Origin of the sequence: Acinetobacter legionensis (assembly GCF_048551735.1) — a bacterium.
Lineage (GTDB): Bacteria > Pseudomonadota > Gammaproteobacteria > Pseudomonadales > Moraxellaceae > Acinetobacter.
The window spans coordinates 1-218,333 of sequence record NZ_JBIMBV010000005.1 but is presented as its reverse complement, the minus strand read 5'-3'; the positions used below and the strand labels follow the sequence as shown (position 1 = coordinate 218,333).

Below are 218,333 nucleotides of genomic sequence, written 5' to 3'. Positions count from 1 at the left end.
AGCGTTAGATTGGCTTACACCATTAGAGAAATTTGCTCAGCTTGTTGATTATCATAAGACTTTTCAAACTGTCGCACCTCATGTTTGAATTCGCCCTTTTAACTTTTGCAATATTTGAAGCTGAACTGCTTTTACAAGGTAAACCTGTTAAATTAAAAAATCGCACACTGTCGATATGGAAAAAAACCAAAGATAGTGTTGTTCTTTTTGCTTATCAACCGACGCCTATAAAATAAATCAAAGGGGGAAAAATCCCCTCTTGATTCTAAAATCTTTAAAAATTCATCGTATAAGTGGTAAAGAATCTATTCTCAATGTAATCACCTTTAAGATCATTTTTATAATTTAAGTTTAGCCACTGAAAACCAAGTCCTTTAAATCGTCCTTCATTCATACGATAATTCATAATGATATCAAATTCACTTTCATCAAATCCTTTTTGACCATTGATCATATAGTTTTGGCCTTCTACATAACGGAGTAAAAGATTTAAACCTGGTAATGCCCAACTTGCATCATGATTAAAGGTAACATGATATGAAAGTTCATTTGCCTTATTGAATGTACCTTGTGTCCAGTTAATATAACTGAGGACAGGAACGGCACCATCTAACATTGGAAAATTACTATCTCCTTCAATTTTTTGGATGCCCAAACCAATAGTATTTGGCCCGTAACTAATCTCGTGAAGTAGCCCAATATATTGGTTATCAATATCACCAAGAAGTTCAACACCTGTTTCTTCTGTATAATAATATCTAAATTTAGTATTGAATCTAAATTGTTCAATACTATTTTTATAGTTCAGTCCTATAGAGTATTGATTATATAAATCTTCTAATTCACTCACAAAAATCTGAGTCTGTAATTTATTATCGAAAGCTTTGTGCTTTAAATCAATATAAGCCAATCCATCAGATTCTTTTTTGTTGACAGAAATTTTTCTAAAATCTTCTTCATTTCGTGGTGAATATTTATCTAAATAGCCAATATCCACATTTAACTGTTCATTCAATTGACCAGAATATAATAGACCTTGATAAATAGTGATCAGTTGCCGACTATAATCTGTAGTCGCCAGTGGCGTATCTACCCATTGTTCTCCCCAAGTGACTTTGTGATTTTTATGCTGTACACCCATTGACCCAGCTACTTTATTATAGCTTGAAGCCTGTTTTTGTGTATTTACATCAAAAGGTAAAATCATGTCATTTAAATGCTTATCATCACTTAAACGTTTCGCATATTGTACCGATCCAGTAAAAAGCAACTTTGTGTCATCTGATAATGCATATTGAGTATTACCACGTGCAATAACACTTTGACTCCAGCTTCCTACTGAGGGTTTGGCTGAGTCATCAAAATTCCGATCGGCATATAGGTTTTTTAGTGTTACATCAACGTTGATCTCTTTTGCATAGGTGCAGTTCACCACTGCCACCATTGCTGTAAACAATGGCACTGCAATTATATTTTTATTCATATCTAATCCATTAAATTATTTAATATTTTTAATCGTCCTAAAACCGACATGGCTGATAGCCAAGTCAATTTCTTGCGGGTGCCGGGCAGAAGCTCGATAGCGCTGACAATAATTCGCTGCACAAAGAAATGATCCTCCTTTGATCGTGTAACGATTAAATGTTTGAGCTTGATCTGTATTGAGCTGTTGCATGCCCATGTGATCATCATGTGTGCCTTTGAATGGACTATTTGTGTATTCCCATACATTTCCAATCATGTCGAATAAACCAAATCCATTGGCCTTGAAGCACCCTACTGGGGCAACGTCAGTGAATCCATCTTTATTTTCATTTTGATATGGAAACTCTCCTTGCCAAACATTTGCATCAACATGTTCGCTATCGGCATGAGTATCATGTACTTTACTAAAACCTTTAGCTGCATATTCCCATTGCTCTTCAGTTGGTAAATCTCGACCTAACCAGTTTGCATAAGCTAACGCATCTTTCAGTGTAATCATTCGGACAGGTTCATTTGCCTGAGTTTTCCGTTCGACATTTTCTCCCCAAGGCTGCTTCCAGTTTGCTCCTTTGACTAAACTCCACCATGCCAATTCTGATACTGGCTGTGTCGGTTGATAAAATACAGCTGCTTCACCCTGCTTTTCCGCTTCAGTCACATAACCTGTTTCGTTTACAAAACTTTGAAACTGTGCATTAGTAACTTCTGTCGCATCGATCCAGAAGTCACTGACTGTACGCTCACTTTTATAAAGTGCTTGCTCTTCTGGGTAGCTTTTATTGTTCCCAATATTGAACGTTCCACCATGAATTTTGACCATACCTGCCTGAGGGTCTTTTCGCCAATCATGAGGAAGTCCCAAATTTTGTTTACATTGAGCTAAACTTCATAACTTCGGTGAAGTTTTTACGTGTTCCTGCTTTGGAGGAGCACCACAGGCTGCTAGAAAAATACACCCCAACAGCACTACACTATGAAAACTCTTCATGCCAACATCTCTTAGACAACCAGCAAAATGATATTTTCTAGTGAATACAAGATGAGCCCATCACCAGTAGAAGATCAATCAACATTGATAAGCTCGTACCTTGATTCAATAAAAAACTACTTTTGGTTTCTATATGGGTTATTGCTTAGATAATTTTTTTAAGAACTCAGGTTGAATACACTTATCGTAGAAGCAGTTCATTTGACCATATTTATAACGAACAGGAGCCTCCACCACACCAACACGCTGTGCGTAATCCGCCCAATCTTTTGCTAACTCTTGCAATTTTGTTGGATTTTGAGATGACAAATTCTTCAAGAATGATGGATCAATTTTTCGATTATAAAGTTCCCATTCACCAGTGCCATAAGGTGGTGCTTGATATTGAACAGCCCAATCGCCCTTATACAAAGCTCTGCGTGTATTAAATTCCCACCCTAATGCACGTTCTGGTAATGCTCTTCCCTTAAATGCAGATAAGAATGAACGACCTTCCATTTTTAATAATGGGTTACCTTTATAACTTTCAGGTCTTTGAGCACCTGTCAGCTCAAGTATTGTTGGGACAAAGTCGATCACATGAATCGTTTCAGGTTGAATCTGTCCAGATTTAATTTCGCTTGGATAGCGAATAATGGCTGGAACATGAATTCCACCATTTGACAAAATACTTTTGAAATAAGGCAGTGGCGTTGATGCAACCTGCGCCCATTGAGGCCCAAGTGTTACATAAGAACCTTTTTTACCCATATTTTCTGGGCTGTTATCAAATGTGGTATCTACCCATTCACGAATACCATTTTTGTCTTCAGTGGTGCCTAATGATTCTGGTGTGGCAGACTCTGCACCATTATCAGACATAAATAAAATCAAAGTATTATCAAGTTCACCACTACGTTTGAGATAATCAATCACACGACCAATATTGTGATCCATGTTATCAATCATCGCTGCATAAATTTGCATGGTCTTCACTTGATCTTTTTTCTGTACCTCGGTTAACTTATCCCAAGCTGGGAATGCATCTGCCAACGGGTTATTAACCTTGGTTCCTTTTGGCATAATGCCTAATTTGATCATACGCTCTAAGCGTGTTTGACGAATTTTTTCATAGCCATCTTTGTAGTATCCATCATATTTCTTTAAATATTGATCTGGTGCTTGTAAAGGCCAGTGTGGTGCAGTAAAAGCCAAATATCCAAAGAATGGTTGACCTTTTTTACGGTCATTTTCCATATAGGAAATCATTTTACTGGTAAAGAAGTCACTTGAATAAAATTCTTTTGGTAAAGTTGCCTCCTGACCATCTTCAAAATATCGTGCTTTATAATTTCCAGGGAACATTTGGCTAGCATCCATATGTGCAGCACCTCCTGGCATGAGTGTAAATGAGCGATCGAAGCCACGCGCTTTTGCATGGCTATCTTCCGTTGCACCCAAATGCCATTTACCTGTAACGAATGATACATATCCCTGCGTTTTTAAAATTTCAGCTAGGGTAATAACACGATTATTCAAACGACCTTCATAACCTGATTTACCTTTCTGTTCTGGTTGTAAATATTCTGCCATCGTACCAAAGCCAGCTTGGTGACTATCGTTACCTGTCAACAACATTGAACGTGTCACTGAGCAAGTAGGACCCGTATGAAAATTAGTTAAAATAGCACCTTCTTTAGCCAATTTTTTAATATTCGGGGTAGAAATCTCACCACCAAAAGGTTCTGTATCAGAAAACCCAAGATCGTCAGCCACAATCACCAAAACATTGGGCTTTTTAATGTCAGCTGCAAACGCCAAAGACGAAACAAGTATTGTCGGTATAAATAATGCGAGTATAAGTTTCTTCATAACCATCGAATTTTCCTTAATTTAGTTAAAATAAATGTCATCCTAAACATGTCTAAATTAATCTAGTTCCATCGCTTAAAAAATCATCTTTGATCAACTTCAGTGTTCACGAATTCAGAACAATTATTTAAAATAGAGATCTTGATTAATTTGTTCATTTTCAACTTTAATTAAACTTTGACCTTTGCATGGTCCATCGATACATAAACCTGTTTCTATATCAAAAAGTGCTGAATGGTGTGCGCACATAATCACTTGATTTTGGTAAATTGAAAATTTCCCTGAACGGTAATCAAGCTGTACTAAAAAATGAGGGCAAACATTTTCATAGCTGTAAAACTTCCCATCTTTGCGAATAATCACAATGCTTTTGTCTATTTTTAACGGATGATTGACTTTTAAGACCTGTTGGTCTGAAAAATCACCGACCTCACAAAGCTTGATTCGTATCGACATCATCATTCCCCTTGACTGAGAACAAAGTCATATTCGATTAAGTTATAGTTTTGATTGAAGGTAAATTGAGTCTGATCTCCCACGCTGGAACACTGTTGCTGAAAACCAACAATTAACCGATCTTTGACGCCAAATACGGCATCAGTATTCAAATATTCATCATCCTGAATAAATAAGTGAGTGACTAAAGGTTGATACCCTTCAGCTGTGATCATGAAATGAATATGTGCAGGCCGCCAAAAATGACGTTTGGAATAATTTAAAAGTTCACCTACTGTTCCATCAGAAGGAATCTGATAACTGACTGGTAAAATAGATTTAAATGCATATTCACCCTGCATCTGACTGATAAATGCACCACGTAAGTTGGAGATTGTTTGCAGAGGATCTTGCCCCGAATACATGCCATTTTCTGCTGTTTGCCATACTTCTATTTTGGCACCCACGATTACTTCACCCTGCTGATTTAAAATTTTCCCTTTAACTAACAGGGGAATTTCATCACCAATATTTTCCTCAATAATACTTTCTGCATAGTTGCGGATCGGCATATTGGCAATAAAAAATGGGCCAAAAACAGTACTCGGTGTTTGTGCTAGATTTTTGCTATGGTTAATTTCATCCACCAACATAGATACGCCAAGTACATCTGAAAGTAAAATATATTCTTGACGCTGGTCATGACAAAGTTGCCCTGTTCGCGTCAAGAAATCTATTGCCACTTCCCACTCTGATTGGGTTAATTCCACCTCATTGATATATTGATGAATCGCTTTAACTAATTTTTGGATTAACATTTTAGAACGTGGATTTTGAATCTGTTCAAAACTATTTATTGCACTCATCGTGACGTCATGCATATCAAAACTCCCTTTTTGATCAAGCAAATTATCTCGGCTCTAAACCGAGATAAGCCCTTTGGAGAAGTGTTTCCAATTCATCTCTTTCATAACTTCTCGGATTGTAATATGGGCTTTCACAGGTAATGCGAGCCACTTCGCTTGGACCGTCTTCTGGCAACCCAATATCTTTCAAAGCCAATGGAATACCCAGTTGTTGATTAAGTTTATAAATCAGTTGTCCAACTTGCTCATGACTTTGCCCACCGAGTGCCTGAGCAAGTTGATCCATGGCTTGGATATCTGCATTGCGGTTATAATGTGCTGAATATGCCAAAGTAATAGCATGTGCCTGTGCATGGGGTAGACTATAAGTTCCACCCAAGGTATGACAAAGTTTGTGATGAATTGCCATGCCAACTGAACCTAAACACATCCCTGCAAGCCAAGCACCATAAGTAGCTTGCTTACGCGCTTCGATATCTTGAGAGTTTTTCACAATTTTTGGCAAAGCCTGACTAAGTGACTTAATCGACTCAATTGCCATCATGCTAATAATCGGATTTTTATCCTGTGCATACAGTGCTTCAACCGCATGTGCCATTGCATTCATTCCTGAACTTGCGGAAATACCAGCAGGTAAAGTCAGGCTTAATTCAGGGTCATAAATCACGACTTTAGGAAGTACTTTGATATCTTTACCTGTTTTTTTGAGATTATTTTCAGTCAAACCATAGACTGTGGTCATCTCACTACCTGCATAAGTCGTTGGAATAGCGACAATTGGAATTCCAGTTTTTAATGCAATCGCCTTAGCAAGTCCAATCGTCGAACCACCGCCTAAAGCTAAACAACAGTCAATATTGTGTTTAGTTGCAAACTGAATCGCTTCATCAGCAACACCGGTCGGAACATGCATCACTGCATGTGGGTAAACACCCACAGCCAATTCACCCAACTGCTTTGCCATCATTGAGCCTGTTTCTTCTTGTTCTGGTGTTGTAATCACCAGAACTGAAGAAAAGCCATTATCCACTAAAATACTTTTGGTCTTTTGCGATTCTGCATTGCCAAAATAAACATTGATTGGGAGTGCTTTATAATGAAAATTTTGCATTTCATTCCCCTCGTTGAAAGTGCGGCGGTATTATGGCATCAACATTGACCCATACTGATTTAACTTCGGTATAGTCATGGATCGCCTCAAAGCCCATTTCACGCCCATAACCTGACTTGCCTACACCACCAAATGGGCTACCTGGATTGACACGTTTATAGCTATTGATCCAGCACATGCCAGCTTTGATTTTCTTAGCAAATAAATGTGCACGTTGTAGATTATTTGTCCATAAACCACTTCCCAAGCCGTATTCAGTCCCATTGGCGATTTGCAATGCTTCGGCATCATCCTTAAAACGAATAACAGTAACAAAAGGACCGAAAACTTCTTCTTGCGCAACACGATCATCTACTTTTGCTTCAACGATAGTCGGCATGACGAAATATCCATTTTTCAAACGAGCATCTTGCGGCGCAGTACCACCGAGCAAAATTTTCCCACCTTGCTCCACTGCAATTTTGGCGTATGCCAAAACTTTGTCACGATGTAATTCTGATGTTAAAGGCCCCATTTCTGTATTCGGATCTAAAGGATCACCTAAACGAATAGATTGTGCTAAAGCAACGAACTTCTCTAAAAATTGATCTGCAATTTCTTCATGTAATACCAAACGCGAACCCGCAATACATGCTTGTCCCTGATTATGGAAAATTGCCCAAGCCGCACCATTTACAGCGGCATCAAGATTGGCATCTTCAAAAACAATATTTGCCCCTTTACCACCCAGTTCAAGCTGTACACGTTTCAAGTTGCCTGAAGAGGCATTGACAATACCGCGCCCTGTTTGTGTTGATCCTGTAAAAGAGATTTTTCCAATATCAGGATGATCAGCTAAGCGTTGACCTGCGGTATGGCCATAACCTGGAACAATATTCACCACTCCATCAGGAAAGCCAGCTTTTTTAATCAATTCAGCGATTTTGAGGGTGGATAATGGTGTAACTTCTGAAGGCTTCATCACCACAACATTACCTGCTGCAAGTGCTGGACCAAGTTTCCAACTGGTAAACATCAGTGGGAAGTTCCATGGCACAATTTGACCAACCACGCCAATCGGCTCACGTGTGGTATAGTTTAAAAAACCTTGTTCAACGGGAATCACATTGCCTTCAATCTTGTCGGCAATACCACCAAAATAACGGAAACATGCTGCTGTACGCGGTACATCTAAACGGCGTGAATCCTTGATTGGATGCCCAGTATCCAAAGATTCAAGCTGAGCCAATTCTTCTGAATTTTCTTCAATCAAATCAGCCAATCTCAATAATAAACGACCGCGTTCTGCTGCTGGTGTTTCCGCCCATGCAGGAAAAGCTTTTTGTGCGGCTTGCACTGCAACATCCACATCTTCTGCTTCTGCTGCAGCAATTTTGGTAATTACTTCACCTGTTGCTGGATTGAGTACATCAATCGTTCCACCATTTTTGGCAGGAACAAATTCACCATTGATAAAAAGTTGTGTATTTACTTTCATCAGATCCAATACCTTTTGTTCAGGTACAACTGTCCCATCAACACGTAATTGCGTATTCATATTTAAAAACCTTTTGAATAGGGCTAAATCTACTTCACTGTTCAACTTAGCCCGAGAACATGTGCTTAGAATGACACTGGATAAGGTGGTAACTCACCAGATGCATATTTTTCTGGTAAATCAGGTGTTGCATTTTCCCAAACTAAAAGCATCGAACGTTTTGTTGAATAGCCTTGATGACGAATATTGGCAGGCATTGCACAGATATCACCTGCTTTCATGAGAATACGTGCAAAAGGTTTTCCATCATTTTTATCAGCAATATCCCATGTAATTTCATCAGAAATTTGCATAAACCATTCCACACGGTCATTGCCATGGAAAATCGGTAAAATATATTCTTCTGTGGTTGGACAGAATAAGCTCGCCTTACAAACTGAAGTCACTGACGGATTCCACGTCACATCTGAACGAGACATATATTTAAACAAATTAAATGCGCTGAGTTCACCTTCAAATCCAGGCTCACAATGCACTAAAGGCTCGTCTTGATCTACATCTGCAAACTGGCGATTGACTGGTAAATCATCACGTAATGGCGAATCTCCTGTCATACCTGGCATGCGCTTGGTTGCAATACGATAACGATCAATCGCTTCAATATTTTCACCATTTTTTCGACCGAACGCGCTACCAGTTTCTTCCGGTGCTGCAAATGGATCAAAGCCTGCATTTACCCAATCATGTAAAATGGCTTTAAATGTTGCCATGATTTTTGGTGTTTCAAAATTTTCAACGTAGTCCACACCAGCAGCATTGAGTACACCATTAAATGTACCAGCATACATATCCACACTACCGTAGTGATTTTGAGTTCCAATCACATGATCGAAGTTAACCCAACCGTAGAAGAACCCCCACGCAACATCACGCATAACTGCTCTTAAAAATGCATCGACAGACATTAAGTGTGAGTGCTCACTCCCTTTTGCAGTCCATGTAATCTTGGCAAAATACTCATCACGGCTAAGCAGGAAATTGCCAAGTTTAAATGTGATATACCCTGTAGTTTCATTTTTCCCAATGATTTCAACTTGCTCACTTGCAAATGTATTTTGTGCAGAGTTCATCCCTAATCTCCTATTACTTCAAACAAATTTCTGACCATTTCTCGACAGAAAGTGGTCCTTTAATTGTGTGTAAAATCAGTGTTGCTGGCTTTTGACTATTAAAACGATAGGCTGTGCCGACAGGCAGAATGGCTTGATGGCCTTTTTTTAGCACCACATAACCCATGGGTTTACCTTTCGGTTGCTCACCTGCAGCCTGAGTCCCTTCGATTGAAGTATCTATTGCTTGTTCCAGTTTTAAAAATTCAACACGAACCTCACAATCCATTGAAATGACAAATTCATCATGTGCGCAACAGAACCACTCTGAAGTACCTTCTGCACGAATTGATTCGATCACATATTTTTGATTAATCCCTACAACCGTTTTTTCATAAGGCTCCGCTAGACTCGCAACTTCAAACACATTAGAAAATACATAATGTGATGGTTTGCCTTGAATCATTTCAATTGAACCTTTTTCGAAACTATCTATACTTCCGAATTTTGTTGTATATGTATTCATCCTATTTCCTCAATCGTCCTCATGACACAATTAAAAATTAAGTCATACCACAGTCGATAACAATGGACGTTTTATCGACAAGACTGTTCGGTCTAATCGAACAAAAAAGTCCAAAAAAGCAAATTATACTTTTTGTCAACTCGCAGGAATCGCGAGTTAAACACTTCGCGAATGACAAGGAATACAAAATGCAAAAACAATGGGACACGTCTTACGAATGGAAGATCGTACTTTTACTTACACTCGGATTTGGTTTAGTCGGATTAGATCGCTGGATCATTGCTCCTCTTCTTCCGTCCATCATGAAAGATCTTTCTTTAAACTATCAAGATGTCGGTTTAATTTTTGGTGCTCTAGGTGTTACTTGGGGTGTTTTCGCAATCTTTGCTGGTCGGCTTTCAGATAAAATTGGTCATCGTAAAATCCTCATTCTTTCTTTGGTTGTTTTCTCACTCGCATCTGGCTTTTCTGGTGCTGCCATGGGGCTAACTAGTTTGATTCTTATACGTGCGCTCATGGGTGTTTCAGAGGGTGCCTTTTGTCCGACCAGTTTTGCAGCAACTGCTGTAGCAGCAAAACCATCACGTAGAGGAATGTTACAAGGACTACAACAGAGTGGATTTGCTTTATTTGGTTTAGGATTAGGACCCATTATTGCGACGCAATTAATGCTTGTTCTTCCTTCATGGCGTGAAGTTTTTTGGGTCGTGGCTATTCCTGGTTTTATTCTTGCAGTATTTCTCTTTTTTGTTTTACGTGAACCTGAACAAACGCGAGGTGGACAATTACTTATTTTAGAGAAACAAACTCAGAATCAAGAAAAAGTGAATTGGATTGCTGTATTAAAAAACCGTAATATTTTACTCAGTATGATTGGATTATTTTGCACAATGTCTTGTGTATTTGTCATCAGTGCAATGTTACCACTTTACCTAGAGAATCACCTTAAATTGAATGTACAGGACATGGGAATCATTGTATCTGCAATTGGTTTTGGTGGCTTTTTAGGACAATTCTTGATCCCATCATTCTCTGACTGGATTGGCCGTCGTGCAGCATCAATCTTAAGTTTCATTGGCTCAACCATCTTTATTCTTTTATTCTCAAATGCAGCACCTTCGTTACTTGGTCTATTCAGTTTATTATTTATCTTGTCTTTTTTCAGTTTAGGATTGATTGCACTTCTTTCTGGACCGATTGCGGCAGAATCTGCGCCCGCGGGTTTAGTTGCATCTTCAATCGGCTTAGTCGTCGGTGCTGGAGAAATATTTGGTGGAGGTATTGCGCCAGTCCTATCGGGAATAGTCGCAGAACGTTATGGTATTCAAAATATTTTTTATTTGAGCTTAGTCGGTACAAGTATTGGTGTAGTCATCAGTTTCTTTATTAAAGAAACAGCTCCTCGTAAAATACAGCGTATTGAATGATTTGAAATTAAACGCCCTATAGTAGTGAACTTGAACTGATAAGAAAGCATCTACTAGTGAGTATTGCCAATTAATTAAGCTAAATTATTGGATAAAAATTCATAAAACACCCTCCTTTGAAAAAGGAGGGCTGATAATGCTTCAAAATTCTTTACTAAGCCACCTTGATTCATAGTGGGTGATTTTAGGTTCCTATCATATTAATGGAATCGAAATTTTTTGGAATCAAACGAAAAAGATACAGTGAAAATATAATAGTATTCCGAAAGAATCATTTCCCTTGTTTTTGAAAAAATGCTAGTTTTTAGAATAAAGAATTTATTTAAAATAATTCATAGCTTTCCTTATTATTAAGCCATGATTTTAAAGGAGTTTATAGAATGATATTGACAAATAATCAGATTCTTAATTTATCCATTTTCTTTATTTTTATCATTTATTTAACTATTGAGAATGCACATGCTGAAGGGAATTGTCCTTCAGGCTATTATCCAATAGGTGGGCAAGGTGCTCAAGGTTGCGCACCTATTCCAGGTGGAGGAAGTGGTGGATATACGAATCAAAATCCAACTTTGTATCCTATGATTGAAACATTATGGGGTGCAATTGCAGAAGATAAAAGTAAAGGCTTAAAAGGGCGTCCAATTGGTTTTACAAGAAATTTTAAATCTAAAGATGAGGCACAAGCAAAAGCATTAAAAGCGTGTCAACAGGATGGCGGACAAAAATGTGAAGTATCTAAAACCTATTCTAATCGCTGTGTTGCTATAGCTGATCCAATTAATGATGGTCAAAAATCAAAAATTTTACTTGATTTTTCAGAGGATGGGGCTAAAAAAGGTGCATTAGTGTTTTGTTTAAGTGAAAATTTACAGCCTTGTCGTATTGTATATTCTGGCTGTAGTCTCGGATACTAGCACTAACAAAAACATAATTTACTTGTTCATACCCCAAATGACGATTTTGCCTATATTAATCTACATAAAGGTAAAACAATCGTATGCCAGAAACACTACTTGGACTTTAAACCAGCACAATTTTTGTTGCAGAATCTTTTTTCAGTAATTTGGCTTATTAACTCGAATTATGGGTATTGCACTCTATATGTAATTAAAAAATAAATGATAATTGATCTATTCCATTTCTTGATTTCAACGTATTCGTCATGTTTTTCCAATGTATCATTAAAATGGTTAAAAATATGAGCGATACCCAATTTCCATAAAGGAAATCAATAAATTATACATTTTGGAATACAAGTTCCAAAAAGGAACTTTACTATGTATTATAAACTTTGAAAAATATTGGATAACCAAAATGAAAAAAATTGCTCACCAAATTCTACGAAAGCCTTTTTTTGGAAGATTCGAAGTACCATGGATTTGGCCTCAAGCTATTTCTAAAGAAGACTGGGAGGCTGTCACTATTCCCTTAACTGACTGACCAGCAAACACTAGCTGGTTATTGGAAAAGTGCACCAGCGGCAAAAGCAACTTTAGTACTTGCTCATCCAATGGGAAAAGCGGCTAAAGCATTTTGGCTTCGTTACGGACATGCAGATCTATTTTTAAAAAATGGCTATAACGTACTTATTTATGATGCTAATGGTTTTGGAGAAAGTGAAGGATTCTCATTTGACTATCCCAATGATGTATATCATGCAGGGATATATGCTCAAAAGCGGACACCCCAATTAAATGTAGGTTTAATTGGTGCGTCATTTGGTGCGGCTTGGGGACTATGCTCATTAGCAAAAGATGGACACCCATATAAAATTGCAGTATTTGAAGGCGCATTTCCGACCTTACCAGAATTCTGGAAACATTATCCAGTCGCTCATGCAATGCTCAAGGTATCAAATACAGTGCTACCAAAACTTAATCAGGAACTCAATCCGTTAGCAAAATCTACACAGGTAAAATATCAACCACCCATCTTATTAATATATGGAGAAAAAGATATCTATACCCCACCCGAGTTTGGCCACCGGCTTAAAGTAGGGCTCGACCATGTAACACAAGTAGAAATTAAAATCTTCGCGGATGCAGAACATACTTATATTTATCGAGATTTCCCTGAACAATATTCAGAATGCGTAATACCCTTTTTAAAGCAGCATTTTGCTTAGAAACGGTTTTATTACAAACCTATCTCTAAAGGCTTATTCAGCACGATGATTCTTATATGAATAAGCCTACAGCTCAAATCTATGGAAAAATATTTTGTCCATTTGGGAATGGCTCTGGATGTCGCTATTCGCTGAGATTGCGATCAATACAATAGCAGCCAAATGTTGCATAGCGCCATCAATAGACTTGAGTAGTCATCAGCTAAAATTTTGAATAGTTCCAAAATTGTGCCAAATAAAAAGGGAATCAAACTATTCGTTTGATTCCCTTTAAGATATTTGGCGGAAGCGGTGAGATTCGAACTCACGGAGGACTCACACCCTCGTCGGTTTTCAAGACCGGTGCATTAAACCGCTCTGCCACGCTTCCATGTGCGCAAGAATACTAAGCTTTTCCAATTCTGACAAGAAAAAAATAGACTTAAACCATTCAAATGCATATTGTTTCATCAAAATAGATGATTTTGATTAAAGTTTAGCTGCTATTTCAGCACCTTCACGAATCGCACGCTTGGCATCAAGCTCACCAGCCAATTTTGCACCACCGATAATATGGTAATTTGCTAAAGTTGACTCCCCCTCTAGAGGCATTAAATCCTTAACGGATTCCTGACCTGCACACACCACAATCGTATCGACTCGTAACAATTGATCATGACCATTGCTTTCAATCCATAATCCTTCATTGGTTACAGACTTATATTGCACACCACGCATCATTCTTACCGCATGTTTTTTCAATTGTGCACGGTGTACCCAACCAGAGGTTTTACCTAAACCAATACCAAGAGGTGTGGTTTTACGTTGCATCAAATATATTTGACGAACCGGTTGCTCTACTTCAGCAGGAACAAAGCCACCTTCAGTCATATAGTTCGGATTTGGGTCTACGCCCCACTCACGTTGCCAATCTGCCAAAGGTTGTGGTTGCGGCTGATGCTCAGGTTTTAACAAATATTCAGATACATCAAATCCAATACCACCTGCACCGACAACAGCAACTCTATTGCCGACAGGTGCGCCACGTAATACTTGAGCATAAGACAACACTTGCGGTGCGTTACTGCCCTCAATATTTAAACCACGTGGAATCACACCTGTTGCGATCACCACATCGTCAAAACCTTCACGCTCTAATTGCTCACGATTCACTTTGGTATTTAAACGTAAATCTACACCAGTTTTTTCGATCTGAACTTTAAAATAACGTATGGTTTCATGGAACTCTTCTTTACCGGGCACAACTTTAGCGAGGTTAAACTGTCCACCGACCTCAGTAGAGGCTTCAAACAAAGTTACTTGATGTCCACGACTTGCAGCTATAGTGGCTGCAGACATTCCTGCAACACCACCACCTACAACTGCAATTTTCTTCGGCTTTTTTGTTTTGAGATAAACCAGTTCAGTTTCATGTGCTGCTCGTGGGTTCACCAAGCAACTTGCACGCTTATTTTGAAAACTATGATCTAAACAGGCTTGATTACACGCAATACAAGTATTGATTTCATCAACACGATTGGTTGCGGTTTTACTTACCCAAAAAGCATCTGCCAATAATGGACGCGCCATTTGCACCATATCAGCTTTACCGGTTGCCAAAATTTCTTCAGCAGTATCAGGCATATTAATTCGATTAGAAGCAATGACAGGTACAGCCACATGCTTTTTCACTTCTGCTGTGTAATCTACAAATGCAGCGCGTGGAACAGAGGTGACAATGGTGGGTACACGTGCCTCATGCCAACCAATCCCTGTATTGAGCAAAGTAATACCTGCTTTTTCCAATGCCTGTGCCACAGTGATCACCTCATCCATGGTATTACCATCATGAACTAAATCGAGCATAGACAAACGGAAACAAATAATAAACTTTTCACCAACTTTAGCACGAATCGCTTTTACAATTTCTACCGCTAAGCGCATACGATTTTCAATTGGCCCACCCCAACGGTCTTCACGTTGGTTAACATGACGACTTAAAAATTGATTCAGCAAATAGCCTTCTGAACCCATAATCTCTACGCCATCATAACCGGCCTTTTTTGCCAGACTAGCTGTTTCAGCATAATCTTGAATGGTTTCAAGTATCAGTTTGTCACTCATCTGACGTGGTTTAAACATCGAAATCGGCGATTTAATTGGGCTTGAAGACACAACAAATGGCTGATAACCATAACGCCCTGCATGCAGAATTTGCATCAGAATTTTTGCACCATGCTTATGTACCGCATGTGTGACTAAACGATGTGGTGCAATATCACCTAAAGTATTCATCGTACCACCAGCGGGGAGTAACCAACCTTGGCGGTTTGGGGAAATCCCCCCTGTAATAATTAGCCCAACACCACCTTTGGCACGTTCTCCAAAATATGCAGCAAGTTTTGGATAGTTATAAAAACGATCTTCTAAACCCGTATGCATTGAGCCCATCACGACACGATTTTTAATGGTCGTAAATCCCAGATGGAGTGGTTTTAAGATATTTGCATAGCTATTTGACATGATGAATCCTTTAAGTTTGGCTTTGCAACTTGTTGCATACTACTTTATCGAGTTTTAATTTTTTTTTGATGGCAATTTTTGATATTTTCATCGTATATAGTGTCAATTCTAACTGTCTTACGCATAGCGAGAAGTAACACATCTTGATATGATTCATAAAAGAAAAGTGTTATACAGTTTTATAACAATCTTCTGTGTCAATTTTCGTTATTTTGCAATATAACTGCTGAATAAAAGTTAATAAGAAAAGGCATCAACGTTATGAGCCACCCAGTATTTTTAACCAGTTCTACCTTTAGCCGTATGCCAAGAGGTAGTCAAAATCAATGGGCTGAGTTTTTTCAAAGCGCATCTTTTGAACTTGAAGCAAATGCATTTATTCCAATTTTATGGTTTATGCTGTTTAAGCAAGAGAATATTTTCTGGACTAGATATATAGATGATCTTGATATCAACGATGATCGCAATCAAGTTGATCTTGAAGAACGCCAAGAAGATTTTGGGGAGAGTCAGTATGCTTATTTAGTCATTGACCAACAACAAGCACTTCTCAATTTAGCAGCTCGAAAACCCTTATTTATAGAAATTTTTGGTACAGAAAATATCTACCATTTTGATGATTTTAAATCTTTAATCGAACAACATTATCCTGAGTACATTTTATTGCGGACCAGTGGTTTACCTTTGGATTTAAATGATGCTTATTTCTTAACCCAATTGCTACAACACATCGAAAACAAAGCACAAGATGATTCACAGCAGCACTCTTTTATCGAAATGCAACGTATTGAACTTGCGCGTTTTGATGATCATCCTTATTTCTTTTATGGTGTCAATCTGCATCCCCCTATTCTCAATTTAACCACCACAGAAAACCAATCGACAGTTGAACAAAGCAACCATGCTCAATCTCAACAACACTCTTTAGAAGCTTCTGGTTTGGCGATTTGGATTTGCACAGCTATCGTTGCAATCTTAACCATTGCAGTATGGTTTACGACACAATCCGCACTCTATGCTGGTATTACCTTCTTGATTAGTGCTTTTGTTCTTGGGTTTATTTCTTCCAAATTTGGCGAACCGAAATAAAAAATAGCCATGTTTTTTAGCATGGCTATGTTAATCAAATAAATCAGTTCTTCATTTATTACTTTTTTTAAAGACTGCTGATTTGATCAATCAGCATGAGCAAGTTAAATTAAAACGGCTCAACATCATCATTTCCAGTACTTTAATTTACTGGTCTGCCCAATCCCAACATTAAAACTATTGGTTGGATCAAGTTTTTGATAATGATTTTTTAAAGTAGGCTTTGCAATATATAAATGCCCGACATTGTGCTCCGCTGGATATTCTGCACCACGACTATCTAGCAAATGCCACATTTGATGTTCCATCGCCAAAGGATCGACACCTTTTTTGACAATATAATCTTGATGAAACACATGACAGAGGAAATGCCCGTAATACAATTTATGGGTAATCAAATCATCCATCTCTTTAGGTAAAGTTTCGACCCATTCACGATCGTTACGACGTAAAGCAATATCCAGCGCAACAATGTCCTCAACTTCCGAACGATGTGTATCACGATAACGAATGGCAGCACCTGCCACTGCGAAACGGTGTAAAAATGCCTTTCGGCCTTCTTCATCTGTACAACGGAAAAAATGGCCTGATGTTTTATGTTGGAAATACTCATTTAAAAAGAGTTCAACTTGTTGAACATCCTGATTTTCGATACGAATCATCAAATGATGTTCATATAAATCACGAAATGTATTCATTCGTTTTGGCAAATGATTTGGCAACAACTTCGTCACCATCTGCAAAACTTTATCAGACAAACTGCGAAGACCAATTTTTTCAAGATATCCGTCTACCTTATCTTTTAACGCAAATGCAGCAGGTACTTTTGCCGTACCAAATTTTTCGATAAACATAAAGGTATCTTTGCCAAATTCAGCACCAATATCATAGGCAACACGATGAATATATTCACCAGCAATCGGCAATCTCGGCAAATCTTTCAATAAGAAACGGCGGATTTCAGTCAAATCGGCATGTGAGTTGGTTCCCACATAAAATACCTGACTTGGAATTTTTTCAAAGGTGTCTAAACGCACTGCAAAGACACAGACTTTACCCGCAGAACCTGAAGCTTCAAATAAACGTGATGGATCAGCATTAAAGCGTGCAGGCGTATTTTCATCGACCTGTTTAACATCATGCGCATAACGATGGTCAGAAGCACAACAACTAGAATTATTAATAATATCATTGAGTTGATATTTTTTATTTTCAAGTTTTGTCAAAATTTCTTCAGGTGTTTCACCCAGATTCACACCCAAATGATTGACCAATACTAATTCACCAGACTCATTTATCCGTGCATAAAGCGCTAACTCCGTATAAGCAGGCCCTCGACGAACCAATGCCCCACCAGAGTTATTACATATTCCACCTAAAACCGATGCACCAATACAAGATGAACCAATTACTGAATGCGGCTCACGATTATAGTGTGCCAACTCTTTTTCAAGACGATCTAAGGTTGCACCAGGTAGGCAAATCACTTGCTGACCTTGATTAATCACTTGAATACCAGTCAAACGACGTGTACTCATTAAAATAACTGGTCGGTCGTAATCATCACCAAAAGGTGTTGAACCACCCGTGAGGCCAGTATTTGCAGCTTGCATAATCACAATACAGTCCGCATTTACAGCAGCTTGTAACACTTGCCATTGTTCAAACAAAGTTCCAGGAACCACAACAGCCAAGACTTGCCCTGAGCCATAACGACGAACCTGACGATAAAGGCGGGTATCATTATCATGAGTTAAAACGTGTTGCTGACCGACGATGTTGATTAATTGCTGAATGGTTTGTTGTGAATCAATATTAGATTGCATTTTCCCTATCCTATTGATGAACCCTTATTTAATCTCAGTCAATAAGGCATTCATTCCGACAGCATTTTTTTCAATATTATTTGTATTGAGGGATTAATGATCAGTTCAAGCTACTGTTTTGATGAAAAGTAGCTTAAACCTCGCTTATCCACAAAACTTGTTAAATCACATCTTTTCATTTGATGCTTTGCAAAAACAACATGTTATAAGGTCGTTCTACCTGAAAGCTTTTCAGATGACATTTGCACCTATCAAATTTAAAAATGTCATTTATCTTGATGAATTATCAAAAATACATCATTCATCCAATCCTTTATCTAACTTCACTAAACAATCGGCGCTTATGTCTGCAATTGTTTTGGCGCCCGTCAAAGTCATTGCGACACGCATTTCTTTATCAATTAACTCAAGCAGATTTGAAACGCCTGCACCACCCGCTGCCCCTAATGCATAAACAAAGGCACGTCCCAGCATGCAGGTATCTGCACCCAATGCGAGCATACGTACAACGTCCAAACCATTACGAATACCAGAGTCAGCAAGGATTTTAATATCGCCTTTGACGGCATCTGCAATTGGCGGAAGTGCGCGCGCAGATGACAAGACGCCATCTAACTGACGACCACCATGATTTGATACAACAATACCATCGGCACCGAAACGAACTGCATCTTTGGCATCTTCAGGGTCAAGAATTCCTTTAATTACCATTGGGCCATCCCAAAATTCACGAATCCACTCAAGGTCTTTCCATGAAATAGACGGGTCAAAGTTATTGCCCAACCAACCAATATAATCTTCAAGTCCAGTCGGCTTTCCTAAGTATTTTGAAATATTTCCTAAATCATGTGGACGACCCAGTAAACCGACATTCCAAGCCCAATGTGGATGAAAACATGACTGCATATAACGACGCATCGCTGCATTGGAACCACTCATGCCAGAATGTGCATCACGGTAACGCGCCCCTGGTACAGGCATATCAACAGTAAACACCAAGGTTGAGCAACCTGCAGCTTTGGCTCGCTCTAAAGCATTTTTCATAAAGCCACGATCACGCAGCACATATAACTGAAACCACATTGGGCGGTTAATTGCTGGTGCAACTTCTTCAATCGGACAAACTGACACTGTAGATAATGTAAAAGGAATGCCCTTTTTATCTGCCGCTATAGCAGCTTGAACCTCACCACGACGTGCATACATACCTGTTAATCCAACAGGAGATAATGCAACAGGCATTGATAAAGTTTCATCAAACAATTTTGTTTCTAGACTTAGCTGAGACATGTCATTTAAAACACGTTGCCTTAACGCAATTTTTGATAAATCTTCTACATTTCGTTTCAGTGTATATTCCGCATATGCACCACCATCAATGTAATGAAAAAGAAATGGTGGTAAACGACGTCGCGCGGCTTCACGATAGTCATTTGCAGAAGAAATAATCATGCTCATATCCTGTTTAATCGACTCGCACGCTGACGACGGGCTTCTTCCTCATCAATCATACGTACTTGCTGTACTACAAATTCTATATGTCCACATACTGCATCTCTTGCTGCATCTGGATCATGACGTTCAATTGCATCCATCACTTTAAAATGTTGATCATGCAATTGATCAAAACGATGTGTTTCTGAATACACTTTACGTCTACCCAGTAGCACGTTAAATTGCAACAGATCAAAAACGCCCCGCATCATCTGAATCAATACTAAATTGTGTGATGCTTCAGCAATCGCTAAATGGAATTTAGCATCTGCTAGAGAAGCCTGCTCATCATCGCCAATCGACTGAAAATATGAAATCTGATCATAATATTCGCGAATCTGAGCTAGATCTTTAGGCGTTGCACGTTGCGCAGCATACCAAGCTGAACCACCCTCAAGTATTGTTCGAGCCTCTTGCACATCAAAACGATATGCAGGGTCTTCATCAATCAAATTACTTAAAGGTTCAACAATCTGAAATTTTGACCAGTTCACAGGGAATTGTTGTAAATACGTCCCTGCTCCAACTTTACTGACCAGCATACCCGTACTGGTCAGTTGTGAAATCGCTTCTCTTAAAGAGGAACGGGATACACCGAGTTGTTCACACAACTTTCGTTCAGCAGGTAGACGTTCTCCGACTTGCATGTTTTTTTCTTCAATTAACATACGAAGGCTTTGTACCACTTTGTCAGAGACTTTCATCTGCTTTCCTCAGTTTTGTGTTGGTTCAACGATGCTTCATTCTCATGGAATCATCCAAGGGAACACATAAGCTTGTAGTGTAACGATAATACCGATCATTACAGTAAACGTTATACTGTGTTTAACCGTAAAACGGAACAAATCAGATTCTTTACCTACAAGCCCCACTGCCGCACATGCTATTGCAATCGATTGAGGCGAAATCATTTTTCCTGTCACACCACCACTGGTATTTGCAGCCACCAATAATACTTCTGGAACTCCAATTTGCTGTGCAGTCGTGGCTTGTAATGCGCCAAATAAAGCATTTGCAGAGGTATCAGAACCTGTGAGGAATACTCCCAACCATCCTAAGAATGGAGAGAAGAATGTAAATGCCTGACCCGTATGTGCAAGTGCCAAAGCAAGCGTGGCAGACATACCTGAATAATTTGCGATAAAGGCGAAAGCCAAGACCATACCAATTGAATAAATTGGAATTTTTAACTCATTAATCGTTTCACCAAAAGTTACAACAGCTTCTTTTGGCTTCATTTTTAAGAAAATAATGGTAATGATCGCTGCAATAAAAATTGCGGTACCTGTGGCTGAGAACCAATCAAACTTATAAATTGCATCATAATCTTTCATTTCAGAAACAACAGGTGGCATCTTTTGAATCATTTGATGCAAATAAGGCACTTGGATTGAAATCACTAAATCATGTAGCGCACCATCTTTGGTAAATAAATCCTTAAACGGTTTTACACTCCATATCGTGACCATCACAGTTAAAATTGCAAATGGAGACCACGCTTTAGCTATTTGAGCAAGGCTATATTTCTGTTGTTTTTGTGCAGCAAGATTCTCATCCATGCTGGTATCTTCATTTGCAAAACGGAAAATATGCTTTGGCTGCCAATATTTCAATAAAATTGTTAATGAAACCAAAGAAGCAATTGATGCAGTAATATCTGGTAATTCTGGCCCCACAAAGTTTGAAGTCAAATATTGTGCAAGTGCGAAGGAGCCACCACCAACAATGACAGCAGGCCAAGTTTCTTTCACACCACGCCAACCGTCCATAATCGCCATGATCCAGAACAGCACAATTGGCACCATAAATGGTAATTGACGACCAACCATCTGACTGATTTCCATCGTTTCCACACCAGAAACCTGACCAGCAACAATAATTGGAATACCCATTGCGCCAAATGCCACAGGTGCTGTATTTACAATTAAACATAGACCTGCTGCGTAAAGTGGTTTAAAACCAAGTCCCACCAACAATGCAGCGGTAATTGCGACAGGTGCACCAAAACCAGCGGCACCTTCCAAGAACGTACCAAAAGCAAATCCCACAAACAGCATTTGCAAACGTTGATCTTCAGTAATCGACAAGATCGAAGAACGAATAATATCAAATTGCCCTGTTTTTACTGAAATTTTATATAGAAATACTGCTCCGATAATGATCCATGCAATTGGCCATAAACCATAAAGGAAACCATAGACCAGTGATGCCAATGCCATCATCGTTGGCATTTGATAAGCAAATAATGAAACCAGTAAAGCCAATACAACCGTAATTGTCCCCGCAACACTTCCTTTCATGCGGAATACAGCAAGGGCTAAAAAGAAAAATATAATTGGTATAAGCGCAATAGCACTAGATACCCAGATATTGCCCATCGGATCATAAATCTGTTGCCAATGTTGAAGCATTGTCATCTCCTTGAAATGCTTGCTAGAACGTGGAATGTCATTGAATCATCCATTTATTTCTCAATAATTGGTATGACCAATTTAGTTTTAAATTAAAAAATTTTGCACTGACTGCCACTTAATATTAATTTTTGCTGATTTAAAGATCAATAGTTGACACTCAATTAATTATATTGGTATGACCAATATTGCAAGTATTTCAGTCGATTCACAAATCAATCCTTCAGATTTCAGGGTTTCAAATCAAATAACTCATTTGTTTTATATTATATTTTTTTAAATTAAACTAATTTTCTACAACTTTAGTCGCATGCTATTTTTAATGCACTTTTTAGTAACACTGATTTAAGTTTATTATCGGGTTTGGAAATACCTCAAAACCAAAATCAGTCAGACCAATTTAACAATCAGTTAAAATAAGCGTTAAGGCATCGCCTTAAACAAACAAATATCAAGTAAAAATAGAAAGAAAAAGCAGAAAGAAAAAAAGCAAAACCAATAAATTTTCACTGATTTTGCTTTTCACTTTAATTAAAAAATTATATCAATTTAATCAACTATAAATTAATTCACCAATACCCATTTATTGATTTAACGATGCTCACAACTCAATAAGGTTTCAGGTTTTTTCTTGATTTTAAGGTTTAAAGAACTTGAAATAATTCCTGAACAGATCAATGCCGCGCCGATAATAATGTTGATTGTAATCGGCTCATGCCAAAGCACATAACCAAAAAATAAACTTAGAATAGGAATACACATGATTGAAATAGACGCAACAAAGGTATCTACCTGACTCACAATCCAATTCCACAAGGCAAAGGCAAAACCAGTTCCAATTACAGCAATATAGAACAGGATTGAATCATTCAGTGGATTCATCCAAACTTTAACATCTACAGGTTCAAAAATTAAAGCACCGATCAAAATCACCATCCCACCCATCAACAACTGCCAAAAGGTCAATTTGATTTTGTCATAAGTTGCAAAATTCTGTTTGATATACACTGTGGTTAAAGCCCAAAAGAAGCCAGACAAGATTAAGAAAGCTTGACCAATTAAAGATAAATTCAAATGAATATGATTTAATTGTGGCCAAAGAATCGCAACCAAGCCCAATGTGCCAAGAACCAACCCAATCATTTTTTGGCTATTTAAACGCTCATTTAAAATATAATGCGCCAATACACCAATAAAAATAGGCATAGTAAACACTAAAACCGCAGACAATCCTGAATCAACAAATTGCATGGCAAAGGTTTGTGTTGCATAAAAACCAATACAAATCATCAAACTTGAGATCATCAGTTTTTGCCATTCACCTTTTGCGGGTAAAACAGATTTTCTTAACAGTACTTGAACCAACATAAGGGTAAGCGCAGCTAAGATTAAACGCGTAGAAATAAATAAGAATGGCGGAAATATTTGCAAACTATGTTTGACCAATCCCCACAAAGATCCCCAGACGAGACACAATAATACAATTGCACCAATCACTCGAAGATTCATTTGCTGTACTCAACAGATGGAAAGTGCTTAGAGTATAGAAAATAAATGACATCATGAATAATGCTGTGTTTTAATGTACACATCATTTTTTTTGATGCCAAAGTAGATACTTTAGTGTCAGCACTTATTCAATGTATTTTTTAGGGATTGAAATGAATATCGATATGGGTGATATCAAATCATTTGTGACTGTTGCTGAACTAAAAAGCATTACAGCAGCAGCAAATAAACTCAATTATTTACAATCAAATATGACTGCAAAAATAAAAAAGATTGAAAATCACTATAAACGTCAACTATTCATCCGAAAACCTAAAGGTGTTGAGCTCACTGAATCTGGCATGAATTTATACCAGCAATATAAAAAAATGATTTTCACATGGGAGGAAACTGAAAATAAAATCTATCAGCAGGAAAAAAATTTACGCTTTGGTACCAACACCAGTTTAGGCGGAATGCGTTTCTACCCTTCTTTTAGCCAGCTATATGAAACTTACCCTGAACTTTCGATCACCATGAAAACAGGTGCGACAGGTTATATTGAAGATGAAATATTACTTGGAAATCTAGATATCGCCTATGTTTTAGGTCATCCCAAGCAGAAAAATATTCAGTATATTCAAAAAGCAGATGACCAGCTTGTGATTATTGGGAAAAATGTCATCAACCATGACAACCTTGAAGATTGTCTCAATCATCAAAATATTTTACTTGCTTCTGAAGAATGCTGTTACGCAACCACTTTAGATCACATTTACACAGACTATAATTTAACCAAAGGCGAGTTAACCCATATTTATGATCATGAGGCCTTAGTCAATTTCACTCAATTGGGTATGGGAATATCAATGATTGCAAAATCACTGATTAAAAAATTTAATATTCAATATTATCGAGAAACACCTGAACAATATCGAGATATTGGATTCTATCTGATTGCACGAAGTGAGCATGTATTTACGCCGATTGAAAAGCAGTTTATCGGATTGAATGATCAGCTTTAACCACACCAATATTTTGCTTTTAAACATTAGCTTTCATAATTTATATTGGGTTATTTTATTTGGTGCGCGTTTTCCGATTTAAACACAGAGAAAAACAGCATAACCGTGGCAACAAAGTACCAACAGGAAATATTTTGAGCATAAAAAGAGGGAAGAAAATTGAGCCTAAACGATTGCACAAGCTTCCAGATTTCACTCCATTTGCGCATGAGAAGTGAATAAGAATTAACACTAATTTCTCTAATATAGCACCAACAAAATAGCTGCCTTGATTTGTAAACACATAATACAGCATGTTTATTAAATGAAAAATCAAGGCAAATGCTACAATTTTATGCAATGTTGATGAAGTTTGATTTTTCTGTATTCGTCACACTTTTTTATCTTTGTTATTTGATTCCATTTCAGTTTTTTACTCAATGTAAAACCATCGTTTTTGCTATATTAATCTATTTTTCAAATTAAAAAAAAATGATTTCCACTGACAACAGCCCAAAATTTGTATTGAAGGGTGTTATAATACTGCGTTTATAAAATTCTCTTTGGCCACCCATATATGTGGTGCCTCTTTCGAAATAGTTAGGACGAGCAATGACTGATAATGCAACGATCTTGCAGAATGTACCAGTAGGCAAAAAAGTGGGTATCGCCTTTTCTGGTGGTCTAGATACTTCAGCAGCTTTATTGTGGATGAAACAAAAAGGCGCAGAACCTTATGCTTATACAGCAAACTTAGGTCAACCTGATGAAGATGACTACGATGCAATTCCGCGTAAAGCTGAAAACTATGGTGCTGTAAAAGCCCGATTGGTTGACTGCCGCTTACAACTTGCATTGGAAGGTATTGCTGCAATTCAATGTGGTGCATTCCATATCAGCACTGGGGGTGTTCCTTATTTCAACACAACACCATTAGGTCGTGCAGTAACAGGTACAATGCTTGTTACAGCTATGAAAGAAGATGATGTTAATATTTGGGGCGATGGTTCAACTTATAAAGGGAACGATATTGAACGTTTCTATCGTTATGGTTTATTAACCAACCCAGCACTTAAAATTTACAAACCTTGGTTAGATCAGCAATTTATTGATGAATTAGGCGGTCGCGCTGAAATGTCACAATTCTTGATCGACAATGGTTTTGATTACAAAATGTCGAAAGAGAAAGCTTATTCAACAGATTCAAATATGTTGGGTGCAACTCACGAAGCAAAAGATCTTGAATATCTCAATGCAGGCATCAAAATCGTTGAACCAATCATGGGCGTTGCATTCTGGAAAGAAGATGTAAAAGTTGAAGCTGAAGAAGTTTCTGTAACGTTTGAAGAAGGTTTCCCAGTTGCATTAAATGGCAAGCGTATTGAAGACCCTGTTGAATTCATTCTTGAAGCCAACCGTATTGGTGGTCGTCATGGTCTTGGGATGTCTGACCAAATCGAAAACCGTATTATTGAAGCAAAATCTCGCGGTATCTATGAAGCTCCGGGAATGGCGCTTCTTCATATTGCTTATGAACGTCTTGTAACCGGTATTCATAATGAAGACACTATTGAACAATATCGCATCAATGGTTTACGTCTAGGTCGTTTATTGTACCAAGGGCGTTGGTTCGATTCACAAGCATTGATGCTACGTGAAACAGCACAACGCTGGGTTGCTAAAGCAATCTCAGGCACCGTGACTTTAGAACTTCGTCGTGGTAATGACTACACGATTATGAACACTGAATCAGTGAACCTCACTTATGAAGCTGAGCGTTTAACCATGGAAAAAGGTGATTCAATGTTTAGTCCTGCTGACCGTATCGGCCAATTGACTATGCGTAATCTTGATATCACTGATACCCGTGCAAAACTTGGTATTTATACCAATACTGGTTTATTGGCTGTTGGTACAGGATCTGCGATCCCTCAATTGAAAGACAAAAATAAATAATTTTTGATGAAAAAAAACCGCCAAATCAGGCGGTTTTTTTAGCTTTAGTCTTTGTGATTTTTCATTAAAGATCGCTTATCAAGACACTGCATTCTTAGTTTCAAGCTGCGATAAGTTTTGTTGCCCTAATTTTTGCTGTTGTTTTTCCAACTCAATCTTTTCAGCATGTTCTTGGCGAATTTGATCATATTGTCGTTTGGTTTCAGCATCACTTTTAGCCGCAAGAAAAGCCATTCCCACTAAAAATACTGGAAATAACAACGCTAATGTCGCAAAGATATAAAATTTTTTCGAACTTGTCTGTGACATAAATTCAAGGCTTTCAATAAATTTAATTAGGCTAATTAATATAACAGAATAATCCCATCCAATACATTACTCACCTACAGCCATAGGACGACAATCTCCTATATATTTAAAGCGAAAAACTTAAGTAAAAATCACACCACCCTGTGACCTAGAAGCTTTATAAATCACTTTCAGCAATACTCTTCATCAATCAAACTATTGTTATATGGAGCTTATCCCGCAAACTTCTTTAATAAATGTAACTTTAATAAAAACCAGATGCCCATAAAACAAAACGGTCTAAGCCAATTTAAAAAATAATTAACGATTCTTTGTTTGTTTATAAGCTTCTTGCGCTATAGCCAAACTTTTCTTTTTACCTTCAACTGTATCTGAAATCTCATTAGAAGTTCCATTTCCTGAATGACGTTGCAGATGTTGCTGTTGAGAATACTGATGCATTTCAGACTGAGTTTTTTGTTGCTGTATCGAAGTTTGGTTTGCAGTTCGTTGGGTTAATTTTTGTTGAAGTTGTTGCTGTGGATTTACAGTAGCAGTTCCTGCACAAGGTCTAGATTGGTAAGTTACCGAACCTTTTACCACACATTTGTGTACGTCTTTAGCAAATACATGATGCGAAATCCCTAAAGCTAAGATAACCAACAATACTTTTTTCACAACCAACACTCCATTTAAGTTTCAACAAAATATCAATAATTGATTTAAATTGCTATTTACACAGGAGTTTTCTTATTCACAGGATTTTTCATTTACAATTAAGGTATAAATATGACTTTTTTTGCCAAGTTTTACAGCATTTTGTCATAGTTCAAATCCTTCAGTTTCAAGATTTAATTTGAAGGTTTTTAAGTGATTGCTGAACAATAAAACCATGAACTAAAGACACAGGCAGCATATAAATTTTCCCGAAAAGATTATAGGTGACTACACTGGTACACACCTTCAGTTCATTTCTAAGTTCATCATATTCCTCGATTTGTAAAACCAGCAATACACTCAAATGTTTATCGGTTGACTGTAAAAAAAGCTCACGATCGGAGACTTTAATCACATCAAAAAAATCTGCTTTCCTACCTACTTGAAGTGGTTTAGTTGATTCACCAAAGCCTTGAATAGGTTGCACACCACCTAAACGCTGGCTTAAAAAATCCCTCAGCTTAAACGCAGCCTTCAACCAAACTGGTGGCTTGCTAGTCATTAGATAATAGGCTTGAGTACTGGTGAGATTTTTATCAATATATTGCTTGGCTTCGTGTAAAAAATTTAATTGATCAAGTGGAGCAACTAAAGTTTGTGGATCTCTTTCTATATTCAATTAACCACCCCTATAAATATAATTAATATTTTTTCAAACAACCGCTAAAAACAGTCTACAGTAATCAGTTATTGGTGCAATTACTCGCAGCCTAAAGTTTAAGAAATATATAATCGACCTGTCAAAAAAGCTTAGACACAAGAACATAATTCCCCTTAATCAATATTTTCAATTAAATCAATCGTATGGACAAACAAATTATTTAATTATAAAAAGCTTGTACTGCCACACCTTACATTCAAAGTTTAAATACCTTTGCGTAGGCGATGCCAAACCTTGCGCTGCAAACAAAGCAGTGCTTTGTTTTTGCTCATGGGCGAGGGGTACGACCTGTACCCCCTCCCAACGGCGACATCCATGTAGCCACACAGTAGGATCACCATCTAGGATTCAAAAATCTAAAAAATGAATTGATAACTAAAATTTTATAAAAATTATTAAAAAACATAAGCTTAATTTATACTCAATGACTTAATAAAAGTCACTGGTATGAATAATTAAGTAGTTTGAATACAACAAAAAGGTCTGCACTTGACAGACCTTTGATTATACTGACTTTAGTGCGTTTATCTTTTAATTAACTATCCATATTTTCAATAATCGCTTGACCGAATTCAGAACAGCGAAGCAAAGTTGCACCTGGCATCAATCGCTCAAAGTCATAGGTGACAGTTTTCGCAGCAATCGCTCCCGATACGCCCTGAATAATCAAATCAGCAGCTTCAATCCACCCCATATCACGAAGCATCATTTCCGCAGAAAGAATAATAGAGCCTGGATTGACTTTATCTTGGCCTGCATATTTTGGTGCTGTACCGTGAGTTGCTTCATATACAGAAATTGCGCCACCAATATTTGCACCCGGTGCAATACCAATACCACCTACTTCAGCTGCCAATGCATCAGAAATATAGTCACCATTTAAATTAAGTGTCGCAATCACAGAGTATTCAGAAGGACGCATTAATATTTGCTGTAGGAATGCATCTGCAATCACATCTTTAATAATGATCTCTTTACCCGTTCTTGGATTTTTAATTTTTACCCACGGGCCACCATCAATCAGCTCTCCACCGAAACGATCAATTGCCAGTTCATAACCCCATTCTTTGAACGCACCTTCGGTATATTTCATAATGTTGCCTTTATGCACTAAAGTTACACTTGGCTTATCATTATCAATCGCAAACTGAATCGCCTTACGCACCAAACGCTGAGTACCTTCTTTTGATACCGGTTTAATACCAATCCCACAATTATCTTCAAAACGAATCTTAGTTACACCCATTTCTTCTTTTAAAAATTTAATGACTTTTTTCGCTTCAGGAGAATCTGCTTTCCATTCGATACCCGCATAAATATCTTCGGAATTTTCCCGAAAAATCACCATATCGGTCAGTTCAGGGTGTTGAACAGGTGACGGCACTCCTTCAAACCAACGTACAGGGCGTACACAAACATAGAGGTCGAGCTCTTGGCGTAAAGCCACATTCAATGAACGAATACCGCCACCCACAGGTGTGGTTAATGGCCCCTTAATCGAAACAACAAATTCCCGCAGCGCCTCAAAAGTTTCTTCAGGCATATATGTTCCGTAGATTTTATCTGCCTTTTCACCACAGTAAACTTCCATCCATTCGATCGAACGTTTGCCACCATATGCTTTTTGAATTGCTGCATCCACAACAGCTTTCATGGCTGGTGTAATATCAACACCAATACCATCCCCTTCTATAAAAGGAATGATTGGATGATTTGGAACATTCAGTGACAAGTCCGCATTTACAGTAATTTTGCTACCATCAGCAGGCACTACGATCTTCTGATAACCCATTGTTGAGGTTCTCCCTTTTATTATAGTTGGCAAATCCAAAATAATTGCCAAATCGACAATATTTCTAACCATTCTTAACGCATATCAGTCTAGTCTAATTTGTACATTTTTTGAGATTTATACGAGGAATAACAACATTTCTCTACTGAATAAAGCACATTGTTCCATTATTTAATGTCATTTAATTCATCATTTTTTATATAAATCAATATTCTCAATCACCTCGAATATTGAAAAATAAAAGTATTAGCTATGTTTTTCCACACAAAGAAATTTTCCAAGAGTCGGATCTTCTCCATGTTTCACACTGTAAACACAAGTAGTTAATTCTTATTTTTTAAATGATAGCCACTCTATCCAACATATCAGCAGCCAAAATAACTACAAAACCCCCCAATCGGATCTTTAAAAGTGAGAGCTAATATACCTTTTCACTATAAGCTTTATTTTCAATTTTTTGATTTGATATTCGTTATTTAATTTAAAAATTTATAACATTTTGACAATAGATTAATGACCAAACTGGCCACCTTAAAACCACAATATATTCATATATTTCATTGTATTAAAATACGCACCACAATAGAACACAAACAAAAATCTGTAAATTTATTTTGATTACTGGTATTTTTTGCCATTGCTTTTAATTTAAAAATAAAATTATTAAAAACAACATCATCAACTTAAGATTAATTACAAAAATATTTCACTTTTACTATATGTTTTCACATGAATTTTAATGAAAGAATAAATCGAAATTCATTTTTTGATTCCTTCTGTCTATCCTATAGCCTCCAATCAAATTAACCATCTTTGCAATTATTATTTAGTCTTAAAATCTTTAACATTATTCCTGTTTTTTTAAATCGCAATGAATTTTGAATTAATTACGATTCAACCTAACTCATGGATGTAAATAATGGATCAAACTTACAGTAAAGAAGAGAAACGAGGCCGTATACGCGGTATCGTCGGCGCAGCTTCAGGAAACTTAGTAGAATGGTTTGATTTTTATATTTATGCTGTATTTGCGGCATATTTCACTAAAGCATTAACTGCACCAGATATGGACTCCGGTACTCAAGCCATTTATGTATGGGGTGTCTTTGCAGCCAGCTTCTTTATGCGACCAATTGGTAGCTGGGTTTTCGGACGAATTGCTGATAAACATGGCCGCAAAAAATCAATGGTCATTTCAATCTGTCTTATGGCAGTAAGCTCTTTCTTATTTGCCGCACTCCCAACCTATGAACAAGTTGGGATGGCAGCACCTTTCCTACTTTTACTTGTTCGCCTGCTGCAGGGTTTATCTGTAGGTGGTGAATATGGTGCTGTCGCAACCTATATGAGTGAACTTGGCTTAAAGGGTCAACGAGGCTTTTTTGCTTCTTTCCAATATGTCACCTTGTCAGGTGGTCAGTTATTAGCAAGTTTGCTCGGTGTTATTATGCTGGCATTCCTATCAGAGCAGCAATTGCTTGATGGCGGCTGGCGTATTCCTTTTGTCATTGGTGGTATTGCTGCAATTATCTCCCTACTTGCACGTAGTCGTTTGGAAGAAACATTATCTAGCGAAGACAGTGATAAAGAAGAATCAGGAAGCTTAAGTGAACTGTTTAAAAATCACTGGAAAACCTTCTTATTGGTCGTAGGTTATACCTCTGCGGGTTCCCTCACCTTCTATGTGATTACAGTATATTCAAAGACCTACCTCACCAATATGGGTGTGGATAGTAAGACTGTCGGATTCATTATGACAGCTTCACTATTTATCTTTATGCTTGCACAACCTGTGTTTGGTGCTATTTCTGACCGCATTGGTCGTCGTGCTGCAATGCTTGCGTTCAGTGGAACTATGGCAATTTTCATCTATCCAGTTATGGTGATCTGGATGCCACATTTCAGTTACTCACCATTGATGGTTGCACTGCTACTTATTTTCCTGATGATGTTACTCAGCTTCTATACCTCTATCAGTGGATTGGTTAAGGCAGAAATGTTCCCGCCACATGTTCGTGCATTGGGTGTTGGTTTCTCTTATGCTGTGGGGAATGCAATCTTTGGCGGTTCTGCACCATCTGTAGCACTACAGTTCAAAGCAGCCGGTATTGAAAGCACCTTCTTCTTCTATGTGATTTTCATGTTAGTGATCTGTTTCTTGTGTAGTTTTAAATTACCGAAAGAGCCAGAATATCTAAAACATGACCACTAAATAACATGGTTAAGTCATAAATAGCTTGTGATCACTGATTAAAATTTGAGATCTACACTATTCAAATAAGCTGTACTATCCAAAGGTGGTACAGCTTTTTTATTATATGGTTTCGCTTCAATAGACGCTGTTTTTTCCAGTTGTTTAGCTTAATTTTATGCAATGGTAAATTGCAAAAAGATAAAACCTCCCCCATCTACTCTAAAAACCTCGTACCTTAAGATCGCCCATCTAAGAAAAATGTATTTACAACTCAAGCTTGGTAAATAAATAAAGTTGAAGAATACAAAGCGTAATCTGATATAGTAGCGCACATATCGTAGTCTTTATCTTTACCCAACTCTCTTCAAACGGGTAACTTTATCAAACTCAAAAATTTTATTGATATTTATTAGTGGTCTAAAGTGAAAATTGTCATTCTTAATAAACCTTATGACGTCCTCTCCCAGTTTCGTAAAGACGAAGCACATATGACGATGTCAGACTTCGTAGATGACTCGACTTTGCGTTTGGCGGGTCGTCTCGATATGGACTCTGAAGGTTTAGTTTTTTTAACTGATCATGGTGGTTTAAATCAGTACATTACCAATCCTGCCAATAAGAAATTTAAAACTTATGTGGTGCAAGTTGATGGTGATGTGACTGAAGAAGCCCTTGAACAGTTGCGCAAAGGTGTTGAGCTAAAAGATGGTATGACTTTACCTGCTCAAGCGAATAAAATAGAACAGCCTGGATGGTTGTGGGATCGTGATCCACCTGTACGCTTTCGTGCGAACATTCCAACATCTTGGATTGAAATTTCGATTTGCGAAGGCCGTAACCGCCAAGTACGTCGTATGACTTCAGCTGTCGGTTTCCCTACTTTACGTTTAATTCGTACCAAAATTGGTGCAATTGACTTGGTACAAATGGGTTTACAGCCTGGTGAAACCAAAGAAATTGAACCATTGCTTTATCCTGACTTCCAAAATATTCCTGCGGACGAACCTTATCGTTCACGATCTTATGTGAAGAAACCTGGTGGTACAGGTGGAAAACCAATTGTTCGCAAGAATAAAGATGGTTCAACAAAAAAGTCAGGCACTAAACGTATCTGGCAAATGGAAGATGGTGAAAAACCACGTCGTAAGACCAATGGTACCACTCGTCCAAATACCAAAACCCCACGTGGTCGTGGACGTAATGGTCGATAGGATTTAGTTATTCGAAGCCATTAATCGATTGTCGCATATTATAAAAATGCCTAATGAAATTCATTGGGCATTTTTATTTTTATAATTTAAAAAAACTCAAGACCAATTAAAACCAATCTCCCCCTCATCATTTAAATTGATTCATACAAAACTTGCAAATAAATTACTTAAACAAAGATTTATTCCCTCAATAAAAAAGCCGATGCTTATGCATCGGCTTTTCTCACCAACAAGATCGTTGGTTTATAGCATTTAAAACTTAAACATTAGCAAGTGTAGCGTTAAGCGTAGCACTTGGACGCATTACAGCTTCAACTTTAGCCGTATCAACTGCATAGTACCCACCGATATCCGCTGGCTTACCTTGAACAGCAGCAAGTTCAGCAAGAATTTTGTCTTCGTTCTCAGCTAATGCTTTTGCAAGTGGTTCAAACTTGGCTTTTAATTCAGCATCGTCATTTTGAGCAGCAAGTGCTTCAGCCCAGAATTTCGCAAGGTAGAAATGGCTACCACGGTTGTCTAGCTCACCCGTACGGCGAGATGGAGACTTATCATTATCTAACAATTGACCTGTTGCTTGATCCAATGTCTTCGCCAACAACTTAGCACGCGCATTGTCTTCTTTAATACCTAACTCTTCTAAAGAAACTGCTAATGCCAAGAATTCACCAAGAGAATCCCAACGCAAGTGGTTTTCTTCTACAAGCTGTTGTACGTGTTTAGGCGCTGAACCACCCGCACCTGTTTCGTACATCCCACCGCCCGCCATTAACGGAACGATAGATAACATTTTCGCAGAAGTACCCAGTTCCATGATTGGGAACAAGTCAGTTAAGTAATCACGTAAAATGTTACCTGTCACTGAAATTGTATCCAAACCACGAGCAACACGTTCAAGCGTATAACGCATTGCACGTACTTGTGACATGATTTGGATATCAAGACCCGCTGTATCATGATCTTTCAAGTATTTTTGTACTTTCTTGATCAATTCATTTTCATGCGGGCGGTATGGGTCAAGCCAGAAGATTGCAGGCATACCTGAGTTACGCGCACGCGTTACTGCAAGTTTTACCCAGTCACGAATCGGTGCGTCTTTCACCTGACACATACGCCAGATATCGCCTTCCTCAACGTTTTGTGACATCAACACTTCACCAGTCTCAAGATCTGTGATGTTTGCAACACCTGCTTCAGTGATCTCAAAAGTTTTGTCATGTGAGCCGTATTCTTCAGCTTTTTGCGCCATCAAACCAACGTTTGGCACAGTACCCATAGTACGTGGGTCAAAATTGCCATTCCACTTACAGAAATTGATCATTTCTTGGTAAATACGTGCGAATGTTGACTCTGGCATAACAGCTTTACAATCATACTGCTTACCATCAGCTCCCCACATCTTACCACCGCCACGAATCATCGCTGGCATAGATGCATCTACAATCACATCATTTGGTGAATGGAAGTTGGTAATACCTTTCGCTGAATCGACCATTGCAAGTGCAGGACGGTGTTCTTGACAAGCATGAAGATCTTCGATGATCTCTTCACGCAATGATGTTGGTAAAGTTGCAATCTTCTCATAAAGACCAGCCATACCGTTATTGACGTTAATACCTAACTCGTCAAATAACTTGGCATGCTTTTCAAATGCTTCTTTATAGTAAATTTTTACACAGTGACCGAATACAATCGGGTGTGAAACTTTCATCATCGTTGCTTTTACATGCAACGAAAATAAAATGCCCGCTTCACGGCAATCATCAAGTTCTTTTTCATAGAAATCGCAAAGCGCTTTTTTGCTCATAAACATTGAGTCGATGATTTCGCCATCAAGTAATGCAACTTTTGGCTTCAGCACAATGCTCTCACCATTTTTGGTGATAAGTTCCATTTTGACGTTACGCGCACGGTCAAGGGTCATTGACTTTTCACCGTGGTAGAAATCACCCTCATCCATATGAGAAACATGTGTTTGAGACCACTGTTTCCATTCGTTCATTGAATGTGGATGTTTCTTGGCATAGTTTTTCACTGCAGCAGGTGCGCGACGGTCAGAGTTACCTTCACGTAACACTGGATTCACCGCTGAACCAAGGCATTTGCTATAACGTACCTTAATTGCTTTTTCTTCTTCAGTTGTTGGATTTTCAGGATAGTCAGGGATTGCATAACCCTTTGACTGAAGTTCCTTAATACATGCGCTCAACTGAGCAACAGATGCACTGATATTTGGGAGTTTGATAATGTTAGTGTCTGGATCTTGAGTAAGACGCCCTAGCTGTGCAAGGTTGTCAGATACTTTCTGTTCATCGCTTAAGTATTCCGCGAATTCTGCAAGAACACGAGCAGCTACAGAAATATCAGTTTTGACAATCTCTACGCCAGCTGGCTTAGTAAAGGTCTCAATGATCGGCAGTAGCGAATAAGTCGCCAACAATGGCGCCTCGTCAGTCAGTGTGTAAATGATTGTTGACTTTCCACCAGCCATATATAGCCCCTTGCTTTAGATTGTGTTTTGAGAACCGAGCTTGTGACCCAGCTCTTACGAACCGACTTGCTTAAATTTAACCCCAAGAGTATCAGCCTTCCTGCTATTTCAGTCAACGTAAGATCTGTGATAACGACATTTCGTAAAAAAATGGTACATCACAAATATTGCATTAATAGCAATATTTGCACAAAAATTAATCACTTTCTTGTAAAAATAGCCATTCCGACCAAGAGCAACAACAATCCATACCATCTTCTTCTTTATTGTTTTAAACATTAAAAATTTTATCTTGCTGATTCTTACAAACAGAGCAACCAATTAAAAACCATTGAAAACACATCGACGCGCTTCAGCGACATAAAACAAGCCGAACAGCACAAAAAAAATCAGCTAGATACTGTTTAAATTTTAAATCATTCAAGTCTGTCTAAAAAGTGAATGAGCAAATGAATGGAAAATTTATTTATTCCCCAATACTCTGGTCACGATATGACAATAAATATGCTTTGGTTAACTTATACTCACAAAACAACAATACTTTTACCTTGAATAGTAAGTCAAAAAATCGTTATTAATAAATTACATGTTTAATTTTTCATCACATCATTAATGAAAAAATAAGCTTCAATGATGTATTTCCTATCCCCAAATTAATATTAAAACTGTAGAGGTAATATGTTAATGCTATTACTCATCGCAATACTTATTCAAATCATCTCACTCTGGGCCGTTTTCTTTTTTGCACTTGATCGGACAATCGGTAGTATCACCACGATTGTCATTGCGATTCTGAGTGCAGTGATCAGCCCATGGTCTCTCATCCTTGGTCTCCCGCTTATTCTTATCAGTTTAGTTTTACTGATTGAGCCACTGCGAATGCAAGTTTTGACTAAACCAGCTTATAAAACATTAGCCAATGCAATGCCAAGCATGAGTAGCACTGAACGTGAAGCATTGGATGCGGGTACCAGTTGGTGGGAAAAAGAATTATTTATGGGGGCGCCAGATTGGGAAAAATTTAACAATTACCCCTACCCGACGCTTAGTAATGAAGAGCAATCTTTTTTAGATCATGAGGTTGAACAACTCTGTCAGTTGCTAGATGAATGGGAAATTCATCAAAATAAAGACCTGAACGCAGAGACATGGCAATTTATTAAAGACAATGGCTTTTTTGGACTTATCATCCCTAAAACTTATGGTGGTCGTGAATTTAGCTCTTTTGCACAAAGTCGCATTATGAGCAAAATCGCTTCACGCTCATTAACCACTGCCGTAACCTGTATGGTGCCTAACTCATTAGGGCCGGGTGAGCTTTTACTGAATTATGGTACAGATGAACAAAAAAATCGTTATTTGCCCGGCTTAGCCAAGGGTGAAGAAATTCCTTGTTTTGGACTAACCAGTCCTGAAGCGGGTTCTGATGCTGGAGCGATTCCTGACACTGGGGTAGTTTGTTATGGGGAGTTCGAAGGTCAACAAGTGCTTGGCTTAATTATGAATTTCTCAAAACGCTGGATTACCTTAGCACCCGTTGCAACCGTAGTCGGTCTGGCCTTCAAACTGTATGACCCAGATGGCTTATTGGGAGATAAAACTAAAACTGAGTATGGTATTACATGTGCACTTATACCCGCCTCTCATGCAGGCGTAGAAGTTGGACCTAGGCACCATCCGGGTGGTTCTCCATTTATGAATGGCACAGTTGAAGGTAAGGACGTCTTTATTCCGATTGACTGGATTATTGGGGGCGCAAAAAATGCTGGGAATGGCTGGCGTATGCTGATGGAATGTCTGGCTGTTGGACGCGGTATTTCCCTTCCTGCATTGTCTACAGCCGCAGGTGAAATGACGTATTTATCTGTAGGTGCATTCGCTAAAATTCGTCAACAATTTAAATTATCAGTCGGTAAATTTGAAGGGGTCCAAGAAGTTAGCAGTGACATCGTCAGCCATACCTATATGCTTGAAGCTTTCCGCTATTTAGTCACTTGCGGTTTAAATCAAGGTGGCAAACCCGCTGTTATGACCGCAATGGCAAAATACTACGCCACTGAAACGATGCGAAAAATCGTCAATCATGGTATGGACATCACAGGTGGTCGTGGTATTCAACAAGGTCCGCGTAACTTTCTTGCCAATATGTATCAAGCTATTCCGATCTCGATAACGGTTGAAGGAGCAAATATCTTAAGCCGTTCGTTGATGATCTTTGGTCAAGGTTCAATGCGTTGCCATCCTTATTTATTTGAGGAATTACAATTGTTACAGGCCGCAGATAAAGCTTCTGCCTTAAACACATTTAACACCATGTTATATCAACATTTAGGCTACACTTTAAACCGTGGAGCTCGTGCATTCACTTATGGATGGTTTGGGGCAAGTAATCAACGACCTGACTCATCAGATGCTTTTACTCAACCTTATTATAAAATCATCAATCGCTTCAGTACTGATTTTGCCCTAACCGCAGATATGTGTCTTGGACTATTAGCTGGTGATATTAAACGTAAAGAAATGCTCTCAGGGCGATTAGCTGACATTCACTCCAAAATGTTTATTGCGACAGCCATACTCAAATTTTATGAAAATGGTCAAAGATCCACGCAAGAACAGGTACATGCCAAACTTGCATTAGATGAAACGCTTTATGATGCCCAAGAAGCATTTTATGGCTTATTTGATAATTTTCCGATTCAAATTGCATCAAGTCTGGTTAAATTTGTTTGTTTCCCATTTGGTCGACCGATCAAGAAACCGAGTGATCGTCAAAAGAGTGAAGCAGCAGAACTGCTCATGCAAGATAACCCATTCCGAGATTATTTAAAAACGCAGGTTTATTATACTGTTGATCCGAATGATGCTTTTGGCCGAATGGAAGCCACCTTCAATCTACTCTCAACCGTTGAAGACGATTGGAACAACTTTAAAAAAGCGGAATCTAAAGGTGAATATCAGGGGCTAACATTTGAAGAGCGCATACAGGATGCAGTCACTCGTGGCTTAATCAGCGATGATTTAGCCACAAAATTAACCCAATATAATGCCCTGCGTTATGACAGTATGCTCACAGATATTTTTGATGAAAAATTAGAGCAGGTATTGGTATTAGAAAATCCTCATCTTCACTCAACTTAAATCTATTTGGCAAATGCCATTTAAGAGATAAGGGGATATAAAACGTTGACCATAAACAGCGATTCACCATCGCTGTTTTTTAACATAGACATATTGCCAATGGGTTATTTTGTTATTTCGGTATAGTGTTAAAAATATAACAGCTGAGGAAAAAAGCAATGTCTCAACAAGATTATGAAAATGGCTTAAAAGTCCGTACAGAAGTGATGGGAGAAAGTTTTGTAAAACGCGCTCAAGATAACACTGTTCCTTTTACAAGACCTTTGCAAGACTGGATCAATGAGCATGCATGGGGTTCAACTTGGCAACGTGAGGGTGTTTTACCACGTAAATACCGCTCTTTGATTACCATTGCATTTTTGGTTGCGCAGAAAAGCCCAACCGAACTTAAAGGTCATATTCGTGGCGCATTAAATAATGGCGCGACAGTTGAAGAAATTCAGGAAGTATTATTACACAGCCTACCTTACTGTGGCGCCCCAGCGACACAAGAAGCATTTCGTGCTGCACTCGAAGTCATCAATGAATACCAAAAGGTAGATTCATAAACAATTAATGCGATCAAATTCTTCAATATAGGCCATGCTCCAACATGTTGCCTGTATTGCTGAGTTAATTCCAAAACACATTAAAACTATAAAAAAACTCATCTACTTCAAAGCGAACATGGTATCCCAACTGAGTTAACTCAGAAGAAAGCCCCCGAATATCCTCTAAAGCTAGATGTTTAGGTAAAACTGTAAAAACAGCAGTATTGCCCTGCTTGGCATTTTCTTCAATCATTTGAGCTAAACGAAATTTATATAGCTCTATATTTAAGTTAGAATTGGCTGCCAATTGTTTTGCGTCTTCAGCATGAATAAACATGATTAAATTTCCATATTATTGTTTTCCACGATATCACTACAAGATATAAATAAATATCGGAATACGCTGTATGCTTTATGTTCGAAAGCACATGCACAAAAATATACTCACGAAAAAATTTTTATAGCCATAAAAAGCTTATAAAATTCTCACACATATCTTCAGAATTAACTTGTATAAAAGTTTGAACATAAAAATTAAATTAAATCCAGTGCTTTATTTTGGTGGAATTTAATTTTTTGTATTTAAAAAGTAAATGATAATTGTTATTATTTACTTAATTTTTAACCTTTCTTATTTGATTGCCTATGAATAGCCAGACTGAACTCGATGTCCTAAACGCATCTGTTTCAACTCCGACTGTATCAACACGAGCTAAATCCGCACACTCTCTCATACAATATCGCGTCATGATTGCCTACCGTTTTGCTCTGGCAATTCTTGGTGGTTACCTGCTTGCATCCATGTCCGCTATAGTGATTGCAAAAACATTTGCCGATTATCGTGCTGCCGCTGCAATGAGCGCCACACTTCTTGCTTTCTGTATTCACTGTGCCGCATTCATTTGGGTTTTTATGGTCAATAAGACATTAAAAGCCAGCTTAGGCATACTTGTTCCAAGTATCATTTTATTTGTCATTTATAAAATGATGGGGAATTAAGATGCGCGTAGATGCAAAAGTTGAAGGTCCACGCCAATCCATGTCATGGTTACATACATGGGCAAGCTTAATTCTTGGTTGGTTACTTTATGCAATTTTTTTGACAGGAACATTGAGTTTCTTTCAGTCTGAAATAACTGCTTGGATGAAACCTGAAATTCATCAATCTGTTCCAAGTGATTCTCAAGTACAGCAAACGCAGGTTGCTTTAAATTATTTACAAAAAAATTATCCTGATGCAGGTAGTTGGTCAATTCAATTACCCAACTCCAGACAAACCACAACTGAGTTAAATATCCGCAAAAAAGGTGAAGATCTACAAGCACGTCGTGGTGGAGAAAGAATCACCCTAGACAGTGCAACTGGACAAGTCATTGAGGCTCGAGATACGCGCGGTGGTGGATTTCTCTATCGCTTTCACTTTGAATTGTATGGATTTGATCGTATTTGGGCCCGTTGGATCGTCGGTTTGGCTACTATGCTGATGTTTGTGGCAATTATTAGTGGCATTATCACCCATAAAAAAATTTTTAAAGACTTCTTTACTTTCCGTTCCGGTAAAGGGCAACGATCTTGGTTAGATGCACACAATGCCACAGCTGTTTTTGCCCTACCCTTTCACATTATGATTACATTCAGTGGTTTGTTATTGCTGATGTTTATGTTTATGCCTTGGGGAATCAACCAAGTTTATAAAGATCGACAAGAGTTTTTTCAAGAAATGCGCGGAGGCGCAGTTCAGCAAAATAATTCTCGCAATAGAAATGTTGAAAATCGCTCAGTATCTGCAAATACATCCCAAGCTCGAGGCATCACTGAACAACGCTCACGAGGAGAAAGAGGCAAACAACATGAACAAGAAGCAGGATATCCTGCACCACTTACGAGCTTAACACCACTTATTATAGCAGCTCAGGCACAATGGAAAGAAAATCCAATTGCCTCTATTCAAATCCTTGCGCCAAATACATCCAATGCCACCATTGAACTTCGTGCTTTATATGCAAAAAGTGTGGTAGAACGTGGTGTTTACCCAATTTTGAAATTCGATGGTGTAACTGGTAAAGACATCAATGAAACTGTTCAAACAAAGAATGCATCTATCCCGATGGGAATTTACAATGTTGTGACTGTATTGCATGAAGCTCGAGGTCTTGATTTAACCTTCCGCTGGTTATTGTTCTTCTCTGGCGTAATAGGTACCTTAATGATTGCAACTGGACTTATTTTATGGTGTGTCAAACGTGCACCTCAACAACAAAAGCAAGGCTATAAATCATTTGGTTATCGTTTTGTTGAAGTGATGAATATTGCTGCTGTGATTGGACTACCTATCGCATGTGCAAGTTATTTCTATGCCAATCGTTTCATCCCATTTGAGATAGAAACACGTTTAAATTGGGAAATTCGTGCTTTCTTTATCGCATGGTTAGCTACGTTAATTTATGCAGCGATTCGTCCACACCGTCAGGCTTGGCTTGAGCTTCTAGCTTTTGCTAGTGTTGCTTTTGCACTACTGCCTATTGTCAACTTTACCACGGGTGGTCAAGCATTTTGGAACAGCATTGCCAATGACCAATGGATGATTGCCTCTTTTGATTTAATGACATGGGTACTCGCCATTTTATTTTTCTTGTCATTTTATAAAGTTAAAAAGCACAAAGGACTTCCTGTCAAAAAATCTAGAAATGCACCATCAAATAAGGAGATTTCAGCGTGATTTTCTTCTTACTGGTTTGGTCTTTGTCTAGCTTGGCTTTTATTGCACTTGCCAGTGCAATGTCAAAGCATCAAAAACAGATGTATGGACAGGAGTTAACAGCTCAACAAACACGACTCGCTTCTATTTTAGGTTGGACTTTACTGCTTATTTCACTGATCATTTGCGTAATATCAGGGCCGCTTAGTAGTATGCTCAGTTTTTGGATTGGCATTCTGACATTTTCAGCATTATTTGTGGGTGCCTTATTAACCTATTACAGTTTAAAAGTGAAATTTGTTGCCTGCTTTTGTGCGGGAATGAGCTTTGTCACCAGCGTGATCCTACTCATTTAAACTGTTTCAAAAAATCAGTTATACTCATAAGCCAATCTCTAGATTGGCTTTTTTTATCAAATTTATTGCTTAGTGTTGGTATTTTTATGTCTAAACCACTTTCAATCCCTTCAGAACTACTCAATCGTGCTGCAATGGGTAATCCAGCAGCACAATTTGAACTTGCTGAAATATATATGCAAAGTGAAGATGAAGATAACAATCAACTTGCAGAAGAATGGGCTCTTAAAGCAGCACAATTAGGCCATGTTGAAGCCATGTATTGGTTAGGTGAAGGCTATGCTTATTATGCAAAAGATATCCTTGAAGAAGATCCTAAAGAAGCCAAGGCTTATTTTGAACATGCCCACCGCTGGTTAGAGCAAGCGGTCAAACATCAACATCCTGCTGCGATTTTAGAGTTATCCAATTTCTATCGCCGTGGGGATGTGGTTGAAAAGGATCTGGTGAAATCAGTCGAATTGGTTGAGCAAGCAGCAAAACTGGGTGAAGTTCAAGCCATGCGTGATCTTGTTTGTATTTACGAACACGGGATGGGGGTTGATGTTGATGAAGAAAAAGCTGATTTTTGGGCTGAAAAAGCCAAGTCAGCTGAAGACACTTCGGTATAATTGATAAATTTCAGCCCACATTAGTCAAACCACCTAATTATTCATACAAATGATTGCTATCAAGTCATTGATCATAAATAAAGCTTATATTTTTGTATGAACTTTTAGAACAGTTGGTTATCAATTCATTTTTACTTTTGAATCCTAGATGGTGATCCTACCGTGGGGCGACATGGATGTCGCCGTTGGGCGGGGGTATATGAGCAAAAATAAAGCACTGCTTTGTTTGCAGCGCAAGAGCCCTGTTAAACAAAAGATTTTTGTCATCTTTTGATCTCTGAAAAGTGAGGCATCGCCTACGCAAAGCTATTTAAACTTTGAATGTAAGGTGTGGCATTGCAAACTTTTTTATAATCAAATAATTTATTTTTCCATGCAATTGATTTAATTAAAAATATTTATTAGAAGAAACTATATTCTTGTGTCTAAGTTTTTTGACATGTTGACTATAGAATGAGCTTAAATTTGATTCACTCATTTAATTACCTAAATGCACAAAAATTACATCTAAATCTTGTTTAGGTACAAAGTTTTTCTCAACCATTTGGAACTGTGTCGGACTAATTTTATTGACTTTACCTTTCCAGCAAAACGATACCAACTCTCCCGGATCACGTTCAATGATCAATTTAAAATTTTCGATCGGTTTTGCCCAATTTGCCCCAGTAGTCAAAATATAACTCAGTGCATTAAAAGGCGAATGTTCCGACTGTGCTTTTTTCAAGCCTTTCTTAAAATTACTGTCCATACAAAATTGTTGATTATATTCATCTGGATATAGTGCAACCGAACCACCCACTAAAGGTTTATATTGATGTTTGACCTGTGTAATTGAATTGGCTTTAAAAGTTTGCTTCCAGCTATAAACCACTTGTGAAGACCAGTTGATGACTTCGTCTGGATTTTTAGGCAAAATACTTTTTACTTTAGGGTTTGAACAGCCTTTTAGTTTCTTTTCAAATATCCCATATTCATCAGTTTTGCGATTCCAAGGATTTAACATTTCAGTTTGTGAAAAGCCACATTGCTTAAATAACTCAGTGACATCAATTGCTTTAGACTTTTCATCTCTTTGTATAAATGTCTGCACATGCATTGTCGGTTGAACCGCTTTTCCATTAACCTGAATTTTAAAACTTTTTAATAATTCCTCAGTATGGGCAAAATCGGATTCAAAAGTATTATCAACGCGTGGTAAAGGGAATAAAACAGTTTCAGTAATATCTTGATTACTGAGGTTTTTAAATTGATAATCAACCTTAATTAATTTTTTACTAATGAATAAGTCTTCACGTTGCATTGCAATATTTTTATTTTTAAGGTACTCAATTCCCCCTGTTCCCACATAGCCCGTAGAGTCATTAGCAAAAGCAGATGTCGCTGTCAGAATCGATGTGATCAATACGATTTTTTTCATTCTATTTCATCCAAATCAGTTAATCTAAATCAGGAAATTCTATTGTTTGATAATGCACACAATAAATGGATTCATCAAAAATAATATTTGTAGCAATCTGTTTGATAATTTGTTCTTGCAAAAGAATTTCTTTTTCTAAAACTTCATTCCAATAGATTGAGTTTTCTGAAAAATTCTCATAATAATCCAGTACTTCAATCATAGCATTAAACAAAGCCACTAAATACTGGCTTTTGTTTTGATTTGATACCATCAAGAAAAACGCATCCAAAGAAATCACTTCAATGGCCTCTAATTCCTCATAATCATCGGCATATTCATCTACAGAATCATTTGATTGTCGAATTCTCTTTTGATAATCAATTAAATTTTCTTGATCAATATCATGAAACAATTGTTTTTTATCAATTTTTATTTGATAATTTTGTTCAATAGAAGATTGAAAGTTTGGTAATTTTTCATAAAAAGCAAAAATAGCTTTCACTAAACTTTTCCGCTGTTCAAGAGAAGCCTGCTCAATGGCTTGCCTCAATGCAAAACTATGCTGATCAATTACTTTTAAAATATCCATAAACTCACTGTCTCAATATTTACTTTTCAAAACCGAAACCACCTCACAGAAAAAGCAAAGTACTTTTGATCGTTAAAAATACTGCAATCCCAGATACATGCCTCAGTGACTTAGCAACCATTAAAAAGCATCATCTTGGTTTATTTTTGTTTATAGATCAATAAATACGGATCTTATTTTTGCATAGATTCTCTATTTAAAAACAATTCTATCTTTTAGTTGAATATTAACCAACTACATTTGAACTCTATTAAAATCTAGGTACAATAGTCGCCAGTCGAGGGATGCTGCGACTTTTTCACAGGCACATAAATGTGAAATCGCTAGGCTCGACGATTCGGTCAGACTTTCGTGCTGGTCAACAACGGCATCCGCGAACTGAATGATCAATATTTTTTTAATATAAAGGAGATCGTGATGAACGCGGTTAATGCTTCATTTACAGATTATAAAGTTGCAGATATTTCCCTAGCTGACTACGGTCGTAAAGAAATCAAACTAGCTGAAGCAGAAATGCCAGCATTGATGGGCTTACGTAAACGCTATTCAGCAGCAAAACCACTTGCTGGTGCAAAAATTCTTGGTTGTATTCATATGACCATTCAAACTGCTGTTTTAATTGAAACACTGGTTGAATTAGGCGCCGAAGTACGTTGGACTTCATGTAACATCTTCTCAACTCAAGACCATGCAGCAGCAGCAATTGCAGCATCTGGTGTTCCAGTATTCGCCTGGAAAGGTGAAACTGAAGAAGAATACATGTGGTGTCTTGAACAACAAATCAATGTTAATGGCACGCCTTGGGATGCCAACATGATTCTTGATGATGGTGGTGATTTAACTGCTGTTGTTCATGAAAAATACCCTGAACTTATTGCTAAAATCCACGGTATTACAGAAGAAACCACAACAGGTGTTCAACGCTTAAACGAAATGTTTCGTGATGGTACTTTAAAAGTTCCTGCAATTAACGTAAATGATTCGATCACGAAATCTAAAAATGACAATAAATATGGTTGCCGTCATTCATTAAATGACGCAATCAAACGTGGTACAGATATGTTGTTATCTGGTCGCCGTGCGCTTGTGATTGGTTATGGTGATGTCGGTAAAGGTTCTGCTCAATCACTTCGCCAAGAAGGTATGATTGTCCGTGTAACTGAAATTGATCCAATCTGTGCAATGCAAGCATGTATGGACGGTTATGAAGTTGTTTCTCCATATAAAAATGGTGTACAAACAGGTAAAAAAGAAGATATTAATCTAGACCTTCTTCAAAATACTGACTTGATCGTGACGACTACGGGTAACTTTCACGTATGTGATTCTGCAATGTTAGATACATTAAAAGCTGGTTCAGTTGTATGTAATATCGGACACTTTGATACTGAAATCGATACAAACTATTTACGTGGTTATAAGTGGGTTGAAGTTAAGCCTCAAGTACACCAAGTGTATCGTACAGAAAATGAAAATGATTATCTGATTCTTCTTTCAGAAGGTCGTTTAGTTAACCTTGGTAATGCAACTGGTCACCCTTCGCGAGTGATGGATGGTTCTTTTGCAAACCAAGTATTAGGTCAAATGCACTTATTCGCAGAAAAATTTGCTGATCTCCCAGAAGATCAAAAAGCAGCACAGATCCGTGTTGAACTGATTCCTAAGAAGTTAGATGAAGAAGTTGCTGCAGCAATGGTTGCTGGTTTTGGTGGTGTATTGACGCAATTGACTCAAGTTCAAGCAGATTACTTGGGCGTTGCAGTTGAAGGTCCATTTAAATCTGAGGCTTATAAGTACTAAGTTTTAATCCCCTCTCCCTAGCTTTCTTCCTAAGGGAGAAGCAATATTCATTTACTGATTAATGAATTAAAAGCTAAGTCCTCTCTTTTTAAGAAAGGACTTAGGAGAGGCTAAAACAAATTAAAAAAGTATGAATAAAAAAGGATTTAACCATGACCAAACGTGTTCCAATTTCGTTTGAGTTTTTCCCGACCAAAACTGATGCAGGGGCGGAAAAACTTAAGCTTGTTCATCAAGAATTACAGCTTTTAAATCCAGAGTTTTTCTCGATTACTTATGGGGCTGGTGGTTCTACTCGTGAGCGTACACTAGCCGCAATTGCTGACTTTAATGGTAAAGGCACACCTGTTGCCCCTCACCTTTCATGTATTGGTGATGATAAAGTACGTATTGCTGAATTACTCGATATCTATAAGGCTCAAGGAATTGATCGTATTGTTGCGCTTCGAGGTGACTTACCTTCTGGTCAAGTCGGCCTAGGTGAGCTTCCTTATGCGACTGATTTGGTCCGTTTTATTCGTGAATACTCAGGTGATCATTTTAAAATTGAAGTTGCAGCATATCCTGAAATGCACCCACAAGCTGACAACTTTGATGCAGACATCAAGCACTTTGCTGAAAAAGTCAAAGCAGGTGCAAATGCAGCCATCACTCAATTTTTCTTTAATCCAGATGCCTATTTCTATTTTGTAGAGCGTATCCAAAAGCAAGGAATCGATATTCCTGTTGCGCCTGGCATTATGCCAATTACCAATGCAAACAATTTAATCCGCTTTGCAGATGGTACAGGTGCAGAAATTCCACGCTGGATTCGTAAGCAACTGGCGACCTATGGTGATGATTCTGAAAGTATCAAAGCCTTTGGCCATGAAGTTGTAATCAAACTGTGTGAACGCCTTATTGCCGGAGGTGCACCAAGTTTGCATTTCTATAGCATGAATCATACTGAGCCAAACCGCCAATTGGTACTTGATCTCGGTTTAGCTTAAATCAAAATTGCATCATCCACTTGTGAGTAAAACTGCATGCCCCGCTTTTATATTGAAACTGATTTAGCTGTCGAAACTACGGTTGAACTCACTGAAACAGTATTTCATCATTGGGTCAAAGTATTGCGTGCACAAGTCGGTGAAATAGCCACCTTGTTCAATGGACAAGGTGGCGAATATGAAGTGACTTTAACAGAGGTCGCCAAAAAATCGGCCGCTGTTAAAGTCATTTCGTTTAATCCAAACAATCGTACCCCTGCTTTTACAGCGCTTCTCGGACAAGTAATGAGTAAGGGAGATCGTATGGATTATGCGATTCAAAAAGCTGTTGAATTGGGTGTATTTCAAATTCAATTACTGACGTCAGAACGCTGTGAAATGCGCTTAAAATATGATCGAGATCAAAAGAAGTTAGATCATTGGCAAGGTATAGCGATTGCAGCTTGTGAACAGTGTGGTATGAATATTGTTCCAGAGATTTTAGCGCCTATCAGCCTAAATGAGTGGATAAAAACTGAATTGCCCGAGACTAGATTTGTCCTTGCACCTGAAAAAGAGCAGACTGATGTACTCAAAGGAATTAGTCCAAATATTGCCCTTTTGATCGGCCCTGAAGGCGGTTTAAATGAAGCTGAAATTGATCAGGCAAACCAATCTGGATTTAAAAATTGGTGCATTGGTGAACGTATTTTAAGAACTGAAACTGCCCCTGTCGTTGCTTTGTCAATTTTGAATTATCAAAGATTTAAAAAGTGATGTATGTCATGTAAAATAATTGCAAATTGGATGATTTCACAGTATTTTAATCCCAAAGAAACTATTAATTAGCAAATTTTAAATAGTTGCTCCGTTAAACCTACACATTCTAAAAATAGCAGAGGTGCAAGCGCTAATGAATGATGTTCAGGAAGAGCTTCTTTCATATGATGTGAATTCTTCGAACATCAGAAAGATAACCAAAGATATCCGGATATTTTTTATTTGGGTATTTTTTACGTGCATCTGTGACGCTTTACTTTATATTTACTTATTTGATACGTCTTCAGAGCTATTAAGCAGTTGGTTTATTGTCACTGTCTTATTTGTATTATCAGCATGTTTTTTCTCCACCTATCTCTTACAGCAAAATAAAATTCAAAAATTTAAAAATATTGATCTTTTTTTTCAGTTTTCGTGTTTAATTTTAGGAAGTTTATTTGGGATTGGCGTTTATATCATCAATTTAGAATTTATGATGATGCCAAATCGGGTTGACCCATTTTTTTCATTTCTTTTATCCAGTTTTTTATTAAGTTTTTCATATGTTTTGGCAATGAATTTTCTAAACCAAAAATTTAGTTATTTTATTGCCTTATTTGTTCCCTCTGTAATCCCAATACTGACAATCCCCCTGCTTTTCCCTCAAAATACCAACGAAATCTATAGTACCATTTTCATTATTTGGTTTTCTTTACTATTCTTTAGTACTTATGCCTCACATAAAATTTATATTAATGCAGAAATATTAGAACTCAAAAATAAGTTTTTATTTAAGCAATCGCAAGAACAGCTTGGAAAATATACAGACCTTGAAATACAACTTAAAAATGAAATCTTAAAAACACAGGTCATGAAAAGTGAATTGCAACTACATAATCATTTATTAGAACAAAAAGTTAAAGAACGGACTTTTGATTTTAAACAGATGAACGACCGTTTAGAGAATCATCAGGCCAATTTAGCTTTTGCACATGAAACTGCCGGTATTCACTCTTGGGTCTGGAATATTGAAAAACGAACTTTTGAGATCTCTGACTCAAAAAGCGGTGCCGAATTTAAACAACTCAATCTAAAACACAATAGTGTAGATGAATATGTTCATCCTGATGATATTGCTAATTATAAAACAACTCTCAAGCACCATCTCAAAGGTAAAACTGAGCGTTTTGAAGCAATCTACCGAGTTAAACGAGATAATCACTGGTGTTGGATTCAAGACATTGGCAAAGTGGTTTCTAAGAATATCAATAACAAACCGCTCAGAATGGTGGGTATCCAACGTGACATTCAAAAAGAAAAGACTGACCAAGAAAAGTTAAAACTCGCAGCAAATGTTTTAGCCCAAGTGGCTGAAGGTGTTTTCATTTTAGATAATAATTTATGCTACTTAGAAGTAAACCCTTATTTTGAAAAACTCTTAGATTACAAACAACACAATATCGTTGGAAATCATCTATTTGATATTACGATCAATAATAACCCACGTACTCAGCAAATGTATAATGTGATTACCCAAAGTTTAATTCAAAAGGGAGAATTTGAATCTGAATTGCAAATTGATTTTACCTCTGGGAAAAAACTCGCACTTTGGGTACATATCAACGCAATTTATGATGAAAAAAATAAATTTTCCAATTATGTGGGCATTATTACTGACTTAACTGATCGAAAAAAACAAGAACAACGACTCTCGTATTTAGAACATTATGACATTCTCACCGATTTGCCAAATCGCTTTTATTTTAAACAACAACTGCATAATTATTTAATTCACTATTCTGATTCATTTAAAAACTTTGCGGTTTTACGCATCAACATCGACCGTTTTAAATTATTTAATGAATTTATGAGTCATAAAGAAGGTGATGAGTTATTAAAACAAGTCGCTCACAGGTTAAGATTATGTTGCCCAAATGCCTCTCTCATTGCCTATTTAAATAATGATGATTTTGCTGTGATCTATAATTTAAGTAGTAATAACATTAATATTCATCAACATACCCAACATATTTTAGATGCATTTAAACAACCTTTTGATGTTAAAGAACAAGAACAAACCATTACGATCTCAATTGGCGTTGCATTATATCCAGAGCATGGTTTACAACTCGATAGTCTCATTGGCCACGCAGAATCAGCATTACATGAAGCAAAGCGTTTAGGTGGAAATACTGTATATTTTTATTCTAATAAAAAAACACCTCTACTCAACCAAGGTATTAATTTAGAAAATGAGTTGAGAAAAGCGATTAAACACAAAGAACTAACCGTACATTATCAACCTAAAATTTGTGTTAAAACCCACCGTATTTATGGTTTCGAAGCATTAGTGCGCTGGCAACATCCAAGTTTGGGTTATATCTTGCCAGATATTTTCATTCCACTTGCTGAAGAAACTAGCCTCATTTCAGATATTGGCTTAATTGTATTACATGAAACTTGTCAACAAATACAGCAATGGCAATCGCTCGGTTTTGATCATTTTAGAGTATCGATTAATATTGTTGCTCAACAAATCTACCGTGGTCAGTTGGTTAAAGATATTGATTACGCCCTCAAAAAATATAACATTTCGGGGGATATGCTTGAATTGGAACTCACTGAATCATCTCTATTTGATAAATCTGAAGAAGTCAATTTTCTCTTACAACAATTAAAAGATCGCCATATTTCTATTTCTTTGGATGATTTTGGGACTGGTTATTCATCTTTAGCATATCTAACCAGTTACCCTTTTGATATTTTAAAAATAGATCGAGCTTTTATTTCAAAAATCGGACAAGAAAAAGATGAAGCCATCGTCAATGCGATTATTGCAATGGGCAATGCAATTGGTATTACCTTGGTGGCTGAAGGTGTTGAAACAAAAGAACAAGCGTTATTTTTAGAAAAACATGGTTGTTACATTTTACAAGGCTTTTATTTTTCTAAAGCATTGTCATCGGCAGACAGCACAAAATATTTGGAACAGCATAAACTTATAAAGATTTGTTAATTTTTTTAGACTTTATATCTATTACTTTGTTTGAAATAACTATTTTTTGACTGTCGGTATCGCTCAACAAATGTTATATTCGATTAAATTAAGTCAAACCACCAGCCTCGCTGGAACATGTAATAATCGAGATTCAGATGGATGATCAATCTTTAAAACAGCAAGCCCTTTACTATCACGAATTTCCAACACCAGGAAAAATTAGCGTTACACCAAGTAAGCAACTCGTCAATCAACATGACCTTGCGCTTGCTTACTCGCCAGGTGTAGCAGCGCCTTGTTTAGAAATTGAAAAAGACCCTTCAAAAGCAGCCCTTTATACTGCTCGTGGTAACTTGGTTGCAGTGGTCAGTAATGGTACAGCCGTTTTAGGTCTAGGTAATATTGGTCCATTAGCATCTAAGCCTGTAATGGAAGGTAAAGGCGTATTATTTAAAAAGTTTGCTGGTGTAGACGTTTTTGATATTGAAATTGCTGAAAATGATCCAGATAAAATTGTTGATATCGTTGCAGCTTTAGAACCTACTTTTGGTGGTATTAACCTCGAAGATATTAAAGCACCAGAATGTTTTTATATTGAGCAAAAACTTCGTGAACGCATGAAGATCCCTGTGTTTCATGATGACCAACACGGTACCTCAATTATTGTAGGCTCAGCTCTTCTCAATGCTTTACAATTAAATGGCAAAAAAATTGATGAAATCAAGATTGTTGCTTCGGGTGCAGGTGCTGCAGCGCTTTCTTGTTTAGACTTGCTGTGTGCAATTGGCGCTAAAAAAGAAAATATCGTGGTTGCTGACTCACGTGGTTTATTGACCACTAAACGTGAAGGCTTGGATGAGTCTAAAAAACGTTATGTACAAGATATTGAAGGAACTCAACTTGCAGATGTCATTGCGGGTGCAGATATGTTCCTTGGTCTTTCTGCGGCAGGTATTTTAACCAAAGAAATGGTTAAAGTGATGGCAGTTGATCCAATCATCTTTGCGCTGGCAAACCCAGATCCAGAGATTTTACCTGAACATGCACATGAAGTACGCCCAGACGTGATTATGGCAACTGGTCGTTCAGATTATCCGAACCAAGTAAACAATGCACTTTGCTTCCCTTATATCTTCCGTGGCGCCTTAGATGTTGGTGCTACGACGATTAATGAAGAAATGAAAATTGCCTGTGTACATGCGATTGCTCGTATGGCACATGTTGAAGCTGATGCTGCATCATATGGGGAAAAATCTGCATCATTTGGTCGTGATTACTTAATTCCGCGTCCTCTTGATCAACGCTTAATTCTTGAAATTGCCCCTGCTGTTGCACAAGCTGCAATGGATTCAGGTGTTGCAAGTCGCCCAATTGCGGATTTCTCTGCTTATCGTCAACGTCTATCTGAATTTGTTTATAATTCAGCATTGATGATGAAACCAATTTTTGCACAAGCGAAAACAGCGCCTAAACGTATTGCATATGCTGAAGGTGAAGATCTTCGTGTATTACGTGCGATCCAAATCGCAGTAGATGAAGGTTTAGCACAACCTATTTTGGTCGGTCGTACTGCAGTCATTGAAGCAAATATCAAAAAATTAGGTTTGCGTCTTGAGCACGGCGTAAATATTACCATCGTGGATCAAGAAAAGAATCCTGATTACGATAAGTTTGCAGATGACTATTACAACTTGATGCAACGTAAAGGTGTAACGCCTGAGTATGCACAACGTGAAACACGTCGTCGTTCTACCCTGATCGCAGCTATGTTGGTTCGTCACGGTCTTGCCGATGGTATGCTATGTGGTACTTATGCAAGTTATGATATTCATTTAGACTTTGTTAGAAATGTGATTGGTTTAAAAGAAGGTCGTAACAACTTCTTTACGCTTAATGCATTAATGCTTGAAGATCGTAATATCTTTATGGCAGACACTTATGTAAATACCAATCCTACTGCTGAACAGCTTGCTGAAATGACTATTTTAGCTGCTGAAGAAGTTCGTCGTTTCGGGATGACGCCAAAAGTTGCATTACTTTCGCACTCTAGCTTTGGTTCAGATCAAAATGATCCAAGTGCACAAAAAATGCGTAAAGTATTTGAAATCTTGACTGAAATCGCACCTGAATTAGAAGTAGATGGCGAAATGCACGCAGATGCTGCACTTGATGAAAATATTCGTCATTTTGCATTTCCAAATTCACGCTTCAAAGGTTCAGCGAATTTGTTGATTATGCCAAATCTTGATGCGGCAAATATTTCATTCAACTTATTAAAATCAACTTCAGGCAACAATGTGACCATTGGTCCTATCTTGCTTGGTGCTGCTAAACCTGTTCATATTTTAACACCTACGGCGACAACACGTCGTTTGGTTAATATGACAGCTTTAACCGTTGCTGAGATTCAACAAGCTGAAGGCTAAGCCTTATTGTCAATTTAACATCAATAGCTCAGAACTTTAGTCAATCACTCAAGTTCTGTACTTGAGAAAACCTCTATTCTGTTGCATGATGGCAGTAAGAATAGAGGTTTTTTCATGCAAGTTTATTTAGTAGGCGGTGCCGTTAGAGATCATTTACTCGGTCACCCCTATCACGAAAAGGATTATGTTGTTGTTGGCGCTACGCCAGAACAACTTCTTGCCCAAGGTTATCAACCCGTTGGGAAAGATTTCCCTGTGTTTTTACATCCTAAAACAAAAGAAGAATACGCCCTCGCCCGTACTGAACGTAAATCGGGACATGGTTATCATGGATTTGAGTTTTATACCGATCCAGATGTCACATTGGAAGAGGATTTAATTCGTCGTGACTTAACCATAAATGCTATGGCGATGGATGAGGCAGGTCAAGTGTATGATCCTTATCATGGTCAAGATGATTTAGCACATAAAATCTTACGCCACGTTTCAGACGCTTTTGCAGAAGATCCTTTACGTGTACTACGTGTGGCTCGTTTTGCTGCTCGTTATGCACAATATGGTTTTCGTATTGCCGATGAAACCCTTACATTGATGCGCAAACTGGTTGAATCTGGCGAATTAGAAGCACTGACACCTGAACGCGTATGGAAAGAAACCTCTCGTGCTTTAATGGAACAGCATGCAGATGTTTACTTTGAAGTCTTACGTGAATGTGGTGCATTAAAAGTGCTCTTTCCTGAAATAGACGCCCTGTTTGGCGTTCCACAACGACCTGAATATCATCCTGAGATTGATTGTGGTATTCATACACTGATGTCTTTACAGCAAGCATGTAAAGCCAATTACTCTTTAGATGTGCGTTTTGCTGTACTAGTACATGATTTAGGTAAAGCTTTAACCCCAAAAGATGAATTACCTCGTCATATCATGCATGAAGAACGCGGGATTCAGCCTGTCACAGATGTATGTGATCGTTTACGAGTGCCTACTCAAACGAAACAGCTTGCTCTAGCAGTATGTAAAGAACACTTAAAATGCCATCAGGCTTTTAGCTTAAAAGCAGGCACTTTATGGCGTTTGTTACAGCGTTTAGATGTGTTGCGTCGCCCTGAACGCGTTGAAGCTTTTGCACAAGCTTGTGAATGTGATGCTAAAGGCCGTTTAGGCTTAGAAAATCGCGAATACCCCCAAGCACATTACCTATTAGATGCAATGAAAACCGTACGGACGATTAAAGCATCGGATTTGCCCTCGGATATTCAAGGTCCTGATATTGGTGAAATGTTAATTCAAAAACGTATTGAAGCGATTGCTCATTTAAAGCATGAGTTAGGTCATCATCATCATACGGTTTAAAAAAATGCCTCTCAGTAATGAGAGGCGTTTTATACATAGTTTTTTCTATTAAATAATATCCAAGCATTCGTTAACCATAGCATTCATAAATACCAGCAGCCTATAGTCCAAAACAACTTTATATCAAGACACATCCGCAGGAAATGTAATCACCCTTTCCAACTTCATTTGGTTCATCACCACCATTAACAAACGATCAACTCCCAAAGCAATACCCGCACATTCCGACATATTCGGTAAAGCAGCGAGCAAATACTCATCGATTGGCATCACATATAAGCCCAGCTTTTCACGCTCTGCATTATCTGCTTGAAAACGACTACGCAAAACCTCAGCATCAATTAACTCATCATAGGCATTGGCAAGTTCTAACCCTTCAATATAGAGCTCAAAACGTGCAGCAACTAACTCACCGTCCTCATCCAGTTTGGTCTTTGCCAACGAGGCCAATTCTGGTGGGAAATCAGTTAAAAATACCGGCGTATCAAAACCTAAACTTGGCTCAACCATATGAGAAAATAACAAATCAATATAGGCTAAACGATCATCACCCAAATCAAGATTGAGCCCCACACGCTGTGCTGCATCTTTTAATTGTTGCAATGTTGCTTGCAGTGGATTCAAGTCCAAACGATCGATAAATGCATGTTTATAACTGAGTACGGTTGGTCGAACTTCACCAAAACGTTCAGCCAAAACCACATTTAATAAATCAGTGACTTCTAGCATCAAATCTTTCAAGCTGAATTGCGGACGATACCATTCCAACATGGTAAATTCACTATTGTGCTTACGCCCATGTTCATCATCTCGAAAAACTTTACAAATTTGATAAATCGCACCACTGCCACTCGCCAATAAACGCTTCATGGCAAACTCTGGTGAAGTTTGTAAATAATGCGTTTGTTTTTTGCCATGTACATGACGCTGAGCCTGTACAGAAGCCAGATGGACATCAGTTACACCCGCTTGAGACAAGATCGGAGTTTCAACCTCTAAAACATCACGCTCAATAAAAAATTGGCGAATTTGTCTATAGAGTTTTGCTCGTGCTTTAAGCGCCTGAATATCACATGTTGGTTTAAAATCTATGCTCATGCTTTTGGCCCTCCATGAGCAGCCCATTCACGGCGCAAAGGATAAGTTTTACGAAGGTAATCAAAGGCTTTTTGATCCACCTTGCCGTCCTTTAAGCAATCTCTTAAATTTTCATCATCTCGCTGAATATTGTAAATTTCAGCTAAGTATTTTTTTAACGTTTGTTTAATGTTATTGCCATAAAAATATTGTTCGCATGCTGGTAATTGTGATTCAAATTTCTTATGTGCGGTATAGGCAAATGTTTTACAAAATGCGTCATAAATCATCTGAGTACCACGTGCTTTACCTTCCAGACTGTAACCCGCAATATGTGGCGTCACGATTGTAATTAAATCCAGTAGACGTTGTGAAATCTCAGGCTCATGTTCAAAAACATCCAACACCACTTTACGACGTGTTTTTAAGATATCTGCCATTAATGCTGCTTCTTCAACAACAGCACCACGCGCTGAATTAATTAAAATGGTTTCTGGCTGCATTAGCGCCAATGCATTAGCATTGATTAAATGATGTGTTGCAAACGGCCCTGTTTGGGTTAAAGGCACATGTATGCTGATCGCATCGGCTTTCTTTAATAAAGCGTCAAATTCAACTTGCTGAACATTTTCTCGTTGTACCAAGGGATCATAGCCAATTACATTCCAGCCCAACAACTGAGCCATATATGCTAATCGTGTTCCCACATTGCCTAGACCAATAATGCCTAAAGTAAACTTTTTCCCTAAATCTAGAAAATCCTGATTGAGATGCAATAAAGCTGTAATCACATATTCTGCAACGGCTTGTGCATTGCAACCTGCTGCATTTGACCATGCAATTTGATGCTTTTCTAATGCTGGAATATCTAGATGATCTGTACCTATGGTTGCACTACCGACAAATTTTAGTGCTGTATCTTGGACCAACTGTTCATTGACTTTTGTTATAGAGCGTACCAATAACGCATCTGCATCATTCACATCATGATGAGTCAAATTGCGTCCTGCTGCTTGATGAATGGTTCCGAATTCTGAAAAGAAATATTCAGTAAATGCTAGATTTTCATCTGCAACAATTTTCATAGCGTCATCCACAAGTTTAACTGCCGCTATGATAAACCTTTGAACCATTTAAGACTATGCAGTTCACACATCAAATCTTTTAAATATGGCATAAAAAAACCCGCAAGATGACTTACGGGTTTTTAATTCTGAATATTTGTTTAGAACAAACGATTCATACCATTCAATGTTGCAACACGATAGGCTTCTGCCATTGTTGGATAGTTAAATGTCGTTTCAACAAAATACTTAATGGTATTGTTTCCACTTTGCATCACCGCTTGTCCAATATGGATAATTTCGGCCGCATTATTGCCGAAACAATGCACACCTAATAATTCTAAGGTGTCACGATGGAATAACAGTTTAAGCTCGCCGACTGTATCCCCGGTAATTTGCGCACGTGCCAAATGACGGAATGATGCTTGTCCAACCTCATATGGAATTTTTTCAGCAGTTAACTGGCTTTCAGTTTTACCAAAGAATGAAATTTCAGGAATAGTGTAAATCCCCGTTGGAATATCTTTCACTGGTTTAACATTTTCTTCGCCACTCATATTTGAACCAGCGCAACGACCTTGGTCATATGCTGCAGAAGCAAGTGATGGCCAGCCTACAACATCGCCTGCCGCATAGATATTTTCAACTTCGGTTTGATATTGGTCATTTACCGCAAGTTGACCACGGCTATTTGGTGTAATACCTACATTTTCAAGACCTAAACCATCTGTATTTCCTGAGCGACCATTACACCAAAGAATGGCATCAGCTTTAATTTTTTTACCGCTTTGCAAATACAATACCACATGATCATCAAATGTTTCTAAATGATCAATTTGCTCATTGTGACGCATCAACACGCCTTGTTCACGTAAGTGATAAGACAATGCATCAGCAATTTCATCATCAAGATAACTGAGCAACTGATGCTGTGTATTGATCAAGTCAACTTTATGGTCTAAACCAATAAAGATAGATGCATATTCACAACCAATTACACCCGCACCATAAATAATAATTTTATGAATTGGATAATCTAAATCTAAAATTTTATCTGAATCAAATACACGCGGATGATTAAAGTCTAAACCTTGTGGGTGATAAGGACGGCTACCTGTGGCAACCACAAGCTGTTTGAAAACTAAAGTTTCTTTAACACCATCTTCGCTAAAAATAATCACCGTGTTTTTATCTTGGATATATGCGCGACCGTGAAATACATCGATGTGGTTACGGTCATAAAAACGTGAATGTGTATCAACTTGCTGTTGAATCACTTTATGCGCATTACGTAAAACTTGCTTCATAGTGAATTGTTTCCAATCCCCTACTTTTTTAAACATTGGATCACGTTGGTAACGGATAATACTTGAAACTGTCTGACGTAAAGCCTTACTTGGGATGGTGCCGACATGGGTACAGTTCCCACCAAGCTGCTCACGAATATCTACAATTGCAACACGCTTACCCGATTTAGCAAGCTTCATTGCCGCGCCTTCACCAGCAGGACCAGAGCCAAGTACGACCGCATCGTATTTCACAAATTTCCCACTAACGACTTCTTTCTTACGTGGCATTCAAAGCTCCTTATAGTAAATTCAGTCTATATCTTGTCTTATGCGATATTATGACCTAAACCAAAACAATTTTCTGTATTTCGCATGCATATATTCTGTGATAACGACATTTAGTATATGAATAGTGTTTTTGCCCTATCTTTTTGCATTTCCGCTATAATGAGCATAATCTCCCCCGTAGAAAACAGTGGAAAAGTTGAATATGTCAGAGAACCGTAAACCAGAACAGGGTGTCAAATTACGTGGCGCGGAAAAAGTTGCTCGTATACCTGTAAAAGTTATTCCGACGGTTGAAGCACCACGAAAGCCGGATTGGATTCGTGTCAAAATGGCTGCGCCTGATGAAGTTCAACGAATCAAAACCACTTTACGTGCACAAAAACTACATACTGTGTGTGAAGAGGCGGCTTGTCCTAACCTTCCAGAATGTTTTGGTGGTGGTACTGCAACTTTTATGATCATGGGTGATATTTGTACCCGTCGCTGCCCGTTCTGCGATGTTGCACATGGTCGTCCAAATGCACTTGATCCAGATGAACCTCGTCATATGGCAGAAACCATCGCCAATCTCGGTTTAAAGTATGCAGTGATTACCTCTGTAGACCGTGATGATCTTTTAGATGGTGGTGCGCAACATTTCGTTGATTGTATTCAAGAAGCACGTCAACTCAGTCCAAAAACACTATTAGAAATATTGGTTCCAGATTTCCGTGGTCGTATGGATATTGCACTGCGTATCATGACTGAATGTCCACCAGATGTATTTAACCATAACATTGAAACAGTACCTCGTCTCTACAAAGCGATGCGTCCAGGCTCAGACTATCAACATTCTTTAAACTTGTTAAAAATGTTTAAAGAGTACTGCCCTGACGTGCCAACAAAATGTGGTTTGATGGTAGGTATTGGTGAAACCGAAGAAGAAGTGATTGCCCTGTTAGATGATCTACATGCACACGGTGTTGATTATGTGACAATCGGTCAATACTTGCAGCCTTCTAAAGAACATGCACCAATCGACCGTTTTGTCACACCAGAAGAATTTGAACGTTATACTGCACATGGTCACAAGCTTGGTTTCAGAAATATCTGGGCTGCACCAATGGTTCGTTCTAGCTATTTTGCAGATCGTCAATATTATGGTGAACCTGTTCCAGTGGTACGCCGTAAAGTTGATCCAGCGAAAAAAATTGCGGTACAAGCCATCGAAGCTTAAGTCATTGTTCAAAAAATTTAAGCGTCCAAAAAGCACTCTATATTGAGTGCTTTTTTACAGATATTTTTGATTTTTAACGACACTTCCCTGTAGTTTTACCTTCAACACTACTCATACTGCTTTGTAGTTTCGTCAGTGTGGAACATTGTAAATTTCCTGTAATCATTGATTTATTTAAGCTCAATGTTGATGAAACCTGACCTGCAAGCACATCCCCCTCAACAGAAGAATTAACCAACTTTAATACTTTGGCTGTATTGGCTTGCACATTTCCACTCACTGAAGAGTTGTTTAAAATCAAACTTCCACCATTGAGTACATTCACGTTCCCTTCAACGGATGTACTATTTAACGTACATGTTGCACCTGCTGGAACAGTTAAGTTTGCCACAGCATTATTGCTGATTGTACTTGAACAATTTGCAGCAAATCCAAGTGGAGCTACGCCTAAACCACATGCGATTGTGATGAGCCTTAAGAAACGCTTTTTCATTGACATTATCCTTTTGTATTATGAATTTAGAATAAACTTATTGTTGGATGATTTTAAAATATACAGTCAGAAAGTTTAATGACAAATATGTTGATTTCTTTTAACTGGGAATCATAAATATAAAAATGGATGATACTTTAGCTTATTTGCCTCATTTTACTGTTATTGCAGATTTCGGTCGCCAAAACCGAACCCTACACAAAATATATTTGGGATATTGATGATTAATATAATTTTACATTTTTTTAACGGCACTGCTTCAACTTGACCTTAACATAGAGATTTTAGTCTTAGTAAAAAACATGATGAAAAAATTAATTTTAGCTGTTTCGGCAACCCTATTTTCTGGGATTTGTTTTGCCCAAAACCCATTAAGCGTACATGTATTAAATCTTGAAAATGGCTTACCTTCAAGCAATGTTAAAGTCATTCTTGAAGCGCAACAAAAAGATAAATGGGTAAAAATTAATGAAGGAAGCACAGACAGTAATGGGCGAATTTTATCATTGTACCCTGAAAATAAAGCATTAGATAAGGGTGTATATAAGGTTACTTTTCAAACAGGCGAGTGGTTTAAACAGAACAACCAACGTGCTTTTTTTCCAGAAGTTCCTGTGGTATTTGTGATTGATGGAAGCCTTGAACATTATCATATTCCACTGCTGATTAGCCCCTATGGATATTCAACATATCGTGGTAATTGATTGATCATATCAAGTTAAATTTTAGGCGTAAAAAAACCGATGTTTTTTTAACATCGGTTTTTCTTGGTACACAACTTAATTAAGCCTTTAACCATTTATCAGCCTTAGCTTGATCTAATACAGTCAACTCAACCGTAGTCAAAGCAACTTCACCACCTTGCAACTCAAATTGTAAAAACTCATCACGGCGGAATGCATAAAGTGTAAATTGACCTTGATGTTTTGCATATTGGCTTAAAAGTTTTTCAGACGCTTTTAAACCATCAATCGCAATGATCACATCATTGGCAGATAAACCCGCTTTTGCGCCAACACCATCACGACGCGCTTGCTGAATGATGACACCCTCAGCTTTTTCAGCAACTTTCAAACCAAATGGAAGTGCTTTTTCATTTTGCAAGCCATAGCTCAAACCAAATTCAGGGAACAATTGATCCAGTGGTAATTCATCTGTGGTATTAATCAAATGATTAATCTGTTCGATCCAATTATCACCCGTCAGTTCATTACACAATTCAACAATCGTACGCTCATTGACTTGCATACCCTTTTGGGTATTTTCATACAAACGGCGCATTAATGCATCCAGACTAGAACCACGTAAACGTAGACCTAAATCTAAACTGAGTGCCACCAAACACCCCTTATTGTAATAACTGGTTCCAGCATTATTTGAGTTTTCATCCTGACGATAAAATTTAATCCAAGCATCAAAACTAGACTCTGAAACAGATTGAATAAAACGTCCTGGATTCTGTAGATAACGATCAATTTGCCCTTTTAGCAACTTTAAATAAGATGCTTGAGAAATCACACCACTGCGATACAGAATCAAATCATCATAATAAGAGGTGAAGCCTTCAAAAATCCATAGCAGTGAGGTATAGCCTTCCTGATCCAAGTCATAATTTACAAAATTTTCAGGACGGATAAATTTAACCAACCACGAGTGAAAATATTCATGGCTACACAACCCAAGGAAGCGTTGATAATCCGCTGAGGGCTCTACAGGTTCATTTGCTTTAGGAAGATCATCACGTGGCGAAATCAGACTGGTACTATTCGGATGCTCTAAACCACCATAACTATTGCCGGTTGCCATGGTCATAAAGGTATAGTTTTCAAAAGGTGCTGAACCAAACATTGAAATTTCTGTACTACAGATTTTTTCAAGATCTTGCTTCATACGCTCTGCATTGATTGTATGCTGACCAGAAATCACAAATTCATGTGGAATCCCACTCGCTTCAAAACTAAAACGAGTTTGTTCTGCCAATTCAAATGGTGCATCAATCAATTGTGCATAATTGTTGGCTTTTAAGGTGTAGCGCCCTTTCACCAAACTTCTTGACTCTAAACCTGTGGCAATTTGAAAATGCTTTAATTCTTCAGGTAAAAATACTTCAACTTCGATTGCTGACTCTTCTTGGTCTTGTAACCCTAGACAGACACAAGCAGGATTGACATATAAACGGGTTTGATCGACATACGCGCCACGTACCGAAAGATCATAGGCGTAAACATCATATTCAACAGTAATCAGTTCATGGTCTGTGTTATATAAACGCCATTTATTTTTTTCAAACTTATTAATTTGCAGCTGACGACCCGCTTCATCATAGGCTTTCACAGATTCGATATGTTTAGAAAATTCACGGATCAAATAGCTACCAGGAATCCATGTAGGAAGTGACAAAACTTGGGTAGGGTTCGCCAGAAAGCGCAATGTGACATGGATGAGGTGCTGACGGTAATCGTCAAATTCAATCTGATAATGCAACATAAATATATATTCGAAAATAGACAGTGAGAAATTACCAATTAGATTAGCATTTTTTTACAAAGTCAGGCGATTTTAGTCGCAATTGTCTACGATTCTGACTAGCGAAGAGTGCAAAAAAGGCATAGCATTCGCAAAGTTTATGCACTCTCGCCATAGGATTGGCTTAAAGGTAAATCTGTTGAAAATTCTTGCTTCTTTTATCGCAATAACGGGCTTGGTTTGCTCCACGTTTGTTAACGCCACTTTACTTAATATTAATCCGCAATCTGTTGAAGCTGAAGCTTGGACAATATTAGATACGCAATCAGGTCAAACCATTGCTGAATATAATAGTCATATACAGCGTGCGCCAGCATCCATGACCAAAATGATGGTCGCTTATATTGCGTTGAAAGAACTCAAAGCGGGTCATATCAAAAAAGAAGAGATTATTACTGCAACCCCTGTGGTTCAGATCGTGCAATGGGATGAATCCCAAATGTACCTAAAGCAAGGTGAGCAAATCTCAATCGACCAACTTCTTGCTGGATTGATTGTGATGTCTGCCAATGATGCAGCAGTAACACTGGCAGAACGTATCTCAGGTAGCGTACCTGCATTTGTTGCTCGTATGAATCAAGAAGCACAAGCATTGGGAATGAAGGATACTCATTTTGCCAACCCTCCCGGTATTACCATGCCTGATCATTTTTCGTCAGCTCATGATATGGCGATCTTAGGTCAAGCAGTGACATCACAAACCCCTGAATATATGCATTATTCAGTGATGCCAAGTTTTAGTTATAACCAACATTTTCATCATGCTACCAACCTTGTTTTAAAGTCTGATCCAAGTGTAGATGGTTTAAAAACAGGTTTTACCAAAGCAGCCGGCTATAACTTAGCACTGACAGCGCATCGTCCTTCTGCCATTACAGAGTCTCCTGATCGTCGTTTAATTGTGGTGGTGATGGGTGCAAAAAGTGCAATTAAACGCGCGGAAATTGCACATAAACTGTTAAACTTGGGCTATGCCTATACCCGTGATGAAGTCGCAATTAAAGACAAACAGCTGATTGCTGAGCTTCCTGTAGTTAAATCCACCTTGAAAATGTTTAAGGTTGAAGCAAAAAAACCTCAACTTATAACCACATCGTTATATAACGATGCGACACCAATTGATTTAGCGACTTTTGATGTTGTAAATAGCCGTATTATGAAAACTGAAGCAAATGGTCTATTGGCAACAGTTGAACCGCTTACAACAACTCAAACCCATTTGAATGTTGAACTCAATGAGACATCACTTACCGCACCTTTAGAAAAGATCATGCATTTGGCAAAAGTGAATGTTTATCAAAACAATCAACTGATTCAAAGTTTTGATATTGAAGATGAAGTGCATATCGAACAAGCCTCTTGGTTTGAACGCTTAATGGAATGGATCAAGTCAATTTTTGGAATTTAATTAAAACCAACCAATTTACTTAGATTTATTATATTTATGTAACCTGTAATACAAAAAAAACCTAAACAATTAAATAGAATGGCATATTTATGCCATTCTATTTTCATAACAACAATTTAGGTTTTCTATGTCAAATCTACATCATATCGTGATTGTTGGTGGTGGCGCTGGTGGTTTAGAACTGGTGACTCAACTCGGTGATACGCTTGGAAAGAGTAAAAAAGCCAAAATCACCCTTGTTGACCAAAAACTCACCCATATCTGGAAACCATTGCTGCATGAAATTGCGGCTGGCACCATGAACCCAAGTGATGAAGAAACCAATTATTATGCGCATGCAGCCAAACATCACTATGAATTTGTCTTGGGGCGTTTTGAACATTTAGATCGTGATAACAAAACCATCGAGCTCAGCAAAACCCAAACCAGTAAATATGAATCCAATCAAGAGAAAATCACACTGCATTATGATACCTTAATTCTGGCCGTCGGCTCAGTCTCCAATGACTTTAATACGCCCGGGGTTAAAGAATTTTGCCATTATCTCGACAGTCGCCAACAAGCGGAAGTCTTCCAGCAGGACTTACTGCACTTGTATTTAGATGCTCAAAATAAAAATATTGATCGTGAATTACACATTGCCGTGATTGGTGCAGGCGCAACAGGTGTTGAACTTTCAGCTGAGTTGGTTCAAGCCAAACAGAACTTTTATAAATATGGTTTAAATAAAATTAACCCAAACAATGTCAAAATTACTTTGGTTGAAGGCGCTGATCGTATTTTACCTGCACTTTCTGAAAAAATGGCAGAGCATGCCACACAGCAATTACAACGAATGAAAATAGATGTATTAACGGGCAAACGTGTTGAAAAAGTAGATGCTGAAAAAGTCTATTTTAGTGATGGCACATCTGTAGAAGCACAATTAAAAGTTTGGGCAGCAGGGATAAAAACCCCTAAAGTAATTGCCAATTTAGCAGGCTTTGAAAAAGATCGTATGGGGCGTTTAAACGTATACGCAACCTTACAGACTCAGGCTGATCCAAACATTTTTGCCTTTGGTGATTGCGCCCACTGTATCTTAGATGCAAGAGAAGCACCACTTGGTCCACGTGCACAAGTCGCAAGTCAACAAGCTTCGTTTCTTGTAGATGCAATGAATGCACGTATCAAAGGGCGACCACAGCCAATGTTCCAATTCGCAGACAAAGGCTCACTGGTATCACTTAGTGAAAATAAAGCGGTCGGTGAGCTACTTGGTCAGGTCAATGTTCAGGGCTTCGTGGCAAAATCGATGTATGTGTCTTTATATCGTATTCATCAAGCGACGATATATGGCTATGCTCATGCAGGCTTGTTAACGGCTAAAGATTTTGTTACACGAAAAATCGCGCCAAAAATAAAATTGCATTGAAATTTAAATTTTTGCCCATATTTATGAAAAAATGGTCAAAATACAGATGAAAATGCAATTTTTTAGTAATTTTAGTCTACAAAAATTGCTTTTCACTTTATGATGTAGCCTTAAAATTATCGATTACCCAATGGATCAATAACATGACTGCTATTGCAAATAACAACGTGGTTTCTTTCCACTATACGCTGACTAACGCTGAGGGTGAAACTCTCGATAAATCACAAGGTGAACCACTTGCATATTTACATGGCGCAGGTAACATCATTCCGGGTTTAGAAAAAGCTTTAGAAGGTAAAACTGTAGGTGACAAATTTACAGTCACTATTCCAGCTGCTGAAGGTTATGGCGAATACAACCCTGACCTCGTTCAAGAAGTTCCTGCTCAAATGTTCCAAGGTGTTGAGAACATTGAAGCTGGTATGCAGTTCCAAGCTCAAACTGATGATGGTGTTCAAATCGTTACTGTTAAAGCAATCGAAGGCGACAACATCATCGTTGATGCTAACTTCCCATTAGCTGGCCAAGATCTTACTTTTGAAGTTGAAATTGCAGAAGTTCGTGATGCATCTCCAGAAGAATTAGAGCACGGTCATGTACACGGTGCAGGTGGTCATCACCACTAAGATCTGATTGATCTGATCGAAAAGGCAAAGTTTTTACTTTGCCTTTTTTATATGTATCCGTTTAAATTGATTAAAATCTAGTGCAATTGAGTCTATTCTGATAAATCCTATGCAAAAACAACTTCTTTGGTTCCGTCAAGACTTGCGTATACAAGATCATACTGCCCTATGGCATGCGGCACAAAGTGGCCCTGTGATTGCACTTGTGATTCTTTCACCTGAACAATGGCAGATGCATGACGATGCACCAATTAAGCTTGATTTCTATTTACGTCAAATTAAAGCCATCCAGCAAGAACTTGCTTCCATTCAAATTCCGCTAATTATTTGCAACATCCCCTTATGGGAAAACATTCCAACCGAGATCAATCAACTGTGCCAAAAACTGGAAATTGAAAATGTACATGCCAATATCGAGTGCGGTGTCAATGAGTTAAATCGAGATTTTCAAGTTCAAACACAACTGAATCAAAGTAAGCGTGATTTGATTTTATATCATGATCGCACGCTGTTCCCTGTGGGTTCAATTCGAAATAAATCCAATCAACCCTATCAAGTTTTTGGCCCATTTAAAAAATATTGCTATGAACAACTGAGTATTTCAATCCCGCAATGCTTCCCTATTCCTGAGACTCAAGCCTTAAATGATGCAATAGACGTAGGCAAGTTGAATAACAATAGCCTGCCAACTTTGGCCGAGCTTGGTTTTAAATTCGATCCGAATCAGATCAACAAGCAGTGGCAAATTGGCGAACAATATGCTTTGAATGTCTTGGATGAATTTATTGAAAACAAAGTCCGTCATTATCAACTCGAGCGTGATTTCCCCCAAATTGAAGCTACCAGCCAGCTTTCAGCCTATTTAAATATAGGCATCCTTTCAATTCGACAGTGTTTCAATGCCCTCTTTCGAGCACAATTTGGACATTTTTCTATTGATCATATTGGTCAACAAACATGGCTCGATGAGCTGCTTTGGCGTGAGTTTTATCAGCATATCCTGTTTGATTTCCCTCGTGTGTCAAAGCACTTGCCCTTTAAAATGCCAACACAGCAGCTACAATGGCGCAATGCTCCAAATGATTTAAGCGCTTGGCAAACTGGTCAGACAGGGATTCCTATCGTCGATGCAGGTATGCGCCAGTTACTTTACACAGGCTGGATGCATAATCGGATCCGCATGGTTGTCGCCATGTTTCTCACCAAGAACCTATTGATTGATTGGCGTTTAGGTGAGCAATGGTTTATGCAACACCTTATTGATGGGGATTTGGCTGCCAATAACGGAGGATGGCAATGGTGTGCATCCACAGGAACAGATTCCGTACCTTATTTCCGTATTTTTAACCCTATCAGCCAATCGCAGAAATTTGACGCACAAGGTGATTACATTCGAAAATGGGTTCCAGAACTTGCACATTTAGACGCAAAAACCATTCATGAACCTTATGCAAAAAATCCAAATATAGAGCTCAACTATCCAAAGCCAATTGTGGATTTAAAGCAAAGTCGTATTCGAGCAATTGAAGCTTTTAAGCAGATTTAAAGTCACACTTAAAAGCGTTCTCAATGGTTTGATTAAATCGCTTGCTGATACAATTTAAACGGGTTTTGAGGATGGTTTTTTGGGCGTTCAATCGATTCAAAATAGCAGTAATATTTAAAGATGCGATCCAAAGAAACATAAAGCACTTTTTGTTCTGAAACTGACCAAATTTGTGCGTGATTAGAACCTGATAAGGTACTTCCACTCAATTGGAACAGATAAAAATCTTGTGTACGTTGAACTGATTTTTGAGTAGCTTGCGTGTCTGAACTTGATGAAACCTGACTGGATGAATTTAATAATCGACATGGTGTATTAATCAGCCATTTTTCACTAAACCATAGTTGCAACAGATCACCCAAATACAGTTTTTTTTCAGTAAATGGCCAAACATCTAAATAGGCTTGTTCAACTTGGATAAAATATTGTTCAGAATCTTGCAAGATTGAAAGGTAGTTTTCTTGATGAAATGAGAAGTTTTCAAAAATTTGAGAAATAGTAAGCGTATTCATTCGCTGTCTCCTATTTAGCCATTTAGTGCTGGCAAGTTGGTTTTAAATCCACACTGTTTAAGTCAAACTTAAACACTCTTTATGGTTTTAATCTAACAAGACCGTTTCACTATTGCAACTGTAAGAATCAATTTTTTTAATTTATCGATAGATTGCTCAAATAAAAACCATACAGTGTACAAATGAAGAAAAGATGACAGGAAAGGCTTGACCCATAAAGATATATCCTTATAATCGCATTCAGATTCTCCAATAGCTCAGTCGGTAGAGCGACGGACTGTTAATCCGCAGGTCCCTGGTTCGAGCCCAGGTTGGAGAGCCAAATTCTAAAAGCCCACTTTCATAAGTGGGCTTTTTTTATTTCAGAACTCGACACCGGGTGTAACAAATAGACAAGTTTTATGTGCTACTTTCATTTCTAAAAACGACATATAGCCAACCTGTCAAAAAACCCATGCACAAGAATATAAGTTCTCTCAATTCGTATTTTCATTTAAATTATTTACAGAACAACCTTAAAGCCAATCAGCTTAGCCTCACGAATGAACAAATTCTACAACTTGATCAACTTTTTGCACCTGATCAGATACAGGATGAACGTTATCCAAATACAGGCTGGACAGGTATCGAAACTGCCTAAAGCAACAATTTCATCTGATTTTATTAAAGAGTACAACGAAATAGACCAAAGCAATGCTTTGGTCTATTTTTTAATTCAGCTTTTAATCAGATGATAGTTAAGCTGGCACACCACTATGAAAACGGAAGGTCTTATCAGGCGTTAAAATCAAATCCTTCTCTACTTCACGAATCAATTCGATACGTTGCTCAATATCCTCTTCTGGATCTTTTAATTTGGCAGTTTTAGCAACATCTAAAGCCAAAGCTAAATAGTCCTCATAGTGACGAGATTCAGATTTCAACAAGTAACGGTAATATCGACCCAGCTCGTCATCCACCAATGGTGCTAAAGCATAAAATCGTTCACAAGAACGTGCTTCAACAAACGCCCCAATCACCAAAATATCAATCAGAGCTTCTGGTTCATAAGTACGAATTTCCTTACGCAAACCACCTGCGTAGCGACCTGCACTCAGACCTTTCCATTCTTGACCACGCTTGCTCATAAACTCTAACACTTGTTCATAATGCAACATTTCTTCACGAACAAGTTGTGCTAATTTGATCTGCAAATCGGTAAAAAAACTGTAACGGAACATCAAGTTCATTGCTGTTCCCGCCGCTTTCTTTTCACAATTCGCATGATCTTGCATGAGCAATGGGAGATTGTTCAATGCCTCATCCAACCATGCCTTTGGCGTTTCACAGCCTAAAAAAGCAATCACAGGTTGCATGAGTTCATCATAATTCATATTCGACATGATCAATATTCAACAACGTAAATCAAAAATTAAATTAACCAGCTGCATGAAGTGCGGCCTTCATGTCCTTCACTGCTTGTTCCAAACCGACGAAAACACTTTCGGCGATAATCGAATGTCCAATATTGAGTTCATGAATCTGTGGAATTGCAGCAATTGCAGCCACATTGTCCAAATTCAAACCATGACCAGCATTGACGACCAAACCTTTAGATGCTGCGTACTTTGTACCTTTAATAATTCTTTCTAGTTCAATCTGTTGAGCTTCAGCATTTTTAGCGTCTGCATAAGCACCTGTATGCAATTCGATGGTTGGTGCACCACAAGCAATAGCAGCATCAATTTGCGCAAGATCAGCATCAATAAACAAAGATACATCACAACCAATCGCAGTTAATGCCTGAGTCGCGGCTTTCACATCTTCAAAATGTCCAAGCACATCTAAACCACCTTCTGTCGTGATTTCTTGACGTTTCTCTGGCACAAAACAAACATGATGTGGTTGAATCTCTTTTGCAAATGCAACCATTTCATCTGTTACAGCGATTTCCAAGTTCATTCTTGTGGTCAATACAGGTCGCATACGGCGCACATCATCATCTTGAATATGACGACGATCTTCACGTAAGTGTAAAGTGATCCCTTCCGCCCCTGCTTGTTCACAAATTAATGCAGCTTTCACAGGATCAGGATAAGTTGTTCCACGTGCTTGTCTGAGTGTCGCAACATGGTCAATGTTTACACCTAGCAATGCAGCCATAACATTCTCCTAATTCACCAATAAAATAAAATTAACGGCTCAAGGTTTTAGATTGAGCGTTTTGAACCCAAAGCTGACGACTTTTTAATGGTCGATCACCTAAAAGTGAAGTAATCATTTGTCGATAGAGTTTAGCCAATAATTGTAACTGTTCTGGGCTAAAATCCCTACCCTTTTCATAATTTGCCATACTTAGAATTTGTTGCCCCAGCAACGTCCCAGACGAAGTATATGACACTGGTGTAAAGCCTTCCGCCAATTGAAATTGATAACGTTGGGTCAGCATAATCTCTTGTTGATTTGAATCATGCTCATAATCCAGTGGATAACCCAATTCTTCTAACAGTGCATGTTCAAACTGGCGTAAAATTTGTCGGAGAAATAAATCTGCTTGTGGATGTTCAGCCAATTTTTGTAAATGCTGTAAGGTTAAATGGTATTGCTGAAATGTTTCAGACATCATTTCTTCAAGCGGACATAAACGAAGTAGCAGTTCATTTAAATAAAAGCCTGAAAAGAAAGCATCCCCATAAAAGAAAATCGGTTGATTGAGTATTTCGAGTTTTGAAAAGTTTTTAAGCTCGGATTTTCCCGACGCTTGTAAAGTAATCGGTTGATATTGGGGTGGTGGGGTTTGTCTAAGAATACCATCGACACGGCCATGCTCTTGTGTAAATAAGTGCACAATATGACTACGTTCTCTGTATTTTCGATGATGGATTAAATAACCATGCAAGATTTCATTACGCATCTAGCTTGAACTTAATCATCCTTTTCTTTTTTCTTATCATCGTCATCATCCCCGTCAGGGATAACAGCGCCTACAACCGCAGCTGTACCTTTAACCACGCCTTTTGTGGTTTTATACGCAACTTTGACGGGAACTGTCACAATTTTAGTGATACAGCCTTGTAACATGACTATGCAAGCAAGAATTGCTATAACTCGAATCATTTCAGTTCCCAAAAAGTCAATTAAATATCGCTGTAGCCTAAACTTTTTAAAGCACGTTCGTCATCAGACCAACCGCCTTTAACTTTCACCCAAAGTGTTAGCATGATTTTTTGCTCAAACATTTTTTCCATGTCAACACGAGCATCCATACCAATTTTCTTCAGCTTAGCACCTTTTTCACCGATCACGATGGCTTTTTGGCCAGGGCGATCAACAAAAATTGTGGCATCAATATAAGTACATGCTGCTTTAGGACGACCAGTTTTTTCATTCACTGTTGCTTCTTCTGTTTTAAATGATTCAATTTGAACCGTTAAATCATACGGAAGTTCTTCGCCCAACTGACGCATAATTTTCTCACGAATGATTTCACTGGCAAGAAAACGTTCTGAACGGTCAGTTAACTGTTCTAAAGAATACAATGGTGGCTGAAATGGCAGATACTTTTCAATCGCTTCACGCAAATGATCTAAGTTTGCACCACGTAAGGCAGAAACAGGAACAATTTCAGCAAAATTCATCAACTTCGCACGTTCTTGAATCAACGGTAAAATCATACGCTTATTTTCTAAAGTATCGATTTTGTTGATAATCAAAACGACTGGCATTTCTGCATTTTGTAGTTTCTCTAAAACTAAGTCATCATTTGGCGTCCATTTCTGGGCATCTAAAACAAATAGAACCAAATTGACATCGCGTAAGGCAGAATGTGCAGCTTTGTTCATCATTTTATTAATCGCACGCACTTCTTTCTTGTGCATCCCTGGTGTATCAACAAATACAGCCTGAGACTTTTCACGACTATCAATACCAATGATTTTATGGCGTGTCGTTTGTGGCTTACGTGAAGTAATTGACAACTTTTGACCCAATAAATGGTTCATCAATGTCGATTTACCCACATTTGGACGTCCTACAATTGCAACAAATCCACTTCGATAATCCGAAGGGATTTCTGTACCTTGCGAGCTAAAAAATTGATTAATTAACTCATTACCGTTTTCAGACGGCTCGTGATCAGCATCATTGTGATCGGAATGTGTACTCATGCAGTTTACTGCTCCAATATCTTTAAAAAATCCGCCGCGACTGCTTGTTCTGCAAAACGGCGACTTGATCCCTCACCCATCATTTTAGGCAAGCCATCTACTGTACATTCTACTTTAAAATGCTGGTTAGGTGCATCACCCTGAATATCTACGACCTCATAAACTGGGAGATGCTTTTTACGAGCTTGTAGATATTCTTGTAAACGTGATTTTGGATCTTTGAGTTGATCTGTCGGTTCGATATGGTCTAAATAGGGTTCATACCATTTTAAAACAATCGATTCCAATAAAGGCAAATCTCGTGTTTCGGTATAAATCGCGCCAATAATTGCTTCAACAGTATCCGCTAATATTGACTCACGATGATGACCGCCTGATTTCAATTCACCTGTACTTAAAATTAAACTTTGACTTAACTTTAAATCATTTGCAATTTTACCCAGTGCTTCTTGGCGTACCAAAGTTGCACGCATACGCGTCAAACGTCCTTCATTTTCATGAGGATATGCATGATATAAGTAATTTGCGATGATCATACCCAACAATGCATCACCTAAAAACTCTAGGCGCTCATAGTTATATTTATGACTCACCGAGCGATGAGTCAGTGCGAGTTGTAATAACTCGTATTGTTTAAACTGGTAACCGATTCTACTCTGTAAGCGAGGATCACTTACTTTCAACTGACCTTTGATCAAAACTCTTCTCGAAAGTGAGGACTAAATCTATATTCAGCATGAAATTTTTCCGTACTTCATATTTTTTAGTCACTTGTAAACCATCTTTAGTTGATACAGTCGCAATATCCTCAAATTTAGTATCTCGGATATTGTTCATTTCTAACCGTTTATCAACTTCTGTTGCAAATTTCATTGGCGTGATATCAGTAGAGCTTTTATTTATTTGCTCTACAATTTGATTGTTAATCACACGATCATCCCAGTATAAGGGCCATACAGCAACTATGATTTTCAACATAAAAGCTAAGGCAATTATCCCCAATAAAATTCCAATATATGAAGCGCCTTGTTGATTTTTACGCATTTTTTTATCCAACAGGTAAGAATGAATAATCTTTAATCGCAATTGAAAATAATCATATAATTGAGTCAAATACTGTGATGCAATTCAACTAATCATTTTCAATTGTTATAAATTTTTTATCCACTGCAACCCCTGGTGTGATAAAAAACTTTTCCGCGCTATTATCCTTGAAACTGCATCAAGTTGCTAGTTTAAATCATTTGTTCTATTTCATTTTTCTTATAAATCAAGGTAACTTGATAGCTTTAACAGATAAAAATAAAGGTCAACATAAATTGACCTTTATTTGATTTTGTAAATTGTAGTCGATTAGTTAATAGCACCATTGCGACTAAATGAAGGAATTTTAAAACCAGGTTCCTTATGCATCCATACATATATTGCATGACCCGTTAAATTTTCTTCAGGTACAAAGCCCCAAAAACGGCTGTCTGCACTTTGGTCACGGTTATCACCCATGGCAAAATATTGACCTTTTGGAACAGTGACTTCCCAGCTTTGACCATTGGATTTTACAAAGCGATCATTTGCTGTTGCTACATATGGTAGGTCTTGTTTCTTCTGTGCATAATTAAATGCTGAAACCAACGTGTTTTGGCCTTCCAACAGACGGACTAAATGCTTATGTGTACCCATCGTTTCATAATAGTAGATTGACTTAGGCGTATCTAAAATATCTTTTTCACGACTAAACTCAGTAGGTACTTGCTCAACATTTTTGCCATTGATTGTGAGTTGACCATTATTGAATTCAAGATGGTCACCTGGTAAACCAATAATACGCTTGATGTAGCTAATTTTAGGGTTTTCTGGATAACGGAAAACAGCAACATCACCACGTTGTGGCTCACCAATATCAATAATCTTCGTATTGGTAATCGGTAAACGTACCCCATACTGGAATTTGTTCACCAAAATATAATCACCCGTCTCTAAAGTGGGTACCATAGAATCAGAAGGAATATTAAACGGTTCAAATAAGAATGAACGCAATACCAAAACCACTGCTAGAACAGGCCAGAAATCATATGCCCATGAAATAATGACATTTTCATTCCCCTTACCTTTGGTTGCACGTTGTTTCAGTACAAACTTATCCAGTAACCATAGCCCAAAAAATATAAGCGTTGCAGGAACGAGAATTAAATTAAAATCAAAATCCATGAGCAATAAGACCTCTAGTTTTTATCTTTCTACTTTTAACACAGCAAGGAACGCTTCTTGTGGGATTTCAACACTACCCACTTGCTTCATGCGTTTCTTACCTTCTTTTTGTTTCGATAACAGTTTCTTCTTACGAGAAACGTCACCACCATAACATTTAGCCAATACGTTTTTACGCATCGCTTTAACTGTTGAACGTGCAATGATTTGTGCACCAATTGCAGCTTGAATCGCTACATCAAACATTTGACGCGGAATCAAATCTTTCATTTTTTCAACTAAAGCAATACCACGGTGACGCGCATCATTACGATGACAAATCATTGCCAAAGCATCAACCTTATCACCATTAATTAACACATCAACCTTAACTAGAGATGAACTCTCAAAACGCACGAAATTGTAATCCAGTGAAGCAAAACCACGTGAGCAAGATTTCAATTTATCAAAGAAATCCATAACCACTTCTGCCATTGGAATTTCAAAGGTAATAGATACTTGATTACCCAAGAATTTCATATCTTTTTGCACACCACGGCGCTCGATACATAAAGTCATGACATTACCCAAGTATTCTTGAGGCACTAAGATATGACATTCAGCAATCGGCTCGCGTAAATCTTCAACCGTTGAACCATCAGGCATTTTAGATGGGCTATCGATATAAATCGTTTCGCCATTTTTCATCAATGCTTCATAAATTACGGTTGGCGCAGAGCTAATTAAGTCTAAATCATACTCACGCTCTAGACGTTCTTGTACAATTTCCATGTGTAGCATTCCCAAGAAGCCACAACGGAAGCCAAAACCTAAAGCATCGGAGCTTTCGGGTTCAAAGAACAACGCAGAATCGTTAATCTGTAACTTATGTAGTGCTTCACGGAATGGTTCAAAATCACTAGCATCAATTGGGAATAAACCCGCATAAACCTGTGGTTTTACCTTTTTGAAACCCGGTAAAGTCGCAACATCAGGAGTCGTTGCCAAAGTAATCGTATCACCAACAGGCGCACCAAAAATATCTTTGATCCCAGCGATGATGAAGCCAACTTCACCCGCTTCTAAAATACCGGTATCAGTATGTTTTGGATTAAAAATACCAACTGAAGTGATAATGTGCGATTGACCTGTTGATTTCATCAACATTTTATCACCTTTACGCACACGACCTTGTTTGATACGAACAAGTGATACAACACCCAAATAGTTATCAAACCAAGAGTCAATAATTAAGGCTTGTAAAGGTGCATCACGGTCACCTTGCGGTGCGGGAATAATGTCAACCAATGTCTCTAAAACAGACTCTACACCTAGACCTGTTTTTGCTGAACATGTTGGTGCATGTGTTGCTTCAATACCGATAATTTCTTCGATTTCATGAATAACACGTTCAGGTTCTGCTTGTGGTAAATCGATTTTATTCAGGACGGGTAATACTTCTAGACCCTGCTCAATTGCGGTATAGCAGTTTGCAACAGATTGCGCCTCAACCCCTTGTGCAGCATCGACAACCAACAACGCACCTTCACAAGCCGCAAGTGAGCGCGATACTTCATAAGAGAAATCCACATGCCCAGGTGTATCAATAAAGTTTAATTGATACTCTTGCCCATTTGGATGGGTATAATACAAGGTTACAGAAGCCGCTTTAATGGTAATCCCACGTTCACGCTCAAGCTCCATAGAGTCAAGGACTTGAGCCTGCATTTCACGGTCTTGCAATCCACCACACATTTGAATGAAACGGTCTGCAAGTGTCGATTTACCGTGGTCGATATGAGCGATAATGGAAAAATTACGTATATTGTTGATATTAACGGATTTCTTAGCTACTGCCATACACTACTCTAAAAATATGTACACGATCATGTACTCAATATCAAAAGTACTTATGACGTGCAAAAAATGAAATATCTTAATTGCTGCACAGTATAAGCAGAACAGGGTCAAAAATATAGTGAGGCTTTGATAAATTCAGATACTATTAATTAAATAGTAAAAACCGTCATTACAAAACAACTAAAATTATTTTCCCCATTTAGATTCATCCCAAAGCCACCAATAAGATGACGCGTTGCAGATGAAGATAATACCTCCTAATTAAGATAGTTCGCGAAGTAGTTGCTCCAAATCATGTTCGCCAGTTTTTGTTTGAGCACCTCCCTGCAAACCGCCACGTATTCGTTTTTCAGCAGCAGGAAGCGCAAATAGACCTGCCCATTCCTGATGCTCTCGCAACAAACCCTCTCTCAAATCCGCTGGTTTAACGACTTTCTTTGCAGCGGAAATAACACCTTCTGGCAAAGCAGCAATATTGTTGGCTAGACGGCGAACAAATGCACCCAACTCGTTTGCAGGAAGTGCACGGTTCACCCACCCATATTTTTCTGCCAGCAGCGCATCAATGAGATCCGCACCAAGTATTACTTCTAACGCACGTCCCCGCGTCATTCGCTGTGAAAGATATTGAGTGGCACCGCCACCGGGAATAATACCCATCAATGCCTCACATTGAGCGAGTCCTGCACGACCAATGGCGGCGAATGTCATATCCACTGCCGCCACGAATTCAGCACCACCACCCCGCGCCAGACCTTCGAGTTTGACAATTGTCACTTGCGGTTGTGCCCGAATCATCTCTCCCAAAGCCTGAAATGGGTTCAAGCCATCAGGAGCATTCTTGGCTATCTCATCGAAAGCATGCGGCTCATCAATCAGTGTCATGTCTACATGAGCTATAAAAAACTCTGGATCAGCACTTTGGAAAACGATTACGCGAGTTTGTGGATCATCACGCACCTGAGTGAGAAAACTTTGGATATCGCTCATCACAGCAACATCCAACACATTGACTGGCGGATTATTGATTGTAACAGTAGCCACACCACCATCATGCTCAATGTGAAGTGTAGAATAAGTGGAAATATTCATAATGTACCCTGATTTAGCTGTATATAATCATGGTATCTTATGTATACTAGGTGTCAATTACGCACCTTAAGCATCCTAAGTATGTTGGAGCATACCAATGAACCTTGACCTAGATCCAGTCTACCGTGCCGACTGTCCTAGCCGCGCTATTCTCGATCAAATCGCAGACAAATGGTCAATGCTGGTCTTGATTGTCTTACATGAACCACGTCGCTTCAACGCCATTAAGCGTCGCCTCGAAGGTATTACCCAGCGCGTATTGACACAGACACTTCGTAAGTTAGAGCGCAATGGTATGGTGACACGCACTGTCATAGACGGTAAAACCCTAGGTGTAGAATATGCTTTGACACCACTAGGTAAGTCACTCAAACTACCTTTTAACGCGCTCTACGACTGGACTGTAGAGAATATGGAAAGCAGTCAGGCTTGCCAATCTCGCTATGATGAGTGTGATGATGTAATTGGCTCGAATTTCACGAAGGAGTCACCCGTTACTCCAAAATAAAATACGGGGGAGATGGCTACAAACAGTGTCTGAGCTTGGCTTACTTAATTTATCCCGCTTTCCTTTAGACATTAAAAAACCACTCAAATTAAACTATTGATTATTATATATTATCCTGAGATATGCATATAAAAACCTACATATCTATAGACGTTTTTAGAATTATTGATTTGATAAACAATAATACTCAATACTTTTTACATCAGATTCAATCAACAATCCCTTGCTAATCAGCATAATTCTAGAAACGATTGTGACATTATTTGGTTGATTAGGATTGATTTTCTTAAAATTATTATTAAATACTTTAACGAACCTAATTATACAAATTGAGATCAACTATTTTAAATTGACTATTGACTGCACCGAGTTGTAAAAATGGTTAATCTAATTCGCTTTAAGTTTTTAATTCAGAACAAAGTAAGAAATTTAATATTAAAAGTAAATAGATATTTACTCTGTAGTATGGCTATTTAATATTTCTACCAACAGTTTAGAACGCAATTAATACAAGAACGCAAATATCGAAGCAGATTTATGCATGCCGATTTATTTAAGTTTTATAATTCTACTTCGATATATAATAGCAACTGATTAACTCTAAACTTTAAATTTTTTATTGTGTTTAAACTATCGAGCTTAAATCAAAAGGATCTACTTCAGGATCAACTGGTTGATAGGCTTGAATAAAAGTTGGAGACATCCGTTTTGGACGCCCTGAAGCGATTTCTATACATGCCCATTTGGTATTACCAGTAAAGAGTAAGCTAAGATCTTTAGCATTAAAAAAAGCGTATTGACGAAAAGAATAAAGTGCATTGATCTCATATAGCCAAGTTCTCAGAATAATATCATCATTCAACATCGCTGCTTTGCGATACTGAACATGATGTTCTACTGCAACCATTGCATGTTTCATTTCTAAGTATTGATCTAAGCCAACACCTAATGTTTCGATATGTGCAGAGGCAACATCCTGCATCCATTGTACATACACCACATTATTTACATGACCTAAGAGATCTATATGCTCTGGTTTTACTTTGATTTTTAAATCAAATACTGAACTCATCTCATCATTCCTTTTGCACTTTTAAATCATCTGCATAAGTTTGACATAAAAAAGCCACTCTTTGAGTGGCTGATTCTGATCAGTTGTATTTATTGAATACGTAATCCAATCATAGCATGTTGTCCTTCACGAACAATCGCTACACGTGCTACCGTATTTTTCTGTAGCTCAGACACTGCATCAACAAAATCATTTGGTGTATTTACTTTCTTGTTATTTACTTGTGTGATTACATCACCAGGTAAAATCCGTGACTGTGCAGCTAAGCCGCCTCTGGTCACATCTTGAATAAACACGCCACCTTTAACATTTAAACGATTCTTTTCTTGTTCAGTTAACGCACGAATCGCAACACCGATGATAGGTCCTTTATTTGGCTTAGCTGAAGTGTTAGTGTTATCAACTTTTGCAGGTGTATCATCAGGTGCAACGGTTAAAGTTGCTGTAATCACTCTCGGTTTATCATCGCGTAAAATTTCGAGCTTAACAGATTGATTTGGCTGAGTACGATTCAAATAGTTCAATAATTCTGAAGTACGTGAAATTGGTGATCCATTATATTTTAGGATCACATCGCCTGATTTAAAGCCCGCTTTTTCTGCAGGTGAATTTGGCGCAACTTGCGTAATCAGTGAACCTTCTGGTTTATCTAATTTATAGGCTTCAGCTAAGTTTCGATCGATATCTTGTAACATTACACCAAGATAAGAACGGGTAACCTTACCATTCTTTTTCAACTGATCAACAACATCCATTGCAACATCAATTGGAATAGAAAATGACAAGCCCATATAACCGCCAGTACCACTAAAGATACGTGAGTTTACACCGACAACCTGACCTTGTTGGTTAAATAATGGACCACCTGAGTTTCCTGGATTTAACGCGACATCAGTTTGGATAAATGGTACCGATGTTTCACCCATCATATTGCGTGACTTAGCACTGACTATCCCTGCTGATGCTGAATAATCAAAACCAAATGGTGATCCAATTGCAAGAACAGGTTGCCCTACTTTAAGTTGATCTACATTACCCACAGATAATGATGGGAAATTATTTCCTTCAACTTTAAGCAAAGCGACATCAGTACGTTCGTCACTACCCACCACTTTTGCATCAATTTCACGGCGATCGTTCAGCATAATTGTTACTTTAGATGCATCTTCAACCACATGGTGATTTGTCAGTAAATAACCATCTTTACTAATAAAGAATGCACTACCATACGCGGTCTTTTCTTGTGGCGCACGTTGTTGTGGAATAATGATTTGATTACCAAAGAAACGCTTTAAAATTTCAGGGACTTGCTGTTGTAACAACTCTTCCTGAGATAATTTTTTAACAACATTAACACTAACAACAGCTGGACTGACTTGTTCAACCAAGTTAGAAAAATCCACAGGCGTTGAAGCTTGAACTTGTGATGTTGCCGCAGCGACAGTAAATACTGCTGCATACATTCCTTTTTGCATTAGACCATTACTCATTTCTCACGAACCTGTATCTGATGATGATTGCTTAAAAATATTTGTAACATATTATTTAATATAAATACGTAAAAATATGTTTACATTTTTTTATAAAACAAGACTTTACTTAATTTTATCTTAAAAGCCTTAGAATATCTTATTTATACTAAAATCTGACACATGTGACTATTGTAATTTGTTAAAAAAAAGAGTGTTATTAGCAAACATTTTTCAAATTAGCTGATGGACATGTCTAATTTAAGCACAACTCATCAATTTGACGTGGTTATTGTAGGGAGCGGCGGTGCTGGCTTAAGTTTAGCCTTATCTTTGCCTGAAAACTTTAATATTGCTGTTTTAGCGAAATCGACCTTAACCGATGCAAGCACGTATTTTGCACAAGGTGGTGTTGCTGCTGTACTTGATGAAACAGATTCCATTCAACAGCATATTGATGACACTATGATTGCTGGCGCGCAGTTATGTGAGCTTGAAGCAGTTAAACATACGGTAGAGGGGGGGCGACCTTCTGTCGATTTCTTACTCCACCATGGTGTGCAGTTTACATTAGATCAGGATGAACAATTACATCTGACCCGTGAAGGTGGACATTCGCAACGTCGTATTATTCATTCAGCAGATGCAACAGGTAAGGCCATTTCGACAACACTGGTTCAAAGGGCTCAAGAAAAGAAAAATATTCATATTTTTGAAAATTATATTGCGATTGATTTAATCACCACACATAAATTAGGACATAAACAACAACCTAATCGTTCGGTTGGTCTGTATGCACTTGATGAAAGCAATGAAAAAGTTCATACCTTTTTAGCGCCCTTTACTGCCCTTGCTTGTGGTGGTGCAATGAAAGCTTATTTATACACATCAAATCCTGATATTGCCACAGGCGATGGTATAGCCATGGCATATCGTGCAGGTTGCCGTGTGGCAAATATGGAGTTTAATCAGTTCCATCCCACTTGTTTATATCATCCTCAAGCACGCTCATTTCTGATCACGGAAGCAATGCGTGGTGAAGGTGCATATTTACGTTTACCCGATGGTGAACGCTTCATGTTGCGCTTTGATGAACGTGCAGAGCTTGCTCCAAGAGATATTGTTGCACGCGCCATTGATTATGAAATCAAACGCTTAGGTATCCGTCATGTATGGTTAGATATCAGTCATAAACCTGCTGAATTTGTCAAAGAGCACTTTCCTACTTTATATGCACGCTTATTGGAACTTGGTATTGATATCACCAAGGATATGATCCCTGTTGTCCCAGCAGCGCACTATACTTGTGGTGGTGTGGTTGTCGATGAAAATAGCCAAACTGATTTAGCTGGTTTATATGCGATTGGTGAAACATCCTATACGGGTCTACATGGAGCTAACCGTATGGCGAGCAATTCACTACTTGAATGCTTTGTGTATGGTATGAGTGCTGCTAAAGACATTGAAGCAAAATTTAATCATCACTTTGACATACCCACTGTACCTGAATGGGATGCTTCACTATCGACCAATCCTGATGAAGATGTTGTCATTCTGCAAAACTGGGATGAACTGCGTCAAACCATGTGGAATTATGTCGGGATTGTAAGAACAACAAAACGTTTACAACGTGCATTGCATCGTATTGAAATGCTGAAGAAAGAAATTACAGAATATTATCAGGACTATCATGTCAGTAAGAACTTGATTGAGCTGCGTAATTTAGTCATGGTGTCAGAAATGATTGTTCGTTGTGCCATGCAACGTAAGGAATCACGAGGCCTGCATTATACGCTTGATTATCCAGAGCTTTCCCCTGAATTAAGAAAAACGGTATTAACACCGCCAAACTTTACTGTCGAAACACCCCTGGTAAATGAAGAAGTTTAAAACTCCTTGAAATCTTGAAAAATAGCCAGATGATTCTGGCTATTTTTATATGAGGATATTAGAGTTTATTACCCTTCCATACATGGTCTACATTCTGAATTAAAATTGAGCATGAAAGGTATACATCATAAAGCATGCACGTGAAGCGCGAGACTAGTTCAAAATTCATAAGGGATAGTGTATCTATTGCTAAAGAAATTATTTTTAATTTTTATCTCTGAAAAGTGAGGCATCATCTACATCTACGCAAATCAATTTAAAGTTTTCAATCTAACATGAGACATGTGCAAAATCTTTAATGCTATTAGGTCTTCTATTTGAGAATAAAAAAGTTATGTTTGCTGCATATAATTTCGAGGTGAAAGATGCATTATTTTCTTAAACATCATAATAAATGAGCTATCACTATCATAGCCTAATTTCATCGCAACCTGATGAACCGAATTCCCTTCAGTTAACCACTGTAATGCCAATACAACATGTAACTTTCTTCGCCATTGATTAATACTCATCCCTGTTGTTTGATGAAAAGTGCGTGTAAGGCTGCGTTCACTCATACAGCATAACTTTGCCCATTTAGCTAGGCTTTGATTTTGCTCAGGGTTCCTCAATAAGTTGTCAGTCATTTTCACTAAACGTAGATCTTGCGGGATCGGTAAAAAAAATGTTGGCTTTACAACCGATTGAATTTCGTCTAACAAACATTGATGTAAACGTAAGCCTTTTTCTGAAAGTACCTTCTCAGACAAGCTTTCAACTCTTTCCAATAGCGCATTAAGTAAATTTGTCACCTGTAACATAGTGCAAGTGAGTTCTGAGAAATGATCAAGTTGGGGATCAATAAATGCAACATAACCAGAGGAGATACCATAACTACTGACTTTATGTGACACATTTGATGGAATCCATAAAGCATGTTGCGCTGGAACAACCCAAATTCCAGATGGTGTTTCCACAGTAATTAAGCCATTGATGGTCATCATTAATTGGCTTTTTATATGCTGATGTGACGCAAGTTCCCAATCAGGAACTTGCTGATGTATTTTTAATACAATAATTGCTTGGTCTATTTGATCTACAAAAAAAGCATCCACATTATCAAGCATGGTTTACCTATACATTTATCACTTTAAAACTGCGTTGATAACTTTCTGTGCTTGTTGTTGATTGTCTACAATAAACATCGGGTAACCTGTAAACTTAATAAAGTTATTGGCAAATTTTTGCGCCTCTAGTCGAATATTTTCATCAGGTTCAATATGAATCAATGCTTTCACATATTGGGTTAAACTTTCACGTTTTGCTTTTACCCATGCTGCAACTTGCTTGCGTTCTTCATGATCATTTTTTTGTTCAGGAAAAGCGCCTTCACTGATAAAAACAAAAGTTTCTTTGCGACTCAATAATGATTCATAAATTGCAATTGTTTCATCAACTGAAACTGCATCTTCAGCTTGATAACTAATATGAACGATTGGAAAGTTTTCTAAATTTTGAATAAACATGATAATTTCCTTAAATGAGAACAATTATCATTGTATAAATTTATACAGATTGCACATTACTAAATTCAGCCAATAAATACGGTATTCCAGCCAATTTTAAAAGAGTCTAATCTTTATTTTTTCCATAATAAATACGATGTGCTATATGAAAAGTTTCAGCATGTAATTTTGCTAAATCGTCTAAATTCTGATAGCCCCCTGCAAGTACAAACATGATCGGAATATTTTCACGTTTGGCTAGGTTAAACACCATTTCGTCTCTTTTTTGAATTAACTCTGTCGTAAACCATGCTGAACCATAAGGATCTGCTTGATGACAATCCATCCCCGCTTGATAAATAATAATATCTGCTTTCCACTCATTCGCTCGCTGAAATGCTTCATGCAATGCCATGGTATATTGAGCAAAACTTCCATGCTTGGTATGAATGTGACGACTTTCCGCTCGCTCATACGTGGGGTAGCCAAAAGCCAAACCGTAAATACTAAAATTATATAAATTATCCAATCTACGAGTAAAGTCAGCCGTTCCATCACCACCATGCTGATCGCAATCCAAAATAAAAATTCGCTTATTTGCATAATGTTGTGCAATTAGTGCCAAACCATTAAAAGTACAATATGAGCCACCATATTCATAATTTGCATGATGAAACCCTTGCGCAATATTGGCAGCAATTCCATGTTGGAGTGCCAGTTCAGTTGCCAACAATTGCCCAGCATTGATGGAGAGTACCGCATCTCTTAATTGTTCATTCCAAGGCTTAAAACCAGCAAAAGTTGCAAGTTTTGCGGGTTGCCCAGTTAAAAAAGCCTCGACATATTTAGGAGAATGTAAAGCTTTTAAAATCTCTGGTTCAATTTGTTGTGGTTCATGAAATTTATAATGATTAAATTGCTGTAGTTGCTCTGCGACTGCAACAAGTTTTTCCATGCTATTGGTATGTGTTTGAGCAAAATAGCGTGGAGAGAAACAAACATTTAACATAAAACTATCCGAGAATGAGTGCTCTCAATTGTGATTTTGCAACATCATTGAGTTGTTTTATAAGTGTTGTGTCCGGACTAAACAGTCCATTATTCACTTGTTGTTCAAAATGTGTCGTAAATGCCCTTTGTCGATTCTCAGGTGAAATGGCTAAAGTGGTTAATCGCAAGAACCAAAAACCTTGAATCTCTTTATAAGGAATAATATAACCTTTAAACTCTTGATTGGGGACTTTGTTTGCAATTTGTTCGATATCATAATCGACAGAAAATAAGGAACCAATCGGAATACGAATCCCATTCATCAATAAAGGTTGTAAATTTATACACGAATGATTATCTCCCATATTCATTTTTTCAATCAATAACGGACGATTTTGATCATCTACAAAAATATTAATTGAGCCTTGTCTTAACATGGAGCGATGGGCAATCTTTAAGAAAAATGCTTCTGCCATGGGACATGAGCCCACTTTAGGCTTGCCCTCTAGCGTCGGAATTTCAACATAACCTGTTTCATCTGCTGTTTTTGGTAAAATCACATCCTCCAACATAGCGCAAATAACATTACTTTCTTCTAATTGTGCTTGTTGCGATAAGCGTCTCAAGTTTGCTTGAATTGCAACTTCTTGTTCAACTAAGACTTTAAACTCATCATCTTTGGCTTCAGTAAGAAAATTTTGAATCGATTTATTTTGATCTAAGTTATGCCAATCATCGATCTCTAAACCATAAGCATTTTTTTGCTCAATGATTTTTTTTAACTTCTTAAAATCATAATCTTTAAATATTTTTAAATCAGTTGCTTCAACTTGATCACGCGGAAAATTAATGTACTCAGCCAATACTCGTGTAGCCTGCGTATAACCGCAACCACGGCGCTCAGTTTGATGTGAATAGTGTTCATTTAACATCTCCGTCAATTTATCTGATAAAGGAAAAACCCGTTCCTTAAACAAATCTACGACTTCATGACCTGATGACATATTCTTTATTCCATTCAATCTATATTAATATTTTTAAATCAACTATTTATTATGAATAAATTAGCATTATCCCTTGCAGAACTCAATATATCACTCAAGTTGTAATTACATCTATATCAATCAATACAATTGATTATTTATTATTCTTTTTGATACTCATGCTCACATTCATGATTTAAGTATCCATCAACGATCTTTCATCAATTAAAAATGGCCATATTGAGTGAATTAGACTTTTTATCGAAAGCCCCTTCTCCCTTTGGGAGAAGGCTAGAATAAGGGGATTGTATGATGATCTATGCTTTAAAAAAGAACGAACGTAAAAGTCTATTGTTAATGATGCTTGAACCAAAAATATAGATTGATGATCAAAACAAGCTAACCATCAGTAAAAATAGTGATCATTAAAAACCATCAGAAAACTGCTAGGGATTATAAAAAATCACCCAACAGGTATTTTAAAACCCCTAAATGATTTTTTTTTGTGGTGGAACAGAATAAGTTCCTGTCACATGAGCAACAGGATCATCCGAATCCAAAGAATAAATCCAGACCTCCCCCACAATTAAAGCTTTACCCACTTTCATCAATTTACACACGCCGCGAATATCAACACCACCTGTTGGTTTGCGTAAAAAATTAATATTCATATTGGTTGTGACCGTCAAACCCACTAAACCGATTTCACCCATAATCGCAACATACAGTGCAAAATCTGCTAGGGCCATCATGGTAGGACCTGAAACAGTTCCACCTGGTCGTATATCTTGATCACTGACATGCCAAACCAATGAAGCTCCTTTTTCGGTTACTTCTTCAATTTCACAACGTTGTAAGCTAGGTGAAAAAAATTGCTGTAAGAATTCTACGATTTCAGCTTTCGAGCTTTTCATAATTAAAGTCTTTATATCCATGACCTAAAACAATATAAAGACTTTTTCGGTTCAAAACACTAGGGGCCGTTGACAATTCGTCTATGTTTACGACTATAAGTATTTTTTAGGCAATACTAGGCACGAAATACGAAATTTAGTCATTCTAAATGATGAGAAACATCGTTTCGCAAGGTAACGAAGTAGTGACAAAAAACACTTAAGTCCCCCACTGCGCCTTGCGCTGCAAACAAAGCAGTGCTTTGTTCTTGCTCAGGGTTGTGACTAAAATTATCTCAGTCTGCGTTATGAAACTCGAAAATAGTCTCGCTATTTTCTTCATGCTTTACGACGTATACGTCTCATACTCAATTTTAGCCTCCAACGCAAGCCATTTATGAAATGCCAACAGCCCCTTTATCGTTCAAATCAATAGAATAAATTGCTCAACTGAACTTATTTAGAGGATTGATTGGCACTTATTTTAAATAACTCAACGCCTCGGCAAATACTTGTGCTGGTGCTTGAGTTGCATCTAAACGTTTCATTCGCTGAGAATCGCGAAGATGTATTTCAGAAAAACCACTACGTACCGATTCAAAAAACACCACTTTTTCTTGTTCAAAGCGGTCTAAGGCACCGCGTGCACGTGCACGGTTCATTCCCAATTCAATTGGTGCATCCAACCAAAAAGTAATATCTGGCATTTTAGAAACAAAATTTTCATTGAGCAGTTGTAACTTATCTCGGCTTAACCCGCGACCAGCACATTGATAAGCAAAGCTTGAATCGACAAACCGGTCACACAGTACAATTTTACCCTCTGCCAATGCAGGTAAAATCACAGTTGCCAAATGTTGTGCTCGTGCTGCATACATCAGCAATAACTCAGTGTCATTACTCATCTGTTCTTCATGATTGACAGACAGCAACAATGAACGAATTTGTTCAGCTAAGGGCGTACCACCAGGCTCACGTGTTAAAACAACCTGTTGATCTTGTTGTTGAAAGTAATCAAATAACTTTTGAATGAGCGTGGTTTTTCCTACACCTTCAGTACCTTCAAAACTTATAAACATGCTCATTCCTTAATTCTTAGACCGCATAACTTGAATATATTCTTGCACTGCGCGATTATGATCATTCAGATTGGCTGTAAATTTGTGCCCACCATTACCTGTGGCAACAAAGTAAATGTTTTCAGAGTGATCTGGATGCATCGTCGCTTCAATGGCTTTTTTACTAGGTAAGGCAATCGGTGTAGGCGGTAAACCATTGATCGTATATGTATTATAAGCAGTCGGTGTACGTAAATCCTGCTTAGAAATTTTACCCGTATATTTATCACCCATCCCATAAATCACGGTAGGATCGGTTTGTAAACGCATGCCCAGTTTTAAACGACGATAGAACACACCTGAAACCTGAGGTAACTCGCTGTCTACACTAGTTTCTTTTTCAATAATCGATGCCATGATTAAGGCTTCATATTTATTTTTATAAGGTAAGTCTGGCGCGCGTTTTTCCCAAGCTTCATCTAAAATTTTCATTTGACGTTGGTAAAGATCAGTCAAGATTTGCTTATCCGTTGCACCTTTATCAAAGAAATAAGTATCAGGTGCAAATAAACCTTCTGGGTGATCATAAGGAATATCTAAAGCTTTCAGCATTTCACTACGGGGAAGTTGGATCACTGATTTTTCAACCAATGGATCTTTTTGCAATGACTGAATTAATTGCTTGGATGTTGTTCCCTCAATCACTAAAAGTCGGCTCATCTGAGCATTTTCAATATTAGAAACCATTTCTAATACTTGACGTACATTCATCCCTTTGGTCACTTCATACACACCAGCTTTCATGGTGTCATGGATGAAAATCTTACGATAGAGCTTAAGAATAATCGGAAAACTGACCTTATCCTCTTTGGCCAATTGATCAATAAAACCGGTATAGGTTTCACCATTTGAAATAGACAGCTTTTGTTTTTGACCTGTCACTGGATATTCTTTAAAAATACTCATTTTTAAAATAATTGCAGTTATGAGAAAAAAAATAACCAGAACGATTGCAATGCCTTTATAAATGTTATTGCTCACTTGGGCTTGAGTTTTCTTTTTAGACTTTGGCTTAGGTTTGGTTTTAGACATGAGAATTAAACTGACTTAAATTTAAAGTATTAAATAACTCAACACAGGATTGAGTGTCTAGATGTTGATGATTCAACATTTCGACTGCTTTCATTGGACTGAGTGCATTGCAAAAGAATAGGCTTTGAAAATGTTGAATTTCATCCATATCGATAAAACGCTGTTCACAAGTGACGCCATAATGTTGCATCCGTGACAAAATTTCGGCTCGCATCACACCATGTACACCATTATAACGAAGTTCAGGCGTAATCCATCTATTGTTTATTCGAATAAAACAATTACTGCTCACACCTTCAACAACTGAACCTTGTACATCTGTAACTAATGCTTCTAACCAGCCTTTTGCTTGAGCTTCTTTTTTGAGTAGTACCTGTTCTAAACGATTTAAGGTTTTTAGTCCCACCAAATTTGGCATCAATAAGCCAATCGCCTGATCTAATACACCACTTTGAATTAATTCAGGCTGAAAGCACGCAGTTGTTTTTGGATAATAGACCACATAAAGGTCTGCTTCATGCTCGGGCATTGCATAACCACGGTCACCATCTCCCCGACTAATAATCACTTTCAATGTTCCATTCAATATTCCATTTTTTTGTCTTAAACCTTGTAGGGTCTGATCCAACAATTCGAAATTCACATCTAAAAACAAACGTTCAGCCGCTAGCTTCAATCGAGCACGATGTAAAAGTTCCAACTCCATAACATCTTGATGTAATCGGACTGTAGTAAAACAACCATCTCCATAATGAAATGCTCGGTCTAAAAGTGAAATAGAATCAACAAATTGAGCATTTTTAAAACAGATCATTAAGCAGTTTCCTATGACTTTGCACGAATACTATAAGCAATATAAGTATTTTCTTTTTCTTTTTTATTCATATAAAATTCGTTTTTTATTATTTTTTATGGATAAAGACTAGCGTTATGCTCACTCCATCTTACCGAACTTCAGAATTAAATGGGGCAAAAAAATGCAGTTCTCTAAACTTAAATTCGCTGTAGCAGCAGCACTAATTTCAACCACATCTTTCAGCGTTGCTGCAAAAGATTTTTTAAATGTCTCTTATGATCCTACACGAGAATTGTACGATAATTTTAACAAGCAATTTGCAACATTTTGGAAATCTAAAACGGGCCAAGACATCCAATTTAAACAATCACATGGTGGTTCTGGTAAACAAGCCCGTGCTGTAATTGATGGTTTGCAAGCAGATGTTGTGACTTTAGCATTGGCCGCAGATATTGATGCAATTGCGCAAAATACAAATTTATTGCCAAAAGACTGGCAAAAGAAATTCCCACAAAACTCTACACCTTACACATCAACAATCGTTTTCCTCGTCCGTAAAGGTAACCCGAAAGGCATCAAAGACTGGGGTGATTTGGTAAAACCAGGTGTAGAAATTGTAACACCAAACCCTAAAACTTCAGGTGGTGCACGCTGGAACTATTTGGCAGCATGGGCTTGGGCAAAACATAAATATGGTTCAGACGCGAAAGCACAAGAGTTTGTACGTCAAATTTATAAACAAACTAAAGTACTTGATTCTGGTGCACGTGGTTCTACTACAACATTTGCAGAACGCGGTATTGGCGATGTGTTATTAGCTTGGGAAAATGAAGCGTATTTATCTACACGTGAACAACCGGGTAAATTTGAAATCATTACCCCATCACTATCGATCTTAGCAGAACCCCCTGTCGCGATTGTTGAAAAGAATGCTGAAAAAGACGGTAACTTAAACTTAGCGAAAGCATATTTAAACTATCTGTATTCACCTGCTGGTCAAGACATTGCAGCGAAAAACTTCTATCGTCCGCGTAATGCAGCAATTTTGCAAAAGTATGCGACAACCTTCAAACCGTTAAAATTGGTCACAATTGACAAAGAGTTTGGCGGTTGGACTAAAGTTCAAAAGCAACATTTTGAAAATAATGGTGTTTTTGATCAAATCGTAAAAGCCAATGCAAGCAGCAAATAACTGTTTAAAATAAACTTAAACGAAAGGAAATAGGAGCATAGACATGATTCATACAATTATTGTTCCAGGCGTTGGTGGTAGTGATTACGATCACTGGCAATCTAAATTACAACGTGAACTCATGTCTTGCTCGCGCGTACAACAACAAGATTGGAACTTACCTATTCTGAAGGACTGGATTGCCCAATTTGTTGCGACTGTCGTCAATTCTGAACAGCCTGTTCAAATTGTTGCACATAGTTTCGGATGTTTAACCACGGTTGCTGCTTTGGCTCAACATCCTGAAATTGTAGCTAAAGTAAGAAAAATTATTTTAGTTGCACCAGCTAATCCAGCACGTTTTGGTGAGGCTGGTTTTGCTCGAAACAGTATGGGTGACTATGAAGCTTATTTTCATGAATTGAAAATAACTGTCCCTGCTGAAATGATTATTTCTGAAAATGATCCTTGGTTGAATTTTGAGGATGCACAAAAGCTGGCAAAAGCGTGGAAAATTAGACCTCGAAATTTAGGTCAAGTTGGGCATATCAATGTTGCATCAGGCTTTGGGCACTTTCCTGAAATTTATGATCATTTAATTTTTAATCAGCAAAACTTCTTTATCAGTAATACTGATGACAACAAGTTGTTATTTAAATTTGCAATTTAATCATTGCCTTTTAAGCTTGCAAAATCGTTTTAAATTTGCTTATTGATTTCAATAAGCTTTCTCTCTTTTGAGGAGTCATCATGTCGCAGCGATCCCGAGTGCTGCCAGGTTTTGGTCTTTCACTAGGCTTCACCCTAGCGTATCTATCATTAATCGTACTGATACCACTGTCTGCTGTATTCATAAAATCATTAGGCGTAGGTTGGGATGGTTTGTGGGAAATCTTGAGCTCTGAACGTATTTTAAAATCATTACAGCTCAGTTTTACCACCGCCCTCATTGCAGCCTTAATCAATGTCATTTTCGGATTTTTATTGGCTTGGTGCTTAGTCCGTTATTCATTTCCTGGTAAACGTATAGTCGATGCATTGGTGGACTTACCCTTTGCATTACCTACAGCGGTCGCAGGTATTGCGTTAACCTCTTTATATGCATCAACAGGTTGGATTGGTCATTTGCTTGAGCCTTTAGGGATTAAAATTGCCTATACCTCACTGGGTATTACGCTTGCTTTAATTTTTATTGGTATTCCTTTTGTGGTTCGTACAGTCCAGCCTGTTTTAAGTGATCTTGAAACTGAGCTAGAAGAAGCCGCTTCGGCATTGGGTGCAAACCGTTTTCAGATCGTAACAAGAATTATTTTACCGATTTTGTTTCCTGCATTACTGACTGGCTTTGCATTGGCATTTGCTCGTGGTGTGGGTGAATATGGTTCGGTAATCTTTATTGCGGGAAATATTCCTTACGAAACTGAAATTGCTCCGTTAATGATCATTACGCGCCTTGAAGAATATGATTATGCAGGTGCAACGACAATTGCAGTTGTGATGCTGGTGATTTCTTTCTTTATCTTGTTCCTGATTAACTTGATACAGGCTTGGGCTAGTCGCCGTACAGGGAGAACAGCACGATGAGCTTAAATACCAATAGCAATGCTTTGGCAGAAAAATTGCAATCTCGTGATGCGACACGTGAACCGGCATGGGTACGTAATACCTTACTGATTATTGGTCTGATTTTCTTTTTAGGCTGCTTAATTCTACCGTTGGTGCTTATTTTTGTTGAAGCATTTAAACAAGGGGTTCAAGTCTACTTTGCCTCACTAGTTGACCCTTATACCTTGTCTGCAGTCAAACTCACATTATTGACTGCAGCCATTGCAGTACCTTTGAATGTGATTTTTGGCGTTACAGCAGCATGGTGTGTCGCCAAGTTTAATTTCCGTGGAAAATCATTCTTAACCACCATTATTGATACACCTTTTTCAGTCTCACCCGTCATTGCTGGTTTAATGTTGGTTTTAATCTTTGGTTCACAAGGTTGGATTGGATCATGGTTAATTGAAAATGATATTAAAATCCTCTATGCAACACCGGCCATTATCCTTGCCACAGTATTTATTACTGTTCCTTTTGTGGCACGTGAATTGATTCCATTGATGGAAGCACAAGGTACGGAAGAAGAAGAAGCTGCGATTGTACTCGGAGCTTCTGGTTGGCAAACCTTTTGGAAAATCACCATTCCAAATATCAAATGGGGCCTTATTTATGGCGTGATTTTGTGTAATGCACGTGCCATGGGTGAATTCGGTGCAGTATCTGTGGTTTCAGGACATATTCGTGGCGAAACCAATACCTTACCGTTGCATATTGAAATTTTATATAACGAACCAAATTCGATTAGTGCTGCTTTTGCGGTCTCAACACTGTTAGCATTCTTAGCCATTTTTACCCTGATTTTAAAAACATGGGTTGAATATCGCCAAGAAAAACAAGATCGAGAAAGTAAAGAATCAACTGTTTCTTAAGGAATTGCACATGAGTATTCAAGTTAAAAATATTGAAAAAAACTTCGGTGCATTCCATGCACTTAAAAACATCTCTTTAGATTTTCCAGAAGGTCAGCTGGTTGCGCTACTTGGCCCTTCTGGCTGTGGTAAAACGACACTACTGCGTATCATTGCTGGTTTAGAATCTACCGATAAAGGGCAAGTCATTCTTGAAGGTACAGATGCGACTAATATTCACGTACGCGAACGACAAGTAGGTTTTGTTTTTCAGCATTACGCATTGTTCCGTCATATGACCGTCTATGACAATGTTGCATTTGGTTTACGTGTTCGTCCAAAAGCAACTCGACCAAATGAAACTGAAATAAAAAAGCGCGTTACCCGTTTACTAGATTTGGTACAGCTCGGTTTCTTAGCAGATCGTTATCCAGCGCAATTGTCTGGCGGTCAACGTCAACGTATTGCATTGGCACGCGCATTGGCTGTTGAACCTCGGGTATTACTCTTAGATGAACCATTTGGTGCACTGGATGCCAAAGTACGTAAAGAATTACGCCGTTGGTTACGTACTTTACATGATGAATTACATATCACTTCAATCTTTGTTACCCATGATCAAGAAGAAGCCTTAGAAGTTGCTGATCAAATCGTGGTAATGAACAAAGGTGATATTGAACAAATTGGTTCACCGCGTGAAGTTTATGAAAAGCCTGCAACACCTTTTGTATTTGACTTTTTAGGTCAAGCAAACCGTTTTGAAGGTGAAAACCATCAAGGCATCATTCAAATTGGTGAAGATCGCATCCATCTGCCTTCGGCTACACAAACCGCCAATGGTAAAGTGATTGCCTTTGCCCGACCAAATGAATTGAAAATTCATACGCAACCGACTGAAAATACAATTCAAGCAATTTTCTTACGTGAGTTGTGGATTGCGGGTAAAGTTATGGCAGAGTTACAAGATCGTCAAGGACAACTGATTGAAATTGCTTTAAATCCTGATGAAGCAAAATTACATCAATATCGACCAAATCAAACAGTTTGGGTAAGTGCATCTACACTTCACCTATTTGAAAATCAAGTCGCATAATCGACGACAGGATGAATATTACTCCTATTCATCCACATTTGAGGTATCGAACATCATGAACTTTCAACAATTACGAATTATTCGAGAAACAGTTCGTCAAAATTACAATTTAACTGAAGCATCTGCTGCACTTTATACCTCGCAATCAGGTGTAAGTAAGCATATTAAAGATTTAGAAGATGAATTGGGTGTACAACTTTTTGTTCGTAAAGGTAAACGGTTATTAGGTTTAACTGAACCTGGTCAAGCCCTACTGAGTATTGTTGAACGCATGCTCATTGATGCTGACAATATTAAACGTCTTGCAGACGATTTTAATAAAGTTGATGAAGGTACACTCACCATCGCAACAACACATACACAAGCACGTTATGTGTTACCACCGATCGTGAATTTATTTAAAAAAGCATTTCCAAAAGTTCATTTGATTTTGCAACAAGCCAGTCCTGTGGAAATATCTGAAATGTTATTGCTTGGTTTGGCTGATATCGGTATTGCAACTGAATCACTGACCACTGAAGATAATTTGGGCAGTGTATCTTTCTATAACTGGAAACACAGCATCATTACGCCACAAGATCACCCATTGACTAAGCTTAATCCCAAAGAGATTACCTTAGAAAAATTGGCTGAATTTCCAATTATTACTTATCACGGGGGTTTTACTGGACGTTCTAAAATTGATAAAGCCTTTGAAGATGCCAATTTAGATGTAGACATTGTGATGTCAGCACTGGATGCCGATGTGATCAAAACCTATGTTGAACTGGGAATGGGTGTCGGTATCGTCAATGATGTCGCTTATGACACAGAACGAGATAAGCGTCTAAAACAAATCGATACTGATATTTTTGGTTTAAATACGACATGGATTGCAGTTCGTAAAGGGCATCTACTTCGTGGCTATGGCTATGAGTTTATTTCGCTCTGCTCTCCAGAAGCTGATATCAAAGCATTGAAAAAAATTGCGTATCCTGATGATTAAACTTTGAAATCAATCATCAAGAAAGAAACCATCAAAGAGTCATGATGATTAATGATAGAGAGCTACGGCTCTCTTTTTTATCATTTAAAAATAAAACACAAACTCTTAAGAATAATTAATCTATTTGATTTTATTTAATATTTTATTATGAGCATGCTTTTTTAGTATAAAATTTAGTCTTATCTTAATCACTGATCAATTTATTTTTGGGGGAATGAATGAATTCGATTGCTTGGGGCTTAACCCTTGGAAGTTTTGTTCCTCTTTTTAGCCATGCAGCAGGTATGGAGAAATCTGACCAGTCTATCCTTGCTTTTTTAGAACCACGTCATTATGTAGAGTTGTCTTATGCAGAGCTCTATGCAGATGTTTCAGGACAACTACCCCAACATGAGCAATTCAAACAACTCGGCATTCAAGATTTTTCAACAGGCAACCTTGTTAACAATTACCACTTTGTCAAAGCTGCCGCAAAACTACAAATTGCCTCGCAACTTTCATTTGGACTGATTTATGATCAGCCTTATGGTGTTGATCTCAGTTATGAATATCGCCCACAGAGCTTTGCTGGAAAGCAACTTTTAGAGTCGGGTCAATTTAAGTTTAAAAGCCAAAACCTTTCAATGTTATTGGGTTATCAACCTAGTGCGAATTGGAATATATATACTGGTGGCATTTATCAACAGTTTGAGGGTGAACTCAAAGTCTTTGGAGCAAACTATTCAGCGATGAGTGGTTATCATGCAGAGCTAAAACAAAGTTCAGGTCATGGTTGGCTTGCAGGTCTAAGCTACCAAATTCCAGAGTATGCAGTAAAAACTGCGATTACCTATCGTTCCAAAATCAATCATCAATCGGCAATCAATGAGGATGTTGCAGAGCAAGCTTTAAGTATTCTTCCCTTCGCGAAAACGCAAATCACCACACCTCAATCCATCAATTTGGATCTTCAGACTGGTTTAACACCATCGAATATTCTTTATGGTAATTTGAGGTGGGTCAATTGGAAAGATTTTGAAATTCAACCTAGACAATTTGGTGCAGTGGTTAATATTGCTGCAGAACAATATCCCGAGCTAATCAAACCTTTTAATTTGATTGATTACAACAAAAATCAATGGTCTGCAAAGCTTGGGCTTGCACATATATTTTCACAACAATGGATTGCCACTACGGATATTTCATGGGATTCAGGCACTGCGAATCCCGCTGGAACCTTAAATCCTTCTGATGGCTTTTATGCTTTAGGTTTGGGTGCTTTATATAACATCAATCCGCAGAGCTTTATTTCTTATGGTGTTAAATATTTTAAATTCAATAAAGCAAAAGTTAGCGACTTAGATGCCAATACTTCGATTATTCAAAACTCAACTTTATCTGAAGTGGCTCATAATGATGCTTTTGCCCATGGAATTCGACTTGGCTATCGCTTTTGATTCATCTGAAAATCCAGTTATAAAAAATACCCAGTTCAAAATAAAAAAACGAGCCGAAGCTCGTTTTTTATTACATGATCAACAATCAATTACCAATGGTAGCTTACGCCCACTTTACCAACTGGTAACCATTTATATTTGTCATCATTACGGATTTTATCCGCTTCTGCTCTAGTTGCTTGACCTAGAGTACGACCATCATCACCAATTAATCCTGGGTTACTAGAAACCAGTTCCACTGTTGGATTACCTGTGTAGTAAGCACCTACTTCACCAAATACACCGAAATTCTTATTAATTTTCGGAGCAATACCGAAGCCTACATATGGGGCAATATCATTATCGTATTTCTGGTTACCTTTAATTGATACATTATCATTTAAACCAGCATTAAAGCGTGACCCATCAACTTTAAATGATGCATTACGACCAATATTACGATTTACATCATAATCATTGTCAATATAAGCTACACCAGCAGCGACATATAGACCTTGTGCCCAAGTATTTTGGCTTGCACCCCAAGGACGAATCTCAGCGTTTAAATACGCTAATTTGTTGTCCATGTCTAAGTCATATTTAGATCCATTGATTTTTAAATCATCAGACCAAGAAATATCACCACCGTTATAACCCAGTGCTAAACCAACATAAGGGTTAGCAGTCCAAAGTAAAGCACCACCGTAACCAGTTGTACCGACTTCAAGACGAGCACCTGTAGGAATTAATTGGTTTGCTTCAAATGCATAACCTTGGTCAACAACAGAGCCATCTGCCATTGCTAGACCAGAAGCAGATAACGCAGCTGTAACAGCCAATAATTTTAACACTTTCATTTATGTCTCCTCAAAAAATAGAGTTTGTTCTTTAATCATTAATGTGTTGGACTCAGGACGATCATATGTGATTCTCTGCTCACAATTAATAGATAAATTGATTGCTTTTTGTTATTTTTTGATACAAATAGATATTAATTGTTGTTTTTAAAGAGAATAAGTTAAATAAAAACTTAACAATTCGCTCTTTTGGTTATTTTATTTTAAATTATAAGATTAGTTTTTTCGATTGAAACTAGATTTTATATCTAAACTGAGTCCAATTTGGTGTAGAATCTTTTAAAATTTTTTGGGAAGGAAGATCATGTCTCAGCTTTCAACGATCATCGAACAAGCGTTTGAAAACCGTGCTAACTTTACAGCAGTAGATTGCCCTGCTGAAGTACGTCAAGCTGTTGAAGAAGCCATTGCTGGCTTAGATAACGGTACACTTCGTGTAGCTGAAAAAATTGACGGTGAATGGATTGTTCACCAATGGTTGAAAAAAGCTGTGTTATTGTCTTTTAAGTTAAATGATAACAAGCCAATCGAATCATGTGATCTTCGTTTCTATGACAAAGTAGAGACTAAATTTACAGGTTGGACTGAAGAACAATTTAAAGCTGCTGGTGTACGTGTAGTACCGCCTGCTGTTGCGCGTAAAGGTTCTTTCCAAGCGAAAAATGTAGTATTGATGCCTTCGTATGTAAACATTGGTGCTTATGTAGATGAAGGCACAATGGTCGATACATGGGCAACTGTAGGTTCGTGTGCCCAAATTGGTAAAAATGTTCATCTTTCAGGTGGTGTAGGCATTGGTGGTGTTCTTGAACCACTTCAAGCAAACCCAACAATCATTGAAGATAACTGCTTTATTGGTGCACGTTCTGAAATCGTTGAAGGTGTGATTGTTGAAGAAGGCTCAGTTATTTCAATGGGCGTATTCATTGGTCAATCGACTAAGATTTTTGACCGTGAAACAGGTGAAATCCATTATAGTCGTGTACCTGCTGGATCAGTTGTTGTTTCAGGCAGCCTACCATCTAAATGTGGTACGTATAGCTTATATGCTGCAATTATTGTCAAGAAAGTTGATGCTAAAACACGCGCTAAAACAAGCCTGAACGAATTGCTTCGCGAAGACTAATTTATATCCCCTCGTGGAATTTTAGTCATCTAGCATGGCAATCGCTTCTCATCTCTACGGTCAATCGTGATCGTAGAGATTTTTCATTTTGTAATCTGTGGTAAATTTCATGAATTCTCTTCGTTCTTCAACTATTCCTGTTTCTGATCCGTCTGCGGGGCTACGTATCACGGAGATTTTTTATTCATTGCAAGGTGAAGCCAACACTGCGGGTTTACCTACTGTTTTTATTCGTTTAACGGGTTGCCCATTACGCTGTACCTATTGCGATACCACCTATTCTTTTGAAGGTGGCGAGCGCCAATCGCTTGACCAAATAATTCAAACAACATTAGATTATAAAACTCCTTACATCTGTGTCACAGGTGGCGAACCCCTCGCTCAACCCAATGCCTTACCCCTAATGCAACGTTTGGCAGATTTAGGTTGTGAAGTTTCTTTAGAAACCAGCGGCGCTTTAGATGTCTCTAAAGTCGACTCACGCGTTTCAAAAGTTTTAGATTTAAAAACCCCAACTTCGGGTGAGGTTGCACGAAATTTACTGAGCAATCTTGATCATTTAACCCAACATGATCAAATCAAATTTGTGATTTGTAATCGTGAAGATTATGAATGGTCTAAACAGCAAGTTGAACAATACGCTTTAGAGCAAAAAGTCAGTACAGTTTGGTTTTCTCCTGCTTTTGCAGTGCAAAAAGGTGCGGCACGTTTGCCTCAGCTTGCTCGTGATTTAGCACAATGGATTTTAGAAGACCATCTCCCTGTTCGCTTCCAGTTGCAATTACATAAATTGCTTTGGAACGATGAAACTGGTCGTTAAATTTATCGTCAATTATTAATATTTGGAGAGTTGGATATGCGCCCTCGTGCCGTAGTCTTATTATCTGGTGGCTTAGACTCAACGACGTGTTTGGCTTGGGCTCAAGCAAACTATGACTGTATCGCCCTAAGTTTTATGTATGGTCAACGCTCTACCACTGAACTCGATGCAGCCCGTGCTTTAACGCAACGCGTAGGTGTAGAACATCGTGTGATTAATATCGATTTAGGTAATTTAGGCGGTTCAGCGCTTACAGACCTTAACATTGATGTACCTGATCATGAAACAGATGGTATTCCTGTAACTTATGTTCCAGCACGTAACACCATTTTCTTGTCTTATGCACTTGCTGCTGCTGAAGTTTTTGATGCTCAAGCAATTGTAATTGGCATCAATGCTGTTGATTATTCAGGATATCCTGACTGCCGACCAGAGTTTATCGAGGCTTTTGCCAATATGGCTCGTCTTGCAACGAAAGTGGGTGTGGAAGGAAAGCCTCTTAAATTTGAAACACCTCTGTTACATTTATCCAAAGCGAATATAATACGCTTAGGTATCGAACATGGCGTAGACTATAGTCAAACGGTTTCATGCTATCAAGCAGATGACCAAGGACGTGCTTGTGGCAAGTGTGATAGCTGCCGACTTCGTAAAGAAGGTTTTAAGGATGCAGGTATTGCAGACCCAACACGTTATATACCGCAATAACAAGGTACTGTTTATGAAAAATTTAAAATCAAGTCTTATTCTTTCTGCTTTATTTTCAGCCTCGGCTTTAATGGGATCTACGGCTTTTGCTGCTGAATCAAATGCAGTTCAACAAGCCTATAAAAGCGCAAATGTGAAATCTGCGCTTATTGGTGTGTGTAAAACAGAAACTGCTAAAGGTGGTAAGTTAACTTCTGCGGAAGTAAGTAAATACTGTAGCTGTGCTGTTGAATCTGATGGTAAGTTAACCAATGATCAAAAATGGCAAATTCAAAGTGCCATTAACCAAAAGAAAAGCCCAGCGACACTGGCTTTCGTTCAAAAAAACAACCAAGACCTTCAAACATGTTTTGGTCCTCAGTTAACAGGTAAATTAAAAACCTTAACTGAAGAAGTAATGAAAGCTGCACAAGCGAAGAAATAATTTCTTCTTGTTGTGAAGAGCCTGCATATGCAGGCTCTTTTTACAATTGGATGATACAAAGCGATATGCTAGATCAATGGGACACTGTTCTACAGCAACAAAAGTTTGTTGCTTCATATAGTGGCGGTAAAGATAGTAGCCTTGCGTTATACCATGCTTTGCAAACTGGACAAGCCGTGGCTTTAATGGTCATGTTAGAAGAACATGGGCAAAGATCTCGTTCTCACGCCATGCCGCTGGATATCATTGATACTCAAGCTAAGCTGATTGGTTTACCAATTCTTAAAGCAGCAGCCACGTGGAATGAGTATGAACATCAATTTTTAAATCTGCTCAATCAAGCCAAACAGCTGGGTGCAGAAGCCCTTGTTACGGGTGATATTGATCTGATTGGACATGCGCAATGGAACCAATCTGTCTGTGAGCAAAGCCAATTACAGTTATGCATGCCATTATGGCAAAAACCACGGCTCGACATTGTGAGTGAATTGATTCAACTGGGTTTTGTCAGCATCATTGTGACGATTAATTTAAACCTCGGTATGCGGGTTGAAGATTTAGGTAGAATTTTAACAGCTGATTTTGTGAATGAATTAATTACACGAGGGATTGATCCATGTGGTGAAGCTGGTGAATTTCATACCACATTGATAGATGGTCCCATTTTTAAAAAACCACTTTTACTGCATAAAGGTGATATTCTGTATCATGAAAATTATGCATTTCTAGCACTTGAACTTAAACAAGATAGCATTTAAGGACAAACAATGACTGAGCAAATATTACTTCCGAATCAAAAATTCCCTACGACTACGGGTGAAATCAATCTCACTGAGCTCTCCACAGATTGGTTAGTTTTATATTTTTATCCAAAAGATTCTACACCTGGCTGTACCACTCAAGCGGTTGGTTTCTCCTGTATAAAAGACCAATTTGACGCTTTAAATACCACTATCATTGGTGTATCTCGTGACTCTGTAAAAGCACATCAAAACTTTACTGAAAAGCAAGCATTGACCATTAATCTGATCAGTGACAAAGAAGAAGAATTATGTAAACACTTTGATGTGATTAAAGAAAAAAATATGTATGGTAAAAAAGTGATGGGAATTGAACGCTCAACATTTATTTATCATCAAGGTAAACTGGTTAAAGAATATCGTAAAGTTAAAGCAGCTGGACATGCTGAACAAGTTTTAGAAGACTTAAAAGCACTACAAAAAGCTTAACTGCAAAAGTCCCTACTCGCTTTGAAGTTAACGCGATTTTAAGCGTGTCAGGGACTTTAGCAGTTTCTTATTGAGAACATACTCAAATCTGATATAGCTTATTCCTTCTTTTCTCATTAAAAATGATCATTATGCTGAGTTGACCAACAATACCAATTAAACCAGCAAAGATATTGCAATTCCCCACATGACTAATGCAATAATAAAATCTAATATTTGCCATGAGCGTTGATTTTGAAAAACGGGGAGTAAAAAGCGTGCACCAAAACCTAAGCTAAAGAAGAATAACCACGATGCCGTTACTGCACCAATCGCAAAATACAGCGCGGCGGTAGATTCAAACTTTGTCGATATAGAACCAATTAAAACCACAGTATCCAAATAAACATGTGGATTAAGCCAAGTTAAAGCTAAACAAATCAGAAGCATTTTCATTAGTTTGAATTCATTATTTTCACTCGGTTTTAAACCTGTCGATGTTCTGAAAGCTTGTAGAAAATGTTGTGCTCCATAGACCAATAAAAACGTTGCTCCGAAATACTTTGCCCAATCGACAAACTCTGGATGGGTTTGAATAACTTTTGAAAATCCAAGCACACCCAATAAAATTAAAATCGAGTCAGATGCGGCACAGACCACGCAAACCCAAAATACATGTTGCTTCTTTAAACCTTGTTTGAGTACAAAAGCATTTTGAGCGCCAATTGCAATAATCAGGCTAAACCCAACAGCTAACCCCTGCATATAACTTTGCAACATTTTAAAACTACACTTTTAAAGTTTTGAATGGATTGTGCTATTATCCAAATTTACTCCTTTAAATGAGTATTTCTAAGTAAATATCATTTAAGTTAAGTTTTTCTTAGTTATTGGTAATGGGGTATTTTAAAATAACTCATCTCTTTATATAAAAACGCCAATTTTTTAGAGGATCCGCATGTTACAAAGTAAGCATAGTGAAGCTTTTCTAGCGGTTGCCGAAACAGGTAGCTTTGAGCAAGCTGCTATTCGTTTGAACATCACAGCGTCAGCGGTAACATTACGTTTGCAAACTTTGGAAAAACAACTTGGACAAGTCCTGATCATTCGAGAAAGACCATGCAAAGTCACTCAAGCAGGCCAGGAAGTGTTACTTTTTCTACAACATCATCGCTTGATGGAACAGAATTTAATTCAGAGTCTTCAAGGACAAAGTTCACAATCACAATTTTTTAAATTAAACATAGCCACCAATGCCGATTCATTGGTGACGTGGCTATTACCCACAATTCAACACACCTTACTTACAGAAAAAATTGCTATAGACTTAAAAATTGATGATCAAACTCAAACCCATCACTTACTGGAAGCGGGATTAGTCAATGCCTGTATTTCAACCGAATCGAAACCAATGAAAGGCTGTGAGGCGATTCATTTAGGTATAATGAGTTATAGGATGGTTGCTACACCGAATTTTATCCACACTTACTTTCAGCATGGTATTCAACGTGAAACATTACGGCATATCCCTGCTGTTATTTTTAATGATAAAGACCACGTGCATGCCGAAGTTTTACAGCAAGTTTTTGGCTTGATGCCAAACAGTTATCCATGCCACTTTATTCCTTCTGCAACATCTTTTGTAGATGCGATTTTGCTCGATTTGGGCTATGGCATGGTACCTAAAATGCAAATTCAAAAAGAATTAGTAACAGGACAATTACTTGAAATCATACCCAAAGCAAGAACCGATTTACATCTATATTGGCATCATTGGAAACAACAATCTAAGCAACTGGAAAAACTCACTTTGGATTTAATTAGTAATACTCAGTCTATTTTAATCTAAGCACATGCTAATACTATTTGATTAAAGCGAATTCAAATCACATGTAAAGAACCCAACCATATCCCAGATCGAAATTTCATACATTGGACGAGCTAAACCCTTAGCTTGCGTTGCAAAAAATTGTAATTTGTTCTAGTACTCAGAGTTAAAGTATCTAAGTACCAAAAAATTGTCGAATGAGTGAATCGTCCCCGCGTAAAAATGATATCCGTATCGCTATGCGATAGATATACAATAAATAATTGAACAATAAAAAATGTAAAACTACATTATAGATATTATGCTAATTATGTTGGGCACTATACGTTATTACTTTATCCTCCACTGCCCAGACACTTGGATATTCACTTTTTCTCCAACGCCACCCACAGCTTTTTTCATTCCGAAATCACTACGCTTTATGACTGTAGTAGAACTAAAATCCAGCAATTTTGGATTATTTAGATTGGGTTTAATTGTCGCATTAAAAGTTACAGGCTTAGTCACATTACGCAAGGTTAAATTACCTGAAATTAGATATTTATTATTAGCAAGCGGTTTAAATGCCATACTTTTAAAAGAAGCGGAAGGATATTTAGCAGCGTAAAATAAATCTTCACCCATAATCATATTTTTTAAAGAAGATTTATTAATGCTTAGGCTATTTACATCCATCACAAATTCAGTAGATGCATTTTGCGGAGCGCTCGTATCAAAATTAAGGGAAGAATTAACACGCTTAAATTGCCCTTTGACGATGTTCATACCCAATGAGTCGATATGAAATCCAACATCACTATTGGGTGTCAATGTCCAAGACGCGGCATAGCTTGAAATCGAAATAACGAAGCTACCCAATAAAACTCCGTTTATAGCGACTGATTTAAACTGCATGCAATACTCCATTCATATTCTATATATTTCTATTCAGTGTATTGCAATACACACAAAAAACATTAAAGATTTGATTTGTCTTGAGTTTGGTATTTGTACTTTAATTGTTGGTAAATTTCCGTTTTCTGAAATTTCTCTAAAAACTCAGCTGTGCCCAAAGGAAACTCGACCTGATAAACTTCACCACGATAATATGCCTCACGTAGTGGGGTCGCAGAGATAGAGCCAACTAAACTATCCAATTCAACCATTTGCCATTCTGGAAATAGTTTTAAGTAATAAGATGAATCATCTTTAAAGTGACCAATTAAACCAATCTTATCAGTCTCTAAAACTGTAGCATTCACCAAGGACTTAACCAGCTCTACCCATTTAGTATCATTATAAACATCAATAACATGTACAAATTTGATTCGTTTTTGATCCGCTTCAGAAAAATTAGATAAAATCATTTGTTCCCGTTCTGATGCCAGAAAAGGATTTTTAGTATTCCGTTCATTTTGCGCAGAACCCAAGGCCAAAATTACATATTGGCTTTGTTGTAATGCAATTTTAATAGTTTGCATATGCGCGAGATGAAAGGGCTGAAAACGTCCAATATAAACAAGATAATCAAATTTATAAGTCATAAAAGTAATTTTTTATGAACTCATCAGTTGCAACAGAATTTCAAATATGCGACATAATGAGGGCATAAAATCCAATTAAATTTTAAAGCAAGGATAGTACGATGACACTTAGTTGTATTCAACAGCCACATCAACATTTAAACGCAAATTTAGAGAATGGTGTACTGACTTTAGCAATTAATCGACCAGAAGCAAAAAATGCACTGTATGGTGAATTATATCTATGGATTGCAAAAGCCCTAGATGAAGCTGATCAAGATCGTGATGTTCGTGTGGTAATCTTACGTGGCGCAGATGCTGACTTTAGTGCAGGTAATGATATGAAAGATTTTATGGCTTTCATTCAACAACCACTTGAAGGTAAAGAAGGTGACGGCCCTCCATTTGTATTATTAAAATCTGCTGCACGTTTATCTAAACCATTGATCTGCGCAGTACGTGGTGTGGCGATCGGGATCGGAGTAACAGTACTTTTACATGCTGACCTCGTTTATGCAGACAATACTGCCCTATTCCAAATCCCATTTGTCAGTCTGGGACTTTCTCCTGAGGGTGCTTCCAGTAAACTCTTAATTCAACAAGCGGGATATCATAAAGCGGCTGAATTACTGTTAACTGCACAAAAATTTAACAGTGAAAAAGCGCTCAATGCTGGCTTAATCAATAGTATTGAAGACGATGTATATGGTCACGCTTTACACCAAGCACAGACCCTAGCAGCACTTCCGTTGGCTTCAATCAAACAAACCAAAGCATTAATGAAGCATAATCTTGAAGAGATTATTCAATGCGTGGATGATGAAGCGGTGATCTTTATGCAACGCGTTAAATCACCTGAAATGGCTGAAGCCGTTGCCGCATTTATGCAAAAGCGTAAGCCAAACTTCTCTCAATTTAATTAATTGAGAGAATCTGTCAAAAGCCACTGCATGACTAATATTCAGTGGCTTTTGTCATTTTGAATCCAATAAAACATATCATTTAATTATGGGTAAAGATCATGTCACAAGATACAACGACCAAGAAGCGCTATTACGAACCCGCTCCACAAGATATCGATATTGAAAATTTCCGTAAAGTCATAGAAAGTCGTCGCTCAGTACGTAAATACACTGAAAAGCAAATTCCTGCCGATGTTTTAGATGCTTGTTTAGATTTGGCTTTATTGGCACCAAACTCATCAAATCTTCAGCCTTGGACGTTCTATGTGGTTCAGTCTCAAGCGAAAAAGAAACAATTAGTCAAAGCTTGTTTAAGCCAATTATCAGCAAAAACAGCCGCAGAACTGATTGTATGTGTGGCACGTATTGACCGTATTGATGAAATGGCAAAAAACAATTTAACCCATTTCCCAATGCCAGAAGCGCCAAGGGCTGTAAAACAATATTATAAATTTATTGCATATAACTATAAAACAGGTTATCTGAATGCTTTAGGTAACTTTAAAAAGGTGGCTTTTAAAGTAGCACGCACTTTAGATAAACAACTTCCTGTCACTGCATTCAACCCAGCTGATGCAAAGCTTTGGGCCAGTAAAACAACAGCCTTGGCTTGTGAAAACTTGGTACTTGCTTTACGTGCTTATGGTTTTGACAGTTGCATGATGGAAGGTTTTGATGAACCCTTAGTTCGCAAGATCCTCAATCTAGGTGATAAAGAATTTCCAGTCATGGTGATTAGTGCCGGTGAACGTGCTGAAGATGGCGTATTCTTCCCACAATACCGTTTTGATCGTGATTTGTTTATTCAAAAAGTTTAATTTTAGCTTATAAATTCCTCCTCTTTGTTCAGAAGCGGGTTGAGATTTTTAAACTATTATTCAATATCAATGATTTGAATAAACTCAAAAGCAGGTTCTTCATAAGGATGACTTGCTTTTAAAGCGATTGCCACTTGTTTGGCCTTGTGTTCAGGAACGATAGTTTCCACTCGCCATTCAGGCAATTGCTCTAAATGATCTAACTCGCCTATAAAAGGCTGTGCACCGCTTAACGGTTTAAATTGCCCTGTTCCTAACACTTGCCAAGCGCAATGTTCATAATCACCAATACCACCCGCTCCTGCTTGAAAAATTGCAAGTTTGGTTGCTTCAAGGTGTGATTCTGGAACATAGTAGATCAGTTTAAGCATATTATTTTATAATCAAAAACTTGATTATAGCTTTGTTCGTATTTACTTTTACTTATTTTTATTTGGTTTTCGTTAGAAAAAAGCTATGTATTGTTAGCTCAATTCATAAGATTTAAACAGAACTGTAGATTTTATAAGCTTGATCAGAATACAAAAAAAGAGCGCCTAAGCGCTCTTTTTATTTCTCTAAAAATTACTCGTCAGATTCAGTATTATTAGACTCAGTCTCAACTTGATCCATAACGGTTTCATCATCAACTAATTTTTCTGAATCAATTAAACTCTCTGACTCTAAAGTAGTCTCGCCTTCAATTACATCTAACTGATCGATAATCTCATCATCAGCTTCGACAGCTTCAACCGCAACCACACCGACCAAGACTTCTTCATTACCTAAGCGGATCAAACGAACACCTTGGGCATTACGACCTGTTCTCGCTACTTCAGAAGCACGGGTACGAACCAGTGTTCCACCATCAGAAATCAACATTAATTCTTTAGATTCATCGATGGCAACAGCACCCACTAACTCACCATTACGTTCAGATGTTTTAATTGCAATAACACCTTTACCACCACGTTTTTTAGTTGGGAAGTCATCTACTGGTGTACGTTTACCATAACCATTTGCAGAAGCACATAATACTTCGCCAGTTTCTGGTACAACAACTAACGAAACGATTCGGCTAACCACATTGGTATTCGAATCTATAGTATCTTCATCATCTGAATCTACATCAACTTCAACATCTTCTTCTGTTTGTGCCGCAGCCAATGCCACACGCATACCACGAACACCTTTCGCAGTACGACCCATCACACGAGCATCAGTTTCAGAGAAACGGATTGCTTTACCTTCATTCGAGAACAACATGATTTGCTGTTCGCCATCAGTAATTGCAACACCAATTAAAGTATCTTCTTCTTTCAACTCAATCGCACGTAAACCATTTGAACGAACATTACCAAACTGCTCTAATTCAACACGTTTTACTGTACCTGATGCTGTTGCCATAAATACATAGAAGTTTTTACGAACACTTTCTACACGTTCAGCAAATTCAGCGATTAATTCATCATCAAGATCAGAAGCAGAAAGTTCAATACCAATTTCTTTGAGTTGCTTACGTAAAGCATCTGATAAGTCATCTGGATTTTCACCAAGATCTGCAAACGCAGCTTTTAGTGCTTCATAATGTGAGTCGATAATTGTATTTTGACGCAGTTGAGCAACGTTGGCACGGACAAAAGTTCTAAACTCTGTTAAACGCTCTGTAAATTTCTTCGGTGCATCGATAACAGGAAGAATCGCTGTAATGGTCTCTTCTGCATCCAGTGGTAATAAGTTCACCATTGGGCGACCTTTTGCACCACGTGACGCTTGAGGTACTTCAAATACTCTTAAGCGATAAACTTTACCTACATTGGTAAAGCACAATACAGTTGCATGGTTCGATGTCACAATTAAATGTTGAATATAATCGTCTTCTTTCATCGAAGTTGCAGATTTACCACGTCCACCACGGCGCTGTGCAGCATAATCAGACAATGGTTGCGTTTTTGCATACCCTGTTTTTGAAACAGTTAAAACAACTTGCTCTTCTGGAATCAAATCTTCACGAGAGAAATCAATACGTGATTCAACAATATCCGTTTTACGTGCATCGCCATATTGTTGAAGAACCAATGCAAGTTCTTCACGAATCACATTCATCAAAAGATTGAAGTCATTTAAAATTGCGGTAAGTTCAGCAATTTGAGCTAAAATTTCAGAATATTCAGCTTGTAATTTATCTTGTTCAAGCCCTGTTAAACGATGTAAACGTAATTCTAAAATTGCACCAACTTGAGCTGGAGATAAACGATAAAGCTGACCGTCTAAACCAAATGGACGACTTGGATCTTCACCTTCAATCTCATCTGGGCGAACTGAAATTGCACCCGCTTTTTCTAGCAATGCAACAACATTTCCACCCGCCCATTCGCCAGCAAGTAAACGCTCACGTGCTTCAGCTGGATTCGCAGAAGTCTTAATGGTTTCGATGATTTCATCAATATTGGCTAAAGCAACAGTCAAACCTTCTAAGATATGACCACGTTCACGCGCTTTACGTAATTCAAACATGGTACGGCGCGTCACCACTTCTTGACGGTGACGAATAAATGCCGCAATGATGTCTTTTAAATTCATCAGTTTAGGTTGGCCATTATCCAAGCAAACCATGTTGATACTGAATGAATTTTCAAGTTGAGTATTTAAAAATAAGTTATTAACAATAACTTCAGCGTTTTCGCCACGCTTTAAGTCAATTGCAATACGCATCCCGTCTTTATCAGATTCGTCTCGAAGTTCTGAAATACCTTCAAGTTTTTTCTCTTTGACCAATTCAGCAATACGTTCAATGGTTCTTGCTTTATTGACCTGATAAGGAATTTCAGTGAAAACAATCGTCGTACGACCAGTTTTTTGATCTTCTTCAAAATGGTATTTACCACGAATATGCAAACGACCTTTACCCGTACGGTAAGCATCTACAATTCCTGATTTACCATAGATAATGCCGCCTGTAGGGAAATCTGGACCAGAAATATATTCCATCAACCCTTCAATTGAGATGTTTGGATTATTTGCATAAGCCAAACATGCATTAACTACTTCTGTCATGTTGTGTGGCGCCATGTTGGTCGCCATACCGACAGCAATACCTGTCACACCATTGATCAGTAAGTTAGGAATACGTGTTGGCATAACCTGAGGAATACGCTCAGAGCCATCGTAGTTATCTTCCCACTCGACTGTATCTTTTTCCAAGTCAGCTAACATTTCATGGGTGAGCTTACGCATACGCACTTCGGTATAACGCATTGCTGCTGCGCTGTCACCATCGACAGAACCAAAGTTACCCTGACCATCAACCAATTGATAACGTAGACTAAAATCTTGAGCCATACGAACAATTGTTTCATAAACAGCTGAATCACCATGTGGGTGATATTTACCGATTACGTCACCAACAACACGTGCAGATTTTTTATAGGCTTTGTTATAGTCGTTGCCTAACTCGTGCATAGCGAACAGCACACGACGATGAACAGGTTTTAAACCATCTCTCACGTCTGGTAATGCACGAGATACAATAACACTCATGGCATAATCGAGATATGAGCTTTTTAGTTCATCCTCAATGGCAATCGGTCTAATTTCCGATACGCTCATGCATACTCCTTATTACAAACAGTGCAAACTGCTACTGCTCATTTATATAATCTAGCTAGTCAAAATTTAGCTCAAAAAGCGTTGAGCCAAAATCTAAAATTCAGTCGCACAGTATAGCATAAAACCAAGCGATTTTGTGCCTATCCAACCACACTATAATCATGATTTTTTGTAGTATTTTTAAACAATTTTAACGATTTATTGACAATAAAAAAACGCCTGATTGTCCACTCAATTAAGCATCGTTAAATTTATAAATGAATGGGTATTTTTATCTCGAAACCTAGATTTTTTCTATCCAATCATACCCAATGATGTGCTTCATTGACTATTTTTGTTATGTTTATTAGTAAAAAATAAATCACATCAAACAGTTTTGCTTCGGATCGATTAAAAAACTCAAACTTGAAAATTGCCCTATAAAATCCAATATGGCAAAAAATATGAGCAAAGCAATACGGAGTCTAACTCCACTGATCAGAAAAATCTAAACACTTCCAAATATAGAGTTTTGTGAATTTCTATCATTTATATGGATCTGCCTGAATCAATTCACAGTGTTGCAGCAAATCATCACTGATTGCTACACGATAACATTGCCAATCATGAATTTTATTATTTTCAAGCTGTGGAACCATATATATTCGACTTGCAGGAGTATCAGTGAATTTACCCACTAGAACTCCTTGCTGTGTAATTTCAATTTGATCAAAAATAAAATCACTAAACTGAGTCTGTTCAAACTTTTCAATATCTTTTAGGCTCGTTGCAAAACGATGCTTGACATCATAATACTCTGTTAAGCGCGCTTGATAAGCTTGCATATCAAAATAACGCGCTTGATATTCATTAGACACCACCTCTTCGCTTGCAGGAAGTGCTTCATCTGTGATCGCAGCCTCATCTTGATTGGATGCCCCAATTACAGACATCACGATAGGAATAACGACACTTGAAATAACCCCAAGCACTGCCGGACCAAACAAAAATACAGCTAAAAGTATCCAGACAATTTTAAAATTTTTCTTTTTAGGCTGATTCTGAGACTCTCTTTGAGTATGTGCAACTTTCTGCTGCCATGATTCAAGTAATGCACTCGCCTTATCTCCTACAGAAGCATGCTGATTGCTTTCTGTTTCATTGTTCGGCGGAGTCTGTCGAGGTTTTATATTATGCGTGGGATTTGACTGTCCCTGCTTATTTTCACGGCGTACAGAAAATTCAACATTACTATTGCCTGTTAAATCGTTAGTCTGTTTAACATGTTTTAAACGAGTACCACAAATACCACATTTCATGGCTTCATTGATATTCTCAGCGTAACATTTGGGACACTTCATATTTATAGCTATTCTAGGTGAGATGATATGGAATTGAGCAGTAATGGAAAAACACAGCGTCTAAAATGACAGAATCAGCCAGTCTAATGCGCCAACAAATATAGAATTAAAAAAATGGTGAAAAACAGCTACAGAGTTAAAGGATATGTTTGTGTCTGTAACAACTGATTTAAACTGGAATTTTCTGCATGTTGTCAGTATACGATTGAAAATTTAATTATGTTTATCATTTGATCTTATAGGGTTTAAAATTAGACTTCAAGGCATTTATCTACTCATTCTCTCTCGCAATATTCCTTAAAAAACTTATCTATTTATATCAATTAATTATAGATAAAATAACCACTCAAATTACAGTACTTTAGACGTAAGAATTAATATCAGAAAAAATGAAAATAGCATTTTTGATCACTGTTTTTATTTTATGATACCTTATGTTTAAAAATCCCTTTTATAAATCAAGAAAAGATCATGTAGCTTGAATCGTATTAGTTTTGCAAGGTTCCTTATACCTATGGGAAAAATGACCATAAAGGAGCTTTTAAATTGATTTACACTATAAAAAAAGGTCTTATGAGAGAAGCTACTCAGAGTTTCTTTATTAGCATAGAGAATAACCCACCACCACGACTTTATTTATCCGCACATACAATCCATCTATTTAATCAATAAATTTGAAAAAAAAACGCACTTAGGAAATCCTAAGCGCGTTTTTTGAAACTTAATTCGAGAATTAAAGCTTAGAAACTAATTCAGGAACAACAGTATTCAAATCACCAACTAACCAGTAGTCAGCTACAGCATTGATTGGTGCTTCTTCATCTTTGTTGATTGCAACAATCACTTTAGAATCTTTCATACCTGCCAAATGCTGGATCGCACCAGAAATACCTACAGCGATGTAGAGATCAGGCGCAACGATTTTACCAGTTTGACCAACTTGCATATCGTTAGGAACGAAGCCAGCATCAACCGCAGCACGTGAAGCACCTTGAGCTGCACTCAGCTTGTCAGCAAGTGGGTCAAGTACTTTATGATAGTTCTCACCAGAACCAACACCACGACCACCCGATACAACGATACGCGCAGCAGTTAATTCAGGACGTTCTGATTTCACAATTTCTTCAGAAATGAACTTAGAAATACCTGCATCACCTGTAGAAGCCGCTGATTCAACTGCAGCTGAACCGCCTTCAGCAGCAACAGGATCAAAAGCTGTACCACGTACAGTTGCAAGAACAATTGCTTCGTCAGATTGAACTGTAGCAATTGCATTACCTGCATAAATTGGACGTTTGAAAGTTTTAGGACCTTCAACAGCAATGATGTCAGTGATCATGCTTGAGTCTAAAAGTGCAGCAGCGCGTGGCAAGATATTCTTACCTGTTGTTGTTGAAGCAGCAAGGATATGTGAATAACCTTTACCTAATTCAGCAACAAGTTTCGCTACGTTTTCAGCCAATTGGTTTGCATAAGCTGCATCGTCAGCAAGCAAAACTTTGCTTACACCAGCAACTTTCGCAGCAGCATCTGCAACTGCTTGAGCACCAGAACCTGCAACCAATACAGTGATATCACCACCGATTTTTTGAGCCGCAGCAACAACGTTTAAAGTTGCACCGTTAAGTGTCTTATTGTCGTGCTCAGCGATAACTAAAATACTCATGATTTTATCCTTCTGTATTAGATCACTTTCGCTTCATTTTTAAGTTTTTCAACAAGCTCGTCTACAGACTTCACTTGTACACCAGCTTTACGCTCTGCAGGTGGTTCAACTTTAACTGTTTTAAGTTTAGAAGTTGCTGTAACACCGAAATCTGCAGGAGTTTTCGTATCAAGTGGCTTTTTACGTGCTTTCATAATGTTTGGAAGCGCAGCATAACGTGGCTCATTCAAACGTAAGTCAGTGGTAATGATCGCTGGAGTATTTAACTCAACAGTTTGTAAACCGCCGTCAACTTCACGAGTTACTTGAACTTTATCGCCATTTACAGTTACTACAGAAGCAAATGTACCTTGACCAGCGCCAAGTAAAGCCCCCAACATTTGACCAACTTGGTTAGAGTCGTCATCAATTGCTTGCTTACCTAAAAGCACAAGTTGTGGTTGTTCTTGTTCAACAACAGCTTTTAGGATTTTAGCAACTTCTAAAGCGCCAAGTTGACTGTCATCAGCCTCAACTAAAATACCGCGATCTGCACCAAGCGCCATAGCAGAACGAATTTGTTCTTGCGCTTCTTTTGGTCCAATAGAAACAACAACGATTTCTGAAACTGTTCCTTTTTCTTTTAAGCGAACCGCTTCTTCAACTGCGATTTCATCGAATGGGTTAATTGACATTTTAACGTTAGTAAGGTCTACCCCACTATTGTCCGGTTTAACGCGAACTTTAACGTTGGCATCAACCACACGTTTTACAGCAACAAGAGCCTTCATGTAATCCTCGGCTGTTTTAGCAAAAGTAAATGTTAAGAAGAGTTATAATAACGCTTCATTTAAAATTATTTAGGTGTCCTATCTTGCAATGTGATTGGCATTTCGGTCAAGTCACAATTCGCAAAACTGCTGTAAAAAGTCATAAAAAAGCTTGAACGTACAGTTCACATTTTTTCTAAATATTTTAACTTAGACACATAAGGCTACTATTTCGACAATATTTATATATTGATAAATAACATTATTTGTATAGATTCTGTATAAATAATCAAAAAAATTAAGATAAATTATCAATCAATCAAAGGGATGACACCACCCGTTCATCGATACTGCTACACTCTGTCATTTTAGACAGAATCAGCAATTTTTCTAAGTATGTTTATTGATTAAATTTGTGAACTTTTTGGCATTAAACTTGTAACAAAATACTAAATATACAAAAACGGGCTTCTTTTCAGAATTACCCGTTTGTTTCTGCTTGGATTAATTTACCAATAACCATGCGGCTGCAATAGTCAACAAAGTCCCTGAACCACCATCAATCCATTTTTGCTTACGCTCATTGATGTGCTGCTTTTTGGTCAATTGAGCAATCAAAAGACTCAAACCACAATACACCAAGAAAATCAAAGCAATAAAAATTGCTGACAAAGCCAAGCCTTGAAACACGGTGTTGCCTGATTTATCGATAAATTGTGGCAAAATCGCAAAATAGATCAACATGCCTTTTGGATTCAACAATGCTGTAACAAAGCCTTTGCGAATAGGATTTGAAACTGCTTTCTGTTCAATACGTAATGTCTTTTGGCTAAATACTGATTTAATCAAATGAAATGCCAAATACAATAAATAGGCGATCCCCAAATATCGAATCGTCTCAAACAATACTGGGAATGAAACAATAATTGCAGCAATTCCAAGCGCAACCAGAATCGAATGAACCAGATAGCCAGAACAAATACCGATTGTCGCCATCATGCCTGCTTTCGCATCTTTACCTATCACTTGTGACAGGATAAATAACATATCTGGTCCTGGTGTGAAAATTAACGGAAGTACCGTTAAGGCAAAAAGTACAAATACAGACATCTCTTTTCCCTTTCTGAAGTTTGACTGCGAGAAGAAAACAGTATCTTTTAAAATGCTTAAAATAGGATTTCAAATATTCTATAATAATGATTATTTTTCGAATTAAATTCTAATTTATGAAAATTTCATCTAAGACTATTCTAATCAAACTAGATCGTATTGATAAAAATATCATTCGGGCTTTACAAGCCAATGGCCGAATCCAAAATAATGATTTGGCTCGTGAGATTGGGCTCTCGCCCTCATCATGTCTGAGACGAATTCGACTCTTAGAAGAAGCTAAAGTCATCCAAAACTATACAACAGTGGTGGATCCACAAAAAATTGGATTTCAATTGATACTATTCTCAAGAATCTGGCTGTTAGGACAAGATGCTGAAACCATTGATACCTTTATTGAAGCAATGAAAGAACTGCCTCAGGTCATGGAGTGTTATATTATTCTGGGTGAATGTGATGCGATGTTAAAAGTGGTCGTCCCCGATTTAGAAAGCTACCGTAAATTTCAGTCGACACATTTGACCAAGAAGAATGGTATTACCAGTGTAAAAACCGATGTCCCAAGTCAAATCATTAAACAAAGCTTTCAGCTACCTCTTGAAGATTTATAATTCAAAAATACGCATTAGGTGAATATGAAAACATTTACTCCCCCCGTTCAATTAGAAACACCTAGACTTATTCTTAGACAATGGCAAGTTCGTGATTTTGATGTTTTTGCAGATTTAAATGCTGATCCAGATGTTATGCGGTATTTTCCAGCGGCCTTGTCAAAAAATGAAAGTGACCTTTTGGCAGGTCGATTTCAAGACACAATTACTGAATATGGTTGGGGATTTTGGGCGGTTGAGTTAAAAGAAAATCAGCAATTTATCGGTTTTGTGGGTCTAGCCAATCAAGCGGAAAAATTTACTTTCTCTCCTTGTGTTGAAATTGGTTGGCGCTTGGCACAGCAATATTGGCATCAAGGTTATGCAACGGAAGCCGCTCAGCAATGTTTAAAGTTTGCATTTGAAAAATTGGCTTTGGAACAGGTTGTTTCGTTCACAACTGTACTGAATCAAGCTTCGGAAAAAGTAATGCAACGACTTGGTATGGATTATGTCGAGAACTTTATGCATCCCGTTTTAGACAAAAACCATGCTTTGGCTGAACATGTACTTTACCGTATACAAAATCCAAAGCTGTAACGCTGGTCAATATGCGGATTATCTTAGACGATGTAAAATTATATATCATAGGTGAAAATTTGACTGAGGCAATACGCTAAAAATTCTCCCCTCTTCTACTTAAGTAGTGCTTTAATCAGGATATTCAATAAAAATGATTTATGAATTATGTACAGATCGTCTTTTACTTCGACAATGGCAAGCTTCTGATTACGATGCATTTGCAAAAATCACAGCAAACCCTGAAGTGATGCAATTTTTCCCAAAAATTTTAAATCGTGAGCAAAGTGACGAACTGGCAAATCAGATTAAATATTTAATAGAAATCAAAGGCTGGGGACTTTGGGCTGTTGAATTGATTGAAACCCAAGAATTTATTGGATGTGTGGGACTACATCAACAACCCTCAAAATTTGAATTTTCACCATGTATAGAAATCGGCTGGCGGCTTGATCCAAAATTTTGGAATAAAGGCTATGCAACTGAGGCAGCTCAAGCTTGTCTAAGATTTGCATTTGAAGAACTGAATTTTCAAGAAATTGTTGCATTTACATCTAAACATAATTTTGCGTCGCAAAATGTCATGAAAAAAATTGGAATGAGCTTTTCTCATGACTTTCTGCATCCTGATTTTGATGAGCACCATCCACTACATGAAGAGAAGCTCTATCGAATCCAAAAACAAGATTTTCAATTTGAGTATTGAACTATTTCGCCATGCTTGCTAAAAAATCACGATGAATATGGCTTAAATCAATCAAATCTTGATTTTTGAGCTCCAGCACTTGCCAAATCTCAATAAAGTCTTCTTTTAAATCAATATGATTAGACACTGTTTGGGCCGCTTGCCATTGTTGGTCTGATATCCATAAATAGGTCTGATTAGTTGCTGTATTTACAGCTTGAACTTTACCCTCAGCATTGATACCCAATACTTTTCCTTCTTGCGGTAACGTTGCCTCAATTTTGGGAAGGCTGAATTCTACAAAATGTTTAATTTGGCGTAAGCCATAGCCCTTAAAAATTTCTTTTTGAGCGTCAGTCAGTTGCTTATATTTTTGTTCAAGTTCAGGGATCATTGAAAGACCTAATTTTTCTGCAAAATTGAATCAATAGAAATGTATTGAATAAATACGAAACCTAGATATACATGAGAGCATTTTTAAAAACAATTATCTATTCGACTTTTTTCTGTGCTAAATGTGTTTAAGCGCTGTGCATTTTATCAAAAACTAACAGTACTTCTCAGCAGGTCTATTCATTACAAAATACAAAGATCAACGCTTAATAAAGCCTTATATGCAAGGTCAATCTTTTATTTTCGATGCAGCAGCTCTTGGATGCGCTTGATCATAGACTTGTGCCAGATGATCAAAATCGACATGGGTATAAATCTGTGTCGTGGTTAAATTGCTATGTCCTAGCATTTCTTGCACTGCACGCAGATCTCCACTATTGGATAACATATGGCTTGCAAAACAGTGGCGCAATAAATGTGGGTGTAAATCAACATTTACCCCTGCACGTAGTGCTTGATATTTGACTCGATTTTCAATCTGACGTGGGGTAATACTTGTGCCGCGTTGGGTAATAAATACCAAAGACTCAGGGCTAAACTCCCCCTGCCAGATTCGATAAATTTTTAACCATTCAATCAGACTCTCTCTCGCTTTAGACCCAAAAGGTACAATTCGAGTTTTATTCCCCTTACCCGTGATACGCAATAAATGGCGGGTAAAATCAATATCCCGTATGGTTAAACTTTGCACTTCCGCCAAGCGTAAGCCACTGGAATAGAGCAATTCCAAAATAGCTTTATCTCGTAACCACAACTGCTTTTCTCCAGGCTTTTCAGGCTCGGGCTGATCCATAATCTGATTGACCGTTTCAATATCAATCATCCCTGGTAATGGTCGAGCTTGCCGCTTTATCTGAAAATCATCAGCTGCATTGATTTCTAAATAACCACCCTGTTTAGCCCACTTCATAAACTGACGAATTGAAGTTAAATGCCGTTGTAAACTACTGGTTGAAAGCTGATCTTTTTCGACACGATAAGCCACATACTCTCTTAAATCAGTAGCTTCGACTTGTTTTAACTCCATCTGCTTGTCATAGCAAAAGTCAATAAAGTTAGCCACATCTCGGAAATAAGCTTCTAAGGTATGTACCGATTGATTCTGTATTTTCCGATCCTTAATCCACATCGAGAGCAATTGCATTGCACCGTATTGCATAAGCTCTCCTTTGATCAAAATAGCAAATGATATAACCTGATTGAAAAATATCAGTCTTGTAAAACTGTATACACCACACCATTAATGACTTCTGCCATCTTATTTAAATTGAGTTTTTCAACAGTATCGTCTTGGGTATGATAATGCTTATTTCTAAAAAAAGCCGTATCTGTGATCATAATAGCAGGTATATCGAAACGCCAATAATTCAAATGATCTGAGAAATCCACGCCTTGTACAAATGATGGCGCTATCAATCTTTGACAATCAAGGCGTTTTAACGCTTTCATGGCATCACAATATTTTTCACCCAATCCACGTGAAGTGAAATTACTCACTGCGCCAATAAAATTTCCATGTTTGGGATAAAACAGAGCTAATCCGGATGGATAATCCTGAACATTTTTATGGTCAAAATATCCAATCATTTCCAAAATATACACCGCTTGAATTTGATCTTTTTGTTTTAAAATGGATTGTGCGTGAATATAACTCCCCATATGTTCAGTACGGAAATACGGAGGTTCTTCCAAAGTATAAAAGACAAAATCAACATTCTGTTTAAGACTGGCTTTATTGACTGCCAAAATTCGCGCTGTCTCAATCAGCCCCACCACACCAGAAGCATTATCATCAGCACCTTTGAAATTCCCATAAACATCATAATGGGCACCAAGAATCACTTTTTTGGCGTGCCCCATTTGTAAGTGACATATTACATTTCGATAAGTTTTGCCTTTGACTTGATAAGGCTGGTATTCACAAGGAATCGCAAACTGTTCAAGTTGTTGTTTAATGAAAGCCGCAACTCGATCGAGCTCTTGAATATTTTGATAATTTCGAAACGCTTGTGGGTGAATCACTTGTTGTAAATAACTGTTTAAACGATCAGGTTCAGCTTGCTGATCATAGCGTTGTTCTGCGGCTACACTCCATGTTGAAAGCACACAGCTGAGCAATATAATGAAAAGATAATTTAAATTTAAAAAATTTGGATAACCTATTTGCATGTATAAATCCAATTTAAAAGCGTGTTGGTATAGCTATAATTTAAAAAAACAGCAGTTAGACATTCAGTTCTTGTTGTACGCCTGAGAATAACCAATATCGCGCTATAATGATGCAATTACCACGTTAGAAATTGTTAATATGAAAATCCGTATTCTGACCATTGGTCAAAAAATGCCTGCTTGGGTATTAACTGGTTTTGAAGATTACTTCAAAAGAATCCAACCTTTTGTACAGACGCAAATTATTGAACTCCCGATGGCAAAGCGTGGCAAAAATGATTCAGAAGCAGATATTTTAAAATATCGCCAAATTGAGGGTGATAGTATTCTCAGCCAACTGAAACACAATGAAGTATTGATTGCACTTGAAGTAGGCGGACGTGAATTTAGTACTGAAAAGCTGGCTGAAACCATGAAAGGCTGGATGCTTGAAGGTAATGATGTTGCACTGGCCATTGGCGGACCAGATGGGCATTCTGAAGCCGTGCGAAAAGCTGCTGCTTGGCACTGGTCACTGTCAAAACTAACTCTGCCCCATCCATTGGTTCGGGTTATGCTGATTGAACAACTTTATCGTGCGATGAGTATTAATCATAATCATCCGTATCATCGTGCAGGCTAGTCATGTAATTGGGCAAAAGTTGCATTGATGAAACAGTCTGTTGAAATAAAAGGCTTATTGAGAGCATACATTTTAGCTAGAATGGGCAATTCACGCTGTATTTAATGATCATTTAGGCACAAAGATATGAACTTACAAACACTCCCAGGTTTATTCATTTCACATGGCTCTCCCATGCTTGCGCTAGATCCTGAACAAGTCGGTCCTGCTCTACATCGTCTTGGTCTAAATTTGCCAAAACCACAAGCCATCGTGGTGATGTCTGCCCATTGGGAAAGTGAGGCTTTAGAAGTCAATACAGGTGTACGCCCTGAAACATGGCATGACTTTCGTGGTTTTCCTCAAGCGCTGTATGAGATTCGCTATCCCGCACCAGGAAATCCTGAATTAGCGGAAGAAATTTTGCATCTCTTGGCTGAAGCACATCTTCCTGCACATGCAAATAGTACTCGACCACGTGATCATGGCGTATGGATGCCTTTATTACATATGTACCCTGAGGCAGATATTCCAGTCATTGAAATTTCTTTACCTATGAATATGCATGCTGATCAAATCTACCAAATTGGTCAAGCACTTGCCCCACTCCGTGAAAAACAAATTTTATTGATTGGTTCAGGTAGCATCACTCACAATTTAAGAGAATTGTCATGGAACGGCAAAGATGAGAATGTCCCGGAATGGGCATCTACATTTAGAAATTATGTGGTGAGCAAACTCAATCATAGTAATTATGATGCTGTATTGGAATGGGATAGCATTCCTTATCTACAGAAGAATCACCCAACACTTGAACACTTTGCACCTCTGTTCTTTGCAATGGGCACTGGTCACCGCTTTAGTATTGTCCACAGTAGTTTTTCAATGGGTGCGCTAGGTATGGATATTTATCGTTTTGACTAAAGAACCTAATTGATCAAAATTTAGTTGGAATAATAAAAATTTGTTAATTATTGTTTAACTTTTAGTTATATGGATACATATTGAAACCGAATTAATAAATTGTATCCATATCTTTTAGTGTTTCATGGTTTATCCTATGCATAGTTTTTTAAAACGTGAATAGAATATGAAATTCAAATATTTAGCATTAGCTGTACTTCCTTTAGCCCTCGCGGCTTGCCAATCTGGCGATATTCAAAAATTGGGTGATACCGCAGTGAAAGTATTACAACAACAAGGTAATGCAGAGCAAACATTAAATGCTTATCAATGGTCTTATCAACCAGCAGATACCAAGCAACCCATCGTACTTAACTTTGCAGACCAACGTTTAAATGTTGCAACTGGCTGTAACCGACTAATGACAAGTGCTAAAGTTGAGAATGGTTTATTAGTAACAGGAAATATCGCCTCAACAAACATGATGTGTTCCCCTGAATTAATGAAACAGGAAAGTTTTGCTGCGGCATTGTTCCAATCGAATAAAACAGCATTTGTACTTGATACAGCAAATACTGAAAACCCAACGCTTACCTTGGTAAATGCGACAGGCGGTAAAGTTGTATTTACTGGTAAAATGACACCTGAAACTAAATACCAAAGCCAAGGTGAAACAATTTTCTTAGAAATCAGCCCAGAAACCAAAGAATGTTCTGCTGGTGTAAGAAAAATGCAGTGCTTACAAGTACGCGAAATCAAATATGCTGATAATGGTGTAAAAACGCAAGTAGATAAAGATTGGACATATTTCTATGACGATATCGAAGGCTTTACTCATAGCCCTGCTGAACGTCAAGTGGTTCGTGTAAAACGTTATGAAATTAAAAACCCAGCGGCTGATCAGTCTAAATACGCTTATGTCCAAGACATGATTATCGAACGTGAAACTTTAAAATAATTGTATAGAAAAGCTGAAGTTCAACTTCAGCTTTTCATTTTAGCTACTTATATAAACATATAGATTTAATTCAGCTTCATGCTTTTTCAACCAGATAATCAAAACATTTCTACCTTAAGGTCTACCTTTTAATTTTAATCGATGCAAAGCCCCAAACACTGCACAATAGTTAAATAACAGTGAATTTAAACACTCAATAATAGAAACTTAAGCAATCAATAGTCATTGCATGAAAGCACATTTTTAATTTAGGAAGATCGATAAAGGTAAAACTATGAATCACAAATCAAGCATTTTACTGCTCTTACCGTTGCTCGTCATAGCATGTAGCGAAGAATCTACAACTCAAAAAGTTCCGACGCCTGCACATATAGAGACCCAAATTTCAAATACAACAGTTCAACCACAAATTATTTTTTTAGAAGTCAGTCCTGAAATTCGACCCTGTACTGGTGTTGCACCACAAACCTGTTTTTTAGTCCGTGAATTGACAATAAGCGAAACTGGTCAAAAAAATTATAGCGAAAAAGAAGCGAGTTATTTTTATGATTCTATTGACGGCTTTACCCATAATTCAAAGTCTTATCAAATTATTAAGGTCAAGCGCACAGAAATTGTCAATCCGGCCGCTGATCAGTCTCAATACCAATATGAGCTCGATTCAGTTGTTGAAACGATTCCTAAAAAATAAGCTTGTCACTGTTTTAATTGCTCAGAAAAAACCGATGCAAAAGCATCGGTTTTAAGTTCAAAATCAAACAGAAATTAGAACACGCCTTGCGCCAACATTGCATCTGCAACTTTTACAAAACCAGCAATATTTGCACCATTTACATAGTTCACTGTGCCATCTGCTTGAGTACCATACTTCACACAGTTACGGTGAATTTCTTTCATAATCGCATGTAAGCGCTCATCCACTTCTTCAAATGTCCACCCCAAACGAATCGAATTTTGTGACATTTCAAGGCCAGAGGTGGCAACACCACCTGCATTAGACGCTTTACCTGGCGCATAAAGAATTTTTGCTTCTACAAATTTTTCTACAGCTTCTAGTGTTGAAGGCATATTGGCACCTTCAGCAACACAGATTACACCATTGGCAAGAAGTACATCTGCATCTTCTTCATTTAATTCATTTTGAGTTGCACATGGCAATGCAATATCACACTGAATTGACCAAGGGCGTTGACCTTCTAAATATTCAAAACCGTGTTTTGAAGCAAATTCAGAAATACGTCCACGTTTTACGTTCTTAAGTTCCATCACTTCGGCAAGAAGCTCATTGGTAAAGCCATTTTTTACATGTACCGTGCCATTTGAGTCAGACAATGAAACCACTTTCGCGCCTAAATAAATAGCTTTTTCTGCAGCAAACTGCGCAACGTTGCCCGAACCTGAAATCACCACAGTTTTATCTTTAAAGCTTTCACCGCGAGTTTTTAGCATTTCTTCAGCAAAATAAACTGTACCAAAACCAGTTGCTTCTGGGCGAGCCAAAGAACCACCAAATGATGAACCTTTACCCGTAAATACACACGAAGTGTCGTTACTGAGCTTTTTCATCATACCCGCCATGTAACCCACTTCACGGCCACCCACACCAATATCCCCTGCTGGAATATCAGTATTTGAACCTAGATGTCGGTATAGTTCGATGATTAATGCTTGGCAAAAACGCATGATCTCACCGTCTGACTTGCCTTTCGGATCAAAATCAGAACCACCTTTACCGCCACCCATTGGTAGTGTAGTCAAAGCATTTTTAAACGTTTGCTCAAAACCTAAAAATTTTAAAATAGAAAGGTTTACAGATGGGTGAAACCGCATGCCGCCTTTAAATGGACCAATAGCAGAATTATATTGAACACGAAAAGCACGGTTAACTTGAGTTTGGCCCTTGTCATCTACCCATGAAACCCGGAATTGAATCGCTCGTTCTGGCTCAACAAGACGTTCAAGCAAACCGTGCTCAGCATACTCTGGGTTTTTCTCAATAAATGGCCACAAACTGGTCATAACTTCTTCCACAGCTTGTAAAAACTCTGGTTGATTTGGATCACGTGCTTTAACGTAATTTAAAAAGTCATTCAGGCTATTATATTTCAACGCTCATTCCTCAGCAGAAAATGATACAAAAAAGGTCAACCCTTTTAATAAAATGATAAATTTTGGCGCAAAGTATTTAATCCCTTTTGTATATAATCCACAACCTTTTTTCAAATGTTTTTTCAAATAATATTTAAATTCAATATGATAATTTCTAATCAACCCCAAATAAAATGTCAATTTGTTGGCGTTTTTAAACAAAAATTATTCAATATTTTGATCTAAATTAGCGCATTTTTAGCGCCAAATTAGAGCAAAGATTTTCACTGTAAAACATGCTAAAATTGCAAAATATTCTTCGCTTTTACCAAGTATTTGTTCATTTTTCTTTAAAGTTTTATTCACATGAATTCATCGCTTTCCTTCATTCAGCAAATAGATGCTATTTTGCCACAAACACAATGTGGACTCTGTGGTCACCGTGATGGGTGTCTACCTTATGCAAAATCTATTGTAGAAAAAGGTGAAGCAGCCAATAAATGTGTGCCAGGTGGGCAACCTGTTGCAGATGCGCTTGCTGATATACTCAATCGCAATAAACTCGTTGCTGAACCAAGTGTCTGGCCAATTCAAAGCGATGGCCGCCCACAACGCATGAAAGCTATTATTCGTGAAGATGAATGTATCGGTTGCACCAAATGCATCAGTGCTTGCCCTGTAGATGCCATTATTGGTTCTGGTAAACTAATGCATACCATACTTACAGATTTATGCACTGGGTGTGAACTATGTATTGCTCCTTGCCCAGTAGATTGCATCGATTTAGTTGAAGACATCCAGCCTATTCCAAATGACGAACAACGTTTCTTAGAACAAAATGACTTACGTGGTCGTTACTATGCCCATATTCAACGTGAAGAAAAGCTACGCATCCATCGTAAAGGCCCTGTGGTTCGTGCAGAAATTGACACTGAACTCTTTGCACAAATAACACAGCAAAGTCAGGCTTTACCTACAATTGAAATCAACCAACCCATAATAAAAAATCCAATTGTTACAGATGCTAAAACCACCATTCAATTGGCTAAGTTGCGAACTCAAATTAAAAAATTAGAGAAACAATTGAGTGTTCGAGCAGATGAAAATAAGCAACATCAATTAAATGAATTGATTCAACAGTTATCTGTTTTGCAAGAGGATGCATCATGACTGTAAAGAATATGACCAAAAAGCAGATTCAGATTTTCTTTGAAAGATTACGCGAGCAACGCCCAAATCCGAAAACAGAACTCAATTACTCAAACCCATTTGAGTTGCTTGTTGCTGTTACTTTATCGGCTCAAGCCACAGATATAAGTGTCAACAAAGCCACTGATAAGTTATTTCCTGTCGCCAATACCCCTGAACAGATTTATGCATTGGGTGTAGACGGTTTAAAACAATATATTAAAACCATTGGTTTATATAATGCCAAAGCTGAAAATGTGATTAAAGCCTGTAAAATTCTGATTGAGAAGCACAATAGCCAAGTTCCAGATAATCGTGCTGATTTAGAGGCTTTACCCGGTGTAGGACGCAAAACTGCCAATGTTGTGCTGAATACCGCCTTTGGTCAGCCTACAATGGCTGTAGATACGCATATCTTCCGAGTTGGCAATCGTACTGGACTTGCTGTAGGAAAAAATGTACTTGAGGTCGAGCATCGTCTAATCAAAATGATTCCAAAAGAATTTATTATAGACTCGCATCATTGGTTAATTTTACATGGGCGATATTGCTGTATTGCACGGAAACCGAAATGCCATGAATGTATTGTGTCAGATGTTTGTAATTGGCCTGATAAATATGAATTTGGCGCTGTACGCGAAGTCAAAACAAAGTAGCGAATAAACGAGAGATTTTAGCAAAGCATAATCATCATTTAATTAAAATCAGGCTTTGTCATTTTCCTGAGGAAGCTATTTTCCGAAGAAACAGCTAGCATCTTAAAATAGTTCTCAATCAAATCTGACTTAACACCTCTAAGGGCACCCAGCCAGACTGATCATCAGATAATCTGCTACACCAAATCCAGCCATTTAGTTGTTCTTCTCCAACCAATAGATCGCCATGATCTACATTGAGTTCTTTCGCTGTGTAATCTGCTATTGCATGGCGCCTTGATGCTTATTGATCCATTCAATGATTTGAGTAGCACCCCCCTCTAATCCATTGTCAACTGTGCAGAAATACCAATTGTCCCAATTCTCCGAGCCTTGATACTTTTCGCCTATGTTCAGCAAAGTCCCCTTTGAAAAATGAATAGGCTCTAAATATTCGCTAAGATGTGCTGTTAGGCAATCAATTTCATTTAGACAGTCTTCATATAATATGAATGCTGTGAATTTAACATGTAGATGGATAAACAAAATACTTAGAATTAATTGCTTACACATCTCAATCATAAAAATTCATCCGTTAAATTCATTAATTTGGAAGAATGAAGCGCGATGATAGATAAGGATGAATTTATCCTCAGCATTCATCTCCCTAATTATTTTACTTTTTATTTTCCAAATCTTTCTTTAACTTTTCAAGCCGTTTCCACTCTTCAGCCACCTGTGGATGCACTTGGTAATTACCTGATTTTCTCATTTCACGGCGTTGCTGAAGCTCTTCTTTTTGTGCTTTGCGTAGTAATTTAAAGCTCATATACAATAAGCCCAAAAGAAGCAATATACTCAAAATGACCAAGGCAATTAATACAAACTTCACTCTCTACGCCACTCTTGCAAAAAAAAGAGACCTAATATGAATCAGGTCTCTGTTATTGTCAAAGCTTAAAAAAATGCTTTGAATGCGGTCTTATTTATCTAAAATCGCAAATAAATCTTTTTGGACATCTTCTATTGGACGTAAACCGTTCAATTTATTATAAGTCGGTGCATTTTCCCCAGAAGCTGCACGCCCTTGATAGAAACCAACAAGCTGTTCAGTTTCATTATGATAAGAGCCTAAACGCTTACGAATCGTTGCTTCTTCGTCATCTGGACGTTGCACAAGATCTTCGCCAGTTTCATCATCTTTACCTTCCACTTTCGGTGGGTTATAAATCGTGTGATAAACGCGACCAGATGCTGGGTGCTGACGACGACCAGAAAGACGTTTTACGATTTCTTCGTCTGGCACTTCAATTTCGATCACATGGTCAATGCTAATCCCTTCGTTCTCTAAAGCCTCAGCTTGAGGAATCGTACGTGGGAAACCATCGAAAATACAACCATTTACACAATCAGGTTGTGCAATACGTTCTTTCACTAAACCGATAATAAGCTCATCAGATACTAAACCACCTGATTCCATTACACTTTTAGCTTTAAGACCTAATTCAGTACCTTCACGAATTGCAGCACGGAGCATATCACCGGTTGAAATTTGTGGGACATTGTAGCGCTTACAGATCAACTGAGCTTGTGTACCTTTACCTGCTCCAGGTGGTCCGAGTAATATAATGCGCATAAAAAAACATCCTCATTTAAAACAATATGTATGATACCGTTTGCCATGACAAATTAAAACTTATCATCGTAATGGCATCAAATTTATAAGAAAGCCACAAATAAATGTATTAGACCAGCAAAAAATCCAGTCACACCACCGAGTACTATCAAAATCCATTCGTCTTCCTGAAATGCAGGACGTAACAAGTTTTGAAACTCTTTTGGGGTTAACTCTCTGATCCGCTCTTTAAACATCTGAAAAATTTTCTGTGCACGGCTCGCATTAAACGCAGGGTCGCAAACAGGCACCATCGTAATTTCAATTGACCGATCAATCAAGTCTGTCTTGAGTTTTGCATACTCTTTTAGTCCTAAAGACAATTGTAAAGAGGTACGAACCAATGGAGTTTCCATAATTTCGTTAATATGACGCTTTACAATACGACGGGTTTTTTCTTTCTTAGGACCGTACATCATTTCAGTCATGATTGACTTTAATGTAATCAAATCTTCAGTGACGACACTTGCAAAAACATCTGACACTTCTTCTTGGCGTTTCATAAACGCACCTTGAACATTATAAGTGCCAATTCTTGGAATAACAGGTTTAATCCATGGAAATTTTCGATCTTTTGTCCGTTCAAAAAATTGTGGATAGCGTACATAATGTGGCTCTACAGGATTGAAAACCATCCAGATTGCAATCCAGTTGGTTAAAAAGCCCCAGACTGCAGCAAAGAAAGGTACAGTCCAATGTTGAGGAACAAATACATAGACAAACATTTGAAAAATACCAAAGAAACTGCCAATGACCGCACTAATATGCCAAATAAAGTTAATTTCTTTTTGTCCAACTTTTAAAAACATACGGACCATCAAACGGCGATCGCCTTCCATTTGAGTTACGACCATATCTCGCATGTTGACCAGTGACTCGACATTCATAGTCAGCTCGGTCACGAGTTCTCTTAAAACACCCGGCAATTGTTTATGCGCTTGACCATAAATTCGCCGTTTAATCGAATAAGGTAGGTTTTCCCACAAAACAGCATTACGATCTAACATCACCTCATCAATCAAATGCTCAAGTTCGAAACCGACTTGTTCACCGATAATCCGAGCCATATCTTCAGGGTCCATTGCATCTAAAAACTCACGCAAAGAACCTAGTTTGGATAATGTATTGTCTGTAATAATTCCTGAAATTCGCCCAGCTTTACGTGGCACAATCCCTTGCCATCCTACAGGTAAGGGACCAATATGAAATCCCCAAAACGTGATTGGATAAAATACCATTTTCAGTGCCATCCAAACGTGCGCCCACGTTACAAAGGCCGTCACTGGGATGATACTTAAAATGGCAAGATGATCAGGTCGAGCTGTAAAAGCGTGCCACAAACCATTAACGTATTCCAACATGCATGACTCTCGTATTTATTTCTATTTGCGGTCGAAGGATATAGATAAAATCATAAAACTTTAGAACCCGACACTTAAGGTATAAGCAAATTGTATTTGTGGACGAGTCTCTAGGATCATATCTCCATTTTTATTATGAAGTTCACTACCTGCACCCATCCCCACACTAAATGTACTTATACGCTCTTTATTCAATAAAACATAAGATAAATCGGCACCACCACCATATTGGACTTCATCACTTCCGTCCACTTTTTTGCTTTTAAGTGTTCCGCCATAGACCCCTACATAGAAGCCATTTTTATCTTTACCATTTAATACTACAGGAATTCTATAACCGACTTGGCCTGCAAACTCATGGTCACCATTATAAAAAACACCTAATTTAGTATAGGCAATTCCATAAGGATTTACCCATTCACCATTTGCATGGACCATCTGTTGTGTTACACCCGCACCGATATTCCATTTAGAAGCATCTTCAGGCTTAAACTTTGCCTCTGGTAAAATTCCCTTCATATCTGGCAAATAATCTTTAACATCAGCGTGCGCGAAACTTCCGACAGCAACCAATATTAATAAGGGAAAGATTATTTTCATTATTTTCTCCATTATCCCTAATCTTAACTTAGGTCGAATATATTTATCCTTAAGGCTCGACTTTAACAGAATTATTTTAGCACTCATATACAAAACACTATAAATTTAATGTCGCTAAGGTCAAATCCATATAGGGGCTATTGACATTTTGCCTAGCTTTACAATGATGCGTATTTTTCAAATGAAATGTAAACGGTCTCATCTAAGAAACAAAATCAATTACAGTTTTTAGTTAAAATATATTTTGATGACTTATTTGTGTTTTTTAATTTTTAAGACGCAATCTAGGGTAAAATGTTTGACCCCTAAATTCACCCATCTTTAAGTACTAAAGCCGACGACGTATGAAGCAGCAGTTTCCTCTAAAAAATGTCCAACAAGAAAAACGCATCTTCCGTGGTCGTGTCTTTTTTGCGATTGGTATTGTTTCATTTTTTATGTGCCTTCTAGTTGCACGCTATGCTTATCTGCAAATTTTTCATCATCAAGAGTTTAGTGAAGCGTCAGATAAAAACCGAATTCGACTACAACCTATAGCACCAGCACGTGGCTATATTTATGATCGTAATGGGATTTTACTTGCAGATAACTACCCTGTTTTTACCGCAACATTGAGCAAAGCCGATGTCGAAGATATAGATGACACTGTTAAGCGCTTGATTCCAATTTTAAATCTCAATCAAGAAGATATCGACCGTTTTAATAGCCGCATTAAAACCTCTAAAAAAACAGAACGTGTTACCTTAAAGCTAAATCTAACAGAACAAGATATTGCTCGCTTTAGTGAAATAAAGTTTCAATTTCCAGGTGTTGATATTGAAACTCAAATGACTCGCTATTATCCACATGGTGAATTGTTTGCTCATGTGGTGGGTTATGTTGGTCGTATTAACGATAAAGAACTTAAAGCAATTGATAAAGATAGTTACGCTGGCACAAACCTAATCGGGAAAATTGGTGTAGAAAAATCTTATGAGGAATTACTTCATGGCGTTCCTGGTTATGAATCGATTGAAGCTGATGCACATGGTAATGTGTTACGCCATTTAGGTCGTAAAGAGTCAACCAGAGGCAATGATTTATATCTTTCATTGGATTATGGTTTGCAAACTATTGCAGCAGAACAACTTAAAGATCGTCGTGGTGCAATCGTCGCAATTGACCCACGCACTGGTGAAATATTAGCGCTTGTTTCCAGCCCAAGTTTCAACCCGAACTTATTTGTGACAGGTATTGGGCATGCGGACTATACTGCTTTACGTGACAACTTAGACCAACCACTCTATAACCGCGCTGTTCAAGGGACTTACCCTCCCGGTTCTACCATCAAACCAATGGAAGGCTTAGGTGGCATCCATTTTAAAACTGTGGATTGGGGAACTACAATTTCCGATCCTGGTTATTTCCATTTACCTGGTGATTCACATAAATTCCGTGACTGGAAAAAAACTGGGCATGGCGCTGTCAATTTACATAAATCTATAGTGGTTTCTTGTGATACTTACTTCTATATCTTGTCTTACCAGATGGGTATAGATCGAATGAATGAATGGATGCGTCAATTTGGTTTCGGTGAAAAAACGGGTGTAGATTTACCAAGCGAAAGTACAGGTTTATATCCAAGTCCTGAATGGAAGATGCGTACTCGTAAGAGTAAATGGCTCAAAGGTGAAACCATTTCTGTCAGTATTGGTCAAGGTGCATTTACTGCCACTCCATTACAGTTAGCTATGGCAACGGCAATTACGGCCAACCATGGTGCGCATGTCACCCCACACGTATTACGTGAATCTAAAGGGGCGAAAAAGCATGAAGTACTCAATGCCCCGACAGGAAAAATCAACTTTAGTGGTACGGATGACGACTGGGTCAAAATGCGCGATGCAATGGTTGATGTTATTCAAACTGGTACAGGCCGAGGTATCCGTACACCGATGTACCAAATCGCAGGTAAAACAGGTACAGCACAGGTGAAGAGTATTGCGCAAGGCAAACGCTATAACGAAGCTGCACTGACATCAAGACAATTAGACCACGGTTTATTTGTTGGTTTTGCACCTGCTGAAAATCCTGAAATTGCCATTGCCGTGATTTGGGAAAATGGTAAGCATGGTGGTTCTGCTGCCAAAATTGCTCGTCCTGTATTTGATTACTGGTTGCTAACTCGCAAAAAGAATCCAATTGTACCGCTTAATCATCAAGTCAGTGGGGGCTTAATGACAGCCGGCATCAAACCGGGTGAACTGCCAAGTGGTGATGTTTCCCTTGCAGCAGATCCAAATGCCTTGCCTAAACCGAAGCCAAATACGCAGACCAATACGGCTACCCAAAACCGTATACCAACTCAAGGTCATAGTACGACTTCGACGCAACCCACTCCTCCACCTGTACCTGAGGCTGATATCAGTGAATAATAAAGTGAAAAACCAATTACGTATTATTGGTGGAGAATGGAAACGTCGAGTTCTTCCTTTTGCTGATATCGATGGTTTACGTCCCACACCTGATCGAGTACGTGAAACATTGTTTAACTGGCTCATGTGGGATATTCAAAATGCCAAAGTCTTAGATCTTTGTGCTGGTTCAGGTGCTTTAGGATTTGAAGCACTTTCACGTGGTGCAAGGCACGTGATCATGATTGAACCCAATGCCACGCAAGCTAAATTTTTAAAAGACAATATTCAGTTGCTCAAAGCTGATAACTGTCAGCTAAAAACACAAACAGCACAACAAGCCTTATCCAATTTAAATGAACAGTTTGATTTAATGTTTTTAGATCCACCCTATAGTTTAAATTTATGGGATGAACTGGCTCAAAAAGCGGATCAATACTTATCTAATCAAGCATTGATTTATGTAGAAGCAGATCGTGGCTTAAATCAACTGAATTTACCCTCAACATGGCAATTACAGAAACAAACCAAAGCTGGTGTAGTACAAGCAGGTTTATTTAAAAAAATAATATAGGGTCTGTAGACATTTCATAAATGACTTGCGTTGTAGGTTAAAATTGAGCATGAGACGTATACGTCGTAAAGCAGGAAACGAAGAGAATAGCGAGACTATTTTCGAGTTTCATAACGTAGGCTGAGATAATTTTAGCCACAACCCTGAGCAAGAACAAAGCACTGCTTTGTTTGCAGCGCAAGGCGCAGTGGGGACTAGAGTAGTTTTTACCGCTACGTCGTTACCTTTCGAAACGATGTTTCTCATCATTTAGAATGATTAAGTTTAATAGTTCTTGCCTTGTATCATCCAAAAACCACTTGTAGTCGCAAACGTAGACGAATTGTCAACAGACCCTAATTACTTCATTCATATATTTTCAAACAACAAGATAGAAAAAAATGGGCATACATTGCCCATTTTTATATTTAAGATAAAGAATTAACGTCCTTTCCAATTCCAGTCACGATCATTGCGATCTCGGTCATAACGATGTCGATCACCATCACGATGCTGATCCCTGCGATGATCCGAATCATGTCGCTGATCATAACGACCATGACCACCTCGATGACCATCATCAAATGGTGCAACAATACAGCCGGTTAATGAAATAGCAACTACACCCAACACAATAACTTTGTTTAACATGATGACTCACCTCTTCATCTCATTTTGTTTAAGTTAGTCTTTTAATGTGTAGTGCTAAACAAGCTTATGTTTCAAGTTGTAGTATTTCCAACATGATTTCTTCATGGTAATAAAAATGATCGATAAAATATTTATTGTTAATAAGTCAGCGTTCTAATCCAAAACAGACGCAATAATTGCCCACGATCATAAGGAAAACTAGAGATGTATTCATAACCCACTTTGTTTAAAGCATTGATTTTAAATTCAATGCCATAACCAAAAGAAAGATAAAGCTCACTTGATGCAGGATTATCATTTGAAGGATTGAGCAATGATGTCTTTAATTGTTGTACATTGTAAGCAGTATAATTGAACACCCGAATACGCTCATTTTCATAAAATTTATTGGTTAAAATTGAATAATCTGCCAATTCATGCTCATGCTGTTCTGCTAGCTTTTTTTGCAATTGGTCTTGTTCAAAAAAAATATCATTTCGCTCAATGCTCATTTTAGTATCACTTAGGCTATTTTCTTGATTTTCAATTTTAAATAATTGCTCATCTTGCAATTGATCTGGTTGTCCTAATAATTCATCTTGATATTCCACAAGTTGATTTTGTGCCTCTTCTACCATAAGTTCCAGATCATCAAAAGCATAAACATTTGAATTTATGAAAAATATAAAAATGACCATTAAATTGAGCGGGTAAATAGATCGCATGTTTTGCCTAATCAATTCATGATTTTTATCGGAGTTATACCAATCATAAAACAAGATGGTTGTCTCCTCTGTTTGTTTATAAGTCACTTAAATGATCAGTCTAATTGTAGCCTACATATAGATCAGAATGGCTAAAGCACACCTAATATCAAATGCGTTTCGTTTTAATAATAAATAATATGATCAATATGTTAAACCAATTAACTATCATTCTGAGCCATCATTTTATCAATAGGATTTAAAAAGTTTAATTATTTGAATATTCATATGTAATCAATCCACTAAGATGCTTAAATTTCTCTAGATGTTTTTTATATTTTTCATCTTGAGTATGTGCAATTGATAAACTTTGTAACTCATCTCTCAATCGAAGTGTCTGATCGATAAAAGTGCTAAAATTAAATTGATATCAAATGAGTTGATTTGAACATGGAAATACGAGATCAAATTATTCTAGTGACTGGTGGCGCACGTGGTTTAGGACTTGCAATTACCCATGCTTTGATTCGTGAAGGTGCAAGAGTTGTGGTGAATTATTTCAATAGTGAAGAATCCGCACAACAACTTGCTAAGGAACATGCCGAACAGGTTTTTATTTACAAAGCAGATGTAACCGATGCAGATCAAGTCAACACGATGTTTAAAAAGGCAAAACTGCATTATGGACATGCAATTACTTCAGTGATTAATAATGCACTATTGGCATTTAAATTTGATGGTGATCTACGTCCAAAAGTTGAAACACTGAGCTGGCACAGTATGCAACAGCAATTGGACAGTGCAGTAAAAGCCGCTTTAAACACCACCCAAGCTGCGCTAGAAGATATGAAAAAAGATCATTTTGGTCGAATCATCAATATTGGAACCAATCTCGTGCAAAATCCTGTGGTTCCTTATCATGATTATACTGCGGCTAAAGCAGCACTTTTGGCTTTTACTCGAACCACTTCACATGATTTAGGTCAGTATGGTATTAATGTAAATATGCTTTCAGGTGGTCTATTACGTAAGACTGATGCCAGTAGTGCAACACCTGATCAAGTGTTTGATTTAATCGCAGCCTCTACGCCCTTACAAGAAGTCACCACACCTGAGCAGTTTGCAGATGCCGTGCTGATGTTTTTATCATCGTGGTCACGTGCTGTAACAGGACAAAATTTGATTGTGGATGGTGGTTTAGTCAAAGGCTAATCACAGATCACCCATCTCATATAAATTCCCTTTTTTTATTTTGATTACAAAGTTAAATACTAACAATCAAGAATCTACAACTAATACTCTACAACCAATAAAAATGGGAGCCAATTGGCTCCCATTTTTTAGCTTAAAAAATTAAAAATTAAATTAAACCAAGCCTTTCTTTTTTAAGACATCAAACATAGTTGAACCAAGTTCAGCTGGGCTACGCGTATATGCCATACCCGCTTTTTCAAATGCGGCAAACTTCTCTTCAGCAGTACCTTTACCGCCAGAGATAATCGCTCCAGCGTGACCCATACGCTTACCTTTAGGCGCTGTTACACCCGCAATATAACCAACAACAGGTTTAGTCACATTAGATTGAATATATTCAGCAGCTTCTTCTTCCGCACTGCCACCAATTTCACCAATCATGATGATTGCTTCTGTTTGTGGGTCTTCTTGGAAAAGTTTTAAGCAGTCAATTTGGTTCATACCTGGAATTGGGTCACCACCGATACCAATACAAGTAGACTGACCTAAACCAAGCTTAGTGGTTTGAGCAACTGCTTCATAAGTCAATGTACCAGAACGAGAAATGATCCCGATTTTACCTGGTTGATGAATATGCCCTGGCATAATCCCAATTTTACATTCACCCGGTGTGATAATACCTGGACAGTTTGGACCGATTAAACGTGCATTATTACCATAAGTTTCAAGGTAACGTTTGGCTTTTAACATGTCTAAGGTTGGCACACCTTCAGTGATCACCACGATTAACTCAATACCAGAATCTACTGCTTCAACAATTGAATCTAGTACAAATGGAGCAGGTACATAAATTGATGTTGCATTTGCACCCGTTTCTTTTACTGCTTCACGCATTGTATTGAAAACAGGTAGACCAATATGAGTTTGACCACCTTTACCGGGTGTTACGCCACCAACTACTTTTGTACCATATGCAATTGATTGCTCAGAATGGAATGTACCATTCTTACCTGTAAAGCCTTGTACCAATACTTTTGTGTCTTTATTAACTAATACGCTCATGATTGATACTCCTTACGCTTTCACAGCAGCAACAACTTTTTCTGCGGCATCAGCTAAGCCGTTCGCAGAAATTAATTTTAGACCTGATTCATCAAGTAATTTAGCACCTAACTCCGCATTGTTGCCTTCCAAACGAACAACAACAGGTACGGTTACATTTACTTCTTGAACCGCTGCAATAATCGCTTCAGCAATCATGTCACAACGTACGATACCACCAAAAATATTGATCAACACACCTTGTACAGATGAATCTGAAAGAATAATTTTAAATGCTTCAATGACGCGATCTTTGGTTGCACCGCCACCAACATCAAGGAAGTTTGCTGGCTGACCACCATACAGTTTGATGATATCCATTGTTGCCATTGCAAGACCTGCACCATTTACCATACAACCAATATTGCCTTCTAGAGCAACATAGTTGAGGTCAAATTCAGATGCTTTTAACTCACGTTCATTTTCTTGAGATTTATCACGCATCGCAGCAATTTCAGGCAAACGATAAAGTGCATTTGAGTCGATACCGACTTTGGCATCTACACATAAGATTTCACCATTTTCACGAACGGAAAGTGGATTAATTTCAAATAGTGCAAAGTCATTTTCAACAAATGCTTTGTACGCGCCTGTCATGATAGTTACAAATTGGCTGATTTGCTTATCTTTTAAACCCAACTGGAAACCAACATCACGCGCTTGGAATGGCAATAAACCAACTAATGGATCTACTTCGACTTTAATAATTTTTTCAGGCGTTTCTTCAGCAACTTTTTCAATTTCTACGCCACCCTCTGTAGACGCCATGAATGTCACACGACGACTAGAACGATCGACCACTGCACCTAAATACAATTCACGTTCTACAGGATAAACATCTTCACAAACAAGGATACTATTTACAGGCTGGCCATTGGCATCAGTTTGATATGTGACTAAACGAGTACCTAACAGGCTTTTTGCATATTCAGCTGCTTCTTCTTTTGACTTAACAACTTTTACGCCACCCGCTTTACCACGACCACCTGCATGGACTTGGGCCTTCATCACAGCGAATTTGCCACTAATTTGCTCAAAGGCAGCAGATGCTTCTTCAGGCGTAGTGATTAAAATGCCTTCTTGAACTGGCATACCATATTTTTTTAACAGCGTTTTCGCTTGATACTCATGTAGATTCATGTTTTACCTTTTACTACTTTTCACATTGTTATGACACACCAATAATTAGACTTCCATCACAATAACTATCGGCATTTATTAAAGTTTGTTCTTTTATTTTTAGATGATTATTCAATTAAAAACAACCATCAAAAGTAAAAAGAGCGGTCGAAACCGCTCTTTTTTGTGTTATTTACGTTTACGCTGAATCGCGTGAATCGCACGCCCATCAACAGCAAGCGCTGCTTCATGAACGACTTCAGAATAAGTTGGGTGACCAAAAGTCATCAATTGTAAATCTTCAACAGAAGATACAAATTCAAGTGCAATCATACCTTGATGAACAATGTCAGAAGCACCAGGACCAATGATATGCATACCCAATAAACGATCTGTTTTTGCATCTGCAACAAACTTCACAAATCCAGCAGATTCATTGGCAGCTAAAGCACGACCATTGACAGCAAATGGGAATTGACCGGTTTTAACTTCGTGACCTTTCTCTTTAGCTTGCTCTTCAGTCAAACCTACCCATGCAGCTTCAGGGTGTGTATAAATCACTGAAATAATGGTGTCGTAATTCACTTGAGCAGCATGACCATGCATACGCTCAACCGCCATTACACCTTCTTCCATTGCTTTATGCGCAAGCATTGGGCCACGCACCAAGTCACCAATTGCATATACACCGTCAACAGACGTTGCACACCAATCGTTCACTTCAACCAAACCACGTTCAGTTAATTTAATGCCTGAATCTTCAGCCAATAAACCTTCTGCATACGCTTTACGACCAACACAAACGATTAATTTATCGAAAGTTTGAGTTTTATCTTCGCCTGCTTGATTATATTGAACAGTCACTTCACGACCATTCACTTCAGTGCCTGAAACTTTAGCACCAATACGAATATCTAAACCTTGTTTTGTTAAAAGTTTTTGATAATCTTTTGCCAACGCTTTATCCGCCATTGGTAAGAATGCATCTAATGCTTCGAACACAACAACTTCAGATCCAAGACGACGCCATACTGAACCAAGTTCCAGCCCAATTACGCCTGCACCAATTACACCTAAACGTTTAGGCACTTCTTGGAATTCTAAAGCACCTGTTGAATCAACGATAAGGTCTTCATCAACTTTTGCTACAGGAATATTTACAGGTACAGAACCAGTTGCAAGAATTACGAATTTAGGTTCTAAAACTTGAACATCACCACCTTCTAATGGTGTGAATTCAACTTTTTTACCAGCAAGTAGTTTACCCGTACCTTGTAACCACTCGATACCATTGCCTTTCAGCAATTGAGCAACACCACCAGTTAAGTTATCTACAACTTTGTCTTTACGAGCAAGAAGCTTTTGAAGATCAAGTTGGACATTTTCAACTGTAATACCGTGAACATCTAAGCCATGAAGAGTATCTTCATAGTGATGAGAAGAATCTAAAAGTGCTTTAGAAGGAATACAACCTACGTTTAAGCAAGTACCACCTAAAGATGGCTTACCTTTGTGTACACGTTTTTCGATACACGCAACTTTGAAACCAAGTTGAGCAGCACGAATTGCCGCTTCATAACCACCTGGCCCACCGCCGATTACAACTAAATCAAACTGAGACATGCTTATCTCCAAAAACGAGTTTAAAGGATCACTCTAAACTCGTGTTGTTATTCTAAAGAATTAAAGGTCAAGGATTAGTTTAGCTGGTTCTTCAAGTAACTCTTTAACAGTTACCAAGAAGCCTACAGCTTCTTTACCATCAATCATACGATGGTCATAAGAAAGCGCTAAGTACATCATTGGAAGAATTTCAACTTGACCATTTACAGCCATAGGACGCTCTTGGATTTTGTGCATACCTAAAATAGCAGTTTGTGGTTGGTTCAAAATAGGTGTTGAAAGTAATGAACCGAAAGTACCACCGTTGGTAATTGTGAAAGTACCACCAGTCATATCTTCAATTGCTAATTTACCTTCACGTGCTTTTGCAGCATACGCACCAATACCTGATTCAACTTCAGCATAGTTCATACGGTCAGTATTACGTAATACTGGAACCACTAAACCACGATCAGAAGAAACCGCAACACCGATATCATAGTATCCATGATAAACAATATCATCACCGTCGATTGAAGCATTTACCGCAGGATAGCGTTTAAGTGCTTCAGTTACAGCTTTAACGAAGAATGACATAAAGCCTAAACGTGCACCATGACGTTTTTCGAAAGCATCTTTATATTGCTTACGCATTTCCATCACAGGTTTCATGTTAACTTCGTTAAACGTAGTCAACATCGCAGTTTGCTGTGTAGCAGCAAGAAGACGTTCAGCAACACGCTTACGTAAACGTGTCATTGGAACACGTTTCTCAATACGCTCACCAACTGCAACGCTTAATGGTGTTACAGCAGCAGCTGGTTTAGTTTGATGATTTGCAACATCTTCTTTGGTGATACGACCACCACGACCAGTACCATCTACATCCGCAGCAGCAATACCTGTTTCAGTTAAAGCTTTACGCACTGCAGGTGCTTGATCTTGTACTTGAGCACGTTCAACAACAGGTGCATTACCCGCTTGAGTTTGTGCCGCAGCTTGTTCTACTTTCTCTTCTGATTGAACTGCTTGAGTTTGAGTAGCGCCAGAAACAGCACCTTCTTCAAATGTCGCAATAACTTCAGAAGAAAGAACTGTGTCACCTTCATTTTTGATGATTGCAGAGATAGTACCATCAGCAGGAGCAACAACTTCTAAAACAACTTTATCCGTTTCAATATCACAGATGACTTCATCACGTGATACCGCTTCACCTGGTTGTTTGTGCCAAGTTGCAATTGTTCCGTCAGCAACTGACTCTGGGAACACCGGTGCTTTAATTTCGGTTGCCATTATTTAGATTCTCCTGATTGTTCAGCTACGATCGCAAGTGCGTCATTCACGAGCTGAGCTTGTTGTTTTGCATGCAAATATGGTGAGCCACATGCAGGTGCAGCTGAAGCTTCACGTCCTGCATAGCTAATTTGAACTTGTAGAGCAGACTTCATTACACCTTCGTATAAACGAGGAGCAATGAATAACCATGCGCCTTGGTTCTTCGGTTCTTCTTGACACCAAACAAGTTCTTTTATGTTCGGATATGTCGCAAGCACTTCAGCAAGACGTTTTTCTGGGTATGGGTACAATTGTTCAACACGTACCACCGCAATGTTCAAGTTTTCTTCACGACGTTTTTCAAGTAAGTCGTAATAAACTTTACCACCACAAAGTACAACACGTGTTACATCTTGTTTGTTGATTTGATCCACTTCATCAATCACAGTCTGGAATGTACCAGTTGCAAGCTCTTCCAAAGTTGAAGTTGCAAGTTTATGACGAAGTAACGACTTCGGTGAAGTCACGATCATTGGCTTACGAATTGGGCGAATTGCCTGACGACGCATTGCATGGAAAATCTGTGCAGGTGTCGTAGGTGTAATCACTTGCATGTTTTCTTCAGCACATAACTGTAAGAAACGCTCAAGACGTGCAGATGAATGCTCAGGACCTTGACCTTCATAACCATGTGGAAGAAGCAATGTTAAACCACACACACGCTCCCATTTGGTTTCACCAGATGAGATGAACTGATCAATAACCACTTGCGCACAGTTTGCAAAGTCACCGAACTGAGCTTCCCAGATGACCAAACTTTTTGGCAATGTTGTTGCATAACCATATTCAAATGCAAGCACAGCCATTTCTGACAATAATGAGTCATAAATTGCAGTACGTGGCTGGTTTTCTTTGATATGACACAGTGGAATATAAACCGAACCATCAACTTGGTTATGTAGCTTAGCATGACGGTGTGAGAATGTACCACGACCAACATCTTCACCAGTCAAACGCACCAAGAAACCATCATCAAGGATAGAAGCATAAGCTAAAGTTTCTGCTGCACCCCAGTTTAATGGCATTTCACCAGTTTGCATTTTCAAACGTTCATCGATCACTTTAGACACTTGACGCTGCATCACGAAACCTTCCGGTAATTCGCGCATTTTCGTACCAATTTCTTTTAAGCGTTCGATTGGGAAAGTCGTATCCCAAACATCTGTATATTCATGGCCTAGATACGGTTTCCAGTCCACAAACATTTTGTCATTTGGTTCAAGCACTAAAGCATTGGCAACATGGTTACCTGCTTCAAGATCTTCACGATATTTTTCAACTAAAGCATCTGCATCTGAACGATCTAATACTTTTTCTTGTACCAATTGATCCGCATAAAGCGTACGTGTAGTCGCTTTTTTATTGATCACTTGATACATCATTGGTTGTGTTGCTGCTGGCTCATCTGCTTCGTTATGACCACGACGACGATAACAGAACATGTCAATCACAACATCTTTACGGAATGTATGACGGAAATCATGTGCCAATTGCGCAACAAACAATACAGATTCAGGGTCATCACCATTTACATGGAAAATTGGCGCCTGAATCATTTTTGCAATGTCAGTACAGTATTCAGTAGAACGTGCATCACGTGGATCAGATGTAGTAAAACCAACTTGGTTGTTGACTACGATATGAACCGTGCCACCTACGGTATAACCACGCGTTTGTGACATTTGGAAGGTTTCTTGGTTGACACCTTGACCAGCAAATGCAGCATCACCATGTACGATTACAGGTAATACGTCATCACCACCAATGTCTTTACGACGTACTTGGCGTGCACGAACTGAACCTTCAACCACAGGACCAACAATTTCTAAATGCGATGGGTTAAATGCCAAAGCCAAGTGAACTTCGCCACCAGGTGTCATCACATTTGATGAGAAACCTTGGTGATACTTAACATCACCAGAACCTTTTTTAGCTAAAGTTTTACCTTCGAACTCACCAAACAAATCAGCTGGGTTTTTACCCATAATGTTCACAAGTAAGTTTAAACGACCACGGTGTGGCATCCCAATTACGACTTCTTTACAACCTACAGAACCTGCACGTTGAATAAGTTCGTTTACCATTGGAATAAAAGATTCACCACCCTCTACACCAAAACGCTTCGCACCAACATACTTATTACCGAGGAATTTTTCTAAGCCTTCAGCAGCAGTTAAACGTTCAAGTACATGTTTCTTTTGATCTGCCGAGAAACCGAACTGACCGCGTGCACCTTCAAGACGTTGTTGAATCCAGCGTTTTTCTTTGGTGTCAACAATGTGCATATATTCAGCACCAATAGAAGCACAGTATGTTGCCTCCATTGCGCTAACCATTTCACCTAAAGTTGCTTCAGTTTTACCAATCGCCAAATTTCCAGCATTGAAAACTGTATCTAGGTCAGACTTGGTTAAACCATGTGCAGCAAGATCTAAATCTGGCACATCTTCACGTTTAGCCAAACCTAGTGGATCAAGCTTCGCTTTTTGATGACCACGGTTACGGTATGCTGCAATCAGTTGCAAAACACCGATTTGACGACGCTCATGCTCAGTACTTACTTCACTTTGCACAACAGGCTGAACACGACTTGAATTACGACCTAATAATAAGAATTGCTCACGAATGTTTCCGTGCGGTTGGTCACCTTTAGGGAATTTATCGAAATATTGACGCCAATCCTCACCTACTGAGGTTGGAGAAGAAAGGTACTGTTCGTAAAGCTCTTCAATATACGCTGCACTATCAGCGGAAAGTTCAGTATCAAGACGCAATGCGTCAGCAACTTCTTGCATTTGTGGACCCATTTCCTATTGCAAAAACATTAGAGGGTGCTTTTTAAGCACTCCCATGATTGATAATGCCAAATCGGTAAATTGACATTCACCCATCAGATACTCATGACCAAGGGGCGTTATAAACATTAGCTTTTACTAATGCATACAATGAATCATAACGCCCTCAATGGCATCATCACTCACTTATATACTCAACCGAAGCTGAGCAATTTTTTGCAAATCGACTTAGAAAAAACAAAGACTTTTTTGCTTTTTCTAAAGCGGTTCTAAACTTTGCTTATAAAATTATTTATAAACTGATCTGGATCACACTTATGTAGAAAAAATGTACCAAAAATATGGTGTGTTTTTCACATATAGTGGTTTGTTAAATCGTAACATGATCTGTCACTTCAATTGATTTTTTTGACACATACCACCTATAAATTAGCGAAATACATACAAGAAATAATCTATTATTATCCATCCATTTATATCGGGTCTGTTGCTACTTTTTCAATGCTTAAAACTTATCCTTCACTCGCTCGAACAAAAAACAACCATCTCATTAAAAATCCAATAAAAAAAGAGCGTACATCCCAAGATGTACGCCCTTTTTTCACATCGTATTAACCCGCTTGATCGAGCAACATGCTACGAATATGACCAATTGCTTTTGTTGGATTCAAGCCTTTCGGACATACAGACACACAGTTCATAATTCCTTTACAACGGAATAATGAGAATGGGTCATCAAGACGTGATAAACGATCTTGTGTCGCAGTATCACGAGAATCAATAATAAAACGATATGCATTCAACAATGCTGAAGGACCCAAGAATTTATCCGGATTCCACCAGAATGATGGGCATGACGTTGAACAACATGCACAAAGAATACACTCATATAAACCATTTAAGTGCTCACGCTCTTCTGGAGATTGTAAACGCTCTTTTGGTGGTGCAGGTTGATTATTGATTAAGAATGGATGAATTTTGTCATACTGATCGTAGAACTGATTCATATCCACAACTAAATCTTTAACTACTGGCAGACCAGGCAATGGACGAATGACGATTTTTTCAGGTAAATCGTTCAAGTTCCATAAACACGCAAGACCATTCTTACCATTGATATTCACACCATCTGAACCGCAAATACCTTCACGGCAAGAACGACGGAATGTTAATGATTCGTCTTGAACTTTTAACGCTAAAAGTGCGTCAAGCAACATACGATGCTTGTCCGTCAACTCTAGTTTAAAAGTCTGCATATACGGTGCTTTATCCTTATCAGGATCATAGCGGTAGATTTCGAATGTACGTGTACCTCTACTCATCTTATTTCTCCCGATTAGAATGTACGTGGTTTAGGTTCAATTGGGTCTACAGACAATGGGCTGTAACGTACTGGCTTGTATTCAAGATGGTTATCCGCTGAATACCATAAAGTATGTTTCATCCATTCATCATCACGACGACCATATGAATAGTGCTCATCATCAGCAGGCAATTCATAATCTACAACAGTATGTGCACCACGACATTCTTTACGTGCAGCAGCAGAAATCAATGTTGCTTTTGCTACTTCGTATAAGTTTTCAACTTCCAAGGCTTCAATACGTGCAGTATTAAATACTTTAGATTTGTCTTTTAAATGAATGTTACGTACACGTGGTTCAATCGCAAGAATCTGCTTAACACCCTCATCAAGCAATGCTTGAGTACGGAATACACCCGCATGGTCTTGAACGATATCACGAATCGCATCCGCAACTTCTTGTGCATTTTCACCAGAAGTAGAATCATCTAAATGATTGATACGTTTCAACGTGTTCATAAGTACATCATTTGGAAGTGGCTGGTATTCATCACCGTGATGTTTAGTCACGTAATCAATGATGTGTTCACCAGCAGCTTTACCAAATACAACCAAGTCAAGTAATGAGTTTGTACCTAAACGGTTTGCACCATGTACAGACACGCAAGAACACTCACCAATCGCATAGAAGCCTTTTACAGGCACTGTGTAATTCATTGTACCGTTGGTTGTGTATTCATTTGCAGCTTTATCAAAACCTGCATAGAAATCTGCTGCATTTTTCGCTGTTTCAGGGATAACCACTTGACCATGAATATTGGTAGGAATACCCCCCATTTGATAATGGATTGTTGGTACAACTGGAATTGGTTCTTTGGTGATATCCACGTTTGCGAATTTCTTACCAATCTCAAATACAGATGGTAAACGCTTCATGATGGTATCTGCGCCCAAGTGAGTCATATCAAGAAGGATATAATCACCTTTAGGACCACAACCACGACCTTCTTTGATCTCTTGGTCCATAGAACGTGATACGAAGTCACGAGGAGCCAAATCTTTCAAAGTTGGTGCATAACGCTCCATGAACGGTTCGCCATCTTTGTTACGAAGGATTGCACCTTCACCACGACAACCTTCCGTTAACAATACACCTGCACCAGCAACACCGGTTGGGTGGAATTGCCAGAATTCCATATCTTGTAATGGAATACCCGCACGAGCTGCCATACCAAGACCATCACCAGTATTGATATAAGCATTGGTAGAAGCACGGTAAACACGACCAGCACCACCAGTAGCAAACAATGTTGCTTTGGCTTGGAATACAGCAATTTTGCCTGTTTCTTGGTCAATTGCTGTTACACCAAGTACATCACCAGCTTCGTTACGGATTAAGTCTAATGCAATCCATTCAACGAAGAATTGAGTACCCATTTTCACATTACTTTGATAAAGCGTATGAAGAAGAGCATGACCTGTACGATCGGCAGCGGCACAGGCACGTGGAACTGGTTTTTCACCATAGTTCGCAGAGTGACCACCAAATGGACGTTGGTAAATTGTACCATCTGCATTACGGTCAAATGGCATACCTAAGTGTTCAAGTTCATAAACAACTTTAGGCGCCTCACGACACATAAATTCGATTGCATCTTGGTCACCTAACCAGTCAGAACCTTTTACTGTGTCATAGAAATGATAGTGCCAGTTGTCGTCTTGCATATTACCAAGCGATGCACCAATACCACCTTGAGCCGCAACAGTATGAGAACGTGTTGGGAATACTTTAGTTAGCACTGCAACATTCAAGCCTGCTTGAGCAAGTTGATATGAAGCACGCATACCTGAACCACCACCACCAACGATGACTGCATCGAAGAACTGGCTTGGAATATTTGAATAATCTTCTTTAGGGGTTAAAGCGCCCATGACATTTTCCTATCAATTCGCCCAAAAAATCTGGATTGCCCAGATCGCATATGCAATAACAGCAATAATCACTGCTGAAGTTAACACGATGCGTAAACCTGAAGCTGAAGGACCCATCTGACGAGTAGTCACATAGTCTGTGAATACTTGCCACATACCAATCCAAGCATGCGCAACAAGAGATAAGACTGCCAATAAAGATAAAATCTTCATCGGAAGTGTCATCATAAAGCCAAACCATTGCTCATAGTTAAATCCGACATTGCACAGAATCCAACCTAATACGACAACAGTATAAACAGCTAGAACTACAGCACTTACGCGTTGGATATACCAATCACGAGAACCTGACCCCGTTAAACCTGTAGCACTTTTCATTAGAGAACGATCCATACAAATGATGCGACAACTGATATCGCAGCCAAAATTAATGCAATAGTTGCTGCTATGCGACCGCTTTGTAACTCTTCCGCAAAGCCTAGATCAGCAAGTAAATGTTTAATGCCCATAATAAAATGGAACAATAAACCAGCGACAAATACCCATACGATGAAACGTACAATGAAGCCACCAAAGATTGCTTGAACTTGAGCAAAGCCTTCAGGCGAAGACAAAGACTTGTCTAAAAGCCACAAAAGTACCGGTACGAGTAAAAATACGATGACACCTGATAGACGGTGTAGAATTGATGCAATAGCCACAGGGGATTTTAAGTTTACATCTAAAACTTGACCCATGGACAAATTGACAGGTCTGTTGCTTTTCACAGCGGGCATCCTGTAAGTAAAAACTCCATCCGGAGTTTGTTGGAATTAATTCGAAGGAAAGCTAGCATTGTCAGACAAATAAATTGCCTGAACTTTAAACGACACTGAATTATAAAACGTGCACTGTCAAAATACAAACCATCGAAATTGGCTTTTTCTTTAAAAAACACTCAAATAAGAATCATTTACAGCTATTTAAAAAATAAAGTAGAACACCCATCTAGGCTTTTAAGGGCTATCTCTTTATTTTTTATGATAATTAAACATATTACTTTTATACATAATTACGACTTATATTATTTTTATAAATTTAGACTAAAGCACAACATTACGGACAAAATCGTCCTGTGGTTAATTTTATCTGCGCTTTTATTTTCTTTCACGTTGTTAAATTTTTTTAGATACCCAACATGTTATTTTAAAATAGTCCTTTATTCCCATTTTAAATGGGTATCATTTAATTCAGTGATTTGACTGAAAGCTTTGTAATAAGAAATAAAGACTTAGTTTGTGAATAATTCACAATTTAGATTCAAGATTTTGTCATATTTGATTATTCATCAGGCAATCAAATATCTATTTTTATGCTAATTCGATTATTTTTTATACTTTAAAAGCTTCAATAAAAACTATTTTTTAATCAATTAAGCATTAAAATGAAAATAAATATTTCATCATCTTATTTGGATGTTTTTTACACAAAAATAATATCAAAAGCTAGGTAAGTCGTGAAATTCAGATGGTTTTAAAACAGCAACAATGCATTTACCAACTTACAAAAGCTACAAAATATTGGTCAAAAATGCCATTTCCTGTCTAGCAATCACAATTATTTTTCTGCACCTTCTTTAGAATTTACCTTATTATACTGACCGACTCTGAAATTTAATGATCAATCTTACTGGTTAAAGTTAGACTAACTACTGATGAAAACATCATTTTTTCATCCATAAGTATAATTGACAAAATTTCAGTACTCACTAAGCTAAATAGCAATTTTTGATCCGTCTGACTTGTACATTACAAGATGACTCAGCAAGTTAGATAAAATATCCACCAGGACAGGAGATCTATTGAATGTCTGCAGCAACTGGCAAGAAAGCCGTTCTAGAGCTTGATGGCAAAAAAATTGAATTACCAATTTACAGCGGCACATTGGGCCCAGATGTAATCGACGTTAAGGATGTGTTGGCTTCAGGTCACTTTACTTTTGATCCTGGTTTTATGGCGACAGCTTCTTGCGAGTCTAAAATCACTTTCATTGATGGTGATAAAGGCGTTCTTTTACACCGTGGTTATCCAATTGCTCAACTTGCAACTCAAGCTTCTTACTTAGAAACTTGCTATTTATTATTAAGCGGTGAGCTTCCAACTGCTGAACAAAAAACAGACTTCGAAAACAAAGTCCGCAACCACACGATGGTTCACGATCAAGTTAGCCGTTTCTTCAATGGTTTCCGTCGTGATGCTCACCCTATGGCGGTTATGTGCGGTGTAGTTGGTGCGTTATCTGCGTTCTATCACAACGGTTTTGATGTTGAAAACGTTGATCACCGTGAAATTACTGCAGTTCGCTTAATTGCTAAGATTCCTACCCTTGCGGCTTGGACTTATAAATATACTGTTGGTCAACCATTCGTTTACCCACGTAATGATTTAAGCTACGCTGAAAACTTCCTGTACATGATGTTTGCTACTCCAGCAGATCGTGACTACAAAGTTAACCCTATTCTTGCTAAAGCAATGGATCGTATCTTTACGCTTCATGCTGACCATGAACAAAATGCATCAACGTCTACAGTACGTTTAGCTGGTTCTACAGGTGCTAACCCTTATGCATGTATTGCTGCGGGTATTGCTGCACTTTGGGGACCTGCGCATGGTGGTGCAAACGAAGCTGTTCTTAAGATGCTCGATGAAATCGGCACTGTAGAAAATGTTGCGCCGTTCATGGAAAAAGTAAAAACTAAAGAAGTTAAACTTATGGGCTTCGGTCACCGAGTTTATAAAAACTTCGATCCACGTGCAAAAGTAATGAAAGAGACTTGTGACGAAGTGTTAAGTGCACTTGGTATCAATGATCCTCAACTTGCGCTTGCAATGGAACTTGAACGTATTGCATTAAGCGATCCGTACTTCATCGAACGTAAACTTTACCCGAACGTAGACTTCTATTCAGGTATCATCCTTAAAGCGATTGGTATCCCAACTGAAATGTTTACGGTAATCTTCGCGCTTGCACGTACAGTTGGTTGGATCAGCCACTGGTTAGAAATGCACAGCGGTCCGTACAAAATCGGTCGTCCTCGTCAGCTTTATACTGGCGAAACTGAACGCGATATCAAACGTTAATTCGTTACGCATTCACATTGAAGAACCACCCTTCTGGGTGGTTTTTTATTATATATTTATACCAATTGGTATAACCTTTTTATTTTAAAATTTATTTAAAATCAAGCCATAACAATATCAATAATAAGCATAGAAAATGAAATTTATATTTTTACTATAAAGCTTACAAATCACTACTTTAAAAAACACCCAACAAATAACTTTATTTTATATATTGTTTAAAAATTTTTAATCATACATTTTCAAAGGACTTGAAGATGCCTCAACATTTATCCAAGCAAATGCACGACCCAGATCAAGCTTTTTTTGGTCACCCTAAACCTTTAAAAGGTTTATTTTTTACCGAGCTTTGGGAACGTTTTTCCTATTATGGTATTCGCCCTTTATTAATCCTCTATATGGCGGCTTTAGTTGCTGATGGCGGTCTCGGTTTAGATCACCCAACAGCATCAGCAATTGTCGGCTTATTTGCAGGCAGTATGTATTTAATGACCGTATTGGGTGGATGGGTTGCTGACAATTATCTCGGTCAGGAGCGCGCTGTGTGGTACGGTTCACTGATCATCGCATTTGGACATCTATCCATTGCATTGGCAGCTTTATTTGGGCATTTCTTTTTTTATTTTGGTTTAGTTTTGATTGTGATCGGTTCTGGTTTATTTAAAACCTGTATTTCCGTCATTGTTGGCACTTTATATCAGGCTCAAGATTCACGGCGTGATGCAGGATTTTCCATTTTTTATATGGGAATTAATCTAGGTTCGTTGATTGCTCCACTATTGACTGGTTTATTGGTTAAAGAACATGGTTGGCACTGGGGGTTCGGAATTGGTGGCCTTGGAATGTTAATCGCATTACTGATTTTTAAGTTAATAACTGTGCCTCAATTAAAACAATTTAATCATGTGCAAGGCAATGAAAATAACTGGGCTCGTCCTGTACATTACAATCCTAAAGCACCCCAAATGATCATAGGTTTTATTGCCGTTGTTGGCTTGATTATCGGTCTAGTTTCTCTTGGCATAGTTAACATCAATCCAATTCAAATCGCCACATATTTCACGATCACAATCTGTATTTGTATTGCCTTATATTTCAGCTACCTATTACTCTTTGCTGGTTTGAATAATACTGAGAAAAAACAAATCATCATCTGTTTTATTTTACTCATCACCGCTGCACTTTTCTGGTCAGCATTTGAACAAAAACCAACATCTTTCAATCTTTTCGCCCAAGACTTTACAGATCGCCAATTCTTTGGCTTTGAAATACCCGCAGTTTGGTTTCAATCGATTAACCCGCTTTTCATTATTATTTTCGCACCGATCATCGCATGGCTTTGGGTTAAATTAGGCAAACAAAATCGTGACCCTAGCTATATCACCAAATTTATTATTGCTTTACTCCTCGCTGCGGGTGGTTTCCTCGTGATGAGCATTGCCAGTTACTTGATCACCCAAAATGGTGGAACTGTTTCTGCATTATGGATCGCATCAAGCCTCCTGCTTTTAACACTAGGTGAATTATGCTTAAGCCCTGTTGGTCTTTCAACGATGACTAAACTTGCTCCAACCATAATTCGTGGGCAAGTGATGGGGCTTTGGTTTACAGCATCTGCTTTAGGAAACTTGATGGCAGGTTTAATCGGTGGTCATGTTTCAATCCATGAAGTTGACCAATTACCCTTGCTATTTGTGCGATGTGTCATCGCTTTACTTCTTGGCGCACTCGTTCTATGGTTAATGAGAAAACCGATTCGTAAATTACTCAATCAAACATCGACCCCCTCTCAAAAATCTATTGATATGCAATTGGAAAAAGTATGAACAGTTTGTCACCTGCCAACAAATTAGAAAACCTTCGTACAATTATGAAGAAATATCAGCAGGATGCTTTTATCGCCATGAGTGCAGATCCACATATGTCAGAATATCTACCTGATTATTGGAAAATACGCCAATGGCTAACAGGCTTTACAGGTTCAGTCGGCACAATTGTAGTCACTCAAAACTTCGCAGGTTTATGGGTAGATGGTCGATATTGGGTACAAGCTGAACAGCAACTGGAAAATACAGGTTACGTTTTACAAAAGCAGACACCTGATCCTGCTTCAACACATTTGGCTTGGCTTTCACAACATTTAGCCAAAGATGCAAAAATCTCTGTCAATGGAAATACCATTTCAACTCAACAATACAGCGCATTATCAGCGCTTGCAATAGAACACAATTTCTTCATTCAAACAGACTTAGATTTAATTGATGAAATTTGGACTGAACGGCCAGCACTGCCCCTACAACCCATTTGGCAAATGGCAGATGATTTAAATGCCCAAACACGCTTAGAAAAAATAACAGCGATCCGTCACAAACTTATTCAGAAAAAAGCAACGGGGCATTTTATTTCTGCACTCGATGATATTGCTTGGATTTTGAATTGTAGGGGGCGTGATGTTGAATATAACCCCGTGTTCTTAGCGTACTTATATATTGACCATTCTCGAACTGTGCTTTTTATTGATGTTGCAAAACTTTCAAATGAAATGCAGCAAAGATTTGCTTTGGATAACATTGAAATCTTATCTTATAACGCAAGCATCGAGTTTTTGGCCGAACTTAAACAACAAAATATTTTAATTGATCCAGCTAAAGTCTCAATTTCATCTGCACAGGCCATTGAGCAGCAAAGTCATTTAGTCCATGACATTAATCCAAGCACCTTATTTAAATCGCAAAAACAGCCTATTGAAATTACCCATATACGCAGTGCAATGACCAAAGATGGTGTTGCCCTATGTCATTTCTTTCATTGGCTAGATAACGCATTGGCTGATAAAGAATCGATCAATGAACTCACCATCGACGAAAAAATTTCAGGCTTTCGCGCACAACAAGCAGGTTTTATTGGATTAAGCTTCTCGACAATTGCAGGCTTTAATGCCAACGGCGCATTACCCCACTATCGTGCCACCGAAGAAAGCTTTAGCGAGATTAGTGGTGATGGTTTGCTTTTGATTGATTCAGGCGCACAATATGATGAAGGAACCACAGATATTACCCGTGTTGTTCCCATAGGCACCGCAAGCGCGGAACAAAAGCGCGATTATACACTTGTATTAAAATGTCATATTGCGCTTGCTCAAACTGTTTTCCCAAAAGGCATTGCATCACCTCTTTTAGATTCGATCACACGTCAAACCCTGTGGAAATATGGTTTGGATTATCGTCATGGTACAGGTCACGGTGTAGGCTATGCATTGAATGTTCATGAAGGTCCCCAAGTGATTTCATATTATGCCCCAGTCACACCATCCACTAAGATGCGCGAAGGGATGATTACTTCCAATGAACCTGGTTTATATCATCAAGGCAAGTACGGCATTCGAATTGAGAATCTTGTCGTCAACAAAATTAAGCATTTTGAAGATACCACCTATGGCCAATTTTTAGAATTCGAAACATTAACACTGTGCCCAATTAACCTAAGCTGTATTATTTTAACGTTGTTAAATGATGATGAAAAAGCATGGTTAAATCAGTACCATCAAACAGTCAGAGAACGATTAGCAGCTCACTTAGAAGGTGATGTTTTAAACTGGCTAAATGAAAACACCCAAGCTATTTAACTCTTCATATCAATCAAAAAAGCGCAGAGCCTTTTGACTGTGCGCTTTTTTGAAAATCTATATACCATTGATGCATATAATAAAGATAAAATTCTGCACTTTTTAGCATAGTGAGTTTATGGAAAACACATACAACAAAATATCGTTTATCTTCAATAATAAAATTAACCGTCGAATATATCGGACGGTGATATGAATGCTGTGACTACCCTGCCTTACATTTTAAGTTTAATTACTTTGCACAGATGATGCTTCATTTTTCAGAGATGGAAAAAGTGAATCCCATCTAATCGAATCACCGAGCACTGCAATCAACACGGGTACTTATAGTACGATTTTAATTTTTTCCGTTTTGGTTGTAACTTTTGCATTTTTACACGCATTGGATGATTGAATAGTTTTAATCACTTCATTGCTGGCGGATAAAATCTTTAAACTTGAAACAATTTCCCCACCCGTTTTACAATCTTCCTCACCCAACTTCTCACTAAAACGCCCCGGATCACTCGAAGATTCAGCAGTTACAATAATTTTAGCTTTCCATCCATCAAAATAGACTAAATCAGTTGTCTGGGAAACTTGCCCCTGACCCGAGCCTGCAGATTCTATTTCAATCAAATCCATTGGTTTTGCTCGATATTGCACCGTATGTACTGTGAAATCATTGGCTTGACCACCGAACTCAAGTATTCGAGATTGTTTTAGTTTTGGGCGAGTCAATATATAGCCTCCCCAAAAATTTCGTCCTGCATTTTCAAATGTTACACCAGAGAGATAAGCCAGCTCTCCTGACAACAAACGAACCTCTTTCATATAATCAATCATTATCGCTTTGGCGGGTGTAGCTTGAGAAGCGTTTAGGTTCGTTATACTGTTGATCACTGCTTGATCTGTAGGTGTTGCTGCAAAACTTAGGGCAGATGAACTTAAAACAAAAACCATAATACTCAATCGAACTGAAGGATAGTGAAGCATAAGATAAACTCTCAGATTTTGTGATTGATTGTGTGCTTAACGACCCCATTCCATTTTCGCCATATACGGGCGAATTTTTTTAATACGTTGGATATTGGTCTTTTCAATCTGAGTTAATTGATTTTCAACATTAGTACTGCATGGCATATACCAATTATCGTTAGCAAATTGAGAGGCAATCTCTTTATTGGCAAATGAATAACCATGACGCGCATAAATTTCATTACGCATCCAGTCTAGTTCTTCAGGAGGAATTTGTAGATCCTCATCTTTTAATAAACGTTGTGATGCAACTGGATAATCACCGACATCTTTTTGATAGCGACACTGTTGCGGTTTTAAATCAAAATATTTTGGTTTAACCTTAGCCGTTGTAGATTCCCAACTAGACTCCAACACATTCGGTTGATTCTGTTTTACAGTAAAGGTAAACACACCACTACTTGCTTTAGCGCCACTTTCTGTTGCGGTAATTTTATAGCCTTGTGAAGTTGTCTGTACTTCCCCTGAGAAATTTTGTTTATTTTTACCAAGAACACTATAGCCTTTGACCTGATTACGATCGATAGATTGGATGAAAACAGCAATTTTCTGCTCATCATATTTTCCAGACCAAGATTTTTGCAACTGTTGAATATCCAGTGCATAACTATTCTGGAAACCAATCATTCCTAATCCAACGAGTGTGATTAAACTTTTATTCATTGTTATACCTATTTGTTATGAAGATATTGGATGCATTTTCACATTGATTTTAGATTAAATTGTTTGCTTTGTGATCTACTTTAAGATAAATAAATCAGGATTCTCTGTGGTTTATTTTAAAATCTATGCCATACCCGAACATAAATATGCTGTTTCAACCTATCTTCCACTATAATTTCTCAATCACCATTCCATTATAAGCAGTGATGAACAAAACAAAAACTAACTTGGCATATTCAAGCTTGAGTCTAATTTCACTCGTGATCTATGCTTATTTATGCTATCTCATGGTCGCAATATGTCTACAATATTTCCCATGGCAAACTGATCAGCATTTTCTCTTGTTAAAGCAAGATGTAGTCAATACTCAACCTTGGCAGGCGGCTTTTAAAATCCATGTGATCAGCAGTAGTTTTGTACTCATCGCTGGATTTACACAGTTTTTCCGTGTCTTTCGCACGCGTTATCCCCGAATTCATCGCTGGAGTGGTTGGCTCTACATCATCACCATTTTGGGGCTGTCTTTACCCAGTGGCTTAATTTTAGCTTTTTCAGCGGCTGGAGGGTTATCCACACAAATCAGCTTTGTCTTATTAAGTTCACTCTGGGCGATCACCACCCTATCCGCTTTATACTTTTTATTGAAAAAGCGCTGGATTTTACACCGTGACTGGATGATCCGTAGTTTTGCACTGAGCATTTCAGCGCTGAGCTTAAGGACATGGAAAATCGTGCTTTATGAGTTACAACCTTATTTTGATTGGTTAACCCCAATTCACATCTATCAGTTAGAATCTTGGTTAGGTTGGGTGGTCAATCTAATCCTAGCTGAAATCATTATTTTTGGATTACATCGTCGCACAAGACAAAAAAATAAAAGCCCTAAATCAATTTAGGGCTCGCATAAAAAGTGTACAGCAATTGAATACTAAACTTATTTTTTACTCACACTATAATGGTTTAAATCTAGTTGTTTTAATTGGTTACGTAATTGTTGCAATGACCATGGCCATGCTGCAAAGTTACGACCATTTTCATCCAGATAATAAGACTTACACCCACCCGCATTAAATACAGTGGTTTTTAAATGTTTCTGCAAACGTTTATTATGCTGTGCAAGCACATCCGCTTTGATTTCAAAGCGAGTGAATTTTTGCTCACGCATTTTTAGCAAGCCATCAACAATATAGCCGACTTGTGCTTCCGCAATACCAATAAATGAATCATATACCAGAATGTTTGGACCGAGGACCAAGAACGCATTCGGTACATGTTCAATACTCGCACCCAAATATGCTTCAGGTGAACTATTTTTCCAACGCTCAGCAAGTACTTGACCATTGCTGTCATAAACTCGTTTACCAATTGGAGGATGTGAAACTTCAAAGCCTGTTCCCCAAATAATCACATCCACTTCATGACGTTCACCATTTGCTGCAACCACTGTATTTCCATCAATTTCAACCAAACCATGTGCAATCAGATTCACATTATCTTGTTGTAGTGCTGGATAATAATTGTTTGCAAACAATAAGCGCTTACATCCAATAGTAAAGTTCGGTGTCACTGCTTTACGCAAAGTTTCATCTTTAATTTGTAGTTTGAGTAATTGCTTACTTAGGAAATTAACAGGTTCCAATACTTTAGGATTACGCAATCCAAAGTTAATCCCATTTAAAATCTGTGCAATGCTATTACGCCAAGTTTGTTGAATGATTGGGAATCGAGAAATGATCCCTTTAGCCGTTTCGTTTAACTCCATATCCGCCTTGGGTAGTACCCACGGTGCTGTACGCTGGAATACGATCAGCTGTTTCGCTAAAGGTTGTACTTGTGGGATAAACTGAATTGCAGAAGCCCCTGTACCAATCACTGCAACACGCTTACCCGTTAAATCATAATCATGATTCCAACGTGCTGAATGGAACATTTCACCTTTAAAACTTTCAATTCCTTTTAATTTCGGCAAAGCAGGCTCAGTAATCGGTCCTGTCGTAAAGATCACTGTCTTTGATTGATATTGACCTTTAGAGGTTTCTAAGTGCCAAATATGTTGTGCTTCATCCCATTTGGCACTGATTAATTCATTATTAAATTCAATTTTCTCACCAAGGTCATATTTTTCCACCACCTCTTCTAAATAGCTTAGAATTTCTGGTTGCTTGGCAAATAAATGACTCCATTTATGGCTTGGTGAGAAAGAAAATGAATAAAGTGCTGAGGGTACATCACAACCGCAGCCCGGATAATTATTGTCGCGCCATGTTCCCCCCACACGACTGGCTTTTTCAAGTACCACATAATCGTTATAACCTGCTTGATTCATTTTATAAGCAGCAGCAATCCCTGAAATACCCGCACCAACCACGATGGTGTCATATACATGTACAGCATCTTTCTGCTGAGTTGTTGGAGCACTTTTCTCTGTGGGCTGTTCAAGCTTTTCAGAGGTAGACGCTATTTGAGTATCAGCTTTATTTTTAGCTTTAGACTGAGTTTGGACTTCAGCTTTAGCGGTATTTTCTTTCGCTGGCTTTGTAACAGTCTTTGCCTCGGCTTGCTTCTGAACTGACGCTTTTTCTTTAAGCTGTTTTGCTGCAAGTGACTTATCTTGTGCCATATTCGGTTGAGTCACCTGTTTAATATCTTCAACTGTAGTTTGGGTTGATTTTTGCTCTACGCTGTTCTCTTCAGGTAGCTTAGCTAAAGTTGTTTCTGTTGTCATTTTGATCTACTCGCAGCTTATTTGATGTATTTGTTAAATAATGGATATCCAATACCCAACGCTTTGGCATATAACGCGGGTGATGCACGTTTTAATATCCAAAACAGTTTTGCATCTGGCTGAGGAATGGTGTACAGCTTGCCTGCATCCAAATTATTTAAGGTTTTAACCACCACCTGATCACTGGTGGTAAATGCATGATTCATCAATAAATCATCTGCTAAACCCGCATAATGACCAGGCAAACGACCATTTTTCATAATATTTGTAGGCACTAATGTTGGACACAACACATTCACTCGAATGTTGTCACCGCGAAGTTCTGCTGAAAGAGTTTCTGACAATGCCAGCACACTGGATTTGGTCACGTTATAAGCGGTCATTTCGGGGGCTGCTGTATAACCCGCAGCTGAAGCAACATTGATAATAGCCCCATAACCTTGTTGCTTAAACTGAGGAACAAAATAGTGACAACCATGAATAACCCCCCAGAGGTTGACATGCATACACCATTGCCAATCTTCCAGTGAAACTTCATCAAACTTACCGCCCAACCCCACACCCGCATTATTAATGATCAGGCTTACAGGGTGATTCATTAATTTTTCGGCTTGTTCAGAAAGTTCTTTTACTTGCTCTTTCACACCAACATCACATTGCACAGCAAATGCTTTTGCTGACGTTCCTGATTCAATCAAACTGACAGTTTCTTTGGCTGCATCCAAATTTATGTCAGCACAAACAATTGTTCCTCCGCGTTTTGCAAGCTCCATTGCAAAACTACGTCCAATGCCACTGCCTGCGCCTGTCACAACTGCATAAGCACTGTAGCTCGGCTTAACTTTTTTAGAAAAAATTCCCATAAACTTTAAATCCATCTCTTTTAGGTTTTATGAACGCAATGCAGGATAAAACTCTTTCGTCAAATATGGCGTAAGAAGCCCTGTCTTTGGATTCAGCAGTTTCTCTTTGTAATAGTCCAGAAATTCAGATGTGTCATGATCATTTGGATGAAAATCGGGACGCAGATAATCAAAAATATGCTTAAAGCTACTGCCGTAGACCCCATCTTTTAAGCCAAAGATAAGGCGAAAATTATATGGAATTTCTTTCCAATAACGTAAGCTAATCAAGTTCTTAGGATTGCGATAGAAAGGCACTAAAAATGATGCAGCTGAAATCAGCACCAAAATTGTGATCAATGCGGGAAAGAATCCTGCAATACGCAATAAATAGTTATTGGATAATTCTTGAAACACATCGAAAGCAATATCCTTATGCTCTGACTCTTCAAGCATATGCCACATCCAAATTGCCCGTTGTTTTTCGTCTTGTGAACGGAAGAACACTTCTTCATGATTCATCATGTATTCTGCAAGTACCGCCGTGAAATGCTCAATGCCTGCCATCAATGATAATTTCATTGGTTGTGGAAGACGCTCAAACCCATATTCAAATGCCCAGCCAGCCCAAGTACGAAAGAGTTTCACTGGCAAATCACGAATTAAATAAGCATCATTTAACTCTTCATGCATCTTTGAATGAATAGCCTCTTGACCGATCAGTGAGGTAACACGTTGCTTTAATAATGGATCGGTTATGAAATCACGATGATAACGTGCAGTATCAATTACGAGATCTTCACCTCGGGTTAAAAAAATCGACAGTGATGCAAAATATGCACTTGCCAATTCTGCATCCATATAAAATCGGTGATCTACTTGCTCTGGATCAAAATCAAACTTCATATGTCGAATTGGAATAATCGGCGTTTGATTTTCCAGACTGAATGGTGCCGCATCAAAAACTTTGGCTACGGCTTTCTTAAGTGGCTTTGCGAACATAGCTGGTACTCTTTATTCATTTAATATGGCAATCCATTTCATCGTCTTAATGCTGATGACTTACAGATCGCCTTTTGAGTAAAAACTCTACTTTGATGGCTAAAAATTACGACAAGCCTTGTCAATTACCATTGGCACATGCATTCATTCGGTTTGCAAATTATGACAACCTTATATAATTGTCAGACAATCACTTTGAGAAGTTGCCTCCACTGATAAAGTATGTCCCTTAAAAACAATTTTTATGAGATGCTTGGTTAGAATCACAGCTTTAAAAAAAGCTTTTCCTTCAAAAAATTGATGAAAAAGCTCAGTATTGATCTACAACATCATTTTCATATTAAATAGAATGTTGAACGCAGAGACTGAATAGAATTACACCCGTAAAGCAGGTGTAAACGCTTTAACAAAATAAGGGGTGAGTGTACCTGTTTCAGGATCAAGTAACTCTTTTTTGAAATAGTCTAAAAGCTCAGTTGTATCATGATCATTAGGATGAAAGTCTGGACGTAAATAATCAAAAATATGACCTAAACTGCTACCAAAAACACCATTATCTCGACTAAATAATAAATCCCAACTGCCCTTTGCCTCTTTCCAAAAACTTAGACTAAAGGTATTCATTGGACGTCGTAAAAATGGCAACATCAATGCGCCAGCACCTACGCCTAAACCCAAAGTAATCAGCGCAATAAAGAATCCCGAAACTCGTAATGGATAGTTTGCAGACAGCACTTGATAAGTATCATAAGCAATATCTTTATGCTCAGATTCTTCCAGCATATGCCATAACCATAAAGCACGTGTCTTTTCATCGAGAGAATGATTAAAGATGTCTTGATGAGTCATGGCATATTGAGCAAAGACAGCTGTGAAATGCTCAATCCCAGCCATCATTGAGAGCTTTAAAGGTTGTGGGAATTTTAAAAAAGTATGATTAAAAACCTGTTCTGCTAAAAACCGATACAACTGCACTGGCAAATTATTTGGAATCATAGTTTCATTGTATTCTTCATGGACTTTTGAGTGAATTGCCTCTTGCCCAATCAAACTAGTCAAACGCTGTTTTAAAACAGGATCTTGTATTTGATCACGATGATGTCGTGCAGTTTCAATCACTAACTCTTCACCATAGGTCAAAAAAATTGACAGCGCTGCAAAATAAGCACTTGCCCACTCTTTCTGCATAAAAAATTTAACATCCATTTCATCCGAGCTAAATTTAAAATTGAAGTGACGAATCGGAATATTTGCAATCTGATCTTTTAAATCAGGCAATCGGCTTGGAAAAGCTTTTGCAAACACTTTTTTGACAGGCTTAGCAAGTAACATATAGCACCCATTGGTTATTTACGGAGCAAGGATTTGACTGAAACCAGTACAAATTCACATTTCAAGTAAAAATCATATTTATGTTTGAAAAAGTAAGTCATCTTGATTCAAATACCACTGACATTTCAGGTCAATCCATTGGCAATTTATGACTATTCAATAAAGTGTCTGACAAATAAGAGAGGAGATTGCCTCTACTGATAAATAATGACCTTTGTGGATAAATCATCACTTTTGACATGCTGACATCATGATTTAAATATTAGGTATGCTGAACCAGCAAAAGAATTGAAAAGAATAGGCAGAATATTAAACTGTAGAATTCTAAATTGTTATAAAGCTACATATGACAAAATCACCACTTATATAAAATCTTGGATGTCTCAATTTGCAATAAAGCGTAACAGTTATAAACGCTGAAACAGACAGGTGACTTTGTTGATTTACGCATTGCTTAAACTATACCCGCTTCCCTTTTATTGTGATTTACAAAGAGTGAAATCATTAAGAGATACTTAGTCACCCACACAATTACATTCTCTGAATCACTAAAACCAGTCAAATGAAGATTTATCAATAAAAAGTTCATTTCAGCCTATAAAAACAACAGACATTTTCTTTTATCATGGTGTTACTGAGTCACAGTTAATCTTTGGGTCAAACTGAATCAGTGCTAAACTTAATGATGTACTCTTTAAACAGAACAAAATTAAACAATGTTCAATTTCATTTGGCGCTTTGTACAGCTTCTCCAATTGGATCAATTCAAATATCGAAAATTGACAGATGGCGAAATTCGTATTAGCCAAAGTGTATTTGGAGATTTAATTGACTACAGCCAAGTCAAGGTGATGAATCATCCTTATTTACCGTGGCAGCCTGTTGGGATTTTGATGGCGCCCAATGGCTATATTCACTTAAAAGATGCAGACTATTGTGAAGACTTTTCCTGTATGAGCTTGGGTTATCAAGCTGTTTTTATTCATGAAATGGCCCATGTTTATCAATATCAGCGTCAAGAAAATGTATTACTCAAAGGTGCTATTTTACAATCCGCACTCTATCTAAGTTTTGGTAAATACAACCCTTATCGCTACACTCTGATTCAAGGAAAACCTTATTTTGATTATAATATTGAACAACAAGGAGATATTGCGAAAGATATTTATTTAAATCGAATTGAAAATATTATTCTGAATAAAAATTCAGGCAACTCTTCTATTTAATTGCTTTTTGATGCTAATTCAAACAAATAAAGTGATGTATTTCACAAAAAATATTTAAAGCTGATCTTTCCCAATATAAAATCCAAAAAAATAATGAAAAATCACTAGTTTCTATAAAAGAAATACTCTAAATTCATGAGGTCATTGATGGTGTACTGAATAAACTTGATGAATCACTAGCTTCTGACGTTTTTTTAGTTAAAATACTCAATGTCTGAAATTTTTGCCTTGCAAGAAAATAAAGATTTTTGATGATTTTTAATGATTTTATAGTTTCGCCCTTTGGCAATTTCTGTGATATCTATATACTTATGTTGAATAACTACATTTTAAAAATCAACAATTTGTGTATAAATTACCCTATTGGAATAGGATTTGGTTTAAATGAAAAGTTTTAAAATTGCTCTCGCGCAATTCTCTCCGTTCATTGGTGATATTGAGTCAAATGTTCAGAAAATGATTGAACAAGCCAATGATGCAAAAAAACAGAATGCTGAAATTGTTGTTTTCCCTGAACTTTCTATAATCGGTTACCCTGCCGAAGATTTGCTTTTACGCCCAAGCCTAGCAAAGCGTACAGCACAAGCTTTCGAAAAACTGTCTACTGTTAAAGACATTGTGATGGTATTTGGTTTTGCCAATCTTACTGATGATGGTCAACGCTATAATGCTGCTGCAGTGATGAAAGATGGTCAAGTTTTAGGTGTTTATAACAAACAAAACCTTCCTAATTACAGCGTTTTTGATGAAAAACGTTATTTTAATGAAGGCCATCAACATCTTGTATTTGAGTATCTAGGTCATAAATTTGGTGTACTCATTTGTGAAGATGTCTGGTCTCTAAATACTGTTCAACAGCTTGCTCAACTTAATGTGGAAAGTGTTCTAGTATTGAATGCTTCCCCATATGAAGTAGGTAAACCACAACATCGTATTGAAACGTTAAAAGAATTGGCAAAACAGCTTCACCTCAATGTTGTTTATATCAACCAAGTGGGTGGTCAAGATGATCTTATTTTTGACGGAACCAGTTTTGTCATTAACCATTCAGGTGAAGTTGCGTTACAAGCACCAAGCTTTAAAGAAGATCTCTACTTTGCTGACTACCAAATAGAAAACAAAGCCTATCAAGTGGTTGAAGCTGCGCCAGCATTAAACACTATGGCTGAGATCTATCAAGCTTTGGTTTTAGCAACACGCGACTATGTACAACGCTCTGGTTTCCCTGGTGTGATTTTAGGACTATCAGGCGGTATCGACTCAGCTTTAACCTTGGCAATTGCAGTTGATGCGATTGGCGCAGATAAAGTTCAAGCCGTGATGATGCCTTTTACTTACACATCACAAATTAGTGTGGAAGATGCCACTGAACAAGCAAAACGTATGGGTGTTACTTTTGGCATTGCCGAAATTCATCCTATCGTAAATAGCTTTATGCAGACCTTGTTCCCATTCTTTGGTAACTCACCTGCGGATACAACTGAAGAAAATCTTCAAGCACGTGCACGTGGTACATTGCTTATGGGCTTGTCCAATAAGTTTGGTAACCTTGTGCTTGCAACAGGCAATAAGTCTGAGCTTTCTGTAGGTTACTGCACACTGTATGGCGATATGGTAGGTGGTTTTGCTGTACTCAAAGATGTTTATAAAACTATTGTTTTTGAATTGGCTAAGTACCGTAACAGTATTTCTGAAACGCCTGTAATTCCTGAACGGGTTATTTCTCGTCCACCATCAGCAGAACTTCGTCCTGATCAAAAAGACCAAGACTCTTTACCTGCTTATGATGTACTTGATGCCATTCTATATGCATATATTGAGGAAGAACAAAGCCAAGAAGACATCATTGCCAAAGGTTTTGAACGTGCAATCGTGGAAAAAGTCATTCAGCTTGTTGACCGTAATGAATACAAACGTCGTCAAGGTTCAATTGGACCGCGTATCAGCTCACGTGCATTTAGCCGTGAACGCCGTTATCCGATTGTGAATGGCTGGAAAGCAGGTGTATAAGCCTCGTGAATGTGAATAATTCACCACCCCCTTCGAGCTTTGCTCAGGAACTTGCTCAAGCACTCTTGCTTGAGCAAGTTCGCTTTATAAAAAAACAACTCTTAGATCAAAAAAATCCGCAATTTATTCAAAATTTTATTTCTCAAACCTATCAGAATGCAGACAAAATTCTTTTAAAAAATGTGATTCAACTTGAGCAACTGCAGTCTGTAGTGCAAAAATATGCTTTTGAATTGAATTTAGGCTCTGACATTCTTGAATTTATTGGTGTCGTCGCTCAAAAAATTCATCAATATGCCATTCATAGCCAAACCATTTTCAATGATCTACTCTCAGATGAATCTTTTGAACTGTGGCTGTTTAAAATATTAGAATTAGAACAATTAAGGGACTATATTCAAGAAAACTTACAACACAACCCGCAAATTCAACAGGTTAGCCTACAGCTTGCCAATCAGATTTTAGAAAACAATACCCCTTGGCTCAATCAGCTACGTCAATATACAGTTAAACATAACCGCATTGGCGCTAAAGTCATCAGCTTTATTCAAGATCAGCAACACAATATTGAGCTTAAGTTAGAACAGCAACTCGCTACAGCAATACGTAGCCAACTCAGCAATATCATTCTACTGCCTAATGAAGACCTAGCAGATATCGCTACACATGTTTGGAATGAAGTTAAGCAACGCACATTAAAAGAGGCTTTCTCTCAACTTCAATCCATTGATTTTGAAGAATTCTTTATTCTTGTCTATGAAACTTGGAAAGAATTACGTCAAACAGAATATATGCAACAGGTCATTTTAAATGTTGTCGAAGCATTTTATGAATACTTTGGGGAATATAGCTTACAAGAATTACTACACTCAGTTGGCTTAGATCAAAACGATTTATTTATCGAAGCAGATCGCTTTATTCCGCATACACTAGGTGCTTTGGACCAACATGGCTTATTGGATGAGATTATTCAATCCTTGATTGCACCATTCTACCTTGACACGCAAACACAAAGATTTATAGAAAATTATTTAGCAGAAAAAGCTTAATCAAACATTCAACTGGATTTTCTCAATGTTCTAAATATTTATTAATTTTTATCTACTTATCTTTTGATGATGCAAAAAAAGAGACCATGCAGTGAGCATGGTCTATAAAAATGGTGGCTATGACGGGACTTGAACCTGTGACCCCCGCATTATGAGTGCGGTGCTCTAACCAACTGAGCTACATAGCCATAAACTGTGTGCGCATTATCTAAACTTATCTACCCTACGTCAAGCCTAGAAACGCAGCAATGATCATACTTTAAGCAATTGATATTTAAATGTTTAAAATTAATACATATTTATGTTTTTATCGAAAAAAAAGCTTAATAAGCAGCATATATAAGTAAGGAATTAAGCTTGCCATTCTATAGTAAACCACCTAATTATTCATACAAATGAGATGATGATCCTATCATGAGGCGACATGGACGTCTCCGTTGGGCGGGGGTACAGGACGTACCCCTCGCCCAACATGAGCAAAAACAAAGCATAGCTGTGCTTACAGCGCAATGTTTGGCATCTACTACTAAAAGTGAGGCATCGTCTACGTAAAGGTTATTTAAACTTTGAGTGTAAGGTGTGGCATTGCACGCTTTTTTATAATCAAAAAAATCATTCTCTATGCAATTAATTTATTTAAAATATTAATTAAGAAAAACTATATTTTTGTATCTGAGTTTTTGACTGATTGACTGTACTTGTTTATCTCTAAAAATCCATAGCAAAAATAGAGAGTGGCTTACCACTCTCTATTTGCAACAAGTTCTTCCATTTCAATATCGAGATACCCTTGGTCTTGTACCACCATCATCATTGCCTCAGCAATATAATCAGCCGCAGTACCATCCAAAGAAGAATCAAGATCCTCAAACTGTGGCTTCATTTCATTAATTTCAATCACAGTCAGTTTTGCCATAGAATAAATTTCTGCATCACTAAAGCTGGTTTTTGCCACTTTTTTAGCAAAATTTTCAATAAGTTGCTTAACCTCAGCAACTAGAATATCTGGATAATATTCATCATCGAACATTGGGAGAAGTAGATCGTTAAACATTGCAACCTAAAATAAAACAGCAATTCACGCGCTTATATAACACAAACCATACAATTCACCAAATTGATTGAGCAATTTAACTGATTAATTCTTCAGATGTAGATAATCTAAATTTTAAAAAAGATCAAACAATATCAGGGGCTATTGACTATTCATCATTAAATTGCAGAGCGCATGGCTTGCCATACTTTAATTGCATCCGACATCGCTTTTACATCATGTGCACGCACCATACACGCGCCCTGTTGAATGCTGAGCAAGTGTGCAGCAACACTACCCACAGCACGATGACTTGCATCTGCACCATCTAGAGCTTCACCGATAAAGCGCTTACGTGATAAGGCTGATAAAATTGGATAGCCCATTTTGTTCAATTGATAAAACTCATTAAGAAGCTTTAAATTTTGTTGCGCATTTTTAGCAAAACCAAAACCAGGATCTATCAAAATATTTTTGGGGTGAATTCCTGCCTGTAGTGCATCATCTACTCGTTGCTGTAATTCAGCAATTACCTCTAGAGTAACATTTTCATACTGATCAAGATGATTCATTGTGGTTGGCTCGCCTCGCATATGCATAATAATCACAGGGATATTGAGCTCTGCAGCAGTCTCTAAGGCATGTGGACGAGTTAAGGCACGGACATCATTCCAAATATGCGCACCAGCCTTAACCGCCTCACAAATCACTTCTGGTTGTGAGGTATCTATTGAAATAATGACATCCAATTTAGCTAATTCAGCAACCACAGGAACGACACGACGTATTTCTTCAGCAATCTCAACTGAAGAGGCACCAGGACGTGTAGATTCCCCTCCAACATCAATTACTGTCGCACCGTCAGCAATCATTTGCTTGGCATAAGCAACAGCTTGATCTTTTTGATCATGTTTCCCACCATCGCTAAATGAATCTGGAGTGACATTCAGTATGCCCATGACATGTGCTTGCGATAAATCCAGACTCAAACGCCCACATTGCAAAATTTGCTTAGGTAGTGGCATCAGTTGCATGTCAATTCTCCGTATTCAATTCAGGCTAGTTTAACAATTCAAATCAATAACACAGTGATTTTTATCTGTGAATTTTTTTGTATAAAAAAAGAGCCTCGATTGAGGCTCTTGTTTATTTACTGACTGATCAGGTCGCTGGCAATGGTGGTGGCGTTGATGGACCATCTGTAGGTGTTACATCAAGCACTGGATTTTCCGCAACATAAACCTTAGGTGGCTGAGGAGGACGACCTTCCATGATGTCACGGATCTGATCACGATCAATCGTTTCCCATTCCATCAAAGCTTTTACCATTGCATGTGCAATATCTTTGTTATTTTCAAGGATATCACGTGCAACACGATACTGTTCATCTAGGATACGACGTACTTCTTGGTCAACTTGCTGTTGCGTTGCTTCAGAAATTGTACGGCTACCGACATTTCCGAAGAAACCATTTTGGTTTTCATCTTCATAGACCATCACGCCCATTTTGTCTGACATACCGTACTTGGTCACCATTGCGCGTGCCATTTTGGTTGCACGTTCAAAGTCGTTAGACGCACCCGTTGACATTTGATCAATGAAAACTTCTTCTGCAATACGACCACCAAATAAGATTGAAAGTTCATTCAACATCTTAGACTTGTAATGGCTGGTTTGATCATGTTCTGGCAATTGCCAAGTTACACCCAAAGCCCAACCACGTGGCATAATTGTTACTTTATGCACAGGGTCAGTCCCTGGAAGAATTTCTGCAACAATGGCATGACCTGCTTCATGATAAGCAGTTGCACGACGTTCCTCTTCACGGATCACCATCGACTTACGCTCAGGACCCATGTAGATCTTATCTTTTGCATCTTCAAAGTCATGCATATCGACGGTGTTCTTGTTACGACGAGCAGCAAATAATGCAGCTTCATTGACAAGATTCGCCAATTGCGCACCAGAGAAACCAGGTGTACCACGTGCCAATACCTTAAGATCAACACCAGTTACCGAAGGAAGTTTCTTTAAATGCACAGCCAAGATCTGTTCACGACCTTTAATATCTGGCAGCCCCACCATCACTTGACGGTCGAAACGCCCCGGACGAAGTAATGCTTTATCTAGTACATCCGCACGGTTTGTTGCCGCAATGACGATAATTCCTTCATTACCTTCAAAACCATCCATTTCAACAAGCATTTGGTTTAGTGTTTGTTCACGTTCATCATGACCACCACCTGTACCTGAACCACGATGACGACCGACTGCATCAATCTCATCAATAAAGATGATACATGGTGCATGGCGTTTCGCCTGTTCGAACATGTCACGCACACGAGATGCACCAACACCAACGAACATTTCAACGAAGTCAGAACCTGAAATACTAAAGAATGGAACTTTGGCTTCACCAGCAATCGCTTTTGCAAGTAAAGTTTTACCTGTACCTGGAGGACCAACCATCAATACGCCTTTAGGAATCGTTGCCCCTAAGCGTTTGAATTTTGCGGGGTCTTTCAAGAAATCAACGATTTCTACAACTTCTTGTTTTGCTTCATCACAACCAGCAACATCGGTAAAGGTCACTTTGATTTGGTCTTCTGAAAGCATTTTCGCTTTAGATTTACCAAAACTCATTGGTCCATTTTTACCACCTGCACCACCACCCATGTTACGCATAAAGAACATGAACAATAAAATAATTAAAAGCACAGGAAAGCTTGCGATGAGAAGTTGCATCAATAAACCTTGACGTTGAGGTGCAGTACCTTCAACAACAACGTTATTTTTGATGAGTGTAGGCATCAATTCAGGATCTTGAACTGCTGGGCGAATACTTTCAAAGTTCGAACCGTTCTTTTTTTCGCCGCTTATTCTTTCACCATCAATTGTGACTTTACTAATTTGACCAGCATTCACCGCTGTGACGAATTCTGAATAATTCATCGCAGAAGGCTTACTGCGGTCACTGAGATTGCTGAAAATTAAGATCAGCACACCCAGTATGACCAGCCACAATACGGCATTTTTGAAGTAATCGCTCAAAGCTTTATTCCCATATATAACTATTTTGATCAGGCTCAATCTTGCTTGATCGTAACAAAAAGCGAGTAATGAATTTCGCAATAAAGGTTAAAAAGGTACAAAATGCACAATTTTTAACAACTTGGCAAGTATTTGTTGGCAATTCATTACGAAGAATGAACATACCTTAAAACCACCACCTATTGCGAAACTTTTTTACGGCCCTGTCCAATTAAAAAAACTTCTTTTGAACGTGCACGTGAAGCAGCTGGTTTTGCTGTTTTTAACACATCAAAACTATCCACGACTTGCTTTCGGAACTCATCAAAACCAGTTCCTTGGAAAACTTTAACTAAAAACTGCCCTTTTGGTCCAAGAACCTTGTTGGCAAAATCTAACGCAAGTTCACACAAGTAAATCTGGCGAGGTTGATCTACAGCCCTATTACCTGATGTATTGGGGGCCATATCTGAAATTACAACGTCTACAGTGCGTCCATTTAAAATATTTAACAATTTTTCGAAAACTTCTTCTTCTCTAAAATCACCTTGTAAGAAGGTAACATCAGGCAAAGCATCCATTTCCAAAATATCTGAAGCAATCACTAAACCTTTATCACCAACTAGTTTACCAGCGATTTGCGACCAACTTCCTGGCGCAGCACCCAAGTCAACCACGGTCATACCTGGTTTAATCATTTTGTGTTTTTCTTGAATTTCAAGAAGTTTATATGCAGCGCGAGCTCGGTAACCTTCTTTTTGTGCTTTTTTCACAAAAGGGTCATCTAAATGCTCTCTCATCCACGCACGACTACTTTTGGATAACTTCTGGTTGGTAATGCGTGTAGCCATAACTCTCTTGATCTAAACCGATAACTAACTTCTGATTGTACGTGAAAAAAAATCTCATTGCAGTATTCATATTGATTTAAATCGACAGATATTGATATGTTTTTTTGAATAAGCTTCATCGATTATTTCTACAGAATTTACAGCGTAGTGATATGGCTTTTGTTATACTAAGTCGTTTCTAAAATTAGGTTATCTTTATATGGCGGCTCTATCTATCCAAGAACGTAAACGTTTACGTCAAATCGGCCATGCGTTAAATCCTGTTGTAATGCTTGGCGATAAAGGCTTGACTGAAAGTGTCGTTGAAGAATTAAATCGTGCTTTAAATGATCACGAGTTAATTAAAGTCAAGGTTACTGGTGAAGACCGCGAAGCACGTGCTGCAACGATTACTGAAATTGCAAATGTTACTGGTGCTGAAGTTGTTCAAACAATTGGTAAAATTGCATTGCTTTATAAAAAAGCTGCGAAACAAAATCCAAAATTGTCTAATTTAGTTCGCCACGCTCATCTTTCAAATTAAGATTTATTTTCATGGCAAGTTTCGAACTGAATGCATTTGATCGTCGTTTTCAAAGTATCTCCCTAGTTGGTGCGATTGAACAAATTAGCCCGTATACGCTCAATGTCGGTTATTGGTTAAGAGATCCCAATCAATTCATAATTTATCCTGAACTGGTTACAGCAAATCCGCGTCAGGATTTGCTTTGGGAAAATACCTGTTTTGAGATTTTTATAGGTGTGCAAGGCGAAGATTATTATCGTGAAATTAATCTATCCCCTTCTCAAGCTTGGCAAGCTTATCAATTTGAAGAATATCGTTATCCTGAAAATATGCCACCAGTCGCTGCTTATGACATTGAATTAAATCAGTTAAAGCGCACACATTATGGATTAAATGTCAGCATAGATCTTAGCGAGTTTATGCTTGCCAATAAATTAAAATGGTCAGACTTATTTTTGGGTTTAAGCGCTGTTTTAAATACCACGCAAGGTCAACATTTCTTTGCCATGCAACACAGTGGCCAACAGGCCGACTTTCACAATAAACGTGATTGGTTACATACATTTTAGACTACAATTATGTAAACTGAGCTTGAAAATAAAAAAAGTGAGGCTAGTTGCCTCACTTTTTTATTGCCATTTTTCTTAAAAATAGCTTTTCTTAAAACATAAGCCTTACATATCTTATTGTTTTGTCGTTACTTTATTCCAAACTTCTAAAGTGTGATCTTTAGAACGCTTTAAAGTTTCAGTTAACTGAACTTTATGTTTGCTCGAAATTTGTGAAACGTCTTCACGAATTTCTTTACCAACTTCAGTTAACTCTTTCACTAAAATGCTTAATTCTGATTTTAAGAAATCAGCCAATTCAGCCAAATCTTTTTGTGAAGTGGAAAATTGTGATTTGATCACATCAAGACGTTGCACCAAATCTTGTTTAAAGTTTTGTACTTGATCTTGAACTTGCTCAGTTAATTGCTCTGACTCTGCTTCAAGCTTAGTTTTAGTTTCTGTAACAGCTTCAGCAACTTTCTGCTGCGCTTCTTTACCTAACTTCTCTAAGTTCTCTGTAGTTTCAGTTACAACTTCTTTCAAAGCTGCGGTGTCTTTGGTTACTTTCTCTGTAACACTTTCTTTAGATATTGTCATATTGATTCCCCCTGGAATGTGAGTCAATAAGATACATTGAAAAGATAAATTTTAGATTTTGATTTGTCTAACAATAATTAAATACTTACAATTTCAAATATTTCACTTTAAAAGCAGAATTAATGATAAATAGCAAGGTATTTATCTTAGATTATCCCTCGAAATAAAATAGACTTTCGAGGGGCTCATGCGTATAATGCGCTGTTAAGTTACAAGCGAGCAGACAAGAGGAGGGTAGGATTTAGTAAGCCTTCCTTTTTTTTCGTCTACTCGCTTTTTTACAGCCCTATTTTTGTGGTTTTAGTTCAGGAGCTATGGTTTGAGCACCCCCGCCATTTTAGCCCTTGCTGACGGTACTGTTTTTAAAGGTACATCGATCGGCGCTACGGGAAGTACGACTGGTGAAGTCGTTTTTAACACTGCCATGACTGGTTATCAAGAAATTTTGACCGACCCTAGTTATGCACAGCAACTTGTAACTTTAACTTATCCTCATATCGGTAATACTGGTTGTAATGAAGAAGACGCTGAATCAGGTCGAATTCATAAAGTTTGGGCGAATGGTTTAATCATTCGTGACCTACCGTTATTACACAGCAATTTCCGAGCTACTCAGTCTCTTGGCGAATATTTACAACAACATAATGTCGTTGCCATTGCAGATATTGATACTCGTAAATTGACACGTATTTTACGTGACAAAGGCGCACAAAACGGATGCATTCTTGCCGGCGATAATATTACTGAAGAAGAAGCTATTGCAAAAGCACGTGCCTTTGGTGGTCTAGATGGTTTAGACCTTGCGAAAGAATGTTGTGACCCACAAGGTTTTGAATGGACTGAAGGCTCATGGACACTGGGCCAAGGCTTTTCTCAACCTGAAACAAAGTTTCATGTTGTTGCATACGATTACGGTGTCAAAACCAACATCTTACGTATGCTTGCCGACCGTGGGTGTAAATTAACTGTTGTTCCTGCACAAACACCTGCTGAAAAAGTATTGGCGTTAAATCCAGATGGCGTATTTTTGTCAAATGGACCTGGCGATCCAGCAGCATGTGATTATGCAATTGCGGCAGTAAAAACCATTGTTGAAACTACAAACCTACCTGTTTTCGGTATTTGTTTGGGTCATCAAATTCTAGCTTTAGCTTCTGGCGCTAGAACTGTGAAAATGCCACATGGTCACCACGGTGCAAACCATCCTGTACAGAACCTTGAAAATGGTACAGTGATGATTACTTCTCAAAACCATGGCTTCGCTGTAGATGCAGAAACTTTACCTGCAAACCTCAAAGCTACGCATAAATCTTTGTTCGATCAAACCTTACAAGGTATTCATCGTACAGATAAACCTGCGTTTAGCTTCCAAGGTCACCCTGAAGCAAGCCCTGGTCCACATGACTGTGCCCCATTGTTCGATCATTTCATCGAACTTATTGAAGCATCTAAGAAGTAATTAAGGAAGCGATCATGGCTAAACGTACAGACATTAAAAGCATCTTAATTATTGGTGCGGGTCCGATTGTCATCGGGCAAGCATGTGAGTTCGATTACTCAGGTGCGCAAGCATGTAAAGCCCTTCGTGAAGAAGGCTACCGTGTTATTTTGGTGAACTCTAACCCAGCCACCATTATGACTGACCCGACTATGGCAGATGCAACGTATATCGAACCGATTACGTGGCAAACTGTTGCACAAATCATTGAGAAAGAACGCCCAGATGCGGTTCTTCCAACAATGGGTGGTCAAACGGCATTAAACTGTGCATTGGCACTAGATGCCAACGGTATTTTAGAAAAATACAATGTTGAATTGATTGGTGCGACCAAAGAAGCCATCGAAAAAGCGGAAGATCGCAAACTTTTCGATATCGCAATGCGCAAAATTGGTTTGGAATGCCCACGTGCTGATGTTGCAGAAAGTATGGAACATGCGCTTGAAATTCAAGCCCGTTTCGGCTTCCCTGTGATTATCCGCCCATCATTTACGATGGGTGGTTCAGGTGGTGGTATCGCCTATAACAAAGAAGAATTCATTGAAATCTGTGAACGCGGTTTTGATCTTTCTCCAACCAAACAATTATTGATTGATGAATCATTAATTGGCTGGAAAGAATATGAAATGGAAGTTGTTCGTGACAAAAACGACAACTGTATCATTGTATGTACCATTGAAAACTTCGATCCAATGGGTGTGCATACCGGTGACTCCATTACTGTTGCACCTGCACAGACACTAACAGATAAAGAGTTCCAATTACTGCGTAATGCTTCTTTAGCGGTGCTACGTGAAATTGGTGTAGAGACAGGCGGATCAAACGTTCAGTTCGGTATCAACCCGAAAGATGGTCGTATGGTTGTGATCGAGATGAACCCTCGTGTATCTCGTTCTTCTGCGCTTGCGTCTAAAGCAACAGGTTTCCCTATTGCCAAAATTGCAGCAAAACTTGCAGTGGGCTATACCCTTGATGAATTGAAAAATGACATCACTGGTGGAACAACGCCTGCATCGTTTGAACCTGCAATCGACTATGTTGTAACCAAGATTCCTCGCTTTAACTTCGAGAAATTCCCACAAGCTGATGCAACACTCACGACACAGATGAAATCTGTGGGTGAAGTCATGGCAATTGGTCGTAACTTCCAAGAATCTGTACAAAAGGCACTTCGTGGTCTTGAAGTCGGTGCTTGTGGTTTTGATGAGAAAATTGCAGTGGGTACTGAAGGCGCGAAAGATAAAATCTTGGTCGAGCTTAAAGTGCCAGGTCCTGAGCGTATTTGGTATGTTGCTGACGCATTCCGTCATGGCTTCACATTAGATGAAGTATTTGCTGCAACCAATATCGATCGTTGGTTCTTGATTCAAATCCAAGACATCATTCAGTCTGAAGAGCAAATCAAAACTTTAGGTTTTGGTGATTTGAACGCTGACAATATCCGTGCATTTAAACGTAAAGGTTTATCTGATTTACGTATTGCTGACTTGATGGGCATTTCGCAAAAACAATTCCGTAAGCACCGTTGGAACTTGGGTGTATACCCTGTTTACAAACGTGTAGATACCTGTGCAGCTGAGTTCGAGTCAGATACTGCTTACATGTACTCAACTTATGATGACGAGTGTGAAGCGAATCCGTCTAACCGTGACAAGATCATGGTGATCGGTGGTGGTCCTAACCGTATTGGTCAAGGGATCGAGTTCGATTATTGCTGTGTTCACGCTGCCCTTGCAATGCGTGAAGATGGTTATGAAACCATTATGGTTAACTGTAACCCTGAAACGGTTTCAACTGACTATGACACATCTGATCGTTTGTACTTTGAACCGATCACTTTAGAAGACGTTTTAGAAATCGTACGTACAGAAAAACCAAAAGGTATTATCGTACAGTACGGCGGTCAAACACCTTTGAAATTGGCTCGTGCTTTAGAAGAAGCAGGTGCACCAATTATCGGTACGTCTCCAGATGCGATTGACCGTGCAGAAGATCGTGAACGTTTCCAACAGATGATTCAACGTTTGAATCTTCGTCAACCAAGCAACAGCATTGTTAAATCTGCTGAAGAAGGTATGGCTGAAGCATCTAAAGTGGGTTATCCGTTGGTTGTACGTCCATCTTATGTCCTTGGTGGTCGTGCGATGGAAATCGTATACAACGACGACGAACTTAAACGTTACTTGCGTGATGCTGTACAAGCGTCTAACGAAGCACCTGTACTGCTTGACCATTTCCTTGATGATGCAACAGAAGTCGATGTTGACTGTGTATCTGACGGCAAAGATGTGGTGATCGGCGGTATTATGCAGCATATCGAACAAGCGGGTATTCACTCTGGTGACTCAGCATGTTCAATTCCGCCTTACTCTCTTTCTGCAGAGATTCAGGATGAAATGCGTCGTCAAACCGTTGCTATGGCGAAAGAGCTTGGTGTGATTGGCTTGATGAACGTACAGTTTGCTGTTAAAGGCAATGACGTTTATATTCTTGAAGTGAACCCACGTGCGTCTCGTACAGTACCGTTCGTTTCTAAATGTATCGGCGAATCATTAGCAAAAGTTGCAGCACGTTGTATGGCGGGTCAATCTTTAGAATCGCAAGGATTCACACAAGAGATTATCCCAACGCATTTTGCTGTAAAAGAAGCAGTATTCCCGTTCAACAAATTCCCAGGTGTAGACCCGATCCTTGGACCAGAAATGAAATCTACTGGTGAAGTGATGGGTGTTGGTACAACTTTTGGTGAAGCTTTCTATAAAGCTGTGTTAGGCTCTAACGATCGCTTACCAGGTAAACCAACTGATGGTGAAGTGAAGCACGTATTTATTTCAGTACGTCATTCAGATAAGCCTCGTGCCGCGGGTATTGCGAAACAATTGGTTGATTTAGGCTTCAAAATTATCGCAACTGGCGGTACTTATGATGTCATTAAAGAGGCTGGTATTGAATGTGAACGTGTGAATAAAGTAACTGAAGGTCGTCCAAATATTGTCGACCGCTTGAAAAATGGCGAGATTCACCTCATTATCAATACTACTGAAGGTAAACAAGCTCAGCAGGATTCATTCTCAATCCGTCGCTCTGCTCTTCAAGGTAAAGTGTATTACACAACTACCTTGAATGGTGCTGATGCTGTATGCCAAGCTTTAGCAATTAAATTGCCAATGGATGTATATCGCTTGCAAGATTTGCAAACACTAGGTTAATTCGTTTCCGATAAGTCCCGCCATCTTATCGGTGGCGGGCTTTTTTCATTTTATAAACCTGTATTTTTTAAATACTGAACTGAGGGACAACAATGCAACGTTATCCTATGACTCCTGAAGGCAAGGTAGCCTTAGAGAAAGAATTGCAACAGCTCAAATCTGTTGATCGTCCACGTATTATTGCAGCAATTGCAGAAGCACGTGAACATGGGGATTTAAAAGAAAACGCAGAATACCATGCAGCGCGCGAACAACAAGGTTTTTGTGAAGGTCGTATTCAAGACATCGAAGGTAAACTTGGTGCTTGCCAAGTTATTGATGTTAAGGAACTTGAGCAAACTGGTCGTGTGGTTTTTGGTGTGACGGTAACCATTGAGAATTTGGATACTGAAGAAAAGAAAACCTATAAGATTGTAGGTGATGATGAAGCTGACTTTAAGATCAATAAGATCTCAGTGAACTCGCCTATTGCGCGTGGTCTTCTTGGCAAGAATGAAGGTGACGAAGCTAAAATCACTACACCACAAGGTGAAGTGGAATATGAAGTGGTGAGTGTTGAATATATTTAACACATACTAGGGCTGATGATTCAGCCCTTTTTATTGAGCTAAAAATATAAAATGAATAACAAAAAACTAATCGCTTTTATATTCAACCATCAGTTATTGACTAAGACAAAACGACTCAAAATATTTTTGTCAAAGCCTAAGACACAAAAATACAATTTCAATGATTAATATTCTTAATAAAATCAAAAAAATGTAGAAATAAATTATTCAATTATAAAAAGCTTGCAATGCCACACATTACATTTAAAGTCTAAATAGCTTTGTTTAGGCAAAGGGTACATCCTGTACCCCTGCATTCCCAAACATCAAGGGCAACATCCATGTCGCCCCACAGTAGGATAATCATCTAGAATTCAAAAATACAAAAACTTATTCATAGCCGAAAATTCTCAAGTTCATACAAAAACATAAGCTTCATTGATGATCAATGACAGGATGCAAATCATTTGTATATACAATTAGAAGGTTTAGCTATATAGATAAAAAGTTTAAAAACATTCACATCAGAACAATCCTGCATTCACATAGAAATTAACACTGATCACGTATCTATTTAATAAATATCAAACATCATCCATACATTTCTCAAATCTTGCTCCAAGCAAAATATGATGCATCCGCCATACGAATTCGAAGAAAACTAGCATTTATCACCAACCGCTCAAAGTAAATTGCCATTGTTAAATATTTTCGATGCATTACATTGAGGAAAAATTAAAATTCATTGAGAACGAGAATGAAAGCAGGACGAGCAAGTAAAACTGCTGAAGCAGCGGCAGCAATTAGAGCCAATCATCATTTAAATGCCAACGATCCAGTATTCTCTGACCCTTATGCATTTGAAATGACCAATTCACAATGGCGTTTACTTTTAAATAATGCTCTTCTACGTAAAGCGTTAAACTCCAATTTAATGAATCAAACTTTTGGTAAATTGACAGGCCAAGTGGTTGGACGTTCTCGCTATACAGAAGATCTTTTAAAACAAGCGATTGAACATGATCATATTCAACAATATGTATTGGTTGGCGCTGGTCTAGACTCTTTTGTATTACGCTTGGCCCAGCAATACCCCCAACTCAAAATATTTGAAATTGATCATCCTGATACACAAAGAACCAAATTAGAAAAATTAAAAAAGCTTAGTAATACAGGTGAGCTCCCAAGCAATGTGGAATTTGTTGGCATTGATTTTGAAAAAGAAAAACTGTCTGATGCTTTGGCGCGTAGTGGATTTCAAAACACCCAAGCCACATTTTTTTCATGGCTGGGCACAACCCATTATTTAACCCCACAAGCAACCCTAGCAACCTTACACAACATTGCATCCTTTACTGGCAAAAATAGCCAAGTTGTGATGGATTATTCGATTGATTATAAAGTCTTACAAGGTATTGAGCGTTTGGGTAGCTTCGCAGTGTCACAGTTCACCCGTTTCTTAAAAGAGCCTTTGATTGGTGCGTTTGCTTCGCAAGCATTGCATCATGCAGTTGAAATGATGGGTTATCAGGTGGTTGAAGATTTATCAGGTAAAGACATTACCCATCGTTACTTTAACCATCGTGCTGATCATATTCGTCATACCCATGCCACGCATTTGATCCATTTAAAAATAGGTTAATACTTGAATACCAGCCAAGGAATAGCTGAAGAATTGATGTTTAAACCCAATACACTGAATATTTTTTAATTGCTGATCAAGATCTAAGTTCAATCTAAGGTTACAATGCGCGCTCTAGCCCTTGCACTTAAGCTTTTGTACTCCCATGACTGACGCTATTCACTCCCCCGTAAAACACTGGTGCGAATTTGAGTTTATTTCTAAAACTGTGAAAAATCCCAATATTCATATTAAAGGAAATTATTCTTATTATTCGGCATATTGGGATCAGGGATTTGAACGTTGCGTGGTGCGTTATTTGCATGATAAGCCGTCAACTGTAGAGAAACCAATTGACCAATTATATATTGGTAACTTTGTTTGTTTTGGGGCGGAATGTGTGGTCATGATGGGTGGCAATCAATTACATCGCTCTGACTGGATCTCTACATTTCCTTTTGATACCCGTAGCTTTTTACCCGCTGGGGATACAGTGATTGGCGATGGCTGTTGGATTGGCAGTCGTGCCATGATTATGCAAGGGGTAACGCTAGGTGAAGGTGCCATCGTTGCTACAGGTGCAGTCGTCACTCAAGACGTGCCAGCGTATGCAATTGTCGGTGGTGTACCGGCAAAACTCATTAAATATCGGTTTTCTCAGGATCAGACTGAAAAATTACAATCAGTTAAATTGTATGATTTAGATGAGAAGCAGGTTTTAAAAATTCGTGAACAATTACAAAGCGATGATATCAATCAATTGATTGATTTTTTAAAAGCAGCAGAATAATACCCTCGGTATAGGTTAATAATCACACAAAAAGCAAAAAGGGCTAAATATCAATTTAGCCCTTTTGCAAAGATTAAAATCTTTTGCTACACATCAGAATTTAACACAACATTTTGTTGTGCATTTTTTAACTTTCGTTGTTTCAGATAATAAGCAAGCATCAAACAAAGAATCCATGCTGGAATCATCATTACCGCAATACGCATATTCTCGGTGAATGACATTACCACCAGAATACCCAACATAAAGATAATGCAAAGATAATTACTGAATGGATAAGCAATACTTGGAAACTTGGTGGTCTGCCCTTGTGTTTGCATGGCTTTACGGAACTTTAAATGAGTCCATGAAATAACCACCCAGTTAATCACAATTGCAGCAACCACTAACATCATCAATAAACCAAATGCTTTTTCTGGAAATGCATAATTGAGTAGTACACATAAAACCGTAACAAAAGCTGAAACATAAACCGCATTGGTTGGAATACCACGCTTATTAATATGCTTAAGGAACTTCGGTGCATTACCCTGTTGTGCTAAACCAAGTAACATTCGACTACTACAATAACTGGTCCCGTTATACACCGAAACAGCTGCGGTAAGAATGACAAAATTCAGTAAGGTCGCAACACCATGACTATCCAGTGAAGCAAATACCATTACAAATGGGCTACCACCTTCTGCCATTTGGTTCCATGGAAAAAGTGCAAATAAGATAAACAGTGTTGCAATATAGAAAATCAAAATACGATAAATAATTTGATTGACTGCTTTAGGCAAAGTTTTATCAGGATCACGCGCTTCTGCTGCAGTAATACCAAATAGCTCAATCCCACCAAAGGCAAAAATAATCACAGCCATTGCCATGACTAAACCTTCCACACCAAATGGGAAAAACCCACCCAATGCCCAAAGGTTACTAATGCTTGCCTGTGGCCCTGCTGTACCTGTTGCAAGTAGATAGGAACCAAAGCCGATCATGGCTAGGATTGCCAAAATTTTGACGATAGAGAACCAAAATTCCATTTCACCAAAAAATTTTACATGCAATAAGTTGATACCGTTGATTAAAACAAAAAACACCAATGCTGAAATCCAAGTTGGGATTTCAGGCCACCAATATTGAATATAAAGACCAATTGCGCTCAGCTCTGCCATACAGACCAAAACATTGAGTACCCAATAATTCCAGCCAGACATAAAACCTGCAAATGAGCCCCAGTATTTGTATGCAAAGTGACTAAATGAACCACTGACTGGTTCTTGCACCACCATTTCACCTAACTGTCGCATCATTAAAAACGCAATAAATCCAGCAATCGCATAACCGAGTATGACTGAAGGACCTGCAAGCTTAATCGATTGCGAGATACCCAGAAACAATCCTGTACCAATTGCACCACCTAGCGCGATAAGCTGGATGTGCCGATTGCTTAAACCATGTTTCAGGTTTCCTTGCTCATGTTTTGACATATGATTATTCTCATCCTTGTCTCGTAATTTTTGTATTCAAAATTACGTATATCATAAGTTAATCAAAAATGCCTATATCTAATCGAAAAATAATTGATTTACTTTTCTCATAACCGCGCATATAAGCAGAAAATTCAACAAATAACAATTATTATGAATTATGTAATTAAATTATGTATTGCGTAATTAAATATTTTCAGTATGATAGAAATCATAAGACACTGACAGCTTGCTTGAGTCATTTGAATAAGGCATTTAAATAAATCTATATTCATTTGTTTTTCAAATACTTAAGAAAAATATCAAAGATTTTGATCTTCTCTAACAAAATTAAAGACAAGGAAAGCAAATCATGAGCTCACATTTAACTTGTTTTCTTGAAATTGACTCACAATCAGATTTCACCATACATAATTTGCCCTACGGTATTTTTAGTGAAACACCCCAAGGCACAAAACGAGTGGGTGTTGCCATTGGAGATTGGGTCATAGACCTTGCCCACTTAGAGGCACATGGACTATTAGCGATCAATGGACATCAAGATTGTTTTAATCAAGCGACACTGAATAAATTTATAGAAACGGGTAAACACAACTGGCAAAAGGTTCGTACTACATTACAAAGTCTACTCTCTGCTGAAAATCCAACACTTCGTGATGATGTGGTTTTACGCCAAAACGCATTATTTAAGCAAAATACAGTCACTTTGCACTTACCTATTCAAGTCTCTGGCTATACAGATTTCTACTCGTCCAAAGAACATGCCACCAATGTCGGAACCATGTTTAGAGATCCTAAGAATGCATTGCTTCCAAACTGGAGCGAACTTCCTGTGGGATATAATGGTCGTGCCAGCTCTGTGATTGTCAGTGGCAAAGATATTGTTCGACCTTCTGGGCAAATCAAATTACCTGATCAAGAACGCCCTGTTTTCTCTGCAACACGTAAACTCGATTTTGAATTAGAAACTGCCTTTATCGTTGGCAAAGCGACTGAATTGGGTGAGCCTATCGTGATTGCAGATGCTTGGGATCATATTTTTGGTATGGTTTTGCTCAATGACTGGTCGGCACGTGATATTCAACAATGGGAATACGTACCATTAGGCCCGTTTAACGCCAAGACTTTTGCAAGTGCAATTTCACCTTGGGTGGTGACCATGCAAGCACTGGAACCGTTTAAAGTCAAAGGTCCAGAACAACAACCTAAACCACTTTGCTATTTAGAAGAAAATATTGCCAACAGCTATGATATTCACCTCAGTATTGAGGTTCAAAGCCCTCTATCAACACAAGCTGATGTGATTTGCCAAACCAACTTTAAATATATGTATTGGTCTATGGCACAGCAACTCACCCACCACACAGTTGCAGGTTGTAATGTCCAAGTCGGTGACTTGATGGGTTCAGGCACAATTTCAGGTCCTACAGAAGATGCTTATGGTAGCTTACTTGAACTGACATGGAATACCACCAAACCGCTAACTCTCTCGAATGGAGAAAAACGTGGTTTCTTGCAAGATGGTGACCGTGTCGTGATGAAAGGCTACTGTGAAAAAGCAGGGATCCGTGTGGGCTTTGGTGAGGTTGCCAATCGCATTTTGCCAGCGCGCCAGTTTAGCTTCCATCAAACAGAAGACTTGAGCTATGAAACTGTATAGTTATTTTCGTAGCTCTGCGGCTTATCGGGTTCGGATTGCACTGAATCTCAAACAACTGAGTTATGAAATACAACCCGTGCATTTGGTCAAGAATGAGCAACTACTAGAGCTTTACCGAGCCGTTAATCCAAGCCAATGTGTTCCAACTTTAGTGGATGAAGATCAAAGCTTTTTACAGTCACTCAGTATCTTGGAATATCTTGAAGAACGTTATCCAGCAATTTCATTATTGCCTGAAAATATCGTCACGCGAAGTAAAGTACGTGCTTTTGCACAAGCGATCGCCTGCGATATTCATCCGTTAAATAATTTAAGAGTCTTAAAGTATTTACAAGATGATCTTGCTCTCAGTGACGAGCAAAAAAAACACTGGTACCAACACTGGATCCTAGAGGGTTTTAACAGCTTAGAAGCCCAACTACAAGATTCAAATGGGAAATTCTGTTTTGGTACACAACCGACATTTGCAGACTGTTGTTTGATTCCTCAAGTCTATAACGCCAAACGCTTTGAAATTGATTTAAGCACTTTTGCAAAGATTGAGTCGATTAGTCAACACTGTTTAACCCTTCCAGCCTTCTTCAATGCTGCTCCAGAACAACAACCTGATTGGGAATAAAGATAAAGGAGTTTTATCATGAGCTTTGCGATTAAAAAAATTCACCATGTGGCTTATCGTTGTAAAGATGCCAAAGAAACCGTGGAATGGTATAAAAAAATGCTCAATATGGATTTTATTTTGGCCTTTGCTGAAGACCATGTGCCTTCGACCAAAGCCTTTGATCCGTATATGCATTTGTTCTTAGATGCTGGGCAAGGAAATATATTGGCATTTTTTGAGCTGCCTACTCAACCAGATATGGGGCGTGACGAAAATACCCCTCAATGGGTTCAACACATCGCATTTGAAGTTGAAGACCTGAATACTCTACTGATTGCAAAAGAGCATCTCGAAGCACATGGCGTTAAAGTTCTTGGCATCACCAACCATGGCATTTTCCACTCGATTTATTTCTTTGATCCCAATGGTCACCGTTTAGAACTAACCTATAACGATGTGCATGCAGATGCAAAAATTGCACGAATTACCGAAGAAATGAAATTAGAAATGCTGGATGAGTGGAGTCGTACCAAACGCGCACCTCAGCATACTCATTTTTTGCATGAAGACGAGTTGGGAGCATAATCATACTCAATTGAATATGTCTAGGTGCCAAAGCCGACTTGGTATTTACTAAGTTTATTAATCGAATAATTCATGATTTGGTATCCTATATCTAGTTGAACATCATAATAAGCAGCTTTAATGGTACACAATGCTCGTTTTGCTGAAGCTTATATAAGCTTCAACTAACAACAGCAATCAGTATTTAAAATATTGCTGTTGGACAATGCTAGAACTCATCGGTATTGAAGCGTTGTAACTCCAATACCGATTTTTATCGGCTGAACTTTAATGGTCTAGATCTTTTGATGATGTACTGTTGTTTAACAAATAATATGTAACACCTCGAAAAACAATTGTATGCTTATAGCATTCGCCTATTTAAATCATTTAAAAAGATGATTTCTATTTTGTACAATGCTCAGGCACTATGTGTTAAATATGTAAATCAAATATCGACAGCAAATGAACACTGCTAAATCGTATGCAGATTAAGGGTTATTCAATGATTGAAGAAAAGTTGTCTGGTGGGGTTCAATCACTTGAGGTGGGCTTAGCCGTTCTCAATGCCCTTTTGGAGCATAACAAGCCGATTATTTTAAAAGAGCTGTCCAGTAAACTTGATATGCATCCAGCTAAGGTACATCGTTACCTTGTTAGTCTGATTCGCATGAATTATGCAAAACAACTTGAAGATGGTCAGTATGCGCTAGGGGATCAAGCTTGGCGATTGGGCTTAAACTGTATACAGCACACAGATGTTTTACAACTTGTTCAGCATCTTATTTATGAACTACAAAGTAAAATTGGTTGTGGTATTCAAATCAGCAAATGGTCACCTAAAGGCCCTTTAGTTGTACAGTCGATTGAATCAAATCATCCAATTTCCATTGTGACCAAAGTAGGTTCGATCATGCCCTTAGTCAATTCGGCTGCTGGGCGGGTTTTTGCCTCATATTTGCCTGAAGCAGTAATTAAACCATTAATGCACTCAGAATGGGAAAAAGTAGCACTCAATCATATTCAAATTAAACCAAACAATTGGGATGAATTTCTTGTTTTAAAAGAAAATACTTTACAACAAGGTATGGCGATTGCTCAAGGAGACTTACTTGTTGGCATCAATGCTGTGGGTTTACCTATTTTCAATGCGCATCTTGCAATGGAGTTTTGCATTGTTGCATTAGACAGTGAAATGTTTTTACCAGTCAACGCGGGCAGTGAAAAACTTGAACTATTTAAACGTGAAGTTGCTACGATAAATCAATACATACAAACACGTTAAGTTTTTAGCGAAAGATCGTGAAAAGCCAAGAATTTAATTCTTGGCTTTTCACTTTCAATACGATTTTGTTATTTGGCTTCTAACACACCACGGCGGATTTGGTCACGTTCGATTGATTCAAACAATGCCTTGAAGTTGCCTTCACCGAAACCATCGTCATCTTTACGCTGGATAAACTCAAAGAACACAGGACCAAGCATATTTTCAGAAAAAATTTGTAATAATAGTTTCTTCTGACCTTCTTTGGTATTGCCATCTAACAGAATACCACGCTTTTGCAGTTCTTCTGTCGGTTCACCATGATCAGGTAAACGATCTTTTAACATTTCATAATAAGTTTCAGGAGGCGCCGTCATAAATTTCAGCCCTAAACCTTTTAACTTATCCCATGTGGAAATTAAGTCATCGGTAATAAAAGCAATATGTTGAATTCCTTCACCATTAAAGTCAGCCAAAAACTCGGCGATTTGCCCATTGCCTTTGTCTGAGTCTTCATTCAAAGGAATACGAATCATCCCATCAGGTGCAGTCAGCGCCTTAGAGGTTAAACCCGTGTATTCACCTTTAATATCAAAGTAACGAATTTCTTGGAAGTTAAAGATTTTTTCATAGAAATTTGCCCAATAATCCATACGCCCTTTATAGACATTATGGGTTAAATGATCAATTTCATTTAAACCAGCACCACGTGGGTTGCGATTTTCGTCATCAAAGAATACAAAATCATTTTCATAAATATCACGATCGACCAAGAAAATTGGCATACCGCCTATGCCTTTAATCGCGGGGATATTTAATTCCATTGGTCCTGCTTGCGAATACATTGGCTCTGCGCCAAGTTCAATTGCATTTTTAAAAGCTTTGGCTGCATCACGTGTTCTAAATCCCATTGCACATGCTGATGGGCCATGTTCTTTAAAGAAGAATGATGCATAAGATTCAGGTTGATAATTCAAAATAATATTGATATTACCCTGACGCCATAAATAAACTTTTTTTGATTTATGTTTTGCGACTTTAGCAAAACCAATTGCTTCAAAGATTTGATCTAATCCATTTTCCGTCGAAACAAACTCAATAAAAGCAAAGCCACATAGTTCTAATGGGTTATCTAAAATATCCATCTAGTTTCCCTTATTTGAATAAATTCATCCGTTTTTTAATGCCGAGAAAAGCTCACAGGTATTTAGGTCAATCGACAAAATATTCTGATTTGAACTCTTCCTTTCCATAATTTAGTCCACGTAAAGCTCTAAGTTTAAGCTGCATTTACAGTGACGTTTAACACTAAATTTATCCTACAAGAAAGCTTTTATTTATGCAATACATAATCAAATTATGTTATGTGTAATTTTATTTCTTATTTTAATAAAGTCGAGCATACTATTTTTGTGCAAAATGTGCTTGAACTGACCTGTTTAAGTATCCATTTTAATCTGTGGAATTGCTTTGATTTGATCCGCAATTGCCTGTTGTTGGAAAAGAATAATCCAGAGCACATCATTCATTTTAATGTCTTGATCGTTTGAATCTTAAGGATAAACATCATTTATCGTACTTTAAATTTAGCTTATCTTTCATTAAAAAACGTGAACACCTTTAAAAAAATCTGCTGACTACCCCACCTATCTTTGCAAATCCTGCTCAACTTTAACTGGGCTGGTAAAATCATTTTGCATACAGACTCGCAAAGCTATTCCAATCGCAGCAATCACAATAATGCGGCTTCCAGTATCATCTTTCAATTATGTTAAAACCTATACAATTTCAAGGCAGATTTGCGCTGTAAAACTATTAAAGCGTTCAGGCTGATTTAAGCTCAAATATCCAGCTTCGTTTTTTCTTCGACGATAATTGTTTGATATTCCATTGTCTTTTCCTTTTAATCCATGATTTAAATTGTAATGTTCTATTCTGTTCAGTATTTATATTTAAAATATTTTAAAGGAAGAAATGGATTTACAATTTGCCAATTGTTTCATTCAGCCTCTATATTTTCTCAATTGTGTATGTCTTTTATTTAAACCATTTAAAGCTTTACTTTGATCGTGCTAGATTGCATCTCGATCTTTATTTTATTGATTGATTTATCTTTTATTTAGTTGCATTTAAAAGCGACAAAACGATGTAACTTGATGCCAATGCTTTTAATTAAATTTATGATATTTATATGAATTATCCATACACATTTACTCGGTTTTATTCATCTCATATTCACGTTATGATGGTTCTATAAACTTAGAATTGTAATAAATAATCATCTCAGCTTTTCGGTAAAATAAGGAAAATAGACATGGCTTATCAAAATATCCTCGTTCCAGTTGATGGTTCAGAAACTTCATTATCTGTTGTGAAACATGCAGTTGAGTTTGCAAAAGCATTTAACAGTAAAATCACGGTTGTGCAAGTGATGACTTTAGACCCTTATATTGCATCAGAATATTTGGCAAATGGTCAAAGCAATATGCTGATTGAACGGGCTCGTGAATTTATTCAAGCAAATATCAATGTAGCTAAAGATCAATTTGCTGCAGAAGGCGTTCAAGTTGAAACACGGTTACTCGAAGGCGAAAACATTGCGCATACTTTAAATCAAGCTGTACATGATTTAAAAGTTGATTTGGTCATTCTCAGCTCACATGGTCGTACGGGGCTAAAAAAAATTATTATGGGCAGTGTGGCGCAAAGTTTATTAACTGAATTGCAAATCCCAGTCTTAGTGATTAAATAATTTTTGTCATTCCTTTTATGATTCCTCACTACATCTGAAAGTGAGGAATTATGGTATCCATTGATATTTTTTTAAATTTATTTTGCCATCAATAACAACCACATCTTCAGCCAACAGCTTTATCGTCTGAATACACATACCTTTTTCGTCCAGTTTTTTTAAGCTGATTCGACCTTGTGAATTGACCACTCGATACCAAGGGATATTATGATCTTCAGGTAATTTTCCTAAGACACGCCCAACCAACCGTGCATGTTTGGGTAAGCCTGCAAATTTAGCCACTTGACCATAACTGGCTACTTTGCCTTTGGGGATTTGAATGATGACACTTAAGATCATCTGAGCGAGCTCATGATTTGACATTTTTCAGATCAATCAAGTAATAAAAAATAATATTCATAATCGTCTTGGCAAATAACATTAAATTGACTTTGAAAATAAGCTTTAAACATTTTAGGCAAATGTAATTTGACTGTACATAAACTAATCTTAAATCGTACATCAAATACAACAACAAGAGTATTCAAAGATGAAAGGAATCTTCAACAAACTGATTTTATCAACGGCATTGGCAATGGGTTCTGTGGTAACAGTTGGTATATCAACTGCAAGCTATGCTGCTCCAGCAATTGACATCCAAAGTGTGCTGCAACAAGAACGAGCGTGGGCTGGCATGGAAACCAAACGTGTAAAAGTAGGTGATATTGACTGGGCATATAGTGAAGGTGGGCCAGCAGGTAAACCGACGATCATGTTAGTTCATGGACTTGCAGGAAGTCGTGACAACTGGAATCGTGTTGCACGCTATTTAACCCCTTATTACCATGTAATAATTCCTGATCTTCCAGGTCAAGGTGACAGTAAGGTACCAAATGATTTTGATTATTCATTGCCTAATCTAACTGAAAAATTACGTCGTTTTGCCGAAGCGATTAAAGTAGACAATGGCTTAAACGTCGCAGGTCACTCTATGGGGGGATCTATTTCATTACTTTACGCAGCACAATACCCTGTCGATACTAAATCATTATTTCTGATTGATAGTGCGGGTGTGTTTAAATCAGCCAATACGCCTTATTTAAAAGATCCAACAACTTTACGCAACATGATTGTCAGTAAACCAGGCGATTTTGATCGTTTAATGAAAATCGCAACCAGCATGCCTCCTTTTATTCCTAAAGAATTAAAAGATGCCCAAGAAAAATTGATGATCAGCCAATCTGCAAACACAACCAAATTGGTTGAACAACTGATTGTCATGTCTAAATTATTTACCCCAGATTCATTTGCAATTGCAGCACGCTCTATTGACCAACCCGTATTGATTGCATGGGGAGACAAAGACCAAATTATCAATGTTGAAGCTGCGGCTGAACTCAAAGGCTTATTGAAAAATGCACAAGAGCCGATAATTCTCAAAGGAGTCGGGCATTTACCGATTTTAGAACAAGAGCAACTTTTGGTGAAACCTTACCTCGATTTCTTAGCCAAAAACGCAAAGTAACAGCTCTAATAAAAAAGCCAGTATTGTTACTGGCTTTTTTATGGCGCTAAACCTTTAAAAATATTTAATTTTTAGTCGCTCAGTTTTATACCTTAACTATTCATTTAGCTTAATGCGCTATGTTTAAAAGTTACCAGGATGTTCCAATCGCTTCATTTCCTGGGCTTTTTCAGGATGATGTACCGATGCCACACCATCTGCAGCTTTCTTGTCAACAAGCGCTTCAGGATTATAAATGGTAATGGTTTCATGTCCTTCGTTATCTTCCCCCACAATATATTTGATACCTTTACGATTCATTTTATTGCACATGCGCTGATACCAACCTTTAAAACCTTGTGTTTCTTCATTTGGGTTGTAATAAAATGCATTCATGACTGCTGGTAAACCCAGCCCACAGACCACACCTGAAAGTAATACACTAATGAAGGTATAACCAATTAAAATACTACTGTAATCACGTAGCTCAGGGACGTTTGCCACAGCAAGGATCAATGCAAGGGAAATTCCTCCACGAACCCCTCCCCACGAAAGAATAGCTAGACTACCGTTATAACTCTTTTTGCGAAATGATGGGAAAAATGCAAAAGCTAAGAAATTTGCAGCAAAACGAGAAAGATGCAATGCAAAGAATGCAAAAATACCGCCAAGAATCAGACTTGTGCTTAAGTCTAAAATAAAGATTTCTAGACCAATCAGTGTGAAGAGAAAAGAATTAATAATCCCTTCTACTGTATGCCAAAAATGATTAACCTCTCGAATCTCACGATCCTGTAAAATTTCTTTCCACTTATTACCTACGATTAAGCCCCCAATTACACAAGCAATTGGTGCCGATGCATGAGCAAATAATGCAACAAGATAAGAGCCACATGCCAATAACGCAGTTGTGAGAATCAATGATTCCATCTCATGCTTGCCACGTAATAAACGCAAGATTCCTAAACCAAAAGCCCAACCAATGATGACCGCAACCACAATTTCATATAAGAATGTTTGTAATGTTGCAACTAAACTAAAATGCTCACCTTCAAGGACATTTAATAAAGTCATGAAGACCGCGATACACATCGCATCATTAAATAAGGATTCACCTTCCAATTTAACAATGAGATGATGTGGCGCTCGTACTGAACTGAGAACACCTTTGATCCCAATCGGATCTGTTGCACCTAATGCTGAACCCAGTAATAATAAAACTAAAATTGGGACTGGATTACCAATCAAAAACTGAAAGCCAAAGACCAATCCTGCAAAAAATACAGCACAGAGCAGTAAGGCAATCGTTGCCAATATACTAATCGGCTTCCAATAAACTTTTAAATCTGAAACTTTAAATTTAAGCGCTGAAGATGTCAGAATGAAACAAATAACGCCATTGACTAAAAAATCATAAAAATCGACATGCCTTACAGCTTCTTCGATATTATGGATATTAATAGAGATAAATTGATTGCCATTAAGTAAACTGGCGCCCCATTGCAAAATAAAGACAAAAATTGCAGAGACAATGGGAACACCGATGGCTTGAGGGAAACCTAATATTCGCTTATTAAAAATTGTAGTCGCGATAGAAAGCGCAAAAATGACTGTAAAGACCTGAAGAAAGAAATAGTTACCCATCAGAAACCTGTTTAGATTTTTAATTTAAATGCACATCAAACACTCAATCATTTTTTTATAAAATATAAAATAAGAGACCATTTAACAATCTGGATAATTGTACAAAAAAAACTGAAATATGATGATTACTGGTTATATTTTTTAACATAAAAAATGCTTGAAAAAATTGATTCAGAAAAAAAGAGAACATGATGTTCCCTTTTTTAACGCAATACTGAGTAGCTATCTATTTAAAGGTATCACATGCATTGATATCACCAGAATTCATACCAATATTAAACCATTGCATACGTTGCTGGCTGGTACCATGGGTAAAGCTGTCTGGAACAACATAACCCCGTGCTTTTTTCTGCAAGTAATCATCGCCAATTTTTTCAGCTGCATCCATCGCTTCTTCAATATCACCCTGTTCTAAGAACTGAGTCCGTTGTTGAGTACGATTGGCCCAGACCCCAGCTAAACAGTCTGCTTGTAATTCTAGACGAACTGATAGTTGATTGCCCTGAGTTTCACTGGCACGCTGGCGTGCTTGCTGAACCTGAGATGATATTCCCAATAAATTCTGTACATGGTGCCCCACTTCATGCGCGATCACATAGGCTTGAGCAAAATCACCTGCTTCATCTTTAGCTGAAAGCTCAGATTGATTTTTTTCACCAGAAATACCCATCTGCTGGCGCATATCTTTAAAGAACTGGGTATCGATATACACCTTTTGGTCTGCTGGGCAATAAAATGGCCCCATCGCAGATTCAGCCGTACCACAACCCGATTGTATCGCACCACTAAACATCACCAGCTTAGGTGAAACATACTGTACACCTTGTTGTTGGAAAATTGGCTTCCAGGTATCTTCGGTATCTGCCAAAACCGTTTTAACAAAAGATGAGGTTTCCTGCTGTTCAGGGGTTAAATTCGTCGGTGCAGAATTTTGACTTACACCAGCCGAAGTCACCTGTTTAGTCGCTTGATAGGCTTGCTGTGGGTCAACACCAAAGAATTTCCATGCAACAAAAGCGACGATTAAGCCTAGTACACTAATCCCACCCGCTTTTACGCCACCACCACCACGGCGATCTTCGACATTATCACTTTCTCTACGTCCTTTCCAACGCATAGATCGGTCCTTTTATTTTATATTGGCTATCATTTAGAATGTGCTTTGCATTTATGCAGTAGTTGATTTTCCACGAACTTTTTGAATAAGTCCAACAACCAATACCACAGCTAAGCCGGCTACGATACCAATCAGTAAATTGATTAACGTTGGCGTTAATGCACCAATAACACTACCAACGTTTGGAATATGTTGAATATGATCAACGGCTTCTTCTGACCAATGATGCAAAGTTGAAACAGCATGGGTGATGATCCCCCCACCGACCAGGAACATTGCAATGGTTCCAACAATTGTTAAAGTCTTCATTAACTTTGGTGCAAATACCAGTAAACCACGGCCAATGCTTTGTTTAACATTTGATGTTTGTTGGGTTAAATACAAACCTAAATCATCAATCTTTACAATCATGGCGACAAAGCCATAGACACCGACGGTCATTAAAATTGCGATGACAGATAGCACCATCACTTTGGTACCAAATGTTGCAGCCGCAACAGTGCCTAAAGAAATCACCACAATTTCAGCAGAGAGAATAAAGTCTGTACGTATTGCGCCTTTAATTTTATCTTTTTCAAATGTGGCTAAATCAGTTTCAATTTGTTCAAATTCCTCTTGCGCAGCTTCACCTGTTTTGGCTTTTTTATGCTGCAAACTATGTAGAACTTTTTCAACACCTTCATAGCAAAGAAACAGACCACCAATCATCAACAATGGGTTAATCAACCATGGTGCAACTACACTGATCAACAAAGCCAAAGGTACTAAAATTAATTTATTGATAAATGAGCCTTTCGCGACACCCCAAACCACAGGAAGTTCACGCTCTGCTCTTACACCACTCACTTGTTGTGCGTTCAGTGCTAAATCATCACCTAAAACACCCGCAGTTTTTTTAGCCGCCATTTTACTCATGACTGCAACATCATCGAGTACCGCTGCGATATCATCTAATAATATTAATAGACTACTTGCCATTTTTTATCCAAAATTTTAGTTATCCTGTCATTTTAAAGTGAAAATTCATTTTTCTATATAAAATTTTGTAGATTTTCACATTTATTGATAAAAATTGGTTCTACACCATTTTTCGCTGACATTAAAATAAATTATCTCGTACAATAGTGCCCATTCATAAAACACGACTGTCTATATAAAGACTTTGGAAGCGATAATGACGAATCAAGATAATCGTCCTGTGATTTTGACAGGCGACCGTCCTACTGGACAACTACATTTGGGACATTTTGTAGGTTCTTTGCGCTCACGAGTAGGCTTACAAGATTCTCATCATCAACACCTCCTTCTCGCAGATGCTCAAGCTTTAACAGATAATGCGGATAACTTTGAAAAAGTTCGTCGTAATATTCTTGAAGTAGCAACAGACTATTTAGCAGTCGGCATTGACCCAACAAAAACTACAATCTGTGTTCAATCTTGTTTACCCGCGTTGAATGAACTCACCATGTTGTATTTAAACTTTGTGACGGTTTCACGTTTAGAACGTAACCCAACCATCAAAGCTGAAATTCAATTACGTGGTTTTGAGCGTGACATTCCAGCTGGTTTTCTTTGCTACCCTGTTGCACAAGCTGCCGATATTACTGCATTTAAAGCCACTGTCGTGCCAGTTGGCGAAGACCAAATTCCAATGATCGAACAGACCAATGAAATTGTTCGGCGTTTAAACCGTCAAATTGGACAAGAGGTTTTACCAGAGTGTAAAGCGCTTTTATCTAACATGAGCCGTTTACCTGGCTTCGATGGTAAAGCAAAAATGTCGAAATCATTGGGCAATACCATTGTATTAGATGCAACCGATAAAGACATCAAAAAAGCAGTCAATGCAATGTATACCGACCCAAACCATCTGCGTATTGAAGATCCTGGTCAGGTTGAAGGAAATATTGTATTTACCTATTTAGATGCTTTTGATCCAAATAAAGAAGAAGTTGAAGAACTTAAAGCACATTATCGTCGTGGTGGTTTAGGTGACGGTACTGTGAAAAAACGTCTTGAAGGTGTGTTAAAAGAGTTGATTACACCAATTCGTGAACGTCGTATGGAACTTGCCAAAGATCCAGATTACATCATGGATATCTTAAAAACTGGTACGGAAAAATGCCGTATCATCACTCAAGATACTTTAGATGAAATTAAAAATGGTTTAGGCGTATTTCATTTCTAAAATGCCCTGATTGTCTAAGCAAAAAAAAGCCACTGAATTCAGTGGCTTTTTTTACAACATCTTTTATAACATCATAAATTAATTTTTATGACGCATATGTGGGAATAAGATCACATCACGGATACTTGCTGCATTGGCAAATAACATCACCAAACGATCGATACCAATACCTTCACCTGCTGTAGGAGGTAAACCGTATTCTAATGCTTCAATAAAGTCAGCATCGAAATGCATTGCTTCATCATCGCCCGCATCTTTTTCAGCAACTTGCGCTTGGAAGCGTTCAGCTTGGTCAATTGGATCATTTAATTCCGAGAAACCATTTGCCAACTCACGACCACCGATAAAGAATTCGAAACGGTCAGTGATATGCGGATTATCATCATTTCGGCGCGCTAACGGGGAAGTTTCCGCAGGATATTCTGTGATAAATGTCGGCTGACGTAATTGAGTTTCAACAGTTTCTTCAAATACGATCGTTTGTAATCGACCTAAACCAAAACCTGGTTTAACTTGCTCTTTTAACTCTTCACGAATAAATGTTGCCAAGAATTCACGATCCGAAACATTTTCAGCAGTGAAATTTGGGTTATGCTCAAGAATCGCATCAAACATCGAGATTTTCTTAAATGGGCCTTTGAAGCTATACACTTCTTCACCATAAGGAACATCCGTTGAGCCCAAGATGTCGATTGCTAATTTTTCTAGCATACCTTCAGTCAAAGCCATAAGATCTTTGTAATCAGCATAAGCTTGATAGAATTCAATCATCGTAAATTCAGGGTTATGACGCGTTGAAACACCTTCGTTACGGAAGTTACGGTTAATTTCAAATACACGCTCAAATCCACCAACAACCAAACGTTTTAAGTAAAGCTCAGGTGCAATACGCAAGAATAATGGCATATCTAATGCATTATGATGTGTTTCAAATGGACGCGCTGACGCACCACCTGGAATCACATGCATCATCGGAGTTTCAACTTCCATAAAACGTTCATTAATGAGATAGTTGCGAATACCAGACACAACTTTTGCACGAATTTCAAAAGTTTTACGTGTTTCTTCATTCACAATTAAGTCTAAATAACGTTTACGGTATTTTACTTCTGTGTCATTCAAACCATGAAACTTGTCTGGAAGTGGACGAAGAGATTTCGTCAATAATTCAAAATGTTCAATATGAACATATAAATCACCTTTGCCAGAACGACCGATATAACCTTGTACAGCAATAATATCACCAAGATCTAGACTTTTTACAGTTTCTAAAACTTCTGGTGCAAGCTCTTTGCGTGGCACATATAATTGAATACGGCCCGTCATGTCTTGAATCACGATAAATGAACCACGATTCAACATCACACGACCCGCTACAGATACGTGAACTTGCTCGCCTGCTTCGATTTGTTCTTTAGATTGATCTGCAAATTGTTCTTGTAGATCTTGCGCATAATGCTCACGTTTAAATGTGTTTGGCCATGCGCTAACACCTGTTTCCTTGGCGTGATCTTGAATTTGCTTTAACTTGGCATGACGCTGTGCAATTAAATCGTTTTCGGAAATGTGTTGTTCAGAAGTCGATTGAGCGTTATGTTGCGTCATCTCTGCCTCGATTATATTAAAAAACGGAAGTTGCATAGCATAGCAGATTTACAACATAATGCGTATGAATATAACTCTACGAACCATTTAAAAATTAAAAATCATGAGTAAATACTGGCAAAGATTCGCCCAAAGTATCATTCTTTTCAATGTTTTGTCATTTTCAACTGTAGTTGGAGCCGAGCAAATCATTGTTATGAGCAATACTCAAAAAGATCTTCCCATAAAAATTGAAAGTACCAATCTCAATAATCAAGATTATATTTGGCAATTAGAAATCACTCCAAATCGAACTAGTCTGCAAAGCCAAGTCAAATTAATGAATCCACACCTCACTCAAAAAGCACTCAATTTAAGGGCTTTAGAACTGGCAAAAAAACTCACTCTAGATCAATTACCACAGGTCACTAATGATTTTAAAAATAAAGCGCTTAATTTTGATGAGTAAAACATCGTAAAAACAAAATAATATTATGGAAAATACATTCTGTTTATTAAATTTCCCACCACCGTCCAATACGCCATAAAACCTAACTTCTCACAACTACAAAGCGCTTTAGAACCTTTTTGTACTCAAAGTAAGACGCCATCTCAGAATAAAATTAAATTTGATCAACAAGGTAATATCTTGCTCTCAGCAAAATTTTTAGTAGAGGCACAAGGGCAAATCCTTAATATCCGCTACCCCCCCTTTAATTCACGAACATATGAAATCAATACTCCAACCATTACTAGAAAAAATTCGCTTCCAACCACGTAATGAAAATGGTGTGGCAAAATCATTTTCTATTGAACAACCACTGATCATTCAATGCCATTAAATAATGAGAAAAAACATTAGGGCTAAGCTACGCAGTAAGCGCAAAGTTTCTCAATGGTTTTGTTCAGCCAATGATTTGACTATGGCAAACCCTTGCTGGAAAGCACGATCCATCATGTCCTTATATTCCTCAGAGGTTTCTATTTCAGCAGACAATGTGGTTGTTGCATCCTGATCATTTAAGAAATATTTTTCTAAAGAGCCACTCCAACTTTCAACATCTTCACTTGTTGAATCTAAAACACCATTTTTCAAAACACCCAAATGTTTAAATACCACTTTTTTAAACTGCTCCAACTCTACAATGGTGGCGACCATGCCATTGCCACTGGCATCTTGAAATAAGGTTTCCCCGCCAACTTTCCAGTCAGACTGCATCTGCGAAGTTTCAGAAAATGGTTGGGTCCATTTTGAATAAGTATGCGTATCCCAAAGGATATTCCATACTGTTTGTGCATTCGCTTGAATGACAATGTCGTAGCTTAAAGTAATCATTTGTTTCTCTTATTTTATTAATCCAATCTATAGCTTAGTACAATAAAAACCCAGAATGATTAATTTTTGTTAATAAAAATCCATAACCTAAAAAATTTAAACCTAAACATTCAATATGTTAAACAATAAATAACAAGCATATTGATCTGTTACATAATACTCTTAGACCAAAATCTAAGTTTTTAAAAAAGTGCAGCTAAGTAGAATATTTGAATATAAAAATAGTTAGATGGAAAATTTTAAATCCGTTGATAACTTTTTCTAGCTTTATTCAATTTCTACCTTTGCTCAATAAAGAAAGACCATATGAAAACGATAACAATGAAGAATATCCATTCTAAAATTTTATTTTTACATGGACTAGATTCTTCCAAAGAATCGACAAAATTCCATGCAATAAATGCTGAAAAAAAATACTGCATTGATGTGGATTACCGTAACCTTAACTACAAAACGGTTGAATGTTTCTATCAAGATATTATTGAAAAAATTAAACCCGATTTATTGGTAGGTCATAGTTTAGGGGGATATTGGGCATTAAAAATGTCACAACAACATCGAATTCCTGCAATCATTGCAAATCCAAGCTTAGATCCAGATTTCCGTGAGGATTATGTAGCGATTGATGAACATGATTTAGACCATGATATACCACAGATTGCTTATCTGGAGCTTGGTGATGAGGTTTTAGATATGTATAAAGTAGTTGAGCAACTAGAATCCTATATGCAGATTGAAGCTGTTGAAGGTGGACATCATCGTTTAGTCCAACCTGAAAACTTAAATCATTTAATTGAATATATGGAACAAACCTTTATTGCTTGAAAAAAATCAGCAAAGCACAAATTGGCGTACTTGGCATAAAAAAGCCTTGTATTTACAAGGCTTTTCCCACGACGAGACAGACAAACAAAATGATTTAAGTATTCAATGACAAAAATTGAGTTCGAAAACTTAACCTGTTATTGCCTTTAAGCAACCGCTTGTTCAACTGGCTTTGAATGCTCATCAAGCACTGACCAAATCTTTAAATCAAGATCTTTATGTAAATCAGTTAGATTAAGAAAAACACTCGCACCCAATACGGTGTGTTGACATTTATGCATCAATTCATTGACTGCTTTTAAAGTACCACCTGTAGCCAATACATCATCTACAATAATCACTTTCTGTGCTTTGATATCAGCTGACATTTCCAAGCGATCTAAACCATATTCTAAGCTATAGCCTACACCAATCACTGGGGGTGGTAACTTACCTGCTTTACGAACCAGTAATAAACCTTTGCCCGTACGCTGTGCCAATAAGCTTGCTAAAACAAAACCTCGCGCCTCAACTGCAACAAAACTATCCACTGCATTTAATTGTTTTACTGGAATACTTGCAATCAATGCATCGGTTAACTCCACAAGATTGTTCATAAACAATGGGGTTAAATCATAAAAACAAATACCTGGTTTTGGAAAATTCGGGACAGCACGGATATTTGACCACAAAGCAGTAGATATGTTGATCATAGGGAGAGATTTAAAAAATAAATAATATGCGAATTTTAACGTTTTTTAGTCAAAATAGACAGCAGTTCGCTATCTACCCTCTATTGAAATCACCCTAAGTTATTGAATTTATTAAGTCCATTTTCACACAAAATAATGGCTATATAACATACTGACTCTAGCTTAATATTATTGTCTAAAATATTCATCTAACCTTGGTCTAAATACAAAAAATTTAAACATTTATAGCAGTACTCATCCCTTGTAGCGACACGATTATAATTAAAATTGTCTGACAAAGTTGGCATAATAAACATCGCTTTTGTCCTGAGCTGCCATTCAGCTTTGAGATTAGTTAGATAAACTCCGATATTTACTTTACTTTAGATACAGAACTGCGTAAGAATTTAGAGGAATATGTACACATTTTATTTGCATATTATTTGAGTCAAGCAGCAGAAGGAATTTAACTGACAGAAAAAACATAACATCTGTCAGATATCGGAGAATCAGATGAAGAAATATCAATGCATCGTTTGTGGTTGGATTTATGACGAAGCAGAAGGTTGGCCACAAGATGGCATCGCAGCAGGTACCAAGTGGGAAGATATTCCTGATGACTGGACATGCCCAGACTGCGGTGTTTCTAAAGCAGACTTTGAAATGGTCGAAATCTAAGATATTGCGTAAAGACCATGTTCACATGGTCTTTTTACATTTATTTTCAATAATACAAAATTACTCAATTCACCGCTAAATTTGAAACAGGTATGGAGAAAGATATGCAACCGATTATCATCATAGGTTCTGGCATGGCGGGTTATACCCTTGCAAGAGAATTTCGTAAGTTAAACACCGAACAGGAATTGGTGATGATTTGCGCAGATGATGCGGTGAATTATGCAAAACCGACCCTATCTAATGCATTGGTTGGGAAAAAAGCACCTGAACAAATTGGTTTAGGCGATGCTGAAAAGATGAGCACCCAACTGAACATGCGGATTGAAAAAGAGACATGGGTTAAAAATATTGATGTAGAGAAACATGAATTAACCCTTGAAAAAGATGGACAATCTTCAACTCAAGGCTACTCAAAACTTATTCTTGCCGTGGGCGCAAATCCGATTCGATTAGCGATTGCTGGTGATGGGAGTGATGATATTCATGTGGTTAACTCACTAATTGACTATCGAGCATTCCGTGAAACTTTAGACAATTGCAGCACGGGTGAATGTGGCAACAAACGTGTGGTGATTTTAGGCGCGGGCTTAATTGGTTGTGAATTTGCCAATGACTTACAAAATACTGGGCATCAGGTTACGGTGATCGACTTAGCACCACAACCTTTAGGGCGTTTATTGCCTAATCATGTTGCACAAGCATTTAAAGACAATCTTGAACAATCAGGAATTAAATTTGCCTTGGGTACCACTGTAGAAAAAGTTTCTAAATCTGAGCGTGGTTATATCGTTTCATTGGCCAGTGGTCAATCCTTGCTCGCGGATGTTGTGCTTTCTGCAATTGGCTTACAACCTAATATTGCCTTGGCTAAAGCTACGGAAATCAACACCAGTCGTGGTGTCATTACCAACACCTTGCTCGAAACCAGTCAAGCAGATATTTTTGCCATCGGTGACTGTGCCGAAGTGAATGGAACACTCTTGCCATTTGTCATGCCAATCATGCAACAAGCGCGTGCATTAGCCAAAACCTTGAGTGGACAAACCACCACTGTACACTACCCTGCAATGCCAGTCGCGGTGAAAACCCCAGCTGCACCTTTGACTGTACTTCCAGCTCCAATTGATGTAGATGTTACATGGGAGAATGAAGAGTTTGAAGATGGGATGTTATCTAAAGCAACAGATGCTGAAGGTACCTTACGTGGTTTTGTATTGTTAGGTGCAACTGCTGGAAAACAGCGTTTAACTTTAACAAAACTGGTTCCAGACTTGATTCCTACATCCGTTTAAGGTTTTAATAGCAAGGATATTTTTTAATCAAAGAATATCCTTGCTTAGGAAAATAAAAATGAATAGCGCACTTCAATTTCAAGTTTCACCTTATGCCTCGTTCATGAATGAAACCAAAGTCGACTTAGGTAATGGTATTCAGCTTCATGTTGAAACTGGTGGAAATCCACAACACCCGACCATTCTGTTGATTATGGGTTTGGGTGCGCAAATGTTATTTTGGCCTGATTTTTTTTGTAAATCACTGATTGATCAAGGCTTTCATGTGATCCGCTTTGATAATCGTGATATTGGCTTATCTTCAAAAATTCGCCACCAAGGTCCACGTTTAAACTCTTATAAGCTGATGGGTCGCTTTGCTTTGGGCTTACCAAATGACGGCGCGCCTTATAACTTATTTGATATGGCGGATGATGTTGCATTATTGATTGATCGTTTAGGCATTGAAAAACCACATATTTTGGGTGCTTCAATGGGGGGGATGATTTCTCAAATTTTAGCAGCAAAATATCCTGAAAAAATTGATAAAGTCGGCTTACTCTTTACCAGTAATAATCAACCTTTGCTACCTCCACCATTTCCAAAACAACTCTTTAGTCTTATCGGTAAACCTGAATCACGTGATGAAGAAGGGATTGTGAATCATTCCTTGAAAGTTTTTCATATGATTGGTTCACCTGGTTATATCAACCAAGTTGAAGCAATTCAAACTGCTCGTAAATTATATCGTCGTAGTTATCACCCAGCGGGTGTACTTCAACAGTTTTTAGCAATATTATGTACAGGTTCCTTACTTAAATTGGATAAGCAGATCAAAAAGCCAACTTTAGTGTTACATGGCTCTAAAGATCGGTTACTACCTCCAAGTCATGGTAAGGCAGTTGCTAAAGCAATTTCAGGCGCTAAATTTGAATTAATTGAGGGAATGGGGCATGATATCCCACCGCATTTTGTTCCTCAACTTAGCGGGTTATTTGCACATCATTTTAAATCATAAGCATTAGGACACTATGGCTGCATTACCATCCCTAAGACAGTTGTCATATTTAGTGACACTGTCTGAGACGCTGCACTTCACTGAAGCAGCGCGCCGTTCGTTTGTAACTCAATCTACTTTATCTGGTGGAATCATGGAGTTAGAACGTTTATTGGGTGGCGTACTCGTAGAACGTGATCGCCAAAACGTACGTTTAACTCCTCTAGGTGAGCAAGTTGTTGCCCGAGCCCGTGTTCTACTCGCCGATGCTCAGGACTTGATGCGGTTAAGTCGAGAAATGAGTGAACCGTTAACTGGTGATTTGCATTTAGGGATTATTCCAACCATCGCCCCTTTCATTTTGTCGCAGCTTTTGGAAGAAGTGCATAAACAACTTCCAAAAATTCAGTTGCATCTGCATGAAGCACAAAGTGAAAAAATTGTTGAAAAACTTGAGCATGGCAATCTAGATGTGATCATGCTGGCTTTACCATTCGACACACGTGGTTTGAAAGTTGCTGAAATTGCGAAAGAAGATTTATTCTTAGTCTGCAATAAAGCAGATCAAAATGCGATGAATGCAAGAAGCTTAGATGATTTAGATCTTTCTCATCTCATGCTCCTTGAAGAAGGTCATTGCTTACGTGATCATACCTTAAGTGTTTGCCCAATCGGTGAGCGTAAAAATGATCACCGTTTAAAAGCAAGCTCATTGCCAACTTTAGTGGAAATGGTCAGTTCAAACTTAGGCTATACACTGCTTCCTGAGATTGCAATTCATGCACATATGCTGAAAAACAATGATCAGATTGTGGTTAAACCTATTGAGAATGCGCCTTCACGCACTTTGGCTTTGGTTACACGTAAAAGTACACCGCTACAAAGTGAATTTGATGTGTTGGTACAAATTCTTCAAAAAATCACGCCAAATTTACGTTAATTTTCCAATACTGAAAAGGAGTCATGATTGACTCCTTTTTTATTGAAGATCTAAAAAGTCTATAGATCACCTCAGCATAAGCAAAATTAAAACGATCTTGTTTTTACTAGATCAAGAATGATAATATTTGAGCAGTACAAAATACTCGCTTATTTTTGTATGTATTGTTACGATGAAAATCGCGAAAAATCGACCTATCCTCAGCTTGTTTTAAAAAGCATGCATCCATCTCGTCGACACATATCCAATCCTTTGCATTGGTCAGCGTTCCACAGGGCTTGAATCTTCCAAGCATCGTTAACAGGTTTTCACAGTTTTCTGTGCCTGAATTTTCGATAGGACGCGTATGAACCGACCTTTATATATTATTTTTTCAACGATTGTCTTAGATGCAATTGGCATTGGCATCGTATTCCCTCTGTTTCCCTCACTACTGAAAGACCTAAGCCATCAGCATAACGTTGCCTTGTTAATGGGGGTTTTCCTAAGCCTGTATGCGCTTATGCAATTTATGTTCTCCCCGATCTTAGGTGCTTTGAGTGACCGCATTGGTCGAAGACCTGTTTTGCTGATTTCACTTGCGGGTTCTGCAATCAACTATTTTTTTCTTGCTTGCTCACCCTCTCTTATCTTGCTGTTCATTGGACGAATCATTGCTGGAATAAGTAGTGCCAATATGTCCGTGGCTTCAGCCTATATCGTTGATACCACGTCAGAAGAAAATCGAGCAAAATACTTCGGTTTAATGAGTGCCATGTTTGGTATAGGATTTATTCTCGGTCCTATCCTCGGTGGATTATTGGGCGGGTATTGGTTACGGCTACCTTTTTTCGTTGCGGCAATTTTAACAACAGTTAACTTGCTTATCGCATTCTGGCTACTCCCTGAATCCCAAAGCAACAATCCTTTACCCACCATTTCTCGACCTGCGATTTCTTTACTTTCCAGTTTAGAAATGAATCCATTTAAAAGTCTTAGTTTTATCCTTGCTCAAAAAAAAATACTGCCCATTTTACTGATATTTTTTCTGTTTAGCGCCTGCGGTGAAGCTTATGGTGTCTGCTGGGCACTTTGGGGACATGATACCTTTAAATGGAATACATTTTGGGTTGGTCTTTCTTTAGGCACTTTTGGTTTATGCCAAGTACTGGTTCAGTCATTTATACCTCAACATGCCGTCCGATATTTTGGTGAAAGAAATACCGTGCTGATTGGTCTGGCATGTATATGTATGGCATTAATCATCATGGCTTTTACCCAACACGCTTGGATCATTTTTGCAATCATGCCGATCTTTGCCCTAGGAAGTATTGGTACTCCTGCACTACAAGCTGTTGTTTCACAAAAAATCCCAGCTGCACAGCAAGGACAGTTTCAAGGTGTTATCACCTCAACCATTAGTCTAGCCTCGATTATTGCCCCCTTATTGTTTTCTACACTTTACTTTCATTTCCAAACACGATGGACTGGCGCTATATGGTTGGTTGTCGCGATGATTTATTTAATTGCACTACCTGCAATTTTATCGAGTTTAAAACCACAACAGCTTAAGTCATCCTAGTATTTAAGAACTTCAATGCTTTATTAGAAGCGTTGATTGCTGATTTAAAAAAGCTTAAATCTAAAATAACCAAGTCATTCAATTTCATTAAAATCTGACTGACTGATACAAAAAAGCCCGATTAATTTTAATCGGGCTTAAGACAATCAGATTATCTTGGCTTAACCATTTACAAAGTGCTCAAGCAAAGTTTGTTGAGCATTGTAAATTGCCTCGCCTTCTTTAGGTTGCACACGAGTCCAAGTCCCATCGCCTTGCAATAGCCAAGCGCGGATATTGTCTTTTAAGTAATTGACTAAACCTTGCTGGTAAATGCGTTTTTTTAATGCTGGATCTTCGATCGGGAAGCACACTTCTACACGATTAAATAAATTACGATCCATCCAGTCTGCACTGGAACAGTATATACGTGGATTGCCATTATTTCCGAAATAATAGACACGGGTATGTTCTAAGAAACGCCCGACAATTGAACGAACTCGAATATTTTCAGACAGATTTGGTAACCCTGGACGTAAACAGCAAATTGAGCGAATAATCAGATCAATTTGTACCCCTGCTTGCGAAGCTTCATATAATTTATTGATCAATTGAACTTCAGTTAACGCGTTAACTTTAACAATAATTTGTGCAGGCTTGCCCGCTTTGGCATTGGCAATTTCATCATCAATAAAAGCAATTAACTGAGCATGAAGAGTAAACGGCGCATGTAACAGTTTTTTCAACTTTGCCATTTTCCCCATACCAGTCAATTCTTGAAAAATACGATGTACATCTTCGCAGAGCTCTTTATCTGTAGTGAGCAAACCATAATCGGTATAAATACGAGCATTTGTTGCATGGTAGTTACCCGTACCCAAATGTACATAACGTACTAACTTATTATTTTCACGGCGTACCACCAAGATCATTTTGGCGTGCGTTTTATAGCCCACGATGCCATAAACCACAACAGCACCCGCCTCTTGTAATACATTGGCAACAGCGATATTTGATTCTTCATCAAAACGCGCCCGTAACTCAATCACAGCAGTGACTTCTTTACCATTACGTGCCGCTTCTGCAAGTACCTGAACAATTTCAGAGTCAGCACCACTACGATATAAGGTTTGTTTGATCGCTAGCACTTGGGGATCACGTGCAGCTTCACGCAATAAGTTAATAACTGGTGCAAATGATTCAAATGGATGGTGTAAGAGAATGTCTTGTTTTTGCATTGCTGAAAAAATATTTTCAGACTTTTTCAATACTTTTGGAATCGCGGGTACATGCGAATCATAACGCATATGTGGACGTTTAAAATTTGACACAAGACGTGCCAGATTTACTGGCCCATCCACTTTATAAAGTTGTTCTTGTTCTAGATCAAATTCTTCAAGCAAGTATTCATAAATATGTTTTGGACAGTTTTCTGTCACTTCTAAACGTACTGCACGGCCAAAACGACGTGAACTCAATTCGCCTTTCAATGCTTTGGCTAAGTCTTCTACATCTTCATTCAGCGCCAAATCAGCATTACGTGTGACACGGAACTGATAACAACCTGTAGCTGTCATCCCAGGGAACAAATCCGATACATGCTCATGAATAATCGCAGACAACATCACAAAATGTTCTTTACCGCCTGTAAGCTCATCAGGTAAACGCACTACACGAGGAAGCGAACGTGGTGCTGGTACAACTGCTAAATCAATTTGTCGACCAAATGCGTCTTTCCCTTCTAGAGTCACAATAAAGTTTAAGCTTTTATTGACCAGTCGTGGGAATGGATGTGCAGGATCAAGGCTAATTGGGGTAAGTACTGGTGCAACTTGTTCTTGGAAATATTTTTTAATCCACACAGATTGTGCAGGCGTTAACTCACCACGACGTAAAAAACAAATGTCTTCTTCACGTAACTTAGGAAAAATTTCTTCATTAAGAATACGGTACTGACGCTCAATCGCTTCATGTGCAGTTTTAGAGATTTGGTCTAAAACTTGTTTTGGCGTCAAACCATCTGGTGAACGACTTTCATTCCCTAAAGTTAATTGCTCCATCATTCCTGCAACACGGATTTCAAAAAATTCATCCATATTACGAGAAAAGATCAACAAGAAATTCATACGTTCAAGCAAGGGGTGTAAAGGATCAACGGCTTGCTCTAAAACACGTAAATGGAAATCTAAAATTGAAAGCTCACGATTTATATATCGTTCATTATAAGAATATTCTGTAGGCGTTGTTGTCGTCACTGCGGTATTCATGCAATAAACCTGCATCAAAAAAATGTCTTAATTCTAGTATGCTTCAAATTTGTGACAATTTCATAAAAAAAGCACATCAATTTGTGCTTTTTTAAATTCATTTATTTAGTGTCAATCTGGAATACGGGTATAACGCATATACTTCAAAACCAAACGCTTACGGTATTGAAGCTTAGAATCATCACGATTTTTTTGATAATACTTCGGATTGGTTAAAATCACCGCTAAAAATGCGGCCTGCTCACGACTTAAACTTGCCGCACTCTTAGAAAAGTAATGTTGTGATGCAGCTTCAACACCATAGATATGATCACCAAATTCAACAGAGTTCATATAGACTTCTAAAATGCGCTGTTTAGTCCACATCCGCTCCATCATGGTGGTGGCAATCGCTTCCTGACCTTTGCGGATAAATGAGCGACGATTATAGAAGAATAAATTTTTAGCCAATTGTTGAGAAATCGTTGAACCACCAGCGACTACTTTGTCTTTTTTTAGATTACGTTGTAGTGCATTTTCAATACCATCCCAGTCGAAACCATGATGATCGAGAAATTTAGCATCTTCAGCAGCGACAATTGCATGTTTAAAGTTATCACTAATCTTGTCATAGTCGCGCCATTGATGTTGAATCGGCTCAAAATCAGACAGATATGTCCAACGCATAAACATGGTGGTTTCTACATCATGGGTACGCCAATAAATTAAACTTGAGAAAATCCATAGCTGAATCATGATCAAAATACTGACCACAATTAACAAAGCACGAACAATAAAAGCTTTCATGTCAGCTGCTTACTCCGAAAATTCTGACGTTTCATGTTAAGCTGAATCTATCTATAAAAAGCTAAGCAATAGCATGTCTAAATATCAAGATCTTTCAACTTATAGCCAACCCAATTCTATTGGTAAAATAACCTTATTGCTGATTGTCATCAATGTCGGTTTATTTGCCATCCAAGTCTTATCAGGTGTCAATATTACTGACCCGACAACATTGGACGCGTTGCGTTGGGGTGCTGATTATGCACCTTTAACCTTCTTAGAGGAACCATATCGCTTATTCAGCAGTATGTTTTTTCACTTCGGTATCCTGCATCTAATGATGAATATGTGGGCACTGTATATTTTTGGTGATGTTGCTGAAAAAACTTTAGGAAAGTTTTATTTCCTTGGACTTTATATCCTTGCTGGACTCATGGGAAGTTTATTAAGTGGTTATTTGGATATTCGAAATAGCTACGAACTGCTGCAAAATTTTGATCAAAAACTCTTTCCTCATGTATCTGCAGGTGCATCGGGTGCTGTAATGGGACTTGGTGGTGCACTGACACTACTATCGTTGTTCCCACCTACCCCGAATCAAAGATTCATTTTAGATAAAAGATCACTTTTAACCGTACTTGCGGTCAACTTAGCTTTTGGCTTTTTAGCCTCTGGAATTAACAATGCTGCCCATATCGGTGGGATGTTAATGGGTGCGGTCATGGCTTTGGCTTGGTATGCAACACAGCGTGCCAAAATGGGTAAAGCTGCCAATATTATCATTGTGATTTTAGGGATTGCAGCAACCTATGGCGTTTATCTCTATTGCCAGCATCTCGTTGGACCACTTAGCCCACTTTGGCAACAAGCCATTGCACAAATGCGTGAGCAATTAAACTTTTAATCTCTAAAATAGCTTGTCTATGCCGTAATAAAACATTACAGAGTACACTGAATTCAAGAAGCATAAAAAATGGCGACCTAGTAGGTTGCCATTTTTTAATTTACTGTCTTCACTGGGCAGCCTTTTAAAGGCTCAACTGAGATTAAACAGTCAAATAAAACCACTTAAACAAAGCGGTTTAATTCAACTCTCTTAGACTTTGCAATGGTGGGATTTCAGATAAATAGCTCAATCGGTAACGTCCAATCAATGCGCACAACACTGCCATCGAAATTGGTAAAATCAACCAAATTTCCCAATGTAATTGCACCACCATTTCCATACGATAACTGGCAACTGCACTAATCACCTCTGCAAAGAAACAGGAAACAATCCCCGCCAATAATCCAATAAAACCGATTTCAAAACTCATCATATTTTTTAACTGACGCTTTGAACTACCAAAAGAACGTAACAATGCCACTTCTTTTTTACGTTCATCCATCAGCAAATTGATACAGGCGATCAGCACCAAAAAACCAGATAAACTTACCAATACTGCCAAAACTGTAATGATTTTGACCAACACAGAAACCAAGTTTTTAATTTCATCAAAAATTAAAGTGACGTCAATAAATACCGTATTGGAAAATTGCTGAATCAGATTAACCATCTTGATTTTTTCACTCGGTGGCACATAAAAACTCCCTAAGTAGCTGCCTGCGTTTTCATCCAACGTCTTTGGAGTAAAAATAAAGAAAAAGTTTGGACTAAAGCTTTGCCATTCCACGGTACGCAAATTCACAACTTGCGCGTCCAAATTTCCCTCAGGCAAACTAAAGGTTAAACGATCACCAATTTTAATGCCCAATTCTTCAGCCAATTTGGCCTCTACAGATACCTGCCCAATTTGAGTTAATTGAGCATTTCCCGCAACAATAATATTATCTTGTGGATAATGATCTGCTTGGGTGAGATTTAACTCACGACGTAAAGAATTATTGGTTTTTACCAATTGGGCAGGAAAAGCTTGACCATTTTTTGCCAATAAGCGCCCTTTTACATTGGGATATAACGGTGTACTTTTCCATTGTTGCTGTGCTAATTGTTGCTTAAAGGCATCCAGTTCAAATGGTGGTAGACCATAAATAAACTGGTTAGGCGTTCCTTCAGGCAATTGTTGCTGCCAACGCTCTAATAAATCAGTTCTCAATACAGCAAGTACCGTGATCAGACTTAAACCCAATGCCAAAGCGGTAATTTGCAATGCGGTTTGCGAAGGGGTTCGGATATAGGCTGAGAGCCTATTTTTCATTGATTTTAAAGTCTTTAAAATCATCCAAACCACTGCATATAACAAAGCTGTTAACACAATGACTGCACCCATTACCAACGCAGTAAGTATCAGATTTTCGGTCAAGACCAAACTAAAAATAATCAAGCTGACTAAACCTGTAGCCATCATCCACAACATTGAACGTGCCGACTTTTCTTGTTGGCGTATCACCCGAATAGGCGGTGTATTTAACAGTTGCCACAAGCTCGGTAAAATAAATCCAATCAATACAATTGCACTGGTAAAAATTGCAATAGGCAAAGGACCAACCAGCATCTGCAACATTGAAAATTGCAACTCTAGGTTCGGAATCATCTGCAACATTAATTGCAACAACGAATAACCTAAAATCAGTCCTAAAATACTGCCAATGACAATGGCGATTAAAATAACAACGCTCAGCAACCCGAGATAGGTTTGAAAAATCTGCCGTTTCGTTGCCCCCATACAACGCATCAGTGCAATATGATCTTGGTTCTGCTGTACATAACGCTGACTGGTTAAAGCGATGGCTAAACCACATAAAAGAATCGTCAGAATATTGGCCAATTGTAAGAAAGTATCGAGGTTTTCAATTGGTTTAAGTAAGCGTGAATTACCCTCATCTGCATTACGTAGTCTTAAATTACTTTGTGCATCTAGTTCATTATCCGCATTTTGTTGATCTTGTATGGATTGATCTGTTTGTGAGTGTGTTGCTGGCTGATTTTCAGTCGATGTAGTGGCACTTGGTGCACTTAAAGCTGAATCTGCATCCGAATTTTGTGCAATCTTTGGATTCACATTTTGCTTTTCTTGCGCTTTAAAAGTCTTAAAAAATTGCTGATATGTTGCAATCGACTCCGCATCCCCTGCCATCAACAAACGATATTCAATCCGACTTCCAACTTGAATTGCACCCGTTTTTGCAACATCTGCTTGAGAGATAATCACGGTTGGCGAAAAGGCAGAAAAGCCTAATTCTTGATTTGAATCATGTTCAATGATGCCAGTAACTTTAAACTGACCATTGGCAATTTGAACGCTATCGCCTAGGTTTAATTTTAATAATTCTTGTGCGCGTTTGCTTAGCCAAACCCCGCCACTTTGTAAGGCTTGTTTTGGCGCAATCCTTAATTCACCACGTAAGGGAAATGCTGTGTCAATGGCTTTCACATTGACCATAACAAACTGATCCTGTGTAGAGGCCATTGAACCAAAAATGGTGACATGGGACTGTTTTAATTTTAAATCATCAGCCTGTTTGATCCATTGTTGGTCAATTGGATCTGTATCACTAAGTTGTAAATCTGCAGCTTGCATTTTGGCAGCTTGTAAGGTCACTGCTTGTTTGACTTGATCATTGCTAAACTTTAATGCAGTAGTCGCACTAATGGCTAAACTCAATGCAATAATCAGCAGATATATGCCTGAACTGGCAAAACTTTGCCTAAATAAGGGTTTAAACAAGGTCAACATTACACCACCTCATTCGATTGAGGAGTTTGCACATGTTCAATCAATTGACCATCTTTTAATTCATAATGACGTTGGCACTGTGCGGCCAATTGCGAATCGTGAGTGACAAGCACTAAAGTTGTACCGAGTTCTTTATTTAAATCAAATAAGAGTTGTTCAATTTCAAAGGCGGTATGTTCATCTAAATTGCCTGTAGGTTCGTCGGCAAAAATAATTTTGGGGTCAGAAATTAAAGCTCGTGCAATGGCAACCCGTTGTTGCTCCCCACCAGACAATACTTTCGGTGTTTGCTGGCTTTGTCGTTCTAAACCAACTTTGGCCAATAAACTTAAAGATTTTTGTTCTGCGTGTGCATAATTAAAATTCTTCTGTAAACGTAATGGTAACATCACATTTTCTAAGGCAGAAAGATGTGGGAGCAACTGGAAAGATTGAAATACAAAACCAATATATTGAAGTCGAATCAACGCACGTTGTTCTTCATTTAAATGCTCAATTGATTCACCACAAACACTGAGTTGACCTGCACTGGCTTGATCGAGAGTAGCAAGGATGCCTAATAAAGTTGATTTTCCGGAACCAGAACGTCCAGTAATCGCGACCTGTTCACCTGTATAAATATTAAGATTTAGATTTTCAAAAATTGTAAGCGTTTGATGAGGTAATTCTATCTTTTGTGTAAGTTGCTGTGCAGAAATTATCACTTGTGGCATGATGGGAGAAGTTGAATCATCCTGAACCTTAGACATCATAAAGTACCTTATATGCAAATCAAAAAATTGTTAAATTTGAAAATGATGAAAAATCTAATTCATTGTTTATTTTTTAGCATATTCTGTCTGTTGCCCGTTAGTAGTTTTGCAAAAACGATCATGATTTTAGGTGATAGCTTAAGTGCGGGTTATGGTATTAGCCCACAACAAGGCTGGGTTTTCTTGCTACAGCAACGCTTAAACCAACAATTTCCTAAACAACATAATGTGGTGAATGCCAGTGTAAGTGGTGAAACCACCAGTGGTGCGTTGGCGCGTTTTCCAAAACTATTACAAAGCCATAAACCTGATATCGTGGTGATTGAGTTGGGTGGCAATGATGGTTTACGCGGTCAACCGCCACAAATGATTCATAAAAATCTTGCGCAATTAATTCAACAAAGCCAGAACAGCCAAGCCACGGTCATTTTATTGGGTATGAAAATTCCACCGAATTATGGCGCAGCTTATAGTCAAGCTTTTGAGAAAAATTACCAAACCCTAAGCCAACAATACAAAGTTAAAATGCATCCGTTTTTTATGAATGGAATTGCAGGCAATAAAAGTTTGATGCAAAAAGACTTAATCCACCCCAATGCAACGGCACAGAAAATTCTGCTAGATAATATTTATCCTTTAATTCGAGGCGCGCTTTAATTTTTTCTCAAAGCCGAAATGATTGCAGCTGTTTATTTGACTAAATCGGATGTCGTGTTTTTAAGGACATCCGCAAAATTAAATAAACGCGCTAATAAATGGTAAATATAGTCCAAACTCGATTCTTGTTCGGTAAATAGAATCCGATGTAACATCGGTGCAATAACAATTTCAATAATCAGTTGATTTTCGATGCTTGTTTCATTCCTTTGCTGGGCACGTTGCTGGATAATGTCTAACTGTTGAATCAAAAAGTCATAACACTTACCAGAGGTCGGCGAATCATTTTCCGCCACAATATCGCTTAAGATTGTACGCCCAACGGGTGAGGCATATTCCTCAAAATATTGCTCCATCCATGCATATAAGTCTTGCTTAAAACTACCAAGATCCGCAGGTACACTGTCTGGATGTAAAATATTAAAGCCAACATCTGCAAGCAGTTGAGATAAATCTCCCCAACGTCGATAGATCGTAGAGGGGGTGACCCCTGCAAATTCAGCAATCATCGGAATCGTCAAATCTGCCACAGCAACATTTTGCTGTAATGTTTGCACTGCATTATGAACTGCAGCTTGTATTCGTGCACTGCGCCCACCGGGACGCAAACCTGTAATCACTTTCGTCATCAGCAAATCACTACAAATCTATAAATGAAAATCTATCAATGGGTTAATAATTAAAGAACAGCTTTAAGCAAAAATCATCTTAGCTAAACCTTTGTGTTTAATCCAAAATACGGTATAAAAGCTAATTAATAGCTTTTATGTACATATTGATTATGCGCAACTCTAATTTTAATCGTCAAGTGACTTCCTATAAATTAAGCCATAATGCTGCACTGTACACACATACTTTTACCCTGATGACCTTTTTGGCAGCCTCAAGCGCACCAACACCCTTATATCGTTTGTATCAACAACACTTCCATTTTTCTCCTGTTTTATTAACGCTTATCTTTGCCACCTATGCGTTTGCATTGCTATTAACCTTATTGGTGGCAGGATCATTGTCTGATTATATTGGACGTAAGCCAGTTATTTTTGTGGCATTGATTTTAGAAATTATGTCCATGGGCTTTTTCTTGTTTGCATCCAATATCGAAATGCTGTTTATCGCACGAGGTTTGCAAGGTATTGCCACGGCTTTAGCCGCATCTACGTTTGGAGCAGCTTTACTTGATCTAAGTAAAACACAGGGTTCTTTAATTAATAGTATTTCTCCAATGCTCGGCATGGCTGCGGGTATGCTGATGACCTGTATTGTTTTAGAGTTTTCAACTGTTCCGTTGACACTAATTTTTGAAATACTCATCTTTCTTTTTGTATCTACCAGCTTTATCGCAATTTTTAGCCCTGAAACAGCAACTAAACGTGTGGGTGCTTTGGCATCATTAAAACCGCAACTGACTGTTCCAGTACAAACCCGAAAAGCACTCTTGATCGTAAGTCCAATTAATATCTCGTTATGGATGGTCAGTGGGTTCTTCCTTTCGTTAATGCCTTCATTGCTGGCTCAAGCTTTCCATGTGCAATCGGCATGGCTGAATGGCATGATGTTTATTACTCTATCAGTTTCAGGGGCTGTTGGGATTTTAACACTGCGCAATGCGTCAACACTTAAAATTCTAATCACTGCTGCAATTACGATTGTCTTGGGCTCAAGTGTTATTTTGCTTGGCATTCATCTGGTGCAACCAATCTTATTGTTTATTGGTGCTGTGGTGACTGGGATTGGCTTTGGTACAGGTTTTATGGGTGCAATTCGTGCTGTAATGCCCTTAGCTTTACCTGAACAACGTGCAGGTTTAATGGCCGCATTTTTTGTTGAAAGCTATTTGGCCTTTAGTATACCTGCGATTATTGCTGGATACTTTGTCAATAAAGTTGGCTTAATTTTTACAGCAGATGTATATATTTGTATGATTATTTTGTTGGCCAGCTTGGCGTTTGTTTTTGCTTTTAAAAATAAACAGAACATCCACTAAAGTATGTTAAAAATCAAAGCAAAACAAAAGGCGCATTGAGCGCCTTTACTAACTATAAATATCAAATACTTACAACAAAAAGTTGCATTCTTGTTGCATTTTATTTTAAATCGGCTTGAACTTTAATTTCAATAATATTTAAAAGTAATCGTATTTTAACAATATCCACCCTTCATTGTACTGCCTGAATCACTCTTTAAAAACTTAAATTCTGTAGTAGCAAATATTGGGCTTACTACTATTTTCTTATATTTAAAATCCAACTATGGTGATTTTCCCAATGGTTGAATGATGCCTGTGTTGTGGAAATCACAATGCAGATATTGGGTATATTCAAAAATGGATACCCCCCTTTTTTTTAGATTTAACTACGAAATTTTCGTAGTTGATTTATTTCGGATACTCGAATTGTGAGTACCCGGTGTTGTGATTTCCACAACCCTTTTAGTGTAGTCATAAAACTGCGTGACTAGTTTTAAACTAGGGTCGAAGACTATAACCAACCATTTCGCTGCGTTTTTATCCAAAATAAAACAAGATATACTGAATTTGACCATTGGAGAGAATGGTCAATAATTAGAAATGATGTCCAACATTGCTCACTTAGGTGGGCTTTTTTTATTAAAACTCAATTTTATATACACGATACGCAAGTTTTATTGTTGTTTTGGCAAAATTTTTTTGTATTTTTAATAGTTTTTATTCCAAATTTCTTCTAAGAATAAAACCTTAATTAATGACCCTATTCTTCGCAGCATTCAAAGCTCCTCACTTGAAGTTTTTTGCACTCATATGAACAACCCATTAAAAAAAGCCTGTTACCAGACTTAATGTTAGATTATTTCTTAAAGAAAATATCTGTAACGACTTAACAGAATTCATCTGTAAAGGTTTAATAATCTTTAAGAAATTTTATCAATCTTAAAAATTTTACCACTTAATGTACTTTGAAAAAACATTTCAAAGCTAGGTCGTATATCTTCACCTTCAACTGTTATGTATTTTAAATTTGAAAAACATTGAGTATTAGCAAAATAATTATCTACTGTTGCTTGAATGAGATATTTAATTCCAAACTGATCTTTAACACTGATATTTTGTTTAAGCATTGCGATATCCTAATAAAATTATGGTAGAAATAATGGATCTACCTAAGTATCCAAAAACTATTGAGTTTTATTTAAATAACTCTATCATTTAATTTAAATAGTTGATTTATAGACGCATAGAAGGTACGTCCATCTAAATTTAAATCAACTTCGATTCCAGAGGAAAGCAGAACTCTTTTACCAACTTCAACTGTTTTAAAACCTTCACGTGTACTTTGTATTTTATTTAGAGGAATTAAAGACACAAGAATTTCTGTACCATTTTTAGATTTTGCAATTAAATCATTTATTTTTAACAATTTACATCCTAAATTTAATCTTATCGACATTCATAAAATTACTAATAATAATTTTAAGAGAAAATAAAAAGCACTAATTAGTGCTTTTATTTAGTACTGCTTATTGTTGCTTATACAGCAATAATATTTACAGCATTTGGTCCTTTTTGACCTTGTGCAATACTGAATTCAACAGGTTGACCTTCAGCAAGGGTTTTGAAACCTGAGCTAGCGATTTCGCTAAAATGAGCAAAAACATCTGGACCTGATTCTGGTTGGATAAAACCGAAACCTTTAGCTTCGTTAAACCACTTAACAGTACCTTTCACAATATTTGAATTAGACATAATAAATCCTATTTTTTTAAAAATTTTAGCCAATTAATTGACTATCTGTAACATCGAAATAATAAAGAATGGAGCTTAAAATCTGAAAAAAACGAAGGATTATGACTAATACTGCGGTACTTAGAGAAGATTTACCAAACATAATTTTTTCTAGTTAAGCTCATTATATACTGAAAATAAAAATAATCAAGTTTTCTTATATATATATTTATTTTTTTTATAAATAAGCTTTATTTAATATCTAAGTTATTGAAAATATAGAGAAATAAAATTAAAATTAAATTCTAAACTCTATTATTACTCACAAAATATATAAATTTTCAGAATTTATTATTATAATATAACCCTTATATACAGAGTAAAGGCATGAACAAAAAATATTTCAATAGTAAATTCTTTTTTTTAATTTTTATTTTAATTGTATCTTTTATGCTAACCGCTGTGATTCATGATGACCTAATTGATACTACATTAACTATAATTAATTGTTTTTTAATAATTAAAATTCTACATATCTTAGTAAAACAACTTTTAAAAACTATTTTTGAAATTTGTAACCCATAATCTTGAATTATTTCTTAGAAGTTAAATTAAACAAAGCTCTCACTCAGAGGGCCACGCCTCCCTCAATCTTTCTGCATCAGCTGCGTGTCCATCAGCTTTTTCTGCCACTGTTCGATATTCAGTAATGCAGTTTTCGAGTATGTCACTGTTGGCAATGGTGTACTCAACGATGGTTTCTTTGGAACTACTGGACAAGCGACTGCCTGCAATTTTGAGTTGCTTTGACAAGCTGTCAGCGCTGGACTGAGCAAGATCAGCATCAGACTTAATCTGTTTAATTTTAGCATTATAGTTTTGCTCCGCTTTTAACTGTTGTTCAAACCATTGTTTCTCTTTGAGTGCTGCTGAGGCTTTTGCTTGTTCCGCCAGTGCTTTTGCTTCCACAACTTCGGTTTTGTATTTTGCATTCAATAATGTGTATTCATTTTTAAAGTGACTTACACGCC

General features: G+C 37.9%; 196 protein-coding genes, 3 tRNA genes and 1 pseudogene. 91 read left to right on the top strand and 109 right to left on the bottom strand.

Translation table 11 applies throughout. From position 1 onward, the window contains the following. Positions 1-80 precede the first annotated feature (80 nt). The gene (locus tag ACG9ZL_RS06690) at positions 81-236 is read left to right on the top strand and encodes a hypothetical protein (protein WP_419359504.1); all 156 of its coding nucleotides are present in this window, start codon (positions 81-83) and stop codon (positions 234-236) included. Between the two features lie 38 nt (positions 237-274). On the opposite strand, the gene ACG9ZL_RS06685 is transcribed toward ACG9ZL_RS06690, so the two are convergent. The 9 genes and pseudogenes from ACG9ZL_RS06685 to ACG9ZL_RS06645 all read right to left on the bottom strand — a co-directional run bounded on the left by ACG9ZL_RS06685 (position 275) and on the right by ACG9ZL_RS06645 (position 9,848). Further along, complete coding sequence (locus tag ACG9ZL_RS06685) at positions 275-1,483, bottom strand: OprD family outer membrane porin (protein ID WP_419359502.1); 1,209 nt, start codon at positions 1,481-1,483, stop codon at positions 275-277. Positions 1,484-1,498: 15 nt separating this feature from the next. After that, positions 1,499-2,473 (bottom strand): annotated as a pseudogene (locus ACG9ZL_RS06680) (formylglycine-generating enzyme family protein). A 138-nt stretch (positions 2,474-2,611) separates the two neighbouring features. Further along, positions 2,612-4,330, bottom strand: a complete 1,719-nt coding sequence (locus ACG9ZL_RS06675) for an arylsulfatase (protein WP_004724850.1) — start codon at positions 4,328-4,330, stop codon at positions 2,612-2,614. Positions 4,331-4,447: 117 nt separating this feature from the next. After that, a complete protein-coding gene (locus ACG9ZL_RS06670; RefSeq protein ID WP_419359499.1) occupies positions 4,448-4,780 on the bottom strand; it encodes a Rieske (2Fe-2S) protein in 333 nt (110 codons plus the stop codon). A gap of 2 nt (positions 4,781-4,782) precedes the next feature. Continuing rightward, entirely contained in the window at positions 4,783-5,640 is an 858-nt protein-coding gene (locus ACG9ZL_RS06665; RefSeq protein ID WP_419359497.1) for a dioxygenase family protein, read from the bottom strand. A 28-nt stretch (positions 5,641-5,668) separates the two neighbouring features. Continuing rightward, positions 5,669-6,736 (bottom strand): maleylacetate reductase, encoded by a 1,068-nt coding sequence (locus ACG9ZL_RS06660; RefSeq protein ID WP_419359495.1) that lies wholly within the window; start codon positions 6,734-6,736, stop codon positions 5,669-5,671. A 1-nt stretch (position 6,737) separates the two neighbouring features. Next, complete coding sequence (locus ACG9ZL_RS06655) at positions 6,738-8,273, bottom strand: aldehyde dehydrogenase family protein (protein WP_419359493.1); 1,536 nt, start codon at positions 8,271-8,273, stop codon at positions 6,738-6,740. 65 nt (positions 8,274-8,338) lie between these two features. Beyond that, positions 8,339-9,343 carry a hydroxyquinol 1,2-dioxygenase gene (locus ACG9ZL_RS06650; RefSeq protein ID WP_419359492.1) on the bottom strand — a complete coding sequence of 335 codons (1,005 nt, stop codon included), beginning with the start codon at positions 9,341-9,343 and terminating at the stop codon, positions 8,339-8,341. A 13-nt stretch (positions 9,344-9,356) separates the two neighbouring features. After that, a complete protein-coding gene (locus ACG9ZL_RS06645) occupies positions 9,357-9,848 on the bottom strand; it encodes a cupin domain-containing protein (protein ID WP_419359491.1) in 492 nt (163 codons plus the stop codon). 188 nt (positions 9,849-10,036) lie between these two features. Here ACG9ZL_RS06645 and ACG9ZL_RS06640 point away from each other — a divergent pair, with 188 nt between their 5' ends. The 3 genes from ACG9ZL_RS06640 to ACG9ZL_RS06630 all read left to right on the top strand — a co-directional run bounded on the left by ACG9ZL_RS06640 (position 10,037) and on the right by ACG9ZL_RS06630 (position 13,403). Further along, positions 10,037-11,275, top strand: coding sequence for an MFS transporter (locus ACG9ZL_RS06640; RefSeq protein ID WP_419359490.1), 1,239 nt, complete (start codon positions 10,037-10,039; stop codon positions 11,273-11,275). A gap of 380 nt (positions 11,276-11,655) precedes the next feature. Then, complete coding sequence (locus tag ACG9ZL_RS06635; protein WP_419359488.1) at positions 11,656-12,192, top strand: DUF4189 domain-containing protein; 537 nt, start codon at positions 11,656-11,658, stop codon at positions 12,190-12,192. A 596-nt stretch (positions 12,193-12,788) separates the two neighbouring features. Beyond that, entirely contained in the window at positions 12,789-13,403 is a 615-nt protein-coding gene (locus ACG9ZL_RS06630; RefSeq protein WP_419359487.1) for an alpha/beta hydrolase family protein, read from the top strand. Positions 13,404-13,683: 280 nt separating this feature from the next. Here the strand turns inward: ACG9ZL_RS06630 and ACG9ZL_RS06625 are convergent. Both ACG9ZL_RS06625 and ACG9ZL_RS06620 read right to left on the bottom strand, forming a co-directional pair. Next, positions 13,684-13,773: transfer RNA gene (locus tag ACG9ZL_RS06625), tRNA-Ser, on the bottom strand. A 98-nt stretch (positions 13,774-13,871) separates the two neighbouring features. Beyond that, entirely contained in the window at positions 13,872-15,905 is a 2,034-nt protein-coding gene (locus ACG9ZL_RS06620) for an oxidoreductase (RefSeq protein ID WP_336951667.1), read from the bottom strand. A gap of 261 nt (positions 15,906-16,166) precedes the next feature. Between ACG9ZL_RS06620 and ACG9ZL_RS06615 the strand changes: the two genes are divergently transcribed. Beyond that, entirely contained in the window at positions 16,167-16,994 is an 828-nt protein-coding gene (locus tag ACG9ZL_RS06615; RefSeq protein WP_419359486.1) for a hypothetical protein, read from the top strand. A gap of 128 nt (positions 16,995-17,122) precedes the next feature. On the opposite strand, the gene dld is transcribed toward ACG9ZL_RS06615, so the two are convergent. The 5 genes from dld to ACG9ZL_RS06590 all read right to left on the bottom strand — a co-directional run bounded on the left by dld (position 17,123) and on the right by ACG9ZL_RS06590 (position 24,234). Further along, complete coding sequence (gene dld, locus ACG9ZL_RS06610) at positions 17,123-18,820, bottom strand: D-lactate dehydrogenase (protein ID WP_419359484.1); 1,698 nt, start codon at positions 18,818-18,820, stop codon at positions 17,123-17,125. 297 nt (positions 18,821-19,117) lie between these two features. Continuing rightward, complete coding sequence (lldD, locus tag ACG9ZL_RS06605) at positions 19,118-20,272, bottom strand: FMN-dependent L-lactate dehydrogenase LldD (RefSeq protein WP_336951672.1); 1,155 nt, start codon at positions 20,270-20,272, stop codon at positions 19,118-19,120. Between the two features lie 2 nt (positions 20,273-20,274). Then, positions 20,275-21,018 (bottom strand): transcriptional regulator LldR, encoded by a 744-nt coding sequence (lldR, locus tag ACG9ZL_RS06600; protein ID WP_336951674.1) that lies wholly within the window; start codon positions 21,016-21,018, stop codon positions 20,275-20,277. A 42-nt stretch (positions 21,019-21,060) separates the two neighbouring features. After that, the gene (gene lldP, locus ACG9ZL_RS06595; protein WP_419359482.1) at positions 21,061-22,731 is read right to left on the bottom strand and encodes an L-lactate permease; all 1,671 of its coding nucleotides are present in this window, start codon (positions 22,729-22,731) and stop codon (positions 21,061-21,063) included. Between the two features lie 585 nt (positions 22,732-23,316). Further along, entirely contained in the window at positions 23,317-24,234 is a 918-nt protein-coding gene (locus tag ACG9ZL_RS06590) for a DMT family transporter (RefSeq protein WP_419359480.1), read from the bottom strand. Positions 24,235-24,386: 152 nt separating this feature from the next. On the opposite strand from ACG9ZL_RS06590, the gene ACG9ZL_RS06585 reads away from it, so the two are divergent. Next, a complete protein-coding gene (locus tag ACG9ZL_RS06585) occupies positions 24,387-25,238 on the top strand; it encodes a LysR family transcriptional regulator (RefSeq protein ID WP_336951678.1) in 852 nt (283 codons plus the stop codon). 591 nt (positions 25,239-25,829) lie between these two features. Further along, positions 25,830-27,173: an argininosuccinate synthase gene (argG, locus tag ACG9ZL_RS06580; RefSeq protein ID WP_419359479.1), complete on the top strand. Its 1,344-nt coding sequence runs from the start codon at positions 25,830-25,832 to the stop codon at positions 27,171-27,173. A gap of 78 nt (positions 27,174-27,251) precedes the next feature. Here argG and ACG9ZL_RS06575 read toward each other — a convergent pair whose 3' ends face one another. The 4 genes from ACG9ZL_RS06575 to icd form a co-directional block, all read right to left on the bottom strand. Further along, the gene (locus tag ACG9ZL_RS06575; RefSeq protein WP_419359477.1) at positions 27,252-27,482 is read right to left on the bottom strand and encodes a hypothetical protein; all 231 of its coding nucleotides are present in this window, start codon (positions 27,480-27,482) and stop codon (positions 27,252-27,254) included. A gap of 300 nt (positions 27,483-27,782) precedes the next feature. Beyond that, positions 27,783-28,139: a DUF4124 domain-containing protein gene (locus tag ACG9ZL_RS06570; protein WP_166782095.1), complete on the bottom strand. Its 357-nt coding sequence runs from the start codon at positions 28,137-28,139 to the stop codon at positions 27,783-27,785. Positions 28,140-28,305: 166 nt separating this feature from the next. After that, the gene (locus ACG9ZL_RS06565; protein WP_336951680.1) at positions 28,306-28,797 is read right to left on the bottom strand and encodes a DUF2867 domain-containing protein; all 492 of its coding nucleotides are present in this window, start codon (positions 28,795-28,797) and stop codon (positions 28,306-28,308) included. A 577-nt stretch (positions 28,798-29,374) separates the two neighbouring features. Then, positions 29,375-30,631, bottom strand: a complete 1,257-nt coding sequence (gene icd, locus ACG9ZL_RS06560) for an NADP-dependent isocitrate dehydrogenase (RefSeq protein ID WP_333667652.1) — start codon at positions 30,629-30,631, stop codon at positions 29,375-29,377. Between the two features lie 919 nt (positions 30,632-31,550). Here icd and ACG9ZL_RS06555 point away from each other — a divergent pair. Beyond that, positions 31,551-32,843: an MFS transporter gene (locus ACG9ZL_RS06555; protein ID WP_336951681.1), complete on the top strand. Its 1,293-nt coding sequence runs from the start codon at positions 31,551-31,553 to the stop codon at positions 32,841-32,843. A 404-nt stretch (positions 32,844-33,247) separates the two neighbouring features. After that, on the top strand, positions 33,248-34,036 hold the full coding sequence (locus ACG9ZL_RS06550) for a pseudouridine synthase (protein ID WP_336951683.1): 789 nt from the start codon (positions 33,248-33,250) through the stop codon (positions 34,034-34,036). Between the two features lie 259 nt (positions 34,037-34,295). On the opposite strand, the gene ACG9ZL_RS06545 is transcribed toward ACG9ZL_RS06550, so the two are convergent. After that, positions 34,296-36,527, bottom strand: coding sequence for an NADP-dependent isocitrate dehydrogenase (locus ACG9ZL_RS06545; RefSeq protein WP_336951684.1), 2,232 nt, complete (start codon positions 36,525-36,527; stop codon positions 34,296-34,298). A 684-nt stretch (positions 36,528-37,211) separates the two neighbouring features. On the opposite strand from ACG9ZL_RS06545, the gene ACG9ZL_RS06540 reads away from it, so the two are divergent. Continuing rightward, positions 37,212-39,668 carry an acyl-CoA dehydrogenase gene (locus ACG9ZL_RS06540; protein WP_419359475.1) on the top strand — a complete coding sequence of 819 codons (2,457 nt, stop codon included), beginning with the start codon at positions 37,212-37,214 and terminating at the stop codon, positions 39,666-39,668. Positions 39,669-39,826: 158 nt separating this feature from the next. Next, a complete protein-coding gene (locus tag ACG9ZL_RS06535; protein WP_336951688.1) occupies positions 39,827-40,216 on the top strand; it encodes a carboxymuconolactone decarboxylase family protein in 390 nt (129 codons plus the stop codon). A 64-nt stretch (positions 40,217-40,280) separates the two neighbouring features. Here ACG9ZL_RS06535 and ACG9ZL_RS06530 read toward each other — a convergent pair whose 3' ends face one another. Then, positions 40,281-40,535, bottom strand: coding sequence for a hypothetical protein (locus ACG9ZL_RS06530; protein WP_336951690.1), 255 nt, complete (start codon positions 40,533-40,535; stop codon positions 40,281-40,283). Between the two features lie 308 nt (positions 40,536-40,843). On the opposite strand from ACG9ZL_RS06530, the gene ACG9ZL_RS06525 reads away from it, so the two are divergent. The 4 genes from ACG9ZL_RS06525 to ACG9ZL_RS06510 all read left to right on the top strand — a co-directional run bounded on the left by ACG9ZL_RS06525 (position 40,844) and on the right by ACG9ZL_RS06510 (position 43,863). After that, positions 40,844-41,197 (top strand): hypothetical protein, encoded by a 354-nt coding sequence (locus tag ACG9ZL_RS06525; RefSeq protein WP_336951692.1) that lies wholly within the window; start codon positions 40,844-40,846, stop codon positions 41,195-41,197. Position 41,198: 1 nt separating this feature from the next. Then, entirely contained in the window at positions 41,199-42,917 is a 1,719-nt protein-coding gene (locus tag ACG9ZL_RS06520; RefSeq protein ID WP_419327190.1) for a PepSY-associated TM helix domain-containing protein, read from the top strand. Continuing rightward, a complete protein-coding gene (locus ACG9ZL_RS06515) occupies positions 42,914-43,252 on the top strand; it encodes a DUF3325 domain-containing protein (protein WP_336951695.1) in 339 nt (112 codons plus the stop codon). Before ACG9ZL_RS06520 ends, ACG9ZL_RS06515 begins: the two co-directional genes overlap by 4 nt. Positions 43,253-43,338: 86 nt before the next feature. Continuing rightward, entirely contained in the window at positions 43,339-43,863 is a 525-nt protein-coding gene (locus ACG9ZL_RS06510; protein ID WP_336951696.1) for a tetratricopeptide repeat protein, read from the top strand. A gap of 478 nt (positions 43,864-44,341) precedes the next feature. On the opposite strand, the gene ACG9ZL_RS06505 is transcribed toward ACG9ZL_RS06510, so the two are convergent. Both ACG9ZL_RS06505 and ACG9ZL_RS06500 read right to left on the bottom strand, forming a co-directional pair. Further along, the gene (locus ACG9ZL_RS06505; protein ID WP_336951697.1) at positions 44,342-45,280 is read right to left on the bottom strand and encodes a DUF4424 family protein; all 939 of its coding nucleotides are present in this window, start codon (positions 45,278-45,280) and stop codon (positions 44,342-44,344) included. A gap of 19 nt (positions 45,281-45,299) precedes the next feature. After that, positions 45,300-45,851: a hypothetical protein gene (locus ACG9ZL_RS06500; RefSeq protein WP_419327189.1), complete on the bottom strand. Its 552-nt coding sequence runs from the start codon at positions 45,849-45,851 to the stop codon at positions 45,300-45,302. Between the two features lie 417 nt (positions 45,852-46,268). Here ACG9ZL_RS06500 and ahcY point away from each other — a divergent pair, with 417 nt between their 5' ends. The 6 genes from ahcY to ACG9ZL_RS06470 all read left to right on the top strand — a co-directional run bounded on the left by ahcY (position 46,269) and on the right by ACG9ZL_RS06470 (position 56,158). Continuing rightward, complete coding sequence (gene ahcY / locus ACG9ZL_RS06495) at positions 46,269-47,651, top strand: adenosylhomocysteinase (protein ID WP_419359473.1); 1,383 nt, start codon at positions 46,269-46,271, stop codon at positions 47,649-47,651. Positions 47,652-47,803: 152 nt separating this feature from the next. Continuing rightward, positions 47,804-48,640: a methylenetetrahydrofolate reductase [NAD(P)H] gene (gene metF / locus ACG9ZL_RS06490; protein WP_336951701.1), complete on the top strand. Its 837-nt coding sequence runs from the start codon at positions 47,804-47,806 to the stop codon at positions 48,638-48,640. Between the two features lie 36 nt (positions 48,641-48,676). Continuing rightward, positions 48,677-49,396: a 16S rRNA (uracil(1498)-N(3))-methyltransferase gene (locus ACG9ZL_RS06485; protein ID WP_419359470.1), complete on the top strand. Its 720-nt coding sequence runs from the start codon at positions 48,677-48,679 to the stop codon at positions 49,394-49,396. A 136-nt stretch (positions 49,397-49,532) separates the two neighbouring features. Continuing rightward, positions 49,533-52,394 carry a sensor domain-containing protein gene (locus ACG9ZL_RS06480; RefSeq protein ID WP_336951704.1) on the top strand — a complete coding sequence of 954 codons (2,862 nt, stop codon included), beginning with the start codon at positions 49,533-49,535 and terminating at the stop codon, positions 52,392-52,394. A 137-nt stretch (positions 52,395-52,531) separates the two neighbouring features. Next, positions 52,532-54,802: an NADP-dependent malic enzyme gene (locus tag ACG9ZL_RS06475; protein ID WP_336951706.1), complete on the top strand. Its 2,271-nt coding sequence runs from the start codon at positions 52,532-52,534 to the stop codon at positions 54,800-54,802. A 114-nt stretch (positions 54,803-54,916) separates the two neighbouring features. Beyond that, a complete protein-coding gene (locus ACG9ZL_RS06470) occupies positions 54,917-56,158 on the top strand; it encodes a multifunctional CCA addition/repair protein (protein ID WP_419327185.1) in 1,242 nt (413 codons plus the stop codon). Between the two features lie 123 nt (positions 56,159-56,281). On the opposite strand, the gene epmA is transcribed toward ACG9ZL_RS06470, so the two are convergent. From epmA to sthA, 3 genes are all read right to left on the bottom strand, one after another. Continuing rightward, on the bottom strand, positions 56,282-57,256 hold the full coding sequence (gene epmA / locus ACG9ZL_RS06465) for an EF-P lysine aminoacylase EpmA (RefSeq protein WP_419359468.1): 975 nt from the start codon (positions 57,254-57,256) through the stop codon (positions 56,282-56,284). Next, the gene (locus ACG9ZL_RS06460; RefSeq protein WP_419359466.1) at positions 57,253-58,320 is read right to left on the bottom strand and encodes a 4-phosphoerythronate dehydrogenase; all 1,068 of its coding nucleotides are present in this window, start codon (positions 58,318-58,320) and stop codon (positions 57,253-57,255) included. Before ACG9ZL_RS06460 ends, epmA begins: the two co-directional genes overlap by 4 nt. A 140-nt stretch (positions 58,321-58,460) precedes the next feature. Then, positions 58,461-59,876, bottom strand: coding sequence for a Si-specific NAD(P)(+) transhydrogenase (sthA, locus tag ACG9ZL_RS06455; protein WP_004717049.1), 1,416 nt, complete (start codon positions 59,874-59,876; stop codon positions 58,461-58,463). Positions 59,877-60,078: 202 nt separating this feature from the next. On the opposite strand from sthA, the gene lipA reads away from it, so the two are divergent. Next, positions 60,079-61,092, top strand: coding sequence for a lipoyl synthase (gene lipA / locus ACG9ZL_RS06450; protein WP_004717052.1), 1,014 nt, complete (start codon positions 60,079-60,081; stop codon positions 61,090-61,092). A gap of 73 nt (positions 61,093-61,165) precedes the next feature. On the opposite strand, the gene ACG9ZL_RS06445 is transcribed toward lipA, so the two are convergent. Next, complete coding sequence (locus ACG9ZL_RS06445) at positions 61,166-61,585, bottom strand: hypothetical protein (RefSeq protein ID WP_419359465.1); 420 nt, start codon at positions 61,583-61,585, stop codon at positions 61,166-61,168. A gap of 302 nt (positions 61,586-61,887) precedes the next feature. Here ACG9ZL_RS06445 and uraH point away from each other — a divergent pair, with 302 nt between their 5' ends. Next, on the top strand, positions 61,888-62,289 hold the full coding sequence (gene uraH, locus ACG9ZL_RS06440) for a hydroxyisourate hydrolase (protein ID WP_419327183.1): 402 nt from the start codon (positions 61,888-61,890) through the stop codon (positions 62,287-62,289). A gap of 79 nt (positions 62,290-62,368) precedes the next feature. Here the strand turns inward: uraH and ACG9ZL_RS06435 are convergent, their stop codons facing one another. Next, complete coding sequence (locus ACG9ZL_RS06435) at positions 62,369-64,072, bottom strand: M61 family metallopeptidase (protein WP_419359463.1); 1,704 nt, start codon at positions 64,070-64,072, stop codon at positions 62,369-62,371. Between the two features lie 178 nt (positions 64,073-64,250). Here ACG9ZL_RS06435 and ACG9ZL_RS06430 point away from each other — a divergent pair, with 178 nt between their 5' ends. The 4 genes from ACG9ZL_RS06430 to ACG9ZL_RS06415 all read left to right on the top strand — a co-directional run bounded on the left by ACG9ZL_RS06430 (position 64,251) and on the right by ACG9ZL_RS06415 (position 69,105). Further along, positions 64,251-65,519: a D-alanyl-D-alanine carboxypeptidase PBP6B gene (locus ACG9ZL_RS06430; protein WP_419359461.1), complete on the top strand. Its 1,269-nt coding sequence runs from the start codon at positions 64,251-64,253 to the stop codon at positions 65,517-65,519. Between the two features lie 127 nt (positions 65,520-65,646). Next, on the top strand, positions 65,647-66,933 hold the full coding sequence (locus ACG9ZL_RS06425; RefSeq protein WP_336951721.1) for an NAD(P)/FAD-dependent oxidoreductase: 1,287 nt from the start codon (positions 65,647-65,649) through the stop codon (positions 66,931-66,933). Positions 66,934-67,076: 143 nt separating this feature from the next. Beyond that, complete coding sequence (locus ACG9ZL_RS06420) at positions 67,077-67,559, top strand: FKBP-type peptidyl-prolyl cis-trans isomerase (protein WP_004717066.1); 483 nt, start codon at positions 67,077-67,079, stop codon at positions 67,557-67,559. A 109-nt stretch (positions 67,560-67,668) separates the two neighbouring features. Continuing rightward, a complete protein-coding gene (locus ACG9ZL_RS06415; RefSeq protein WP_419359460.1) occupies positions 67,669-69,105 on the top strand; it encodes a cryptochrome/photolyase family protein in 1,437 nt (478 codons plus the stop codon). Positions 69,106-69,137: 32 nt separating this feature from the next. Here the strand turns inward: ACG9ZL_RS06415 and ACG9ZL_RS06410 are convergent, their stop codons facing one another. Beyond that, positions 69,138-69,617, bottom strand: a complete 480-nt coding sequence (locus ACG9ZL_RS06410; RefSeq protein WP_419359458.1) for a hypothetical protein — start codon at positions 69,615-69,617, stop codon at positions 69,138-69,140. A 246-nt stretch (positions 69,618-69,863) separates the two neighbouring features. On the opposite strand from ACG9ZL_RS06410, the gene ACG9ZL_RS06405 reads away from it, so the two are divergent. Together ACG9ZL_RS06405 and ACG9ZL_RS06400 are read left to right on the top strand one after the other, a co-directional pair. Next, positions 69,864-69,939, top strand: a tRNA-Asn gene (locus tag ACG9ZL_RS06405). A 132-nt stretch (positions 69,940-70,071) separates the two neighbouring features. Further along, positions 70,072-70,257 (top strand): hypothetical protein, encoded by a 186-nt coding sequence (locus tag ACG9ZL_RS06400; RefSeq protein ID WP_419359456.1) that lies wholly within the window; start codon positions 70,072-70,074, stop codon positions 70,255-70,257. A gap of 97 nt (positions 70,258-70,354) precedes the next feature. Here the strand turns inward: ACG9ZL_RS06400 and ACG9ZL_RS06395 are convergent, their stop codons facing one another. From ACG9ZL_RS06395 to ACG9ZL_RS06350, 10 genes are all read right to left on the bottom strand, one after another. Then, the gene (locus ACG9ZL_RS06395) at positions 70,355-70,999 is read right to left on the bottom strand and encodes a MiaE family protein (RefSeq protein ID WP_336951728.1); all 645 of its coding nucleotides are present in this window, start codon (positions 70,997-70,999) and stop codon (positions 70,355-70,357) included. A 34-nt stretch (positions 71,000-71,033) separates the two neighbouring features. After that, on the bottom strand, positions 71,034-71,759 hold the full coding sequence (pdxJ, locus tag ACG9ZL_RS06390) for a pyridoxine 5'-phosphate synthase (protein WP_419359455.1): 726 nt from the start codon (positions 71,757-71,759) through the stop codon (positions 71,034-71,036). A 31-nt stretch (positions 71,760-71,790) separates the two neighbouring features. After that, positions 71,791-72,510 carry a DNA repair protein RecO gene (recO, locus tag ACG9ZL_RS06385; protein ID WP_336951731.1) on the bottom strand — a complete coding sequence of 240 codons (720 nt, stop codon included), beginning with the start codon at positions 72,508-72,510 and terminating at the stop codon, positions 71,791-71,793. 11 nt (positions 72,511-72,521) lie between these two features. Next, entirely contained in the window at positions 72,522-72,713 is a 192-nt protein-coding gene (locus ACG9ZL_RS06380) for an NF038104 family lipoprotein (RefSeq protein WP_336951733.1), read from the bottom strand. A gap of 20 nt (positions 72,714-72,733) precedes the next feature. Next, on the bottom strand, positions 72,734-73,762 hold the full coding sequence (gene era / locus ACG9ZL_RS06375; RefSeq protein ID WP_004823128.1) for a GTPase Era: 1,029 nt from the start codon (positions 73,760-73,762) through the stop codon (positions 72,734-72,736). 5 nt (positions 73,763-73,767) lie between these two features. Continuing rightward, positions 73,768-74,460, bottom strand: coding sequence for a ribonuclease III (gene rnc / locus ACG9ZL_RS06370; RefSeq protein ID WP_004717088.1), 693 nt, complete (start codon positions 74,458-74,460; stop codon positions 73,768-73,770). Beyond that, the gene (locus tag ACG9ZL_RS06365; RefSeq protein WP_336951736.1) at positions 74,432-74,806 is read right to left on the bottom strand and encodes a DUF4845 domain-containing protein; all 375 of its coding nucleotides are present in this window, start codon (positions 74,804-74,806) and stop codon (positions 74,432-74,434) included. The genes rnc and ACG9ZL_RS06365 overlap by 29 nt, the downstream gene beginning before the upstream one ends. A 309-nt stretch (positions 74,807-75,115) precedes the next feature. Then, a complete protein-coding gene (gene lepB / locus ACG9ZL_RS06360) occupies positions 75,116-75,970 on the bottom strand; it encodes a signal peptidase I (protein ID WP_336951737.1) in 855 nt (284 codons plus the stop codon). 21 nt (positions 75,971-75,991) lie between these two features. Beyond that, positions 75,992-77,809 carry a translation elongation factor 4 gene (gene lepA, locus ACG9ZL_RS06355; protein ID WP_004717093.1) on the bottom strand — a complete coding sequence of 606 codons (1,818 nt, stop codon included), beginning with the start codon at positions 77,807-77,809 and terminating at the stop codon, positions 75,992-75,994. A 261-nt stretch (positions 77,810-78,070) separates the two neighbouring features. Next, entirely contained in the window at positions 78,071-78,853 is a 783-nt protein-coding gene (locus ACG9ZL_RS06350; protein WP_419359453.1) for an enoyl-CoA hydratase/isomerase family protein, read from the bottom strand. Between the two features lie 145 nt (positions 78,854-78,998). Here ACG9ZL_RS06350 and ACG9ZL_RS06345 point away from each other — a divergent pair, with 145 nt between their 5' ends. Further along, positions 78,999-79,409: a winged helix-turn-helix transcriptional regulator gene (locus tag ACG9ZL_RS06345; protein WP_419359451.1), complete on the top strand. Its 411-nt coding sequence runs from the start codon at positions 78,999-79,001 to the stop codon at positions 79,407-79,409. Positions 79,410-80,034: 625 nt separating this feature from the next. Here the strand turns inward: ACG9ZL_RS06345 and ACG9ZL_RS06340 are convergent. Together ACG9ZL_RS06340 and ACG9ZL_RS06335 are read right to left on the bottom strand one after the other, a co-directional pair. Further along, entirely contained in the window at positions 80,035-80,481 is a 447-nt protein-coding gene (locus ACG9ZL_RS06340; protein ID WP_336951741.1) for an acyl-CoA thioesterase, read from the bottom strand. Between the two features lie 89 nt (positions 80,482-80,570). Further along, positions 80,571-81,971 carry a Do family serine endopeptidase gene (locus ACG9ZL_RS06335; RefSeq protein WP_336951742.1) on the bottom strand — a complete coding sequence of 467 codons (1,401 nt, stop codon included), beginning with the start codon at positions 81,969-81,971 and terminating at the stop codon, positions 80,571-80,573. 225 nt (positions 81,972-82,196) lie between these two features. Here ACG9ZL_RS06335 and nadB point away from each other — a divergent pair, with 225 nt between their 5' ends. Continuing rightward, positions 82,197-83,840, top strand: a complete 1,644-nt coding sequence (gene nadB, locus ACG9ZL_RS06330) for an L-aspartate oxidase (RefSeq protein ID WP_419327174.1) — start codon at positions 82,197-82,199, stop codon at positions 83,838-83,840. A gap of 332 nt (positions 83,841-84,172) precedes the next feature. On the opposite strand, the gene ACG9ZL_RS06325 is transcribed toward nadB, so the two are convergent. The 8 genes from ACG9ZL_RS06325 to pabC form a co-directional block, all read right to left on the bottom strand. Beyond that, a complete protein-coding gene (locus ACG9ZL_RS06325; protein ID WP_336951744.1) occupies positions 84,173-84,946 on the bottom strand; it encodes an AraC family transcriptional regulator in 774 nt (257 codons plus the stop codon). Positions 84,947-84,964: 18 nt separating this feature from the next. After that, complete coding sequence (locus ACG9ZL_RS06320) at positions 84,965-85,345, bottom strand: hypothetical protein (protein WP_419359449.1); 381 nt, start codon at positions 85,343-85,345, stop codon at positions 84,965-84,967. Between the two features lie 106 nt (positions 85,346-85,451). Then, positions 85,452-86,333 (bottom strand): arginase family protein, encoded by an 882-nt coding sequence (locus ACG9ZL_RS06315; RefSeq protein ID WP_419327172.1) that lies wholly within the window; start codon positions 86,331-86,333, stop codon positions 85,452-85,454. Positions 86,334-86,337: 4 nt separating this feature from the next. Further along, positions 86,338-87,318, bottom strand: a complete 981-nt coding sequence (locus ACG9ZL_RS06310) for a hypothetical protein (RefSeq protein WP_419359447.1) — start codon at positions 87,316-87,318, stop codon at positions 86,338-86,340. Positions 87,319-87,785: 467 nt separating this feature from the next. Continuing rightward, entirely contained in the window at positions 87,786-88,211 is a 426-nt protein-coding gene (locus tag ACG9ZL_RS06305) for a PaaI family thioesterase (RefSeq protein WP_336951748.1), read from the bottom strand. A gap of 458 nt (positions 88,212-88,669) precedes the next feature. Further along, positions 88,670-89,269, bottom strand: coding sequence for a dTMP kinase (gene tmk / locus ACG9ZL_RS06300; protein WP_419359445.1), 600 nt, complete (start codon positions 89,267-89,269; stop codon positions 88,670-88,672). 9 nt (positions 89,270-89,278) lie between these two features. Continuing rightward, complete coding sequence (gene mltG / locus ACG9ZL_RS06295) at positions 89,279-90,340, bottom strand: endolytic transglycosylase MltG (protein WP_336951750.1); 1,062 nt, start codon at positions 90,338-90,340, stop codon at positions 89,279-89,281. After that, positions 90,333-91,154: an aminodeoxychorismate lyase gene (pabC, locus tag ACG9ZL_RS06290; protein WP_419359443.1), complete on the bottom strand. Its 822-nt coding sequence runs from the start codon at positions 91,152-91,154 to the stop codon at positions 90,333-90,335. Before pabC ends, mltG begins: the two co-directional genes overlap by 8 nt. Before the next feature lie 163 nt (positions 91,155-91,317). Between pabC and ACG9ZL_RS06285 the strand changes: the two genes are divergently transcribed. From ACG9ZL_RS06285 to ACG9ZL_RS06255, 7 genes are all read left to right on the top strand, one after another. Then, positions 91,318-92,328: a sulfate ABC transporter substrate-binding protein gene (locus ACG9ZL_RS06285; protein ID WP_336951752.1), complete on the top strand. Its 1,011-nt coding sequence runs from the start codon at positions 91,318-91,320 to the stop codon at positions 92,326-92,328. Positions 92,329-92,371: 43 nt separating this feature from the next. Beyond that, positions 92,372-92,977 carry an RBBP9/YdeN family alpha/beta hydrolase gene (locus ACG9ZL_RS06280; protein WP_336951753.1) on the top strand — a complete coding sequence of 202 codons (606 nt, stop codon included), beginning with the start codon at positions 92,372-92,374 and terminating at the stop codon, positions 92,975-92,977. Positions 92,978-93,057: 80 nt separating this feature from the next. Beyond that, on the top strand, positions 93,058-93,891 hold the full coding sequence (gene cysT / locus ACG9ZL_RS06275) for a sulfate ABC transporter permease subunit CysT (RefSeq protein WP_336951754.1): 834 nt from the start codon (positions 93,058-93,060) through the stop codon (positions 93,889-93,891). After that, positions 93,888-94,784 (top strand): sulfate ABC transporter permease subunit CysW, encoded by an 897-nt coding sequence (cysW, locus tag ACG9ZL_RS06270; RefSeq protein ID WP_419359441.1) that lies wholly within the window; start codon positions 93,888-93,890, stop codon positions 94,782-94,784. The genes cysT and cysW overlap by 4 nt, the downstream gene beginning before the upstream one ends. A gap of 10 nt (positions 94,785-94,794) precedes the next feature. Continuing rightward, complete coding sequence (locus tag ACG9ZL_RS06265; RefSeq protein ID WP_336951756.1) at positions 94,795-95,856, top strand: sulfate/molybdate ABC transporter ATP-binding protein; 1,062 nt, start codon at positions 94,795-94,797, stop codon at positions 95,854-95,856. A gap of 55 nt (positions 95,857-95,911) precedes the next feature. Next, positions 95,912-96,841, top strand: coding sequence for a CysB family HTH-type transcriptional regulator (locus ACG9ZL_RS06260; protein ID WP_004717184.1), 930 nt, complete (start codon positions 95,912-95,914; stop codon positions 96,839-96,841). A 218-nt stretch (positions 96,842-97,059) separates the two neighbouring features. Beyond that, positions 97,060-98,277 carry an OmpP1/FadL family transporter gene (locus ACG9ZL_RS06255; protein WP_336951757.1) on the top strand — a complete coding sequence of 406 codons (1,218 nt, stop codon included), beginning with the start codon at positions 97,060-97,062 and terminating at the stop codon, positions 98,275-98,277. 89 nt (positions 98,278-98,366) lie between these two features. Here the strand turns inward: ACG9ZL_RS06255 and carO are convergent, their stop codons facing one another. After that, entirely contained in the window at positions 98,367-99,113 is a 747-nt protein-coding gene (gene carO, locus ACG9ZL_RS06250; protein ID WP_336951758.1) for an ornithine uptake porin CarO, read from the bottom strand. Positions 99,114-99,417: 304 nt separating this feature from the next. Here carO and dapD point away from each other — a divergent pair, with 304 nt between their 5' ends. From dapD to ACG9ZL_RS06220, 6 genes are all read left to right on the top strand, one after another. Then, positions 99,418-100,239 (top strand): 2,3,4,5-tetrahydropyridine-2,6-dicarboxylate N-succinyltransferase, encoded by an 822-nt coding sequence (gene dapD / locus ACG9ZL_RS06245; RefSeq protein WP_419359440.1) that lies wholly within the window; start codon positions 99,418-99,420, stop codon positions 100,237-100,239. Positions 100,240-100,348: 109 nt separating this feature from the next. Next, a complete protein-coding gene (gene queE / locus ACG9ZL_RS06240; protein WP_336951760.1) occupies positions 100,349-101,059 on the top strand; it encodes a 7-carboxy-7-deazaguanine synthase QueE in 711 nt (236 codons plus the stop codon). Between the two features lie 36 nt (positions 101,060-101,095). Further along, complete coding sequence (gene queC, locus ACG9ZL_RS06235) at positions 101,096-101,767, top strand: 7-cyano-7-deazaguanine synthase QueC (RefSeq protein ID WP_419359439.1); 672 nt, start codon at positions 101,096-101,098, stop codon at positions 101,765-101,767. A gap of 13 nt (positions 101,768-101,780) precedes the next feature. Continuing rightward, positions 101,781-102,191, top strand: coding sequence for a hypothetical protein (locus ACG9ZL_RS06230; protein ID WP_419359437.1), 411 nt, complete (start codon positions 101,781-101,783; stop codon positions 102,189-102,191). A gap of 65 nt (positions 102,192-102,256) precedes the next feature. Further along, positions 102,257-102,949, top strand: a complete 693-nt coding sequence (locus tag ACG9ZL_RS06225; RefSeq protein ID WP_336951761.1) for a Dph6-related ATP pyrophosphatase — start codon at positions 102,257-102,259, stop codon at positions 102,947-102,949. 9 nt (positions 102,950-102,958) lie between these two features. After that, the gene (locus ACG9ZL_RS06220) at positions 102,959-103,420 is read left to right on the top strand and encodes a peroxiredoxin (RefSeq protein WP_336951763.1); all 462 of its coding nucleotides are present in this window, start codon (positions 102,959-102,961) and stop codon (positions 103,418-103,420) included. 156 nt (positions 103,421-103,576) lie between these two features. Here ACG9ZL_RS06220 and ACG9ZL_RS06215 read toward each other — a convergent pair whose 3' ends face one another. Then, positions 103,577-104,179: a LysE/ArgO family amino acid transporter gene (locus ACG9ZL_RS06215; RefSeq protein WP_419327162.1), complete on the bottom strand. Its 603-nt coding sequence runs from the start codon at positions 104,177-104,179 to the stop codon at positions 103,577-103,579. A gap of 178 nt (positions 104,180-104,357) precedes the next feature. Here ACG9ZL_RS06215 and ACG9ZL_RS06210 point away from each other — a divergent pair, with 178 nt between their 5' ends. After that, the gene (locus tag ACG9ZL_RS06210; protein WP_419359434.1) at positions 104,358-105,248 is read left to right on the top strand and encodes a LysR family transcriptional regulator ArgP; all 891 of its coding nucleotides are present in this window, start codon (positions 104,358-104,360) and stop codon (positions 105,246-105,248) included. 309 nt (positions 105,249-105,557) lie between these two features. On the opposite strand, the gene ACG9ZL_RS06205 is transcribed toward ACG9ZL_RS06210, so the two are convergent. Then, entirely contained in the window at positions 105,558-106,121 is a 564-nt protein-coding gene (locus tag ACG9ZL_RS06205) for a YceI family protein (RefSeq protein ID WP_336951766.1), read from the bottom strand. Between the two features lie 62 nt (positions 106,122-106,183). After that, positions 106,184-106,750 carry a nicotinate-nicotinamide nucleotide adenylyltransferase gene (locus tag ACG9ZL_RS06200; protein WP_336951767.1) on the bottom strand — a complete coding sequence of 189 codons (567 nt, stop codon included), beginning with the start codon at positions 106,748-106,750 and terminating at the stop codon, positions 106,184-106,186. A gap of 101 nt (positions 106,751-106,851) precedes the next feature. Between ACG9ZL_RS06200 and ACG9ZL_RS06195 the strand changes: the two genes are divergently transcribed. Then, positions 106,852-107,652, top strand: coding sequence for an enoyl-CoA hydratase (locus ACG9ZL_RS06195; protein WP_004717217.1), 801 nt, complete (start codon positions 106,852-106,854; stop codon positions 107,650-107,652). Positions 107,653-107,750: 98 nt separating this feature from the next. Next, a complete protein-coding gene (locus tag ACG9ZL_RS06190; RefSeq protein WP_004717220.1) occupies positions 107,751-108,509 on the top strand; it encodes a nitroreductase family protein in 759 nt (252 codons plus the stop codon). A 56-nt stretch (positions 108,510-108,565) separates the two neighbouring features. On the opposite strand, the gene ACG9ZL_RS06185 is transcribed toward ACG9ZL_RS06190, so the two are convergent. From ACG9ZL_RS06185 to ACG9ZL_RS06160, 6 genes are all read right to left on the bottom strand, one after another. After that, positions 108,566-108,880 carry a YqfO family protein gene (locus ACG9ZL_RS06185; RefSeq protein ID WP_336951768.1) on the bottom strand — a complete coding sequence of 105 codons (315 nt, stop codon included), beginning with the start codon at positions 108,878-108,880 and terminating at the stop codon, positions 108,566-108,568. Positions 108,881-109,073: 193 nt separating this feature from the next. Further along, positions 109,074-112,097, bottom strand: a complete 3,024-nt coding sequence (gyrA, locus tag ACG9ZL_RS06180; RefSeq protein ID WP_336951769.1) for a DNA gyrase subunit A — start codon at positions 112,095-112,097, stop codon at positions 109,074-109,076. Positions 112,098-112,621: 524 nt separating this feature from the next. Next, entirely contained in the window at positions 112,622-113,437 is an 816-nt protein-coding gene (locus ACG9ZL_RS06175) for a zinc ribbon domain-containing protein (RefSeq protein ID WP_336951770.1), read from the bottom strand. A 733-nt stretch (positions 113,438-114,170) separates the two neighbouring features. Continuing rightward, entirely contained in the window at positions 114,171-115,103 is a 933-nt protein-coding gene (locus ACG9ZL_RS06170) for an FAD-binding protein (protein WP_004717227.1), read from the bottom strand. A gap of 17 nt (positions 115,104-115,120) precedes the next feature. Further along, the gene (locus ACG9ZL_RS06165) at positions 115,121-115,873 is read right to left on the bottom strand and encodes an electron transfer flavoprotein subunit beta/FixA family protein (protein WP_004823176.1); all 753 of its coding nucleotides are present in this window, start codon (positions 115,871-115,873) and stop codon (positions 115,121-115,123) included. A 483-nt stretch (positions 115,874-116,356) separates the two neighbouring features. Beyond that, positions 116,357-116,962, bottom strand: coding sequence for a LysE family translocator (locus ACG9ZL_RS06160; RefSeq protein WP_419359432.1), 606 nt, complete (start codon positions 116,960-116,962; stop codon positions 116,357-116,359). Between the two features lie 116 nt (positions 116,963-117,078). Between ACG9ZL_RS06160 and ACG9ZL_RS06155 the strand changes: the two genes are divergently transcribed. The 3 genes from ACG9ZL_RS06155 to ACG9ZL_RS06145 all read left to right on the top strand — a co-directional run bounded on the left by ACG9ZL_RS06155 (position 117,079) and on the right by ACG9ZL_RS06145 (position 118,837). After that, positions 117,079-117,573 carry an Lrp/AsnC family transcriptional regulator gene (locus tag ACG9ZL_RS06155; protein ID WP_336951772.1) on the top strand — a complete coding sequence of 165 codons (495 nt, stop codon included), beginning with the start codon at positions 117,079-117,081 and terminating at the stop codon, positions 117,571-117,573. A gap of 24 nt (positions 117,574-117,597) precedes the next feature. Beyond that, positions 117,598-118,152 (top strand): GNAT family N-acetyltransferase, encoded by a 555-nt coding sequence (locus ACG9ZL_RS06150; protein ID WP_336951773.1) that lies wholly within the window; start codon positions 117,598-117,600, stop codon positions 118,150-118,152. Between the two features lie 133 nt (positions 118,153-118,285). Further along, positions 118,286-118,837 carry a GNAT family N-acetyltransferase gene (locus tag ACG9ZL_RS06145; protein ID WP_336951774.1) on the top strand — a complete coding sequence of 184 codons (552 nt, stop codon included), beginning with the start codon at positions 118,286-118,288 and terminating at the stop codon, positions 118,835-118,837. A 1-nt stretch (position 118,838) separates the two neighbouring features. On the opposite strand, the gene ACG9ZL_RS06140 is transcribed toward ACG9ZL_RS06145, so the two are convergent. The 3 genes from ACG9ZL_RS06140 to ACG9ZL_RS06130 form a co-directional block, all read right to left on the bottom strand. Further along, positions 118,839-119,210, bottom strand: coding sequence for a hypothetical protein (locus tag ACG9ZL_RS06140; protein ID WP_004717237.1), 372 nt, complete (start codon positions 119,208-119,210; stop codon positions 118,839-118,841). A gap of 228 nt (positions 119,211-119,438) precedes the next feature. Next, positions 119,439-120,338, bottom strand: coding sequence for a tyrosine recombinase XerC (locus tag ACG9ZL_RS06135; RefSeq protein WP_419359510.1), 900 nt, complete (start codon positions 120,336-120,338; stop codon positions 119,439-119,441). 80 nt (positions 120,339-120,418) lie between these two features. After that, complete coding sequence (locus tag ACG9ZL_RS06130; RefSeq protein ID WP_419359430.1) at positions 120,419-121,378, bottom strand: M28 family peptidase; 960 nt, start codon at positions 121,376-121,378, stop codon at positions 120,419-120,421. Between the two features lie 139 nt (positions 121,379-121,517). Here ACG9ZL_RS06130 and rlmH point away from each other — a divergent pair, with 139 nt between their 5' ends. The 4 genes from rlmH (at position 121,518) to ACG9ZL_RS06110 (ending at position 124,531) form a co-directional block, all read left to right on the top strand. Further along, complete coding sequence (gene rlmH, locus ACG9ZL_RS06125; RefSeq protein ID WP_336951776.1) at positions 121,518-122,000, top strand: 23S rRNA (pseudouridine(1915)-N(3))-methyltransferase RlmH; 483 nt, start codon at positions 121,518-121,520, stop codon at positions 121,998-122,000. 126 nt (positions 122,001-122,126) lie between these two features. Then, the gene (locus ACG9ZL_RS06120; RefSeq protein WP_004717246.1) at positions 122,127-122,903 is read left to right on the top strand and encodes a dioxygenase family protein; all 777 of its coding nucleotides are present in this window, start codon (positions 122,127-122,129) and stop codon (positions 122,901-122,903) included. 166 nt (positions 122,904-123,069) lie between these two features. Then, positions 123,070-123,840 (top strand): DUF4377 domain-containing protein, encoded by a 771-nt coding sequence (locus tag ACG9ZL_RS06115; protein ID WP_336951777.1) that lies wholly within the window; start codon positions 123,070-123,072, stop codon positions 123,838-123,840. Between the two features lie 274 nt (positions 123,841-124,114). Beyond that, positions 124,115-124,531 carry a DUF4377 domain-containing protein gene (locus ACG9ZL_RS06110; RefSeq protein WP_336951778.1) on the top strand — a complete coding sequence of 139 codons (417 nt, stop codon included), beginning with the start codon at positions 124,115-124,117 and terminating at the stop codon, positions 124,529-124,531. Positions 124,532-124,605: 74 nt separating this feature from the next. Here the strand turns inward: ACG9ZL_RS06110 and gdhA are convergent, their stop codons facing one another. After that, on the bottom strand, positions 124,606-125,949 hold the full coding sequence (gdhA, locus tag ACG9ZL_RS06105) for an NADP-specific glutamate dehydrogenase (RefSeq protein ID WP_336951779.1): 1,344 nt from the start codon (positions 125,947-125,949) through the stop codon (positions 124,606-124,608). 345 nt (positions 125,950-126,294) lie between these two features. Between gdhA and ACG9ZL_RS06100 the strand changes: the two genes are divergently transcribed. After that, complete coding sequence (locus ACG9ZL_RS06100; RefSeq protein WP_336951780.1) at positions 126,295-127,098, top strand: RnfABCDGE type electron transport complex subunit B; 804 nt, start codon at positions 126,295-126,297, stop codon at positions 127,096-127,098. Further along, a complete protein-coding gene (gene nth, locus ACG9ZL_RS06095) occupies positions 127,095-127,772 on the top strand; it encodes an endonuclease III (RefSeq protein WP_419359427.1) in 678 nt (225 codons plus the stop codon). The genes ACG9ZL_RS06100 and nth overlap by 4 nt, the downstream gene beginning before the upstream one ends. Before the next feature lie 655 nt (positions 127,773-128,427). On the opposite strand, the gene ACG9ZL_RS06090 is transcribed toward nth, so the two are convergent. The 4 genes from ACG9ZL_RS06090 to ACG9ZL_RS06075 form a co-directional block, all read right to left on the bottom strand. Continuing rightward, positions 128,428-128,643, bottom strand: coding sequence for a hypothetical protein (locus ACG9ZL_RS06090; RefSeq protein ID WP_004823188.1), 216 nt, complete (start codon positions 128,641-128,643; stop codon positions 128,428-128,430). 90 nt (positions 128,644-128,733) lie between these two features. Next, positions 128,734-129,387 carry an adenylate kinase gene (adk, locus tag ACG9ZL_RS06085; RefSeq protein ID WP_004717260.1) on the bottom strand — a complete coding sequence of 218 codons (654 nt, stop codon included), beginning with the start codon at positions 129,385-129,387 and terminating at the stop codon, positions 128,734-128,736. Between the two features lie 83 nt (positions 129,388-129,470). After that, positions 129,471-130,787 carry a DUF445 domain-containing protein gene (locus ACG9ZL_RS06080; protein WP_004717262.1) on the bottom strand — a complete coding sequence of 439 codons (1,317 nt, stop codon included), beginning with the start codon at positions 130,785-130,787 and terminating at the stop codon, positions 129,471-129,473. A gap of 60 nt (positions 130,788-130,847) precedes the next feature. After that, positions 130,848-131,387 carry a hypothetical protein gene (locus ACG9ZL_RS06075; RefSeq protein ID WP_419359425.1) on the bottom strand — a complete coding sequence of 180 codons (540 nt, stop codon included), beginning with the start codon at positions 131,385-131,387 and terminating at the stop codon, positions 130,848-130,850. A gap of 344 nt (positions 131,388-131,731) precedes the next feature. Between ACG9ZL_RS06075 and mrdA the strand changes: the two genes are divergently transcribed. Next, positions 131,732-133,801 carry a penicillin-binding protein 2 gene (gene mrdA / locus ACG9ZL_RS06070; RefSeq protein ID WP_336951783.1) on the top strand — a complete coding sequence of 690 codons (2,070 nt, stop codon included), beginning with the start codon at positions 131,732-131,734 and terminating at the stop codon, positions 133,799-133,801. A 4-nt stretch (positions 133,802-133,805) separates the two neighbouring features. After that, positions 133,806-134,354 (top strand): 16S rRNA (guanine(966)-N(2))-methyltransferase RsmD, encoded by a 549-nt coding sequence (gene rsmD, locus ACG9ZL_RS06065; RefSeq protein WP_419359508.1) that lies wholly within the window; start codon positions 133,806-133,808, stop codon positions 134,352-134,354. A 420-nt stretch (positions 134,355-134,774) separates the two neighbouring features. On the opposite strand, the gene ACG9ZL_RS06060 is transcribed toward rsmD, so the two are convergent. Further along, positions 134,775-134,984, bottom strand: a complete 210-nt coding sequence (locus ACG9ZL_RS06060; protein ID WP_336951784.1) for a hypothetical protein — start codon at positions 134,982-134,984, stop codon at positions 134,775-134,777. A 137-nt stretch (positions 134,985-135,121) separates the two neighbouring features. After that, positions 135,122-135,775 (bottom strand): hypothetical protein, encoded by a 654-nt coding sequence (locus ACG9ZL_RS06055; protein ID WP_419359423.1) that lies wholly within the window; start codon positions 135,773-135,775, stop codon positions 135,122-135,124. Between the two features lie 342 nt (positions 135,776-136,117). On the opposite strand from ACG9ZL_RS06055, the gene ACG9ZL_RS06050 reads away from it, so the two are divergent. After that, positions 136,118-136,879 (top strand): 3-oxoacyl-ACP reductase, encoded by a 762-nt coding sequence (locus ACG9ZL_RS06050; protein ID WP_419359421.1) that lies wholly within the window; start codon positions 136,118-136,120, stop codon positions 136,877-136,879. 153 nt (positions 136,880-137,032) lie between these two features. Here the strand turns inward: ACG9ZL_RS06050 and sucD are convergent, their stop codons facing one another. From sucD to sdhC, 9 genes are all read right to left on the bottom strand, one after another. Next, the gene (sucD, locus tag ACG9ZL_RS06045; protein WP_004717274.1) at positions 137,033-137,923 is read right to left on the bottom strand and encodes a succinate--CoA ligase subunit alpha; all 891 of its coding nucleotides are present in this window, start codon (positions 137,921-137,923) and stop codon (positions 137,033-137,035) included. Between the two features lie 12 nt (positions 137,924-137,935). Continuing rightward, on the bottom strand, positions 137,936-139,102 hold the full coding sequence (gene sucC / locus ACG9ZL_RS06040; protein ID WP_004717276.1) for an ADP-forming succinate--CoA ligase subunit beta: 1,167 nt from the start codon (positions 139,100-139,102) through the stop codon (positions 137,936-137,938). A 168-nt stretch (positions 139,103-139,270) separates the two neighbouring features. Next, on the bottom strand, positions 139,271-140,704 hold the full coding sequence (gene lpdA, locus ACG9ZL_RS06035; protein WP_419359419.1) for a dihydrolipoyl dehydrogenase: 1,434 nt from the start codon (positions 140,702-140,704) through the stop codon (positions 139,271-139,273). A gap of 60 nt (positions 140,705-140,764) precedes the next feature. Beyond that, on the bottom strand, positions 140,765-141,976 hold the full coding sequence (gene odhB, locus ACG9ZL_RS06030; RefSeq protein WP_105713590.1) for a 2-oxoglutarate dehydrogenase complex dihydrolipoyllysine-residue succinyltransferase: 1,212 nt from the start codon (positions 141,974-141,976) through the stop codon (positions 140,765-140,767). Then, the gene (locus tag ACG9ZL_RS06025) at positions 141,976-144,813 is read right to left on the bottom strand and encodes a 2-oxoglutarate dehydrogenase E1 component (protein ID WP_004717282.1); all 2,838 of its coding nucleotides are present in this window, start codon (positions 144,811-144,813) and stop codon (positions 141,976-141,978) included. Before ACG9ZL_RS06025 ends, odhB begins: the two co-directional genes overlap by 1 nt. A 611-nt stretch (positions 144,814-145,424) precedes the next feature. Beyond that, positions 145,425-146,135 (bottom strand): succinate dehydrogenase iron-sulfur subunit, encoded by a 711-nt coding sequence (locus tag ACG9ZL_RS06020; RefSeq protein WP_004717284.1) that lies wholly within the window; start codon positions 146,133-146,135, stop codon positions 145,425-145,427. Positions 146,136-146,149: 14 nt separating this feature from the next. Next, positions 146,150-148,048: an FAD-binding protein gene (locus ACG9ZL_RS06015; protein ID WP_336951788.1), complete on the bottom strand. Its 1,899-nt coding sequence runs from the start codon at positions 148,046-148,048 to the stop codon at positions 146,150-146,152. A 12-nt stretch (positions 148,049-148,060) separates the two neighbouring features. Next, entirely contained in the window at positions 148,061-148,426 is a 366-nt protein-coding gene (sdhD, locus tag ACG9ZL_RS06010) for a succinate dehydrogenase, hydrophobic membrane anchor protein (RefSeq protein WP_336951790.1), read from the bottom strand. Further along, positions 148,426-148,824 carry a succinate dehydrogenase, cytochrome b556 subunit gene (gene sdhC / locus ACG9ZL_RS06005; protein ID WP_336951791.1) on the bottom strand — a complete coding sequence of 133 codons (399 nt, stop codon included), beginning with the start codon at positions 148,822-148,824 and terminating at the stop codon, positions 148,426-148,428. The genes sdhD and sdhC overlap by 1 nt, the downstream gene beginning before the upstream one ends. 1,068 nt (positions 148,825-149,892) lie before the next feature. Here sdhC and gltA point away from each other — a divergent pair. The 3 genes from gltA to ACG9ZL_RS05990 all read left to right on the top strand — a co-directional run bounded on the left by gltA (position 149,893) and on the right by ACG9ZL_RS05990 (position 154,792). Beyond that, on the top strand, positions 149,893-151,167 hold the full coding sequence (gene gltA, locus ACG9ZL_RS06000) for a citrate synthase (protein ID WP_309285271.1): 1,275 nt from the start codon (positions 149,893-149,895) through the stop codon (positions 151,165-151,167). Between the two features lie 257 nt (positions 151,168-151,424). After that, a complete protein-coding gene (locus ACG9ZL_RS05995) occupies positions 151,425-152,993 on the top strand; it encodes a peptide MFS transporter (protein ID WP_419359417.1) in 1,569 nt (522 codons plus the stop codon). Then, entirely contained in the window at positions 152,990-154,792 is a 1,803-nt protein-coding gene (locus ACG9ZL_RS05990) for an aminopeptidase P family protein (RefSeq protein ID WP_419359415.1), read from the top strand. Before ACG9ZL_RS05995 ends, ACG9ZL_RS05990 begins: the two co-directional genes overlap by 4 nt. Before the next feature lie 324 nt (positions 154,793-155,116). On the opposite strand, the gene ACG9ZL_RS05985 is transcribed toward ACG9ZL_RS05990, so the two are convergent. Together ACG9ZL_RS05985 and ACG9ZL_RS05980 are read right to left on the bottom strand one after the other, a co-directional pair. Next, a complete protein-coding gene (locus ACG9ZL_RS05985; protein ID WP_419359413.1) occupies positions 155,117-155,767 on the bottom strand; it encodes a hypothetical protein in 651 nt (216 codons plus the stop codon). A 36-nt stretch (positions 155,768-155,803) separates the two neighbouring features. Beyond that, a complete protein-coding gene (locus ACG9ZL_RS05980) occupies positions 155,804-156,472 on the bottom strand; it encodes a YARHG domain-containing protein (RefSeq protein ID WP_419359411.1) in 669 nt (222 codons plus the stop codon). Between the two features lie 206 nt (positions 156,473-156,678). Between ACG9ZL_RS05980 and ACG9ZL_RS05975 the strand changes: the two genes are divergently transcribed. Further along, entirely contained in the window at positions 156,679-157,368 is a 690-nt protein-coding gene (locus ACG9ZL_RS05975) for a DUF2306 domain-containing protein (RefSeq protein ID WP_419359409.1), read from the top strand. Positions 157,369-157,406: 38 nt separating this feature from the next. On the opposite strand, the gene ACG9ZL_RS05970 is transcribed toward ACG9ZL_RS05975, so the two are convergent. From ACG9ZL_RS05970 to ACG9ZL_RS05955, 4 genes are all read right to left on the bottom strand, one after another. Further along, positions 157,407-158,933 (bottom strand): flavin-containing monooxygenase, encoded by a 1,527-nt coding sequence (locus ACG9ZL_RS05970; RefSeq protein ID WP_419359506.1) that lies wholly within the window; start codon positions 158,931-158,933, stop codon positions 157,407-157,409. Between the two features lie 281 nt (positions 158,934-159,214). Continuing rightward, on the bottom strand, positions 159,215-160,060 hold the full coding sequence (locus ACG9ZL_RS05965) for an SDR family NAD(P)-dependent oxidoreductase (RefSeq protein ID WP_336951798.1): 846 nt from the start codon (positions 160,058-160,060) through the stop codon (positions 159,215-159,217). A gap of 27 nt (positions 160,061-160,087) precedes the next feature. Then, complete coding sequence (locus tag ACG9ZL_RS05960) at positions 160,088-161,041, bottom strand: metal-dependent hydrolase (RefSeq protein ID WP_419359408.1); 954 nt, start codon at positions 161,039-161,041, stop codon at positions 160,088-160,090. Positions 161,042-161,416: 375 nt separating this feature from the next. Next, positions 161,417-162,373 carry a metal-dependent hydrolase gene (locus tag ACG9ZL_RS05955; RefSeq protein ID WP_336951800.1) on the bottom strand — a complete coding sequence of 319 codons (957 nt, stop codon included), beginning with the start codon at positions 162,371-162,373 and terminating at the stop codon, positions 161,417-161,419. A 716-nt stretch (positions 162,374-163,089) separates the two neighbouring features. On the opposite strand from ACG9ZL_RS05955, the gene ACG9ZL_RS05950 reads away from it, so the two are divergent. The 3 genes from ACG9ZL_RS05950 (at position 163,090) to ACG9ZL_RS05940 (ending at position 166,658) form a co-directional block, all read left to right on the top strand. Continuing rightward, complete coding sequence (locus ACG9ZL_RS05950) at positions 163,090-163,599, top strand: hypothetical protein (protein WP_336951801.1); 510 nt, start codon at positions 163,090-163,092, stop codon at positions 163,597-163,599. Positions 163,600-163,983: 384 nt separating this feature from the next. After that, complete coding sequence (locus tag ACG9ZL_RS05945) at positions 163,984-165,609, top strand: NAD+ synthase (RefSeq protein WP_336951802.1); 1,626 nt, start codon at positions 163,984-163,986, stop codon at positions 165,607-165,609. Between the two features lie 5 nt (positions 165,610-165,614). After that, complete coding sequence (locus ACG9ZL_RS05940) at positions 165,615-166,658, top strand: hypothetical protein (RefSeq protein ID WP_336951804.1); 1,044 nt, start codon at positions 165,615-165,617, stop codon at positions 166,656-166,658. Positions 166,659-166,769: 111 nt separating this feature from the next. Here the strand turns inward: ACG9ZL_RS05940 and ACG9ZL_RS05935 are convergent. After that, positions 166,770-166,846, bottom strand: a tRNA-Met gene (locus ACG9ZL_RS05935). A 226-nt stretch (positions 166,847-167,072) separates the two neighbouring features. Here ACG9ZL_RS05935 and ACG9ZL_RS05930 point away from each other — a divergent pair. Continuing rightward, complete coding sequence (locus ACG9ZL_RS05930) at positions 167,073-167,210, top strand: hypothetical protein (protein ID WP_336951805.1); 138 nt, start codon at positions 167,073-167,075, stop codon at positions 167,208-167,210. 187 nt (positions 167,211-167,397) lie between these two features. Here the strand turns inward: ACG9ZL_RS05930 and ACG9ZL_RS05925 are convergent, their stop codons facing one another. The 4 genes from ACG9ZL_RS05925 to rlmE all read right to left on the bottom strand — a co-directional run bounded on the left by ACG9ZL_RS05925 (position 167,398) and on the right by rlmE (position 171,572). After that, positions 167,398-167,712, bottom strand: a complete 315-nt coding sequence (locus tag ACG9ZL_RS05925) for a DUF5713 family protein (protein ID WP_336951806.1) — start codon at positions 167,710-167,712, stop codon at positions 167,398-167,400. Positions 167,713-167,870: 158 nt separating this feature from the next. Continuing rightward, entirely contained in the window at positions 167,871-168,725 is an 855-nt protein-coding gene (gene folP, locus ACG9ZL_RS05920) for a dihydropteroate synthase (RefSeq protein WP_419359406.1), read from the bottom strand. Positions 168,726-168,852: 127 nt separating this feature from the next. Further along, positions 168,853-170,742 carry an ATP-dependent zinc metalloprotease FtsH gene (gene ftsH, locus ACG9ZL_RS05915; protein ID WP_336951808.1) on the bottom strand — a complete coding sequence of 630 codons (1,890 nt, stop codon included), beginning with the start codon at positions 170,740-170,742 and terminating at the stop codon, positions 168,853-168,855. Between the two features lie 179 nt (positions 170,743-170,921). Continuing rightward, a complete protein-coding gene (gene rlmE / locus ACG9ZL_RS05910) occupies positions 170,922-171,572 on the bottom strand; it encodes a 23S rRNA (uridine(2552)-2'-O)-methyltransferase RlmE (protein ID WP_004717323.1) in 651 nt (216 codons plus the stop codon). Between the two features lie 199 nt (positions 171,573-171,771). Between rlmE and yhbY the strand changes: the two genes are divergently transcribed. Together yhbY and ACG9ZL_RS05900 are read left to right on the top strand one after the other, a co-directional pair. Continuing rightward, entirely contained in the window at positions 171,772-172,095 is a 324-nt protein-coding gene (yhbY, locus tag ACG9ZL_RS05905) for a ribosome assembly RNA-binding protein YhbY (protein ID WP_004717326.1), read from the top strand. 11 nt (positions 172,096-172,106) lie between these two features. Continuing rightward, positions 172,107-172,646, top strand: coding sequence for a DOMON-like domain-containing protein (locus ACG9ZL_RS05900; RefSeq protein ID WP_336951809.1), 540 nt, complete (start codon positions 172,107-172,109; stop codon positions 172,644-172,646). Between the two features lie 114 nt (positions 172,647-172,760). Here the strand turns inward: ACG9ZL_RS05900 and ACG9ZL_RS05895 are convergent, their stop codons facing one another. After that, entirely contained in the window at positions 172,761-173,225 is a 465-nt protein-coding gene (locus ACG9ZL_RS05895) for a hypothetical protein (protein WP_336951811.1), read from the bottom strand. Between the two features lie 319 nt (positions 173,226-173,544). Between ACG9ZL_RS05895 and carA the strand changes: the two genes are divergently transcribed. The 5 genes from carA (at position 173,545) to ACG9ZL_RS05870 (ending at position 180,891) form a co-directional block, all read left to right on the top strand. Next, positions 173,545-174,684 (top strand): glutamine-hydrolyzing carbamoyl-phosphate synthase small subunit, encoded by a 1,140-nt coding sequence (gene carA, locus ACG9ZL_RS05890; protein WP_336951812.1) that lies wholly within the window; start codon positions 173,545-173,547, stop codon positions 174,682-174,684. A gap of 14 nt (positions 174,685-174,698) precedes the next feature. Continuing rightward, on the top strand, positions 174,699-177,932 hold the full coding sequence (gene carB / locus ACG9ZL_RS05885; RefSeq protein ID WP_419359404.1) for a carbamoyl-phosphate synthase large subunit: 3,234 nt from the start codon (positions 174,699-174,701) through the stop codon (positions 177,930-177,932). Positions 177,933-178,024: 92 nt separating this feature from the next. Next, positions 178,025-178,501: a transcription elongation factor GreA gene (gene greA / locus ACG9ZL_RS05880; RefSeq protein ID WP_336951814.1), complete on the top strand. Its 477-nt coding sequence runs from the start codon at positions 178,025-178,027 to the stop codon at positions 178,499-178,501. Positions 178,502-179,237: 736 nt separating this feature from the next. Then, positions 179,238-180,122: a class I SAM-dependent methyltransferase gene (locus ACG9ZL_RS05875; RefSeq protein WP_336951815.1), complete on the top strand. Its 885-nt coding sequence runs from the start codon at positions 179,238-179,240 to the stop codon at positions 180,120-180,122. Positions 180,123-180,267: 145 nt separating this feature from the next. Next, the gene (locus ACG9ZL_RS05870; protein WP_336951816.1) at positions 180,268-180,891 is read left to right on the top strand and encodes a CatB-related O-acetyltransferase; all 624 of its coding nucleotides are present in this window, start codon (positions 180,268-180,270) and stop codon (positions 180,889-180,891) included. Between the two features lie 86 nt (positions 180,892-180,977). On the opposite strand, the gene ACG9ZL_RS05865 is transcribed toward ACG9ZL_RS05870, so the two are convergent. After that, positions 180,978-182,366, bottom strand: coding sequence for an amino acid permease (locus ACG9ZL_RS05865; protein WP_004823234.1), 1,389 nt, complete (start codon positions 182,364-182,366; stop codon positions 180,978-180,980). A gap of 352 nt (positions 182,367-182,718) precedes the next feature. Between ACG9ZL_RS05865 and fahA the strand changes: the two genes are divergently transcribed. From fahA to ACG9ZL_RS05845, 4 genes are all read left to right on the top strand, one after another. Beyond that, entirely contained in the window at positions 182,719-184,026 is a 1,308-nt protein-coding gene (fahA, locus tag ACG9ZL_RS05860) for a fumarylacetoacetase (RefSeq protein ID WP_419327146.1), read from the top strand. Then, a complete protein-coding gene (maiA, locus tag ACG9ZL_RS05855) occupies positions 184,013-184,645 on the top strand; it encodes a maleylacetoacetate isomerase (protein ID WP_419359402.1) in 633 nt (210 codons plus the stop codon). Before fahA ends, maiA begins: the two co-directional genes overlap by 14 nt. An 18-nt stretch (positions 184,646-184,663) precedes the next feature. After that, positions 184,664-185,212 (top strand): VOC family protein, encoded by a 549-nt coding sequence (locus ACG9ZL_RS05850; protein ID WP_419359400.1) that lies wholly within the window; start codon positions 184,664-184,666, stop codon positions 185,210-185,212. 484 nt (positions 185,213-185,696) lie between these two features. Beyond that, entirely contained in the window at positions 185,697-186,476 is a 780-nt protein-coding gene (locus tag ACG9ZL_RS05845; RefSeq protein WP_336951820.1) for an IclR family transcriptional regulator, read from the top strand. Positions 186,477-186,544: 68 nt separating this feature from the next. Here the strand turns inward: ACG9ZL_RS05845 and hppD are convergent, their stop codons facing one another. Beyond that, positions 186,545-187,600, bottom strand: a complete 1,056-nt coding sequence (hppD, locus tag ACG9ZL_RS05840) for a 4-hydroxyphenylpyruvate dioxygenase (protein WP_336951821.1) — start codon at positions 187,598-187,600, stop codon at positions 186,545-186,547. Positions 187,601-188,769: 1,169 nt separating this feature from the next. Between hppD and ACG9ZL_RS05835 the strand changes: the two genes are divergently transcribed. After that, complete coding sequence (locus ACG9ZL_RS05835; protein ID WP_336951823.1) at positions 188,770-189,207, top strand: universal stress protein; 438 nt, start codon at positions 188,770-188,772, stop codon at positions 189,205-189,207. A 48-nt stretch (positions 189,208-189,255) separates the two neighbouring features. Here the strand turns inward: ACG9ZL_RS05835 and ACG9ZL_RS05830 are convergent, their stop codons facing one another. Then, on the bottom strand, positions 189,256-189,570 hold the full coding sequence (locus ACG9ZL_RS05830; RefSeq protein WP_419359399.1) for an MGMT family protein: 315 nt from the start codon (positions 189,568-189,570) through the stop codon (positions 189,256-189,258). A gap of 166 nt (positions 189,571-189,736) precedes the next feature. Here ACG9ZL_RS05830 and ACG9ZL_RS05825 point away from each other — a divergent pair, with 166 nt between their 5' ends. Then, positions 189,737-190,711: an alpha/beta fold hydrolase gene (locus ACG9ZL_RS05825; protein ID WP_419359397.1), complete on the top strand. Its 975-nt coding sequence runs from the start codon at positions 189,737-189,739 to the stop codon at positions 190,709-190,711. Between the two features lie 123 nt (positions 190,712-190,834). Here the strand turns inward: ACG9ZL_RS05825 and ACG9ZL_RS05820 are convergent, their stop codons facing one another. From ACG9ZL_RS05820 to ACG9ZL_RS05810, 3 genes are all read right to left on the bottom strand, one after another. After that, the gene (locus ACG9ZL_RS05820; protein ID WP_419359395.1) at positions 190,835-192,334 is read right to left on the bottom strand and encodes a cation:proton antiporter; all 1,500 of its coding nucleotides are present in this window, start codon (positions 192,332-192,334) and stop codon (positions 190,835-190,837) included. Positions 192,335-192,560: 226 nt separating this feature from the next. After that, on the bottom strand, positions 192,561-193,451 hold the full coding sequence (ypfJ, locus tag ACG9ZL_RS05815; RefSeq protein WP_419359393.1) for a KPN_02809 family neutral zinc metallopeptidase: 891 nt from the start codon (positions 193,449-193,451) through the stop codon (positions 192,561-192,563). A 51-nt stretch (positions 193,452-193,502) separates the two neighbouring features. Further along, entirely contained in the window at positions 193,503-194,429 is a 927-nt protein-coding gene (locus ACG9ZL_RS05810) for a DUF808 domain-containing protein (protein WP_419359391.1), read from the bottom strand. 196 nt (positions 194,430-194,625) lie between these two features. Between ACG9ZL_RS05810 and trpS the strand changes: the two genes are divergently transcribed. Further along, on the top strand, positions 194,626-195,639 hold the full coding sequence (gene trpS, locus ACG9ZL_RS05805; protein ID WP_004717376.1) for a tryptophan--tRNA ligase: 1,014 nt from the start codon (positions 194,626-194,628) through the stop codon (positions 195,637-195,639). A gap of 78 nt (positions 195,640-195,717) precedes the next feature. Here trpS and lysS read toward each other — a convergent pair whose 3' ends face one another. Next, the gene (gene lysS / locus ACG9ZL_RS05800) at positions 195,718-197,244 is read right to left on the bottom strand and encodes a lysine--tRNA ligase (protein ID WP_336951831.1); all 1,527 of its coding nucleotides are present in this window, start codon (positions 197,242-197,244) and stop codon (positions 195,718-195,720) included. A 196-nt stretch (positions 197,245-197,440) separates the two neighbouring features. Here lysS and ACG9ZL_RS05795 point away from each other — a divergent pair, with 196 nt between their 5' ends. Continuing rightward, positions 197,441-197,692, top strand: a complete 252-nt coding sequence (locus tag ACG9ZL_RS05795) for a hypothetical protein (protein WP_419359389.1) — start codon at positions 197,441-197,443, stop codon at positions 197,690-197,692. Positions 197,693-198,115: 423 nt separating this feature from the next. On the opposite strand, the gene ACG9ZL_RS05790 is transcribed toward ACG9ZL_RS05795, so the two are convergent. Further along, the gene (locus ACG9ZL_RS05790; RefSeq protein WP_336951834.1) at positions 198,116-198,559 is read right to left on the bottom strand and encodes an SRPBCC family protein; all 444 of its coding nucleotides are present in this window, start codon (positions 198,557-198,559) and stop codon (positions 198,116-198,118) included. A gap of 321 nt (positions 198,560-198,880) precedes the next feature. On the opposite strand from ACG9ZL_RS05790, the gene ACG9ZL_RS05785 reads away from it, so the two are divergent. Next, complete coding sequence (locus ACG9ZL_RS05785) at positions 198,881-199,384, top strand: YqiA/YcfP family alpha/beta fold hydrolase (RefSeq protein WP_336952131.1); 504 nt, start codon at positions 198,881-198,883, stop codon at positions 199,382-199,384. 146 nt (positions 199,385-199,530) lie between these two features. Here ACG9ZL_RS05785 and ACG9ZL_RS05780 read toward each other — a convergent pair whose 3' ends face one another. Further along, positions 199,531-200,076 (bottom strand): adenine phosphoribosyltransferase, encoded by a 546-nt coding sequence (locus ACG9ZL_RS05780; RefSeq protein WP_336951835.1) that lies wholly within the window; start codon positions 200,074-200,076, stop codon positions 199,531-199,533. A 492-nt stretch (positions 200,077-200,568) separates the two neighbouring features. On the opposite strand from ACG9ZL_RS05780, the gene rubA reads away from it, so the two are divergent. The 5 genes from rubA (at position 200,569) to ACG9ZL_RS05755 (ending at position 205,505) form a co-directional block, all read left to right on the top strand. Continuing rightward, positions 200,569-200,733, top strand: coding sequence for a rubredoxin RubA (gene rubA, locus ACG9ZL_RS05775; RefSeq protein ID WP_004678010.1), 165 nt, complete (start codon positions 200,569-200,571; stop codon positions 200,731-200,733). A gap of 104 nt (positions 200,734-200,837) precedes the next feature. Continuing rightward, positions 200,838-202,028 carry an NAD(P)/FAD-dependent oxidoreductase gene (locus tag ACG9ZL_RS05770; protein WP_419359387.1) on the top strand — a complete coding sequence of 397 codons (1,191 nt, stop codon included), beginning with the start codon at positions 200,838-200,840 and terminating at the stop codon, positions 202,026-202,028. 58 nt (positions 202,029-202,086) lie between these two features. Next, positions 202,087-203,025: an esterase EstB gene (gene estB / locus ACG9ZL_RS05765; RefSeq protein ID WP_004823254.1), complete on the top strand. Its 939-nt coding sequence runs from the start codon at positions 202,087-202,089 to the stop codon at positions 203,023-203,025. A 13-nt stretch (positions 203,026-203,038) separates the two neighbouring features. After that, positions 203,039-203,944: a LysR family transcriptional regulator OxyR gene (oxyR, locus tag ACG9ZL_RS05760; RefSeq protein WP_004717396.1), complete on the top strand. Its 906-nt coding sequence runs from the start codon at positions 203,039-203,041 to the stop codon at positions 203,942-203,944. A 346-nt stretch (positions 203,945-204,290) separates the two neighbouring features. Next, complete coding sequence (locus ACG9ZL_RS05755) at positions 204,291-205,505, top strand: TCR/Tet family MFS transporter (RefSeq protein WP_419359385.1); 1,215 nt, start codon at positions 204,291-204,293, stop codon at positions 205,503-205,505. A 161-nt stretch (positions 205,506-205,666) separates the two neighbouring features. On the opposite strand, the gene ppk1 is transcribed toward ACG9ZL_RS05755, so the two are convergent. Together ppk1 and mtgA are read right to left on the bottom strand one after the other, a co-directional pair. Then, positions 205,667-207,751 (bottom strand): polyphosphate kinase 1, encoded by a 2,085-nt coding sequence (gene ppk1, locus ACG9ZL_RS05750; RefSeq protein ID WP_004823258.1) that lies wholly within the window; start codon positions 207,749-207,751, stop codon positions 205,667-205,669. 111 nt (positions 207,752-207,862) lie between these two features. Continuing rightward, on the bottom strand, positions 207,863-208,537 hold the full coding sequence (gene mtgA / locus ACG9ZL_RS05745) for a monofunctional biosynthetic peptidoglycan transglycosylase (protein ID WP_004717400.1): 675 nt from the start codon (positions 208,535-208,537) through the stop codon (positions 207,863-207,865). 73 nt (positions 208,538-208,610) lie between these two features. Here mtgA and ACG9ZL_RS05740 point away from each other — a divergent pair, with 73 nt between their 5' ends. Next, complete coding sequence (locus ACG9ZL_RS05740) at positions 208,611-209,420, top strand: rhomboid family intramembrane serine protease (RefSeq protein WP_336951842.1); 810 nt, start codon at positions 208,611-208,613, stop codon at positions 209,418-209,420. A 178-nt stretch (positions 209,421-209,598) separates the two neighbouring features. Here ACG9ZL_RS05740 and ACG9ZL_RS05735 read toward each other — a convergent pair whose 3' ends face one another. Both ACG9ZL_RS05735 and ACG9ZL_RS05730 read right to left on the bottom strand, forming a co-directional pair. Further along, entirely contained in the window at positions 209,599-212,193 is a 2,595-nt protein-coding gene (locus ACG9ZL_RS05735; protein ID WP_419359383.1) for an ABC transporter permease, read from the bottom strand. After that, a complete protein-coding gene (locus ACG9ZL_RS05730; RefSeq protein ID WP_303576326.1) occupies positions 212,193-212,942 on the bottom strand; it encodes an ABC transporter ATP-binding protein in 750 nt (249 codons plus the stop codon). The genes ACG9ZL_RS05735 and ACG9ZL_RS05730 overlap by 1 nt, the downstream gene beginning before the upstream one ends. 45 nt (positions 212,943-212,987) lie before the next feature. Between ACG9ZL_RS05730 and ACG9ZL_RS05725 the strand changes: the two genes are divergently transcribed. After that, positions 212,988-213,602: an arylesterase gene (locus tag ACG9ZL_RS05725; RefSeq protein ID WP_419359381.1), complete on the top strand. Its 615-nt coding sequence runs from the start codon at positions 212,988-212,990 to the stop codon at positions 213,600-213,602. A 32-nt stretch (positions 213,603-213,634) separates the two neighbouring features. Here the strand turns inward: ACG9ZL_RS05725 and ACG9ZL_RS05720 are convergent, their stop codons facing one another. Next, the gene (locus ACG9ZL_RS05720; RefSeq protein ID WP_336951850.1) at positions 213,635-214,231 is read right to left on the bottom strand and encodes a TetR-like C-terminal domain-containing protein; all 597 of its coding nucleotides are present in this window, start codon (positions 214,229-214,231) and stop codon (positions 213,635-213,637) included. Between the two features lie 152 nt (positions 214,232-214,383). On the opposite strand from ACG9ZL_RS05720, the gene ACG9ZL_RS05715 reads away from it, so the two are divergent. Continuing rightward, the gene (locus ACG9ZL_RS05715; protein WP_419359379.1) at positions 214,384-215,589 is read left to right on the top strand and encodes an MFS transporter; all 1,206 of its coding nucleotides are present in this window, start codon (positions 214,384-214,386) and stop codon (positions 215,587-215,589) included. Positions 215,590-216,491: 902 nt separating this feature from the next. Here the strand turns inward: ACG9ZL_RS05715 and ACG9ZL_RS05710 are convergent. From ACG9ZL_RS05710 to ACG9ZL_RS05695, 4 genes are all read right to left on the bottom strand, one after another. Beyond that, a complete protein-coding gene (locus ACG9ZL_RS05710; protein ID WP_004823271.1) occupies positions 216,492-216,698 on the bottom strand; it encodes a hypothetical protein in 207 nt (68 codons plus the stop codon). A gap of 71 nt (positions 216,699-216,769) precedes the next feature. After that, entirely contained in the window at positions 216,770-216,997 is a 228-nt protein-coding gene (locus ACG9ZL_RS05705) for a hypothetical protein (RefSeq protein WP_035371050.1), read from the bottom strand. A 110-nt stretch (positions 216,998-217,107) separates the two neighbouring features. Continuing rightward, positions 217,108-217,323, bottom strand: coding sequence for a cold-shock protein (locus ACG9ZL_RS05700; protein WP_004823273.1), 216 nt, complete (start codon positions 217,321-217,323; stop codon positions 217,108-217,110). Between the two features lie 603 nt (positions 217,324-217,926). Continuing rightward, a partial coding sequence (locus ACG9ZL_RS05695) for an efflux RND transporter periplasmic adaptor subunit (RefSeq protein WP_419359377.1) occupies positions 217,927-218,333 on the bottom strand: 407 nt, incomplete at its 5' end.

Coding starts and splice junctions, on each gene's coding strand:
- ACG9ZL_RS06690 (WP_419359504.1), top strand. CDS start 81: ATGTTTGAATTCGCCCTTTTAACTTTTGCAATATTTGAAGCTGAACTG.
- ACG9ZL_RS06685 (WP_419359502.1), bottom strand. CDS start 1,483: ATGAATAAAAATATAATTGCAGTGCCATTGTTTACAGCAATGGTGGCA.
- ACG9ZL_RS06675 (WP_004724850.1), bottom strand. CDS start 4,330: ATGGTTATGAAGAAACTTATACTCGCATTATTTATACCGACAATACTT.
- ACG9ZL_RS06670 (WP_419359499.1), bottom strand. CDS start 4,780: ATGTCGATACGAATCAAGCTTTGTGAGGTCGGTGATTTTTCAGACCAA.
- ACG9ZL_RS06665 (WP_419359497.1), bottom strand. CDS start 5,640: ATGCATGACGTCACGATGAGTGCAATAAATAGTTTTGAACAGATTCAA.
- ACG9ZL_RS06660 (WP_419359495.1), bottom strand. CDS start 6,736: ATGCAAAATTTTCATTATAAAGCACTCCCAATCAATGTTTATTTTGGC.
- ACG9ZL_RS06655 (WP_419359493.1), bottom strand. CDS start 8,273: ATGAATACGCAATTACGTGTTGATGGGACAGTTGTACCTGAACAAAAG.
- ACG9ZL_RS06650 (WP_419359492.1), bottom strand. CDS start 9,343: ATGAACTCTGCACAAAATACATTTGCAAGTGAGCAAGTTGAAATCATT.
- ACG9ZL_RS06645 (WP_419359491.1), bottom strand. CDS start 9,848: ATGAATACATATACAACAAAATTCGGAAGTATAGATAGTTTCGAAAAA.
- ACG9ZL_RS06640 (WP_419359490.1), top strand. CDS start 10,037: ATGCAAAAACAATGGGACACGTCTTACGAATGGAAGATCGTACTTTTA.
- ACG9ZL_RS06635 (WP_419359488.1), top strand. CDS start 11,656: ATGATATTGACAAATAATCAGATTCTTAATTTATCCATTTTCTTTATT.
- ACG9ZL_RS06630 (WP_419359487.1), top strand. CDS start 12,789: ATGGGAAAAGCGGCTAAAGCATTTTGGCTTCGTTACGGACATGCAGAT.
- ACG9ZL_RS06620 (WP_336951667.1), bottom strand. CDS start 15,905: ATGTCAAATAGCTATGCAAATATCTTAAAACCACTCCATCTGGGATTT.
- ACG9ZL_RS06615 (WP_419359486.1), top strand. CDS start 16,167: ATGAGCCACCCAGTATTTTTAACCAGTTCTACCTTTAGCCGTATGCCA.
- dld (WP_419359484.1), bottom strand. CDS start 18,820: ATGCAATCTAATATTGATTCACAACAAACCATTCAGCAATTAATCAAC.
- lldD (WP_336951672.1), bottom strand. CDS start 20,272: ATGATTATTTCTTCTGCAAATGACTATCGTGAAGCCGCGCGACGTCGT.
- lldR (WP_336951674.1), bottom strand. CDS start 21,018: ATGAAAGTCTCTGACAAAGTGGTACAAAGCCTTCGTATGTTAATTGAA.
- lldP (WP_419359482.1), bottom strand. CDS start 22,731: ATGACAATGCTTCAACATTGGCAACAGATTTATGATCCGATGGGCAAT.
- ACG9ZL_RS06590 (WP_419359480.1), bottom strand. CDS start 24,234: ATGAATCTTCGAGTGATTGGTGCAATTGTATTATTGTGTCTCGTCTGG.
- ACG9ZL_RS06585 (WP_336951678.1), top strand. CDS start 24,387: ATGAATATCGATATGGGTGATATCAAATCATTTGTGACTGTTGCTGAA.
- argG (WP_419359479.1), top strand. CDS start 25,830: ATGACTGATAATGCAACGATCTTGCAGAATGTACCAGTAGGCAAAAAA.
- ACG9ZL_RS06575 (WP_419359477.1), bottom strand. CDS start 27,482: ATGTCACAGACAAGTTCGAAAAAATTTTATATCTTTGCGACATTAGCG.
- icd (WP_333667652.1), bottom strand. CDS start 30,631: ATGGGTTATCAGAAGATCGTAGTGCCTGCTGATGGTAGCAAAATTACT.
- ACG9ZL_RS06555 (WP_336951681.1), top strand. CDS start 31,551: ATGGATCAAACTTACAGTAAAGAAGAGAAACGAGGCCGTATACGCGGT.
- ACG9ZL_RS06545 (WP_336951684.1), bottom strand. CDS start 36,527: ATGGCTGGTGGAAAGTCAACAATCATTTACACACTGACTGACGAGGCG.
- ACG9ZL_RS06540 (WP_419359475.1), top strand. CDS start 37,212: ATGCTATTACTCATCGCAATACTTATTCAAATCATCTCACTCTGGGCC.
- ACG9ZL_RS06535 (WP_336951688.1), top strand. CDS start 39,827: ATGTCTCAACAAGATTATGAAAATGGCTTAAAAGTCCGTACAGAAGTG.
- ACG9ZL_RS06530 (WP_336951690.1), bottom strand. CDS start 40,535: ATGTTTATTCATGCTGAAGACGCAAAACAATTGGCAGCCAATTCTAAC.
- ACG9ZL_RS06525 (WP_336951692.1), top strand. CDS start 40,844: ATGAATAGCCAGACTGAACTCGATGTCCTAAACGCATCTGTTTCAACT.
- ACG9ZL_RS06520 (WP_419327190.1), top strand. CDS start 41,199: ATGCGCGTAGATGCAAAAGTTGAAGGTCCACGCCAATCCATGTCATGG.
- ACG9ZL_RS06510 (WP_336951696.1), top strand. CDS start 43,339: ATGTCTAAACCACTTTCAATCCCTTCAGAACTACTCAATCGTGCTGCA.
- ACG9ZL_RS06505 (WP_336951697.1), bottom strand. CDS start 45,280: ATGAAAAAAATCGTATTGATCACATCGATTCTGACAGCGACATCTGCT.
- ACG9ZL_RS06500 (WP_419327189.1), bottom strand. CDS start 45,851: ATGGATATTTTAAAAGTAATTGATCAGCATAGTTTTGCATTGAGGCAA.
- ahcY (WP_419359473.1), top strand. CDS start 46,269: ATGAACGCGGTTAATGCTTCATTTACAGATTATAAAGTTGCAGATATT.
- metF (WP_336951701.1), top strand. CDS start 47,804: ATGACCAAACGTGTTCCAATTTCGTTTGAGTTTTTCCCGACCAAAACT.
- ACG9ZL_RS06485 (WP_419359470.1), top strand. CDS start 48,677: ATGCCCCGCTTTTATATTGAAACTGATTTAGCTGTCGAAACTACGGTT.
- ACG9ZL_RS06480 (WP_336951704.1), top strand. CDS start 49,533: ATGAATGATGTTCAGGAAGAGCTTCTTTCATATGATGTGAATTCTTCG.
- ACG9ZL_RS06475 (WP_336951706.1), top strand. CDS start 52,532: ATGGATGATCAATCTTTAAAACAGCAAGCCCTTTACTATCACGAATTT.
- ACG9ZL_RS06470 (WP_419327185.1), top strand. CDS start 54,917: ATGCAAGTTTATTTAGTAGGCGGTGCCGTTAGAGATCATTTACTCGGT.
- epmA (WP_419359468.1), bottom strand. CDS start 57,256: ATGAGCATAGATTTTAAACCAACATGTGATATTCAGGCGCTTAAAGCA.
- ACG9ZL_RS06460 (WP_419359466.1), bottom strand. CDS start 58,320: ATGAAAATTGTTGCAGATGAAAATCTAGCATTTACTGAATATTTCTTT.
- sthA (WP_004717049.1), bottom strand. CDS start 59,876: ATGCCACGTAAGAAAGAAGTCGTTAGTGGGAAATTTGTGAAATACGAT.
- lipA (WP_004717052.1), top strand. CDS start 60,079: ATGTCAGAGAACCGTAAACCAGAACAGGGTGTCAAATTACGTGGCGCG.
- ACG9ZL_RS06445 (WP_419359465.1), bottom strand. CDS start 61,585: ATGAAAAAGCGTTTCTTAAGGCTCATCACAATCGCATGTGGTTTAGGC.
- uraH (WP_419327183.1), top strand. CDS start 61,888: ATGATGAAAAAATTAATTTTAGCTGTTTCGGCAACCCTATTTTCTGGG.
- ACG9ZL_RS06435 (WP_419359463.1), bottom strand. CDS start 64,072: ATGTTGCATTATCAGATTGAATTTGACGATTACCGTCAGCACCTCATC.
- ACG9ZL_RS06425 (WP_336951721.1), top strand. CDS start 65,647: ATGTCAAATCTACATCATATCGTGATTGTTGGTGGTGGCGCTGGTGGT.
- ACG9ZL_RS06420 (WP_004717066.1), top strand. CDS start 67,077: ATGACTGCTATTGCAAATAACAACGTGGTTTCTTTCCACTATACGCTG.
- ACG9ZL_RS06415 (WP_419359460.1), top strand. CDS start 67,669: ATGCAAAAACAACTTCTTTGGTTCCGTCAAGACTTGCGTATACAAGAT.
- ACG9ZL_RS06410 (WP_419359458.1), bottom strand. CDS start 69,617: ATGAATACGCTTACTATTTCTCAAATTTTTGAAAACTTCTCATTTCAT.
- ACG9ZL_RS06400 (WP_419359456.1), top strand. CDS start 70,072: ATGCACAAGAATATAAGTTCTCTCAATTCGTATTTTCATTTAAATTAT.
- ACG9ZL_RS06395 (WP_336951728.1), bottom strand. CDS start 70,999: ATGTCGAATATGAATTATGATGAACTCATGCAACCTGTGATTGCTTTT.
- pdxJ (WP_419359455.1), bottom strand. CDS start 71,759: ATGGCTGCATTGCTAGGTGTAAACATTGACCATGTTGCGACACTCAGA.
- recO (WP_336951731.1), bottom strand. CDS start 72,510: ATGCGTAATGAAATCTTGCATGGTTATTTAATCCATCATCGAAAATAC.
- ACG9ZL_RS06380 (WP_336951733.1), bottom strand. CDS start 72,713: ATGATTCGAGTTATAGCAATTCTTGCTTGCATAGTCATGTTACAAGGC.
- era (WP_004823128.1), bottom strand. CDS start 73,762: ATGAGTACACATTCCGATCACAATGATGCTGATCACGAGCCGTCTGAA.
- ACG9ZL_RS06365 (WP_336951736.1), bottom strand. CDS start 74,806: ATGCGTAAAAATCAACAAGGCGCTTCATATATTGGAATTTTATTGGGG.
- lepB (WP_336951737.1), bottom strand. CDS start 75,970: ATGGATTTTGATTTTAATTTAATTCTCGTTCCTGCAACGCTTATATTT.
- lepA (WP_004717093.1), bottom strand. CDS start 77,809: ATGGCAGTAGCTAAGAAATCCGTTAATATCAACAATATACGTAATTTT.
- ACG9ZL_RS06345 (WP_419359451.1), top strand. CDS start 78,999: ATGAACCTTGACCTAGATCCAGTCTACCGTGCCGACTGTCCTAGCCGC.
- ACG9ZL_RS06340 (WP_336951741.1), bottom strand. CDS start 80,481: ATGAGTTCAGTATTTGATTTAAAAATCAAAGTAAAACCAGAGCATATA.
- ACG9ZL_RS06335 (WP_336951742.1), bottom strand. CDS start 81,971: ATGAGTAATGGTCTAATGCAAAAAGGAATGTATGCAGCAGTATTTACT.
- nadB (WP_419327174.1), top strand. CDS start 82,197: ATGGACATGTCTAATTTAAGCACAACTCATCAATTTGACGTGGTTATT.
- ACG9ZL_RS06325 (WP_336951744.1), bottom strand. CDS start 84,946: ATGCTTGATAATGTGGATGCTTTTTTTGTAGATCAAATAGACCAAGCA.
- ACG9ZL_RS06320 (WP_419359449.1), bottom strand. CDS start 85,345: ATGTTTATTCAAAATTTAGAAAACTTTCCAATCGTTCATATTAGTTAT.
- ACG9ZL_RS06315 (WP_419327172.1), bottom strand. CDS start 86,333: ATGTTAAATGTTTGTTTCTCTCCACGCTATTTTGCTCAAACACATACC.
- ACG9ZL_RS06310 (WP_419359447.1), bottom strand. CDS start 87,318: ATGTCATCAGGTCATGAAGTCGTAGATTTGTTTAAGGAACGGGTTTTT.
- ACG9ZL_RS06305 (WP_336951748.1), bottom strand. CDS start 88,211: ATGAAAAGCTCGAAAGCTGAAATCGTAGAATTCTTACAGCAATTTTTT.
- tmk (WP_419359445.1), bottom strand. CDS start 89,269: ATGTTTATAAGTTTTGAAGGTACTGAAGGTGTAGGAAAAACCACGCTC.
- mltG (WP_336951750.1), bottom strand. CDS start 90,340: ATGTCTAAAACCAAACCTAAGCCAAAGTCTAAAAAGAAAACTCAAGCC.
- pabC (WP_419359443.1), bottom strand. CDS start 91,154: ATGATCTGTTTTAAAAATGCTCAATTTGTTGATTCTATTTCACTTTTA.
- ACG9ZL_RS06285 (WP_336951752.1), top strand. CDS start 91,318: ATGCAGTTCTCTAAACTTAAATTCGCTGTAGCAGCAGCACTAATTTCA.
- ACG9ZL_RS06280 (WP_336951753.1), top strand. CDS start 92,372: ATGATTCATACAATTATTGTTCCAGGCGTTGGTGGTAGTGATTACGAT.
- cysT (WP_336951754.1), top strand. CDS start 93,058: ATGTCGCAGCGATCCCGAGTGCTGCCAGGTTTTGGTCTTTCACTAGGC.
- cysW (WP_419359441.1), top strand. CDS start 93,888: ATGAGCTTAAATACCAATAGCAATGCTTTGGCAGAAAAATTGCAATCT.
- ACG9ZL_RS06265 (WP_336951756.1), top strand. CDS start 94,795: ATGAGTATTCAAGTTAAAAATATTGAAAAAAACTTCGGTGCATTCCAT.
- ACG9ZL_RS06260 (WP_004717184.1), top strand. CDS start 95,912: ATGAACTTTCAACAATTACGAATTATTCGAGAAACAGTTCGTCAAAAT.
- ACG9ZL_RS06255 (WP_336951757.1), top strand. CDS start 97,060: ATGAATTCGATTGCTTGGGGCTTAACCCTTGGAAGTTTTGTTCCTCTT.
- carO (WP_336951758.1), bottom strand. CDS start 99,113: ATGAAAGTGTTAAAATTATTGGCTGTTACAGCTGCGTTATCTGCTTCT.
- dapD (WP_419359440.1), top strand. CDS start 99,418: ATGTCTCAGCTTTCAACGATCATCGAACAAGCGTTTGAAAACCGTGCT.
- queE (WP_336951760.1), top strand. CDS start 100,349: ATGAATTCTCTTCGTTCTTCAACTATTCCTGTTTCTGATCCGTCTGCG.
- queC (WP_419359439.1), top strand. CDS start 101,096: ATGCGCCCTCGTGCCGTAGTCTTATTATCTGGTGGCTTAGACTCAACG.
- ACG9ZL_RS06230 (WP_419359437.1), top strand. CDS start 101,781: ATGAAAAATTTAAAATCAAGTCTTATTCTTTCTGCTTTATTTTCAGCC.
- ACG9ZL_RS06225 (WP_336951761.1), top strand. CDS start 102,257: ATGCTAGATCAATGGGACACTGTTCTACAGCAACAAAAGTTTGTTGCT.
- ACG9ZL_RS06220 (WP_336951763.1), top strand. CDS start 102,959: ATGACTGAGCAAATATTACTTCCGAATCAAAAATTCCCTACGACTACG.
- ACG9ZL_RS06215 (WP_419327162.1), bottom strand. CDS start 104,179: ATGTTGCAAAGTTATATGCAGGGGTTAGCTGTTGGGTTTAGCCTGATT.
- ACG9ZL_RS06210 (WP_419359434.1), top strand. CDS start 104,358: ATGTTACAAAGTAAGCATAGTGAAGCTTTTCTAGCGGTTGCCGAAACA.
- ACG9ZL_RS06205 (WP_336951766.1), bottom strand. CDS start 106,121: ATGCAGTTTAAATCAGTCGCTATAAACGGAGTTTTATTGGGTAGCTTC.
- ACG9ZL_RS06200 (WP_336951767.1), bottom strand. CDS start 106,750: ATGACTTATAAATTTGATTATCTTGTTTATATTGGACGTTTTCAGCCC.
- ACG9ZL_RS06195 (WP_004717217.1), top strand. CDS start 106,852: ATGACACTTAGTTGTATTCAACAGCCACATCAACATTTAAACGCAAAT.
- ACG9ZL_RS06190 (WP_004717220.1), top strand. CDS start 107,751: ATGTCACAAGATACAACGACCAAGAAGCGCTATTACGAACCCGCTCCA.
- ACG9ZL_RS06185 (WP_336951768.1), bottom strand. CDS start 108,880: ATGCTTAAACTGATCTACTATGTTCCAGAATCACACCTTGAAGCAACC.
- gyrA (WP_336951769.1), bottom strand. CDS start 112,097: ATGAGCGTATCGGAAATTAGACCGATTGCCATTGAGGATGAACTAAAA.
- ACG9ZL_RS06175 (WP_336951770.1), bottom strand. CDS start 113,437: ATGAAGTGTCCCAAATGTTACGCTGAGAATATCAATGAAGCCATGAAA.
- ACG9ZL_RS06170 (WP_004717227.1), bottom strand. CDS start 115,103: ATGAGTATTTTAGTTATCGCTGAGCACGACAATAAGACACTTAACGGT.
- ACG9ZL_RS06165 (WP_004823176.1), bottom strand. CDS start 115,873: ATGAAGGCTCTTGTTGCTGTAAAACGTGTGGTTGATGCCAACGTTAAA.
- ACG9ZL_RS06160 (WP_419359432.1), bottom strand. CDS start 116,962: ATGTCTGTATTTGTACTTTTTGCCTTAACGGTACTTCCGTTAATTTTC.
- ACG9ZL_RS06155 (WP_336951772.1), top strand. CDS start 117,079: ATGAAAATTTCATCTAAGACTATTCTAATCAAACTAGATCGTATTGAT.
- ACG9ZL_RS06150 (WP_336951773.1), top strand. CDS start 117,598: ATGAAAACATTTACTCCCCCCGTTCAATTAGAAACACCTAGACTTATT.
- ACG9ZL_RS06145 (WP_336951774.1), top strand. CDS start 118,286: ATGATTTATGAATTATGTACAGATCGTCTTTTACTTCGACAATGGCAA.
- ACG9ZL_RS06140 (WP_004717237.1), bottom strand. CDS start 119,210: ATGATCCCTGAACTTGAACAAAAATATAAGCAACTGACTGACGCTCAA.
- ACG9ZL_RS06135 (WP_419359510.1), bottom strand. CDS start 120,338: ATGTGGATTAAGGATCGGAAAATACAGAATCAATCGGTACATACCTTA.
- ACG9ZL_RS06130 (WP_419359430.1), bottom strand. CDS start 121,378: ATGCAAATAGGTTATCCAAATTTTTTAAATTTAAATTATCTTTTCATT.
- rlmH (WP_336951776.1), top strand. CDS start 121,518: ATGAAAATCCGTATTCTGACCATTGGTCAAAAAATGCCTGCTTGGGTA.
- ACG9ZL_RS06120 (WP_004717246.1), top strand. CDS start 122,127: ATGAACTTACAAACACTCCCAGGTTTATTCATTTCACATGGCTCTCCC.
- ACG9ZL_RS06115 (WP_336951777.1), top strand. CDS start 123,070: ATGAAATTCAAATATTTAGCATTAGCTGTACTTCCTTTAGCCCTCGCG.
- ACG9ZL_RS06110 (WP_336951778.1), top strand. CDS start 124,115: ATGAATCACAAATCAAGCATTTTACTGCTCTTACCGTTGCTCGTCATA.
- ACG9ZL_RS06100 (WP_336951780.1), top strand. CDS start 126,295: ATGAATTCATCGCTTTCCTTCATTCAGCAAATAGATGCTATTTTGCCA.
- nth (WP_419359427.1), top strand. CDS start 127,095: ATGACTGTAAAGAATATGACCAAAAAGCAGATTCAGATTTTCTTTGAA.
- adk (WP_004717260.1), bottom strand. CDS start 129,387: ATGCGCATTATATTACTCGGACCACCTGGAGCAGGTAAAGGTACACAA.
- ACG9ZL_RS06080 (WP_004717262.1), bottom strand. CDS start 130,787: ATGTTGGAATACGTTAATGGTTTGTGGCACGCTTTTACAGCTCGACCT.
- ACG9ZL_RS06075 (WP_419359425.1), bottom strand. CDS start 131,387: ATGAAAATAATCTTTCCCTTATTAATATTGGTTGCTGTCGGAAGTTTC.
- mrdA (WP_336951783.1), top strand. CDS start 131,732: ATGAAGCAGCAGTTTCCTCTAAAAAATGTCCAACAAGAAAAACGCATC.
- ACG9ZL_RS06060 (WP_336951784.1), bottom strand. CDS start 134,984: ATGTTAAACAAAGTTATTGTGTTGGGTGTAGTTGCTATTTCATTAACC.
- ACG9ZL_RS06050 (WP_419359421.1), top strand. CDS start 136,118: ATGGAAATACGAGATCAAATTATTCTAGTGACTGGTGGCGCACGTGGT.
- sucD (WP_004717274.1), bottom strand. CDS start 137,923: ATGAGCGTATTAGTTAATAAAGACACAAAAGTATTGGTACAAGGCTTT.
- sucC (WP_004717276.1), bottom strand. CDS start 139,102: ATGAATCTACATGAGTATCAAGCGAAAACGCTGTTAAAAAAATATGGT.
- lpdA (WP_419359419.1), bottom strand. CDS start 140,704: ATGTCTCAGTTTGATTTAGTTGTAATCGGCGGTGGGCCAGGTGGTTAT.
- odhB (WP_105713590.1), bottom strand. CDS start 141,976: ATGGCAACCGAAATTAAAGCACCGGTGTTCCCAGAGTCAGTTGCTGAC.
- ACG9ZL_RS06025 (WP_004717282.1), bottom strand. CDS start 144,813: ATGCAAGAAGTTGCTGACGCATTGCGTCTTGATACTGAACTTTCCGCT.
- ACG9ZL_RS06020 (WP_004717284.1), bottom strand. CDS start 146,135: ATGAGTAGAGGTACACGTACATTCGAAATCTACCGCTATGATCCTGAT.
- ACG9ZL_RS06015 (WP_336951788.1), bottom strand. CDS start 148,048: ATGGGCGCTTTAACCCCTAAAGAAGATTATTCAAATATTCCAAGCCAG.
- sdhD (WP_336951790.1), bottom strand. CDS start 148,426: ATGAAAAGTGCTACAGGTTTAACGGGGTCAGGTTCTCGTGATTGGTAT.
- sdhC (WP_336951791.1), bottom strand. CDS start 148,824: ATGCCCGCTGTGAAAAGCAACAGACCTGTCAATTTGTCCATGGGTCAA.
- gltA (WP_309285271.1), top strand. CDS start 149,893: ATGTCTGCAGCAACTGGCAAGAAAGCCGTTCTAGAGCTTGATGGCAAA.
- ACG9ZL_RS05995 (WP_419359417.1), top strand. CDS start 151,425: ATGCCTCAACATTTATCCAAGCAAATGCACGACCCAGATCAAGCTTTT.
- ACG9ZL_RS05990 (WP_419359415.1), top strand. CDS start 152,990: ATGAACAGTTTGTCACCTGCCAACAAATTAGAAAACCTTCGTACAATT.
- ACG9ZL_RS05985 (WP_419359413.1), bottom strand. CDS start 155,767: ATGCTTCACTATCCTTCAGTTCGATTGAGTATTATGGTTTTTGTTTTA.
- ACG9ZL_RS05980 (WP_419359411.1), bottom strand. CDS start 156,472: ATGAATAAAAGTTTAATCACACTCGTTGGATTAGGAATGATTGGTTTC.
- ACG9ZL_RS05975 (WP_419359409.1), top strand. CDS start 156,679: ATGAACAAAACAAAAACTAACTTGGCATATTCAAGCTTGAGTCTAATT.
- ACG9ZL_RS05965 (WP_336951798.1), bottom strand. CDS start 160,060: ATGGGAATTTTTTCTAAAAAAGTTAAGCCGAGCTACAGTGCTTATGCA.
- ACG9ZL_RS05960 (WP_419359408.1), bottom strand. CDS start 161,041: ATGTTCGCAAAGCCACTTAAGAAAGCCGTAGCCAAAGTTTTTGATGCG.
- ACG9ZL_RS05955 (WP_336951800.1), bottom strand. CDS start 162,373: ATGTTACTTGCTAAGCCTGTCAAAAAAGTGTTTGCAAAAGCTTTTCCA.
- ACG9ZL_RS05950 (WP_336951801.1), top strand. CDS start 163,090: ATGTTCAATTTCATTTGGCGCTTTGTACAGCTTCTCCAATTGGATCAA.
- ACG9ZL_RS05945 (WP_336951802.1), top strand. CDS start 163,984: ATGAAAAGTTTTAAAATTGCTCTCGCGCAATTCTCTCCGTTCATTGGT.
- ACG9ZL_RS05930 (WP_336951805.1), top strand. CDS start 167,073: ATGAGGCGACATGGACGTCTCCGTTGGGCGGGGGTACAGGACGTACCC.
- ACG9ZL_RS05925 (WP_336951806.1), bottom strand. CDS start 167,712: ATGTTTAACGATCTACTTCTCCCAATGTTCGATGATGAATATTATCCA.
- folP (WP_419359406.1), bottom strand. CDS start 168,725: ATGCAACTGATGCCACTACCTAAGCAAATTTTGCAATGTGGGCGTTTG.
- rlmE (WP_004717323.1), bottom strand. CDS start 171,572: ATGGCTACACGCATTACCAACCAGAAGTTATCCAAAAGTAGTCGTGCG.
- yhbY (WP_004717326.1), top strand. CDS start 171,772: ATGGCGGCTCTATCTATCCAAGAACGTAAACGTTTACGTCAAATCGGC.
- ACG9ZL_RS05900 (WP_336951809.1), top strand. CDS start 172,107: ATGGCAAGTTTCGAACTGAATGCATTTGATCGTCGTTTTCAAAGTATC.
- ACG9ZL_RS05895 (WP_336951811.1), bottom strand. CDS start 173,225: ATGACAATATCTAAAGAAAGTGTTACAGAGAAAGTAACCAAAGACACC.
- carB (WP_419359404.1), top strand. CDS start 174,699: ATGGCTAAACGTACAGACATTAAAAGCATCTTAATTATTGGTGCGGGT.
- greA (WP_336951814.1), top strand. CDS start 178,025: ATGCAACGTTATCCTATGACTCCTGAAGGCAAGGTAGCCTTAGAGAAA.
- ACG9ZL_RS05875 (WP_336951815.1), top strand. CDS start 179,238: ATGAAAGCAGGACGAGCAAGTAAAACTGCTGAAGCAGCGGCAGCAATT.
- ACG9ZL_RS05870 (WP_336951816.1), top strand. CDS start 180,268: ATGACTGACGCTATTCACTCCCCCGTAAAACACTGGTGCGAATTTGAG.
- ACG9ZL_RS05865 (WP_004823234.1), bottom strand. CDS start 182,366: ATGTCAAAACATGAGCAAGGAAACCTGAAACATGGTTTAAGCAATCGG.
- fahA (WP_419327146.1), top strand. CDS start 182,719: ATGAGCTCACATTTAACTTGTTTTCTTGAAATTGACTCACAATCAGAT.
- maiA (WP_419359402.1), top strand. CDS start 184,013: ATGAAACTGTATAGTTATTTTCGTAGCTCTGCGGCTTATCGGGTTCGG.
- ACG9ZL_RS05850 (WP_419359400.1), top strand. CDS start 184,664: ATGAGCTTTGCGATTAAAAAAATTCACCATGTGGCTTATCGTTGTAAA.
- ACG9ZL_RS05845 (WP_336951820.1), top strand. CDS start 185,697: ATGATTGAAGAAAAGTTGTCTGGTGGGGTTCAATCACTTGAGGTGGGC.
- hppD (WP_336951821.1), bottom strand. CDS start 187,600: ATGGATATTTTAGATAACCCATTAGAACTATGTGGCTTTGCTTTTATT.
- ACG9ZL_RS05835 (WP_336951823.1), top strand. CDS start 188,770: ATGGCTTATCAAAATATCCTCGTTCCAGTTGATGGTTCAGAAACTTCA.
- ACG9ZL_RS05830 (WP_419359399.1), bottom strand. CDS start 189,570: ATGTCAAATCATGAGCTCGCTCAGATGATCTTAAGTGTCATCATTCAA.
- ACG9ZL_RS05825 (WP_419359397.1), top strand. CDS start 189,737: ATGAAAGGAATCTTCAACAAACTGATTTTATCAACGGCATTGGCAATG.
- ACG9ZL_RS05820 (WP_419359395.1), bottom strand. CDS start 192,334: ATGGGTAACTATTTCTTTCTTCAGGTCTTTACAGTCATTTTTGCGCTT.
- ypfJ (WP_419359393.1), bottom strand. CDS start 193,451: ATGCGTTGGAAAGGACGTAGAGAAAGTGATAATGTCGAAGATCGCCGT.
- ACG9ZL_RS05810 (WP_419359391.1), bottom strand. CDS start 194,429: ATGGCAAGTAGTCTATTAATATTATTAGATGATATCGCAGCGGTACTC.
- trpS (WP_004717376.1), top strand. CDS start 194,626: ATGACGAATCAAGATAATCGTCCTGTGATTTTGACAGGCGACCGTCCT.
- lysS (WP_336951831.1), bottom strand. CDS start 197,244: ATGACGCAACATAACGCTCAATCGACTTCTGAACAACACATTTCCGAA.
- ACG9ZL_RS05795 (WP_419359389.1), top strand. CDS start 197,441: ATGAGCAATACTCAAAAAGATCTTCCCATAAAAATTGAAAGTACCAAT.
- ACG9ZL_RS05790 (WP_336951834.1), bottom strand. CDS start 198,559: ATGATTACTTTAAGCTACGACATTGTCATTCAAGCGAATGCACAAACA.
- ACG9ZL_RS05785 (WP_336952131.1), top strand. CDS start 198,881: ATGAAGAATATCCATTCTAAAATTTTATTTTTACATGGACTAGATTCT.
- ACG9ZL_RS05780 (WP_336951835.1), bottom strand. CDS start 200,076: ATGATCAACATATCTACTGCTTTGTGGTCAAATATCCGTGCTGTCCCG.
- rubA (WP_004678010.1), top strand. CDS start 200,569: ATGAAGAAATATCAATGCATCGTTTGTGGTTGGATTTATGACGAAGCA.
- ACG9ZL_RS05770 (WP_419359387.1), top strand. CDS start 200,838: ATGCAACCGATTATCATCATAGGTTCTGGCATGGCGGGTTATACCCTT.
- estB (WP_004823254.1), top strand. CDS start 202,087: ATGAATAGCGCACTTCAATTTCAAGTTTCACCTTATGCCTCGTTCATG.
- oxyR (WP_004717396.1), top strand. CDS start 203,039: ATGGCTGCATTACCATCCCTAAGACAGTTGTCATATTTAGTGACACTG.
- ACG9ZL_RS05755 (WP_419359385.1), top strand. CDS start 204,291: ATGAACCGACCTTTATATATTATTTTTTCAACGATTGTCTTAGATGCA.
- ppk1 (WP_004823258.1), bottom strand. CDS start 207,751: ATGAATACCGCAGTGACGACAACAACGCCTACAGAATATTCTTATAAT.
- mtgA (WP_004717400.1), bottom strand. CDS start 208,537: ATGAAAGCTTTTATTGTTCGTGCTTTGTTAATTGTGGTCAGTATTTTG.
- ACG9ZL_RS05740 (WP_336951842.1), top strand. CDS start 208,611: ATGTCTAAATATCAAGATCTTTCAACTTATAGCCAACCCAATTCTATT.
- ACG9ZL_RS05735 (WP_419359383.1), bottom strand. CDS start 212,193: ATGTTGACCTTGTTTAAACCCTTATTTAGGCAAAGTTTTGCCAGTTCA.
- ACG9ZL_RS05730 (WP_303576326.1), bottom strand. CDS start 212,942: ATGTCTAAGGTTCAGGATGATTCAACTTCTCCCATCATGCCACAAGTG.
- ACG9ZL_RS05725 (WP_419359381.1), top strand. CDS start 212,988: ATGATGAAAAATCTAATTCATTGTTTATTTTTTAGCATATTCTGTCTG.
- ACG9ZL_RS05720 (WP_336951850.1), bottom strand. CDS start 214,231: ATGACGAAAGTGATTACAGGTTTGCGTCCCGGTGGGCGCAGTGCACGA.
- ACG9ZL_RS05715 (WP_419359379.1), top strand. CDS start 214,384: ATGCGCAACTCTAATTTTAATCGTCAAGTGACTTCCTATAAATTAAGC.
- ACG9ZL_RS05710 (WP_004823271.1), bottom strand. CDS start 216,698: ATGCTTAAACAAAATATCAGTGTTAAAGATCAGTTTGGAATTAAATAT.
- ACG9ZL_RS05700 (WP_004823273.1), bottom strand. CDS start 217,323: ATGTCTAATTCAAATATTGTGAAAGGTACTGTTAAGTGGTTTAACGAA.